The following is a 227,606-nucleotide window of genomic DNA, read 5'->3' on the forward strand; positions in this document are numbered from 1 at the left end:
GCTCGCTCAACGGACGACCTGTGGAAGAGTTGACCGCCCTGATCCACTCACGCCGAAGTGGCCGCATTCCGCGGTCGAGTGCAGTCACATCTCGACCTGATGTGGATCACGAGGCGGACGTCTCCGTTCCGAGGGGCCGCTTTCTGCGTACTCGCCTCGGGCGGCTCTACCCGCCACCCGCTCGCCGGTCACAAGCAGGGGCCGGGCGGCACGACGCCGACGACCAACTGATGTGGCTCGGCGAGGCGGGCCGGCTGGGCAAGCAGGTGCAGCGGCTGCGACGGCTGGACGCATCCCGCACGCCTTCACAGGACCGGGCTTCGCCAGCCTCACGAGACCCCGGCACCACCTACTCCACAGCCGCCGCCTGTCCACGCCCCTTTGGGTGCACCTGCCGTCGCCCCAGCAACAACAGCGGCACCCAGACCGCATCCCCGTCGTACCGACCGAAGACGGCCCGGCCCGCACCATTGACGGTGCGCGAAGTCGCCGGCGACGGCGCGCCGCCAGAAGTGGCGACTGCGGGTCCCGGCCCACCCGAAGGCTTCCGCCCCGACTCCCACTTCGTGCCTTCGCCACCTGGCCGACCCCGCGATCCGGCTCAGGCGGCGGCAGACGCTGCAGACACCCGTGTCGTTCCAGTCGTGCCCGATGGGGGCCACGGGTGGAACGTCAGGGGTGTGTCGAGGGTGCCGCAGACACCCATGTCGTTCCAGTCGGGTCGTGTCAGGCCACAGGTGGAACGCCGTGGGTGCCTTACTACTTGGGCGCGTCCGGCCCTGTCGAGCTGGAGTCGACGCGCAACGCGGTGGCGGTGCCGGTGCGACCGGACGCAACGCCGCGGCTCGACCGGGAGCGGCGAGACCCGGCGCGACGCGATCGACTCGGCTCGTAGGCGACTCAGCTCGACTTCGGGCTGGCTCGGCGCGAGACCGAACGGCGCGAGACCGAACGGCACGAGGCAGGGCGGCGCAAGGCGGGGCGGCGCAAGGCGGGGAGACCCGAGGCGGAACGAGCGCGAGGCCAGGAGGCAAGGCGGGCAGGCCCGAGGCAGGTGACGAAGGCGCGGGGCGCGCGAAGGCGCGGGGCGAACGAAGGCGCGGGGCGAACGAAGGCGCGGCGGTACCGGCCACGGATCGGGCGGCGATCGCCGATGAGCCGGATTCCTCGCGAGCTGCATCAGGAACGCCCGAGGCAGGAGAGGATGAACCTCACCAGCTCCGTTTCACGTGAAACGGCACTCGCTACGCCGGAGGGTGGTCGATCGGCCAACCCACAGCACCGGACCCGGAGGGCCGACTGCGGCCCGGAACGGCACCGGCCGCACCCCCTTGCGGGTGGTGCGGCCGGGACGGGCGGCGCGGGAAGTCAGCCCTCGGGCTGGTCCTCCTGGCCCACTCCGATGATGCCGACGATCCGCTCCAGGTCGTCGACGGTGGCGAACTCGATCGTGATCTTCCCCTTGCTGCGGCCGATGTCGACCTTCACCCGGGTGTCGAACCGGTCGGAGAGCCGGTCGGCGAGATCGGAGAGTGCCGGAGCGTGGGCCTTGGTCCGACGCTTGGCGGCGGGTGCCTTTGCGGGCCCCTCAGCGAGCGCCAGAGCCACCAATTCCTCGGTGCCGCGTACGGAGATGCCCTCGGCGACGATGCGCGTGGCGAGCTTCTCCTGCGACTCGGAGTCGTCGAGGCTGAGCAGGGCTCGGGCGTGACCGGCGGAGAGCACTCCGGCTGCCACCCGGCGCTGCACCGCCCCGGGGAGGTTCATCAGCCGGATCGTGTTGGAGATCTGCGGACGGCTGCGGCCGATCCGCCGCGCCAGCTCCTCGTGTGTGGCCCCGAACTCCTCCAGGAGTTGTTGGTAGGCCGCCGCCTCTTCGAGCGGGTTCAGGTTGGCGCGGTGGATGTTCTCCAGCAGCGCGTCCCGGAGCATCGCGTCGTCCTTGGTGTCCCGGACGATGGCGGGGATGTTCTCCCGGCCGACCGCCTGGGCGGCGCGCCACCGCCGCTCACCCATGACGAGTTCGTACTTCTCACCGTCGAGCTGCCGGACGACGATCGGTTGGAGGAAGCCGACCTCCTGGATCGAGGTCTTCAGCTCCTCCAGCGCCTCTTCGTCGAAGACGTGCCGGGGCTGCTTCGGGTTCGGCACGATGGCGTCGACCGGGATCTCGGCGAAGCGGGCGCCGGGCACCGGGCTCAGCTCGTACCCGGGCTCGGGCTCGGGCTCGGCGGCCGGCGCGGTCCCGCCGCCTCCGACCGCACCGGTCACGGCGGCGGTCGCGCCGGCGACCGCCGGAGGCGGGACGGCCGTACGGGTGGTCTCCGTCTCGCCGGCCGCCGGGTCGGTGCCCGGTGCCGGCCCGGTGGGAATGAGGGCGCCGAGCCCTCGGCCCAGACCGCCCCGGGGACGGTTCTTCATGCGACGCCTCCCAGCGACTTCTCCGCGCTACGCATTCCGGCTCACCGGCTCCTTGACCCCTCGCTCAGCGATCTCCTGGGCGGCCTCGAAGTAGCTCGTGGCACCCCGCGAACCGGGATCGTAGGTCATCACCGACTGGCCGTAGCTGGGCGCCTCGGAGACCCGCACGTTGCGGGGGATGACGGCCTGGAGCACCTTGTCACCGAAGTGGTTCCGGACGTCCTGCTCCACCGCGTCGGCCAGCCGGGTGCGCCTGTCGTACATGGTCAGCAGGATGGTGGACACCTCGAGCTTCGGGTTCAGGTGCTGGCGCACCAGGTTGATGTTGTTTATCAACTGGTTGAGGCCCTCAAGCGCGTAGTACTCGCACTGGATGGGGATCAGCACCTCCTGCGCGGCCACGAGCGCGTTGACGGTCAGCAGGCCGAGCGAGGGCGGGCAGTCGATGAAGACGTAGTCGAAGTGGCCCGGGTACGCCTCGATGGCGCGCGACAGGCGCGACTCCCGGGCGACCACCGAGACCAACTCGATCTCGGCGCCGGCCAGATCTATGGTCGCCGGCACACACCACAGGTTGGGGATGCCCTCGACCGTCTGGGCCACCTCTTCGAGTGGCACGCTGTCGATCAGGCAGTCGTAGACGTCCGGCACGCCGGTGTGGTGCGGCACGTTCAGACCCGTGGACGCGTTGCCCTGCGGGTCGAGGTCGACCACGAGCACGCGGTTGCCGTGCAGCGCGAGCGCCACCGCCAGGTTGACGGTGGTGGTGGTCTTGCCCACGCCACCCTTCTGGTTGGCGACGCACATCACCCGGGTCCGGTCGGGGCGGGGCATGGAAACCTCGCCACTGGGATTCAGGATCTGCACGGCGCGCATCGCCTCCATAGCCAACGGTGGGTCATCCTCTTCGCGCGTCGGGGTTTCACGTGAAACGTACGTGCTGGCCGGGTTCTCGTCGGCGTACCCGCCGGTCGGTGGCGTGTCGGACGGCGGCGCCGTCGTCTCGGCGGCGTCCGGGGCGGCCTGGTGCGGTACGGCGGAGATCGGCGGCTGCGGTTCGTAACGAGCGGGGACGGCGACGTTCGCGCGGACCGCCGCCGGCCGGGGAGTGGGGGCGTTCACCGGACCGTCGCTCGGGTCGTGCGGCTCGCGGGCCGGCGGCACGTTCGCCGGCACGGACGAGGTTGGCCGCACAGCGCCCGCCGGTAGGACCTCCGGCCGGCGGGCCGGCTCGGTGGGGCGGCGCGAGGACTCGTCACGGGGATGATTCACCGCCCACTCCTGGTAGCTGGTTTCACGTGAAACGGAATCGTCGGGTGAACGCCCGTCGGCTCCGGTCAGCCGTGGATCGTCGTACCTGCCGTCGTCATGCACCTGTCATCCCTACCCGCTCCGGATGGTCGGTCCGCACCCGTCAATCGGCCTCCGCGCGGTGCGCGGTGTCATCGGCCCGGCGGGAACGATCGGGTCGGGTGCCGCCCGGCACCGCCGCTCCACACTATCGACGCGCGGTCAGCCTACGGCCGACGGGCGCGGCGGGTCCATGTCGGGTTGTGATCGATCCGGTCACGTCCTACCGGTCCAACGACCGGACGGGCCTCCGGGCGGCGTGACCCGATCAGCGGTCCCGGTTGCGGCCACCACGGTTGCGACCGCCACGCGAACGCTTGGGCTTCTTCGGCTTGCGTGGGTTGACCACCCGCTCCCGCACCACCTCGATCACCGTCGCGGCGGGCTCGATCACCCCGACGCCGCAGCGGTGCAGCTCGGGCTCCCCACCGCCGAGCCGGAGCACCGCCTCGGCGTGCTCGGTCATCTCCTCGGCCGCGGAAGCGCCCTTGAGCGCCACCAACCGACCGCCGGGCACCGTCAGCGGCAGGCACCAGGCGGCGAGCCGGTCCAGCGCGGCCACGGCGCGCGCAGTGACGACGTCGGCGGACAGCGGCTCGCGGTCCCGCGAGCCGGCTGCGGCTTCATCCGCCCGCCCGCGGAACACCCGGACGGTGCGGGTCAGCCCGAGCTGTTGCACCGCTTCGACCAGGAAGGAGACCCGTCGGGCGAGCGGTTCGACGAGCGTCACGGTGAGATCGGGACGGGCGATCGCCAGCACCAGGCCGGGCAGCCCGGCCCCGGAGCCGACGTCGATCACGCTGGCCCCCTCCGGGATACGCTCCGCCATCACCGCGCAGTTGAGCAGGTGCCGGTCCCATAGCCGGGGCGTCTCGCGGGGCCCGATCAGGCCCCGGAGCACACCCTCCGTGGCCAGCAGTTCGGCGTACGCGGCGGCGAGGTCGATCCGGTCGCCGAACAGGGCGCGGGCGGCCTCCGCCAGCTCGGGCGGCAGGGACGCGGCAGCCGGGTCGACCGGACCGGAGGCGGTGGACACACCATCCATCGTGGACACCTCGGCGACCGCCTCCGGTCCGGCGAAGGACGGCTCGGTCACGGCGTCCGGCTCGGCGAAGAACGGGTCGACCGCACCCGCGGGTGTCTCCGGTCCGGCGGGTTCCGCCACCGCCGGTGGTTCGGCGGAGAACGCCGGTGCCACCACGGCGGCCCCGGTGGGCTCCGATCCGGGCACCTCCGCCGGTTCGCCGGAGAAGTCGGGGTCGGCCGGGGTCCCGGCCGGATACGGCGTACCGTCCGGGGAACCCTCGTCGGAGAAGATCGGTTCGGGGGTCGCGTCGGGCCGTACAGCCGACGGCCCGGGCGGCGTACCACCCGGGCCGGCCACGGCGTCCGCCGTCGTGTCGTCGGAGACCACTGACCTCAGTCCACCGGCCGGACGACGATGCGACGGTTCGGCTCCACGCCCTCGGACTCGCTCTCCACGCCGCTCATCGCGTTGACCACGTCGTGCACGCACTTGCGCTCGAACGCGGACATCGGCTCCAGGCGTACCGCCTCGCCGTGTTCCTTGACCTTCTCGACCGCGTTCTTGGCGACCGCGGCCAGCTCCTTGCGCCGGGCGGCCCGGTAACCGCCGACGTCGAGCAGCAGGCGGCTCGGCGTGCCGGTCTGCCGGAACACCGCGAGGCGGGTCAGCTCCTGGAGCGCCTCCAGGGTGGCGCCGCGCTGGCCGACCAGGCTCTGGAGGCGACCGCCGACCACTTCGACGACCGGCCGGCCGCCGGAGACCAGCTCGTCGATGTCGCCGTCGTAGTCGAGGATGTCCAGCAGACCCTCGACGTAGTCGGCGGCGATCTCGCTCTGCCGGAACAGGTCGCTGTCGGCGGGGGTCTTCTTCTGCCGGGTCTCGGCCGCGTCCTCCTCGGTCCCGGTGGAGGTCGCCTCGACGGTCTCCTCGTCCACGGGCTGGTCAGCGCTGGGGATGCTGGTGTCGGTCACGGTCTCATCTCCGTACTCGCTCGGCCGGACCGTCGAGGGTCCGCTGGTCTCCCGAGGGCCGGCGGGACGTTCGCCGGATGCCCCTCGGGCACGTCCTTCGGGCGGTTCCGCCCGTGACCGCGCGGTGCGCGGCGGTTCCGGCCCGGCGCCGACTCTGGGTCGCAGCTCGGGACCGGACGGGCCACCGCCGTTCGCGGCGGTGGCCCGGGAGGTGTTCAGCCCTGTCGCTTGGCGGGGCGCCCACCACTCTTCTTCGGGTTGACCGGCTTGGCGCCGGGCTTCGGACCGGCCACCTTCGGCGCGGCGGCCGGGGCCTTCGCCGCCGGCTGTGCGGTCTTGCGGCCGAGCAGGCCACCGGTCTTGGCGGGCTGCGCCGGGCTCTTGCCGCCGGTGGTGGTGTTCTTCTTCGGCGGCACCAGCGGCGGGAACTTCCGCAGCACCCACTGCTGCTGGCCGAGCGTGAAGAGGTTGTTGGTGACCCAGTAGATGATCACACCGATCGGGAAGATCGAACCCGAGACCAGCAGCGAGACCGGGATGCCGTAGAGCATCAGGCGCTGCACCATGCGCTGCTGCGGGTCCTCGGCCCAGCCGGTCTTGAGGATCATCTGACGGCTCGTCAGGTAGGTCGTGGCGATCATGATGAGCACCAGGACGCCGGCGATCAGCTTGACCGTGTTGGTGTTCGCGCCCAGCGGCGCCAGGTCGGCGGCGGTGGAGCCGAACCGGCCGGAGATCGGGGCGGTGAAGAGCTTCGCGCTGGAGGCGCTGTTGAACTGGTCGACGGTCCAGCCGTAGAGCGTCTTGCCCTGGTTTTCCGGGTTGAGCCGCTTGAGCGTGTGGAACAGGCCCAGGAAGACGGGGATCTGGAGGAACATCGGAAGGCAGCCCATCAGGGGGTTGGCCTTTTCCTTCCGGTAGAGCTCCATCATCTCCTTCTGGAGCGTCTCCCGGTCACCCTTGTGCTTCTCCTGGAGCTCCTTGACCTTCGGCTGGAGCGCCTGCATGGCACGCTGCGACTTGATCTGCTTGACGAAGACCGGGAACAGGATCACCCGGACCGTCACCACCAGGAAGATGATGGCGAGGATCCAGGCCCAGTTCGTGCCGATGACCGCGCCGACCGGCACCCCGATGGCGTCCCAGGCCGAGTGCCAGGTCAGCAGGATCCACGAGATCGCGTAGTAGATCCAGTCGAGACTCAATTCTCAGGCTCCAGTCACGTCGGCACGGCGGCGATCGCCCGGCTCCGGCACCGGGTCGTGACCACCTGGGTGAAAGGGGTGGCAGCGCGACAGCCGCCGGACCGTCAGCCAGGCTCCCCGCAACGCGCCGTGCCGGGACACCGCCTCCACGGCGTAGGCACTGCACGACGGGTAGAACCGGCAGCGGGCCGGCAACGCCGGACTTATCCACCGACGGTACGCGATGATGGGCGCCAGCAGCATGCGGGCACCGGTAGTCGGCGCCGGAGTCGAGGTCCCCCCGCTCATCGCGACCGACGTCCCCGGGGCGCCCGCGCGGCGGCGAGGGCGGCGTCCAGGTCGGCCCCGAGCCGCGCGTACGTCGCGTCGGCGGCCGGGGGCAGGGCGCGTACGACCAGGGTGGCGCCGGTGGGCAGGTCGGTCAGACGCTCCCGGACCAGGTGCCGGAGCCGGCGGCGGACCTTGTTGCGGACCACCGCGCCTCCGACGGCCTTGGAGACGACGAAGCCGGCGCGGCTCGGCGCGGGTGTTTCCGCGCCGCTGTTCCGCGCCGGCTCCGGCGAGGTCGTTCCGGCGGTGGCCGGCTCGGGGAGTGTCAGGTGGACCACGACGGCACCGCGGCCGACGCGCCGGCCACCGCGAACCGCTGCGGCGAAGTCGCTACTGCGCCGCAGTCGCTGTGCGGCGGCCAGCACGACAGCTCACGTCCCCGTACCGGACCGGACGGCCTCAGGCCGCCAGGCGGGTGCGGCCCTTGGCGCGACGGGTCGAAAGGATGGCGCGGCCGGCACGGGTGCGCATGCGCAGCCGGAAGCCGTGGGTCTTCGCGCGCCGGCGGTTGTTCGGCTGGTAGGTGCGCTTGCTCACGTCAGGCTCTCCGTTGTCGTACGCCCCGCGCGGCGGATCGCCCGGGGTCCTGTGCTGGTCCAGATCACCTCGATGGTGACCGCTGATCGACGCCGCCCGTGCGACCCGGCCCCCGGCGGTGCGGGGAGGTGGTCACGAGGCAGCGAGCATCCATCACCCTAGCAGAGGGCGAGAGAGCATCCGCTCCAGCCTACGCAGCGGCACAATGGCCGTCAAACCTCGCGTTCCCGCCCCCGACCTGCGCCGCAGCGGCTCCCGGAGGGGTGTTTCCGCTGATGTGGCGGACACCCGGAGGGTGTCGGCGGTTGATGGCGCGGGGTCCCCGCTGTTAGCGTGCGCGATTGCGGTCGGTGTCGGTGCTCCAGGTTTGTCGCCGACCGGCAAGACCGGACAAGCTGTTGAATCGTTCGGCACGGTGAACCCGCTTCAGCGCCTCCGCGAATCAGGGGGCAGGTCCGACCCACGTCCGGTGGGCGGCCACAATCGGTCCGTACACACAGGCTGTGGATAACTTGTGGATGACGACCGGTCAGCCGTCCGGGCGGGCGTGAGGATCAGGCGAGGGGGTGGCACGACGTGACCGGAGAGACAGACCTTGCCGCGGTGTGGGCGGCGGCCACCGAGGAACTCGCCGACGAGATCATCTCCGCGCAACAGCGGGCCTACCTCCGGCTCACCCGGTTGCGGGCGATCGTCGAGGACACCGCGCTGCTCTCCGTACCGGACGCCTTCACCCGGGACGTGATCGAGTCCCGGCTCCGCCCGGCCATCACCGAGGCGTTGAGCCGCCGGCTCGGCCGACCGATCCAGGTGGCCGTCACCGTGCGGGTCGCCGAGGATCCGGGCGGACGCCCGGCCGGCACGGTCTACCGCAGCAACCCGGATCCGCTCCCCGAGCCGGACGGCCCGGCGGATCCGCTCCCCGGGTTCGACCGGCTCGGCCCACCGCCGGCGCAGCCGACCTTCCCCGCGCCCCGCCCGAACCCCGGGTACGCCGAGCCGCGGCCGGACCCTCCGGCGGAGGAGCACCCGCCTCGGCAGCGGAACGCGGACGGCAGCCGGACGCAGTTGATCCCCGCCGGTCGGGATGCGCGGGACGGTCAGGACACGCTCTTCGGCGCCGCGTTCGCCGAGCCGATGCGCGCCCCCGAGCGCCGTTCCTTCGACGACCGTCCCGGGGCCGAGCCGTCCGCCGACCCGATCGGATACGAGCCGCGCTACCGGGAGGCCCCGGGTCCGGCCGACTCCACGCCGCTGCGCGGCCTGCCACGCGACGGCGCCACCGACAACGGGCCCGGCCGGGGTGGTCCCGACCTCCACCGCCCGGGTGGCCAGGCCGACCGCCGGCTGCCCGGCGGGGCGGAGACCGGCGGCAACCGCCTCAACCCGAAGTACATGTTCGAGACGTTCGTCATCGGCTCGTCCAACCGGTTCGCCCACGCGGCGAGCGTGGCGGTGGCGGAGTCGCCGGCCAAGGCGTACAACCCGCTGTTCATCTACGGTCACTCCGGGCTGGGCAAGACCCACCTGCTGCACGCCATCGGGCACTACGCCACCACCCTCGGTAACGCCCGCTCGGTCCGGTACGTCTCGACCGAGGAGTTCACCAACGACTTCATCAACTCGTTGCGGGACGACAAGACCAGCGCGTTCCAGCGCCGCTACCGGGACGTGGACATCCTCCTGATCGACGACATCCAGTTCCTGGAGAACCGGGAGCGGACCCAGGAGGAGTTCTTCCACACGTTCAACACGCTGCACAACGCCAACAAGCAGATCGTGATCACCTCCGACCGGTCGCCGCGGCAGCTCGCCACGCTCGAAGACCGGATGCGGACCCGGTTCGAGTGGGGGCTGCTGGCCGACATCCAGCCGCCGGACCTGGAGACCCGGATCGCGATCCTGCAGAAGAAGGCGGCGCAGGAGCGGATGTACGCGCCGCCGGACGTGCTGGAGTTCATCGCCTCCCGGGTGTCGAACTCGATCCGGGAGCTGGAGGGCGCGCTGATCCGGGTCACCGCGTTCGCCAGCCTCACCCGTTCCTCGGTCGAGTTGTCACTGGCCGAGGAGGTGCTGCGGGACTTCATGCCCGACGGCGCCGGGCCGGAGATCAACGCCGACCAGATCATGGCGTCCACCTCTGAATACTTCGGGGTGAGCCTGGAGGACCTGCGCGGCCACTCCCGGTCCCGGGTGCTTGTCAACGCCCGCCAGGTGGCGATGTACCTGTGCCGCGAGCTGACCGACCTGTCGCTGCCCCGGATCGGTCAGGCGTTCGGCGGGCGCGACCACACCACGGTGATGCACGCCGATCGCAAGATCCGTCAGCAGATGGCGGAGCGGCGCTCGCTCTACAACCAGATCGCCGAGCTGACGAACCGGATCAAGCAGAACACCTGAGACGCGCGTCTCGTACCCCGTCACGACAGCCCGGTCGGATTTCCGACCGGGCTTCTTCGTGGCCGGCGCCGGGTGCCCGGCCCGCGCCGATCGACCGCCGCGGACGTCGCCGGTTGACCCTCGACCCGGTCGAGGCTCCAGGATCGGTGTCATGCCCGTCCACAGGCCCTACCGGTTGTCCACACCCCCTGTGTCACAGGCGGTGGATAACGACCCTCTGCATATGGCCGGTTACCCACAGACTGTGGACAAGTCCTGGGGACGAGCCTGTGGACGCCTGGGGACAACCGCCGCGTTGTCCACCGATGGCGATCCTCCTGTGGACCACCTGTTGAAGGTTCTGGGGATGACGACGGCCGGCGTCGTCCGCGTCGTCCACAGAGCTGGGGAGAAAACCGGTGGATTACCGGTGGACAACCGGTGGACAACGGTGGATAACCCGGCGGCTGGCGACGGCTGTGGATCGGGACGCGAGTTGTACCCCGGGTTCTCCACAGCTAAGCCACCTGTAGATAACGTGTCTGAGCTGCGCAGACGCAAGTTCTCCACAGTTTGCACAGGTGCGATGAAGACGATGAGTTATCTCTTCTAAACAACAAAAACCAATCATCACCGTTGGGCTTTCTGTGGATCGGGCCGCAGCGCTGCCGTCGGCAGTCGCCCGGGCACCTGGATCCACGGGGTCGGGCGCACAGCCGATGCCCACGCGCCCTAAGGTGCGATGGGAACCCGCACGGTCGGGCGGGACGGGTGGCAGCGGTCGGCATGAGAGAGTTGTCGCTGACGTCGACGCGGAGGCATTGATGAAGTTCCGAGTGGAGCGCGACGCGCTCGCCGAGGCCGTGGCGTGGACCGCCAAGAGCCTGCCCAACCGACCCTCCGTGCCGGTGCTGGCCGGGGTGATGCTGCGGGTGACCGACGGCAACCTTCAGGTCTCCGGCTTCGACTACGAGGTCTCCAGCCAGGTGACCGTCGAGGTGCAGGGCGACGCGGACGGCGCCGCCCTGGTCTCCGGCCGCCTGCTCGCCGAGATCACCAAGGCGTTGCCGGCCAAGCCGGTGGACATCGCGGCCGTCGGCGCCCACCTGGAGCTGGTCTGCGGCAGCGCCCGGTTCACCCTGCCCACCATGCCGGTGGAGGACTACCCGACCCTGCCGGAGATGCCGGAGAGCGCCGGCACCGTCGACGCCGCGTCCTTCGCCGCCGCGGTGGCCCAGGTCGCCGTGGCCGCCGGCCGCGACGAGACGCTGCCGATGATGACCGGCGTCCGGCTCGAACTGTCCGGCGGCACCATGGCCATGCTCGCCACCGACCGCTACCGCCTCGCGCTGCGGGAGATGGAGTGGAACCCGGACGACCCGGAGATCAGCCTCAACGCGCTGGTGCCGGCCCGCACGCTCAACGACACCGCCAAGGCGCTCGGCCCGCTCGGCGGGCACGTCACCATGGCGCTCTCGGCCGGCGGCGCCGGCGAAGGCATGATCGGCTTCTCCGGCGGCACCCGCCGGACCACCAGCCGCCTGCTCGACGGCGCCAACTACCCGCCGGTGCGCTCGCTCTTCCCGGCCGACCACAACGCCGAGGCCCGCGTCGCGGTCGCCACCCTCATCGAGGTGGTCAAGCGGGTGGCCCTGGTCGCCGAGCGCACCACCCCGGTGCTGCTCAGCTTCAGCTCCGACGGCCTCGTGGTGGAGGCCGGCGGCACCGAGGAGGCCCGCGCCAGCGAAGCCATGGAGGCCACCTTCAGCGGCGACCCGCTCACCATCGGCTTCAACCCGCAATATCTGATCGACGGCCTGGCCAACCTGGGCTCCCAGCACGCCCTGCTGCGCTTCGTCGACGCCTTCAAGCCCGCGGTCCTTTCTCCGGCCGGCGAGGATGGCGAGGTCATTCCGGGGTACCGGTACCTCATCATGCCGATCCGCGTGTCGCGCTGATCGCGGGCGGCACCACCCTGACGTACGGAGGTAGGAGCAGATGCAGCTCGGCCTGGTAGGACTCGGCCGGATGGGCGGCAACATGCGCGAACGACTGCGCGCCGCCGGGCACGAGGTGGTCGGCTACGACCGCAACCCGGAGCTCAGCGACGCCGCAAGCCTCGCGGAACTGGCCGAGAAGCTCGACGCGCCCCGCGCGGTCTGGGTCATGGTCCCCGCCGGCGTCACCGACGCCACCATCGACGACCTCGCCGGCGTGCTCGGCTCCGGCGACATCATCATCGACGGCGGCAACTCCCGGTTCAGCGACGACGCCCCGCGCGCCGAGCGCCTCAACGAGCACGGGATCGGCTACGTCGACGTCGGTGTCTCCGGCGGCGTCTGGGGCCGGGAGAACGGGTACGCGCTGATGGTCGGCGGCGCCGAGCAGCACGTGGCACGGCTCATGCCGATCTTCGACGCGCTCCGGCCGGAGGGTGACTTCGGCTTCGTGCACGCCGGCCCGGTCGGCGCCGGCCACTACGCCAAGATGGTGCACAACGGCATCGAGTACGGCCTGATGCACGCCTACGCCGAGGGCTACGAGCTGCTCTCCGCGTCCGAGCTGGTGACGAACGTGCCGGGGGTGGTCAAGTCCTGGCGCAAGGGCACCGTCGTCCAGTCCTGGCTGCTCGACCTGCTCGACCGGGCGCTCGACGAGGACCCGGAGCTGGCCGACCTGAGCGACTACACCGAGGACACCGGCGAGGGCCGCTGGACGGTCGACGAGGCGATCCGGCTCGCCGTGCCGCTCAACGTCATCACCGCCGCGCTGTTCGCCCGGTTCTCGTCCCGGCAGGACGAGTCGCCCGCCCTGAAGGCCGTCGCCGCGCTGCGCCAGCAGTTCGGCGGTCACGCCGTCCACAAGCGCTGACCGGTATCCACAGACTGTGTACGTCCGCCGGCTCGAACTTGTCGACTTCCGCTCGTACGAGCGGGTCGGCGTCGACCTGGAGCCGGGCCCGAACGTGCTCGTCGGCGCGAACGGCGTCGGCAAGACCAACCTGGTCGAGGCGCTCGGCTACGTGGCGACCCTGGACTCGCACCGGGTCGCCACGGACGCCCCCCTGGTCCGGATGGGCGCCACCTCGGCGGTGATCCGCTGCGCCGTGGTGCACGAGGGCCGGGAACTGCTCGTCGAGCTGGAGATCGTCCCGGGCAAGGCGAACCGGGCCCGGCTCGGCCGCTCCCCGGCCCGCCGCGCCCGGGACGTCCTCGGCGCGCTGCGGCTGGTGCTGTTCGCGCCGGAGGACCTGGAACTCGTCCGCGGCGACCCGGCCGAACGCCGCCGCTACCTGGACGACCTGCTGGTCAACCGCCAGCCCCGCTACGCGGGCGTCCGCGCCGACTACGAGCGGGTGGTCAAGCAACGCAACGCGCTGCTGCGCACCGCGTACCTCGCCCGCAAGACCGGCGGCTCGCGCGGCGGCGACCTGTCCACGCTCGCCGTCTGGGACACCCACCTGGCGCAGCACGGGGCCGACCTGCTCGCCGGCCGGCTGGAGCTGGTCGCCGCGCTCACCCCGCACGTGGCGAAGGCGTACGACGCGGTGGCGGCCGGACGCGGCGCGGCCGGCATCACCTACCGGCCGTCGGTCGACCTGCCCGAGCCGACCGCCGACCGGGCGACGCTTGCCGAGGCGCTGAGCGCCGCGCTGGCCGCGAACCGCACCGCCGAGATCGAACGCGGGACCACGCTCGTCGGCCCGCACCGCGACGACCTGGCCCTCACCCTGGGCCCGCTACCCGCCAGGGGGTACGCCAGCCACGGCGAGTCCTGGTCGTACGCGCTGGCGCTGCGACTGGCCGGGTACGACCTGCTGCGCGCCGACGGGATCGAGCCGGTGCTGGTGCTCGACGACGTCTTCGCCGAGCTGGACGCCGGCCGGCGGGAACGGCTGGCCGACCTGGTCGGCGGCGCCAGCCAACTCCTGGTCACCTGCGCGGTGGACGAGGACGTGCCGGCGACCCTGCGCGGCACCCGCTACACGGTCGGTGAGGGGACGGTGCGACGTGCCGGATGACGAGGAGGTGCGGCTCCCGCCCGCACGGCTGGGGCCGGGACGCGACGCGCGTACCCCACCGAAGCCGGCGGACGGCGAGCCGGGAGCGGCGGACGGCCCGGCCGGGCCGGAGCTGGCCCGGGCGGTGCTGGACGCGGCGAAGGCCCGGCGCCAGGCCGCGGCCGGCCCGCGACGGCGCTCCGCGGTCCGCGGTGACGGCGAGAAGCGGCTGCGCGGCTACTCCGGGGCCGGCCCGGACCCCCGCGACCCGCAGCCGCTCGGCGCGGTGCTCGACAAGCTGGTCAAGGCGCGGGGCTGGCAGCAGCCGGCGGCCGAGGCGACAGTCTTCGGCGCCTGGGAGAAGGTGGTCGGGCCGGACGTCGCCCAGCACAGCCGCCCGGTGAAGCTGGAGAACGGCGAGCTGACCGTCGAGGCCCGCTCGACCGCCTGGGCCACCCAGTTGCGGCTGCTGGCCGGCTCGCTGCTCAAGCAGATCGCCAGCGAGGTCGGCCACAACGTGGTGCGCAAGCTGCACATCCACGGCCCGGCCGCGCCGTCGTGGTCGCGTGGCCCGCGCCGGGTACGCGGTCGTGGCCCGCGCGACACCTACGGGTGAGCGTGGCGGCTCAGACGTGGCGGGTCGGCTCCACGTCGGCGTAGACGGCGAAGCCGCGCTCGGCGCAACGCCGGTAGAACGCGGCGAGCACGCTCAGCTCGGCGCAGGTGAAGTTCCACTGCGGCGGGTCGCCGTTCTCGTCCCGCAGCTTGTCCAGCCGGCTGTCCAGCCAGCGGAGCTGCTGTTCGGCCAGCCGGCCGTCGCCGAGGAGCGCGCGCAGGACCTCGCTCACCGACTCGAACGTCACGGCTTCGCCGTGCGGCCGGTGCCGGGCGATGAACTTCTCCACCCCCTCGGCGATCCACGAGCAGCCGTCCGGGTCGATCACCGGATCCTCGTCCTCGGCCGCGTTCTCCGTGGCGTAGAGCACATTTTCCAGCCCGAGGATCAGGTCGACCAGTTCCGTGTACGCGGTGGCCCGCACCGTGCCGGTCTTCGCGATCAACTCGGCCAGCGCGGCGGTCGGGGCCGAGATGCGTGGTACGTCCACGATGTCGCCGAAGTCCACGAACTCGGCCGGTGCGACCGGATCGTAGAAGCGGCCGGTCCGCGGCCAGTGCACCGCGACGTTGTCCAGCCCCATCTGGTGTCACCTCTCACCAAGCGATTGTCGGACTTCTCCGGCGATGGTCCCCGTTGTGGGCACGAAAGATCAAGACCGCAACGGCGGCGCCGCCAAAAGGTACGGCACGTCGGGTTCCACCGCGACCCCCGGGCGGCCGGACGCGGGTCAGCGAGCCCGGAGCCGCCCACCGCTCACGCGGGCCGGTGGCGCGGCACGGCATCGTTGGCGTGTAGGGGGAGTCGCAGGCAGCGATATTCGTCCGGCTACGGCAACCTCAGCCGCCTTCAGGGGGTGCCGAGTGGCGGTTTGGTCGGCTGCGCACAGTAAGATTGGAGGCGAGACGAAAGACCCGGCACGGAGCGACGGACACGGGCCCGCAGGGCCCTTGATCATTGTCCCGCACCGGGTCCGAGCCGATCGCGATCCGCGGGCAACCGCGGCGCCCGACGTACACGATCCGTGACCTGGCGATCCCGGGGGCGGCCCGCGTGCGACGACGTCGTGTCCTGTCCGCCGAACCCGCGCCCCCGCGCCCACGCGCGGTCGGCGCGAGAAAGTGGCCGAGCGTGGCAGCGGAGGACAACAAGAAGTACGGTGCCGAGTCCATCACCGTGCTCGAAGGCCTGGAAGCGGTCCGGAAGCGGCCCGGTATGTACATCGGGTCCACCGGCGAGCGCGGCCTGCACCACCTGGTGTGGGAGGTCGTCGACAACGCGGTGGACGAGGCGATGGCCGGCTACTGTGACACCATCGACGTGGTGCTGCTCGCCGACGGGGGCGTCCGGGTCACCGACAACGGCCGTGGCTTCCCGGTCGACCTGCACCCCAAGCTGAAGAAGCCGGGTGTCGAGGTCGCGCTGACCGTGCTGCACGCGGGCGGCAAGTTCGACGGCAAGGCGTACGCGGTCTCCGGCGGCCTGCACGGCGTCGGCGTCTCCGTGGTCAACGCGCTCTCCACCCGGATGGCCGTGGAGATCCACAAGGACGGCTTCGTCTGGCGGCAGCGCTACGACCACTCCAAGCCGACCCCGCTGGAGAAGGGCGAGCCGACCGACCGGACCGGTTCCGCGGTGTCCTTCTGGCCCGACCCGGACGTCTTCGAGACCGTCGACTTCGACTTCCACACGATCTACCGGCGTCTCCAGGAGATGGCCTTCCTCACGCGCGGCCTCACCATCCACCTGCTGGACGAGCGGGTGGCGGAGGACGAGGACGGCAAGCTCCGCGAGGTCACGTTCCACTACGACGGCGGCATCGCCGACTTCGTCCGGCACCTCAACGCCTCGAAGAGCCCGATCCACAAGACCGTGGTCGAGTTCGGCGCCGAGGAGACCGGCATGTCGGCCGAGATCGCCATGCAGTGGAACGAGTCGTACGGCGAGTCGGTCTACACCTTCGCCAACAACATCAACACGCACGAGGGCGGCACCCACGAGGAAGGCTTCCGGGCCGCGTTGACGAGCGTGGTCAACCGCTACGGCACGGAGCGCAAGCTGCTCAAGGGCGACGAGCGGCTCTCCGGGGAGGACATCCGCGAGGGCCTGGCCGCGATCATCTCGGTCAAGCTGACCGACCCGCAGTTCGAGGGGCAGACCAAGACCAAGCTGGGCAACACCCCGGTGAAGGGCTTCGTCCAGCGGGTCTGCAACGAGTCGCTCGTCGACTGGTTCGACCGCAACCCGGCCGAGGCGAAGACCATCATCACCAAGGCGTCCCAGGCCGCCCGGGCCCGCATCGCCGCCCAGCAGGCGCGCAAGCTGGCCCGGCGCAAGTCGCTGCTGGAGTCCGGCTCGATGCCGGGCAAGCTGGCCGACTGCCAGTCCACCGACCCGCGCGAGTCCGAGGTCTTCATCGTCGAGGGCGACTCGGCCGGCGGCTCGGCCAAGCAGGGCCGCGACCCGCGCACCCAGGCGATCCTGCCGATCCGCGGCAAGATCCTCAACGTGGAGAAGGCCCGGATCGACCGGGTGCTGAAGAACAACGAGGTGCAGGCGCTGATCACCGCGCTCGGCACCGGCATCCACGACGACTTCGACATCGAGAAGCTGCGTTACCACAAGATCGTGCTGATGGCCGACGCCGACGTCGACGGCCAGCACATCCAGACGCTGCTGCTCACCCTGCTGTTCCGCTTCATGCGACCGCTCGTCGAGCTGGGTCACGTCTACCTGGCCGCCCCGCCGCTCTACAAGATCAAGTGGAACAAGAAGGGCGACGACGCCCAGTACGCCTACTCGGACCGGGAACGCGACGGGCTGATCCTGCTGCGCCAGCAGAAGAAGGCCAACGCCAAGCCGGACGACATCCAGCGGTTCAAGGGCCTCGGCGAGATGAACTACCCCGAGCTGTGGGAGACCACGATGAACCCGGCCACCCGCACCCTGCGTCAGGTCACGCTCGACGACGCCGCAACCGCGGACGAGTTGTTCAGCGTCCTGATGGGTGAGGACGTCGAGGCACGCCGGTCGTTCATCCAGCGCAACGCCAAGGACGTGCGGTTCCTGGACATCTGACGGACGCGCCCGGGTCGGCCGGAGATCCACCGGCCGACCCCGGCGGTCCACAGAGTTATCCACAGGCGGACCGCTTTCCACAGCCGTTATCCACAGCTAGATCACGACTCTGAGTCTGATAAGGGTTAACAGTGACCGATACTCCCGAGTCCACCCCGAACGAGCCGGAAACGCCGGAGACACTCGCCGCGGTCGTCCAGCACGACCGCATCGAGCCGGTCGGCCTCGAGGTCGAGATGCAGCGCTCGTACCTCGACTACGCGATGAGCGTCATCGTCGGGCGTGCCCTGCCGGACGTCCGGGACGGGCTCAAGCCGGTCCACCGCAAGATCCTCTACGCCATGTTCGACTCCGGCTACCGGCCGGACCGCGGCTACGTGAAGTGCTCCCGCGTCGTCGGCGACGTGATGGGCCAGTTCCACCCGCACGGCGACTCAGCCATCTACGACGCGCTGGTCCGGATGGCCCAGCCGTGGTCGCTGCGCTACCCGCTGGTCGACGGCAACGGCAACTTCGGTTCGCCCGGAAACGATCCGGCCGCGGCCATGAGATATACCGAGTGCAAGCTCGACCCGCTGGCGATGGAGATGCTGCGGGACATCGACGAGGACACCGTCGACCTTCAGGACAACTACGACGGCCGGGCCAAGGAGCCCACCATCCTGCCGTCGCGGATCCCGAACCTGCTGATCAACGGCTCCGAGGGCATCGCGGTCGGCATGGCCACCAAGATCCCGCCGCACAACCTGCGGGAGATCGGCGCGGCGGTGCAGTGGTGCCTGGAGAATCCGGAGGCCGACGAGGCGACCACGCTGGAAGCCCTGCTGGAGATCGTCAAGGGGCCGGACTTCCCGACCCATGGCCTGATCGTCGGCCAGCAGGCCATCCAGGACGCATACCGGACCGGGCGCGGCTCGATCCGGATGCGCGCGGTGGTCGAGGTGGAGGAGGACAAGCGCGGTCGGCCGGCGCTTGTGGTCAGCGAGCTGCCCTACCAGGTCAACCCGGACAATCTCGCCGAGCGGATCGCCGAGCTGATCAAGGAGGGCAAGCTCGGCGGCATCGCCGACATCCGGGACGAGTCCTCCGGGCGTACCGGCATGCGGATCGTGCTGGTGCTCAAGCGCGACGCGGTCGCCAAGGTGGTGCTGAACAACCTCTACAAGCACACCCAGCTCCAGGAGACGTTCGGCGCCAACATGCTGGCGCTCGTCGACGGCGTGCCGCGCACCCTCAACCTGGCGCAGTTCATCCGCTACTACGTGGAGCACCAGATCGAGGTGATCCGCCGGCGGACCGCGTTCCGGCTGCGTAAGGCGGAGGAGCGGGCGCACATCCTGCGCGGCCTGAGCAAGGCGCTCGACGCGCTGGACGAGGTGATCGCGCTGATCCGGCGCTCGCCGACGGTGGAGGACGCCCGGCAGGGTCTGATCCGGCTGCTGGAGATCGACGAGGTCCAGGCGACCGCGATCCTGGACATGCAGCTACGCCGCCTGGCCGCGCTGGAGCGGCAGCGGATCCTGGACGACCTGGCCAAACTCGAGGTGGAGATCGCCGACCTCAAGGACATCCTGGCCAAGCCGGAGCGGCAGCGGAAGATCGTCTCCGACGAGCTGGGTGAGATCGTCGCGAAGTGGGGCGACGAGCGCCGCACGAAGATCATCCCGTTCGACGGCGAGGTCTCGATGGAGGACCTCATCGCCCGCGAGGACGTGGTCGTCACGATCACCCGCACCGGGTACGCGAAGCGGACGAAGGTCGACCTCTACCGGTCGCAGCGCCGTGGCGGCAAGGGCGTGAGCGGGGCGACGCTCCGCCAGGACGACATCGTCAGCCACTTCTTCGTATGCTCTACCCACGACTGGATCCTGTTCTTCACGAACAAGGGTCGGGTCTACCGGGCGAAGGCGTACGAGCTTCCCGAGGCCAGTAGGGTGGCCAAGGGCCAGCACGTGGCCAACCTGCTCGCCTTCCAACCGGACGAGCAGATCGCGCAGATCATCGAAATCCCGGACTACCAGGTGGCGCCCTACCTGGTACTGGCCACGAAGAACGGCCTGGTGAAGAAGACGCGGCTCGAGGAGTTCGACTCCAACCGTTCCGGCGGCATCATCGCGGTGAACCTGCGCGATGAGGACGAGCTGGTCGGTGCGGTCCTGGTCGCGCCGGAGAACGACCTGTTGCTGGTGTCGAAGAACGCGCAGGCGATCCGCTTCAACGCCACGGACGAGGCACTGCGTCCGATGGGCCGGGCCACCTCGGGGGTGATCGGCATGCGCTTCAGCGGGGAGGACGAGCTGCTCGCCGTCGAGGTCGTCCGGGAGGGTCTGGACGTGCTGGTGGCGACGAACGGGGGTTACGCGAAACGTACCCCGATCGAGGAATACCCGGTGCAGGGCCGGGGAGGTAAGGGCGTGTTGACTGCGAAGATCACCGAGCGACGCGGTGGTCTGGTCGGCGCGGTCGTGATCGATCCGGAGGATGAGCTGTTCGCCATCACGAGCAACGGCGGCGTCATCCGGACTCCGGTGAAGCCTGTACGCCGTACGCGTGACCGGAACACAATGGGGGTCAAGCTGATGGACCTCCCGGACGGCGTGACTATCGTGGCGATTGCTCGCAATGCCGACGAGCCTGACGAACAGGACTAGTTGATGACGGAGACACAGGCGAAGTCGGGGAACAAGGGGACCTCGGCCACCCCGGTCGAGGAGGAGGCCGCGCAGGGCGGCACACCAGCGACCGGGCGCGCGGCCGTGGGTCGGGCCACGGTCCCCGCCGACGCGCCTGCCCCGAAGTTCACGCGGGCCCCCGGCATGGCCCCGCCTCCCGACAAGCCCGGCGACGACTCGGGGTCCCGGGAGTCGACCGAGACCAAGATCGACGCGCCGACCTCGGCCGACGGCTTCGCGGCACCGGCCACGGCGAAGCCTGCCACGAGCACACCGCCGACCAAGGTGACGGCCGCCGCCCGGCCGTCCACCGGCACGACCGGCACGCAGCCCCGCATCGGGGCCGGCCTGGGCACCGCCCCGAAGGCGACGCCCGAGACCGGCGCCACCCCGGGTCGCCCCGCGAACGGCGGGAGCCTGCCGCCGGGCATCAGCGGCGCGGCGGCGGTCGGCGCCGCGCGCGTGGGCGAGGCGGTACGCGCCGCGCGTACCTCGGTCGGCTCGGCCGCGTCGCGCGGACCGCGCCGGGCCCGGCTGAACCTGAAGCGCATCGACCCGTGGTCCGTGATGAAGTTCGCGTTCGCGGTCTCGGTGGTGCTCTTCATCGTGGTGGTCGTGGCCACGTCGGTGCTCTACCTCGCGCTCGACGCGATGGGCGTGTTCAAGAGCGTCAACGACAGCCTGACCGACCTGGTGAACGCCGGCGGCGGCTCGGGCGGCGGCGGCGGCGGCTTCCGCGTCACCGCCAAGGGCGTGATCATGACGTCCGCGCTTGTCGGTCTGGTCAACGTCGTCCTGTTCACCGCGCTTGCCACCTTGAGCGCGTTCGTCTACAACGTCTGCGCCGACCTGGTCGGCGGGATCGAGCTGACGCTCGCCGAGCGGGACTGATGCCGACGACGCCGGGGCACCGCGTAAAGCGGTCGCCCCGGCGTCGTGCGTCCGGGTACGTTCGTGGCAGCGCGGGTGGTTTCCGCCACGGGCCCCCCGATTTGGGGGCGCTGGCAGCGATGGGTTAACCTTGCTCGTCGCTACGCGGGGCTATAGCTCAGTCGGTTAGAGCGCAGAGCTGATAACTCTGAGGTCGCTGGTTCGATTCCAGCTAGCCCCACCGCACATCGTCCGACGACAGTCGAGCGCGAGGGGTCAAGCCCATGTTCAAGAAGCTCCTGATCCTGGCCGGCATCGTCGGCGTGGCCGCCGTGGTGGCCAAGAAGGTCAAGGCGTCGAACGACGAGCGCGCCCTGTGGCACGAGGCCACCACGGCGCCCGACCTGCGCTGACCGCCGTCTCGGGGCCCTAGCTCAACTGGCAGAGCACTGCCTTTGCAAGGCAGGGGTTAGGGGTTCGAGTCCCCTGGGCTCCACCAGCACTTCCTTGGTTGATCTCGATCCCGAGTACAGCCATCCGTACAGCCAAGCGGTCCATCCGACCGATGAGCTACGTCAGCGCGCTGTGCGCTTGTATCGCGAGTCGGACCCGAAGCCGGTGATTCGGCGCATGGCCGAGCAGCTAGGCGTTCACCATGAGGCGCTGCGGAACTGGATCCGCGGGCCGAGGCTGACGCCGACGAGCTTCACGACCGGCCGACCAGCGAGATGGCGGAGGAGAACCGCCGGCTGCGCAGGGAGGTCGCCGAGTTGCGGCGGGCGAACGAGATCTTGACGGCTGCGAGCGCGCATTTCGCGGCGGAGCTCGACCCGACCCAGCGAGGGTCATGAGGTTCGTCCATGAACACCGTGACCAGTTCGTGGTCGCACTCCTGCTACGGGTTCTCAACATCGGCGCCTCGACCTACTACGTGTGGGTCAAGCAGGCCGAGCGGGCACACCTCACGACGGGCGTGCCCGGCAGGCGTTCCGAGCGGCTCAGTCGTTCTTCTTCGACGAGCAGGCCGTCCATCCGGAGCCGTGCTCCCGGACACCTACGGGGAGCGGGCCCAATGGCATCCCATACCGACGTGTCACTTCACGGGTACTTTTATTTTGAACAGTTTCTCTGCGTTCCGGAACGCAATCTTCTCCTTGTCTTCGCGTGGCAGATCGACTCCGCGGAACCAGTCGGTCTGCTCCTTGATGTCCGCGAACGGATAGTCGGTTGCAAACATCACTCGATCCACGCTTATGTGCTTCAGTAGGAGAGTGAGAAGATGGGTCTGGGGGAATGCGCTGGTGGTGATCCAGAAGTTGTCCTGGAAGTATTGCGCGAAGGGCTTCTTGAGCGAGTTTTCGGTCGGCTCGCCCATGTCATTGACGATCCGTTCGTAGTAGAAGGGAAGACCTTCGCCCATGTGACCGATGATGATCTTCAGTTTGGGGAATCTGTCGAAGACCCCGTACGTGATCATCCGAATGCACTGGGTCAGCACCTCCTGGTGCCAGCCATATCCGGATCCACTGAAGATGTAGGGTTGGAACTCCTTCGTGTACTCGGACCGCGTGGTGTTATAAAGGATCTTGAAGATCTCGTCAGCCGGATAGCCGGGATGTAGGTAGATCGGCACATCGAGAGCAACGGCACGTGCCAGCACCGGCTCGAAATCGGGGTGATCGAGATACTTCTTCGTGATGTGTCCGTTGGTCAGTGCGCCCAAGAAGCCATCTTCCCTAACCGAGCGTTCCAGTTCGTCCGCCGCCGCCTCCGGGGTCTGCAAGGGCAGGGTGGAGAAAGCTCTGAAGCGGCCCGGATATTTGGCGATCGGTCCCTCTGCAAGTAGCCGGTTGAGGCGATAGGCGAAGTCGATTCCCTTCTTCCCCGGGACATTTTGTACGGACGGTGTATGGGCAGAGAGGATTTGAAGGTTGAGTCCCCCCGTGTTCATGTCGTCGATGCGGCGTTGTCCTAGATCCGCGAGACCGATCCCCGTAAGGAACGCGATATGATCCGAATTGATGGAGTTCAGCTTCAACAGTTCGGGAGTTGAAAATGTCTCCTCCACGCCGACGAAGGGTAGGTCCCGGTCTCGCTGGTAGATGTCCGCGGTAGTGTCCGCATTCTGGTTCGGAGCCCCTTTTGGGGTCTTGTCGTCGCTCATTGCCGAGGCGATGGCATGCGTGGACACGCCGGCGCCGATGCCGAGTGCCGTGGCTGCGGCCAGGAAACTGCGGCGTCCCATGGACTTCATGTCAGTCTCTCTTCCGGTGTCTGTGCGGCGTGGTATCCGTACGACGCCCCTGATCTGGGTAGACCGGGGCGGCGCTTTCCCTGACGGCGGTGAATCCACTGTCATCACCGGCCTCCGGCCGACGGATTACCTCGCCTGTCTGACGCCGAATTCGTACCTGGTGAATCTGAGACGAACGTTAGAAATGCCCCCGGGCCGGTCGTCCCGAGCGGGCCGTTGCGTTCTCGCTCCACGGCCGGTGAGCTGCCGCTACCGCGGCACGCGGGCGGCTCGTCCTGGCCGTGGACGTCAGTGCCCGGCCGCGCCCGGACGCCAACGACACAGTCGCGGCGTGCCTGATGTGGTCTGACCCGGACGTCGTGACTGCGGCTACCGACGGCTGTCTTCCCCAACACTCGCTCACCGAGAGCGAGCTCAGCGTTGCCGTGAAGGTGCTTGCGCCGGGATCCTGGCTCGGACAACCGGCCTGAGCATCACATTAATGATCGTCTCAGATTCGCTCGGTACGAACTCGACATCAGACAAGCGAGAGCCCGCATGTGGGGGTTAGTGATGTCAGTCGACGTAGCACCGACCAAGGAAACGCCGCCCGGCCGGTTGGCAAGCCGATGGGTCCCGTGGCTGGTGATCGGCTTGTGGGTGGCGCTGGCGGCGGTCATGGTGCCGCTGAGCGGAAAGCTGAGCTCGGTCACCAAAGACAGCGCCGTGGACTCCCTGCCCGCCAGTGCCGACTCCACCAAGGTGGCGGCGTTGGAGGACAAGCTTCCCGGTGGCGAGGACAACACGTTCGTCTTCGTGTACCACCGTGCCGGCGGTGTTACCGCCGACGACGGCGCGGCGGTCGAGCGCCATTACCACACCTTGGCCAGGCGGTATCCGCCGAAGGTGGCGCCGCCGGCCGGCGAGAACGACGGGGGCCTGCCGACGCAACTCTCCAACGACGGCCAGGCGATGGTGTTCACCCTCGACGTGAGCACGAGCTACGGCGAACCGGCGGTCCTCATCGGCCCGATGCGTGACATCGCGAAGGACCGCCCCGCCGGCCTGGACCTCGACGTGACCGGCCCGGCCGGGATTGACGCCGACATGGACGCCGTGTTCGACGGCATCGACCTGCAGGTCTTTCTTACGACCGTCATCGTCGTCACCATCCTGCTCATCCTCACCTACCGCAGCCCGGTGTTGTGGTTCATCCCGCTAATGGCGGTGGGTGTGGCCGCGCTGACCTCGATGGCGACCGTGTACCTCATGGTCAAGGGCTTCGGCCTCGTGATCAACAGCCAGAACTCGGCGCTGCTGACGATTCTGGTGTTCGGCGTCGGTACGGACTACGCGCTGTTGCTCATCGCCCGATATCGGGAGGCACTGCACCAGCACGAAAACGTCCGGGTCGCGATGCTCCACGCACTACGCGGCGCGGCGCCGGCCATCGTCGCATCTGCGGCCACCGTGATCGCCGGCCTGCTCTGCCTGCTCGCCGCGGACCTGAACGAAACCCGCGGTCTGGGCCCGATCGGTGCGGCCGGCATCCTGTGCGCCCTGCTTGCCATGCTGACCCTGTTCCCGGCGTTGCTGGTGGTGCTCGGCCGGCGGATCTTCTGGCCGGCCATCCCACGGTTCGGCACCGCCATGCAGCAGAAGCGGGGGCTGTGGGGACGCCTCGGTGCCGCCATCAGCCGCCGCCGGTGGATAGCGGCGCTCGCTTCGCTGGGAGTCCTCGGCGTGCTTGCTGTCGGGCTGACGGGCAACACCAGCATCCTGCGGGAACAGGACCAGTTCCTGTCCACGCCGGAGTCGGTCGCCGGCTTCACCGTTCTGCGCGAGCACTTCCCGGAGCTCGGGGGCCAGCCGATGACGGTCTTCACGCGGCCGGCGTACCAGAAGCAGATTCTCGACGTCGTCAAGCGCACTCCCGGCGTGGCACAGGTCGAACCGGGTGAGACCAAGGGAGGCTGGCTCGAAATCTCCGTGTTCCCGGAGGACGCGCCGGACACCGCCGCGGAGTACGACACGATCAAGCGGGTGCGCACCGCCGTGCACACAGTCAACGGGGCGGAAGCCGTCGTCGGCGGGCCGAGTGCGGAGCACCTCGACACCGACCTGACCACCGGGCGCGACCAGAAGGTGGTGATACCGCTGGTACTCGCCGTCGTCCTGATCATCCTCGGGCTGCTGCTGCGCGCCATCGTGGCCCCGCTGGTCCTGATGGCCACCGTGATCGTCTCCTTCGCCGCAGCCTTCGGCGGCAGCGTGTTCGTCTTCGACACCGTCCTCGGGTTCAAGGGCATCGACTATTCGGTGCCGCTGCTGGCCTTCATGTTCCTGGTGGCGCTCGGCGTCGACTACAACATCTTCCTGACCCACCGGGCCCGGGAAGAGACCGTGCGTCTTGGCACCAGAGACGGCATCCTCAGAGCCCTCTCCGCCACCGGCGGCGTGATCACCTCGGCCGGCCTGGTCCTGGCGGCCACGTTCGCGGTCCTCGTCTCACTTCCGCTGGTGATGCTGGTCGAACTCGGGTTCCTGGTCGCCTTCGGCGTGCTGCTCGACGCCCTGCTGGTGCGGTCGGTCCTGGTACCCGCTCTCACCCTGCTGATCGGCCGGCGAATCTGGTGGCCCAGCCGGCTGTCCCGGCCAGCGGCGCAGACGCCGCCGACAGGACGGCACTCGCTCGCCGACGACCAGGAGCCCGTACTGCAACGGTGAACGCACCGGCACGGACGAGAGCCGGGACGGGCAGCCAGCCTGGCCCGGCTCTCCTCCTGTGCCCGGCGCTCGGCGCTGCCGTGAGCACGGCAAAGCGGCGGCGTATTAATACTGACCTCAGGTTGACCGGGGAGGATGAACGTCGAAGGCATCGGTGGGAGGGGTGGGCCGGAGTGCGGATCATGATCGCGGATGACGAGGCGGCCATTCGTGAGTCGCTGGAGCGGGTGCTCCAGGTCGAGGGGTACAAGACCCGTACCGTTGCCAACGGCCTTGCTGTGCTCGACGGGGTCGAGGGCATGGGGGATGACACGTTGGATCTGTTGATCCTGGACGTGATGATGCCCCGGCTCGGCGGGTTGGAGACCTGTCGGCGGTTGCGGGCGGCGGGCCGGGATCTGCCAGTGCTGATGTTGACTGCCCGGGATCAGGTCTCCGACCGGGTTGCGGGGCTGGACGCGGGTGCCGACGACTATCTGCCCAAGCCGTTCGCCACGGAGGAGTTGCTGGCCCGGGTCCGGGCGCTGCTGCGTCGGCGCGCGCCGGCCGGCGAGGAGTCGCCGGTCCTGTCGTTCGCTGACGTCCGGCTGGATCCCGACCGGTTCGAGGCCTGGCGGGGCGGGCGGGCGCTGCACCTGACCCGGACCGAGTTCTCCCTCCTGCAGGTCCTCATGCGCAACGCGACCCGGGTGTTGACCCGCGAGGCGCTGTTCGAGGCGATCTGGGGCTTCGATATGAGCACCACCGCCAACAACCTGCAGGTGTACGTGAGCTATTTGCGCCGCAAGATGGAGGCCGAGGGTGAGCCCCGATTGATCTACACGCTGCGCGGACTGGGATACACGTTGCGGGAGACACCGCCGTGAGCAGAGCTGCCGGGCGGGGGCCGCGCCGGTTGACCCGGTGGTGGCGCGCACGCTCTCTGCGGACCCGGATGACGGTGATCGCGGCGACCGCCATCGCGGTCAGCGTGTTCGTGTCCTTCCAGGTGGCCAGCGAGCTGATGGACCACAAGCTGCTGGACACCGCCGAGGATCAACTGCACGCGGACTCCCGCGTCCTGGCGACGAACGCGGAGCGCGTCGGTCTGGCGCAGGTCCCGCTGCCGCCGTACCCGGGATCCGGCCGGCTGGTGCGGGTCATCCTGCCCGACGGCTCGACCCGGACACCGGCCGGCCAACCGGCTCTGCCCCCGGTCAGCGAGGACGCCGAGCGGGTGGCGCAGGGCTTGTCGACCGACCTGCTGGAGTCGACCGACTGGAACGACGGCTACCGCGTCTACACGCTACGGGTGGGCGACGGTGCGGTCCAGGTGGCTGACCTCGCCGACGACAGCCCGATCAACGAGTTCGGGTTCGGCATGCTGGTGATCGGGCTGCTCTGCGCGGCCGGCGGTGCCCTGGTCGGGCGCACCGTGGCGCGGGCCGCGCTGGCACCGATCGACCGGCTCACCGCCACCGCGGTGCGCGTCGCGGACACCCGGGATCTCGACGCCTCCATCCCGGCCGAAGGCGGCGGGGAGATCCGGCAGCTGATCCAGTCGATCAACGACATGCTCGCCGCGCTGCGGGACTCCCGGCAGGCTCAGCGGCTGCTCGCCGAGGACGCCTCCCACGAGCTCAAAACCCCGCTGACCAGCCTGCGCCTCAACGTCGAGCTGCTGATCCGCCTCGATCGCCGCGGCACCCTGGACAGCGCTCTGCCGGCGCAGAGCCGGACCCGGCTGCTCAACGATCTCGGCGCTCAGGTGGCCGAGTTGAGCACCCTTGCCGCCGAGTTGACCGAGGTGGCACGCGGTGACGTCAGCGACGAGAGCACCGAGTTGCTCGACTTCGCCGACGTAGTGGTGGCCGCGGTGGCCCGGGCGCGTTCGCGCACGCCCGACATCCAGGTCGCGCTGGACGTAGGCTCCGTGTGGGTGAGCGGGCGTCCGGCCGCGCTGCAGCGGGCGGTGCTCAACCTTGTCGACAACGCCGGCAAGTGGTCCCCCGCGGAGCAGCCGGTCCAGGTCCGGCTCCGTGCCGTCGATGAGTCGGCGGTGCTCGAGGTCGACGACGCCGGACCGGGCATCGACGGCCCCGACGTGCCTCGGGTGTTCGACCGGTTCTACCGGGCCGACAGCGCCAGGGCGTTGCCGGGATCCGGTCTGGGGCTGTCGATCGTGCGGCGGGTCGTCGAAGCCCACGGCGGCCGGGCCATCGTCGCCCGCTCCACCCGCGGGGGCGCGCTGCTCCGGGTCGACCTTCCGGCCGCGTCCCCGCCCACCGCGAGCGCGTTGTCCACCGCAGAGAAGGACACTCCGGTGCGCTCCGCACGGCCTGCCCAACCTGTGGCCGCAGGATCGGCGGCGCGTACAGCGGAAGTTGGATCTCATGCAGAAGCTGCGGATTTCTGCGGCAGCGACCGCGAACCGCCCGTCAACGGCGAGGACTGAGCCGCACTACGGTCAGCCTACGAAGGTTATGTGGCCCCGAACGCAGAACCCTATCGAGGCCGACAACCGCGACCCGAGCTCGCCCCAGTCCGGACCTACTCGGCAGCCCTGTGTCCGAAAGGCGTTCGTGGGCCCCACCTGCTGGTGTCCCCGTGCGACACTCGGGCCGGAGGTGTCCGCCATGTTCGGTCGCAGGCGCAAGCGTGAAACGCCGTCCGAGTCTCAGTTCTCCATCATGCCGTTGCCCTCCCAGACCGCCGCTCGGCAGGCGGCGTCGGGTGGCGACCCGGTCGAGATGAACCGGCTCGGCAACCGCCTCAAGCTCGACGGCAAGATCGACGAGGCGGCCGAGTGGTATCGCAGAGCCGCCGAGGCGGGCAACAGCGACGCCGCTGCCAACCTGGCGACCACCCTGATGTCCCAGGGCCGCAACAAGGAGGCCGCGCAGTGGTTCCGGCGTGCCGGTGGGCCGCTTGGTGAGGCGTTGGCCCACCGGTTGGAAAATGAGCCGGACGGCCCTCCGAGCCGTTGAGCGGCATCCCCGACCCCTGGGGGTCACCGCTGTATCAGGCGCTGGTCGTCACGTGCGTGGAGGCCGGGAGGCGCCACACCGCGTACGAGGAAACGGGCCGGCTTTCCGATCTGGAGTCGGCGGTCGCGCTCTTCGGCAGGGTGCTGGACCACGCGCACAACGTCGACGTGCGCAGCGCCGCGATGAACGGGCTCGGCACGGCGCTGTGGTCGCGGTACGAGCGGTTCGGCGGTCCTGGTGATCTCGACAGCGCGATCCGGCTGTTCCGGGAGGCGCTCGCGATGTACCCGGACGAGCGCACGCCGGCCATCCCGTCGATCCACGCCAACCTGGCCGGGGTGCTGCGGTTGCGGTGGCGGCGCACCGGCGACGAGGCCGACCTGGTCGAGTCGGTTGCGGAGGTACGTGCCGCCATCGCGGCCACCAGGGCCGGCGACCCGCAGCGGGCGTGGCGGCTGAGCAACCTGGCCGACGGGCTGCTCGCGCTGTCGCTGCGGCACGACGACTCGTCCGCGCTCGCGGAGGCCGTCGACTGCATCCGCGAGGCGGTACGGACTGCCCCGCCCGGCGATGGGCTGGCCGGCATGCGGTCCAACCTGTCCGAGATGTTGCGGCTGCGCTACCGGTCCACCGGTGGCCGGGACCGGGCCCTGCTGGACGAGGCGGTCGAGCAGGGCCGCGCCGCTCTCGCCGCGGCACCGCGGCACCCGTTGCGGCCACGGTTCGAGGCCAACCTCGCGCTGGTGCTGCTCGACCGGTACACCGCGCGGCGCCGGCCGGCCGATCTGTCCGAAGCCGCTGACCTGGCGCAGAAGTCGGTCGACGCCACGCCGGAGGGGCATCCCAATCGCACCGAACGGCTGCTCACCCTCAGCGGTATCCGGCGGATGGAAGCGATGCGCGGACGGCCGGGGGGTCGGATGGTCGAGCTGGCGCGGGAGGCGGCTGCCGCCACCCCGGACGGGCATCATCTGCGCTCCGACACGCTGCTCAACCTGGGTTGGGCGCTCGCGTTCCAGGCGGCGTCCGGCGACGACGCCGCCTGGGACCAGTCGCGGGAGGTGTTCCGGCGGCTGGCGACCGACCCCGCCGTCCAGGTGCGGGCCCGGGTGACCGCGGCCTGGCAGTGGGCGAACACGGCGTTGAACGGCGCCGGCCTGGCCGAGGCGCGGCGTGCGTTCGACCTGGCGGTGACGCTGCTCTCCCGCACGGTTCCGCGCCAGGTCACCCACGCCGACCGGGAGCGGCAGCTCGCCTCCTTGTCCGGCCTGGCCCGGGACGCCGCGGCGTGTGCCGTGCAGGCGGGTGATCCGGTGGACGCGCTGCGCCTGCTGGAACACGGCCGGGGGGTGTTGCTCAGCCAGGCGCTCGACACCCGTACGGAGCTGACCGGCTTGCGCCCGGAGCTGGCCGAGCGGTTCGTGGCGTTGCGCGCCGCGCTGGACCGGCCGGAGGGCGTGGGTTTCAGCGCGAGTGCCGACGCCGGCCCGGAACTGCCCGGCGAGGACCGGCACGCCCTTGCCGCCGACTGGGACACGCTGATCGAGGAGATCCGGGCGCAGCCGGGCTTCGCCGCGTTCCTGCGGCCACCGCCGGCGGACGACCTGATCGCGGCGACCGCCGGCCACGGCCCGGTTGTCGTGCTGAACATCAGCGGTCTGCGCTGTGACGCCCTGCTGATCGACGGCGGCATCCGGGTGCTGCCGCTGCGGCTGACCCTCGACGAGGTGACGCAGCGGGCTCTGCGGTTCCGGGGGGCGGTCGCCGAGCGGGTGGACGAGACCCTGGAATGGCTCCGGAGCGAGGTGGCCGGTCCGGTGCTGGACGCCCTGGCTCCGCCGCCGGGTAGCCGGCTGTGGTGGGTGCCGACCGGTCCGCTCACCACGCTGCCGCTGCACGCCGCCGTGGCCGACCGGGTCGTCTCCTCGTATGCGCCGACGGTCCGGAGCCTGGTCACGGCGTGGCGGGCGCCGCCGGTCGGCCCGGTGTCCGACCCCCTCGTCGTCAGCATGCCCACCACGCCCGGCCTGCCCCCGCTGCCGAACGTGCTGGCGGAGACCGCGACGCTGCCGCCAGGCCGGGTCCTGACCGGCGAGGACGCGGTTCGCCGGGCCGTGCTCGATGCGCTCCCGCACCACTCCTGGGCGCACTTCGCCTGCCACGCGGTCAGCGCCGCGGACGGCTCGGCCGACGGTCACCTCGTCCTCCAGGACCAGCTCACCGTGGCGGACATCGCCCGGTTGCGTCTGGACGACGCGGCCGTCGCCTACCTCTCGGCCTGCGACACCGGCGTTCCGCACGAGGACCTCAACGACGAGGCGCTGCACGTGGCCGGCGCGTTCCACATCGCCGGGTTCCGGCACGTGATCGGCACTCTCTGGTCGATCAAGGACAGTTTCGCGGCGGAGGTGGCAGCCGGGTTCTATGCCCGCCTGGGCGCGGCCGACGACGCGGCCACCGCCCTGCACGAGACCTTGCGTGAACTGCGGACCTCACATGGGGCGGGGTTGTGGGCGCCTTACATCCATGTCGGCCCATGACACCATGACCAGCGTGACCGATCGACGAGACGACGCCGACCGAGGCGCCACCGAACTCATACTCGGCGCGCTGGCCGGCTCCGCTCTGCTGCCCTTCCTGCAGGCCGTGGCGACGAAGGCGGGCGAGGACGCTTACCAGGCGATCAGCGACCGGCTGCCCTGGCGCAACCGCCGCAAGGCGCGAGCCGAGCTGCACGAGGCCGGCGTCGTGAGCCTCGCCGCCCGTGACGCGCGGGTGGTGCTCCAACTGCCGGAACGGGTCACCCCGGTGATGGCCGCCCGCCTGGAGAACGTACGCCTGCCGGTCGACCGCTCCGGCTGGGCGGTGGTGAGCTGGGACGGGGCGCAGTCCCGCTGGGTGGTGGAACACACGGCGGAGCCCCCGCCGTCGGCCACCTCGGTCGGACCGTGAACGGAGGGTCGTCGCCGCAGTGGGAACGACGCGCGGCGACGCGGTGACCACGCCTTGATAGGCAAGTAGAGACTTGCCTATAGTTGTCGCGTGGGCGACCTGTACCAGGCGCTGGCCGACCCGACCCGCCGCCTGATCCTCGACGAGTTGACCGAACGCGACGGTCAGACCCTGTTCGAGATCTGCGGCCGGCTGGCCACCCGGCACCAGGTGGGGTCGTCCCGGCAGGCGATCTCCCAGCATCTCGACGTGCTGGAGGCCGCTGGCCTGATCGTCACGCGGCGGCAGGGTCGCTACAAGTTCCACCACCTCGACACCCGGCCGCTGCGGTCCATCACCGAGCGATGGCTCAGGTCCGAACCCACACAGGAGACACCATGAGGATCAATCTGACGAGCGTGTACGTCGACGACCAGGACAAGGCGTTGCGCTTCTACACCGAGGTGCTGGGTTTCGTACCGAAGACGGACGTGCCCACCGGCGAGCACCGCTGGCTGACGGTCGCCTCGCCCGAGGCGCCGGACGGCGTCGAGTTGCTGCTGGAACCCGACGCCCATCCGGCCGCCAAGGCGTTCAAGGAGGCGCTGGCGGGTGACGGCATCCCGTTCACCCAGTTCGCGGTGGACGACGTCGCCGCCGAGCACGACCGGCTGCGGCAGCTCGGCGTGCTGTTCACGCAGGAGCCGGTCGACATGGGGCCGGTGGCGACCGCCGTGTTCGACGACACCTGCGGCAACCTGATCCAGATCGCGCAGTACAAGTAGCGGCGTCAGCCCAGGCGGCCGAGGAGGTCGCGGCTGCGGCTCACCACGAGCGTGGTCGCCTCCGCGTCGTACGACGGGAGCGAGCTGTCGGTGAACAGGTGCCGGTCGCCCGGGTAGACGAACAGCTCGCCCCGCTCGGGTCCGACGATCGAGACCAGTTCGCGGGCGGCGTCGACGTCGCCCTCCAGCCCGAAGAACGGGTCCCGTTCCATGCCGTGGACCTGCACGGCCACGCCGTCGGGCCAGGGGCCGATGGCCCACTCGCCGGTGACCGGCAGGCACGCCTCGTAGAGCAGGGCGGCCCGGGCGCCGGACCGGGTCTGGGCGAGCCGCTGGGCGATGGCGGCGCCCCACGAGACGCCCGCGTAGACGAGGTCGGGGCGCAGGTCGGCGGCGATCTGGTCGGCGCGCTGGTCGAGGACGTCACGGCCGATGTGCTTGGTGAGCGCCGAGCCCTCCTCGATGCTCGCCGGCCGCTCGCCGTCGAAGAGGTCCGGGGCGTGCACGGTGTGCCCCCCGGCGCGCAGGGCGTCACCGAGGGCGCGGACGCCCTCGGTGAGTCCCTGAAGGTGGTGGAAGAGGAGGATCTCGGCCATCTCTAGACTCCTGACTGTCGGACCAGAATCATCGAACGAACCAGAATATTAGAACGGTCGAGAAATGTCGGTCAATCAGCGGGTCCCCGATTACGACCTCGACGACCTGCTCGTGGTCACCGCCCCCGAGCAGTTGCGCGCGCTCGCCGACCCCCTGCGCGGCACGCTCCTGGAACTGCTCCTGGAGCGCGCCGCCACGGTCAACGAGCTGGCCCGCGCCGTGGACCGGCCGAAGAGCAGCGTGGCCTACCACGTGAACCAGCTCGTCGACGCCGGGCTGCTGCGCGTGGTCCGCACCCGCCGGGTCCGGGCCATCGAGGAACGCTTCTACGGCCGGGTGGCCCGCACCTTCTACGTCGGCGCGCTCAGCCGGCCGGAGGACAAACAGGTGGTCGCCCGGATCAACGGGCTCGCCGAGGCCGCGGCCGAGGCGGCTGCCGCCCACGCCGCCGACGAGCTGCGCTGCACGCTCGTGCACGCGCGGATCCCGATCGAGGACGTCCGCGAGTTCTGGGCCGAGGTACAGGCGCTGGCCCGGCGGTTCGCGCAGATCCCCCGCGCCGGTGACCAGGTGTACGGCTTCGCCGCCGGCCTCTACCCCACCGACGCGCCGAGCCTTCCCGACGCGGCCGACGAGCGGGACTGAACCCCGGCACGGGCACACCGACCGGGGTCGCGCCGGGGCCGGCGGGCGGCGCAGGCTAGCGTCGCAGCGTGAGCACCGGATCCCCGCGCGTCCTGCCGGCCGACCGCGGCATCGACGAGGCCGCCGCCGTCCTGCGCGCCGGCGGGCTGGTCGCCTTCCCCACCGAGACGGTCTACGGGCTGGGCGCGAACGCGCTCGACGCGAACGCCGCGGCGCGGATCTTCGAGGCGAAGGCCCGGCCCAGCTTCGATCCGCTGATCAGCCACCTGGCCGACGCCGCCGACCTGACCGCGCTCGTCGGCGCGGTGCCGCCGGCCGTGGCCGCGCTCGCGGAACGGTTCTGGCCCGGCCCGCTCACGCTGATCGTGGACCGGCCCGCGGCGATCCCGCCGATCGTCACGTCCGGCCTGGAGACCATGGCCGTCCGGGTGCCGGACGAACCATCCGCGCGGGCGCTGATCGCCGCCGCCGGCGTGCCGGTCGCCGCGCCCAGCGCCAACCGGTTCGGCCAGCTCAGCCCGACCCGGGCCGAGCACGTGGTGGCCGGGCTCGGCGGGGCGGTGGACGTGGTGCTCGACGGCGGGCCCACCCGCTGCGGGATCGAGTCGACGATCGTGGACGCCCGGGGCGATCGACCGGTGGTGCTGCGACTGGGCGCGCTGCCGGTCGAGGCGCTGGTCGAGGCGGTCGGCCCGGTCGAGGTACGCCAGGGCAGCTCCGGCCGGCCGGTCGCGCCCGGCACGCTCGCCGCGCACTACGCCCCGCGTACCCCGCTGCGGTTGGGTGCGGCGGGCGAGCACGACGGCGGCCGGCGGGGATTCCTGGCCTTCCGGGAGCCACCGGCGGACGGCGACTGGGCGGCGGTGGAGGTGCTCTCGCCCTCGGGGGACCTGACGGCGGCAGCCGCGCGCCTGTTCGACGCGCTGCACCGGCTCGACGCGGCCGGGGTGACCGAGATCGTCGCCGAGCCGGTGCCCGACGCGGGTGTCGGCCGGGCGGTCAACGACCGGCTGCGCCGGGCCGCCGCCACCTGGCACTGAGCGCCGGTCAGGACGAGCCCGGCTGCGGCAGGCGGTCCACCAGCTTCGTCAACGCGCCGTTGGCGAACGTCGCGCCGAGCGCCGAGCCGGTCGCGATGGTCCACCCCACCGGTCCGAGCGGGGTGCAGCCGAAGAACTGGCTGACCCCGGGCGTCTGCACCACCAGGACCAGCACGCCGACCGACGCGGCGGTGGCGGCCAGCACGGTGGGGCTGGTGCCGCCGGCCAGCACCGTCTGGCCGAGCTGGGTGCCGATCAGCGAGGCGAGCGCGACGGTGCCGGCCCGGCGTCGCGTGCCGGTCCACCGGGCCAGCGTCCAACCGGCGGTCGCGCCGAGCGTGGTCGCCGCGGCCCGCAGCCCGATCTCCCGGGTCATGGTGGCGCCGAGCGACGAGTCCGGCCCCTCCCGCAGCAGGTGGTCGGTGCGGTCGTCGGCCGGCGGGCGGACCGCGATGGCAAGCGCCGGCGCGAGGTCGGTGAGCAGGTTGACCAGCAGCAGTTGTCGCCCGGTCAGGGCGGACCGGCCGGTCGAGGCGGCGGAGAGCACGCTGAACGCGATCTCGCCGAGGTTGCCGCCGACCAGGATGCTCAGGGCGTGCCGCACCGAGGACCACATGGCCCGTCCCTCGACGAGCGTGGCGATGATCGTCTCCAGCCGGTCGTCGGTGACCACCAGGTCGGCGGCGACGCGGGCGGCCGGTGTGCCGCGCTGGCCGAGCGCGATGCCGACGTCGGCCAGGCGGATCGCCGGGGCGTCGTTGGCGCCGTCCCCGGTCATCGCCACGGTCCGGCCCCGGCGCTGCAACGCCTGGATGATCCGTACCTTGTGGGTGGGCGTGCAGCGGGCCACCACGTCGGTGGCCATCAGCCGTTCCGCGAGCGCGGCGTCGTCCAGCCGGTCCAGGTCGGCGGCGGTCACCACCCGCTGCTGCCCGTGGTCGGGGCTGATGGCGGCGGCGATCGCCTCGGCCGTGGCCGGATGATCCCCGGTGATCATGACGGTGTGCACGCCCGCCTTGCGGATCCGCTCCACCGCCGGCCGGGCGCTCTCCCGCACCCCGTCCGCGAGGGTCAGGAAACCCACGAAGACCAGCCCGTCGACCTGCTCGTCGGCGACCGCGTCGACGGACACCGAACACTCGGCCACGGCGAGGACGCGGTGCCCGGCGCCGGCCCGACCGGCAAGCATGGCCTGCACCTCGTCCCGGCCCGCCGCGTCCAACGGCCGGTCACCCCCGGCGGTACGCCGGGACGCGCACCGCGGCAGCACCGACTCGGGCGCGCCCTTCACGCTCAGCAGGAACCCGTCGCCGGTGCGGCCGACCGTGGCGCTGTAGCCCCGGGACGGCTCGAACGGCAGCCCGCTCGTCGCGGTCCAGCCCGCCGCCCCGGTGTGTTCGGCCACGCCGGCCGTGTTCGCGCCCCGGCGTACCGCCCGGTCGGTCTGCTGCGGCAGCTCCTCCGGGTCGGCCGCCGCCGGGGTGGCCCGCAGCGCCGCGGCAAGCGTCGACCGGAGCGGGCCGTCGAGGCGGTCCGCCGGGGCGTACCTGTCGTCGCCGGTGCCCACGCCGGCCAGCAGCAGCTTCCCCTCGGTGAGCGTGCCGGTCTTGTCGAAACAGAGCACGTCCACCCGGCCCAGCGCCTCGATGGTGCGCGGGTTGCGGACCAACGCGCCGTGCTCGGCCAGCCGCCGCGCCGCCGCCAGTTGCGCGGCGCTGACCAGGAACGGCAGCCCCTCCGGCACCGACGCGACGGCCAGGTTCGCGGCGGTCGCCGCCGTCTCGGCCAGGGGTACGCCCCGGAGCAGCCCCGCCCCGGCCACCGCGATCGCCGAGCCGGCCGCCAGCGGCACGGCGGCGTTCGTCAGCTTGCCGAGCCGCGCCTCCACCCCGCTGGCCGGTGGAGCCTGCCGGGCCAGCGCCAGGCTCCGCCCCGACTCGGTCTGCGCACCGGTCGCCACCACCACGGCGGTGCCGTGCCCGGCGGCCACGGTGGTGCCCTCGAAGAGCATCGAGTGCCGCTCCGCGATCGCCGCGGCGACCACCGGTTCGGGGTTCTTGGCCACCGGCAGCGACTCACCGGTGAGGGACGACTCGTCGGCCTCCAGCCCGTCACTGGTCAGTACCCGGCAGTCCGCCGGTACGGCGTCACCGGAGCTGACGCTGATCACGTCGCCGGGCACCAGGTCCTCGGCCGGCACCACCCGTTCCGTGCCGTCGCGCCGCACCCGGGCGGTGACGGCCGAGCGGGACAGCAACTCGGCCAGGGAGCGTTCGGTGTTGCGCTGGTGCACCGCGCCGACGAGGGCGGAGCCGCCGACCAGGCCGCCGACGAGCGCCGCGTCGACGAGCGAGCCGAACGCGGCGGAGAGCACCGCGCCGGCCGCCAGCACCGGGGTGAGCGGGTTGGACAACTCGTCGACGAACGCGCGGAGGAGCGCGACCGGCCCGTGCCCGTCGCCGGCCCCGGCACCCCGACGCCCGGCCGCTTCCTCGTCGGTCAACCCGGCGGGTCGGCTGTCGAGCTGGTTCAGGACGGTCTCCACCGGCATGAGGTGCCAGGCGGTGAGCGCCGGCGTCGGGGTGCCGGCGCGGTCCGGCAACCGGTGTGCCCGGACGACGCCGTGCCCGAAGGCGACCATCGCGGCACCGTTCACCGCCGCCGTGGTCCGGCCGGGAAGCAGCCGCCGGTCGGCGGTGAACGCGCCGAGCGCGCCGAGCCCGCTGCCGGCCATGGCGATCCTGATGTTCTGCCCGGTCATCCGGCGGGCCACCCCGGCCGCGTCGATGAGCAGGGCGGGGATCCGCAGGTCGTCGCCGACCAGCAGGTGCGCGCCCCACGGGGGCAGGTCGTCCGGCGCGGACACGCCGAGACCGCAGTCGGCGGCGGCGAGCGCGGACCGGCGCCCCGAGACCACGAGCACCACCGCGCCCTCACGTTGCAGGTCACGGACGGCGGTGGCGAGCCGGGACCCGCCCGGTACGTGCCGGTCGGCGAAGTCGTACCGGCCGTCCTCGCCGCCGCCGACCACGAGCCGGACGTCCGCCTGACGGGCTGCGGAGACAAGCGCCTCCACCCCCGGGGCGGGTTCCGGCTCGACCCGCAGCACCGCGGCGAGCCGCCCGCCCTCGGCCAGCCCGAGCAGCCGCCCACCGTGGGACCGCAGCCGCTCGCTGTCCGGGGTGTCCCCGGGATGCGAGGCGTCGAGCCGGTCCAGCGGCCCGAGCCGCCAACCGTCGTCGGTCCGTACCGCGTCCGGGTTGGCCGGGTCGAACAGGGCGAACGCCCGGGCGGCCACCTGCCGGGTGTCGACGCCGGGCAGCGGCGCCAGGTCGGACAGCACGCCCCGGTCGGAGCCGAGCACCGCGGCGTCCAGCACCACCGTGTCGATCCGGTCCAGCTCCCGCAGCACGCTACGGTCCATCGCGATCACACCGCGCCGGGCCAGCATCCGGCCGAGCTGCGCCGCGTACCCCTCGCGCCCGCTGCCCGGCGCCTTGGGCAGCGCGGACAGCGCCAGCGCGGCGGCGCGTTTGCCGCCGGCCACCGGGATCGCCGCCGCGCCCGCCGCCGCGCCGGCCGTGAGCGCGCGCTTGACGTAGCGTTCGACCTGGCCGTCCGGGACCGGGCAGGGCCGCTCGCCGTCCGGCACCCGCGCGACCGCCCGGTCCGGGTCACCTGTCAACCCCGGCTCGGCGCGACTCCACGCGGCGAGCTGGGCCCGCGCCTCACCCCACTGCACCACCCGCTGCGCGCCGTCGAGCACGATGCCGGCCCAGCCGCCGGTGAGGCCCTGCACCACCGCCTCGGCGAGCGGGAAGAGCACCTCGGCGCGGGGGTCGGCGCGCAGGCCACGGTCGGCCAGCGCGTGCAACCTCGGATGCAGGTCGATCGCGTTCAGCAGACCGGCCACCTCGCCGGGCACCGGGGTGAACGGCAGGATCCGGGTGGCCGCGGAGATGGTCAGGCCAAGTGCGTCGGAGGCAAGCGCGCCGAGCGTACGGGGGGTGCGCGGACCCTCCTCCGGCGGATGCGGCGGCGGGATCTCCGGGTCCGGCTCGAACGGGCAGGCCTGCTCGGCGCGCGCCACCGTGTCGATCAGGTCCCGCAGCCTCGGCGCCGGCTCCCCGGTCGCCACCACCACCCGGCCCGACGGCGCGTTCACCCGGGCCCAGGTCACCCCCGGCACCGCCTCCAGCGCCGCCTCGACCTGCCGGGCCAACCGGTCCCCGCCGTCCTGGCAGACGCCGTGCACCTCGATGTGGTGCCGGCCGTCCCGGGACCACACCCGGCGCCGGGCCAGGTTCGCCAGCCGGGCCAACCGGGTGGTCGCCGCGCCCACGTTCCCGGCCGCCCCGGTGACGGCGGGCGGGACGGCGGCCCCGGGCAGGGCCGACCCGACGGTACGCGCCACCCGCGCGACGGCGTCCGGCACGGCGGCCGGCGACAGCAGGAGACCGGCGAACCCGTACGCCATCTCGCCTCCCGGACTCGTCCCGGCGGCCCGACTTCCCGGCGCGGCGTCCGTTATGCCCCCGGAGTGGGGGAAGTTTCCCCGCTGCCCCGCGCATGGACGCCGGGGTCGGTGGAATGCCGGGCGGGTCGATGCCGTCGTCGTGACCGGGGGAGGCAGGGATGAGCACGCTGACGCGAGACCTGAGCGGAGCACGGGAGACGATCCGGGCGTACAGCCGCCGGGTGGACCTCCCGCTGCTGGGCGAGGTGGCGGTGCCCCCGCCGGACAAGCTGGCCTACTACGCCGGCATCGGGGTGCTCGCCGCGCTCCAGGTCATCGAATGGCCGCTGGCCCTGGTCATCACCGCCGGGCACGTCCTCGCCGACCAGCACGCCTCCGGCCTGGCGAAGGGCATCGGCGAGGCGCTGGAGACCGCCTGACGAGACCGGGCCCACAGTTGACCTCAACCACGGTTGAGGGCACAGGCTGGAGCCCATGACGACCGCCACCGCCCCGTCGGAGACCGCCGCCACCGGTTTGTGGTCGCCGGGCCTACGGGCGATGACGGTGGGCAGCGTCGCCCTGGTGTCGCTGCTCGCGTTCGAGGCCCTCGCCGTGGGCACCGCCATGCCGACGGTCGCGCGCAGCCTGGACGGGCTCGGCCTGTACGCGCTCGCCTTCGGCGGGTCGTTCGCCTCCGGCGTGGTCGCGATGGTCGCCTCCGGCATCTGGTGCGACGCGCGCGGACCACGGCCGGCGATGTGGCACGGGGTGGCCTGGTTCGTCGCCGGCCTGGCGCTGGCCGGCGCCGCCGACCGCATGGGTGTGCTGGTCGCCGGGCGGGTGGTGCAGGGCTTCGGCTCCGGCCTGCTCTCGGTGGCGCTCTACGTGATCGTCGGGCACGCGTACCCGGAGCGGTTGCGGCGGCGGATGTTCGCCGCCTTCGCCGCGGCCTGGGTGGTGCCGTCGCTCGTCGGGCCGGCGCTTGCCGGCCTGATCGTGGAGCACCTGGGCTGGCGCTGGGTGTTCCTGGCGGTGCCGGTGGTCGCGGTGCCGGCGGTGCTGCTGATCCAGCCGGGGCTGCGGACGCTCGCCGCCACCGTGCCGACCCGACCGCCGGCCGGCGCGCTCGCCCGGGTGGGCTGGGCCTGCGGGGCGGGGGCGAGCGCCGCGCTGCTGCACTACGGGGGGCAGCAGCGCGGCGCGCTCGCCGCCGGGCTGATCGGGGTGGCGCTGGCCGGGTTGCTCGCCTGCGTGCCGCGGCTGCTGCCGTCGGGCTTCCTGCGGGCGGCGCGCGGGCTGCCGACGGTGATCGGCCTGCGCGGGCTGGCCTCGGCGGCGTTCGTCGGCGCCGAGGTGGTGATCCCGCTGATGTTCTCCCGGGAACGTGGCTTCACGCCCACCGGTGCCGGGCTGGTGCTCACCGTCGGGGCGCTCTCCTGGTCGGTGGGCTCGTGGATCCAGGGCCGGATCCCCACGCCGCGCTCCGCCGCCAGCCTGCCCCGGGCCGGATCGGCCTGCATCGCCGCCGGCACGGCCGGTGTCGCGTCGGCGCTGCTGCCGGGCGTGCCGGTGGCGGCGGCGGTGCTCGCCTGGGCGGTCGCCGGCCTCGGCATGGGCCTGCTCTATCCCTCGCTGTCGGTGCTCACCCTGGAGTTGTCCGCCCCGGCCGAGCAGGGCCGGAACTCCTCGGCGCTGCAACTGGGCGACTCGCTGGCCGCCGCCGTCGTGCTGGCGTTGACCGGGGCGGTGCTGGCCACCGGGTCGTCGCCCGGTCCGGCCAGCTACGCGGCCACGCTCGCCGTCGCGGCCGGCTGCGGCCTGCTCGGCCTGCTGCTCGCCGGGCGCGTGGTGCCCCGGCCGCTCGTCTGAGCGGGTCGGTCTTCTGAGCGGGCCGCTTGTCTGGGTGGGGGCGCTCGTCTGGGTGGGGCGCTCGTCCGGGTGGGGCGCTCGTGTGGGTGGGCGGCTCGTCGGGCCGTCACGATCGGTGCCGGCGTTCCGTCCCTTGTCGGGAGCGGCTTTCGGTGCGGACCCGACGGCCGGCGACACGAGCGGGAGGATGTGACGATGCGGGTGCTGGTGACCGGGGCGACCGGACGGCTCGGACGGGTGGCGGTGCCGCGGCTGCGGGACGCGGGATTCACCGTCCGCGCGGTGAGTCGCCGACCCGCCACCGGCGGCCGTGCTGGTGGTGGTGGCGGCGTTGCTGGCGACGGCGCTGCTGGCGACGGCGCTGCTGGTGGGGGCGCTGCCGGTGGCGGCGTCGCTTACGGCGCCGGGGACGGCGTCGAGTGGCTGCCGGCCGATCTGGCCACCGGCGCCGGGCTGGCGGAGGCGGTCGCCGGGATGGAGGCGGTGCTGCACCTGGCCTCGTCGCCGAACCGGGACACCCACCGGATCGACGTGCTCGGCACCCGCCGGCTGACCGTCGCCGCCGGGCACGCCGGGGTGCGGCACCTGGCATACGTCTCGATCGTCGGCGTCGACCGGGTGCCGCTGTCCTACTACCGGCACAAGCTCGCGGCCGAGCAGGTGGTGGCCGCCGGAGAGGTGCCCTGGAGCGTGCTGCGGGCAACTCAGTTCCCCGAGTTCCTGGCCGGCCTGCTGGGCGGCGCGAGCCGGTTGGGCCCGGTGATCGGGGACCGGGCCGTGCTCGCCCAGCCGGTCGACCCGGGCGAGGTGGTGGACCGGCTGGTGGCCCTGCTCGCCGCCGGGCCGTCGCGCCGGGTCGAGGACTTCGGCGGGCCGGAGGTGCTCCGCTTCGACGAGGCGGCCCGGAGCTGGCTAGCGGCCCGCCGGTCGCGACGGCCGCTGCTGCCGGTCCGGATCCCCGGGCGGCTCGGCCGGGAACTGCGCGCCGGTGGGCTCACCACGACCGCCACGCCCACAGGTGCGCGTACCTGGGCCGATTACCTCGCGGACACGTACGGGGGAACCGGCCGAAGATGAGATCCGATCGGGTCCGGGGGCGGCCTACCGTGACCTCATGCTGGTCTTGGCGGTCACCGTGGTGCTGTACGTGTTCGGCTTCGTCTTCCTCTACGGGGTGATCCGGGTCGGTGTCCGACACGGGATCGCCGACGCCGAGGCGAACCGTCCCGAGCCGCTGCAACGGCGGCACCTCACCGAGGTGTAAGGAGGGGGCCCCTCTTAACGGATTCGGTATAGGCGGGGGCCCCTATTAACAGCGCGGCGAGCGGATTGCCGGCGCGGGTGCAAGGATCGCATCCGTGATGGGGACGCTGAAGACGGAGCCGGCCCGGGGCCGGCTGGACCTGTTGGCGCCGCCGGTCGCCGCAGCGGTGGAGCGGTGGCCGGACGAGGCGCCGGTCGACGTGGACGAGGTGCTTGTCGCGGCGATCGACGCCGACCTGGCCGACACCGCGGCCTTCTGCGCGGCGTACGAGGTGGGGCTGGAGGAGTCGGCCAACTGCGTGGTGGTCGCCGGCAAACGCGGTGGCGAAACCCGCTACGCCGCCTGCATCGTGCTGGCCACCACCCGGGCGGACGTGAACGGCGTGGTCCGCAAGCTGCTCGACGTGCGCAAGGCGAGCTTCGCGCCGATGGCCGAGGCGGTGGAGCTGACCGGAATGGAATACGGCGGGATCACGCCGATCGGGTTGCCCGAGGAGTGGCCGATCCTGGTCGACGCGCGGGTGATCGCCACTCCCCACGTGATCATCGGATCGGGCGTACGCCACAGCAAGATCGCCCTGCCCGGGCCGGCGCTCGGCGCGCTGCCCGGGGCCAGGGTGGTGGAGGAGTTGGCCCGGCCGGCCTGACCGCTCAGCCGCATCGATCTTGTTCCACGTGAAACATCACGCGGCGGCCTCGCGCTGCGCCACCTCACGCAGCGCCGCGAGCAGCGTAGCCGGCTCCTGGGCACCGGTCACCGCGTACTTCCCGGCAAGCACGAAGGTCGGGACGCTGGAGACGCCGAGCTGCTGCGCGGCGCTCAGGTCGGCGGCGACCTCGCGGCGGCCGAGGCCCGACTCCAGATACCGGCGGGCCTCGGTCTCGTTCAGCCCGATCTCGCCGGCGAGCGTGACCAGCGCGTCGATCGATCCGACGTCGACGCCGTCGAGGAAGTGCGCCCGGTAGAGCCGCTCCACCGTCTCCGCAGCTCGCCCCCGCTCGGTGGCGAACCGCACCAGCCGGTGCGCGTCGAACGTGTTCGCCGCCACCGCCCGGTCGAACCGCAGGTCGAGTCCGGCACCTGCGGCGACGCCGGAGACGTGGGCGGCCATGCCCTCGGCCTTGTCCCGGCCGCCGAACTTGTCGGCGAGCGCGTCGAGCAGCGGCCTCGGCTCGGTGACCGGCGTGGGGTCGAGCTGGAACGGCCGGTACCGGACGGTCACCTCGCCGTCGTACGACTCCAGGGCCTGCTCCAGCCGGCGCTTGCCGATCCAGCACCAGGGGCAGACGACGTCGGCGTAGATCTCGATCTCCATGACCAGCGACAACCCGCAGGTCAGGAGATCTGTTCCCGGACCTGGCGCTTCAGGCGGGCCAGGATGGCGGTGCCGCCGCGTACCCGCAGCGGGCTGATCGCCTGGGCCAACCCCATCCGCTGGTAGAGGTCGTCCGGCACGGCCAGCACCTCCTCGGCGCTCGCGCCCTTTAGCCCGTCGGCGAGGATGCCGGCGAACGCCCGGGTGGTCGGCGCCTCCGGCGGGCAGTCGAAGACCGTGCTCACGGTCTTGTCCGGGCGCACCTCGGCGCGCAGGAAGAACGCGGTCTGACACTCGGGGACCTGCTCCAGGTCGTCCCGGTCCACCCCCTCGGGCAGGGGTGGGATCACGTCGGCGAACTCCAGCAGCATTTCCAACACGACGTCGCGCGGGGCGGAGGCGAACTCATCGACGATCTCGGCCAGCTTGGTCGGCATCTCGGGCATGTGTCGAGGCTATCCGCCGCGTCCCGGGTGAGCGGGCGGGGTGTTAAGCGGGGGCCCCTCCTCTACCGCAGGCGTTAAGCGGGGGCCCCGCCTTTCACGCGGTGGGGGTGGGCTGTGAGGCCAGGTCGCCGAGGGAGATGATGCCGACCAGCTTGCGCTCGTTGTCGCAGACCAGCACGCGCCGGATGCTGCGCTCGCGCATCAACGCGGCGGCCTCGCCCGCGGTGCAGTGCTGCTCGATCATGACGACCTCACGGGTGATGATCGACCCGATCGTGGTGGTGCCCGGGTCGGCGCGTTCGGCCACCGCCCGCACCACGATGTCACGTTCGGTCAGCACACCGGCGAGCGTGGCGCCGTCGGTCACCACCACGTCGCCGATGTCCGACTCCTTCATCACCCGGGCCGCCTCGTCCAATGGCGTCTCCGCGGGAAGGTAGACCACCTGCTTGGTCATCACGTCACTGACGCGGTACATGGGAGCCTCCGAAACGCCTCGGTCGATCCTTAAGCGGTACCCGGTGGCACGTTCGTTACACCGCGTCGCGGCGTGTCGCGCCCACCTCGCCGAGCAGGCGCTCCACCACGCCCTCCACCGGCAGGTCGGTCCGTCCGCCGGTGGCCCGGTCGCGCAGTTCCACGTACCCGTCGGTCAGGCGGCGGCCGACCACGACGGCGCGCGGGATGCCGATCAGCTCGGCGTCGGTGAACTTCACCCCCGCGGACACGTGGGTGCGGTCGTCGACGAGCACCCGCAGGCCGGCGGCGGCGAGGCGTCCGCCGAGTTCAAGCGCCGCGTCGAGCTGCGCCCCCTTCCCGGCGGACACCAGGTGTACGTCGCACGGCGCGACCTCGGCCGGCCAGCGCAGCCCCCGGTCGTCGTGGTGCTGTTCGGCGACGGCGGCGACCGCCCGGGACACGCCGATGCCGTAGCAGCCCATGATCGGCCGGACCGGTTTGCCCTCGGGGCCGAGCACGTCGACCGCGAACGCGTCGGTGTAGCGGCGACCGAGCTGGAAGATGTGCCCCACCTCGATGCCCCGCCGCATGGTCAGCTCGCCGTCACCGCAGGCCGGGCAGGGATCCCCGGGCCGCACCTCGGCCGCCTCGATCGTGCCGTCGGGGACGAAGTCGCGCCCGCACACCACGTCGGTGGCGTGCCGGCCCGGCTCGTTCGCCCCGGTCAGCCACGTGGTGCCGGTGACCACGCGGGGGTCGACCAGGTAGCGGATGCCGTGCTTGGCCAGGATCTGCGGCCCGAGGTAGCCGCGGACCAGCTCCGGGTGCGCGGCCCAGTCGTCGAAGACGGCCACGGCGGCCGGGGCCAGCACCGCCTCGACCCGCTTCAGGTCCACCTCGCGGTCGCCCGGCAGGCCGATCACCAGCAGCTCGGCCTGCTCGACGCCGGGCCGGCGCACGGCAAGCACCACGTTCTTCAAGGTGTCGGCGGCGGTCCAGCCGGTGCGGCCGGCGAGCGCGCGGGCGTTCGCCACGTCGACGAGGGACGCGATGGTCGGTGTCTCCGGGGTGTCGTGCACCGCCGTGGCCGGGTGCGCCTCCGGGTCACCGGTGGCCGGCGCGCGGGTCACCACCGCCTCGGTGTTCGCGGCGTAGTCGCAGGCCGTGCAACCGACGTAGGTGTCCTCGCCGACCGGCGTGGCGGCCAGGAACTCCTCGGACGCGGAGCCGCCCATCGCCCCGGACGTCGCGTGCACCACCGTGAAGTCCAACCCGAGTTTCCGGAAGATGCGCTGGTAGGCCGCCCGGTGCCGGTCGTACGCCTGCTGGAGCCCGGCCGGGTCCAGGTCGAAGGAGTAGGCGTCCTTCATCAGGAACTCGCGCCCGCGCAGCAGGCCGGCCCGGGGCCGCGCCTCGTCGCGGAACTTCGTCTGGATCTGGAACAGCGTCACCGGAAAATCGCGGTACGACGTGAACAGGTCCTTCACCAGCAGCGCGGCCAGCTCCTCGTGGGTCGGCGCGAGCAGATGGTCGGCGCCCTTGCGGTCGACGAGTGTGAAGATGTCGTCCCCGTATTCGGTCCACCGCCCGCTGGTCCGGTAGGGCTCGGCCGGGAGCAACGCCGGGAAGTGCACCTCCTGGTCGCCGATCGCGGTCATCTCGTCCCGGACGATCGCGGTGATCCGGTCGAGCACCAGCTTGCCCAGCGGCAGCCAGGTGTAGCCGCCCGGCGCGGCCCGGCGGACGTAGCCGGCGCGCAGGAGCAGCCGGTGGCTCGGCACCTCCGCGTCGGCCGGGTCCTCGCGCAGGGTCCGGAGCAGCAGGGTCGACATGCGAAGCAGCATGGCCGCAGCGTACGGCGACGACCGGCGCGCGGGCGATCCGTTTCGGCTTCAGCGGGGTAGGACTGTCACATGATTCAGCGTCCCCGATTCTCGTTGACGTCCACCGTGCTCGACGCGCCGTCCGCCCAGGAACTGGCCGTCTTCTACGAGCGGCTGCTCGACTGGCCGCGACGTGAGGACGAGCACGACTGGGTGGTGCTGGCCCCGCCGGACGGTGGTGCCACGCTGGCGTTCCAGGACGAGCCGGCGTACGTGCGTCCGGTGTGGCCGGCCGGACCGGGCGACCCGCCGATGATGCTCCACCTCGACATCAAGGTGGACGACCTCGACGCGGCCTCGGCGTTCGCGGTGTCGCTCGGTGCCACCGTCGCCGACTACCAACCCCAGGACGACGTCCGGGTGCACCTCGACCCGGTAGGCCACCCGTTCTGCCTCTATCTCTGACCGATCATTCATCGAGCATGCACGTGCGGTGATTCGGGGCCCCGGCAGTAGTCTGCCGAGGTGACCGCCACACCGTCGGCTCGCGCGGTGAGCCAGTACGCGACCACTACCGGCAACCTCACCGCCCGCATGGCGTTGCACGCCTACGGCACCAGCGCGCAGGGTTGGTTCGCCTGGCTCGGCGAGCGACTGCCGCTGGTCGGGGACGTGCTCGAGGTGGGTGCCGGCACCGGTGAGCTGTGGCGTCAGGTGGGCAGCCCCGAGACCGGGCTCCGGCTCACCCTGACCGACTTCTCACCAGCCATGTGCGACCGGCTGCGCGATGTGCCCGACGCCCGGGTGCAGCGGTGCGACGCCGCCCACCTGCCGTACGCCGACGGGGCCTTCGACGCGCTGATCGCCAACCACATGCTCTACCACCTGGACGACCCCGACGCGGCGCTGGCCGAGTTCGCCCGGGTGCTGCGCCCCGGCGGGCGACTCGCCGTCGCCGTGAACGGCCGCGACCACCTCGTCGAGGTGGACGCGCTCGGCCCGGTCATCGGCCGACCCGAGCTGGCCGTCGGGTTCCACCAGAACGACGTCACCGCCGAGACGACGCCGGCCCGGGTCGCGGCCCACTTCACCGACGTGGCGGTCGAGCGTTACCCCGACGACCTGGCGGTGCCCACCGTCGAGCCGGTCCTCGCCTACGTCGCCAGCATGGTCGGGCCACTCACCGCCGCGCAGGAGTCGGCCGCCCGCGACGTGGTCCAGGCCCGCATCGAAGCGGAGGGCGCTTTCCGGGTACGCAAACACAGCGTGCTGATCACCGCAACGCGCGGTCCCCGCTGAGCCGCACGAAAGCGCGCCAGGCGTCCGGGGCGAAGGTGAGGACCGGCCCGGCCGGATCCTTACTGTCGCGCACCCCGACCACACCGACCACCCCGACCAGGTTGTCCGCCACCTCGACGCACTCACTCTGGCCGCTACGGGTGGACTTGTTCCAGACAGCGCCGGTCAGTTCCATGACCCGATCACTTCCTTCATCAGCTCGATCGACTGGCGGCGAGACAGTGCCTCACTCCGAACGCTCTCCCACCTGGACAGCAGGATAGCCACACTTTCATCATTGTCGATCACCGTTCCCCCGAGTTGGTTCTCCAGGTAGCCGATCCAGCCCCCGTCGCCACCACGAGCGAGTGTGAATGGTCCGGTCAGTCCGATGTGCAGGCTGACATCGGATGGAATCACATGGACGGCGACGTGGGGGAGTCCGCTCGTGTCGATGAGGTGTGCGACCTGTTGGCTCATCAATCCACGGAAGGATTCATCCGCCCGTCGCAGCACCGCTTCCTCGATCACCGCGATGAACTTGGGCGGATCGGGGCGAGTGAGCACTGACTGCCGGTCGAGCCGGACCGCCAAGCGTCGATCACCTTCTTCGGCGGCGAGCATGTCATCGGTGTGAATCATCGCCCGGGCGTAGTTCTCGGTCTGCAACAGCCCGGGAATGAGGCTCGGCTGGTAACAGCGCAACTGTTGGGCCTGGCGTTCGGCTTCCAGCCACGGGCGGAACCAGCTCGGCTGGCCGTCCCGCTCGGCGAGTTTGAGCAGCGACGTCAACAGCCCCCCGGTGCCCAGCACCTCGTCGGCCCGCTTCAGGAAGAACCGGTCCAGCGGTCGCTGGCCCAGCTCGACCGCCGACACCTGGGAGTTGGAGAAGTGCACAAGCTTCCCGAACTCCTCCTGGCTCAGCTCGGCCTTGAGCCGCAGCCGCCGCAGTTGGGCGCGGATCAGCTCGGCGGTCGGCTCGTTCTCCACTCGGCCTCCTCGGTCGCCCGGCGGTTTCCCGATCCGCTCCCGGGCCGGTCTCGACGACTTCCGAGCGTAGTGGCGTTCTCATCAGACTGTCACGCATGAGTCTCCCCGTACCCCGGCTCGGCCCGCACCCGGACCGGCCACGCGCCTACCCGCCGGACCATGCGGCGCACCTGCCGATCCGGCCACTGTGGCTCTGCCGTGCCTGCGGCTCGCCGTGGCCCTGCGCCCAGGCCCGGCTGCTGCTCACGGCCGAGTACGCCGACCACCCGGTCGACCTGGCCGTCTACCTCTCCGGGCTGTATCACGAGGCCACCCACGACTTGTTCCGCCTCAATCCGCACGAGGGGCCCACACCCCGCGACCTGTTCGACCGGTTCGTCGGCTGGGGCCCGTACCAACGCGGTGTGGGCGAGCGGAGCTGACCGCCGGGCACGAGGTTTCGCGGATACGATTCCTCGACGTGGCAGCGCGCAGACAACTCGTGTCCGGTGACTTCGACCTGACCATGGACGAGCTGCGCGAGGTGGCGCGTTACGTGGTCGCGCACGCCGAGGACGTCCTGCCGGTCTTCGAGCAGGCCGTACCCGCCGATCCGCGTCCCCGCGCGGCGGTCGACGCGGCGCGGGTGTTCGTCGACGGTGCCGATCGGACGAAGCTTCAGCGGGTCGCGGCGGTCGAGGCACACCGGGCGGCCCGGTCCGCGCCGTCCGAGGCCGCGTGCCTGGCCGCGCGATCCGCCGGTGACGCCGCCGCGGCGGCGTACCTGCATCCTCTCGCCCGGGCCAGCCAGGTCGGTCACATCCTCCGGGCCGCCGCGAGCGCGGCGCGGATCGGGGAGCTGGCGGCCGGCGGTGACCCGGCGGTCGGTGCCGCCCTGCTGGACCGCTCGCGACGGAGTGCCACCCCGGCGCTCGTCGACGTGCTCCGCCGCTACCCGCCGGTGACCGGTGGCAGCAGCCGGGTCGCCCGGCTGATGGGCGCCCTCGACGACGCCCTGCGGCGGATGCCGACCACTGCGGCGGAGGAGGACGACTCGTGATCCTGCCGAAGGTCAGGGATCCCCGCTTCATCACGATCCGTCGCGGCGGGACGCTCACCGACGACGACCACCGGCTGCTCGCGCTCTGGGCCGCCGACTGCGCGGAGCACGTCCTCGACCTGTTCGAGGCGGTCCGACCCGACGACAGGCGTCCGCGCGAGGCGATCGCGCACATCCGGGCCTGGGTGCGGGGCGAGGTCACGATGATGACGTCCCGCGCGGCGGGCGGTCATGCCATGGGCGCGGCCCGGGACCTGCGTGGGGCGGCGCGCCATGCCGCGTACGCCGCCGGCCAGGCGGGGGCCGTCGCCCACGTGGCCGCGCACGAACTGGGCGCGGCGGCGTACGCCATCAAGGCGGTACGGGCGGCGGCGCCGGACGGCCGGGGTGACACGGCGGGGCGTGCGGAGTGCCGGTGGCAGCGCGACCGGCTCCCGGCGGCGGTCCGCGACCTGGTCCTCGACGACCAGCGGTTGCGCAACGACATCTGCTGGTCGGTGTTCGACTGCTGAGCCGGGACCTGTTCGACTCGTTGGTGCGGCGTACCGGTCAGTTGACCGCGTCGCCGGTCGCGCCGGGCCGACCCGCCAGAGCGCTCAGCTCGGCGGCCCGCGTCACCTGGATGCGGCCGGCGAGCTCCTTGACCTGCGGGCTGCCCCCGGCGGTCCGCTCACCCCGACACAGCACGACGGTCTGCTCGAGGTGCGCCCGGAGCAGACCGACGGCCCGGGACGGCACCTCGGCGTCGGGGGCGGCGCGCAGGTCGGCGAGGCGCTCCTCCGTGACCATGCCGGGCATCTGATGCCCCTCGTGGATGTTCCGCTCCGGGACGTTGCCGGCGGCCAGCAACCCTCGCAACTCCACCACCTCGGCGCGGTGCGCCGTCCGGACGTCACCGAGGACGGTGCGCAGCGCGGGATCGGTGGTCGACTGACGGGTGTCGAGGTGGTCGATCAGCGCGAGAACTCCGTCGTCCATCGGCAGCAGCAGTTGGATGAAGGCGTCGTCGGTGCCGCTGAGCGTGACCGTCGCGGCGGGCGCGGCGGACTGGTCGACGCGGTCCGCATGCCGGGTCAGGGCGACGGCCAGCGTCGTCGCGGCCAGCGCCCCGACGACTCCGGCGATCCGCCAGGCGGGGGCCCTGAGGGCGGAACCGATCATCAGCGTGCGGCCTGGAACGCTCGGCCGATCGCCGTCGCGCTGGTGCCGTCGCTGAACAACCCGGACCTGTCCCTGTCGGTCGCGGGCAGGCCGAACCAGGCGTACCGCTGCACGTAGGGGAGTTGGCCGAGCATGGCGGTGGCCGCGCTGAGGAAGGCCGCCTGCTGCGCCTGACCGGGGAAGATCTGACGCCCGCCGTCGTAGCGGATCAGTGCGAACTCGGTCAGCCAGATCGGTTTCCGGTAGCGCTGGTGGACGGCTTGCAGGTACTGCCGCAGTTGGTTCACCGCCGCGGCCGTGGTGAAGTCGGCGCCATACCAGTGCAAAGCGATGAAGTCGACCCGGTGACCTCTGGCCTCGGCGCCGGCCATGAACCTGTCCAGCCAGCCCTGGGGCTCCGCGCCACCCCACGCGACCGCCGGGCTGCTCAGTTTGCTGCCCGTCGCCATCAATTGCGGCCACAGGTCAAGTGCCTGTTCGACGGTCATGTTCGCCTGCTCGGGCAGGTCCGGCTCGTTGAAGCCGAGCAGGTAGGGTCCGGCCGAGCGGGCCCGGGCCAGGTCCGCGGCGTTGACGTTTTCCGCGCTACGGATCATGGGCACGAACGTCGCGCCCCGTGGAGTGCTGATCCCCGGGTGCTGGGTGCCCCAGGTGTAGTACCAACCGGCCTTCGAGTTGGCCAACGCCTGGCTCACGCCGGCGAAGTTCCACACCCCGACGCCCTTGCGGGTGGAGCTCACCGCCGGCGCCACCGGTGCCTTCGAGGGCGACGGACGCACAGACGGCGACGGCGACGGCGACGTCGTCGGGGACGCGACGACGGTGGGCGCGGCGGGTGGCGCGGCGGCCCAGGACGGCACGGCCGGTGGCGCGGCGGCCGGATCGGCCGGCAGGAGCACCACCACCGCGCTGATCGCGACGACCGCCGCCGCCACCGTCGCGGCGAGGGACGGCATCAGGCCCCGGGGTACGCGCACCGCCGGGTGGACGACGGTCGGCGGCGGCCCGACGGTCTGCGGGGCAGCCGGAGGCGCGGTCGTGGGCGGGACGTGAGTGCCGAGGCCGGGCGGAAGGGGCAGCAGCGGCATCCCCGCGAGCAGCCGGTCGATCGGCAGGAACGCGCCGCCCAGGTGCCCGCAGAACGCGCAGTCACGGATGTGTCGAGCCAACCGCTTGCGCCACAGCGGGCTGGGACTGCCGTCCCACTGGACCGTCAGGATGTGCAGGTCGGGACACCCGGGCCGGGCGTGCAGCGCGCGGACGACCCCGCGTGCGCTCTGGATCTGCTCCTTCATCCGGTGGATGCGCACGGCGACGTGCCCCGGTGACAAAGCCGTCGCCTCGGCGATCTCGGCGCGCGTCAGCTCGCCGGTCTCCTCCAGCCACCACAGCGAGAGCAGTTCCTGGTCGTCCGGTTCGAGCCAGCGGGTCGCCTCGGCGACCTCACGCCGCTGGTCGGTCAGGCCGAGCCGGAGAATCGTCATTCCCGCGAAGTCGGCCGCGGGGTCGGGCACGTCGTGGATCACGTCCAGCCCGGCATCGCGGTGGAGGGCGGCCCGTCGGCGCTGCTCCCAGTCGCGCACCTGCCGGACGGTGATCGCCACCAGCCAGGACCGGTACGCCGTCGGGTCGTTGAGGGCGGGCAGGTGCCGGATCACCCGTACCAAAGTCTCCTGGACCACGTCGTCGACGTCGGCGTGGCCGCGGAGCGCACGCCCGACGATGTTGTAGACAAGCGGGAGCGACGCCGCCACGACGTCGTCGAGAGCGTGCCGGTCGCCCTGGCGGGCCGCGACGACCAATCCGGGATCAGGTCCCGCCCGACCGGCTGCCGACATGGTGCCACTCCCTGTGCGCTCGACCCGAACAGCGCCCGTGCGCGCTGCCCGTCTCCTATCGGAGACCGGCGTCGGCAGGTCAGATTACGGTTTTCCGCCGGGAGACGTCACCGCCCGCGGTGGTGGCATTAATGAGAAATTAAGGATGCGAGGGCAAAAAATTGTTATCCGGAGCGGGCGCGGCGGCCACCAGGGCACCTGTCCGCACCCTTCCTTAATTCCTTTTTCCGAACGTTGCCGCAGGTCACGGGCGTGCACATACTCCATTCGACAGGAGCGTCATCACCGAATCGAAGGAATCACTGGCAATGCGGACTCCCCCCGCGCATGTCGCACCGCCCAGCCGGGCGCACAAGCGCCGCCGCCTCACTCGAATCACGCTCGCCTCCGCGGTCGCCGTGGCCCTGGCCGGCAGCGGCATCTACGTCGCCGGCGCCCAGGCCGAGGAGGTCGTGGTGCCTGGCCGGGTCCAGGCGGAGGCTTTCGCGGCGCAGTCCGGCGCACAGACCGAGAACACCGGCGACGCCGACGGCGGCCGGAACGTGGGCTGGCTCGCCAACGGTGACTGGCTGCGGTACGACGGCATCTCGATCGTCGGCACCGACCTGACGGCCCGGGTCGCGGCGGACAACACCGACGGCGGCACCGTCGAGCTGCGCCTCGGCACGCAGACCGGCGCCCTGCTGGCCACCTTCCCGATCAGCCACACCGGCGGCTGGCAGAAGTGGACGACGGCGAGCGCCACGGCGGCCAGCGTGCCGGCGGGCCCGCAGACCGTCTTCGCCGTCATGAAGAGCGCCTCCCGGTCGGACTTCGTGAACCTGAACTGGTTCACGTTCGGCTCCGCGACCGGCGCGACGCCGAGCGCGTCGCCCACGGCGAGCGCGTCGCCCACGCCGAGCGCCAGCTCGGCGACGCCGCCGACCACCCCGGCTACCCCGACCGCGCCGACGGCCGGTTGGGTCCCGGTCGACCAGGCCAGGTGGAACCAGGAACTTGCCGCCTTCGACGCGATCAAGCCGAAGGCGGTGACGCCGGGAACCACTCGCGTCCCCGAGTTCCACACCGACTGCGAGCTGGCCAACTCGGCGCCGGACGACCCGATCGTCCTGCCCGGCCTGCCGGGTGCCTCGCACATGCACACCTTCTTCGGCCCGAAGGTCGACGCCTTCACCACCACCGACGAGCTGCTCTCCTCGAAGACCACCTGCAACGCCCCCGGTGACCTGAGCGCCTACTGGACGCCGGAGCTGCGCAAGGACGGCAAGCCCGTACCGATGAAGAGTTTCCGGGTCTACTACGGCTCGCGGGTGAAGGACCCGTCGGCCGTCAAGCCCTTCCCGCCCGGCCTGCGAATGGTCGAGGGTGACGCCAAGCGGCAGGTCGACACGCCGAAGAACGCCGGTAGCAACCAGTTCTGGTGTGCCGGCAGCGCCGAGACGGGCCGCAGTGCCGACGGCAACTGGCCGGTCTGCGCCTCCGGCGGCAACCTCATCTTCCAGCTCGTCTTCAAGGACTGCTGGGACGGCAGGAACATCGACTCACCCGACCACAAATCGCACATGGGCGACCCGGTCAACGGCGTCTGCACCGGCAAGTACCCGGTGGCGGTGCCGAACCTGTCCTTCATGGTCAACTACCAGTCGCTGGGTGGGAACGGTCTCAGCCTCTCCTCCGGCAAGCCGTCCTCCATGCACGGCGACTTCATGAACGCCTGGGACCCGGCCCGCATCGGACCGCTGGTCAAGTCCTGCCTGAACCAGAGCGCCAAGTGCGGCACCGAGGTGACCTTCGCCGGCGGCTGACCCCGCACGGACCCCACCCACGGACGGCCCCCACGCCCCGGCGAGGGGGCCGTCCGGCGCGTGGACCCGATCGGTGACGCCCAGTCGTGATGGGGCCGACGGCCGGGCCCATGGTCCGCTCGGGAGGTCGTCGGGAACCGGACGCCGAGACGTCCGCCACGTCCGGCCCCGGGGGGCGGCGGGAGCGGCCCGGGCGGTGACAGACTGAGCGACGCACTTCTGCCGGGACGTCGGAGGGGAGACGCCGTGCGTTGGCGCAGCTTCGTGGCGGTGGGCGACAGCTTCACCGAGGGGATGGACGACGCGTATCCGGACGGCAGCTACCGGGGCTGGGCCGATCTGGTCGCCACCCGGCTCGCCGCCGAGGCGGGCCCCGACTTCGGCTACGCCAACCTGGCCATCCGGGGTCGCCTGTTCCCGAACATCGTGGCCGAACAGGTGCCGGCCGCGCTGGCCATGCGGCCCGACCTGGTCACGTTCGCGGCCGGCGGCAACGACGTGCTGCGCCGCACCTTCGATCCGGATGTCTTCGTCCCGCGCTTCGACAAGGTGGTCGAACGGCTGCGGGGCGTGGGCAGCGACGTGGTGTTGTTCCGGTTCGCCGACGTGATGGCCCGGCTGCCCGGCCAGCGGCTGGTGGCCCCCCGGGTGACGCTGCTCAACCGGGCGGTCGGCGAGGTCGCCGAGCGGCACGGGGCGATCCTGGTCGACCTCTACTCCGACGAGACCTACCTCAACCCGATGCTCTGGAGCACCGACCGGTTGCACCTGTCGGCCGCCGGGCACCGGCGGGTGGCCGCGCAGGTCCTCACCGCCCTCGGCGTCGGCTGCGAGGAGGAGTGGCTGCTGGTGCCGCCGCATCCCGCGCCCACCCCGTGGCTGGCCGCCCGCGCCTCCGACCTGCGCTGGGCCGGCCAGCACCTGGCGCCGTGGATCAAACGCCGGCTGACCGGCCGTTCCTCCGGTGACTTCGTCACCGCCAAGCGGCCGGTGCTCGGCCCGGTAAGCGCCGACTGAGCGGGTGCGCACCCTCCACGTCGCGGACCTGCTGCGGCTCACCCCCGACGACGAGCCCCGCCCCGGGCTGGCGGTCCTGGTCGACGGCGACCGCATCGGGGCGGTCGCGCCGCTGGGTGAGCTGACCGGCGCGTACCCCGGGGTGCGGGTGCGGCGGTGGGCCGGCACGCTCGGGCCGGCGTCGGTGCACGGCGGTCCGCTGCCCCCGGCGCCCACGCCGCGCGAGCGGGTGCACGCGCTGTTCCGGCTCGGCGTCGCCGCGGTGCTCGACGCGCACGTCACCGACCCGACGTTGCGGGCCGCCGCCGTCCGCAGCGAGGTGGCGGTGCTGCCCGCCACCCGGCCGCCGGCGCTCGTGGTGGGCGGCCGGGCCGACCTCGCGGTGTTCGACCCGGACGGCTCCTGCCGGGCCACCGTGGTCGCCGGCCGGTTGGTGCATCGCCGCGCCTGACCCACCGCCGCGCCCCGGCGTTCCGGCGTACCTTGGGGATCATGCCTGTCCCGAGCGATCCGCATCCCCGCCTCCAGTCCTACGCCGACCCGCAGCGCCTGGTCACCACCGAGTGGCTGGCCGAGCACCTGGGCGACGAGGGCCTCGTGGTGGTCGAGTCCGACGAGGACGTGCTCCTCTACGACACCGGCCACATCCCCGGCGCCGTCAAGGTCGACTGGCACACCGAGCTGAACGACCAGGTCACCCGCGACTACCTGGACGCCGCGAGTTTCGCCGAGCTGTGCGCGGCCAAGGGCATCGGCCGTGGCGACACCGTCGTCTTCTACGGCGACAACTTCAACTGGTGGGCCGCGTACGCCCTCTGGGTCTTCTCCCTCTTCGGCCATGCCGACGTGCGGCTGCTCGACGGCGGCCGGCAGAAGTGGGTCGCCGAGGGGCGGGAGATGACCCGGGACCGGGTGAGCCGCCCGCGCGCCGACTACCCGGTGCCGGAGCGCAACGACGCGCCGATCCGGGCCTACCGGGAGCAGGTGATGGCGCACGTGGCTGCCGGCCGGCCGCTCGTCGACGTGCGTTCGCCCGGCGAGTACACCGGCGAGATGCTGCACATGCCGGACTATCCGCAGGAGGGTGCGCTGCGCGGCGGGCACATCCCGGGCGCGGTGAGCAAGCCCTGGAAGTCCGCCGCCAACGACGACGGCACGTTCAAGTCGGCCGACGAGTTGCGCGCCATCTACGCCGACCAGCTCGGATTGAGCCCGGCCGACGACGTGGTGGCCTACTGCCGGATCGGCGAGCGGTCCAGCCACACCTGGTTCGTGCTGCACCACCTGCTCGGCTACCCGCAGGTGCGCAACTACGACGGCTCGTGGACCGAGTGGGGCAACCTGGTCCGGGCGCCCGTCGTCAAGGGCGACCAGCCGGGCGGCCTGACCCGCTGAGCCCCCGGCCGGTCCCCGCGCGGCGGCGGGGACCGGCCGGTCAGCCGGCGGCGAGCGCCACCAGGCCGCGCACGTCGCGGGCCACCCAGGCGACCTCGCCGGTCTCCGGCCGCCAGCGGGCCAGCCCGCCGACGTCGTAGCGGAACAGCACCGCGCCGTCGGCCGACCAGCCGAGCACCTGGCAGCAGCCCTTCCCCAGGTCGTCGCGGCCCAGGTCGAGCAGGTGGGTCACCGCCGCGGTGCGGACGTCCACCACCGCCACCCCCTCACCGCCGCGCATGGTGCCGGTGGTGGTCCAGCCGGCCTGGGCGATCCGGTCGCCGCGCTGCCAGCCCCGCCCGTAGACCTCGTCCAGCCGGTATCCGGGGGGCAGGTCGCCGCTGGTCACCAGCCGCCGGTCCGGCGTGCCGCCGGCCGGAAATCGGCGTACGGCGAGGCTGTCCTCGATGCCGCCGAGGGTGAGCAGGTCACCGACGCGGACCGGCTCGGGCACGACCAGTTCCCACGGGTCGACCGGCAGCTTCCGCGTCGCCCCGGTGCGCCGATCCAGCTCGTACGTGGTGTCGTTGTCGCCGACCAGCAGCCGGTCGCCGGCCCAGACGACGTGTTCGAGATAGCCGGCGAGCGGATAGTGACGGACCGAGGCGTCGGTCAGGTCGACCACGACCACGTCGCCGGGCTGGGCGAACGCCGCGGTCCGGCCGTCCGGTGACAGACTGCCCGCCTTGAGTGGAGCCGCCTCGTTGCCGTCGGCGTCCCGGGTGGGCGCGAGCGGGACCACGTCGAGTTCCCGGACGACGCCGTCGTCACCGAGGACCCGGACCACGCCGGCCTCGCCGGTATCCGGGTCGATCGGCTGGAACAGCGCCAGCGCCCGGCCGATCGGGCGGGCGGAGAGCGGGTCGCCGGCCGGGTCGCCGATCCGGGCGAGCGGGTCGTCGAGGCGGTCCAGCGTGGCCGGGGGCCGCTGCACCGGCGACGCGCTCGTGGCCGGGCTCACGGTGGGGTGGGCCGGGGTGTCCGGGGGCGGGCCGGAGCGGTGCAGGAGCACCGCCGTACCGCCGGCGACCAGGGCGACGGCCAGGGCGGCGGCGCCGGCGGCCCGCCGGGCGCGGCGGACCCGGCGGGCCCGTTCCCAGCCGGCTCCGGCCGGACGGGTCGGCCGGACGTCCTCGGCCGCCCGGGTCAGCAGCCGGGTCAGCTCGGGTTCGTTCACGGGTTCGCCTCCATCCCGGTGACCAGGCCGTCGTCCGTGCCGCCGAGCTCGGGCGCCACCTCGCGGAGCCGGCGCAGCGCCGCGTGGCACTGGCTCTTGACGGTGCCCACGGTGACGCCGAGCGCCTCGGCGGTGGCCACCTCGGTCAGGTCCTCGAAGTAGCGCAGCACCAGGACCGCCCGCTGGCGCGGCGGCAGTCGGTCGAGCGCGGCGCGGACGGTGAGCCGCAGCGCGTCGTCGGCGTCCGTGCCCGCCCGGTCCGGCGGGTACGCGCTGAGCCGTTCCCGCCGCCGGCGTCGCCACCAGGAGACCGCGTCCCGGTAGAGGATGGCGCGCACGTACGCGGCCGGGTCGCCGTCACGCACGGCGGGCCAGCGCAGCGCCAGTTTCAGCAGCGCGTCCTGGAGCAGGTCCTCGGCCTGGTGCCGGTTGCCGCAGACCAGGTACGCGGCGCGCAGCAGCCGGTGCTGGTGCGCCTCGACGAAGGCGAGGTAGTCCGCTCGCCCGTGGTCCACGGCACGTCCCATCCGGCGTCTCCCTCCGTCACCCGGCAGACGCCCGGGACGGGGTGAAAGGTTGGGTCAGATAGCGCTGGATCGTCGGACCGACCCATTCGACGAGTTCCTCCGGGTCCAGGTCGATCACCGGTGGCAGCCGGATCACGTACCGGGTGAGGGCCAGGCCGAGGATCTGGCTGGCCACCAGACCGGCCCGGCGGGCGGCGGTCGCCGGATCGGCGCCGGAGCGGGTGACCGCCGCGACGAGCTGGCCGGCGAAGATGTCGCGCATCCGGTCCGCCGCGCCGGGGTTGGTGCTGGCGGCCCGGAGCAGGGCGACGAGCGTGCCGTCGGCCTCCCAGCGGCGCAGGAAGTGCCGGGCCAGCGTCTCGCCGAGCCGCTCCGGCGGCACCTCGGCCAGCTCGGGCAGGTGCAGGTCGAACTCGGCCGCCGCCGCGAACAGCCCCTCCTTGCTGCCGTAGTAGCGCATCACCATGGCCGGGTCGATCCGGGCGTCGGCGGCGATGGCCCGGATGGTGGCCCGTTCGTAGCCGTCGGCCGCGAAGCGTGCCCGGGCGGCGCGCAGGATGGCCGCCCGGGTGGCGTCCGAGCGGCGGGTACGGGAGCCCGTTCCAGTCATGTCCACGACTGTAGGCCAACAGGTGTTGACATCGGTTCTAGGGTTTAGTCAACAAGCGTTGGCAAACGGAGGTGGCGTGATGCTTCCCGAACACACGGACGTCCTCGTGGTGGGCGCCGGGCCGACCGGCCTCGCCGTGGCCGCGACCCTGGCCGGGCACGGCGTGGCCACCACAGTGGTCGACCGGCTCGTGGAGCCGCCGGTCACCTCGCGCGCCGCGGTCGTGCACGCCGGCACGCTCGAGGTGCTGGACCGGATCGGGGTCGCCGACACGCTTGCCGCCCGAGGGCTGCACTCGACCCGGTTCTGCGTCCGCGACCGGGACCGGCTGCTGGTCACCGTCCCGTTCGACAGGTTGCCGTCCCGCTACCCGTACGCGCTGCTCATCTCGCAGGCCGACACCGAGGCGGTGCTCACCGACCGCCTCACCGCGCTCGGCGGGCGGGTGCTGCGGCCGTACGAGCTGACCGGCCTCGACCTCGACGGCGGCGGCGCCACCGCCCGGTTCGCCGGCGGCGGCGAGGTCCGCGCCCGGTGGGTGGTCGGCGCGGACGGGATGCACAGCCGGGTCCGCGAGCTGGCCGGCATCGGTTTCGGCGGCCCGGCCGACCCGGGTGAGTCGTTCCTGCTCGCCGACGTCCGGGTGGACAGCGCGCTGCCCCGCGACCAGGTCAGCCTCTTCCTGTCCCGGAGCGGGCCGCTGATCTGGGCGCCGCTGCCCGACGGCACGGTCCGGCTGGTCGCGACCGTGGCCGACGCGCCGCGGGAGCCGCAGGCGCGACACTTCCAGGCGTTGCTCGACGAGCGCGGCCCGACCCGGCGGCCGGACCGGGTCACCGGGATGGCGTGGGGCTCGCGGTTCCGGATCCACCACCGGATCGCGAGCAGCTACCGCTCCGGCCCGGTGCTGCTCGCCGGCGACGCGGCGCACGTGCACAGCCCGGCCGGTGGGCAGGGGATGAACCTCGGGCTGCGGGACGCGGTCGCCCTCGGCGACGCGCTCGCCGCCGGCCCGCAGGCCCTCGACGGGTACGCGACCGACCGCCGCCCACGGGCCGAGGAGGTGCTCGGGTTCGCCGCCGGCCTGACCCGGCTCGCCGCCGCCCCGCCGGCCCTCCGCCCCGTGCGTGACCTGCTGCTCCGGACGGTCTCCCTGCTGCCCCCGGCCCGGCAGCGGCTGGCGGTCCGGCTGGCCGGCTTCGAGCCCGCACCCCCGGCCTGACGGGCGGACGTGACGCAACCGGCGGGTAACCATGGCTGCCTCGCCTGGATCGTGAGGTCTAGGCTGGCCCGGTGGCGGTGGAACAGCAGGCACGGGGTGCGACGGGCGCGGCCCGGCGCCGGTCCCGGCGGGACGAGATCCTGGAGATCGCGGTCGGCCTCTTCGCGGCGCGGGGCTATCACGGCGTGTCGATGGACGACATCGGCGCTGCCGCCGGCGTCACCGGGCCGGCGCTCTACCATCACTTCGCCGGGAAAGAGGCGATGCTCGCCGCCGCGCTGATCCCGGTCAGCGAGGGGCTGCTCGCCGGTGGCAAGGAACGCGCCGCCGGCCACCCGGACGACCCGCGCGGCGTGCTCGAGTCGCTCATCGACTTCCACGTCGAGTTCGCGCTCGCCAACCCGGCGGTGATCGCGCTGCACCTGCACGAGCTGGACCGCCTCCCGGACGAGCCGCGTCGCCGGATCCGCCGGCTCCAGCGGATGTACGTCGAGGAGTGGGTCACCGTGCTGACCGCGCTGCACCCGGGGCTGCCGGACGGCGCCGCCCGGGTGCTCGCCCACGCCGCGTTCGGCCTGATGAACTCCACCCCGTTCCTCGGCGGCGAGGTGGACCGACGGCGCCGGGCCGAGCTGCTGCGGGGGGCGGCCCTGGCGGCCCTCCTGGCACCCACCGACCCCACCTGACACGCCGCGTCCGCCTTAACGCATGTTAAGAAGGGGCCCCGGCTATACCTCAGGCGTTAAGAAGGGGCCCTTCCTTGCCGAACATGTTTGATGCGCTGCTGGTGGCGAACCGCGGGGAGATCGCGCGGCGGGTGATCCGCACCGCCCGGCGGTTGGGGGTGCGGGCGATCGCGGTGCACTCGGAGGCCGACGCCGACCTGCCGTTCGTGACCGAGGCCGACGAGGCGGTCTGCGTCGGCCCGGCCAATCCCGCCCAGAGTTACCGCAACGTCGAGGCGATCCTCGCCGCCGCCCGGAGCACCGGCGCGCAGGCGATCCACCCCGGCTACGGCTTCCTGTCGGAGAACGCCGACTTCGCCCGTACCGTCGAGGAGTCCGGCCTGATCTGGGTCGGACCCGGCGCGGACGCGATCACCGCGATGGGCGACAAGATCAACGCCCGGAACCTGATGGCGGCGGCCGGCGTCCCGGTCGCACCCGGCACCACCGAGCCGGCGGCCGACCTGGACGCGGCCGTCACCGCCGCCGCCGAGATCGGCTACCCGGTGATGGTCAAGGCCGCGGCGGGCGGCGGCGGCATGGGGATGGGCGTGGCCGCCGACGAGACCGCGTTGCGCACCGAGTACGACAAGGTCCGCGCGTTCGCGGAGCGGATGTTCGGCGACGGCTCGGTGCTGATCGAGCGTTACTTCCCCCGGGTACGCCACGTCGAGGTGCAGATCCTCGGCCTGGCCGACGGCCGGGTGGTGGCGCTCGGCGAGCGGGAGTGCTCGGTGCAGCGGCGCAACCAGAAGCTGGTCGAGGAGTCCCCGTCCCCGGCGGTCTCCCCGGAGCTGCGGTCGCGGTTCCTGGCCGCGGCGGTCCGCGCGGGCGAGGCGGTCGGCTACCGCAATGCGGGCACCGTCGAATGCCTACTCGACCCGGCGACGCAGGAGTTCTTCTTCCTGGAGATGAACACGCGGTTGCAGGTCGAGCACCCGGTCACCGAGTACGTCTACGGCGTCGACCTGGTCGAGGAGCAGTTGCGGGTGGCCGCCGGCCTGCCGCCCACCTTCGACCCGGACGCGCTCACCCCGCGCGGGCACGCCATCGAGCTGCGGATCAACGCCGAGGACCCGAAGCGGTTCCTGCCCGGCCCGGGCGCGATCCGGACCTGGGTGGAACCGGCCGGCGAGGGCGTCCGGGTGGATTCCGGCTACGTCGAGGGCAACACCGTCACGCCGTTCTACGACAGCCTGCTGGCCAAGCTGATCGTCAGCGGCGCGACCCGGGCGGAGGCGATCGATCGGGCGCGGGCGGCGGTCGCCCGGTTCGAGATCGCCGGGCCGAAGAACAACCTGCCGTTCTTCGCCGAGCTGCTGGAGAATGCCGAGTTCCGCTCCGGCGACTACGACACCGGCATCGTCGGCCGGATGCGCTGAGTCGGCCGGGTGCGTCGAGCCGGACCGGTGACGAGGTTGCCGCCGTTGGGCGGCAACCTCGTGTTCAGCTCGGCCGGTGGAGTGTTCGGTCGCCCGAGATGTCGCTGGTGGCCGGGTGTGCGATGCGTTCGCGGGATGGTTCGGGCGGGCGGTCTATGCCGCCTCCGCTCGGCCCTCGGTGGTGCGGATGGTGACGATGCGACGGAGAACGTCGAGGGCGTGTTCGGCTTCGTCCTGACTGATGGGTGCGGTGCGGGCGGTGATGTATCTGGTCAGGGCGTCGCGGATGATGTCGGAGCGGCGGGCTTCGGTCTGGTCGGCGAGGCGGTCGAGTTGGTCCACGAGCGGAACGGGTAGCCGGATGCTGACCAGCATCATGGGTGCTGACCCGGGTGCGGTTGGGGATGTCGGTGCTTCGGTCATCGACCTGATGATCGGTGCCAGGCTGTCGGTGGTCCGGAACCATGCGACGACCTCATCTTTGGTCATCCGGTCGAAGTCCGGCTCGGTCACAGGATTCGCCTGAGTAGCAGGTCCCCGAGGGCGCGCTCGTAGCGCAGGCCCTGAGGGGCGTACAACGCTTGGGTCGTCTCGTCCACGCCGACGCCATTGCTGCGGGCGTTGTCCAGGCCCTCGTCGGTCCACACGTACTCGCGCTCCGGCACCCCACGACCGTAACACGACGTAATACACGGACGTCGGGTGGTTCAGCGCAGGCACGGATGCGGGCCTGGGCCCTGTTCACGGCCTTCTGCCGGGGTGACAGGGGCCGGCGGTAGCGATCACGTGTGAACGGGGACTGGCCGGCCTGCCGCAGGCCCGACTCGCCCACCCCTGCGATACACGCCTTAGCGGAGGGCGCTGGCGCTTCGGCGCTCGGTTCTGATTCTCTTGGGATGAGTCGGCGGCGCGGTCTGCCCCGATCACGCGCAACGTCACAGTGAGGTGACCCCTTATGACGCAACTGCCGGACGCCGTCTCCATTCGGGAGGTCGGGCCGCGCGACGGGCTCCAGAACGAGGAGCCCATCCCGACCGACGCCAAGGTGCGGCTGCTCGACGCGCTGTCCCGGACCGGGGTACGGCGGATCGAGGCGGTCTCCTTCGTCCATCCGAAGGCGATCCCGCAGATGGCCGACGCGGACGAGGTGTGGCAGCGGGCCGAGCGGGTCGACGGGGTGCGCTACTCGGCGCTGGTGCCGAACACCAGGGGCGCGCGGCGGGCGCTCGACGCCGGCTTCACCGAGATCGAGGTGGTGGTGTCGGCGAGCGACACGCACAACCGGCGCAACGTCAACCGCTCGACCGAGGAGTCGCTCGACGACATCGCCGAGCTGATCGCCCTGCTGCACGGCGCGGGCGCGACCGCCGAGGTGATCGTGGCGACCAGCTTCGGCTGCCCGTACGAGGGGGACGTGGCCCCGGAGCGGGTGGCCGGCATCGTGGACCGGGTGGTCCGGGACGGCGCGGACCGGGTGGCCTTCGGCGACACCACGGGCATGGGTACGCCCCGCCGGGTCCGCGAGATGGTGACCGCGGTACGCGACCGCGACGCGCACGTCCCGGTGCTGCTGCACTTCCACAACACCCGGGGCACCGCCCTGGCCAACATGCTCACCGCGATGGAGCTGGGGATCACCGAGTTCGACGCCAGCGTCGGTGGCCTGGGCGGCTGCCCCTACGCGCCGGGGGCCAGCGGCAACCTGGCCACCGAGGAGGCGGTGCACATGCTGCACGACATGGGCGTGGACACCGGCATCGACCTGGACACCCTGATCGAGGCGGCGGAGTTGGCCGAGCGCCTGGTCGGCAAGAAGCTCCCGTCCGGCGTCCTCCGCGCCGGTCCCCGCACCCGCCTGACCCCCCGCCCCTGCTGACCTCCGGCCCCCGCTTCCGCCGGGCTCGCCGGAGGGGGCGGGGGTGAGGTAGCCTAACGATCGTTCAGGTCGGTGGGTGGTGAGGAGTCGGCGTGACGCTCGACGGTGAGGCTCTGGAGCAGCTGCGCAAGCGCGCCCGTGCCGGCGGTGCGGACAAATACCACGCGGCCAACGCCGCCAAGGGGAAGCTCTTCGCCCGCGAGCGCGTCGCCTACCTGGTCGACGAGGGCTCCTTCGTCGAGGACGGGCTCTACGCCAACGCGATGGCCGACGGGCTGCCCGCCGACGGCGTGGTGACCGGCACCGCGACCATCGACGGCCGGCCGGTCTGCCTGATGGCGAACGACTCCACGGTCAAGGCCGGCAGTTGGGGCGCGCGTACCGTCGAGAAGATCATCCGGATCATCGAGCGGGCGTACACGACCAAGGTGCCGATGGTCTACCTGGTCGACTCCGCCGGCGCCCGGATCACCGACCAGGTCGACCTGTTCCCGGGCCGGCGCGGCGCCGGAAAGATCTTCTGGAACCAGGTCCGGGCCTCCGGCGCGGTCCCGCAGGTCTGCGCGCTGTTCGGGCCGAGCGCGGCCGGCGGGGCGTACATCCCGGCGTTCTGCGACGTGGTGGCGATGGTGGACGGCAACGCCAGCATGTACCTCGGCTCCGACCGGATGGTCGAGATGGTCACCGGCGAGAAGACCACCCTGGAGGCGATGGGCGGGGCCCGGGTGCACTGCGCCGAGTCCGGCGTGGGTCACTTCCTCTGCAAGACCGAGGCCGACGCGCTCGACGTGGTGCGGACCTACCTGTCCTACCTGCCGGCCAACTGGACCCAGGCGCCGCCGGTCGCCGAGGCGAAGCCGGCACCGGAGAAGGCCGACCTGGCCGCGCTGGTCCCGGCCAGCGAGCGGCAGGCGTTCGACATGCGGCGATACGTCAAGGGCCTGCTCGACGAGGGCAGCTTCTTCGAGATCCAGGCGCTCTGGGCCAAGGAGCTGACCATCGGCTTCGGCCGGCTCAACGGCGAGGTCGTCGGCCTGGTCGGCAACAACTCGATGTTCAAGGGCGGGGTGCTCTTCGTCGACTCGGCCGACAAGGCGACCCGGTTCGTGCAGCTCTGCGACGCCTTCAACGTGCCGTTGCTGTTCCTGAGCGACGTGCCCGGCTTCATGGTGGGCAGCGCGGTGGAGAAGCAGGGCATCATCCGCCACGGCGCGAAGATGATCACGGCGATCTCCGAGGCGACCGTACCGAAGATCTGCGTGGTGGTCCGCAAGGCGTACGGTGCGGGTCTCTACGCGATGGCCGGTCCCGGCTTCGAGCCGGACGCGACCATCGCGCTGCCCACCGCGAAGATCGCGGTGATGGGCGCGGAGGCCGCGGTCAACGCGGTCTACGCCAACAAGATCGCCGCCATCTCCGACGAGGCCGAGCGGGCCGCGTTCGTCGCCGCGAAGCGCGCGGAGTACGAGCGCGACATCGACGTCGTCCGGCTCGCCAGCGAGCTGGTGGTGGACGCGATCGTCGAGCCGCACGAGTTGCGCGCCGAGCTGGTCCGCCGATTCGCCGCCGCCCGCACCAGGGAGCGGCACTTCTCGCACCGCCGCCACGGCGTCACCCCCGTTTGAGCCGTAAGCAGGGGCCCCCGCTTAACGCCTGGTGTATAGGAGGGGGCCCCTCCTAACGCTTCAGCCGCTCCCGGCGGCCCGCCCATTCCAGGAGGATCGACATGGACTACCGGCTCAGCGACGAGCAGGAGGCGCTGCGGGAGAGCGTCCGGGACTTCGCCCGCGAGATGGTCGCCCCGGTGATCGGCGAGCACTACGAGAAGCACACCTTCCCGTACGAGATCATCCGGCAGATGGGCAAGATGGGGCTGTTCGGGCTGCCGTTCGGCGAGGAGCACGGCGGCATGGGCGGCGACTACTTCGCGCTCTGTCTGGTGCTGGAGGAGCTGGCCCGGGTCGACTCCAGCGTCGCCATCACGCTGGAGGCGGCGGTGTCGCTCGGCGCGATGCCGATCTACCGCTTCGGCTCCGAGGAGCAGAAGGAACGGTGGTTGCCGAAGCTGCTCAGCGGCGAGGCGCTGGCCGGCTTCGGGCTGACCGAGCCGGGCACCGGCTCGGACGCGGGCGGCACCCGGACCCGGGCGGTGCTCGACGAGGCCACGAACGAGTGGGTGATCAACGGTTCGAAGGCGTTCATCACCAACTCCGGCACCGACATCACCACGCTTGTCACGGTCACCGCGGTCACCGGCACCAAGCCGGACGGCAGCAAGGAGCTGTCGACGATCATCGTGCCGTCCGGCACGCCCGGCTTCACTGTCGCGCCCGGCTACTCGAAGGTCGGCTGGACCGCCTCGGACACCCACGAGCTGACCTTCGACGACTGCCGGGTGCCGGCGGAGAACCTGCTCGGCGCGCGCGGTCGGGGCTTCGCCCAGTTCCTGCGGATCCTGGACGAGGGGCGGATCGCCATCGCCGCGCTCGCTGTCGGCCTGGCCCAGGGATGCGTCGACGAGTCGGTCAAATATGCCAAGGAGCGCCAGGCGTTCGGCCAGCCGATCGGCAACTACCAGGCGATCCAGTTCAAGATCGCCGACATGGAGCTGAAGGCGCACACCGCCCGGCTGGCCTACTACGACGCCGCCGCCCGGATGCTCGCCGGCGAGCCGTTCAAGCGGCAGGCCGCGATCGCCAAGCTGCACGCCAGCACGGTCGCGGTGGACAACGCCCGGGACGCGACGCAGATCCACGGCGGCTACGGCTTCATGAACGAATACCCGGTCGCCCGCTTCTGGCGCGACTCGAAGATCCTGGAGATCGGTGAGGGCACCAGCGAGGTGCAGCGCATGATCATCGCGCGGGATCTCGGCATGTGACCGACCCTCGACTCAGCCGTCTGTCGGATATCGGCGTCGGACGGTCGGGTGGTTGACGCTGGACTGTGGAGCGTCAGATCCCATCCGTACTCTTCGTGCCCATGACTCCGGACCATGATCGTTCACGGAGCCCGGGTGGTCGGACACCGCTGTCCGACCTGTTGCGCGGGCACCGGCTCGCCGCCGGCCTGACCCAGGCCGAGTTGGCGAGCCGGGCCGGCGTGGGCGTGCGGACCGTCCGCGATCTGGAGCGGGGCCGGGCGACCCGGCCCCAACGCACCACCGTCGGCCTGCTCGCCGACGCGCTCGGCCTGACCGGCGCGACCCGGCGGGAGTTCGTCAGCACCGCCCGGTCCGCGCCAACCACCGCGCCGGCCTCTGCGCCGCCCTCCCCGCCGGCCTCCGTGCCGGTCGGGGCCACCCCCGATCCGGGTACGCCGATCGCACTGCCCCAGCCCGTGCCGCTGCTCGGCCGGGAACACGACGTGACCGAGGTGTCCGCCCTGCTCGACGCCCATCCGGTGGTGAGCCTGGTCGGGCTGGCGGGGGTCGGGAAGAGCGCGCTCGCGCTCACCGTCGCCCACGCCGTCGCGGACCGGTATCCGGCCGGTGTGGCCGGGGTGCTGGCCGGCGAGGGCTCGGACGTCGCCGAGGTGCTCGCCGCCTCGACGGCGGTGTTCGGCGTGAGCCGCCTCGCCGACCTCCCCTGTCGGCTCGGCGGCCGACCGGCGCTGCTGCTCGTCGAGGCCGTCGAGCGGGCGCCCGGGCCGGTGGCGGAGGCGCTGGGGTCCCTCACCACCGCCGCGCCGACTCTGCGGGTGCTGGTGACCGGCCGGCGGCCGCTCGGGCTTGCCGGCGAGATGGTCCGGCCCGTCGCGCCGCTTGACGTGCCGCCGGCCGGGGCCGAGCCGGCGGACCGGTCCGAGCTGGCCCGCTGGCCCGCCGCGGCGCTCTTCGCCACCCGGTTCACCCAGGCCCGGCACGCGCCGCCGGCACCGGCGGAGCTGCCGGCTCTCGCCGCGCTCGTCCGCCGCCTCGGCGGCCTGCCCCTGGCCATCGAGCTGATGGCCGCGCGGGGTCGCATCCTCGACGTCCCCGAACTGCTGGATCGGTACGGCGACCGCGTCCTCGACCTGGCCGACGCGCGCCCCGGCCGGGAGCCCGCCGACCCGGCCGCCGGCACGGTGACGTTGCGCGAGGCGGTGGCGACCAGCTACCACCTGCTCGCCCCGGCCGAGCGCCGGGCGCTGCGTCGGCTCTCCGCGTTCCGGAACCGCTGGTCGGTCGAGCTGGCCGAGGAGTTGCTCGCCGACGGCGGCGAACGGTGGGACGCGGTCCCGCTGCTCGACCGACTGCGCGAGTTGGGGCTGCTCAGCGTCCGGGGCACCGGTCCGTTCCGGTTCCGGCTGCTTGATGCGGTCCGGGAATTCGCCGCCGAACAGGCCGAGGTGGAGGGCGAGACGGCGGGCATCCGGCTGCGCCACGCGTCGGTGACCGCCGGCCTGGTCCGGCGTACCGCGCCCGGCCTGGTCGGCGCGGAGATTCCCGGCACCGTGCACCTGCTCGACGAGGCGACCGGCGACATCGGCGCCGCGCTGGCGTACGCCGCGCAGGAGGCTCCGGGGACGGCGCTGCTGCTGGCCGCGGCGCTGCCCCGGTGGTGGCGGCTGCGCGGGCGGGACGTCTCCGGTCGCCGCTGGCTGCGGCGGCTGCTCGCCGATCCGCGTACCGCCGACGCGCGACCGGTGTTGCGGGCCTGGGCGTTGCTGGGCGCGGCCCGGCTGGCCGCCGAGCACGGGGAGGGGCCGGAGGAACTGCCGGCGGCCCGGGCGGCGCTTGCGACCTTCGCCGAGGTCGGCGATGTGACCGGGGAGTTGTCCGCCCGGTCGGTGCTCTGCGCGGTGCTGCGGGGGCTCGGCGCGCACGACGAGGCCCGGGAGCAGGCCGAGGCGGCGCTGGAGCTGGCCACCCGGCACCAGCGGGTACGCGAGGTGGCGGTCGCCCAGCACCACCTGACCTGGCACGACGTGCGGGTGGGGGAGCTGGCCGGTGCCAGGCGGCGGCTGGCCACCGTCGATCGGTTGGCAGCGCAGTCCGGTGACCAGCGACTCCGTCTACTGGCCCGGGCCGATCTGGCGGAACTGACCAGGCTGGAGGGCCGATACGCGGAGGCGGCCGAGCAGGGGCGGCGGGCGGCGTCCGCGCTCGTGGAGTTGGGCGATCCGGGGCGGCTGCGCCGGACGATCGGCTCGGTCGGGCTGGCGCTCGCGCTCGATGGGCACGACGACGAGGCGTTGGCGGTGGTGGCCGAGGTGTGGCCGTCCGGCCCGGTGCCGGGTCCGCGCCGGCCGCCCGCCGCGGAGCGGTGGGACTCGCCCGGGTGGGGTCGGAACGCGCACACGGAGGACGCGCTCCGCGCGTTGATCGAGGGCCAGGTGGCCCTGAACCGGGGAGACCGGGAGCTGGCGGCGGAGTGGTTCGCGGCGGCGTCCGAGGCCGGCGCCGACGGTGCGGACCGGCGGGACCTGGTTGAGGCGTTGGTGGGGTTGGCGGTCAGCACCGACGATCCGACGGTGCTGGACCGGTTGGACCGCGCGCGGCAGGTGACAGGCGTCAGCCTGCTGCCGCGGGAGGAGAAACTGCTCTCGCCGCTGCGGGAACGCACCCGGTGGGCGTGAGCGGTGCCGGTGCGGTGGAGAGGCGCGGGGGTGGCGCGAGCGAAGTAGCCCCCTGGTGCTGCCCCTCGCTCCACGCTCGCGCCAGCACCCCCCGGTGCCCCCCGCGACTGGAAGCCTATCCAGGCGGGTCAACCGGTTGATGCGTCTATATCGGCTTTTGCCCCGGGGCTCGGGTGGTTCTGCCGGTCATTCTGCCGGTGACCGGCGGGTAACTGCGGGGGTCAGCAGGGGTCGGCCCCGGCCGGTTCGGTGCTGCCGGCGGTGGCACCGGGATGGACCGCGTCGCGCACCTGGCGCAGCCCGTCCAACAGCCCGGCGAGCTGAGCCGGTTCGAGCTGGCCGGTGAACCACTGCTCGATGATCTTCAGATGGCCGGGGAGCGTCTCGTCCAGCCGCTCCAGGCCCGAGGCGGTCACCACCGCGAAGGAACTGCGCCGGTCGGAGGGGCAGGCCCGGCGGCAGATCAGCCCGTCCCGCTCCATCCGGTCGACGACGCGGGTGACCCCGCTCGTCGACAGCGAGGTCTGTGCCGCCAGATCGGTCATGCGTAGCTGGTTGTTGGGCGAGCGGGCGAGCCGGGTCAGCACCTCGAACTCGACCGGCGAGAGCCCGTGCTCCTCGAACTGGGCGGCGAACCGGGCGGACAGCCCGGCATGTGCCTCGTAGAGCAGGCCGACGGCGGTGATCCGGGGGTCGTCGAACACGTTCTGGTCCACGTCACCATCCTAGCAGCACTTGACACGGGGAATATTGCTGTAGCTATAGTTGCTTAGTCAGCCGTTGGGCTACTAAACAATCTTCTCCGGAGGAACGCATCATGACCAGCAGCACCGAGGCGACTACCCGCGACTGGGAAGGTCTCACCATCCCGGCCCCCGGCACGTACCTCCTGGACGCCGCGCACAAGCGCGTCGGCTTCGTCGCGCGGCACATGATGGTCAGCAAGGTACGCGGTGAGTTCGCCGACGCCACCGCCACCATCACCGTCACCGACGACCCGCTCCAGTCCTCGGTCACGGCCAGCATCCAGGCCGCCAGCATCAACACCGCGCAGGCGGACCGGGACGCGCACCTGCGCAGCCCGGAGTTCCTCGACGCCGAGCAGTTCCCGACGCTGGAGTTCCGCAGCACCGGTGTGAAGTCGCGTGAGGGCAACGAGTTCGTGCTCACCGGCGAGCTGACCGTGAAGGGCGTGACCCGTCCGGTGGACCTCGAGGTCGAGTTCGAGGGCGTCGGCCGCAGCCCGTTCGGGCAGGACATCTTCGGTTTCTCGGCGCACACCGAGATCGACCGGGAGGACTTCGGCCTGACCTGGAACGTCGCCCTGGAGACCGGCGGCGTCCTGGTCGGCCGCAAGGTCAAGATCGAGATCGAGGGCGAGGCCATCCGCCAGGGCTGAGCCCTCGCGTCAGCCCCACGGGCCCGCACCGTCACCCGACGGCGCGGGCCCGTCCCCGTCCTACCCGGGCGTGGATGTCGGGAGGTGCGGATTGTCACGTGGCTGTCGGGTGGCGGTGGGGTACGAGTGCTCCACCTGCGTCCGACCCGGCGTTCGCCGGGCCGGACGCACTTACGCACACCACGTGAATGGTTCACAATGCGTTGCGGAACGCCAACGGTTCCGTGGCACCGGCGCCGGGAGGACACATGGGCAAGGACGTCGAGCAGGGCGCCTTCACCCGCGAGGATCGGGTCCGCTACCGGCAGAAGGTCCGGCGCTGCCTGGACGTCTTCGCCCTGATGCTCGACGACTTCGGCTTCGACGCCGCCCGGCCGATGACCGGGCTGGAGATCGAGCTGAACCTGGTCGACGCCGCCGCCGAACCGGCCATGCGCAACGACCAGATCCTGGCCGACATCGCCGACCCGCTCTTCCAGACCGAGCTGGGCCAGTTCAACCTGGAGCTGAACGCCTCGCCCCGGCTGATCGAGGGCACCGGCTTCACCGACTACGAGCGTGACCTGCGCAGCAGCCTCAGCCGCGCCGACGAGCGGGCGGCCAAGTCCGACGCCACCATCGTCATGGTGGGCATCCTGCCCACGCTCACCGAGCGCCACCTGGTCGCCGACAACCTCTCCACCGACGCGCGCTACCGGGTGCTCAACGACCAGATCGTCGGCGCCCGGGGCGAGGACATCGAGCTGGACATCAACGGCGTCGAGCGGCTGCGTACGCACACCGACTCGATTGCGCCGGAGGCCGCCTGCACCAGCCTTCAGTTCCATCTCCAGGTCGCGCCGGACAGCTTCGCCGACCACTGGAACGCCGCCCAGGCCATCGCCGGTGTGCAGGTCGCCCTCGGCGCCAACTCGCCCTTCCTCTATGGCCGGCAGCTCTGGGCGGAGACCCGGATCGCCCTCTTCGAGCAGGCCACCGACACCCGGCCCGACGAGCTGAAGGCCCAGGGCGTACGCCCGCGGGTCTGGTTCGGCGAGCGCTGGATCACGTCGATCTTCGACCTGTTCGAGGAGAACGTCCGCTACTTCCCACCGCTGCTGCCGATCTGCGCGGAGGAGGACCCGGTCGAGGTGCTGCACGCCGGCGGCGTGCCTCAACTCGGCGAGCTCCGGCTGCACAACGGCACCGTCTACCGCTGGAACCGCCCCGTCTACGACATCATGAACGGCCTCCCTCACCTCCGGGTGGAGAACCGCGTCCTACCCGCCGGCCCGACCGTGGTGGACATGCTCGCCAACGCCGCGCTCTATTTCGGCCTCGCCCGCGGTCTCGCCGAGGCCGACCGTCCGATCTGGAGTCAGCTCACCTTCAGCTCCGCCGAGGAGAACTTCCACGCCGCCGCCCGCCGCGGCATCGACGCGGTGCTGCACTGGCCCGGCCTCGGTGACGTGCCGGTCACCACGCTCGTCCTGGACACGTTGCTGCCGGTGGCCGCGCAGGGGCTGGACCGGTTCGGCGTCGCGCCGGCCGAACGTGACCGTCTCCTCGGCGTGATCGAGGGGCGCTGCCGTACCGGCCGCAACGGCGCGGTGTGGCAGACCGAGACGGTGTGGGCCGCCGAGCGGCACCGTGGCATGGACCGGAAGGCCGCGCTGCACCACATGGTCCAGCGCTACGCCGAGCTCCAACGCGCCAACGACCCCGTCCACACCTGGCCGGTCGAGTAAGGAGGGGCCCCCGCTTAACGCTTTTGGTAGAGGCGGGGCCCCCGCTTAACCACTGGGCTGGGCACGTCGCCCAGTCCGTTTGAGTGGGGCCGGCTCTTGCGCGGGTCATGGGGCGGCAAGGCGCGGGTCATGGGGCGGTGAGACGCGCGTCGTGCGGCGGCGAGATCAGCGGGCGCGGCGGCGGGCCTTCGGCTCGACAGCCGGGGATGCCGGCCCGACCGGGCGATCCTCGGCGTCCGACTCGTCCCTGCCCGACACGTCCTCGTCCCTGCCCGACACGTCGGTGCGCGGCTTCTCGTCGCGGCCGGCGGCCGGATCGTCACCCGGCTCGCCCTCGGGCTGTCGCTGCCGTGGCACCGCCCGGCCACGACGATCGGCGCCGGACCGCGCGCCACCACCCGGCTCGTCGGCCACCCGGCCGGCGGTACCCACCGTTGTGTCCGGCTTCGCTGCGGCCGTCGACCGCGGCCGGGGGCCGGCCGTCGTCCCCGGATCGGGGACGTCATCAGCTCGCCGACCAGGGCTGACCGCCGTCTTCGACCCGGTGCCGGCCGTCGTCTCCGGCCCGGTGTCGGCCGCCTTGTCGGGCCGGCGGCCAACCGGCGTCGTGGTCGCGTCCGTCGCCCCGGTACGGTCGCCGACATCGGGCGAAGCGGTCGCGTGAGGCTCGCCCGTGGATCGGTCAGCGAGCGTCGCGCCGGCTGTGGCGCGGCGCCGGAAGAACCGCCCGGCAGGCTTCTTCCCACCGCCGGCCGGCTCCGCCGCTGCGCTGCCCGGCTCGGAAGCTGCGCTGCCCGGCTCGGAAGCTGCGCTGCCCGGCTCGGAAGCTGCGCTGCCCGGCTCGGAAGCTGCGCCGCCCGGCTCGGAGGCTGCGTGCGCCGTCGGCTCCGCCTCCCCGTGTCGGGCCGGCGCGGTGGCCGGCTCCCCGGCGAGTTCACCGGAGCCGGTCACCGGCGCGTCGTCGGCCGCCCGCCGGTCGGCCCGCTGGGCCAGCGCGGCCACCAGGACCGAGCCGCCCACCCCGGCCATCACCGCGTACGGGGCGATCAGGTGGGCCGACAACTGCTCGGCGGCGATGCCGGCCAGCCGTGGGACGGCCAGCAGGTATGCCAGTGCGACAAGCAGCGGGCCGGCCGCACCGGAGGCGGCAGCGCCGATCCGCACCCGCGGCGACCGAACCGCGCGCCGGGCGGCCAGCACCCCGATCACCAGGGCCGAGCCCAGCGAGAGCAGCGCACCCGGCCAGTAGAAGTAGTCGCGGATCCAGAACCGCGCGCTGTCCGCGCTGATCTGCCAGATGCCGAGCTGGGCGGTGGTCAGGCCACGGCCGGAGAGCACCCCGTCCACCACCGACACCACGGCGAGCAGCCAGAGCCAGCCGGTGGTGGCGATCAGGTTGGTGGCGGCGGCACGGGTGTGCAGCGCCCAGGTCGCCAGCAGCACGCCGAGCACCAGCCCCGCAGCCGCGTACGCGGCGGCGACGGTCTGCGGCGCCGAGGTGTCCGGGACCCGGGCGGCCCGGGCCGGCACCGCCACCAGCAGCACGGTGACCAGTGCGCCCACACCGGCGGCGAGCGCGAGACCCAGCCGGGGCAGCGTGCCCGAGGGCTCGTCACCGCCGCGCAGGCGCTGGGCGCAGACCGCGCCGGCGATGACCGAGGTAGCGGCGATCCAGGTGGCCCAGGCGAGGCTCGCCACCCAGGCCGACTCGATCCGTACCGCGCCGGTCGGCGCCCAGTTGATGATGCCGAGCCCGTAGCCGAAGCCGAGCTGCGCGGCGCCTGCGCCGGCAGCTACGCCGAGCGCGGCGGCGGTCGATCCTCCCCAGCCCCGTCTGGCCATGCCGGGCAGCGTAACGTCCCGAGGTCGGCCCGGCGAGTCGTGGGAGCGCCGACCGGCCGCGGGTGGCTTGGTGGCACCGGTTACGGTGCCGGTGACTGAGGCGGGAGACGCGATGACGGACGAGCGGCAGCCGGTGCGCGACGAGAACGGTCCGAACCGTACCCGGCTCTTCGTCGGCGGCGCCGTGGCGGTGGTCCTGCTGGCGGTCATCGGCGGAAGTGTCGGCTGGACCCTGGCCGGTGAGTCGGACCAGCCGTCCGCCTCGTCCGAGTCCACGCCGCCGACGGCGGTTTCGCCGCCCCGCCCGACCGAGAGCGTGCCCGCCGAGGACCGCCCCACCGCGGACGGCCCGACGGGCACCCGGTCGGCCACCCCGGCCGGTCTCACGGTGCCGGAGCTGGTGGGCGCGGACTTCGAACGCGCCCGACAGGAGTTGCGCGACCGGCGGCTCGGCTGGCGGCTGGTGTTCGGGAGCGGCTCGGGCCGCGCGGTGGAACGCACGTCACCGTCGCCCGGCGCCCCGGTGAAGCGCGGTGTCACCGTCACCGTCTGGGTCGCCGGTCCGGCGCCGGCGGTCACGGTGCCCGACCTGGACGGCCGGGCCTGTTCCGACGCCGCCGACGAGCTGGTGGAGGCAGGGCTCTATCCCCGCTACCGCACCGGTCGCCAGGGCTCGGTCTCCGCGCAGGATCCGGCCGCCGGGGGCACCGCCCGTTGGAACGACCAGGTCGCGCTGAGCTGCGGCGATGCGCCTTCGGGTACGCCGACGACCAGCCCGCAGCCGACGCCCTGAACGGATCGGTACGGCCGGCCGGCGCGCTGATCCCGGCAGGCGTGGTGGTGGAACGCTACGGTGGACGATCGAGGGCCGTGTGCCCCGTCCCGGTGGGGAGTGTGTGTCATGAGCGACGACCGTCAGCAGTCACCCGCCGGCGACATGGACGCGACCCGGGCGCTGCCCGCGGACCGGAGCGGCGACGCCACCCGCGCCACGCCCTCGGGCGGGGCCTCCGGCGACGACCCGGACGCCACCCGCGCCATGCCGTCGGACCGGCCCGCAACCGACGCCGACGCGACGCGGGCGATGCCGGGGAACGCGGCCGGTCAGGACGCCGACGCGACGCGCGCGATGCCGGGGAACGCGGCCGGTCAGGACGCCGACGCGACGCGGGCGATGCCACGGAACGGGGCGGGGGACGGGGAGAACGCCACGCGCCCCCTGGCCGGCGGCGCGCCCCGGCCCCTCGACGCCACCGGCCGCCAGGAGGTGGTCGGCGGTGGGGCCTGGTCCGGCCGGGCCGGGGTGCCGCCGCCGCGGCCGGCGGGTTACCCGGAGCCGGGCGCCGAGTGGTACGGCGACGAGCAGGCCGGGCGGCGCTGGTGGATGCCGATTTTGCTGGGCATCCTGGCGCTGATCCTGATCGGGCTGATCGCGGCCGGGGTCTGGCTGGCGTTGCGTGCCGCGGATCGCGACTCCGGTCCGGGTACGTCACCCTCGGCGGTGCCGAGCACGTCTGCGTCGCCGAGTGCCACGCCGACGAGCGCGTCGCCGAGCAGTTCTCCGTCGAGCACACCGCCGAGCACAGCGGCGGCGGAGGTGCCGATGCCGCCGTTGGTGGGGCTTCCGGAGGGTGCCGCGCGGTCGGCGCTGGAGCAGCTCGGGATCGACTACGGGGTGCAGCGCCGGCCGTCGGACCGGCCGGCCGGGACCGTGATCGCCACGGATCCGGAGGCTGGTTACTCCGTGGGCGAGGGTGAGCGGGTCACCATCGTGGTGGCCGCGCCGGCGGCGCCCACGACTGGCGCGCCGACGACCGGTGGGACCAGTCCGGGTTCCACGCCGGCCACCTCCGCCACGCCCTGACGGTCACCACTGTCGGCGTCGGGTGCCGACCAGGCCGAGTCCGGCCAGCGAGATGGCGAGACCGAGCAGCCCGGAGTAGAACAGCGACCGGCCGGGGTCGGTCGAGGTGAGGGGCCGGTCGGCAAGCGTGCCCTCCCCGGCGCCGGTGCCCGCCTGGTCGGAGCCGAGCGGCACGTCGGCTCCACCCGCCGCCGACAATTCGTCCTGGTCCGGCTCGTCCCGGTCCGGCCGGGCGTACGCGGGCTCGTCTGCCGCCGGATCGGTGGCCGTCCGGGCGCCCTCCCCGGCTACGGTGATCGCCGGGGCCGGTACGGGGTCGGCGGCGAGTGGACCGGTGGCGGAGAAGGCCGGTTGGCGGGCCGTGAGCGCGAGCGCGATCGCGCATCCGAGGAACGCGAACAGCCCGAGGGCGTAGCCGATGCGAAACCGGTGGTGCCGCCGCGCGGCGGGCAGTTTGACCATGACCATCCCTGGTTCAGGGTCCGTGGCGCGCGGGGTGGAACGTGCCGGGGTGGGCGTCCTGATTCTATGGCCCCGGCACGCCCACCCGGCGGGAAATCCTGAGGTCAGCCCACCCGGACCGCGGTCCGGGCCACCGGGCGCCGGGCGGTGCGGACGGTGTGCTGACGAGGGGTCGGGGCGGCGTGGATCCGCCGTAACCCCTCCTGCTGCACGAAGATCGACCGCCTGTTGACCGCGTCTCCCGCCGCGTTCAACTCGTAGCCGTCGAGCCAGATCCAACCGTCGTACGTCGGCCAGTCGAGCACCCGGATCATGCGGAACATGATCGGCCGGAAGAACTGGACACTCGCCGCGCGCGTCACGTGCAGTACGTCACCGGAGCGGGGAAGCACATGGGCTCCTGGGAGGGTTCGGCCGGCGACGGGGCCGGCGAGGTTGAACGGGGGTCGGTTGCGGTCCGGTGACGGGGTTCTGCCTGGTGGACCGGCGGTCGGTGGCTCGGTGCTGGTCGGGCCGTACCCGCGGTGGCGGACCGCCACCCGACCATCACCCGGCTGCTCCCGGTTGCCGCTCCCGCCGCCGCAGTCAAGCTGGCGTGCAGCGGCGGGGTCTCCATTCCGGTGCAGGTCGCGCACGGCGCGGTCGACTCCCCACCGGCCACGCCTCGAGATCAAGTGAAGACGGTGAGTAACCCGCGCCATACGGACAGAGTGCATCAGCGACGTGCGACATGCAAGTTGCACGTCGACTTTTGCTGATAGGTGAGCGGGACACGTGAACGGGACGCTTGATGCGTCTGGGATACGGGCGGCACACTGGACGCCGGTTTCGCCCGTCGCGGCCGGTCGAGGACCGGCATCCCCCTGCCGTGCACTAGGAGACTTCGTGAGCGAACGGCGCAGCCCGACCATCCGCCGGCGTCGACTCGGGGCCGAACTCCGTCGGCAGCGCGAGGCGGCCGGCATCACCATAGAGGCGGTCGCCGAGCAACTGGAGTGCTCGGCGTCCAAGGTCTCCCGGATCGAGACCGGGCACACCACCGCGACGCCCCGCGACGTGCGGGACATGCTCCGCATCTACGGGGTGGTCGGCGCGGAGAGCGACGAGTTGGTGCAGATCGCTCGCGAGGCCCGACAGAAGGGCTGGTGGCATCCCTACAGCACCGTGCTGGTCGGGGCGTACGTCGGCCTGGAGGCGGCGGCCAGCACGATCCGGGCGTACGAGCAGCAGGTCGTGCCCGGCCTGTTGGAGACCGAGGAGTACGCCGGGGCGATGATCCGCGCCGCCCGGCCGGACTTCACCGCCGATCAGGTCGACCAACGGGTGCGTGTCCGATTGGGTCGTCAGTCGTTGTTGACCCAGGACGATCCGGTCGATCTGTGGGTGGTGCTCGATGAAGCGGTGCTGAGCCGGCCGGTTGGTGGCGACGCGGTGATGCGTGGCCAACTCAAGCGGCTGGTGGAGGTGGCCGAACTGCCGAACGTGACGGTGCAGGTCCTGCCCTTCGAGGTGGGAGCGCACGCCGGCATGGACGGGACCTTCTCGATCCTCGGCTTCCCCGAACCCAGTGATCCCGATGTCGTGTACGCGGAGAACGCCACGGGTGGGCTCTTCCTGGAGAAGAGCGACGAACTGCAGAAGTACAGCTTCATCTTCGATCACATTCGAGCAGCGGCCATTCGACCGGAGGAGTCCGTCGCACACATCGCGAGACTGGCAGAGGAGCCGCTGTGGAAATGGCGACCAAGGAGTTCCCCGTGGACCTGACGCAGGCGACGTGGTTCAAAAGCTCGAAGAGCGGGCCGAACTGCGACAACTGCGTGGAGGTCGCTTACGTGACCGGGGCGGTCGGCGTCCGGGACTCGAAGGACAAGGCCGGTCCGGCCCTGGTCTTCGCCCCGGGTGACTGGCACGCCTTCGTCGCCCGCGCCAGGGGCGGGGCCTTCGGCCAAAGCTGATCCGTACCCCCGGAAGCATGGTCCCGCCCGGCAGCGTCGCCGGGCGGGACCGTTCTCGTCGGCGTGCCGGCGACGCCGGTCACCCGTCGCCAGTTCCGTTCCGCCTCGTTGAACCGCACGGATCGGCAACCGAACGAGGCAGGCGAGACGGATGACGACGATCGGTTCAGAGAATCTCACCACCGGCCCGGGCAAGCCCGAGCGGTTCGGTGGCAAATACCGCGGGGCCCGCCGGGACACCGTCCTCACCGAGGTGGTCTCCGGTGACGGCGACGAGCTGGCCGGTCGGGACACCGTTGCGCCGGAGCAGGCCGCCCCGGCGCTCTCCCTGCCGTCGCTCGACCCGAACCCGCTCACCGAGCCGTCCTTCCCGCCCAGCGGCTGGCCGGTGGAGCAGCCGGAGTCCCTGGTGGACCATCCGTTGCTGCGTGGCCTGCTGCTGGAGTTGCCGCCCAGGGGCAGCGTGCCCCCGCCCGGCTGGCTCGACCGCTGGTTCGAGGCGACCCGGGCGATCCTGGAACTGCTATACGTGCAGGGCGCCGGCCGGTCGCGCTGACACCGCCGGCTGCATGGCCCGCTCGGCGAGCCGGCTGTGCCGCAGCGCGTGGCGTACCCCGATCGTGGACACGCCGAGCACCGCGACGGTGATCGCCGGGCCGGCCACGCCCGGCGTGGCGAACAGGTCGACCCCGAGGGCCGGCAGCACGGCGACGAGCGCCGCGAGCGCGGTCGCCTGGAGCGGAAGCGCGATCAGCGGGTGCGCGGCGGCGGCTCGCAGCGCGTGCGGGGCCGGGGTTTCCGGCGCGGCGGCGAAGGCGCCCGCGCCGGCCCGCAGCCGCCGGACCCGGCGTGCCGTCCACATCCCGACGACCGCCGCCGGCACCGCCGCGACGGCGAGCCCGGAGGCGGCCCGGTCGATCGCGGTGTCACCGGCGCTCTGGAGGCCCGCGACGAGGACCGCCGCGGTGAGCGCGAGGCCGGTCACCACCAGGGCGGACAACCATCCGGTACGCCGCCGCAGCGACCGGGCGCGGTCCAGCCCGGGCAGGCCCTCCGCGACCAGGCCGGCGGCCAACCAGACGGCGGCGACGGGGAGCAACACGGCGAGACGGTCATCCATGGCCCCCAGCCTTGCCCACTTCGACGCGCACCGAATCCGGGGCGGCACCCCGCTTACCCCCGAACGTCCTCCCGTAGGGGTGTCGTCGGTCAGACGTCGAAGGTGGCGGGGCGTCCGGTGGCGGGCGCCGGCGGCGTGGCCTTCCACAGGCCGGTCTTCTGCGCGGCCAGCCGGGCCAGGTAGGCCGGGTTGAGGATGACGTAGCGGCGCCACAGGCGCTTCGGTTCCAGGCCGAGCCGCCAGAACCACTCCAGCCCGGCGCGCTGCATCCACGGCGGTGGGTTGCGCAGCAGCCCGGCGTGGTAGTCGAACGCCGCGCCGACCGCCATCAGCGGCATGTCCAGCAGCGGTCGCATGGCGTACGCGAAGACCTCCTGCCGGGGGCAGCCCAGCCCGACCAGGACGAGGCGGGCGCCGCTGTTCTTGATCCGGTCGGCGATCTCGGTGTCCTCGCCGGGGTTGGCCGCCCGGAACTTGGACGGCTCGACCCCGGCGATCTTCAGTGCCGGGAAGGTGCGCTCCAGCGCCGGGATCAGCCGGGCCAGGGTCTCCTCGGTGGAGCCGTAGAGATAGACCGGCAGCCCTTCGTCGGCGAACCGGGCGAGCACCCGGAGCGTCAGCTCCGGGCCGTAGACCCGGTCGGTGAGGCCGGCGCCGTGCAGCAGGTTGAGCGCCCAGCGCACCGGCTGCCCGTCCGGGGTGACCACGTCGAACGAGTTGAGCCGGGCGTTGTGGGCCGGGTCGAGCACCCCGGTCATCACGCCGTGCACGGCCAGCGCGGTCAGGGCCAGCGGGTGGCGCTCGCGGGCGGCCGAGACCACCGCCTCGGTGGCCCGGGTGTAGTCGGTGGCGTCGACGAGCACACCGAGCACGTTGCGCTTGGTGTCGCCGGTCATGCCTTCGGCACCCACTTGTCGACGTTCGCCTCGTAGATTTCGCGGAGGATCATCGGCACGTCGTAGGTGATCTTCCAGGCGGGGTAGTGCTCCTCGAACCGGGCCATGCTGCTGACGTACCACTGGTGGTCGCCGGTGCGGGCCTGCTCGACGTAGTTGATCCGCGCCTCGCGGCCGGTGATCTCCTGGGCGACCCGGAACGCCTCGATGTGCGAGGTGTTCGAGTGCCGGCCGCCGCCGAGGTTGTAGACCTGGGCCGAGCGGGGCTCGCGGAAGAACGCCTCGAACGCGGTGAGGACGTCCCGGGAGTGGATCGCGTCCCGGACCATTTTCCCCTTGTAGCCGAAGAGGTTGTACGTCCGGCCTTCCATCACGCAGCGCATCAGGTACGCCAGGAAGCCGTGCAGCTCCGCCGCGGAGTGCGCCGGGCCGGTCAGCGTGCCGCCCCGGAAGCAGGCGGTCTTCATGTCGAAGTACCGGCCGTACTCCTGGACCATCACGTCGGAGGCGACCTTCGAGGCGCCGAAGATCGAGTGCAGCGACTCGTCGATCGACATGTCCTCGGTGATGCCGTCGTACCAGCGGTGGTCCTCGGGCAGCTCGTAGCGGGTCTCCAGCTCGACCAAGGGGAGCGAGTTCGGCCGGTCGCCGTAGACCTTGTTCGTGGAACAGTGGATGAACGGCGCGTCGATCGCGTGCCGCCGGGTGTTCTCCAGCACGTTGAGCGTGCCGCCGGCGTTCACGTCGAAGTCGGTGTACGGCTCCTTAGCGGCCCAGTCGTGGCTGGGCTGTGCCGCGCTGTGGATCACCACGGCGATGTCCCGGCCGTACCGGGTGAAGACGCCTTCCAGGCCGTCCCGGTCGCGGATGTCCACCGCGTGGTGGGTGTACGCGGGTCCCAGGTCGGCGGCGAGACGGTCGAGGCTCCAAGCGGTCGAGCCGTCCTCGCCGAAGAAGTATCGCCGCATGTCGTTGTCGATGCCGACCACGTCGAGGCCGAGGCCGGCGAAGTGCCGGGCCGCCTCGGAGCCGATCAGACCGCCGGAACCGGTCACCAACGCGACACTCACACGCCACTCCTGGTCCATGGGAGGCAGGGAAACCACCGGAGCATAGCGTGACGTCCGGAACGCCCCGATATGGTGCGAGGGCCCCGCAGCCTGCGGAGCCCTCGTTCTGGTGGGGATGGGGGGAGTTGAACCCCCACGTCCTTTCGGACACACGGACCTGAACCGTGCGCGTCTGCCATTCCGCCACATCCCCGTGGCACGACCCGGAACACCATATCGCATCCCTCTGCCCGCCATCTGCGGCAGGTGTCGGGACATATTACGCTGTCCACTGGTCACGCCACGAGCGATCACCGCTCGCGGCGGGCGAAACTTTAGCACGCTCGCGGGCCTGGTCACGAACGGGCCGTCGGCAGCCGGCCGAGCGGCGTGTGAGCTGCGGAGGCGGTGTCCGGATACCATCATTGCCTCGGGACCCGAGGAGGAGCCGGTGAGCGTGCTGCAACGCTTCGAGAAGCGTCTGGAAGGCCTGGTCGAGGGGGCTTTCGCCAAGGTCTTCAAAGGGGTGGTCCACCCCGTGGAGATCCTCAACGCCATGCAGCGGGAGGCCGAGGCGCACAAGGCGATCCTGGCCGGTGGGCGCACGTTGGTGCCCAACCGCTACGTGATCGATCTCTCGCCGTACGACCACAGTCGGCTGGCGCCGTACGCCGCCGCGCTGGCCCAGGAGCTGGCCCAGTCGCAGGCGGAGTTCATCGGCGAGCAGGCGTGGACGGTCTACGGCGACGTGATCGTCGAGGTCGAACGTGGTGAGGGACTGGACACCGGCATGTTCCGGGTGACCGCCGAGGTCTACACCGGCGGCGACGTCGCCCCGGTCTCCGCGCCGGGCGGCTACGACCAGGGCGGCTACGACCAGGGTGGCTACGACGCCGGCCCGGCGTACCCGGCCTACGACCAGGGCGGCGGCTACGGCCCCCCGCCCGGCCAGGGCGGTGGCCGCAACGTCCGCCTGGTATCCGGCGACGGCCGCACCTACCCGCTCCAGATGGGCTCGACCGTGATCGGCCGTGGCGACCAGGCCAACCTGCGCCTGCCCGACGTCGGCATCTCCCGGCGGCACGCCCGGCTGGACTTCGACGGCGGCCAGGTCGTGCTGACCGACCTGGGCTCGACGAACGGCACGATGGTCAACGGCCAGCGGGTGTCGGCGGTCGCGCTCAACCCCGGCGACATGATCCAGCTCGGCACCACGACGCTGACCTTCCGCGTGGACGGCTGATCCCCGTTGCCGGAGCTCGTCATCACCGTTGCCCGGTTCGGATTCCTGATCCTGCTGTGGATCTTCGTCTTCACTGTGGTCGGCGTGATCCGTCGGGACCTCTTCGCGGGGGCCCGGTCGGGTCGGCTGGTGGCCGCGCCACGCGGGGTCGGCGCGTCGACCGGCCAGCCCGCCGGCAAGCCGGCGAAGGCGAAGCGGGGTCGCGCCGCCCACCAGATGGTGGTCACCGCGGGTCAGCTCGCCGGCACCCGGATCACCCTCGGGGAGGCCCAGATCACGATCGGACGGGCGGAGGACTCGACCCTGGTGATCACCGACGACTACGCGTCGGCGCGACACGCCCGGCTCGTACCCCGCGACGGGCAGTGGTACGTCGAGGACCTCGGATCGACTAACGGCACGTACCTCGATCGCGCTAAGGTCACCGGACCAACCCCCGTCCCCCTCGGCGTGCCGATCCGGATCGGCCGCACTTCCCTCGAATTACGGCCATGACTTTGACCCTGCGCTACGCGGCCCACAGCGACCGCGGTCTGATCCGAGACGGCAACCAGGATTCCGTCTACGCCGGACCGCGGCTGCTCGCCGTTGCCGACGGCATGGGCGGTATGGCCGCCGGTGACGTCGCCAGCAACATCGTCATCGGTGCCATGGCGCCGCTCGACGAGGACGTCCCGGGTGACGCCCTCGTCGACGCGCTCCGATCCGCCGTGGGCACCGCCAACCAGCAGCTCCGCGACACCGTGGACGCCAACCCGCAGTTGGAGGGGATGGGCACGACGCTCACCGCGACCCTCTTCTCCGGCAGCAAGCTCGGCATGGTCCACATCGGTGACTCGCGGGCCTATCTCCTGCGCAACGGCGAGTTCGCGCAGATCACCAAGGACGACACGTACGTCCAGATGCTCGTCGACGAGGGCCGGATCAGCGCCGAGGAGGCGAGCAGCCACCCCCAGCGCTCGTTGCTCACCCGCGCGCTCGACGGCCGCGACATCGACCCGGAATACAGCGTCCGCCAGGTGCTGCCCGGCGACCGCTACCTGATCTGCTCCGACGGCCTCTCCGGCGTGGTGAGCGCGGACACCATCGGCGACACCATGCGGGAATACCCCGACCCGCAGCAGTGCGTGGAACGTCTGGTGCAGCTCGCGCTCCGTGGCGGCGGCCCGGACAACATCACCGTGATCATCGCCGACGCGACCGACCAGGACATCGTCGAGGCGTCCCCGATCGTCGGCGGCGCCGCCGCCCGGGACCGGGGCATGGCGACGTCGGCCGACGACTCCACCCCGGCGGCCCGCGCCTCGGCGTTGTCCGCCCCACGCGCGCCCGCCCCCGAGGAGCCGGCCGACAACCGCGACGACGAGCCCGAGCAGCGTCGGCGCAAGCCGCTGCGGACGGTGGCGATGGCGCTCGCGCTGGCGGTGATCGTCGGGGGTGCCGTCTTCGGCGGCTGGACCTACACCCAGCGGCAGTACTACGTCGGCGCCACCGACGACGGCCAGCTCGCGGTCTTCCGCGGGGTGCCCGGCCAGGTCGCCGGGCTGGACCTGTCCGCCGTGCACTCGCGCAGCGCCGCCCGGCTCGACGATCTGACGCTTGCCGCCCAGGAGCGGGTGAAGCAGGGCATCCAGGCCAAGAGCGAGCCGGACGCGGAACGCCGGCTGGCGGAGCTGACGAGCGACGACCCGGCCAACCCCAACCTGAAGCCGCTCTGCCCGCCCGACCCGACGCCGGGGTCGACCCCGGTGACGACGCCGCCCCCGGTGTCCCCGGCGCTCAGCCCCAGCGCCGTTCCGTCGACGCCGCCACCCGGCGGGCTGACCCCGACACCCGGCTCGCCCACCCCGGTGGCGGGCGCGCCGACGCCGACGTTGACCACCACGCCCGACGCCGTAGCCTCCGACACCGTTCCGCCGGCCGATCCCGCCGGTTGCCGGTCGCCGGAGTGAGCGCCGGCTCGATCCCGAGGACTCATCCGTGACCGCAGCCGCCGCACCGGCCGCCTCGCCCGTCTCGACGGGCGAGCAGTCCGGCGTACGCCTGGCCCGGTCCCGGCGCAACGCCGAGTTGTCCCTGCTCCTGCTCGCCATGGTGCTGGTGGCGGCCTACGCGGCGATGGTCGAGGCGAAGGCGCTCGACACGGTCACCCCGGACTTCTGGATCCCGGCCGCCGCGCTGGGGCTGGTGTTCCTCGGCCTGCACCTGGTGATCCGCTGGTTGGCGCCGTTCGCCGATCCGGCGTTGCTGCCGGCGGTGGCCCTGCTCAACGGCATCGGGGTGGGCTTCCTGCGGCGTTACGACCTGGCCCAGGCCGCACCGGCGGAGCGGGAGGACCTGGCCATCTTCGCCGGCACCGGTGGCCGCCAGCTCGCCTGGACGCTCGCCGCGGTGGTGCTCGCCGCCGCGCTGCTGGCGATCCTGCGGGACCACCGCACGCTGTCGCGGTACGCGTACACCCTGGGGCTTGCCGGCATCGTGCTGGTGATGATCCCGGCGGTGCTGCCCGGGCGGTTCTCCGAGATCAACGGCGCCAAGCTGTGGATCAAGGTGGGCGGGTTCTCGATCCAGCCGGGTGAGTTCGCCAAGCTGGCCCTGCTCACGTTCTTCGCCTACTACCTGGTGCGCAAGCGCGAGGTGCTCTCGTTGGCGAGCCGGCGGGTGCTCGGCATCGACTTCCCGCGCGGGCGCGACCTCGGCCCGGTGCTGGTGGTCTGGATGGTCAGCCTCATGGTGCTGGTCTTCGAGAAGGACCTGGGCACCTCGCTGCTCTACTTCGGCATGTTCGTGGTGACGCTCTACATCGCCACCGAGCGGGTGAGCTGGCTGCTCATCGGTCTGATCCTGTTCTTCGGCGGCGCCTACCTGGCCTATGTGCTGGGCAGCACCGTGGGCGGCCCGTTCGCCAACTTCTACGACCGGGCGCAGATCTGGCTCGATCCGTTCGCCGAGCCGTACGACCGCGGTTACCAGTTGGTCCAGGGTCTGCTCACGCTCGGCACCGGCGGCCTGTTCGGGGCCGGGCCGGGCGGTGGCCAGCCGACGCTGCTGCCCGAGGTGCAGACCGACTTCATCTTCGCCGGCATCGGTGAGGAGATCGGCCTGTTCGGTCTCTCCGCGCTGCTCGTGGTCTATCTGCTGATCGTCGAGCGGGGCCTGCGCGCCGCGCTGGCGGTGCGGGACTCGTTCGGCAAGCTGCTCGCCGGCGGCCTGGCGTTCACGCTGGGCCTCCAGGTCTTCGTCATCGTCGGCGGGATCAGCAAGCTCATCCCGCTGACCGGGCAGACCACCCCGTTCCTCTCCGCCGGTGGCTCGTCGCTGATGGCGAACTGGCTGCTGATCGCGGTGCTGCTGCGGGTCTCCGACGGCGCCCGCCGACCGGTGACCGGGGCCGGTGGTCCGGCGGCCCGGCCCGCCGGTGGTCCGCCCGAGCAACTGCACGGTGCCCCGACGGAGGTGATCCGCCCGTGAACGCGCCCCTGCGCCGCGTCGGTGTGGTCGTGATGATCCTGTTCGGGTTGCTCTTCGCGAACCTCAACTGGATCCAGGCCTACAAGGCCGACGAATACCGCACCAGCGACTACAACGGCCGGGTCCAGGTCGCCGAGTACGACCGCAAGCGCGGCAACATCGAGGTCGGCGGCACCGCGTACGCGCTGAGCAAGGAGACCGGCGGGGAGCTGAAATACCTGCGCACCTATCCCAAGGGGGAGATGTACGCGCACGTGCTCGGCTGGAAGCCGGTCAACGGCAGCGCGACCGGCATCGAGAAGGTGGAGAACGACTTCCTCGCCGGCACCAGCGACGCGCTCATCGCCAACCGGATCAAGGACATGTTCACCGGGGACGAGACCGGTGGCGGCAACGTGCTGCTGACCCTCTCCAAGGGGGCCCAGGAGACGGCGTTCAAGCAGCTCAACAACAACGAGGTCGGGGCGAAGAAGGGCGCGGCGATCGCGATCGACCCGCGTACCGGCGCGGTGCAGGCGCTGGTGTCGATGCCGAGCTTCGACCCGAACCCGCTGGCGAGCCACTCCAGCACGGAGGCCGACCGGGCCTACAACGCGCTGGAGAAGGACAAGGACCGGCCGCTTGCCAACCGGGCGCTGTCCGAGGTGCTGCCGCCCGGCTCCACCTTCAAGATCGTCATGGCCGCGGCGGCGCTGGAGAACGGCATCGGCCAGCAGACCCAGATCCCGGCCGGGTCGAGCTACACCCCGCCGACCTCCGGCAAGCCGATCAAGAACGCGGCCCCGTCGATCTGCCCGGAGTCGCAGGTGACGCTCCGGGAGGCGGTGACCGAGTCCTGCAACACCGGTTTCGCCCAGCTCGGCGTGCGCCTCGGCGCGGACAAGGTCAAGGAGAAGGCGAGGCAGTTCGGCTTCGAGCAGGAGGACCTCACGGTCGGCCAGCTCGGCGAGGGCGGCCTGCCGGTGGCGGCCAGCCGCACCGGCGACATGCAGAACCCGGACGGCAGCACCGACCCGGCGGCGCTGGCGCAGTCGTCGATCGGCCAGAACAACGTGCGGATGACGCCGTTGCAGGGCGCGCTGATCGCCGCCACGGTCGCCAACGGCGGCAGCCAGATGCGTCCCTACCTGGTGAAGCAGTTGCTCGGGCCGGACCGCACCACGGTCTACGACGCCGCCAAGCCGCGCGAGCTGCGTCGCCCGGTCAGCGGCCAGGTCTCCGCCGACCTGCGCGACATGATGCAGAACGTGGTGAAGGAGGGCACCGGCCGCCGCGCCGCCATCGACGGCTTCGTGGTCGGCGGTAAGACCGGCACCGCCCAGTCCGGCCCGGACACGCCGGACCACGGTTGGTTCATCGGGTTCGCGCTGGACAAGGACGGCACGCCGCTCTCCGCGGTCTGCGTGGAGCTGGAGCAGGCCGGCAGCGGCGGCAGCTCCGAGGCGGCCCGGATCGCCGGCCGGATCATGGCGGCGGCCATCGCGGATTCCGGGAGGCGCTGACGTGCTCGGCCCGGGGGTGCAGCTCGGCAACCGCTACCGGCTCGACGAGCGGATCGCCAGCGGTGGCATGGGCGACGTCTGGCGCGGCACCGACCAGGTGCTGGGCCGGACGGTCGCGGTCAAGAGCCTGCTCCCGGCGCTGCTCGACGAGCCGGGCTTCGCCGAGCGGTTCCGCGGCGAGGCGCGGACCATGGCCACCATCAACCACCCCGGCGTGGTGGACGTCTACGACTTCGGCAGCGACCAGCAGATCGCGTTCCTGGTGATGGAATACGTGGAGGGCGACGCGCTCTCCGCCACGCTCGGCCGGGTCGGCCGGCTCACCCCGGCGCGCACCATGGCGTTGCTGGCCCAGGCCGCCGACGCGCTGCACGCGGCGCACGAGAAGGGCATCGTGCACCGCGATGTGAAACCGGGCAACCTGCTGGTCCGGCCGAACGGCACGCTCGTGCTCACCGACTTCGGCATCGCCCGCTCGGAGCTGGTCGGCCAGCTCACCGCCGCCGGCTCGGTGCTCGGCACCGCCTCCTACATCTCGCCCGAGCAGGCCACCGGCGCGGTCGCCACGCCCGCGTCCGACGTGTACGCGCTGGGCGTGGTCGCCTACCAGTGCCTGGCGGGCCGCCGTCCCTTCGAGGGGGACAATCCGCTCGAGATCGCGATGAAGCACGTGCGGGACACTCCCCGGCCGCTGCCCGCCGACATCCCGCCGCAGGTGCGGGCCATCGTCGAGCGGGCCATGGCGAAGGAGCCGGGGGCCCGCTGGCCCAGCGCCGCCGCGTTGGCAAGCGTCGCCCGGCAGGCCAAGCTCGCGCTCTCCCAGCAGGCACGCGGCGGGCGCCCGATCTCCGGCGTACCGGCCTCGCCGGCCGCGCCCCCCGCGCGGGCGCAGGTGCCGACCGCCGCGCCCCGCCCGCAGCCCCGGCCGCCGGTGTCGCCGGCCCGGCCGCCGGTGGCACCGCGCCCGACCATGGTCGCGCATCCGGTCCCGCAGCCCCGCCCGCCGGTGGGGCCGCGCGGCGCGGCGCCCGTTCCGCAGCCGCCCCGCCCCCCGCACAACCCTCTGGCGTACGCCCGCCCGCCCGCGCCGCCACCACCGGCGCCCCGCCGCTCCCGCTCCGGGCTGTGGACGACGGCGATACTGGTGGCGGTGCTGGTCATCCTCTGTTCGGGCGTGATTTCGTTCTGGTACCGGAAATACATGACCGATGCCGCCGGTGCTCCCGGTCCGGCGAGTGTGAGCGTGACCTCCGGCGCGGTGCGCGCGTACGGGGACGACTATCCGGTCCGCACGTCGTACCGTCGTGAGGTACGCCTCCAGCCGGCCGGCGGCGGTACGACGACGAGCGAAGGACGAGAGACGCGATGACAGCGCAGGCCCGCCTGCTCGGTGGCAGGTACCAGGTCGGCGAGCTGCTGGGCTACGGCGGCATGGCGGAGGTGCACCGCGGCCGTGACCTGCGGCTCGGGCGGGATGTCGCGATCAAGATGCTTCGTGCCGACCTGGCCCGCGACGCCACGTTCCAGATGCGGTTCCGCCGGGAGGCGCAGAACGCCGCCTCGCTCAACCACCCGGCCATCGTCGCCGTCTACGACACCGGCGAGGAGACCGCGCCGACCGGCGAGACGCTGCCGTTCATCGTGATGGAGTTCGTCAACGGGCGGACCCTCAAGGAGGTCCTCGGCGTCGAGGGGCGGCTCCAGCCGCGCCGGGCGCTGGAGATCTGCGCCGACATGTGCGCCGCGCTGGAGTTCAGCCACCGGCACGGGATCATCCACCGGGACATCAAGCCGGGCAACGTGATGCTCACCCAGACCGGCCAGGTCAAGGTGATGGACTTCGGCATCGCCCGGGCGCTGGCAAGCGGCGCCACCACCATGACGCAGACGAGCGCGGTCATCGGCACCGCGCAATATCTCTCCCCGGAGCAGGCGCGCGGCGAGTCGGTGGACGCCCGTTCCGACGTCTACGCGGCCGGGTGCGTGCTGTTCGAGCTGCTCTGCGGGCACCCGCCGTTCGTCGGCGACAGCCCGGTCAGCGTCGCTTACCAGCACGTGCGGGAGCAGCCGCCGACGCCGAGCACGATCAACCCGGACGTGAATCCGGCGGTCGACGCCATCGTGCTGAAGGCGCTCTCCAAGAACCCGCTCAACCGCTACCAGAGCGCCGGCGAGATGCGGGCGGACCTGCTCCGCGCCGCCGCCGGCCGCCCGGTGCTCGCCACTCCGGTGATGCCGGCCGAGGAGACCATGCCGATGGGGGCCGCCGCGGGCGGCTACCAGGCGGCGCAGCAGACCCAGATGATGGGCCCGCAGACCCGCCAGCAGGCGCCGGCCCGGGTGGGTGACCCGCGCAAGCGCAGGAGTTCCTCCTGGGTCATCGCCACGTTCGCCGCGCTCGGCGTGCTCGCGGTGATCGCGCTGGGCACCGCGCTCTGGCTCAACCAGGCCGGCGACGAGAAGGTTTCCGTGCCGCAGCTCGTGGACCGTACGCAGGCCGAGGCGCAGGCCGAGCTCACGAAGGCCGGGCTGCGGTTCGCCGCCGGCGCTCCGGTGCAGAACACCGAGTGCAAGGAGGGCACCGTGGTCGGGCAGAGCCCCGGTCCGGGCCTGCGGGTGGAGAAGAACAGCGCCGTCACGATCCAGATGTGCACCGGCCCGGGCGAGGTCACCATCCCGGAGGGGCTGAAGGGCGGCACCTTCACCAGCGTGGAGGCGCAGCTGAAAAGCCTCGGGCTCACGGTCGTTCGCAAGGACGTCACCGACGGCGCTCCCGAGGGGCAGGTCATCAATGTGTCGCCCAAGGAGGGCAGCACGGTGGCCCCGAAGAGCAAGGTGACCCTTGAGGTGTCCAAGGGCAACGTCAACGAGGTGCCGAACGTCCGCGGCTACACGGAGGACCAGGCGAAGCAGCGGCTGGAGGACGCCGGCTACGAGGTCAAGGTCCGGGAGGGCAACGAGGTCGAGCCGGCCCAGGCCGGCAAGGTGAGCCGTCAGTCGCCGTCCGCCGGGACCAAACTGGCCAAGGGTGAGACCGTCACGATCGAGGTCGACGTGCCGCTTGAGGAGGAGAGCGAGAGCCCGTCGCCGAGCGCGACCCCCAGCGCGTCGCCGAGCACGCCCGGCGCCGGTGGTGGCGGTGGTTTCCCGTTCCCGTCCGTCCCGCCCACCCGCGAGCGCTGATCCCAGCCGCCGCGTGGCGTGCCGGAGGGCCTCAGGCGGTGGCGAACGCGGCCCGACGTCGCGCGTCGACCTCGGCGGCCAGCTCCGGGGCCCGCTCCAGCGCGGCCGGGTGGCCGCAGGCGGCCAGCCAGTTCGCCAGCATCAGGTGACCGCCCTCGGTCAGCACCGACTCGGGGTGGAACTGGACGCCCTCGATCGGCAGCGTGCGGTGCCGCATCGCCATCACCACGCCGGACTCGGTCCAGCCGGTGACCTCCAGTTCGTCGGGGAGCGTCTCGGGCAGCACGGCGAGCGAGTGGTAGCGGGTGGCGGTGAACGGGTCGGGCAGGCCGGCGAGCACCCCCGCGCCGTGGTGGCGCACCTCGGAGGTCTTGCCGTGCAGCAGCTCCGGCGCCCGGGTCACGGTGCCGCCGAACGCCTCGCCGATGGCCTGGTGGCCGAGGCAGACGCCGAAGAGCGGGAGCTTGCCGGCGTACTCGCGGATCACGTCCAGGCAGATGCCGGCCCGGTTTGGGGTGCCCGGGCCGGGTGAGAGCAGCACGCCGGCCGCGCCGGCCCGGCCCACCTCGGCCACGTCGATCTCGTCGTTGCGGCGGACCTCGCAGTCCACCCCGAGCTGGCCGAGGTATTGCACGAGGTTGAAGACGAACGAGTCGTAGTTGTCGATCACCAGCACGCGCATCGGGGTCACCCGCCCGGAGTGGCGGGTGGGGCGTTGTTCGTCTCGATGTCGTAGGGGAGTTCCTCGTCCTCGTCCGGCTGCGCGGTCGGGTCGGTCAGCTCACCGCTGCCGCCGCCCGGGACGCCGGAATCCTGGGTGACCTGCACGTCGTCGAAGGGCAGCAGCGGCTCGGCCCACGGGAAGACCACGAGCCAGAGCAGGGCGACGGTGGCGACGGCGAGCAGCATCGACCCGATCAGCTTGCCGGGCAGCCCGAACGGCAGTTTCCGCCAGATCCACGAGTACACGGGTCAGCCCTCCAGCTCGGCCGGTCGGCCCGCCGACTTGGCCTGGGCGTGGTCGAAGCGGGCGTGGATGATCAGCCGCTGGTAGTTGTCGAACTTCGGGTTGCAGGTGGTGAGCGTGAGCAGCTTCTCGGTCGCCTTGCTGCCCGGTTTGCCCGGCACCGGGGCGACCACCTCCACCTGGGACGGCTTGACGATGCGCTGCTGGTAGACCCGGTAGACGAGCCACTCGGTCTTGGTCTCGACCACGATGGCGTCGTCCGGCTTCAGCTCGTCCAGCTCCCAGAACGTGGACCGGATGCGGTGGCCGGCGACGGAGAAGTTGCCCACCTCGCCGGGCATGGCGCTCTCCGGGTAGTGGCCGGGGGCGTAGCGGATGTCGTCCGGGCTGACCCCCTCGACCACCACCCAGTGCTTGTCGAGCTTCGGGATGTAGAGGCCGGCGACCGGCTTCCCCTCGGCCGGCGGCGTCGACTTCGTGCTCGGGCCGGTGGTCGGGCCGACCGTCGGGTCCGCCGCCCACGCCTCGGCGAGCTGACCGTTCAGGTCGTTCTGGTGGGCATCGACGATGACCGACTTGCCCCAGATCTCGTACCCGGCGAAGAGCAGCACCACCAGCCCGAACGTGATCAGCAGCTCGCCCGCGCCGCGGACGACCGTGCGCAGGCGGGAGGCGGCGGTGGGGCGGGTCAGCTCGGAGTGGACGCTGCGGTATCCCTCGCCGGTCTGCTCCGGCCGGAGCTGCACCACCCGCTCGCCGCGCCGTGGTCGCGGTGGCTCGGCCGGCGGCTCGCCGCCCTCGCCGCCGGGCTCGGGCGCCGGGGGCACCGCGCCCATCAGCCCGGTGGCGTCCAGCAGCGGATCGGCCGGCCGGCGGGGGACGGTGGGCAGCACCGCGGTCGCGCCGGGGTCGGCCGGCGCGGGCACGTCCGGGCCGCGTCCGACCGGGCCACCCGACCGGGGTACGCCGGAGCGCCGCTCGGGTCCGCCGGGCGTACCGGAGCGCCGCTCGGGTGTGCCGGGCGTACCGGAGCGCCGCTCGGATGCGGCGGAGTGCCGCCCGGGCCGCCCGGTCAGCGGCGGGATGAAGTCGGTGGGCCCGTCACCCGGCGCGGCCGGTCGCACGCCGGCACCGGGCATCGCACTGGTGCGCCCGTACGGCATGTCGGAACGGTCCGGGCCGGTGCGGCGGTCGTAGGGGCCGTCGCCGGTCGGGCGGGAGTGCGTTCCCCGACCCGGTGGCGCGAACCGCCGGTCGGGGGTGGGGGCCGTGGGACCGGCGTACCGCCGGGGGTCGACCTGTGGCGTCTCCGGCGGGCGGGACTGGTTGCCCGGCCAGGGGGGCGGCGGCGGTGCGGTCGGGCGGGCGGTGGCGCCGCGCCGCGCCGGGGCGGAGTGGGACGGGCCGGCGTCGGGCCAGGGCAGATCCAGCGGGGGCGGCGGTGCGAGCGCCGGGCGGTCGACCGTCGGGAGGAACGCGGTCGGATCCTCCTGCGCTCGGGGGCGACCGCGCGCCTCTCGCTCGTGGGGGTCGTCGCCGGTCACCGGGGCACCGTCGCCGACTGGAGTGCGGTGGAGTCCTCGAACGCGGGGACGGTGACGTCGGAGACGTGCTCGGTGTAGCCGAGCTGGTAGTGATCGGCCACTTCTTTGAACACCCGGACTCCTTCAGAGGCGGCGAGCGCCCGCTGGAACCCGGCGGGATCACCGATGGCCACGATCTTGAAAGGAGGGGAGTAAACCCGGCCGTGCAGCAGCAGGGTGTTACCGACGCAGCGTACCGCGCTGGTGCTCAGCACGCGGACGTTCATGATTGACATGGCCTCCGCGCCGCCGGCCCAGAGCGCGTTCACGACCGCCTGCACGTCGCCCTGGTGCACGACCAGGTCGTCGTTGCTGGCGCCCTTGGGCAGCGGCTGGCCGGGGCCCCAGTCGGCGTCGTCCAGTTCGATGGTGATCCCGGTGCCGGTGAGCGCGGTGAACCCGGCGGCCTGCCGGCTCGCGGCGGCCCGTTCGCGCTGGGTCTTCACCGGCCCGTCGGTGCCGGCGAGCGACTCGGTGCGTGCCTCGACCTCGTCGCGCAGCCGGGCGGCCTTGGCCTCGCTGGCCGCCACCTGCTCGCGCCGGTCCTCGATGAGTTGGGTGAGCTGGGGTCGCCGATCCTCCCGGAGCGGGGTGCCGCCGGCGGTGGTCGCGCTCGTGGTGAAGAGCAGTCCGGCCGCGGCGGCGATCAGGGGTACGCCGACCGACCATCCCGGGCGCCGCTGGCGCGCCCGGCGGGGCAGCAGGCCGGCTACCGCGCGGCGGAGGGCCTTCTGCCAGGAGGCTGCGCCGGACGTGTACTCCACCGGGCGTTCCCTTTCCCGTCGTCTCGTTCCGGCCCGCGTCGATGCGAACCGACCTGCTCGACCCGAAAAGTCCGCTCTTTTCGGTAACTCCCCGCACCGGCCCCGCCCCATTCGTGGCTTGGACGGCCCGTCCGGACTACGCTAGCTGTCGAACATTATTGGCCATGGACCGTCGCCCCCGCGCCCGGTTGTCAGGCCGGACGAGGTCGTACCCCCCTCTGGAGAGCGTCGTGCCCAAGTCTCAGGTCCGCAAGAAGAAGGTGTACACCCCGCCGACGGACGTGCGTCCGACGGCGACGGCGTCGACGCGCAAGCCTAGCCCGATCTGGCTGCCGGTCACCGCCGTCGCGCTGATCGTGGTCGGCATCGGCTGGCTGGTCGTCTACTACCTTTCCGAGCAGGCGTACCCGGTCGCCTCCTGGGGTTACTGGAACCTCGCGGTGGGCTTCGGCGCGATGGTCTCCTCGCTGATCCTGCTCTCCCGCTGGCGCTGAGCGGCGTTTCCGCCTCCCGGGGCACATCACGCCACGCCGCCCCTGCCCAGCACCCGGGCGTCGATCCGCCTAAGGTGTCCGCAGGGCGGCGTGGCCGATGCGAGAAGACTCACGTTACTGTCGAGTAACCTTCCGCGTAGGCTGCACTGACAAGCAGCAGACCGGGAGGCCAACTCGATGGGCAGCGTCCAGATCGTCACCACGATCCTCGCGGCAGCCATCACCGCCGTTGCGGTGTGGCTCGCGGTGCGCGCGGTCATGAAGATGACGGCTGTCATCCGGCTCGGGCAGCCCGCGCCCGAGCGGTTCGCCGACAAGGGCGCCCGCACGACCAAGATGCTCGTGGAGACCGCCGGCCACACCCGCATGCTGAAGTGGAGCGTGGTCGGGGCCGCCCACTGGTTCGTGATGGTCGGCTTCATCGTGCTGTCGCTGCTGGTGCTCGAGGCGTACTTCGAGGTGGTCTCGCCCGGTGGCGGGCTGCCGGTGATCGGGCACTGGACCGTGTTCGGCCTGGCCACCGAGTGGATCGGCATCCTCGGCCTGGTCGGCATCGTGGTGCTGATGGCCATCCGGCTGCGCAACCGGCCGACCCGCCCCGGCGGCCTGTCCCGGTTCACCGGGTCGACCATGTGGCAGGGCTACTTCGTCGAGTGGGTCGTGCTGCTGGTCCTGATCTTCGGGTTCGTCATCCGGGGCTTCAAGGTCGCCACCGACCACTTCGAGTACCCGCTCTGGGCCACCCCGCTGAGCCACGCGGTCGGCGCCGCGCTCCCGGACTGGTCGGCCGGCGTCAGCGTGGCCGCCCTCATCAAGATCGTCATCTCGATGACGTGGCTCATCGTGATCTCGCTGAACGTCACCATGGGTGTGGCCTGGCACCGCTTCCTGGCCTTCCCCAACATCTTCTTCAAGCGCGACCCGGCGAAGCCCGCCGGCTCCGGCCTGGGCCCGCTGCGCCCGATGACGAGCGAGGGCAAGCCGCTCGACTTCGAGGAGGCCGACCCGGAGTCCGACCAGTTCGGCGTCGCCCAGGTCGAGCAGTTCACCTGGAAGGGCCTGCTCGACTTCAGCACCTGCACCGAGTGCGGCAGGTGCCAGTCGCAGTGCCCGGCCTGGAACACCGGCAAGCCGCTGTCGCCGAAGCTGCTGGTGCTCAGCCTGCGCGACCACGCGTACGCCAAGGCGCCCTACCTGCTGGCCGGCGGCGGCAAGGACCTGGCCGGCGAGGAGAAGGGCACCGCGGAGCAACTGGCCGGCGTCGACGTGCTGGCCATGGCCGAGGCCGACCGGCCGTTGATCGGCACCGCCGAGGAAGGCGGCGTCATCGACCCGGACGTGCTCTGGTCCTGCACCACCTGCGGCGCCTGCGTCGAGCAGTGCCCGGTGGACATCGAGCACGTCGACCACATCGTCGACATGCGCCGCTACCAGGTGCTGATCGAGTCGAGCTTCCCGTCCGAGGCCGGCGTCATGCTGCGCAACCTGGAGAACAAGGGCAACCCCTGGGGCGCGCCGCAGAACACCCGCGAGGACTGGACCAAGGGGCTCGACTTCGAGGTGCCCCGGGTCGGCGAGGTCGACGACTTCGAGTACCTGTTCTGGGTCGGCTGCGCCGGCGCGTTCGAGGACCGGGCCAAGAAGACCACCCGGGCCGTCGCCACGCTGCTCAACGAGGCCGGCGTCAGCTTCGCCATCCTCGGCGAGGGCGAGACCTGCACCGGTGACCCGGCCCGCCGGATCGGCAACGAGTTCGTCTTCCAGATGCTCGCCCAGCAGAACGTCGAGACGCTGAACGAGGCGTTCGAGGGCCGGGAGAAGGCCACGCGCAAGATCGTGGCCACCTGCCCGCACTGCTTCAACACCCTGGGCAACGAGTACGGCCAGCTCGGCGGCGAGTTCGAGGTGGTGCACCACACCCAGTTGCTGGCCCACCTGGTCAGCGCCGGCAAGCTCACCCCGGTGCAGCCGGTCGACGGCGGCGTGACCTACCACGACCCCTGCTACCTGGGTCGGCACAACCGGATCTTCGCCGCCCCCCGTGAGGTGCTCGGCGACTCCATGCAGGGCGAGCTGACCGAGATGCCGCGCAACAGCGAGCGCTCCTTCTGCTGCGGCGCCGGCGGTGCCCGGATGTGGATGGAGGAGAAGATCGGCAAGCGGATCAACGTGGACCGGGTCGAGGAGGCCATGTCCACCGGGGCGAAGACCATCGCGGTCGGCTGCCCGTTCTGCTCGACGATGCTCAACGACGGAGTGAACGGCAAGGGCGCCGGCGAGGACGTCGAGGTGGTCGACGTGGCGAGCGTGCTGCTGCGCTCGGTCAAGCCCGAGGCACCGGCCGGCGAGAAGGAGACCGCGCCGGCGGCCGGCTGAGGCGTACCCCGGCGGGGTGACCCGCCACCGGCGCCCGCGTGCCACAATCACGCCCATCGACGGCCTGCTGGTTCTGACGCTGTTGCCCCTGGTCGGCTTCGTGCTGCTGACCGCCGGCAACGCCTTCTTCGTCGCGGCCGAGTTCGCCCTGGTCACCGTCGACCGCGCGGAGATCGACAGGCGGGCCGGCGAGGGCGACGCCCGGGCCGCCACGGTCCGCCGGGCGCTGCGGGACCTGTCCTTCCAGCTCTCCGGCGCCCAGCTCGGCATCACCATCACCGCGCTGCTCACCGGATATCTCGCCGAACCGGCCCTGGCCCGGCTCGTGACGCCGCTGTTGCACCCGTTCGGCGGGGCGGAACGCTTCGCCGGGTTGCTCGCCCTGGCCCTGGCCACGCTCATCTCGATGCTCTTCGGTGAGCTGGTGCCGAAGAATCTCGCGCTGGCCCGCCCGATGCCGGCCGCGCTTGTCACCGCCGCGCCGATGCGCGCCTTCTCCCGGGCCTGCGGGTGGCTGATCCGGCTGCTCAACGACTCGGCCAACCGGCTGGTCCGCCGGCTCGGCGTGGAGCCGCAGGAGGAACTGGCGAGCGCCCGCTCCCCGGAGGAGCTGGGGTTGCTGGCGGCCATCTCGGCGCGGGCCGGCGCGCTGCCGCCGGACACCGCGATGCTGCTGCGCCGCACCATCCGCTTCGGTGACAAGCGGGCCGCCGAGGCGATGACCCCGCGGGTGGACGTGGTCGCGCTGCGCGCCACCGCGTCGGTGGCCGAGCTGCTGGAGGAGTCCCGGCGCACCGGCCGGACCCGGTTCCCGGTGTACGAGGAGACACTCGACCTGGTCACCGGCGTCGCCGGGGTGCCCGACGCGCTCGGTGTGCCGCTGGCCCGCCGGGCCGTCACCACGGTCGCCGCGGTCGCCCGGGAACCGGTGTACGTGCCGGAGAGCCTGGACCTGGACGGGGTGCTCGCCGCCCTCAAGGACGCCGGGGCGGACCTGGCGATCGTGGTCGACGAGTACGGCGGCACCGACGGCGTGGTGACCGTGGAGGACCTGGTGGAGGAGCTGGTCGGGGAGATCGCCGACGAGTTCGACCCGGCCGCGGTGGACGACCTCGGGCCGGCGGAGCTGACCGTGCCCGGCGGGGAGCGGACGGTCCTGGTCGACGGCGTGCTGCGCGCCGACGAGTTGGTCGAGCAGACCGGGTTCCGGCTGCCCGAGGGGCCGTACGAGACGCTCGGCGGCTTCCTGATGGCACGGCTCGGGTGCATTCCGGTCCCCGGCGAGACGGTCGACGAGGCCGGTTACGAGTTCACCGTGGTGGAGGTCGACAGGCACCGGATCGAGCAGGTCCGGGTGCTGCGCCCGGAGGAGTTCGACGACGGTGCCTGAGTTGCTTGTCGCCCTGGCGTTGCTGCTCGGTAACGCCTTCTTCGTGGGCAGCGAGTTCGCGTTGATCGCCTCCCGCCGTACCGTGATCGAACCGCTCGCGGCGGCGTCGAAGCGGGCCCGGTGGGCGCTCGCCGCGATGAACCAGATCCCGCTGATGATCGCCGGCGCGCAGCTCGGCATCACGGTCTGCTCGCTCGGCCTGGGCGCGATCGCCGAACCGGCGCTTGCCCACCTGCTGGAGATGCCGTTCACCGCGCTCGGCCTGCCGGCCTCGGCGGTGCACCCGGTGGCCTTCGTGATCGCGTTGGCCGTGGTGGTGTTCCTGCACACGGTGGTCGGCGAGATGGTGCCGAAGAACATCACGCTCGCCGGTCCGGAGCCGTCGGCGCTCTGGCTCGGCCCGGCCATGCTCGCCTTCTGCCTCGCGACCAAGCCGCTGCTGGTGGCGATGAAGTGGTCGGCCCGGCAGGTGCTGCGCTGGTGGCGGGTGGAGGCGACGGACGCGGTGAAGACCGTGTTCACCGCCGAGGAGTTGGCCGGGCTGGTCTCCCAGGCGCGTACCGAGGGGCTGCTCGACGCCGAGGAACACGCCCGGATCACCGGCGCGCTGGCCCTGCACAGCCGCACCGCCGCCGACGCGCTGCAACCCTGGTCCACGGTGACCACCGTGGCCGAGGACGTCTCACCGGCCTCGCTGGAGGTGCTGGCGACCCGCACCGGCCGGTCCCGCTTCCCGGTGGTGCAGCGGACCACCCGTCGGGTGCTGGGTTTCGTGCACGTGAAGGACGTGCTCGGGTACGCCGGGGCGAGTCGCCGTGCTCCCGTGCCGGCCGAGGTCTACCGGCCGTTGGCCGTGGTGCCGCCGGACCGTACGCTTGCCGATCTGCTGCTGGCGATGCGCCGCGAGCGCCGGCACATGGTGCTGGTCAGCGACGGCCGGCTGCCCCTGGGTGTGGTCACGCTCGACGATGTATTGACCGCGATCGTCGGCAAGTGAGCGAATACCCTTGGTGCGCAACCGATTGCGGAAACATGATTGAACAACGGGCCGCCTTGATTCCACCCCCGTGCCTTCCCTAATGTGATGCACCGACCGCTGTGGGTCGTCCGCCTCGATCTTCCCTCTCGCGAGGCGCCCGCCGGTCGGTTGCAAAGGAGTCCGTGCCGGTGGCAACCATGCCCCCTCAACGTCACGTCCCGAGCGCTCCATCCGGCCCGCCGGCCGGGTCGCGCCGGGTGGTACGCCGTCTCCTCACCCTGGTCGCGGCCGTCGCGGTCGGCGCCGGGATGGTGGCGGCCCCGGCGCACGCGGCGCCCTCGGTGGACGAGATCGACGCGCAGATCGACAAGCAGTGGGAGAAGCTCGAACCCACCATCGAGGACTACAACAAGGTCCGCTCCCAGCTCAAGGTCAACAAGAAGAAGTCCGCGGACCTGCAGAAGAAGATGGTGCCGCTGGAGTTGGCCTCGACGCTGGCGATGAACAAGGTCGGCGACATCGCCGCCCGCTACTACATGCGCGGCCCCTCGCAGGAGATGGGCGCGCTGCTGGTGAGCACCAAGCCGGGCACCCTGGCCGAGCAGCTCGTCATGCTCGACCGGGTCGCCGACGACCAGCGGCGGCAGATCGCCAGCGTGCTCGCGGCCCGCGACAAGTACAACGCGCAGAAGCAGAAGCTCGACCGGCTGATCGCGACCGAGCAGCAGCAGGAGGCCAAGCTGGCCTCGCAGAAGAAGCAGATCGACGCCGAGATCAAGCGGCTCACCGGGATGCTGCCGGTGACCTCGATCCGCCCGGCCGGCTGCCCGAAGATCGACGGGGTGGTGAGCAGCGCCGCGCGTACCGCCATCAAGACGGCGTGCGCCCAGGTCGGCGACCCGTACGTGTGGGGCGCCACCGGCCCGAACTCGTTCGACTGCTCCGGCCTGACGCAGTACGCCTACAAGGCGGCGGGCATCTCGCTCACCCACTTCACCGGCGCCCAGTGGAACGAGGGCCGCAAGGTTTCCCGCTCCGAGGCGAGGCCGGGTGATCTGGTCTTCTTCGGTAGCGACCTGCACCACGTCGGGCTCTATCTCGGCAACGGGGTGATGGTGCACGCGCCCCGGACCGGCAAACCGGTGCAGGTGTCGAGCATCAGCACCCAGCCGCTCGCCGGCTTCGTCCGGGTCGGCTGAGCCGCACCCGAGGCATCGAGAAGGCCCCCGGTCCATCTGGACCGGGGGCCTTCCTCTCGTCGGGACCTTCCCGCGTCGGGGACCGCTACCGCGGCGCGCCGACCGGTGACGGCAGGATCAGCACGTCGTCGAGGTTCACGAACATGATCCGGTGACCGAACTGGACCTGCACGTACCGGTTCCTGCCCCGGACCACGGTGCGGTCGCCGGGGGCCGAGCCGTCGAACGAGACCGCCCGGTAGTACTCGCCCGGCACCACGCCGCCGACGGCGTACCGCTGGCCGGCCGCGAACGTGTACTGGAGCGGGGAGATGGCCTGGTACGGGATGGTGTCCGGGTAGGCGGCCTGCTCCGGGTAGGCGCGGCCGTACACCGGAACGGCGGCCCGGCCGGGCCGTGGCGTCACCACGAAGCCGGTGGACCACTTGGCCGTGGGCGCCTTGGTGGGGTTGTGGAACCACGCCTTCTGGCCGAGATACCAGATCGCCGTCCAGTCACCCTGCCGGCCGGCCACCGCGTATGTCTGTCCGGCCGAGGCGCGGGCGCCGTGGTCGGAGATGTACATCGTGTCCGGCGTGCCGTCCGGGCGCAGCCCGAGGTCGTTGACGAGCGGGGCGTCCGCGCTCGGCGCGGTCCGCAGGAGCACCGCCGAGGAGCCGCGCGACGGGCAGGGCTCGGCCGGCGGGGTGGGCGTCGGAACGCCCGGCGGTTGCTGGTTGCAACCGACGAACGCCGGCCGGTTGGTGGCGACGTCCGGGTCGATGGTGACCAGCCCGGTGCGCGCGGTGCCGAGGGTCCGGAACGGTGCCTTCATCAGGTCGAAGTAGTGCGACCAGTCCCAGTAGGGGCCCGGGTCCCAGTGCATGCCGCCGACCGCCGCGGCGGTGATGCCGGGCACGTTGTCGTGACCGATGATGTGCTGCCGGTCCAGCGGGATGCCGAACTTCTGCGCCAGGTAGCGGACCAGCTTGGCGGAGCTGCGGTACATCGCCTCGGTGTACCAGGCGCCGTTCGCGGCGAAGCCCTCGTGCTCCAGGCCGATGGACTTGGCGTTGACGTACCAGTTGCCGGCGTGCCAGCCGACGTCCTTGGCCTTGATGTGCTGGGCGACGAAGCCGTCCGCCGAGCGCAGCGTGTAGTGCCAGCCGAGGTAGTCGGCGCGCTTCACCAGGTCGACGCTGGGGTCGAAGTAGCCCTCGGTGTCGTGGATGACGATGTATTCGATCTTCTGCTGCTTCGGCCGGTTGCCCAGGTCGTGGTTGCCGTAGTCGCCCGGGTCCGCGCTGAGCTGCTCATACGGTGCGGGGATCCACTCGCAGGCCAGCCGCACCGGGCACTCCAGCCCGTCCGGCCGCTGCGCGTGGCGCAACCCGAGCCGGCTGAGCACCCCACGGTCCGGCCGGGCGGCGGTGGCGGCCATGGTGACCCGCTGCCCGTCGTCGGTGGTCCGGGTCGCGCCCTGGCCGAGCTGGTCGTAGACCTCGTCGGCGAAGGCCGCCGCCGCGTCTGTGGTGTCCGCGCCGGAGTAGCGGGCCACCGCGCCGTACCAGGCCGCCGCGTCGGTGCCGGCGCCGACCGGCCCACCCAGTGCCTTCTGGTACGAGGCGAGCAGCGCCGCGCCACCGCGGATGTTCGCGGCCGGATCGGTGCGCAGCTTCTGCGGGTCGAGCCCGGTGAGCGTCGCGGCGGCGTCGAGCGTCTGGAGCGAGGCCGTGGGCAGCGGTTTCTCCCGGGCCGGTGCTTCGGTCGTGGCCGGGTCGAGGGTGAGCGGGCGGGAGTCGTCGCCGCGTGGGTCCTCGTCTTCGTCGACGTGACCGTTGCGGGGTGAGGCGAGGACGTGCGCGGCGTCGGTGAGGTGCATCGGGCCGTAGCCGCCGCTGGTGCTGGGCTGCCCCGGGTGGGCGTCCCAGCGGGACTCCAGATAGGAGACGCCGAGCAGCACGTTCTGCGGCACGCCGTACTCGGCCGCCGCGGCGGCGTACTGCTGCTGCCTGTCGTCGTTGCCGGATAGGGTGTTCGGTGGCGCGGCGGCGACCGGGCCGGTGGTCGCCAGCGCGGTGGCTGTCGCCACGGCGGCGGCGAGCAGCATCCGTCCGGCCGACGGCGGGGGCGAGAGGTGCATCGAACCTCCTGGACAGGGATGGGGGTCACTGCGTCCCCACCCTCACTCCGCGCACCCGTGACGGTCAATACCTTTCCGCCGGATAATCTAGTGTGAAAAAAAGCTTCACTCATGTCCGGGCTGGCCCATTCCGTACGGAGTGTCACGGCCGTTCGGGTTGCGGATCGATAACGGGGATCCCTACTCTGGCCAATTGTCGGCCCGCACGTTCACCGTCCAACCCGGTCGGTGACGGTCCGACACCGCCGAATCGCCTCCGGGCGAATCGGGGACCCAGGTACCTGGGGTGAATCCGCAGCCACTGCGGTAGGGCGTCTCCCTTCCCGCCCGAACCCGTCAGCTAACCCGGTAGGCGGTCAGGAAGAAGGAGTACCGACGCCCGGTGGCACACCATGCCCCGCGGCCGTCGCCGAGCCGGTCGATCGACCGGCCCGCCGTCGCGCCGCGCTCCCGCTGGTCCCGCTTCACCACCACACTCGCCGCCCTGGTCGGCGCCGCGGTCGTCCTGACCGGAGGCGCGACGGCGGCCCACGCCGAACCCTCGGTCGCCGAGATCGAAGCCCGGATCGACCGCGACTGGAACAAGCTCGAACCCGTCATCGAGCAGGTCAACGCCGTACGCGAGCAGCTCGCGCTGCGGCGCAGGCAGGCCGACGCGCTCGGTAAGCAGATCGCCCCGCTCCAGGCCCGGGTGGACGCCGCGCTCGGCCAGGTCGGCGGTCTCGCCGCCGACGCCTACAAGGGCGACAACCTCTCGACCGTCAACGCCCTGCTGGGCAGCCGCTCGCCGGGCGAGCTGATGAGCGGCCTGGAACTGCTCGACCGCTTCGCGCACCACCAGCAGGAGCAGGTGCGCACCATCGCCGAGCTGCGCGACGAGCTGGCGGCGAAGAAGAAGCCGCTGGACGAGATGGTCACCGACCTGAGCCGCACCGAGGCCCAGCTCGCGGCGAAGAAGAAGCAGATCGACACGGAGATCGCCAAGCTCCAGAAGCTGCGGCTCAAGGTGTACGGCAACGGTGGCGGCGGTCCGCTGCGGCCGGCGCCCTGCCCGGCCGGATACCCGGGTGGCGCGGCCGGGGTGGCGGTCAAGTTCGCCTGCGCCCAGATCGGCAAGATCTACGTCTGGGGCGCCGCCGGCCCGGACCACTTCGACTGTTCGGGCCTGACCATGGCGGCCTGGGCCAAGGCCGGCATCTCGCTGCCGCACAACGCCCGCCAGCAGCACAACGTCACGAAGCGGGTCAGCCGCGCCGAGCTGCGCGCCGGTGACCTGGTCTTCTACTACGCCGACCTGCACCACGTGGGGATGTACGTCGGCGACGGCTGGGTGGTGCACGCCTCCCAGTCCGGCAAGCCCATCACCATGAAGCGCGTCGACGACGGCGACATCAACAGCTACGGCCGCCCCACCTGAGGTGTAAGGAGGGGGCCCCCGTTAACGCATTCGGTATAGGCGGGGGCCCCTCTTAACAACCACGGCCGGCGTCAGCGGGTGGGCCAGGTACGCCAGCTCTGCCACGACCGGCTCGGCGTCGGGCCGCGCTGACCCTGGTAACGCGACCCGTAGACGGCCGAGCCGTACGGGTGCTCGGCCGGCGAGGAGAGCCGGAAGATGCAGAGCTGACCGATCTTCATGCCCGGCCAGAGCGTGATCGGCAGGTTCGCCACGTTCGACAGCTCCAGCGTGACGTGACCGGAGAAGCCCGGGTCGATGAAGCCGGCGGTGGAGTGCGTCAGCAGCCCGAGCCGCCCCAGCGACGACTTGCCCTCCAGCCGGCCGGCGAGCTGATCGCCCAGCGAGATCACCTCGAGCGTGGAGGCGAGCACGAACTCGCCCGGGTGCAGCACGAACGGCTGACCCTCCGGCACCTCCACCATCGACGTCAGATCGTCCTGCTGCATCGACGGGTCGATGTGCGTGTAGAGGTGGTTGTTGAAGACCCGGAACAGCCGGTCGAGGCGTACGTCGATGCTGGACGGCTGCACAAGTGTGGGCTCGAAAGGCTCCAGCCCGAGCGTGCCTGTCTTGATCTCGGAGACCAGGTCGCGGTCGGAGAGCAGCATCGCAACACCATAGCGACCGGTACGAGTGACCTGCGTGTCGGACTACATCTTCGTACACGTGTTCGATAGAATGTCGGCATGGCTTCCTGGTCCGAATTCGCCGCCGACGAGCCCCGACTCGCCGCCGAGATCCGCCTTCTGATCCAGCAGTACGGGCCGGGCTTCGGCTATCTCGCCACGGTCCGCGCCGACGGTGGGCCCCGCGTGCACCCGGTCTCCCCGCTGATCACCGACGACGGGCTGTGGTGCTTCGTCATCGACTCGCCCAAGCGCCGCGACCTCGAACGCGACGGCCGCTACGCGCTGCACTCGTTCCCACCGGAGGAGAGCGACGACGAGGCGTACGTCGCGGGCCGCGCCCACCCGGTGACCGACCCGGGCACGGTGGCCCGGCTGGCCCGGGTCGGCCGGGCGGCGCCGCTCGGCGACTGGAAACTGTTCGAGTTCTCCGTCGACGTGGCGATGCTGACCCGGCGTGACCCGGCTGCCCGCCCCGGCGTCGGCCGGCCGGAGATGCGGCTCTGGCTCGACCCGCGCGGCTCGGCGCCGGCTCTCGGTCACGAACCGCTCGACCCGCGTCGGGCCGCGCCGGTTCTCCGTGAGGGGCCGCTCGCCCCGGAGGGCCGGCGCGGCCGGCACGGCTTCGACACCCGTCGCCCGGCCGCCTGATCAATCCGGCTGGCACCGGCCGGATCCGTGGGCCGAGGTGCCCGACCGGAGCCCGGAAACGACCGACGCCGGCCCTGTCCGAGGACGGGGCCGGCGCCGGTGCGTCGTGGGTGAGGTCAGGCCGCGCGGTACGCGTTCCACGCGGTGAGCATGCGGCTCGCCTGGCCGGCGGTGAACTGGTACATGCAGGAGTCGTAGGTGTAGTCCATGAAGTTGGTGATCGGGTCCTTGCCGGTCGAGGAGCAGGTGTCCCGGCCGGTCGGGCACTGGTAGGCCGGGGATGCCTCGGCCGGGGTGTCGGAGACGCCGTCACCCGAGCCGGAGCAGCCGCCCTGGAAGGTGTGGTAGAGGTTCAGCCAGTGGCCGATCTCGTGGGTGCCGGTGTCGCCCTGGTTGTAGTTGGTCGCGGTGCCGCCGGGCAGCGACTCGTTGAGCACGACGACGCCGTCCATCTTGTCGAGCGTCCGCTTCGGGAAGGTCGCCCAGCCGAGCAGGCTGTCGCTCAACTCGCCCAGGTAGATGTTGAGCGTGTTCTTGCCGCCCTGGCGCAGCGAGGTCTTCATCGAGCGCTCGGCCGAGGAGCCCTGCACGATCGGGTACCACGACGGGTTGGTCACCCGGTTGATCTTCGAGAGCTGGAAGGCGAACGCGGTGGGCGCGCCGCCGGTCGAGCCCGCGTACGCCTGGTTGAGCACGCTGATCTGCTGGTTGATCATCGAGTCGGTGATGTTGCCGCCGGCCCGGGTGCTGTTCTCCTGGATCACGTGCACGACGACCGGGATGGTCACGGTCGCCAGCGGGGCGACGGCGCCGGTGCGGAAGTTGGCCCGTGCGCGTTGCGCGGCGGCGAGGTCGGCCTCGCGCTCGCGTACCTGCTGCGCGGTCAGCTCGTTGGGGTCGAGCTTGGCGTTGCCGCCCTTGGCGACGCGGGCGTTGGCGTGGCTGTCGGCCGGCTCGGCGCAGACGCCGGCCGGGGCGGCCGAGAAGGCCGAAGCAGCGGGGACGACGCCGACGGCCGCGGTGCTGAGCAGCAGCGCGAGGGTCGACGTCGCGACACCGGCGGTACGCCGGGTCAGCAGGTTGGGACGAAGTCCCATGGGCCCACCTCTTTCTGACGACGTGACCGGGGGTGTGTCACGTCGGGTCGGAAACGTGGGGCAGACGTTACATCCCATCGACGCATTTGAGAATGACCATATGTTGCCGGCGTGCAACATCCCCGGCCGGTGTGCACCGGGCGTTCTTGATCCACTCCGGTTCGGTGAGGTGGTGGCGACGCGGGGGTACCTGGGTGCACGGGGATGGTGACCTCAGGTACAGTGGTGCCGCCTGCGGGTGTAGTTCAATGGCAGAACATCAGCTTCCCAAGCTGACAGTGCGGGTTCGATTCCCGTCACCCGCTCCAGCGCGAGGCCCCAGCTCAGGACAAGTTTCCTAGCTGGGGCCTCAGTCGTTGCTACTGCTTCTTGCGCTGGCCGTGCCCGCACGTGCCCGATCCTAGCTCTGCGTGATCTGGGAGCTGAGCGCGTCCGCGACGTGCGCGTCGCGCTCCTTTCTAGCCCTCCTGCTCTGACCGGGACGCTTCGATGAACTGCCGTGAGGTCACCCCTTCAACGAACCAATACATGTCACCTGCTGCACCATCCTCGGGTGCTCCTCCCATGATCCGGTTGGGATCTTCGCCGGGCTTCGGGAGCGGAAGCGCCAGTCCTTCCGGTGTCGGATGCGCGGTCTGGGAGCGCTGATAGGAGGTCGCAGTGAGCCACATGCCGGATTCGTTGCGCAACGGGCCGAGCCGCGCCTTGTCCCGCAGCGAGTTCCGCTCATCGGGCCAGTAGGGCTCATTGTAGGAAACAATAAGGTCAAGATCGGCGGCTCGGTTTGGCGCAAGAATCCTCGAGAGCCTCGCTGCCGATCGATTGCTTGAGACGTCCGGCAGGGGGCCGGGCAACCTGGCGGCTTGCCGGAAGCGGGGCCGCTGAAGATCCCACAACCAACGGATGCGGGCGATGCGAAAGACCCCAGGCGCAAGTTCCTCACCGTTTAAGGCACGACCTTTGCGGGGGATCTTGTGGCTGATGAAGTCCCCTTGCGCCTGAATGGCGGCGGCGGCTTTGCGGTCAACCCGCACGTGAAAGCGGTGCCCGTCGGGGTGATCGCCGTTGGGCCCGTGCGCGGAGAGATGGAATGCTTCCACGGTGGCATGTGGATCAAGGTAGAAGTCGCTCTTCTTGGCCGTGATCCGCCAGATGTTGCCGAGCGCTGGCGAGTCGCCGGCGGTGAAGGCGACCAAGATCTCCTTTATCGTCACGGCGGTTAGCCTAAGACCGTCAGGAGGCCCTCTCCACTTGATATTCCCTGACATGTGCGGCCAGCGGCAGGCGGGAAGCGGAGGCCCGGACTGCCTGACTGCCTGCGTGTGATTGACCCATGTGATTGACCCATGGCTGGTGAGAACTTTCTATACGTCTTCAAGGCGGCCCGCTTCGCAGGCCGCGCGCGCCGCCGAACCTGGGCCGGGCCTGTCGGCCCGCCGCCGCGCCTCTGGCCTTCGGCCGCCGGCACGCGGTGACAGCCCGCCGGCGGCACGACATACGAAGAAGCCCCGGGCCGCCATGATCGATGACAGTTCCGGGGCTTGAAGTTGATCGAGACACGGACAGTGCCTCCGGCGGGGCGCTCGGGCGCTCTGGGATGGTGGTGCCATCCCGACGACCTCCGTCCGGGCAGAGCCGAGCAGGTGGGGCCTGCCCGGTCAAGGTCGTTCAGACGGTGGGGTGCTCCACCTTGACCGGGCAGCCCCACCTGCTCCACCGTGGTGCGGACGAAGGCCGACGGGATGGCAAGGACTTGCATAACCTCATCTATGTTGTCTTGCGTGCTATCTTAGTAGAGGTTAGGACTACCAAGTTCAGACAAGGGAAGAGGGCCACGCGAAGTTCCACGCAGCCCCCGACCGTGATGTGTTGGTGTGACCTAGGTTCTCGTCGTTCAGTTTCGCAGACCGTTGACGAGCGCCACCACCAGGACCAGCAGGACGAGCCCGGTCAAACCGGGTTCGTCGCTGCTGGCCGCCGCCTCGTTAAAGCTGGCGACCAGATCGCAGACCAGGGCCAGCGCCACAAGGGCGCTCGACTCCTGGTCATTCTCTCCCGGCGCTTTCATACGCATCCTCTCTTCCGGGGGGTACCGGGCTAGACAGCATCTAGCCCGAGACCATCCGGAAGACTGGCCGTAGGTCGCACCGCCACTCAGTGTAGCTGACGGCACAAAGTGGACCTGCACCCCCGCACGCCGTGCCCGGCCCGTGCCCGATGAGCCGGTCAGCAGGGGTCAACAATGGTCTGTAGCCGTGGCGTCAACCGGCTCCATCCACGCTCGACCATCAGGCGGGACGGCCCTGGTCAGGACGCGAGTCTTGAGCAGGGCCTTTGCTTACGGAATGCGCTGCCCGCCTTCCTCGTACGGGTGTGAGCCCAGTTCGAGGACGTGCCGCCGGCCGGGCTGCCCGCCCAAGTCGACCTCGCCGGCCGGCACGAACCCGGTACGCCGGAGCACCGCCAACGACGCCGGGTTCGCCAGCGCCGCGTCGGCGACCAGCCGGCGCAGCCCGTACTCCTCGCGGGCCAGTTCACAGACGCGCCGTACGCCGTGTCGGGCCAGGCCGCGGCCGGCGGCGCGCTCGGCCACCCGGTAGCCCAGCTCGGCGCTGCCGTCGGCCACGTCGACCAGGTTGAACCGGCCGAGCACCGCGCCGTCGTCGTCGGTCAGCACGTGGAAGCGGCACGTGCCGCGGGCCTGCTCGACGAGCAGGCCCGCGTGCCGGGCCGCGAAGTCGGCGAAGTAGTCGTCGCCCCGGTCGGGTATCCATCGGGCGAAGTACTCCCGGTTCTCCCGCTCGAAGCGCAGCACGGCGGGCGCGTGGTGGGCGGCGAGGCGTTCGAGTTCCGGCACCGTGCCAGGCTAAGCGGGCGCGCCCGCCGGCGTCGTACCCCGCTGGCACTATCGGCGGCATGCGGGACGAGATCCGGGCCCTGGTCGAAGGGCTGACGCCGGGCGACGAGTGGGAGGCGCGGCACCGGGAGGCGACGCTGGCGTGGCTGGCCGGCACGGCGGACATCTTCCGCCGGGCCAAGCCGCGCACCCCGTCGCCGCACCTGGTCGCCTACTTCCTGCTCCGCGACCCGTCCGACGGCGCGGTGCTGCTTGTCGACCACCGCAACGCCGGCATGTGGCTGCCCAGCGGCGGTCACGTCGAGCCGGGCGAGCACCCGGTGCGCACGGTCCGCCGCGAGCTGCGGGAGGAGTTGGGTGTGCCGGCGGTCTTCGCGCCGCCGTTCGGGGAGCGACCGGCCTTCCTCACCGTCACGGAGACGGTCGGCCCGCCCGAGAGCCGGCACACCGACGTCAGTCTCTGGTATGTGCTGACCGCCGGTCGGGACCAGCGGCTCACCCCGGATCCGGTGGAGTTCCGGGGCGTCCGGTGGTGGACGCCGGCCGAGGTGGCCGACGCGCCGGCCGGCACGGTCGAGCCGCACCTCGGGCGGATGCTGGCGAAGCTGGCTTGACCCGGCCCCTGCGGCAGGGCCCAGCGTGGTCCGGGCCGGCCACCCGGGTCGGCGCGAGGAGGAGAGCGACGTGCGGCTGCTGACCATCGGGGCGTTCGCCCGCGCGGCCCGCCTGACCGCCAAGGCACTGCGGGTCTACGACGACTGCGGGCTGTTGCCGCCGGCCGCCGTGGACCCGCACTCCGGCTACCGCTACTACGCGCCGGAGCAGCTCGACCGGGCCCGGCTGATCGCCGCGCTGCGCCGGGCCGGGATGCCGCTGGCGGAGATCCGGACCGTCTGCGGCCTGCCGCCGGAGGCCGCCGTCGAGGCGCTGGACGCCTGGTGGCGGCGGGTCAGCGCGGACACCGCGGCCCGCGGCCGGGCCGTCGCGCTCCTCGTCGACCAGCTCAGCGAGAGGGGCACCACCATGTCCGAGCACACCTTCCGGTACGCGACGCGCTGCGAGACCGGCACCGTCCGTGACTCCAACGAGGACGTCGCGTACGCCAGCGGCACGCTGCTCGCGGTCGCCGACGGCGTACGCGGTCCCGGCGGGGCGGACGCCAGCGCCGACGCGGTGGACGCGCTGCGGTCGCTGGAGTCGGCCGACGTGCCGGCCGCCGACCTGCTGGCCGCGCTTGCCGACGCCGTGTCCCGGGCCGACCGGGCGGTCCGCGCGCGGGCCACCGACGTCGACCGGCCGGCCAGTACGCTCACCGCGATCGTGCGGCGCGGCACCCGGCTCGCCCTCGTGCACGTCGGGGACACCCGCGCGTACCTGCTGCGGGGCGGCGAGTTGTCCCGGCTCACCCAGGACCACACGTACGTGCAGACCCTGGTCGACCAGGGGCGGCTCACGCCGGCCGAGGCGGGGGCGCATCCGCAGCGGGCACTGCTGGCCCGGGCGCTCGGCGCGGGCGCCGAGGTGGAGGCGGATCTGGCACTGCGTACCGCCTTGTCCGGTGACCGTTACCTGCTCTGCTCGGACGGGCTCTCCGCGGTGGTCGACCCCGGCGCGTTGCACGCCGCGCTGGCCGGCGCGGACGACCCGGAGACCGCCGTCGGGCGGTTGGTCGATCTGGCGTACGCGGCGGGCGCGCCGGACAACGTCGCCTGCGTGGTGGCCGACGTGACGGCGTGACCCGCCGGCCCGGGCCGGCGGGTCCGGCCCGGGCCGTACCCTGGCGATCATGCGGATTGGCATCGTGATCCTGCCGGACCAGCGGTGGTCGGAGGCGCGGCGGCGGTGGGCGCAGGTGGACGAGTGGGGTTTCGACCACGCCTGGACCTACGACCACCTCGGCTGGCGTGACCTGGTCGACGGGCCCTGGTTCGACTCGTGGACGACGCTCACCGCGGCGGCGACGGTGACCGCCCGCGTCCGGCTGGGCACGCTCGTCGCCTCGCCGAACTTCCGCCATCCGGCGGCGTTCGCCCGGCAGGTGACCGCGCTCGACGACGTTTCCGGCGGGCGGGTGCTGCTCGGGTTGGGCGCGGGCGGCATCGGCTTCGACTCGGCGGTGCTCGGCGGGGAGACGCTGCCGCCGCGGCAGCGGGTCGACCGGTTCGCCGAGTTCACCGAGCTGCTCGACCTGATCCTGCGGGAGGACGGCACGACCTGGCGCGGGGAGTGGTTCGCCGCGGTGGACGCCCGCAACAACCCGGGCTGTGTCCAGCAGCCCCGGGTGCCGTTCGTGGTGGCCGCGAACGGGCCGCGCTCGATGCGGCTGGTGGCCCGGTTCGGGCAGGGTTGGGTGACCACCGGTCTCGGCGGCGACGACCTGGAGAGCTGGTGGGGCACGGTGGCGGACCTGTCCGACCGGATGACGCGGACGCTGGAGCAGGCGGGTCGGGACCCGGCCACGCTTGATCGCTACCTCTCGCTCGACTCGGCGCCGGTGTTCTCCCTGACCAGCGCCGACTTCTTCGCGGAGCAGGTGGAGCGCGCGGCCGGGTTGGGCTTCACCGACGTGATGACGCACTGGCCCCGGGCAAGCAGTTGGTACGCCGGTGACGAGGCGGTGCTGGCCGAGGCGGCGGCGCTGTTGCCCGAGCTGCGCTAGGTGTTAGGAGGGGGCCCCGCTTAACGCTTTCTGCATAAGCGGGGCCCCCTCCTAACACCTCAGGTGCCGACGCGGCCCTCGGCGGAGACCAGCCGGAAGCGGAGGCAGACGATCTCGCTGTCGTCCGTGACGGGGGTGCCCTGTCGGGCCCAGTAGGCCCCGTGACCGGCCCGCCACTCCTCGATCGACCGGTCTCCCTCGCCCTCGGAGCGGGCGAAGTCCCAGGGCACGTCGGCGAAGCGCACCACCTCGACGCCGGTGATCTCCACGATGCCGACCAGCGCGTCGTGGTCGTCGACCAGGGCCAGCCGTTCGCCGACGTGCTCCAGTTCCTCGTTCTCCTGCGCGTACTCGCCGGTCAGGCCGGCGGTCGCGGTCTTCTCGCCGGAGAGCGCGAGCGTGTTCAGGCGGGTGCGCAGCTCGCCGGGGGTGCCGAGGGCGAGCGCGCGCAGTCCGTCGATGCGGGGCCACATTCCGCCGAGGCTACGGCACGCCCGAGCCCGGGTCAGGGGCCCCGAGGTCACGCCTGGCCGGGGAGCTGGTCGCCGGTCAGCAGGGCGCGCAGCCGCAGGCGTTCGGCCACGGCGGGTGGACAGGTCGCCACCAACGCGGCGGCGCCGACCAGGTGGGCGCCGCTGTCCCGGACCACCCGGTGCAGCGCGTCGAGCTGTGCCCCGGTGTCGACCCAGTCGTCCACCAGCAGCACCCGGTCGTCCGGCCCGAGCCGCCGACGGTCCACGCCGATGCGGAGCCGCTGCCCGCGGTGGTCGGGCGGGGTCTCGGCCCACCGCATCGGTCCGACCCGGCGACGTTCACCGCCATCCTTGTACGCGGGCAGGAACCCGGCGTCGGCGGCGACCGCGACCAGCGGGCCGAGCAGCAGCCCGGTCACCTCCGGGGCGATCACCACGGTCGGGCGCGCGTCGGAGAAGAGACCGGCCAGCGCCGGCCCGACCTGGGCGAGCAGGCGGGCGTCGCGCCACCAGCCGGAGAGGTCGCTGACCAGGTGGCTGCTCTCCGGTCCGGGGTCGACCCACCGGAACGACTCGACCAGGCGACGGATCAGCACGTCTCTCATCCTGCACACCGTCCACCGTTCGGCCCAGCGGTGGTGGCTTGATCGGCTACACGTACCAGGGTAAATGCGGATATAGCATCATGATCACGTTGACTTCGGAAGTGCTTCTCTCGTTACGGTCCGGGCCGGTTTTTGTTCCACCGACGAAAGGACCGGGCCCGGTGGCTGCTAGGCACCTTCGTACCCGCAGATTGCTCTCCTCGCCCGCCGGCATCGCCGCCACCGCGGCCGTCGGCGTGGCGCTCGCGGTCGGCGGCACCGTCGGCGCGGTGCAGCTCACCGCCGCCGAGCCGCCCGCCCAGCCGGCCGTGGCGCAGGCCCCGCCCAGCACCCTCGCCCCCACCTCCGCCGCGCCGTCGCCGAGCGCGTCCGCCTCGGCGAGCCTCAGCGCGTCGCCGAAGGCCAGCCCGAGCCCGAAGCCGACCCGTACGCAGCCGGCGTCCCGCGGCAAGGTCCGGACCGTGGCGCCGAAGCCCACCGCGACGAAGAAGAAGACCGCCGCCCCGAAGGTCGTGGACAGCGGCTCCTGCGGCGCGTCCTTCTACGACGAGGGCCAGATGACCGCGAACGGCGAGACCTTCAACCCGGACGCGCTGACCGCCGCGCACAAGACGCTGCCGTTCAACACGAAGGTCCGGGTCACCAACCCGGCCAACGGCAAGTCCGTGGTGGTCCGGATCAACGACCGCGGTCCGTACATCGATGGTCGTTGTATCGATCTGTCCCGCGCCGCGTTCGCGGCCATCGCCTCGACAGGTCTCGGCGAGGTTGACGTCCGGTACGAGGTTCTCGGCTGATCGGCCTCTCCGGCAGAACTTCTGCGACGGACGGCCGAGGTTCATTCTCCGCTTCACGTCCATCAGGCATGCTGTCGGATGTACGTACGCGACCCTTTCAGCCGGGCCACGGCCCGCTGAGCCCCGGATCCCGCGCCGGCCTCGGCGCGGCTCTCGTGCTGCTCGCGATCGTCTCTGCCGCGGAGGCCGCCGACGGCCGGTCGGTGCACTATCTCGCGTTGATGGCCGCCGCGCCCGTGCTCGCCGGCGCGCTCGCGTCCTGGCGGGTGGTGCTCGCGGTGGGTGCGCTGGCCACGGTGGCCGCCGCCGCCTTCGCCGCGGCCGAGCCGAGATGCTCGCTGGCGACCGGGGTGAGCGTGGCGGCGATCGTGCTGGCCACCGCCATCGCCGCCGCCACGGCGGCGATCCGGCAACGCCAGGCGGAGCGGATCGGGGAGTTGTCCCGGCTCGCCGCGGTCGCCCAACAGGCGGTGCTGCGCCCGCTCGGTCCGCAGGTCGGCACGCTTGCGGTCGCCGCGCGCTACATCTCATCCACGGCCACCGCCGAGATCGGCGGCGACCTCTACGAGGTGATGGACACCCCGTACGGCGTCCGCATGATCATCGGCGACGTACGGGGAAAGGGGCTGGACGCGGTCCGGCTGGCCAGCATCGTGCTCGGCTCGTACCGGCACGTGGCGTACGAGCGGGCCGACCTGCGCGCGGTGGTGACCGACCTGGACCGGGCGGTGGCCCGCAACGTCGGCGACGAGGACTTCGTCACCGCCGCGCTGATCGAGGAGCGGGGCGGCACGCTCACCATCGTCAACTGTGGACATCCGGCGCCGCTGCTGCTGCGCCGGGGCGCGGTGATCCCGTTGGAGCCGCCGGCCCCCGCGCCACCGCTGGGCTTCATGCCCGTGGTCCGGCCCCGGGTGGAGCGGCTCGAGCCGGGCGACCGGCTGCTGCTGTTCACCGATGGGCTGGGCGAGGCCCGGCGGGACGGGGAGTTCTTCCCGACCGCCGACCGGGCGTGGCGTCTGCTCGGCCACGGCACGGTCGGTGACGGGCTCGCCTCGCTGGAAACCGCCCTGGTCGAATGGGTGCACGGTCGCCTCGACGACGACATCGCGCTGGTCCTGATGGAATACGCCGGGCCGCGCAGCGCGGCCGGCGCACCGGTGCCGAGCTGGGAGGTCGGCGCCGCCGACGGGTGAACGGGAGGTGTGTAATCGCTGTCACTTCCGTCATCGGCTTGTCGTTGCCTACCGGTGAGTAATACAGTCTGGAGTTACTGATCGGTAACACCTGTCCGGAAGCGGGGCCAGCGAGCATGACCCACTACAAGAGCAACCTTCGGGACCTCGAGTTCAACCTGTTCGAGGTGTTCGGGGCGGACCGGGCGTTCGGCCAGGAGCCGTACACGGACCTGGACGTCGACACCGCCCGCAGCTTCCTCTCCGAGGTCGACCGCCTGGCCCGCGAAGACCTGGCCGCCAGCTACTCGGACAGCGACCGCAACCCGCCGGTCTTCGACCCGGCGACGCACACCGCGCCGCTGCCGGAGTCGTTCAAGAAGTCGTACCAGGCGTTCATGGACTCGGAGTTCTGGCGGCTCGACCTGCCCGAGGCCCTCGGCGGCACGAACGCCCCGCGCGCCCTCTGGTGGTCCCTCGCCGAGCTGGTGCTCGGCGCCAACGCCCCGGTCTGGATGTACGCCTCCGGCCCGTCCTTCGCGCACGTGCTGCACGTCGAGGGCACCGAGGAGCAGAAGAAGTGGGCCCGCCTGTTCATCGACAAGCAGTGGGGCTCGACGATGGTGCTGACCGAGCCGGACGCCGGCTCGGACGTGGGCGCCGGCCGCACCCGGGCGGTCCCGCAGCCGGACGGCTCGTGGCACATCGAGGGCGTCAAGCGCTTCATCACCTCGGGTGAGCACGACCTGAGCGACAACATCGTCCACTACGTGCTGGCCCGCCCGGTCGGTGTGGAGGGTGTCGGCGGCCCCGGCACCAAGGGCCTGTCCCTCTTCGTGGTGCCGAAGTTCCACTTCGACGCCGAGACCGGCGAGCTGGGCGAGCGCAACGGCGTCTACGCCACGAACGTCGAGCACAAGATGGGCCTGAAGGTCTCCAACACCTGCGAGGTGACCTTCGGCGAGCACGGCGTACCGGCCAAGGGCTGGCTGCTCGGCGAGAAGCACGACGGCATCCGCCAGATGTTCATGATCATCGAGTACGCCCGGATGATGGTCGGCACGAAGGCCATCGCCACGCTCTCCACCGGCTACCTCAACGCGCTCGAGTACGCCAAGAACCGGGTGCAGGGCGCCGACCTGATCCAGCAGGCCGACAAGACCGCCCCGCGGGTGACCATCACCCACCACCCGGACGTGCGCCGCTCGCTGCTGATGCAGAAGTCGTACGCCGAGGGCCTGCGGGCGCTCGTCTGCTACACCGCCGGCTGGCAGGACAAGGTCGCGATCGCCGAGGCGGCCGGCGACGAGAAGGCCACCAAACTGGCCAAGCGGGTCAACGACCTGCTGCTTCCGCTGGTCAAGGGCGTCGGCTCGGAGCGGGCGTACGAGCTGCTCGGTCACGAGGCGCTCCAGACGTACGGCGGCTCCGGCTTCCTCCAGGACTACCCACTGGAGCAGTACGTCCGGGATGCCAAGATCGACACGCTCTACGAGGGCACCACCGCCATCCAGAGCCTCGACCTGATCTTCCGGAAGATCGTCCGGGACAACGGCAAGGCCCTCATGGCGGTCGCCGGCGAGATCCAGGAGCACATCACCTCCGAGGCCGGCAACGGCCAGCTCAAGGAGGAGCGGCTGGCGCTCGGCAAGGCGCTCGCCGAGATCCAGGCCATCGTCGGGGTGATGACCGGTTGGCTGGGCGAGGCACAGGCCGGCGACGCCCGCGCGCTCTACAAGGTCGGCCTGGGCAGCCGCCGGTTCCTGCTGGCGATCGGCGACCTGGTGGTCGGCTGGCTGCTCCAGAAGCAGGCGGACGTGGCGTTGAAGGCGCTCGCCGGTGAGGTTTCCGCCACCGACAAGGCGTTCTACACCGGTAAGGTGGCCGCCGCCCGGTTCTTCGCCCGTGAGGTGCTGCCCCGCATCGGCGCCGATCGGCGGATCATCGAGGGCGCCGACCTGGAGATCATGGACCTCCCGGAGGAGGCGTTCTAAGCCTCATCACCCTTTTCACCTCGACGGCCGGTGGGCGACAGCCCACCGGCCGTCGTCGTTGGTGCCACCCCGGGTGGTGAGTGCGGCCGGTGGGCGGGTAACCCGTCGCGGACCACGACCGGAGTACGCCCAAGGGCCACCGCACGGGGGAGTGCAGCGCACATGGGCATTGGCAGCGCCATCTTTCTCATCGCGCTCGGCGCGATCATGACCTTCGCCGTCCGGGCCAACGTCTGGTGGATCGACCTGCGCGCGGTCGGCTGGGTCTTCATCCTGGCCGGGCTGGGTGTCCTGCTGACCACGCTGTGGTTCTGGCAGGACCGCCGCAAGCGCGCCCGCACCCTCATCGTGGAGGAGAACCGGCTCTCGCACCCGACCGCGATGATGCCGCCGCCACCCGACCCGCCGCCGCCGACGGCCCCGCCGTCCTGACGCCGCGCGCGCCCACCCACCCGGCTGACGCCGCGCGCCCACCCGGGCTGGTGTTAATAGGGGGCCCCGCCTATACCGCAGGCGTTAAGAAGGGCCCCCGCCTTGCACCTCAACCGCGGGCGGTGTGGCGGGCGGTGAGGGGGGCGTGGGGGGAGAGGGTGGGCCACGGGGTGGTGGGGTGGTGCACCACGATGTCTGTGGTGCGCAGACCGTCGGGATCCGCCCGTGCGGGGTCGAGCAGGGCCGAGAGCAGCGAGATGCCCGGATTGTGGGCGATCAGCAGGACCGTGCCGGCTCCCGGGTCGACCGTCCGGACCAGCTCCAGCAGATCGTCCGGGCGCGCCTCGTACGCGGCCGGCTCGTACCGCACCACGGGTGTCGACCCCGCCGGACCGCCCTCGGGCGGGGCGCCCGTCATGCCCAGGGCCACGCCGTGCCAGGTCTGCCGGGTGCGTCGGGCCGGCGAGCAGAGCACCACGTCGGGCAGCAGCTCGTGCCGGGCCAGCCAGGCGCCCGCCGCGGCGGCGTCGGCGTGACCCCGGGCGGTGAGCGGCCGTTCCGCGTCCGGGCCCTGGCGGGACTGTTCGGCCTTGGCGTGCCGTAACAGCACAAGCGTCCGCCGTTCGTTCCTGCCGTCCGTCATCCGCCCAGCTTGCCTGATTGGCGATCGGAGCGCCTGGGTATGTCGATGTGTGCCGCTACCTCTATCCATGGCCGCGGCGGGCAGGAACGCCAGCAGGACGCCAAGGAGGCGACGTCATGGGCATCGGTGCCAGCATCTTCCTGATCGCGGTCGGCGCGATCTTCGCGTTCGCCGTCGACGCCAACCTGGGTTGGCTGAACCTCAACGTGGTGGGCTGGGTGCTCATGCTCGCCGGGCTCGTCGGGCTGATCACCACGCTCTTCTTCTGGAACAACCGTCGCCGGGTGGTCGCCGCGCCGGTGCGCGAGCAGGTCGTCGCGGAGCCGGTCGTGCCGGTGCAGGGCGACCGGGTCGTGCGCGAGGAATACCGCGAGGTGCGCCGCCCGGGCTCGGGCTACCCGGTCTGACCCGTCCCCCGGACCCGAAGGCCCCGCAACGACGCGGGGCCTTCGCGCACGTCCGGCCCGGCCGCGGCGGTCAGGCGAACAACGCGAAGTAGATCGCGATGTGGTGGCAGATCGCCGCGAGCAGGGTGCACGCGTGGAAGAACTCGTGGTGGCCGAAGACGGTGGGCCAGGGATTGGGCCGGCGCAGCGCGTAGAACACCGCGCCCACGCTGTAGATGGCGCCGCCCACGCTCAGCAGCACCAGCGCGGTGACGCCGCCGCCGTGCAGGATCTGCGGCAGCATGGTCACCGCCACCCAGCCGAGGGCCAGGTAGAGCGGGGCGGAGACCCAGCGCGGCGCGTGCGGCCAGATCATCTTGACCGCGACGCCGGCCAGCGCGCCGCCCCACACCAGGCTGAGCATGACCGTGGCGTGCCGGGGGGCGAGCAGCAGCACGCAGAACGGCGTGTAGGTGCCGGCGATGAACACGAAGATCATCGAATGGTCCATCCGGCGCATGATCTGGTAGCCGCGTTCGGACCAGACCCGTCTGTGGTAGAGCGCGCTGGTGCCGAAGAGCCCGCACACGGTGAGGCTGTAGATCAGGCAGCTCACCAGCGGCGCCCAGCCGGGGCGGGTGGCGGCGATGGAGCACAGCACGATGCCGCAGACGAGCGCGGCGAAGAACGCGTACGCGTGGAGCCAGCCGCGCATCCGCGGCTTTCCGATGTCGACCGGCCGGAGCCGGAGCGGTGCGGAGGTGGTCACCTCAACAGGTTACGACACCGTAGGTTACTTGCAAGTAGTGTGGACCGTCACGTCCGCTGACGCGAGGATGACCGGATGCGGATCCAGCCCGTCGGGGCACACGCCCTGCTGCTCGACTGCGACGACCCCGACCAGGTCGAAGCGTGGCGCGCCGAGCTGTGGCGACGCCGGGCGGCCGGCGACCTGACCGCCGACGACATCGTCCCGGCCGCGGTCACCGTGCTGCTCGACGGCGTGCCCGACGCCACCGCCACCGCCGCGCGGATCGCCGGTTGGCAACCCCGGAGCGCCGCGGCCGGCACCGAAACCGCCGAGGTCCGGGTGCCCACCGCGTACGACGGTGCGGACCTGCCCGCCGTCGCCGACCACTGGGGCGTCGACGTGCCGGCCGTGATCGACCGGCTGCGGCGCACCGAGTTCCGGGTCGCGTTCTGCGGCTTCGCGCCCGGCTTCGCGTACCTCACCGGGCTGCCGCCGGAGCTGGCCGTACCACGGCTCGCCACCCCGCGTACCCGGGTGCCGGCCGGCTCGGTCGCGCTCGCCGGCCCGTACGCGGGGATCTACCCCGCCGCGTCGCCCGGCGGCTGGCTGCTGGTCGGGCGCACCGACATGCCCCTCTTCGACGTGCACGCCGACCCGCCCGCCCGGCTCACCCCCGGCACCCGGGTCCGACTGGTGGAGCCGTCATGATCGAGGTGCTGCGGGCCGGCGCGCTCACCACCGTGCAGGACCAGGGCCGACCCGGCTGGGCCCACCTCGGCGTGCCCCGCTCCGGCGCGCTCGACCCGGCCGCCCTGCGCCTGGCCAACCGGCTCGTCGGCAACCCGGAGCACGCCGCCGGCCTGGAGATCACCCTGACCGGCTGCGCGCTGCGCCTCACCCGGGCGGTCACCGTCGCGCTCACCGGCGCCCCGGCCGACGTGCAGGTCGGGCGGCGGCCCGGGGACGTGGGGCGACCGCTGTCGCTGCCCGCCGGGGCGGTGCTGCGGGTCGGCCCGGCCCGCGCCGGGGTGCGTACCTGGCTGGCGGTCAGCGGCGGGATCGCGGTCGAACCGGTGCTCGGCAGCCGGTCCACCGACACGCTCTCCGGCCTCGGCCCGCCGCCGCTACGCGACGGGGACCGGCTGCCCCTGGCCGCCCCGGTCGGCCCGCCGGCGCCGGTGGACCTCACCGTCACCCGACCCGTGCCCACCGAGCTGTGGCTCGAGGTCGAACCCGGCCCCCGGCAGGACTGGTTCACCCCGGCCGCGCTCGACGTGCTGCGCCGCGCCGCGTACACCGTCGCCCCGGACAGCAACCGGGTCGGCGCGCGGCTGGCCGGCGTCGCCCTGCCCCGCGCGGTCGCCGGCGAACTCCCCAGCGAGGGCCTGGTGCTCGGCGCGGTGCAGGTCCCGCCGGACGGCCAACCACTTGTCTTCCTGGCCGACCACCCCACCACCGGCGGCTACCCGGTGATCGCGGTGGTGCGGGACGTGGCGCCGCTCGCCCAGGCCCGCCCAGGCACTACGGTGAGGTTCCATGGACCTCAACGCTGACCTCGGCGAAGGATTCGGGAGCTGGCGGCTCGGTGACGACGAGGCGCTGCTCGGGCTGATCAGCTCCGCCAACGTGGCCTGCGGTTTCCACGCCGGTGACGCGCCCACCATGCACCGGGTCTGCGCCGCCGCCGCCGAACGCGGCGTCGCGATCGGCGCGCAGGTCGGCTACCGGGACCTCGCCGGGTTCGGCCGGCGGCACATCGCGTACGACTTCGCCGAGCTGCGCGACGAGACGCTCTACCAGCTCGGGGCGCTCGACGCCTTCTGCCGGCTCTATCGCACCCGGGTGCGCTACCTGAAACCGCACGGGGCGCTCTACCACGCCGCCGCGTGCGATGAGGCGCAGGCCGCCGCGCTGGTCGCGGCGATCAGTGGGTACGACCACGAGCTGCCGGTGCTCTGCCAGCCCGGCACCGTGCTGGCCCAACTCGCCACCGGCGCCGGTCTGCGGGTGGTGGCCGAGGGTTTCGCCGACCGCAACTACCTGCCCAACGGCGCGTTGGTGCCACGTAGCGCCGCGAACGCGCTGGTGACCGACCCGGAGCAGGTCGCCGTGCGGGCGGTCCGGATGGCCGTCGAGCGGACCGTGGTCGCCGTCGACGGCACCGTGGTCCCCTGCCCGGTGGAGTCGATCTGCCTGCACGGGGACACGCCTGGTGCGGTGCGGTGCGCGGAGCTGGTGCGCGCGGCGTTGGTCGACGCTGGGGTCACGCTCACTCCGTTCGCGTGAAAGGAGGGGGCCCCTTTTAACGCATTCTGCATAGGCGGGGGCCCCTATTAACACCCGTCGGCTCACGCCTCGTCGAGGCCGCGCAGCACCAGGGGGAGACGGGTGGCACCACCGGCGACCACCCGGACGGGCACGCCCCAGTCCTGCCGGGTCAGGTGGCACGCGGCGTGCTCGACGTCGGCGTCGCAGGTCGCCGCCTGGGCGGTCACCTGCAACACCCCCTGCGCCACGTCGCCGTCGATCACCAGCCGGCGGGATAGGTCGGTGGTCGTGCCGGCGCCCTCGACCAGCAGCTCCGCCGGGGACGCCGAGACCACCAGCCGGGTCGACGGCCCGTACGTCTCGTCGAGCTTCTGCCCCGGCGCCGGCGTGAAGATCACATCGAGCGTCAGCTCACCGGCCGCCACGTCGGTGGGCCTGCGCTCCAGCCGCAGCCGCGGACCCGCCACCGTGCTCGCGCCGGCCGCGGTCAGCGCGCCCGGCGCCAGCCGGGTCAACCGGTGCGCGGCCGACTCGACCACAAGCACCTCGCCCTCGGTGGTCACCACCAGGTCGCTCGGCTCGGCCAACCCGTCGGCCACGGTGCCGACCTGACCGGTAGCCGGGTCGAAGCGGCGCACCGCGCCGTTGTACGTGTCCGCGATCAGCACCGAGCCGTCCGGCAGCGCGCACACGCCCAGCGGGTGCTGGAGCAACGCCTGGTCGGCCGGACCGTCCACGTGCCCGAAGTCGAACAGGCCCTGACCGACGGCGGTGTGCATCACGCCGTCGGCCACCCAGCGGATCGCGCTCGTCTCGCTGTCGGCGACCCAGAGCCGGGAACCGTCGGCCGAGACCGACAGCCCCGAGGGCTGCGCCATCCAGACGTCCGGCAGTGGGCCGTCGCGCAGCGCCTCGACCGTGGTGCCGGCGTACATGCCGGCGGTCCGCCGGATCGGGTCGAACCACCAGAGCTGGTGGATGCCGGCCATCGCCACGATCACCCGGTCGTCGTACCAGGCCACGTCCCACGGGGAGGAGAGGTCGACCGCACGCGCGTCGTGCGCGTGGTCGTCGACGGTCGAGCGCCACTGCCGCCCCGTGCCGGCCACCGTGACCACCTCACCGGAGGACAGCCGTACGCCGCGCAGCAGGTGGTTGACCGTGTCCGCGACGACCAGGTCGTAACCGGCGACCTCGGCCACGTGTGGGGGCAGCAGGCAGAGCCCCTGCGGCTCGGCGAAGGTGGCGCCGGTGGCCGGGCCGTCCGTCCGGCCCCGGCCGCCCGCACCGATCCGGCGGACCACCGTCTCCCCGTCCGGGGCCAGCTCGACCAGGGAGTGCCGGGCCGAGTCGGAGACCAGCAGGTTGCCGCCGTCGAGCGGGACGGCCTTGCCGGGAAAGCGCAGCGCCGTCTCCGGCAGGGGCGGCGGGACGTACGGGCCGTCGCCCCGGTGCAGCGTGCCCTTCGCGTCGTGCGTGGCGATCAGGTCGTCGATGAGCCGGGCCAGCCCCTCGGCGTGCCCCTCGCCGGCCATGGTGGCGACCACGTACCCCTCGGGGTCGATCACCGAGAGGGTCGGCCAGGCCTTCGCGGCGTACTGCTGCCACATGTCCATCTCGGGGTCGTCGAGCACCGGGTGGTGCACGCCGTACCGCTCGACGGCGGCGGCCAGCGCGTCCGGGTCCTTCTCGTGCTCGAACTTCGGCGAGTGCACGCCGATCACGACAAGCACGTCGCCGTACTTCTCCTCAAGCGGACGCAGCTCGTCGAGCACGTGCAGGCAGTTGATGCAGCAGAAGGTCCAGAAATCCAATAAGACGATCTTGCCGCGCAGGTCGGCCAGCGTGACGGCCGCGCCGCCGGTGTTCAGCCAGCCGCGACCGCGCAGCTCGGGTGCCCGTACTCGTGCGCTCATCCCCCCATCGTGCCGCACGAGCGGAGCACCGCCAGCGCGACGGGCGACGGGAGAGGTGTGCGTGACACTGATTTGCCGAGGCTCAGGACGGCCGAGGTGCGGTGTGGTCCGCGGCGAACGGGCTGTCAGCCGGCGAGGTCAGCCGCGTGGTTCGACCCACGCGGTGAAGCGGTCTTCGAGGCCCGCCGGGCGTCTGCCGCCGTCCAGCTCGGCCAGGTCGTCGGCAGCGGTCTCCTGCTGGGCCAGGAGGTCCGCCTTCAGCTCGGCCTTCCGCTGGCGGTACTTCGCGAGGAGGTTCAGCTTCGCCGTGGAGCACGGCCAGGCCACCCCACACGCGCGGCAGCGCCAGGTGGGTCGCGACGGGACGTGGTCGGCGGGGCCAGGGCGGCGGGCCATCAGACAAGAGCGCCGGTACGCGGCCGGCGCTGCGACACAGGCGGCGGGGCCACCATGCGAACCCCGGCCCGGCGCATGAACAGGGACCGGCGGGCGGTCGCATTGCCGTCCGGACCGAGCTGGTAGACATCAACCCAGAGCCACCCGTCGTACGTCGTCCAGTCCAGCATGCGGATCAGCCGAACCCTGATCGGCCGGGCGAACTGCGGCGACGCCACCCGGGTCAGGTGCAGGACGTCGCCAGCACGCAGCGCCAGCCCCTCCGGCCGGCGGCGACCCGGCGCGGTCACCGGCCGTCGCCGGGTCGCGTCGTGTCCAGCGACGAGAGCCAGCGTGACGACGGAACGGTTCGGCCGGACCGACGGCGGGGCCGGCGGCGGATCGAGGTTCGGCTTTTTCTCGGGCATGGGCAGTTCTCCTCCCATCGGTGGGACCTGGAAGAGGGACCGCCCCGCGCTGGTGCCTGCCCGACGAGGCGGTCCCCTGACTGACACGGCCGCCGGGTTTCGGGTGGTCCCTGCCGGCCGCGCCGTCTACAAGGCACCATCGCGCGTTGAAGTTAGACGGCTACACCCCGTAGATATATGTTCTTGAGACGTCATAGACGTCCAATCAGGAGGTGACCGTGAACCAAGCGCTACGTGCGGCACTTGCTGACGCGGGCCAGACCGTCGAAGGCCTCGCCGAGCAGGTCGGGGTAGATCCGAAGACGGTCGCACGGTGGGTCACGCCCGGCCGCGTCCCGCACCCGCGGCACCGTTCCGCCGCAGCGACCGCGCTCGGGCGTGAGGTGGGGGACATTTGGCCGGACGTTTTGAAGCGACGCGAGCCGGCGTGGCTGCGGCCTTGGGTGGAGACGGAACTCCAAGCGACCGCGCTCCGCTCCTTTCAGGTCGCCGTGATCCCCGGCCTACTCCAGACGCCGGAGTATGCGGCGGTCGTGCTGGCTAGCGGCCTCCTCGGGCCGGAAGAGGTCGCCGGCTACGTCGAGACACGGATGAAGCGGCAGGCGGCCGTCCTCGACCGGCGGAAGCCTCCGCTTTTCGTCGCGGTGATCGATGAATTTGCGCTGCGTCGCGGTGATCCCGACGTCATGCACCCGCAGCTTGACCACCTGGCGGCGATGGCGCGACGGTCTAACGTCTTGGTGCACGTGCTGCCCTTGGACGCCGGTATTCACGCCGGCCAGGCCGGGCCGTTCGTCATTGCCACAACCGACGACGGCGACGTCGCCTACCTAGACGACCAGGCCGCGGGACGGCTCACGAACGACGTCGCCCCTCTCTGGACCATCTGGGATACGCTGCGGTCGGTGGCACTTCCGCGCCGCCAGACCATCGACTTTCTAGAGGCAAGATCATGGCTGACCTGACCGGCGCACAGTGGCGCAAGAGCACCCGTAGCAGCTCCAACGGCGGCGACTGCGTCGAGGTCGCGGACAACCTTTCCGGCGTCGTCGGCGTGCGGGACTCGAAGGACCCGACCGGGCCGGCGCTGGTCTTCGCGCCGCAGGCCTGGCGGGCGTTCGTCGCCCAGGTTGCCGAGCGCGACTGACCACAGATATGCGAAAGCGCCCGTCCCCGAGCTGGGCGGGCGCTTCGCGTTGGGTGTTCAGTCTTCGCAACCTGCCATGTCAAGGGGTCGGCGCGTACGCTGGCCTCGACGGGCCGTTTGTCGTCGCGACCCGGGCGGACTTGGTTGACGTGGGCTACCTCGACAACCGACTACGGGGTCAGGTGGTCGAGCGGGCCGACGAGGTAGCGGCCCTGCGCGAGCAATGGGAAGCCATCCTCGCCGAGGCGCTGACCCTGCAACAGTCCACCGAGCTGATAACGGAAGTGGCAAAGTCATGGACCTGACTGGCGCGCACTGGCGTAAGAGCACCCGTAGCGGCAGCAACCAAGGGGCCTGCGTGGAGGTGGCCGACAACCTCCCCGGTGTCGTCGGCGTGCGGGACAGCAAGGACCCGTCCGGCCCGGCACTTGCCTTCGAGCCGGCGTCCTGGCGGGCGTTCGTCGCCCAGGTCGCCGGGCGCGTCTGACCAACCGCACACCGCAGCGCGAAGCGCCCGCCCCGGACGGGACGGGCGCTTCGCGTCAGGCGTTACTGGCCGGACGGCTTCAGGCAGAGCACCCGGTTGGTGCCGTCGCCTTGAAGGACGACCGTGGGCTGGGACAGGTCGGCGCACTTGTCCTTGTTGTCCACCTTCGACACGACGGTGAACGCGCCCGGCTGCCCGCAGTCCGTGGCGACGGCGCTCTCGCCGGACTGCTTGATGCAGGTGCCGACCGCCGGGTCGAAGCCCGCCGGCTTGTCGCCGCCGTCGATCTTGCCGAGCAGCGTGAGCAGGCCGAGCGGCACGGCGAGGATGAGCACGGCCGCGACAAGCACGGCGGCCAGCACCCGGCCGTTGCGTACCTTCGGCGCCGGCGCCTCGGTCTGCGGCTCGGCGTCCGGCTTGAATGCGTCGAACCGGCCCTGCGCCGGGTCACCGGCCGGGTCGTCGTCGGACGACCACGCCGGTGGGGCCTGCCGAGGCGGCGGGAAGCCACCCGGCTCACCCTGACCCGGCACGGCGACCGAGGCGCGTCCACCGGCGGCCGGCGCACCGAACGGGTCCGGCGGGCCGCCGAACGGCTCGGGACGACCGCCGGGCCCGGGGAACGCGTCCGGGTGGCCCGCCGGGCTGCCGTAGGTGCCCGGTTGACCGCCGGGCCCGCCGAACGCGCTCGGCTGGCCGCCGGGACCGCCGAACGGGTCGCGCGGCCCGCCGGTCTGCTCGCCGTCGTGCGGGTGTACGCCGTTGGCGGGACGGTTGTTGCCGGGCGGGTCCACGAACGACGGCACGCCGACCGGGAACGGTGACGGGCCGGCCGGTGACGACGGCGCGTCGCCGTACCCGCGCGGGTCGTCCTCGCCGGACCGCGACTGCGGTCCGGGGTAGCCGGCCGCGTCGCCCGATCCCGCCTGCGGCCCCGCGAAGGCGGACGGACCGTCCTGGCCGGGATAGCCGTGCGGACCGTCCTGGCCGGGATAGCCCGGCGGGCCGTCGGGCCGCGACTGCGGTCCGGGATAGCCGTGCGGGCTGTCCGGCCGGGAGTAGCCGGGTACGTCGTCCGGGCGGGACGGCGAGCCGGGGTAGCCGGGTGCGTCGTCGGGCCCGGACCGGGCTCCGGTGAAGGCCGACGGGCCGTCCTGGCCGGGGTAGCCCGGTGCCTCGTCCGGGCCGGCTGCCTCCTCGGGCTCCGGGCGGGCCGGCCGGCCGTAGACCCGGGGCTGGGGCGTCGGGGTGCCGGTGGGACGCACCGGCTGGTCGGAGGGCGGGCTGACCCGGCTGGCCACCGGCACCGACGCGCTCGCCGAGACCGCGCCGGGCGCGCTCGCCTCGGGCGACGTACGCGGGCCGGGAATGACCGGGGCGTCCGGCGACTGCGGGTCGTCGGGCTCGGGTCGGGCGGCGCCCCAACCGGCGTCACCGCGCTCCGGCTCGTGCTCTGCCGGCGCGAACTGCGCGGCGGCCGGATGGTCGGCGGGCGGCGAGGCGGCCAGGGCGGCGCCCGGCACCCGCTGGCCCTGCGCGGGCAGCGGCACCACGTTGCCGGGGGAGATACCGGGCGCGGGCGCGGGCTGGTAGGCCGGGCCGTCCTCGGCGGGCTGCCAGCCGCGCGACGGGGCCGGACCGGCGCCGTCGGCGTGACCCCACGCCTCCGCGGGGGACCAGGGCTCGGCGTCCGGCAGGACCGGACGCTCGGGGGCCCGCTCGGGGTTGACGGCCCAGCCGGAGGGCGCGTCCGGCGTCGACACCGAGGCGCTGGCCCGGGCCGGTGCCTCGGGCGCGGCGGCGGAGCCCCAGCCGGCCGGCGCCGGATCGTCCGTCGGCCGCTCGGGCTCCCGCTGCGGCGGCACGTCCGCGCCGCCGCTCCAACCGCCGGCCTGCTCGCCGGCCCCACGCTGCGGCAGGGCCGGGGCGTCGTTCCAGCCGCCCGACGGCGGCTGCTCCGACTGGGCCCAGCCGCCCGACGGTGGCTGCTCCGACTGCGCCCAGCCGCCCGGCTGCGGGGTCTCCGCCAGGGCGGGCGCGCGTCCGCCCGCCGGCCAGCCGCCGGAACGGTCCGGGTCGTCGTCCCGGGTGGACTCGTCCCAGCCGCCGGCCCGGTTGTCGGCCGACGGAGCGGGCCAGTCGGCGGAGCGGGGCGGGTCGTCGTGCGGCGGTCCGCCGGCCCGGCTCCAGCCGCCGGAGCGGTGCGGGTCGTCCTCGGACCCGGCGGAGCGGCTGTCCTGTTCGGACTGCTCCGGAGTGGACCACGTCTGGTCCGGCCGGACGGCGCCGGGCACGGAGACCTTGGCGGCGGCCCGGGCGGGTGGCTCGGCCGGCGGCCATGTGGCGCCGGTCTGCTGGCCGGGCGGAGCCCAGGCCGGCTGGGTGTCGCGCGGGGTCCAACTGCCGGAGCGGTTGGCGTCGTCCGGCTGCGCGCCGGGCTGCTCGTCGCGCGGGGGCCAGCCGCCGGAGCGGCTCGGGTCGTCCGGCTGTGCCCCGACGGCCCAGCCGCCGGAGTGGCCGGCGTCGTCGCTCTGCTGCGCGGCGGGAGCGTAACCCCCGGAGCGGTGCGGGTCGTCCGGGCCGGTGGGGGTGACCCAGGATTCGTTCGGCACGGTGGCCGGCGCCGGGACGTAGCCGGTGTCGCGCGCGTCGCCGGGCTGCGCCCAGGCCGGCTGCTCGCCGGGCGGGCCGCCCGCGCCCCAGGCGGGGCGGTTCGGCTCGGCTGCCCAGGCGGGGGGCGTGGGTTCGGCGGGGCTGTTCGGGGGCGTGGCGGCCCAGGCCGGCGGTGCCGGTTCGGCGGCCCGGTCCGGGCTGGTCTGCTCGCCCGCGGGCCACGCGGGCCCGCCCTGTCCGGGGGCGGCCCAGGCCGGTGCGCCCGGCTCGGATGCGCCCCAGGCGGGCTGCTGGGCATGACCGCCCTGGTCGGCGCTCGGCGGGACCTGGGCGGTCGCTCGACCGGTGACCTGCTGGCCGGCGGGCGGTGCCCAGGCGGGTGGCTGGTCGTCGGCCCAGGCCGGTGCCGACGGGGCGGGTCGACCGGGTGGCGGGGGCGGTGCCCAGCCGAGGTCGGGTGTGCCGTTGTACCCGTTGTCCTGCTGCGCCGGCTGATCGCCGTACGGCACCGGTCCGCCGGTGCCCGGCGACACCTCGCCCGGCTCCTGGCCGGGGCGGTGCGGAGCCTCGGACGTCATGGGTGCGCCTCCTCCATCACAGGTCGGCCGCCGATGCCGGTCGGGGACCGTCGGCATGGCTGCCGCGTCGCCGGCGGGTACCGGCCGTGCGGGCTCCCCGCACCGTATCGGGTGGTCGCCCGGGGGCGCTCGGGGAACCTCTGTCGTCACCGACGGTCACCGGGCGACGTCGATGAGTTTCACTTTCCGCATCGGTCCGGAGACAGTCGATTGGCGACCGTGCCAACCGTACCGGGCGCTGCGGCGAGGTGGAATCCCGGTGCCGGGCGACGCGGAACGCCGAAGGCCCGCCCGGCGTGCCGGGCGGGCCTTCGAACTGGAGGAGGTGAGGAAGGTCGGTGGCGTCAGCTGAGGTGACGCTGGGCGATGGCGAGAAGCTCTTCCCGGACCGCGGGCGAGTTGGCGGAACGCAGCGCGTGCTCGATGGCGCGGGCCCGGCGGTTGGCGTCGCGGCGGGTGCGGATTCGCTCGATCATGCTCATCTTGGGTCTCTCCTCCTGGCTATTCGGTTGTCAGCCCCTTGATGTCTCCATTGAAGCGCAGATCGTGGTCGAATGCCATCGATTATAAGGTGAGCTGAACCACGTACCTAAGGATCGTAGGTCCAAACTCGTTCGAGCCGACGATCTAACGGCAACGGCCGGTGTGCCGGGCGTTCACCCATGGCACACCGGCCGTTGCCGGAGCGGTGGTACGTCAGGTCCAGGCGAGCAGCGCCGCCTCCGGGTCGGCCAGGAAGTCCCCCACGTCGCGCAGGAACTTCGAGCCCAGCTCACCGTCGACGATCCGGTGGTCGAAGGAGAGGCCGAGCGTGGTGACCAGGCGCGGCTTCACCTTGCCCTTGTGCACCCACGGCTGCTGGCGTACCGCGCCGAAGGCGAGGATCGCCGACTCGCCCGGAGGCAGGATCGGCGTACCGGTGTCGACGCCGAAGACGCCGACGTTGGTGATGGTGAGCGTGCCGCCGGACATGTCCGCCGGGGACGTCTTCCCCGACTTCGCGGTCTGCACCAGGCCGGTCATCGCGTCCGCCAGCTCGCGCAACGTGAGCCGGCCGGCGTCCTTGATGTTCGGCACGATCAGGCCGCGCTCGGTGGCCGCCGCGATGCCGAGATTGACGTACTCCTTCACCACGATCTCGTCGCCGGCCCAGGTCGAGTTGACCATCGGGTGCCGCTTGACCGCCAGCAGCACCGCCTTGGCGACCAGCAGCAACGGCGAGACCCGGACGTCGCGCCACTCGCGACGGTCCCGGAGCCGGTCCAACGCCTTCATCGCCCGGGTCACGTCGACGGTCAGGAACTCCGTCACGTGCGGCGCGGTGAACGCCGAGCGGGCCATGTTCTCCGCGGTGAGCTTGCGTACCCCCTTCACCGGGATGCGCTGCTCGCGGTCCGCGCCGAAGCTCGCCGCCGACGCGGCCGGGGCCGCGACCGTCAGCGGCTCGGCCGCCGCCGGGGTCCCGCTCGCCGCCCGCTGTACGTCCTCGCGGGTGATCGAGCCCAGCGGACCGGAACCGGTGAGCGTGGCCAGGTCGACCCCGAGGTCCTTGGCGAGCTTGCGGACCGGCGGCTTGGCCAGCACCGGCCCGCCGGCCCGGCCGTTGCCGTTCACCGCCGGTGCGGGTGTCGACGTGGGTGTCGGCGCGGCCGGCGCCGGAACGGCCGGGGCCGGTGTCGCGGCCTCGGCCGCCGGTACGCCGCCCTTGCGCGGCCGGCGCTTGGCCGGCGCGTTGCGCGGGCCGTAGCCGACGAGCACAGCGGTACGCCCGCCCGGGGCGGCACCGCCGATCAGGCCCGGCTCCACCATGCCCTCGGCGGGCGCGACCTCCACCGCGGCCAGCGACGCGGCCGACGGGGTCGGCAGCTCCTGCGTCGGCGCACCTGTCGTCGACTGCTCCAACGGCCCGGCGCCCGGGTCGGTGTCGATCGCGATGATCGGCACGCCGACCTCGACCGTGGCGCCCTCCGGGTGGAAGATCTCCTGCACCCGGCCGGCCCACTTCGCCGGGATCTCGACCGCCGCCTTGGCGGTCTCCACCTCGACGATCGGCTGGTTCAGCTCGATGTCGTCGCCCACCTTGACCAGCCAGGCGAGGATCTCGCCCTCGGTCAGGCCCTCGCCCAGGTCGGGCAGGTTGAACTCCTTGACCCGTGACATGCCGCTCACCAGCCGAAGGTGCGGTCGACGGCGTCGAGCACCCGGTCGAGGTCGGGCAGGTACTCCTCCTCCACCCGGGCGGCCGGGTAGGGGATGTCGAAGCCGGTCACCCGCAGCACCGGGGACTCCAGGGAGTAGAAGCACTCCTCGGTGACCCGGGCCGCGATCTCCGAGCCGAGGCCCAGGTTGCCCGGGGCCTCGTGCACGACCACGCAGCGGCCGGTGCGCCGCACCGACTCGTAGGCGGCGGACAGGTCCAGCGGCGAGAGCGTACGCAGGTCGATGACCTCCAACTCCCGGCCGTCCTCGGCCGCGGCGGTGGCCGCGTCGAGCGCGGTGCGCACCATCGGACCGTACGCGAGCACGGTGGCGTCCGTGCCCGGCCGCGCGACCCGCGAGCTGTGCAGCGGGTACGCCTCGGCGAGCGGGGCGTCCAGCTCGACCGGACCCTTCTCCCAGTAGCGCCGCTTCGGCTCCATGAAGACGATCGGGTCGTCCGAGGCGATGGCCTGCTGGATCATCACGTATGCGTCCTGCGGGTTCGCGCAGGTGACCACCTTGAGGCCGGCGGTGTGCGCGAAGTATGCCTCGGGCGACTCCGAGTGGTGCTCGACCGCGCCGATGCCGCCGCCGTACGGGATCCGGATGACCATCGGGATCCGCACCTTGCCCTGCGAGCGGTAGTGCATCTTCGCCACCTGCGACACGATCTGGTCGTACGCCGGGTAGACGAAGCCGTCGAACTGGATCTCGCAGACCGGCCGGAAGCCGCGGATGGCCAGGCCGACCGCGGTGCCGATGATGCCGGACTCGGCCAGCGGGGTGTCGATCACCCGCTGGTCGCCGAAGTCCTTCTGCAGGCCGTCGGTGATGCGGAACACGCCGCCGAGCTTGCCGACGTCCTCGCCCATGATGACGACCTTCGGGTCGTTCTCCAGGGCCCGCCGCAGGCCGGTGTTGAGCGCCTTGCCGAGGGTGAGCGTCTCCGTGGCCATCAGTGCGCGCTCCCCTCGAACGACTCCATGTAGCTGGTGAACCGGGCCCGCTGCTCGTCCACCTCGGGGGAACCGTGCGGGTAGGCGTGGTCGAACATGCTGACCGGCTGCGGGTCGGGCATGTCGAGCACCCGCTCGCGCAGGTGCACCGACTCGGCGCGGGCCTGCTCGTCGACCTCGGTGAAGAACGACTCGTCGGCGATCTTCTGCCGGGTCAGGAACGCCTTCATCCGGGCGATCGGGTCCTTGGCCTGCCAGGCCTCGACCTCGCTGGCGATCCGGTAGCGCGTCGGGTCGTCGGAGGTGGTGTGCGCGCCCATCCGGTAGGTGTACGCCTCGATCAGGGACGGGCCCTGGCCGTTGCGCGCGATGTCGAGCGCGTGCCGGGTCACCGCGTACGAGGCGAGCACGTCGTTGCCGTCCACCCGGACGCCGGGGAAGCCGAAGCCGCCGGCCCGCCGGTAGATCGGGACCCGGGTCTGCCGCTCCAGCGGCTCAGAGATGGCGTACTGGTTGTTCTGGCAGAAGAACACGAGCGGCGCGTTGAAGACGCCGGCCCAGACGAACGACTCGTTGACGTCGCCCTGGCTGGTGGCGCCGTCACCGAAGTAGGCGATCACCGCCTCGCCGTCCTCGCCGCCGGTCTTGCCGTCCATGGCGACGCCCATGGCGTACCCGGTCGCGTGCAGGGCCTGCGCCCCGATCACGATCGTGTACATGTTGAACTTGAATTCGTTCGGGTCCCATCCGCCTTGGTCGACGCCGCGGAACAGGCCGAGCGGCATGATCGGGTCGATGCCGCGGCAGTAGAGGACGCCGTGCTCCCGGTAGGTCGGGAAGGCCATGTCCTGGCTGCGCAGCGCCCGGCCGGAGCCCACCTGCGCGGCCTCCTGGCCCAGCAGGCTGGCCCACAGGCCCAGCTCGCCCTGGCGTTGCAGGGCGGTCGCCTCGGCGTCGAGCTTGCGGACCAGGACGAGGTCGCGGTAGAGCCCGCGGTATTCCTCGTCGGTGAAGTCGACGCGGTACTCGGTCCCGTCCGGACCGAGCGCGGTCTCGATCCGCTCCCCCTCCGGGGTGAGCAACTGTACGAGTTCCGGTTCGCCGGTCGCGGCGGCGCGCCTGGTACGGGGTGCGGCCCGCTTGCTGCGGGTGGCGGCCCCGGGGTCGCCCTTTGCCATCCGTCTCTCCCTGTCTGTCTGCGCCGCGCCGGGGGTGACCCGAGCCGCGCACCTCGTGCGCCCGCCCGGCTGCTGCCGGGTCGGTCCCTGGCGACCGCGCCTAGCCCCGGTGAGGGTTGCCGCGCGGCGTGAGCCGGGGTCCGCCCGTCGGGGGACCCTGGCCCGGGAGCGCCGGCGCCGTACCGCACCAGCCGCGGGGTGCGCGGAGGTGGCGGCTGCGTTGCCGTCGTGCCTGAATGATTGCAGAGGAGGTGAGCGGGCCCACAGTATGGCCTCCCCTCCCAGTGAGGTTCCATCGCGTTCGTGACGCATCGATGCTTTTGTCGGATAGATCGCACCCGGGTGGACGGACAAATTGTGTGCCGACACGCGGTGGCGGCTGGTGAACTGACCGTCACTACGTCAAGCTGACAGCGAGCCGTTTCGGGTCATTTGTCCTAATATCCGTGCGCGCTCTTCCGTCCCGTCGACACTACGAGGAGCGTGCCAGGTGTCCGAGCCAGAGGGTCCTCCCGGTACTCCCTTCCTCGGCCGGCACCGGGCCCTGCCCGCCGCCCACTACCGCCGGCTGGTCGGCGCGCACCGCGCCCCCGGCGCCGGCGCCCCCAGCCGGGGCTACCTGCTGACCGTGGCGCTGCTCGCCGGCACCGCGTCGATGCCGATCCTCGCCGCGATCAGCACCGGCTCGGCGACCGTGGGAAACAGCGCGCTCCCCGACCTCGGCACCCCGTTCATCCCGACCCCCTCGGTCGGGCCGGTGGTCATTCCGCTGCCACGGACGACCCGGCCCCCGGCGATCCCCGCGCCGACGCCGGCGGTCGGCCCCACCGCCACCGAACCCCCGCGCCCGGTGCTCCCCGCCGCGCCGGACCGGCCCGACGACAGCGACCTCGGCTCGATCCGCCGGTCCCGGCCGGCCACCGCGCCGCCGCCCCCGCCCGTGCCGACCCGGCCCATGCCGGTCCGGCCACCGCGACCGTCCCCGGTGCCCTCGCCCTCGCCGTCACCTTCCGGCCCGGCCACCCCCGAACCGAGTCCGGTCCCCGAGCCGACCAGAAGCTCGTCCGAGCCGGTCCCCGAGCCGTCCGGCACGTCCGCCGAACCCGGGCCCGAGCCGCCCGGCACGTCCGCCGAGCCCGAACCTGAGCCTGAGCCGTCCGGCAGCTCGTCCGAGCCGGCGCCCGCGCCGTCCGGCGCGTCCGCCGAGCCCACACCGGAGCCGTCCGGCACGCCGTAGCGGGTCAGGCCGAGTCGTCGGTGAGGCGGTGCCGGTTCGCCTCGATCCAGGCGTGCAGCGCCTCCGGGTCGTCCGGGTCCACCCCGTCCGCCATGAGCTGCGCCACCGCCGCCGTGGCCGGACTGCGTCGTTCACCCGTGCTGTAGAGCCGGGCGAACTCGGGGACCATCTCGGTGATCGCCTCGTCCGTCCGGGCCGCGGCGGACTGCGACAGCCCACGTTGCCGGGCCGCGTAGGCCGCCCACGCGCGCAGCACCCGGGGCAGCATCGCGGCGTCGTCCATGTCGAGCACGGCACGGCGGTGCACCCAGTCGAGCAGGAACAACTCGACGACCATCGGGCTCCACCGCATCGGGTCGGCGTCCGGGAAGCTCGCCGCGTGGTCCAGCAGCAGGCCCAGGCAGAAGTGCAGCGAGGCCAACTCGCCGTCGGCCACCGCGGGCAGGCCGAACCGGGCGGACTCGGGCGCGTCGAGGAACGCGCGTACCAGCCGGGTCCGTTCCTCGTCGGTGATCGGTGGCACGAGCGTCGGGCCGGCCGGCGGGGTCAGCCCGGGCAGGGCGGCCAGCCGGGCGCCCACCAGGGCGCGGTCGGTGGCGAGCGAGCCCTGGGCGGGCAGCTCGCCGAGGTCGTCGGTGACCGCCAGGTGGCGGGTCACCTCGGCGTGCATCCGGGTCGGGTCCTCGGTGCGGAACCAGGTCAGCTCATCCTCGGTGCAGATCTCCCGCGCCTGTTCGACGATCCGGGTCGCCGGACCGCCGACGAACACGTCCTTGGTGATGCCGATGTTGTGGTCGACGAGGGCCACCAGGGCGTGCTCCGGCCCGCCCTGCTCCTCGTCGTCGTAGGCGAACGTGGCGAGGTAGGAGGTCTGGTCGCCGTACACGTCGCCGTACGCCCAGGTGCCGGTGAGGCGCACCCGGCCGAGCTGGGCCGCCCACGCCGGGGCGTGCGCGCCGGGCCGGACCCGGGCGGCGCCCTCGGCGTCCGGCACCAGGCTGGCGAAGACGGCGCGGATGGTGGTCGCGGCGGCGCTGCGCCGGCGGGACGTGGCGGCGAGGAAGCCGGCCACGAAATCGCGGACGGCCTGCTCGCGGTCGTGCTCCGCGACGGCGTAGACGCTGCCCAGCAACGCGGCGCCGAGCATCTCCGCGTCCAGGGCGGAGTCGAGCCTCGTCACGTCGCGCGCGGCGTGCAACACCGCGTCGTAGGGGGTCTGTGGCGTGGCCATGCATCGACCCTACGCCGCACCGCCGGCCACCACATCGGCCAGCGCGCCGGGTTCAGCGCCGCGCGGCGTCCCGCAGCGCGTCCCGCGCCGCGCCGTAGCGCGCCAGCACCGCCCAGACCGGATCCAACACATACTTCTCGCCGACACTGCCGACGGAGGTGAGCAGGCGTTGCTCGGCCTGGTGGCGGGCCCGTCCGGCCGCCCACCCGACCACCGGCCGGGTCAGCGCCGCCACCAGGAGCCCGGCCAGCAGACCGCCGAGCAGCAACACCGTGGGCCAGGGCACCTCGCCGAGCTTCGGGTATTCCAGCGCCGGCAGGCCGAGGAAGCGCAGCGCGTACCCCAGGACCAGCCAGAGCAGCCCGGCCAGCGCGGCCAGGGTGACCAGCCACTGGATCCCGCCGACCATCCGCCACCAGGCCGGACGACCGTCCATGCCGAGGTCGGTGGCGGCGACCGCGTGGTCGAGCGCGCCCGGCAGCTCGGTCAGCCGGGACCGGGCCGCCGCGGTCACCGCGGTCGGCCAGGGCTCCGGCAGATCGGTGCTGGAACGATCGGCCACCGCGCGGATGGCCAGGTTGAGCGACGAGCGCTGCGCGGCGGTCGGATCGGGTACGGAGGTGGCCGCGACCAGACTCTCGGCCGGCGCCTGCGGATCCCGCCCGGGCAGGTGCAGCCGGCGCAGCGGGTCGGGGCGCAGCTTCCGCCAGCTCCGCACCAGCGGCCAGCCGGTGCTGCTCGCCGCCCGGTGCCGGTAGGCGGCCTGGACCGCGTTGGCCACGGTCGGCACGCCGGCCGCCCCGGCCAGCGCCCGGGTGAGTTCCTGGGCCGAGGCGTCACCCGGCCGGGTGCCCGGCGGCTCCGGCCCGACAAGCGGTTCGAGGTCGGCCACCACGGCGTCCACGTCGCCGGAGAGCCGGCGCAGGGCGGCCTGCCGTTCGGCGACCGTCTTCTCCAACTCGGCCCGCAGCCCCGACAACCCGGCCGGGTCCACCGCGACGGTGGGCAGCAGCGGCACCCCGCCCAGCCCGTCGTCGTCGAGCAGCCGGCGCAGGTCGTCCAGGACCGTGGGCAGCTCGGTCGTGGGCAGCCGGTCGGCCTGGTTGAGCACCACCACGGTCACGTCCTTGTGCCGGTGGAACTCGCGCAGGTAGCTGGTGTGGATCACCCGGTCGGCGTACTTCTGCGGGTCGACCACCCAGACCACGAGATCGACCAGGCCGAGCAGCCGGTCGACCTCGAGCCGGTGGTTGTGCTGCACCGAGTCGAAGTCGGGCAGGTCCAGCAGGACCAGGCCGTGCAGGGTGGACTCGTCGTCGCCGTCCAGCGGGCTCTCCCGGACGAACCGGTGCCGGGGCAACACCCCGACCCAGTCGAGCAGCCGGACCGCGCCGTCGAGCGGCCCCCACACGCAGGCGTGGGCCATGCCGGTGGTGGGCCGGCGGACACCGACCGGGGAGAGGTCCATCCGGGCCAGGGCGTTGAACAGGCTCGACTTGCCGCTGCCGGTCGCTCCGGCGAGGGCGACCACGGTGTGCCGGCCGGAGAGGGCGAGCCGGTCACCGGCCCGCTCGACCACCGTGTGCCCGGCCACCAGTTGCGCGTCCGGCACCTCGCCGTCGACCGCGGCGAGGAACCGCTGGACCGCCTGTAGACGCGCGATCAGGACGTCCGGGTCGACCCGCTGGTCGGCCCGGAACGCCTCACGCATCCGTCCCACGATGTTGCTGGCGCTCATGGGCGACCGTCCTGCTCGGTGGTGGGCAGCGCGCCGGCGGCGGAGGCGAGGCCGCTGCGGTGCCGGGCGCGCTCGACCGCCACGGCGGCCAGGCGCAGTGTCCCACCGGCGTCGGCGGTCGGGCGCGCCGCCTCGGTGCGGGCCAGGAAGCGGTCCGCCTCCTCGGCCAGCAGCGCGCCGACCCGGTCGAGCAGGTCCGCCCGCGCCTTGCGGGACAGGTCGCGCACCGCCTGGTCGCCGAAGATGGCCTGGAGCACGGTCTGTCCGGCGACCGCGGTGCCGGTGCCCGCGGCGACCTCCAGCCCGGTCGGGATGAACGCGGTGGAGGCGAAGACGCCGATCATCACGATCAGGCCGGTGGCGTTGACCGCGTAGGCGGCGGTGCGGGCCACGAACCGCCGGTCGCCGCCCTCGACGCGGACCAGCTCCAACACCCCACGCTGCCAGTCGCGGACCAGTTGCTCGCCGCGCGCGGGCAGGTCCGCCGAGGCGTGCGCCAACTCCGGTTCGAGCAGCGCCGCGCCCGCCGGATGGGCCTTCCACCCGGTGTACGCGTTCTCCGCCGCCTCGGCGGCCACCCCGCGCAGCAACGTGACCAGTTGGGACTCGATCGCCGTACGCAGCTCCGCGGCCGGGGCGGGTCGTCCGGTGACCACCGCCACCACGCGGTCGCGCAGCCGGCCGATGCGTGCCTCCAGGCCACGGAAGAACTCACCGGTGCCGACGAACTCCTGCCAGCGGGCCAGCACCTCGCCGCGGAGCAGCCGGCCGTCCTTGAGCCCCTGGTCGACGGTCCGCTCCGCGCCCCGGTAGGCGGCCCGGACCCGTTCGTCAAGCGCCTCGGCGGCGGCCACCTGCTCGTCGGCGGCGTCGGCCATCGCCTCCACCGCCGGGTGCAGGGCGGCCAGCGCGCCGTCCAGCGTCTGCCGGACCACCGCCGAGCGGGCCTCCGCGTCACCGGCGAGCCGGGCGAACCACCCGCTCAACGGCGCGGTCATCCGGTCGGGCAGCAGCCCCTGCCCGTCCACCCAGGTTTCCGGCAGCACGAACAGCGGCGCGGCGCCCAGCTCCTGGGCGGCCAGCATCTCCGACAGGTGGGCGGCGACCTCGTCGACGGCCTCGGGCGGGACCCGGTCGAGCACCATGGCGACGGCGGTGCCCCGGGCGCGCGCGCCGCGCAGCAGCTCCCAGGGGACGGCGTCGGCGTAGCGCGCCGCGGTGGTGACGAACAGCCACAGGTCGGCGGCGGCGAGCAGTTGCCCGGCGAGCGCCCGGTTGGCGTCGACCACCGAGTCGATGTCCGGTGCGTCGAGGAAGGCCAGGCCGGGCGGCAGCGCCGGGGCGGTGACCAGTTGCAGGGTGCCGGGATGCTCGCTCGGGCCGGTGGTCCGGGTCAGGCCGGGCAGCAGATCGCCCTGGCGGAACCAGGCCGCGTCGGCCGGGTTGCAGACCAGCACCGGGGACCGGGTGGTGGGGCGGAGCACACCCGCCGCGCTGACCCGCGCCTGGACGAGGCTGTTGACGAGCGTCGACTTGCCGGCGCCGGTGGAGCCGCCGACCACCACGAGCAGCGGGGCGTCGAGCCGGGCCAGCCGCGGCAGCAGGTAGTCGTCGAGCTGGTCGGTGAGGCTCCGGGCCGCCTGCCGGGCCGGCTCGGCCGACGGGAGGGCGAGCGGAAAGCGAGCCGCGTCGATCGCGGCCCGCAGCCCGGTGAGCGCGGCGGGCAGGCCGGCGGTCTGGTCGTCGCCGGTGGTGGATCCGGTGCGGGCTGCGACGGCGGGCGCGCCGGCACGGGTGGCGGAATCGCCATGCGTCGTCACCGCTAAAGCGTGCCCGACCGACGCAAGGTAAGACAACCGGACGGTAATAACGGTCAGGTTGCGTCGAGTCGACTCAACCCCGACTTGCGGTTTGCCGGAGGCGTGGCACTATTGAGTCAAGTTCACTCAACTTATGGCGCGGCCGCCTCCGGGCGACCCTGCCGGGCAGGCCATCCGACCTGCTCACCCGTTACGAAGCGAGGAAGCGAACATGGCACGTGCGGTCGGCATCGACCTCGGCACGACGAACTCCTGCGTCAGCGTTCTCGAGGGCGGTGAGCCCACCGTCATCGCCAACGCCGAGGGCTCGCGTACGACTCCCTCGATCGTCGCGTTCGCCCGCAACGGCGAGGTGCTCGTCGGTGAGGTCGCCAAGCGCCAGGCGGTGACCAACCCCGACCGGACCATCCGCTCGGTCAAGCGGGAGATCGGCACCAACTGGACCGTCGACATCGACGGCAAGAAATACACCCCGCAGGAGATCTCCGCCCGGACGCTGATGAAGCTCAAGCGGGACGCCGAGGCGTACCTGGGCGAGCAGATCGCCGACGCGGTGATCACCGTCCCGGCGTACTTCAACGACGGGCAGCGCCAGGCCACCAAGGAGGCCGGTGAGATCGCCGGCTTCAACGTGCTGCGGATCGTGAACGAGCCGACCGCCGCCGCCCTGGCGTACGGCCTGGACAAGGGTTCCAAGGAGCAGACCGTCCTGGTCTTCGACCTCGGTGGCGGCACCTTCGACGTGTCGCTGCTGGAGCTGGCCGAGGGCGTCGTCGAGGTCAAGTCGACCAGCGGCGACAACCAGCTCGGCGGCGACGACTGGGACCAGCGGATCATCGACCACCTGGTGAAGACGTTCCGCGGCGAGCACGGCATCGACCTCTCGCAGGACAAGATGGCCATGCAGCGGCTCAAGGAGGCGGCCGAGAAGGCCAAGATCGAGCTGTCCGCGGCCACCACCAGCAACATCAACCTGCCGTACATCACCGCCGGCTCGGCCGGCCCGCTGCACCTCGACGTGACGCTGAGCCGCGCCGAGTTCCAGCGGATGACGCAGGACCTGCTGGACCGCTGCAAGGGCCCGTTCGAGCAGGCCGTCAAGGACGCCGGGATCAAGGTCTCCGACGTCGATCACGTCATCCTGGTCGGTGGCTCGACCCGGATGCCGGCCGTCACCGACCTGGTCAAGCAGCTCACCGGCCGCGACCCGAACAAGGGCGTCAACCCGGACGAGGTCGTCGCCGTCGGCGCCGCCCTCCAGGCCGGCGTGCTCAAGGGCGAGGTCAAGGACGTCCTGCTGCTCGACGTGACCCCGCTGAGCCTGGGCATCGAGACCAAGGGCGGCATCTTCACCAAGCTGATCGAGCGCAACACCACCATCCCGACCAAGCGCTCCGAGGTCTTCACCACGGCTGACGACAACCAGCCGTCGGTGCTGATCCAGGTGTTCCAGGGTGAGCGGGAGATCGCGGCCTACAACAAGAAGCTCGGCACCTTCGAGCTGACCGGCCTCCCGCCGGCGCCGCGCGGCGTGCCGCAGATCGAGGTCACGTTCGACATCGACGCCAACGGCATCGTCAACGTGCACGCCAAGGACCTGGGCACCGGCAAGGAGCAGAAGATGACGATCACCGGCGGCTCCTCGCTGCCGAAGGACGACATCGAGCGGATGCGCCGGGACGCCGAGGAGCACGCCGACGAGGACAAGCGTCGCCGTGAGGAGGCGGAGACCCGCAACGTCGCCGAGGCGCTCCAGTGGCAGACCGAGAAGTTCCTCGCCGAGAGCGGCGACAAGCTGCCGGGTGAGAACCGCGACCAGCTCAACGAGGCGCTCGGCGAGCTGCGCAGCGCCCTCGGCGGCCAGGACATCGACAAGATCAAGGCCGCGCACGAGAAGCTGGCGCAGGTGTCCCAGCAGGCCGGCTCGCTGCTCTACGCCCAGCAGCAGGAGGGTGAGCCGGGTGCTCCCGGCGCGGCCGGACCGGGTGCCGGCGCGGGTGCGGGCGCGACCGGCGGCCCCCAGGCCGGCGGCGCCGACGACGTGGTCGACGCGGAGATCGTGGACGAGGACAAGAAGTGACATCGGTCCCCCGACACGACTCGCACCGCACAGGGATGAGGTAACCGCATGACGGACAAGCCACGAGCGGCCGACCCGGGTTCCACCGGGTCGGCGCCGGGTGGCTCCGCGGGCGCCGGCAAGCATGCCAGCGACGAGCCGCGGGTCGTCATCCGCGACAAGCGCAAGCTCGGCAAGGTGACCGAGGAGCCGGCGGACGCCGCCTCGGCGGCCGACGCCGCCGCCGATGCGCCCGCCGAGGGCCTGGTCGAAGAGGCCGAGGTCGTGGTCGACGAGATCGGCGGCGAGGACGAGGTTCCCGGGCCGCCCGTGGTCGACTCGCCGGCCGAGCCGAACGAGGAGACCGGCGGCGGAAAGGCGGAGCCGCTCGGCGCCGAACTGGAGTCGCTCCGCTCCGACCTGGAGGAACGCACCCGCGACCTCCAGCGGGTCTCGGCGGAGTACGCCAACTACCGCAAGCGGGTCGACCGGGACCGCAACCTGGTCCAGGAGCAGGCGACCGGCGGGGTGCTCACCGCGCTGCTGCCGATCCTCGACGACCTGGACCGGGCCCGCGAGCACGGCGACCTGGTGGGTCCGTTCGGCAGCGTGGCCGAGCAGCTCACCGCCGCGCTGGGCAAGTTCGGCCTGACCGCGTTCGGCGAGCAGGGCGACCCGTTCGACCCGACCCGGCACGAGGCGGTGGCGCACCAGACGTCCACCGACGTGACCGAGCCGACCTGCGTGCAGGTCATGCGCCGGGGCTACCAGCTCGGCGAGCGGCTGCTGCGGCCGGCCATGGTCGCGGTCGCGGAACCGGAGTAGTGCCGACCCGTGACGTCCCGCCCGCCCCCACCGGGTGGGCGGGACGACCGGGATTCGACCCGTGGAAGGGGGTGGACCGGTGAGTTCCAAGGACTGGATCGAGAAGGACTACTACGCCGCGTTGGGCGTGGACAAGTCCGCCTCCTCGGACGACATCAAGAAGTCGTACCGAAAATTGGCCCGGGAGTCGCACCCGGACCACAACCCCGGTGATGTCAAGGCCGAGGAGCGGTTCAAGACCGTCTCCGAGGCGTACGCGGTGCTCGGCGACGAGAAGAAGCGACGCGAGTACGACGAGATGCGGTCGCTGTTCGGCTCGGGCGCATTCCGGCGCGGCGCCCGGGGCGCCGGCCAACCGGGTGGCGCGCCGTTCGACGTCTCCGACCTGTTCGGCGGTGGCGGCCCCGGCGCCGGCGACACCCGGTTCGGCGGAGGCGGCTTCACCGACCTGTTCAGCACGATCTTCTCTGGCGGCGGCGCCGGCGGCGGGACCCGGGCCCGTGGCCCGTCCCGGGGCCGGGACGTCGAGACCGAGGTGGCGCTCGGCTTCGGGGACGCGGTCCGTGGCGTCACGCTGCCGCTGACGCTGCGGGCCCCCGGCATCTGCGACACCTGCCACGGCAACGGCGCGAAGCCGGGCACCCAGCCGGTGGCCTGCCCGGTCTGCCACGGCGCCGGGGTGACCACCCGCAACCAGGGGTCGTTCAGCTTCTCCGAGCCGTGCCGCAACTGTCAGGGCGTCGGCACGGTCGTCGAGGAGAAGTGCCCGGAGTGCCAGGGCACCGGCGGCGTCACCAAGACCCGCACGCTGAACGTCCGCTTCCCGGCCGGGGTGGCCGACGGGCAGCGGATCCGGCTGGCCGGCCGGGGCGAGCCCGGCGAGCGGGGTGGCCCGGCGGGCGACCTGTTCGTGCAGGTGAAGGTTCGTCCGGACGAGCTGTTCGGGCGCACCGGGGACGATCTCACCCTGAGCGTCCCGATCACGTACGCCGAGGCCGTGCTCGGCACCGACCTGCGGGTCCCGACGCTTGACGGCGCGGTGACCCTGCGGGTGCCGCCGGGTACTCCGGCCGGGCGGGTGCTGCGCGCCCGCGGCAAGGGCGTCGTACGCAAGGACGGCCGCGCCGGTGACCTGCTGGTCACGCTCGACGTGGTGGTCCCGGCGACGGTCTCGGACGAGGCGCGGGCGGCGCTGGAGACCTTCGCGGAGCAGACCCCGCCCGCCGCGCGGGAACATCTCGAAGCGCGGGTACGTCGATTCAGTTGACGGCGGCAGCGGAGGTGAGCGGGCATGTCGGAGGAGTACGTCGGTTCGGGTGACCCGGCCTATGAGGCCAAGATCTTGATGATCTCGGTGGCCGCGCGGATGGCGGGCATGCACCCTCAGACACTGCGTCAGTACGACCGGCTGGGCCTGGTGCAGGCCGGCCGGGCCACCGGTGGCGGTCGCCGGTACAGCGTCCGGGACGTGGTGCTGCTCCGCGAGGTGCAGCGGCTCAGTCAGGACGACGGCATCAACCTGGCCGGCGTCAAGCGGATCATCGGGCTGGAGCGGCTGCTGGAGGAGGCACACCAGCGGGTGGCCCGGCTGGAGGCCGAGCTGGACGCCGCGTACCGGCGGATCGCCGAGCTGGAGTCGCTCGGTGGCTTCGCCCGCGGTGACCTGGTGCCCACCAACCGCACCTCCACCGCGCTGGTCGTGTGGCGCCCCCGCCGCACCCCCGACCGCTGACGTTCGCCGTTCGCTGCTCGCGCTCGTTGTTCGCGGCCCGCGTTCGTTGCTCGTGCTCGGCAGAAGGAGGCCGGCACGCCCCGGTGTTCCCGGGGCGGTGCCGGCCTTCCGCCGCTTCCGCCCCTGCCACTCTCCACCCGTCCCGGCCGGGGCGGAGGTTGCGGAAAGTGGGGGTGAAGGCGGACGGATTCCCTTACGCTTCTCCTCAGCGACAAAAGCCATGAAACGGAATCCCGGCTGGCGGGGGGAGCCATGACGGAACCGGCGAAGAAGGTGGCCGAGCGCGCGGAAGAACGCCTGGAGAAGGTGGCCGAGAACGTTCGGGAGCGGTTCGACCGGGTCACCGAGGGCCGCTTCAGCGACAAGGTCAAGGAAGGGCGTTTCGCCGACCAGACCGACCACGGCGTGGACCGGGCGAGGGACGACGAACGGCGCAGGAAGCAGGGCGGACCGACCTGACGGTCCGCCGACGTGCGGGCCGGGACCCACGGGGGGCCCCGGCCCGCTACCCGCGCCGATCTTGGGGTTGTGGCACCTCGCCTATCCGCATGAAGCGGACATACACTGGCACCACAAGTCCAAGATCGGCGAGACGGGTGGTCGGCCGTGATCATGAGGTTGGCGGCGGTGGGTCAGAGGCGGCGGTTCTCGCGGACCAGGCCGCCCTCGCACCAGTCCCGATAGACGAAGAGATCCGGGCGGGCGAGCAGCACCCGGCTGTTGTGCGCCCAGTTGCGCATCAGGTCGTCGCCGGACCGCTCGGACTGCTCGACAAGCTTCCGGAAGCGGCGCTTCGGGTGGGCGCGAAAGTTCGTCCGGATGCCGTCGGCGGCATAGATGTAGAGGCAGTGGAGCGCGAACCGGCGGGCCGGACAGTTCTGATCCATGGCCAGCTCGAACAGCGTCTGCACCAGGTGGTCACCGGCGACCAGCAGGTCCCAGTCCGGCGGCATCGAGGTCAGCGGCACCGAGTCCGGCTGGTAGGCCCAGGCCCGCAACTCGGCGGGCGAGGGATCGACGGGGTTGGCGAAGCCGTGAAACGTCTCTTCCCGCACGCTCACCGGCCGACCTTCCGCATTCCCCGGCGGGTGCGCCGCTCGCCACCCGCAAATCCTGGCTGCTGGGGCGACACGTTAACGCGGTTCGGTGGAGCAGTGGTAGACCTTCCCGGGATCAATTTGACAACCTTCGGCCCGACCTTCGGGCCGGACCGGCTGAGTCGCCGATCCGGCCCGGCCGGGGTCAGTCGCTCGCCCGTACGGCGGTGGCGGCCCGGGTGGCGGCGGCGCGCTGGCGCAGCCACTGCTTGAACCACGGCGTGTCCGGCAACCGGGCGAGCAGCGGACCCGTCACCACCGTGATCAGCACGTACGCGGTGGCGAGCGCGGCCAGCTTCGGCTCCACCGGGTAGACGGCGGAGACGGCCAGCCCGGCGATGACGATGGAGAACTCGCCGCGCGGGGTGAGCGCCAGGCCGGCCCGCCAGCGACCCGGCTCGGCGATCCCGGCCCGGCGGGCGGCCAGGTAGCCGGTGGCCACCTTCGTCGCCATGGTCACCACGGCCAGCAGCAGCGCGGGCAGCAGCACCGGCGGCATGTCCAGCGGGTTGGTGACCAGCCCGAAGAACACGAAGAAGACCGCGGCGAAGAGGTCCCGCAGGGGCGAGAGCAGTTCGGTGGCGTGGTGCGCGACCGGCCCGGACAGCGCGATGCCGACCAGGAACGCGCCGACCGCGGCGGAGACCTGGAGTTTCGCCGCGAGGCCGGCGACCAGCAGGGTCAGGCCGAGCACCCCGAGCAGGAGCGCCTCCGGGTCCTTCGCGGAGAGCGCGGTGGAGATCAGGTGCCCGTACCGGATCGCCACGGCCAGCACGACGACCACGGTGAGCACCGCGACGGCGAGCGCGACGCCGCCCTTGACCAGGCCGACCCCGGCGAGCAGCGCGGTGACGAGCGGCAGGTAGAGGGCCATCGCCAGGTCCTCGATCACCAGGACGGAGAGGATCACCGGGGTCTCCCGGTTACCGACCCGGCCCAGGTCGCCGAGCACCTTGGCGATCACCCCGGAGGACGACACCCAGGTGACGCCGGCGAGCACCACGCCGGCCACCCAGCCCCAGCCGAGCAGCAGCGCGAAGGCGAAACCGGGCAGCGCGTTGAACACCGCGTCGATCACACCGGCGGGCGCCGCCGAGCGGAGGTTGCCCACCAACTCGTTGGCGCTGTATTCCAGGCCGAGCATGACCAGCAGCAGGATCACGCCGATCTCCGCGCCGACGGCGAAGAACTCCTCGCTGGCGTTGAGCGGCAGCAGGCCACCGTGCCCGAAGGCGAGGCCGGCGAGCAGATAGAGCGGGATGGGCGAGACACCGACGCGGCGGCTCAGCCGGCCGAGCAGGCCGAGCAGGAGCAGCAGGGCCCCGACCTCGATGAGCAGGACGGTGGTTTCGTGCATACGGGTCAGCCGTCCGGATCGGTCTCGGCGAGGATCGCGGTGACGCCGTCGAGACCCTGACGGGTGCCGACCACGACGACCACATCGCCGGATTCGAACCGGAAGGTGGGGTCGGGCGAGACGTTCACCTCGCCCTGACGCAGCACGGCCACGATGGACGCGCTGGTCCGGGTGCGGGCCTTGGTGTCGCCGAGCCGCCGGCCGACGTACTTCGAGCCGGCCGGGATCACGATCTGCTCGGTCAGCAGCCCGGCGGCCTGCTCGCGCAGCCCGGAGAGCTGACCCAGCATCAGCGACGCGCCGAGGATGTCGGCGAGCGCCTCCGCCTCGTCGTCGGTGAGCGGTATGTCGTGCTGGCAGGAGTCGGGATCGTCCGGGTCGTAGAGGACCAGGTCGCGGCGGCCACTGCGGTGGGAGACCACGCCGAGCCGGCGGCCGGACTCCGTCATGAGGTCATGACGTACGCCGATTCCCGGTAAGGCGGTCTGTTCGACACGTACTCGCACCCCAGTGAGGCTACCCGGGGCCGGTCCCCGGGCCGGCGGCCCGCGTGGGCGCCCGCCCTACGTGAGCTCGGTGAGGCGGTGGGTGAGCGTCGGCCCGCCGTGCCGATCCACGGTCACGGTGAGCAGGCAGCCCCGCTCGACGTCGAGGACCACCCGCAGCGAGCGCCCGTCGGGGAGGGCGAAGCCGTTGTACGGCGAGGGCTCGTTGCCCATCGGCGTGGCCGTGATCCGGATCAGCCCCGCGTCGTCCGGCCCGGCCACCGCCGACACCACTGTCCGGGCGAGGAGGTCCACCGGGCGCAGCATCTCCACGAACCAGGCGTCCGCGACCCCCGGCCAGGAGTAGAAGTACCAGGGATCGTCACCGATCTGCTCGGTCGGCACCTGGGATCGCACCGGTTTCCCGTCGGCTGTCGGCTGCACCAACTCCCGCCCGTCGCAGGAGCGCCGCACCTCGTCGTCGCCCTGCCGGACGGTGTACGACCAGTGCAGCAGGTCGTCAGCGTGTAAGCGGTGTTCGGACAGCACGGTCAGGTCGACCGTCTCGACCCTGGCCACCGCCGATCCCACCGAGTCACGGGTCACCAGCGACAGCCATCTGCCCAGATCCACCTGCACGTCGTCCCCTCACCTGTCGACTCTGATCACCCATGATGCCGACACCACCGGCACATCCGGGCCAGGACCGCGACTCCCGAGCACCGGCCAGGCGGCGTGGACGACCCAGTAGGGGCCGGCTCCGGCGTCGGCTGCCACGTCCACCCGGGCCGGTTGAGCCCCGCCACCGGTTCGCGAACACGTGGCGTCCGGCTCGGCAAGGCCGCAGATCGTCTCGGTGCCGTCGGCTTCATCAGGAATCCCGTTCGCGCCGACCTCGGGATAGCGGTAGAGAACGGCCCGGGACGGCAACTGCGCCGTGTCGAATTCGACGACGACCCGACGGGTCGACTCGGCCAGCCGCACCGCGGGCCAGTCGACGTGCCGCGGTGGACTCGCTTTCGGCCCGCCGCGGGCCGCCCAGTCCACGGCGATCCTCCGCATCACCGTGCGATTCCCGCTGACGACCAAGGCCGACTGTGGCGGCTTGCGGGGTGCGGTGAGCAGCGTGTCGGGAAGGTAGGGCGCCGGACTCTGCGGAATGGCGTCGCCCGACGGTTGATCGGCAATTTCCGGCGCCGATCCGCACGCAGCGGTGACAATAGCCGCCGTGACGGCGGCCGTCACCGCGCTGGTTCTTGCGATGACGGCCGTACGCCACTGGCGTGTGCCCGAACGCATGTCAGTTGTTGGCACCGCACTGAATTTCGTCGTCGTTCTCCTCGTAGGCGGCGGCGCTCACCGGTTGCCCGTCGAGAATGCCGCTGCCGTATCCTTCGGTGCGCCAGCGGTGCAGGGTGCCGTAGTCGCAGTTGACGTCCACGGTCACCCGGACGCGCCAGGCCGTCTTCGGGCCGGACGACTTGGTCTTCATGTGCTCCCACCCGTACCAGCGGGAGCGGTAGCTCTTGCCGGTGATGGTGTTGTTGACGATCGTGCTGCCCTGGCAGAAGGATTCGACCCGGGTGTGAATCTGATTTGCCGTCGTGTAGGAGGGGTGCGGCAGGTCGACGCGGACTCCGCAATCACCCGCGGCGAGCGTGTGTCCCGATTGATAGGAGGACGTGCCTGCCGGTTGGTAGGAGGAATAGCCCCGCGCGCCGAGCGGAGCCGATTCGTCCTTGTCGGCAGCCTGGGCCGCACTGGACGTTCCGGCGACCAACAACGCCGTCGTCGCGACGACGCACGCCGCTCTGGTCGGTGTACGCATTCGTCAGTCCTTTCAGGATTGCGTGCAGGTCTCTCCGACCATTCAACAGCCGCCGCCGCCGTGTGAACCCGTCACCGCTATGGCGAAAGTCACATACAAATACGTGTATTTATTTGATCTTCGGGACTGTGTGCCCGGATGATTCCGTGCGCGCCGGCCCGACCGACGGAATTTGATTACCGATTGGCGCGGGGGGTGGAGGCCCGCGCTCGGACCACCGTTTCGCCAGCGCTGGACGTCTCCGGCCGGAGATGGTGGACGCCGCAATCGGTGGGTGATCGTTCGGTGGCTGCCCGGAAGCTGTCCGTGAGTGACGGGCCCGGCGCGGGCGGGATCGATCGCCGCTGGTCCGGGCGGGTGGCCGATAGCGGGCGGAGTGTGACTCGGGTCACGTCGGTAGAGTTGAGCGGAATAGACTCAACTCTGGTTGTGTCGTTTCCAGTGGACACGCCGATCCCGGGGGAGCCCATGAACACGGAACGCCTCACCACCAAGAGCCGCGAGACCATCACCGGTGCCGTCGCGCAGGCGAACCAGCGCGGCCACGCCACCGTGGAGCCCTGGCACCTGCTGCTGGCGCTGCTGGACACCGACGGCTCGACCGCCGCCGGGCTGCTGCGCGCCGTCGGGGCCGACCCCGCCGAGTTGCGCCGGGTCGCGCTGCGCGCGGTCGACGCGCTGCCCGCCGCGCGCGGGTCCAGCCTCGCCGAGCCCACGCTGGCCCGCGAGTTCGTCAACGCCATCGGCGCCGCCGAGCAGATCGCCCGGCCGCTGGGCGACGAATACACCTCCACCGAGCACCTGCTGGCCGGGCTGGCCCGGGTCGGCGGCGCGGTCTCGGTCGCGCTGAAGAACGCCGGTGCCACCGAGGAGAACCTGGTCGCCGCGTTCCCGACCGTCCGGGGCGGAGACCGGCGGGTCACCACGGCCGACCCGGAACAGACCTACCAGGCGTTGGCCAAGTACGGGGTCGACCTGACCGCCAGCGCCCGCGACGGCAAGATCGACCCGGTGATCGGCCGGGACTCGGAGATCCGTCGGGTGATCCAGGTGCTGTCCCGGCGCACCAAGAACAACCCGGTGCTGATCGGTGAGCCGGGCGTCGGCAAGACCGCCATCGTCGAGGGCCTGGCCCAGCGGATCGTGGCCGGTGACGTGCCCGAGTCGCTGCGGGACAAGAAACTGGTCTCGCTCGACCTCGGCGCGATGGTGGCCGGCGCGCAGTACCGGGGCCAGTTCGAGGAGCGGCTCAAGTCCGTGCTGGAGGAGATCAAGAACTCCGACGGGCAGGTCATCACGTTCCTGGACGAGCTGCACACGGTGGTCGGCGCCGGCAAGGGCGAAGGCTCGATGGACGCCGGCAACATGCTCAAGCCGATGCTGGCCCGCGGCGAGCTGCGGATGGTCGGCGCGACCACGCTCGACGAATACCGCGAGCACATCGAGAAGGACCCGGCGCTGGAGCGCCGCTTCCAGCCGGTCCTCGTCGGCGAGCCGACCACCGAGGACACCATCGGCATCCTGCGCGGGCTCAAGGAGCGCTACGAGGTGCACCACGGCGTGCGGATCACCGACGCCGCGCTGGTGGCCGCCGCGACGCTCTCCGACCGCTACATCACCGACCGGTTCCTGCCGGACAAGGCGATCGACCTGGTCGACGAGTCCGCGTCCCGGCTGCGCATGGAGATCGACTCCCGCCCGGTCGAGGTGGACGAGATCGAGCGGGCGGTGCGCCGGCTGGAGATCGAGGAGATGGCGTTGGCGAAGGAGCCCGATGCCGCCTCCGCCGAGCGCCTGGAGCGGCTGCGCAAGGAGCTGGCCGACAAGCGCGAGCAGCTCACCGCGCTCTCCGAGCGCTGGCAGACCGAGAAGAGTCACATCACCAAGCTCTCCACCGCCAAGGAGGAGCTGGAACGGCTCAGCGGCGAGGCCGAGCGGGCCGAGCGGGACGGCGAGCTGGAACGCGCCGCCGAGTTGCGGTACGGCCGGATCCCCGCGCTCAAGGGCGAGCTGAAGCAGGCCGAGGAGGAGCTGGCCCGGCTCCAGGCCGACGGCGCGATGCTCAAGGAGGAGGTCGGCGCGGACGACATCGCCGCCGTGGTCGCCTCCTGGACCGGCATCCCGGCCGGGCGGCTGCTGGAGGGTGAGACCGCGAAGCTGCTCCGGATGGAGGAGTCGCTCGGCTCCCGGGTGGTCGGCCAGGCCGAGGCGGTCGGCGCGGTCTCCGACGCGGTCCGCCGCGCCCGGGCCGGCGTCGCCGACCCGGACCGCCCCACCGGCAGCTTCCTCTTCCTGGGTCCGACCGGCGTCGGCAAGACCGAACTGGCCAAGGCGCTGGCCGAGTTCCTCTTCGACGACGAACGGGCCATGGTCCGCATCGACATGAGCGAGTACGGCGAGAAGCACTCGGTGGCCCGCCTGGTCGGTGCCCCGCCCGGTTACGTCGGCTACTCCGAGGGCGGCCAGCTCACCGAGGCGGTGCGCCGCCGGCCGTACTCGGTGGTCCTGCTGGACGAGGTCGAGAAGGCCCACCCGGACGTCTTCGACGTGTTGCTCCAGGTGCTCGACGACGGCCGCCTCACCGACGGCCAGGGCCGCACGGTGGACTTCCGCAACGCCATCCTGATCCTCACGTCGAACCTGGGCTCGTCGGTGATCAGCGACCTGACGCTCACCGAGGACGAGCGCCGGGAGGGTGTGCTCGCCACGGTCCGGACGCACTTCAAGCCGGAGTTCCTCAACCGCCTCGACGACATCGTGGTGTTCGCCGCGCTCCAGGGCACAGATCTGCGGGCGATCGTCGACATCCAGCTCGACCGGCTGCGGCGCCGGCTGGCCGACCGCCGGCTGGGCCTGGACACCACCGAGGCCGCCCGGACCTGGCTGGCCGAGCACGGGTACGACCCGATCTACGGCGCCCGACCGCTGCGCCGCCTGGTGCAGTCGGCCATCGGCGACCGCCTGGCCAAGGCGCTCCTGGCCGGCGAGATCCGCGACGGCGACACAGTCCAGGTAGACCTGTCAACCACCAAGGACACCCTGACGGTCACCCCCGCCTGACCCGCACCACCCCGACGAAGGCCCGGCCCTCCGGCCGGGCCTTCGCGCTGCCCCCGTCCCGCCCTCGGCCCCGGTGATCAAGGAGTTCGCGTCAGCGAGGACGCGGCAGGCGACACAAACTCCTTGATCACCGGGGTGGGGGTGGGTGAGAGACGGTGGGGGTGGGCACATAGTGGGGCATGAGCGGGAGGCGGGAACTAGACCAGGCCGTGCGGGAGCTTGACGACGCCGACACCCTGGCCTTCGGTGGGGTCGGGTTCGCGGGGCAGATCCTGCCCGCCACCGAGGCGTACCGGCGGTTGGAGCAGGAGCTGCGCGAGCACCCGGAGACGACCCGGAAGCGGGTGGAGCGGTTGCTCAGCGACGGCACGCCAGCCGGCAAGGCGTACGCGGCGAGCCTGCTCGAATCGGTCGATCCGGCCGCCGGGCGGGACGCCTGGGAGCGGCTGCGCGGCGACGACGGCGAGTTCACCACGTTCTCCGGCTGCGTGATGGGTCGCACGACACTGCGTGAGTACGCCGCCGCACGCCTGTCCGATGCTGACCGTAGCTGATCCCACACTCAGCGAACGGCAGTTCAGGTGAGGTGCGCGGGGTTGTTACCGTCTCCGCCGATGCACGTTGGGGGAGGCGCTCATGAACGGTTCGGTGGCGTACGTGGTGGCCACGCTGGGGTGCCTGCTCGGGGTGGCCGGTGTGGTGATCGCCGTGGTCGCGCTGCGCAGGTCCCGCTCGACGCCGCGTCCGAAGGCGGCACCCGGTGACCCGTTCCGGGACCGGGACACGGACGTGCTGCGCGGCGACCCCCGCGCGCTCAAGCCCGGCGACATCGTCGAGATCCGCCAGGTGCCGTACACCGTGCGTGGCTCGGTGCACCTGGTCGAGGGCGGCTGGAGCTGGGCGGAGCATCTGCTCGACGACGCCGGTGGGGTGAAGCGCTGGCTCTCCGTCGAGGCCGAGCCGGACCTGGAGCTGGTGCTCTGGGCCAGCGAGCCGGGCGCCACCGTCACGCCCGGCGCCCCGACGCTGGAGATCGCCGGTCGCCGCTACAACTGGGACGAGTCCGGCCAGGCCCGCTACACCGCGACCGAGGGCACGGGGCTCGACCCGCACGGCACCATGCGTTACCACGACTACCAGGCGCCCGGCGGGGCCCGACTGTCGTTCGAGGCGTACGGCGAGGCCGGGTGGGAGGTCAACCTCGGCGAGGAACTGCGCCGCGCCGAGGTGATGATCTACCCCCAGGGCGGCGCGGACCAGGTGAACTGAGCGTGCTCATCGCCCTCGCGGCCCCGTACGTCGACAGCCGAGCCGCCGACCTCAGCCTGTCCCTCGGCGGCCCGGAACTGCCGGCGCTCGCCGTCCGCGACCTCGACCTGCCCGGCGGTCGACCACTGCGGTTGCGCCTGCTCGGCGCCTCCCACCAGGTCGTCGCCGGCGCGCTCACCGAGACGGTCGCCTGCCTGCCCGGCCGCCGGCCGCACCTGCCGGACGCGCTGCACGACGCGACCACCGGCTACCGGTTCACCGCCACGGTGCTCCGACCGGCCGGCGACGGACTGCGCACCCGGGTCGCGGCGCTCCGCGCCGAACTGGCCGACGACCCGCACGCGCTCGTCGGCGTGTTCCCCGGCGACGAGGACGCGGTCACCGCGCTCGCCGTCCGGCTCGACCCGCCCGACGGCGCGGTCGCCTGGCGTACCTGGCACGCCTATCCGCAGACAAACGAGCTGGTCCTGACCGAGACGGTGGTGGAAGAGCTGTGACGTACCGACGGTGGTTCGTGGTGGGCGTGGCGGTCGCCGTCGTCGGGGTGCTCGTCGCCGCCTTCGCGATCTTCTACGGCAACTTCTCGCCCCGCGGCTACGTACAGGACCACTTCTCCCGGGCGTCCGGGCGGGACATCGGCTCGCAGGCGGTCGCCTACACCTCGAACAAGTCGCCCAGCCAGGTGTCGAAGCAGATCACCGACGCCTGGCAGCCGGCCGACCAGTACGTCGACGGAAGCGGCGTCTACCTGCGCTACGACGACGACTCGGTGGTGATCCTCCCGCTCGCCGTCGGCTCGGTGATCCTGCTGGAGCGGATGAGCACGGCATACCCCCGCTATCACGGCATCGTCGGCAACAGCTGGGGCTGGGGCCGAGGCAGCACCGTCCGGGGCGGCGGCCCCGGCGCCGGCAAGTAGCCCGTCCGACCCCCTCACCCTGGAGTCCCCTGTGCAGCATCTCGTCACCGATCTGCTGGTCACCCTCGCCTACGGCGTGGTCGGCGTGGTCCTGATGGCCGTCGGCTACCTGCTTGTCGACATGGCCACCCCCGGCAAGCTCCACGAGCTGATCTGGGCCGAGCGCAACCGCAACGCGACGCTGCTGCTCGCCTCCAACCTGATCGGCGTCGGCACCGTCGTGGTCGCTGCGATCGTGTCCAGCGCCGACGACTTCGTGCTCGGCCTGGTCGGCTCCGCCGCGTACGGATTCCTCGGCCTGGTGATCATGGCGGCGGCCTTCGTACTGCTCGACGTGGCCACCCCCGGCAAGCTCGGTGAACTGCTGGTCGACCCGGAACCGCACCCGGCGGTCTGGATCTCCGCCACCATGCACGTCGCCACCGGCGCGATCATCGCCGCCGCGATCAGCTGATGACCGCCAAGGGCGCCGCCGCGAAGGCGAAGAGCAAGCGGGGCACGACGGTGCTGGTCTGGGTCGTCGTCTCGCTGGCCATCGGCGTGCCCTGCGTCATCGGGATCATCAACGGCGGCGAGAGCACCGACGTTCCCACGCCGACGACCGAGCAGCGGAACGCCACCGTGCCGCTCCTGGCGGCGGCCACCGCCGGCCAGGGCATCTGCTACGGCTGGGTGCTGCATGACTACAGCACCGAGATCAGTGTCGGCTCCAACCTGGGTGACCAGGTGCCGGTGCGGGACGACCCCCGGTGCCCCCGCTGGATCGAGGTCTCCGCCGTCGTGCGTTACACCTCCGCCAGCAGCGAGTCGCGGGACTCGGCGAGCATCGGCGTCGACGGCTCGGACGACATCGACCGCGCCGACCTCTATCCGATCGCGTCCGGGCTGGGCCGGTTCGGGCTGGACGAGGACGCCTTCGTCGACGAGCCCGGCTGGGCGATCACCCGGGCGACGACCGTGCTGCCGCTGCTCGCCGCCGAGGTCGGGCTCGCCGAACCGGCCCCCACCGCCGCCACCCCGGCGGCCGGCACGCCGGCCCCGCTGCCGAGCGCCGGCAACGACCTGCTGCGGGACCGCAAGGGCTGGCTGTTCACCGCCGCCGGTCTGCTGCTGGTCGCCGCGCTGTTCATCGCCGTGGGCGTGCGACAGAGAAACCGGCAGCTCCGGGGCGGCGGACCCGCGAAGCGCGCCGGGGCGGGCGCCGCCGGGCGTACCCGGGAGAAAGCGTGACCACCGACGCGCCCGCGCGGCCACGGTGGCGCGCGGCCCGCGCGGCGGTCCTGCTCGCGGTCTTCGTCTGCGCGGCCTGCGGCCTGGTGTACGAGCTGGCGCTCGTCGCGCTCGGCAGCTACCTGATCGGCGACGCGGTCGGCCAGGCGTCGATCGTGCTCGGCGTGATGGTCTTCGCGATGGGCGTCGGCGCGCTCGTGGCGAAGCCGTTGCAGTCCCGCGCGGCGCCCGCGTTCGCCGCGATCGAGCTGACCCTGGCGCTGCTCGGCGGCCTCTCCGTGCTCGGCCTCTACGCCGCGTTCGCCTGGCTCGACCTCTACGGCCCGGCGCTCGTCGGCACCGCGTTCGTGCTCGGCCTGCTGATCGGCGCGGAGATCCCGCTGCTCATGGTGATGCTGCAACGCATCCGGGAGCAGTCCGCGGGCAGCGCGGTGGCCGACCTGTTCGCCGCCGACTACGTCGGCGCGCTGCTCGGCGGACTGGCCTTCCCGTTCCTGCTGATGCCGGTCTTCGGCCAGCTCAAGGGCGCGCTCGTGGTCGGTGCGGTGAACGCGGTCGCCGGCGTGGCGCTTGTCCTCACGGTGTTCCGCGACGACCTCGGCCGCCGGGCGCGGGTGGGCCTGGGCGCCGGCTCCGTCGTGGTCGGCCTCCTGCTCGGGTACGCGTGGGTCACCGCCCACGACTTCGAGGTGACCGCCCGCCAGCAGCTCTACCGGGACCCGGTGGTGCACGCCGAACGCAGCCGCTACCAGGAGATCGTGCTGACCCGGTCGGTGCGGGAGGTCGGCCACACCGACACCGATCTGCGGCTGTTCCTCAACGGTGACCTCCAGTTCAGCTCCGTCGACGAGTACCGCTACCACGAGGCGCTCGTACACCCGGCCATGCGTGGGCCGCACGGCGACGTGCTGGTGCTCGGCGCCGGGGACGGGCTGGCCGCGCGGGAGATCCTCAAATATCCGGACGTGCGCTCGGTGACGCTCGTCGACCTCGACCCGGCCGTGGTGGCGCTGGCCCGCAGCGAGCCACAACTGCGCGACCTCAACCACGCCTCGCTCGCCGACCCCCGGCTGCGGGTGCTCAACCTGGACGCGTTCGGCTGGCTGCGGACCGCCACGCAACGCTTCGACGTGGTGATCGCCGACCTGCCCGACCCGGACGAGACGGCCACCGCGAAGCTCTACACGGTCGAGTTCTACACGCTGATCCGTCCGGTGCTCTCCCCCGGCGGTCGGCTGGTGGTACAGTCCGGCTCGCCCTACTTCGCGCCTCGGTCGTACTGGTCCATCGAACGGTCGGTGCGGGAGGCGGGCTTCGCCACCGTGCCCTACCACGTCGACGTGCCGAGCTTCGGCGACTGGGGATTCGTGCTCGCCGCACCGGGCGGCACCGCCCCCGAACTGGGGCTGCCGGCCGACGTGCCGCCGCTGCGCTTCCTCACCCCGGAGGTGCTCGCCGCCGCCGCCACGTTCCCCGCCGACCGCGGCCGGATCGACGTGCCCGCCTCCACGCTGCTGCGACCCAGGGTGCTGGAGTACGCCCGCGAGGAGTGGCGGGGCTACTAGGTTTCGGACCATGCGCCGAGCGCCGGCGGCTGCGCCGCGCCGCCGACCGCTGAGCCCTCCTACCGTGCCCACCTGGCCAAAGATCGCTACGGTGGTCATCTCATCCAGGGAGGGAGAATCATGGTCGATGCTCCGGGCACCCCGCCCCGCGCGCGTCCCGGTGTGGTGACGCTTTCCAGTTGGCTGCTCATTCTCGTCGCCGTCATCCAGGTGCTGAACCTGATCGTGACGCTTGCCGTCATCGGCAAGATCCGTGACGTGATGACGGACGCCTACGCCGGCACCTCGGCCGAGTCGGCGGGCGACATCGCGTACGCCTTCACCATCGGCTCGTCCGTGCTGACGCTGCTGCTCGCGATCGGGCTGGTCGTCCTCGCCATGCTCAACAACCGGGGGAAGAACGCCTCCCGGATCACCACCTGGGTGGTGGGCGGCATCCTGCTCTGCTGCACCGGCGGCGGCCTGCTCAGCGGCGTCTCCGGCGGCATGATGGGCAGCGGCGGCAACACCAGCGGCGACCTGCCGAGCACCCAGGAGGTCCAGCGCCGGGTGGAGGACGCGCTGCCGTCCTGGCACACGCCGGTCAGCACGCTGCTCGGTCTGATCGCGCTGCTTGCCCTGCTGGGCGCGCTGATCCTGCTGGCGCTGCCGAAGGCGAACGAGTTCTTCCGCAAGCCGAAGGCCGGCTGGGAGCCGCCCGTCCCGGGTGGCGCGTACCCGGCGTACCCGCCCGCCCCGGGCCAGTCGGTCGACCCGGGGTACCCGCCGGTCCCGGGCCAGTCGGCCGGTGGTCCGCCGGCCGCCACGCCGCCCCCCGCGTCGGGGGAGCAGCCGCCGGCCGGGCCGACCGGCCAGCCGGGCGAGCGCCGCGACCCGGAGCCGCCCGCCGGAAGTTGACGACCGGATAAGAGCGACGCCGACGGTCCCTCCGAGTAGGTTGCAAGCCGACGCCTACCGGAGGGACCTGTCGTGTCGTACCCCGATCGGGCCGCGCCCCGCCGGCCGGCCACGGTCGTCGCGGCGGTGGCGGTGCTGCTGCTGATGGCGGTCGGCGCCGTGGCGTACGCGGTGACGAACCTGGTGGTCGCCGGCGGCACCGTGGACCGGTTCCGGGCCGCCGCGCAGGGCACCGGCGCGGGCGGCGACGACATCGACCGGGTGGCCGGTCTGCTGCGCGGCTCGACCGTGCTTGCCGCCGTACTCGGCGTGCTGGCCGCGTTGCTGCTGGTCGGGCTCGCCCTCGGCCTGCGCGCCGGTCGCCCGGGCGCGCGGATGGCCACCTGGGTGGTCGCCGGGCTGGGGTTGCTCTGCGGCTGCTGCGGGCTCGCGGCCCTCGTGGGGCAGCGGGCCGCACCGCTCCGGCTCGGTGCCGACGACCGGGCCACCGCCGACCTGCTGGGCCTGGTCGGTGACGCCTACCCGGCCTGGTGGATCCCGGTGAACGCGGCGCTGTCGGTGGCGCAGGTCCTCGGCTACCTGGTGGTCGCCGCGCTGCTCACGCTGCCGTCCGCCGGCGCCTTCCTGCACCGACGTACGACCCCGCCGGGTCCGCCGACCGGTCCGGTGACCGGCTTCGGCGGGTCGGTGTCCGGCGCTCCCGTCTCCGGGCCGACGCCGTGGGGACCGCCGTCGGGCCTGGCCCCGCCGCCGGTGCCGTTCGTGCCGCCGCCCTCTGCCCCGCCTGGGGCCGCCCCGCCTGGGGCCGCGATGCCGCCGGCCGGGTCTCCGCCTGCTGCGTCCGCCCCGCCGGGGCCCGCGACGCCGCTGCCCGGGTCTCCGCCCCGGCCCGAGTCCTCGCCACGGCCCGAGGACCGCCCATGACCGGTGCGGCTCACCCCACCCGGCGCCGTGCCCTGGTGACCGGCGCCAGCCTGGGTATCGGTGCGGCGTTCGCCCGCCGGCTCGCCGCCGACGGCTGGGATGTGGTCCTGGTGGCCCGGGACGCCGCCCGGCTCGGCGCGTTGGCGGCCGAGCTGACCGGCCGGCACGGCGTCGAGGTGGAGTCGGTTCCGGCCGATCTGTCCACCGACGACGGTTGCGCGACGGTGGAACGCCGGCTGACCGCCGATACGCCGATGGACCTGCTGGTGAACAACGCCGGGCTCAGCCTGAACACCCCGTTCGTCCGGTCGGCGGCCCCGGACGAGGCCCGATTGATCCGGCTCAACGTGCTGGCGGTGCTCCGGTTGACGCACGCGGCCCTCGGCCCGATGATCGAACGGGGCGAAGGGGCAGTGATAAATGTCTCTTCGGTTGCGGGTTTTGGCGTCCCCATGCCGGGTTCCACCTATTCGGCCAGCAAGGCGTGGGTGACGAATTTCAGTGAGTCGATCGGCCAGTCGGTGGCTCCGCTCGGCGTGCGCGTGATGGCGTTGTGCCCCGGCTACACGCGCACCGGCAACCACGAGCGCGCCGGCATCGACATGTCGCGACTGCCCGGTTGGGCCTGGCTGCGGGCCGACCAGGTGGTCGACGAAGGGCTGCGTGACCTGCGAAAAGGCAAACTCGTGAGTGTTCCGGACTGGAAATACAAGCTGGCCGTGGCCGGGCTGAGGCATGCGCCGAAACGGCTGCTGCGCGGCTTCACCCGGGACACCCGGGGCAAGGTCGACCGGGCCCGCGGTTGACCCGGCGGCCGTCTCGTCGTCCGGCCCCGACTCGCCGGCAGACCGGGATGGACGGTCGCGCAGCGTAGCCGAGCATTGCCACACATCGGTCGCCCCGAGGGCTGATCCGGGTGGACCCCACAGACGGCGCACAGACTTGCGAAGTACGCTCATCGCCATGGGGGACCACGACGACCTGCGTAAATTCATCACTGACCTGGCTGTGGTCCACGGTCGGGTGGTGCTCTCGTCCGGCCGTGAGGCGGACTGGTACGTCGATTTGCGTCGCGTCACGCTCCATCACCGGGCCGCCCCCCTGATCGGCCGGGTGATGCGCGACCTCACCGCGGATTGGGCGTACGACGCGGTCGGCGGACTGACCCTGGGCGCCGATCCGGTGGCCGTCGCGATGCTGCACGCCTCAAGCGGCAGCGACCGACCGCTGGATGCGTTCGTGGTCCGGAAGGCAGGCAAGGCGCACGGCCTGCAACGGCGGATCGAAGGTCCGGACGTGGCCGGACGGCGGGTCCTGGCGGTGGAGGACACCTCGACGACGGGCGGAAGTGTGTTGACCGCCATCGAGGCGTTGCGTGAGGCCGGAGCCGACGTGGTGGGTGTGGCGGTTATTGTTGATCGAGGCGCCGGCGACGCGGTGCGAGCCGCCGGATTGCCCTATCGGGCGGCCTATACGTTGGCTGACCTCGGCCTTGTGGCGTAAAAGTTTGTCGATTCGGACCTGCTGATATGCAGGCGGATCGATGCTGCTGGTGGAAGGATGGAATACGTGGGAACTGCGTTGGCTGAAATGACCATGCCTCAGATCTCGCCGCTTGCCGGCGAGCCGATCGAACGCGCCGATGCCGAGCGGCTTGCGGGGGTCCTCAAGGCCCTCGCCGACCCCGCCCGGCTGCGGCTGCTCAGCCTGATCCAGTCGGCTCCCGAGGGGGAGGCGTGCGTGTGTGACCTCACCGCGCCGCTCGGCCTCTCGCAGCCGACGGTCAGCCACCACCTGCGAATCCTCACCGAGGCCGGCTTGCTGGAGCGGGAGAAGCGCGGGGTCTGGGCGTACTACCGGCTGGTGCCGACCGCGATCGCCACGATCGCGGATCTGCTCACCCCGCCGCGTAAGCGGGCCACCAAGAAGGCTCGCTGAATTCGGCCCGTCCTCCGGGAACGGGCCGGCCGGCCGAGGCCCGGCGCGCTGAGACGCGCGCCGCGACCGGCGGGTCGTGTCGACCGGGTGCGGGTGACCGGTGGCGTGTCAGGGGTGGCGCCACCACCGCGCGATGACGGCTGCCGTCGTCCGTGTCACCCGCGGTCCGACAGGTCGTGAGCGAAGGCCGGCCCCCACCCGGGGGCCGGCCTTCGACGTCTGCGGGCTGTCGGCGTCGACCGGCCTTCGGCGTCTGCGGGCTGTCGGCGCCGGTCAGCGGCGGGGCTGACCGCCGTGCCCGTGCGGGTGGTCGTCGCCGTCGATGGCGTCCCGGGCGGCCTCCACCGCACCGGCGGCGGTCGCCGCGGCGATCACCGCGACCGCCTCGCCGCGCTTGCGTGCCTTCCGGTCGCGGAGGAACTCGAAGAAGATCGGCAGCACCGAGATCAGGATGATCACCGCGACCACCGGCAGGATGTAGCGGTCGATCTTGTCACCGATGGCGTCGTAGATCTGGCGGGCCAGCAGGTAGCCGATCAGCAGGATGCCGTCCACCCAGAGCACCGCGCCGACCACGTTCCACACGAAGAACTGCCGGGCCGGCATGCCGAGCACCCCGGCCACCGGGTTGAGGAAGGTCCGCACGATCGGGATGAACCGGGCCAGCACCACGGCCTTCGCCGGACCGAACTTCTGGAAGTAGTATTCCGCCTTCTCCACGTACTCCCGCTTGAACAACCGGGAGTTGGGCTTGTCGAACATGCGCCGGCCGTAACGCGCGCCGAGCCAGTGCCCGAGCTGGGCACCGGCGATCGCGCAGATCGGACCGCCGATCATCAGCCCGGCCAGCGAGAGCCGGGTGCCGTCGCCGAAGATGGCGTCCGCCACCGGGGAAGCGGCCACCCCGGCCAGGAAGAGCAGCGAGTCACCCGGGAAGAAGAAGCCGATCAGCAGGCCAGTCTCGGCGAACAGGATGGCCCAGACGCCGATCATCCCGAAGGTGTGGATGAGGTCCTTCGGGTCGAGCGGATTCAACGCCACGTTCTCGGAGATCATCCGGGTCTTCTCAGCTGTGTCCACGGCCACAAAGGGTACCCGCCCGCCCTGCACCCCCAGTCCACCCCCGCAGTTTCACGGAAAGCGGCGCCGTCCGAGCGCGGACAGCCACTCTGTCCGTGAAACGGCGCGCGGGGGAGGCGTGCTCGGAATACGCAGGTGCCCCGCCGACCGGGAGGTCGACGGGGCACCTGTGGTGGGGCGAGGTCAGGCGACGAAGCGGGTCTTGCGGCGGCGGGACACCACGTAGCCGCCGAAGCCGGCGGCGAGCAGCAGCACGCCGACGCCGGCGATCAGGGCGGTGTTGGAACCGGTGATCGGCAGGGAGCCGCCGTCACCCTCCTGACCACCGCCGGCGTGGCCGCCCTCGCCACCCGGCGCGGCGTTCACGACGACCTCGGCGGTGTCATTGGCCGGCTTCAGGTCACGGGTGAAGCCGCCGTCGCACTGGCACGTGACGTTGATCTTCACGGGCCCGGTCGCGTTGGCGATCACCTTGTCGATCCGGAGCGAGAAGTCCAGCATCGCCGAGTCGCCGGCCTTCAGCACGCTGTCGAAGTAGCAGAAGTAGTGGCGCTGGCCCGGCTCACCCGGCTCGCCCCACTGGTCGCCGTTCCTGGTGATGCAGTTCTCCGGCACGGCGACCGCCGTCGTGCCCTGCGGCACGTCGAAGCTCAGGTAGGTGACCGAGCTGCCCGCCCGGTTGTAGTCGAGCGTCGCCGGGCCGTTGTTACGCAGCCCGAAGGGCGCCTTGACCGTGGCACCGGCCGTGCCGGTCACCGAGGTGCCGAGCGCCTCGAGATCGGTGCCGTTCTTGCCGGTCGCCGTCACCGTGAAGATCGTTCCATTGTTCTCCGGCCGTCGGTCGGCCTGGAAGCCCTGGGCGGTCGCCTTGCCGGGGACCGGGGTGAGGACCAGCTCGCCGTCGGTGCCCGGCTGGCCGATGGTTGCCTGATTGAAGCCCACGTCCTGCTGGAAGTCCTCGAACTCGGCCGGGGTCATCCAGATGATCTCGCCGTACTTGGAACTCGGGGCGTAGGTGTCGACACCGAGCACGTACGGCAGCGACGCGGTGAAGCTGCTGCCCGCCGGCAGTTCCTCGTCGAACGTGCAGGTGCGCAGTTCGTCGCCCACGTACGTGCAGTTGCTGAAGTGCTTGGCCGCGTTCAGGCCGTAGTCGTTGTAGAAGACGGCCACGGCGCCCTTGGCGGTGGTCTCGCCCGCGTTGCTGACGGTCGCCGCAGTGGTGAAGGCGCTGCCCGGCGCGGCCGAGGTCTTGGTCTCGGGACCGGCGGCCAGGTCGACACCCTCGCCGACCCGGATCTTCGCGCTGTGCGAGACCGGCTCGTATCCGGCCGCGGTCATGGTGACCTTCAGCGTGCCGGCGTCGCCGTCCTTCGCCTTGCTGGTGGTCTTGAGCTGCACGTCGAAGAATCCGGTCGAGCCCCACTCGTAGACCTCGACGTCGAAGAAGCTGGTGCAGAGCAGCACGTACTTCGACGGCGTGGTGCAGTCGCTGCCGGACTCCTCGCCGACGGTCACCTTGTCGGCCAGGTCGGAGAAGTCGTAGCGAACGGCGACGTCGTGCAGCACGGTCGGGGCGGTGCTGAAGATCCGGCTGTCCCCGATCTTGCCGTCGGAGTTCGTCGCGATCGTGGTGTCGCTGAAGTAGAGGCCCAACTCTACCTGGGGGGCCGCGGCGAAGGCGGGGGTGGCGGAGGCGGCGACGAACGCGCCTGCGACGCCCAACCCGGCGAGCCAACGCCGGGTGGAGTTGCTGAGCATGATGGAGGGTCCTCCCGTGGGGGTGATCAGGTGGAGCCCGTGGAGCTTAAAGATTCCTTAAGCCGTCCCGCTGTCCCGTCCAGCGAACATTGACCGAACGGATGATCATCGCCGCCGCAACACCTGTCCCCCGGTCCCGATCAGCGGTAGTCGTCCTCGTCGGCGGTGACCACCCGGGCCTGCTCCATGGCGTCCCAGTCGTCGACCTCCAGGCCCCGGTGCGGCTCGCCGTCGGCGTCGTCCGGAGCGACCGCGGCGGCCTGCTCGACCGCGTCGGCCGGCTCCGCCTCGGGGTCCCGCTCCTCCGGAGCGAGGTGGTCGCTCGGGGCGAAGTCCTCGTCGGGCTGTCCCATCGTCCCTCCCTGCGTCTGGGGTGCGGATCGTGTCACCACCACCGTACGGGCTGGTCCGGGCCAACGCTCGGCACCGGGCGGAACGAGCCGAGTCGGCGTTTGCCCCTCCCGGGGGCACGGCCGTGCCAGGATGGTGCCGTGGGCTTCCTCATCCGGTTGGCGATCACCGCGGTGGCGTTGTGGATCGCGACGCTGATCGTGCCCGGGGTGGAGGTGACCGGCCGCAACGGCGCCAACACCGTCTTCACCCTGATCGTGGTGGCGCTGGTCTTCGGCGTGGTCAACGCCGTGCTGAAGCCGCTCATCAAGGTGTTCGGCTGCGTGTTCTACCTGCTCACGCTCGGTCTGTTCGCGCTCGTGGTGAACGCCCTGCTGTTCCTGTTGACCGACTGGATCGCCCGCCAACTGCGCCTGCCGTTCCACGTCGACGGCTTCTGGGCCGCCTTCTGGGGCGCCATCGTGGTGTCGGTGGTGAGCTGGCTGATCAGCGTCGCCGTGCCGGACCGGCTGGAGAAGCGGTGAGCGGTGCCCGGGTCGGTTGTGCCCCGCGTTCGCTCCTACGGGATACTTCCCGCGGTGGACAGCGCGGTCCGGCGCACCCGAGGAAAGACAGCGGCCTGTACGGCCGAGAGCGGTAAGTAAGGAGCGTTCGACATGCCCATCGCTTCCCCCGAGGCTTACGCGGAGATGCTGGACCGGGCCAAGGCCGGCCGGTACGCGTACCCCGCGATCAACGTGACCTCGTCCCAGACGCTGAACGCGGCGCTCAAGGGCTTCGCCGACGCGGAGAGCGACGGCATCATCCAGGTCTCCACCGGTGGCGCGGAATACCTGTCCGGCCCGTCGATCAAGGACATGGTGACCGGTGCGACCGCGTTCGCCGCGTACGCGCACGAGGTGGCCAAGAAATACCCGGTGACCGTCGCCCTGCACACGGACCACTGCCCGAAGGACAAGCTGGACAAGTTCGTCCGGCCGCTGATGGCCATCTCCCAGGAGCGCGTCAAGAACGGCCAGGAGCCGCTGTTCCAGTCGCACATGTGGGACGGTTCGGCCGTGCCGGTGGCGGAGAACCTGGAGATCGCCGAGCAGCTCCTCGCCGAGGCCGCCAAGGGCAAGATCGTCCTGGAGATCGAGGTCGGCGTCGTCGGCGGCGAGGAAGACGGCGTGGAGAACGCCATCAACGACAAGCTCTACACCACCGTCGACGACGGCCTGGCCATGGTCGAGGCGCTCGGCCTGGGCGAGAAGGGCCGCTACATGGCGGCGCTGACCTTCGGCAACGTGCACGGCGTCTACAAGCCGGGCAACGTCAAGCTCCGCCCCGAGGTGCTCAAGCAGATCCAGGACGCGGTGGGCGCCAAGTACGGCAAGGAGAAGCCGCTCAGCCTGGTCTTCCACGGCGGTTCCGGCTCCCTGCTGGAGGAGATCCGGGAGGCGCTCGACTACGGCGTGGTGAAGATGAACATCGACACCGACACGCAGTACACGTTCTCCCGCCCGGTCGCGGACCACATGTTCCGCAACTACGACGGGGTGCTGAAGGTCGACGGCGAGGTCGGCAACAAGAAGCAGTACGACCCGCGCGTGTGGGGCAAGGCCGCCGAGGCCGGCATGGCCGCCCGCGTGGCGGAGGCGTGCGAGCACCTGCGTTCCACCGGCACCCGCATGAAGTGACACCCCCGGGATGTAAGGAAGGGGCCCTTTTTAACACCTCGTTGTTAAGAAGGGCCCCTTCCTATACCGCAGGCGTTAATAAGGGCCCCCTCCTTTCACCGCACCAGGAGGGCGACGGCCTCGTGGACGTCGTCGGTGAGGTGGATCGTGCGGGACAGGTCGCCGAACGGGGACCCGGCGAAGAGTGGCCGCAGCAACGACTCCACCGGCAGCTCGGTGGTCCAGAACGCACGGTCCAGGAAGACGTACGCGCCGCTGGCCCCGTCGGTGCCGTAGAACGTCTTCGTCGCCGCCTGGAATACCTCCTGCACGGTGCCGGCCCGGCCGGGCGCGAACACGATCCCGCCCCGGGCCAGCCGCAGGATCGTGTCCTCCCGGATGGCGTTGGAGAAATACTTCGCGATCCGGCCGGCGAAGAGGTTCGCCGGCTCGTGGCCGTACAACCAGGTGGGGATGGCCAGCCCGCCGGACCGGGCCCACAGGGTGCCGGGGGCCGCCGGCCGGGGCGTGGGCAGCGACGGCCCGTCCGCGTACCGCTTGCGCACCGCCAGGGCCGCCGCCGTGTAGCGGTCGTGGTCGGTGAAGTCCGGCGCGGCGGCCAGCACGTCGATCGCCGCCGACAGCTCGTCGGCCGGCCAGGCCGCGAGGAACGCGCCCAGGTTCGTCGCCTCCATCACGCCCGGACCGCCGCCGGTCACCACCAGGCGGTCGGCCCGCGCCAGCTCCCAGCCCAGCACCGCCGCCATCCGGTACGCGGAGCTGCCGCGCGGCACCGCGTGCCCGCCCATCACACCGACCACGGACTGCGGCCCGTGCACGGCCAGCCACGCCCGGGTGGCGTCGGCGAGCGCGTTGTCCACGCCGTGGTCGTGCAGCCGCTGGCCGAGCGCCTCGCGTACGTCGGGCAGCGCGCCGCCGTGCGCCCGGAAGTGCGCGTACACCCGGGTGTCGTACATCCCGGCGAACCCGCCCTCGTCGAAGCCGGCGGCCAGGTCGTCGGCGGTGTAGAGGTGGGACGGTTGGGTCGGGTAGGGCAGCCCGGAGAACGGCGGGACGACGTCGGCGCCCCGGCGTACCAGATCCGCGCCCACCTCGCGGTCGGCGAACCGGCAGCCCACGAAGAGGGCGCCGGCGACGTCGACGTCGCGCAGGTCGGGGACCGGGTCCAGGTCGAGGCGCAGCCCCTGCACGGTCAGGCCGGTGAGTGTCCCCCCGGCCAGCCGCCGGTCGAACTCGACCCGGGTCTGCACTTCGTTGAGGTGGGGGGCGTGCGGCTCGATGACGTCCGCGGGCGGTGGGGTCGGCACCAGGCCATCCTGCCCCGGCCCGGCAACCCCGCAAACCCGGCGGTACGGGCAGGAGCCCGGCGGGCACGCCGCCGGGCTCCTGCGTAACCGGTTCCTGGGGAGGCTCCGGATATGTAGTTGTAGTGCAATATGCACGCGGGCGGCATGGGCCGCGGGTACGTGTGGTCCCGCCGCAGGCGTGACGAAACCCTCAGCCGTTCAGCCGACCGACCGGCCAGCCCCCCTCGCGCACCCGGGGGCGAAGCGGGTTGAATGGGGCGATGCAGAACCTGTTGCCTGAGCCACCGGCCACCCTGCTCCCCGTCTCCGAAGAGGCCGACGCCGCGCTCGCCGCCGCGGTCGAGCAGGGCACCGACGAGGCGTACGCCGAGGTCGCGGCCCGCTTCCCGACCTACAGCGCGGCCTGGGCGGCGCTGGCCGGCCGCGCGCTCTCCGCGGGCCAGGTCGTTCCGGCGTACGCCTACGCCCGCACCGGTTACCACCGGGGTCTGGACCAGTTGCGCCGCAGCGGCTGGAAGGGACACGGCCCGGTGCCTTGGGCGCACACGCCCAACCAGGGCTTCCTCCGCTGCCTCTACGTGCTCTCCCGAGCCGCGGGCGAGATCGGCGAGGCCGACGAGGCGGCCCGCTGCGCCCAGTTCCTCCGCGACTGTGACCCGGCCGCCGGGGACGCGCTGGCCAGCGACTGACCCGTTCCGCGACGGCCGGTCCCACCACCACGGGGCCGGCCGTCGCGCCGTCCTACAACCCTTCCGCCACCGACGCGGCGATCTTCAGCCAGGCGTCCCGGGTGGCGGCGGAGAGCTGTCCGTACCGCAGCGGCTCGCCGGTGTCGATGAGCCGCTCGTACGGCGCCAGCAGCACCGCCCGGGTGCGGGCGGCGAAGTGCGCCTGGATGGCCGGCAGGTCGATCTCCTTGCGGGAGGGCGGCATCGAGACCACCGTGACCGCCTGCCGGACCAACCGCTGCCGGCCGCTCTGCTCCAGATGGTCGAGCATCCGCGCGGCGGTCTCGGCCGAGTCGTTCCGCGCCGACATGGTCACCACCAACTGGTCGGTGGCGTCCATGGCGGCCTGCCAGTTCTGCGCCCGGACGTTGTTCCCGGTGTCCACGAAGATCAGCTTGTAGAAGCGGCTGACCACCTCGCGGATCTCGGCGAACGCGGCGGCGGTGAGCATCTCGCCGCCGGTCGCCGACTCGTCCGAGGCGAGCACGTCGAACATCCCCTCGCCCTGCGAGCGGACATACTGCGACAGGTCGCCGACCCGGCCGTGCGGACCCTGGAACTGGGCCAGGTCGCGCAGCATGTCCCGCACCGTGCGGGCGTGGAAGTCCTGCTGCGCCCGCATCCCGAGGGTGCCCTGGGTCTCGTTGTTGTCCCAGGCCAGGACGTACCCGCCGCGCTTCTGGCCGAACGTCATGGCGAGCAGCAGGATGGCCACCGTCTTGCCGGCGCCGCCCTTGGGATTGACCACCGTCACCTGGCGCAGCCCGCCGAAGTTGCGGCGGACCATCTCGATGTCGCGCTTCATCTCCTGCTCGTGCCGGCCGGGCGCGAGCCGGACCAGCCCCATCCGGTTGACCACCGCGCGGACGCCCATGGTGGCCACCGGGTCGACCGGCCGGACCTGACGTCGCCGGGCGAAGTCCTCAGCCGTCGGGGGCACCACCTGCTGGGGAGTCCAACCCGGCTCCGGGTACACCCCGGGTGGCAGGGCGGGCTGCTGCGCCGGTCCGGCCGGTGGCGGCATTCCGGCTTGGGGCGCCGGTCCGGCCGGTGGCGGCATTCCGGCCTGCGGCGCTGGTCCAGCCGGTGGCGCGATCCCGGCCTGTGGCCCGGTCCGGGCCTGTGGCGTCCCGGCTTGCGGGGGCACGCCGGGCTGTGGTGGCGTTCCCGGCTGTGGCGGCATGCCGGTCTGTGGCACCCCGGGCTGCGGTGGCCAGCCGGGCGGGTACCAGCCCGGCTGGCCGGGCTGCGGCGGGTAGGCGGACGGCGGGTAGGCGGGCGAGGGGTAGGCCGCGTCACTGCCGTAGGGCGGCTGTTGCATCGGCACGCCCGGCGACGGCGGGAACGGGCCGAGTCGGTGCGGGGTCTCCTCGGACGGCGCGCCCGGCCCCATCGTCGGGGTCGGCCCGTCCAACGGCACGGCCGTGACCGACGCGGAGCCGACGACCGGCCCTGGGCTCGTCGGTCCCGCGCTCGTCGGACCAACTGTGGATGGGCCGTTCGCGGCCGGGCCGCCGGCGGAGCCGGTGTCCGTCCTTGCGAGCGCGGCCGGTCCGTGGCCGGTGGAGCCGCCGGGCGCGGTCAGCCCGACCTGGGAGACATCGTGGGGCGGCGGGTACGCGGCCGAGCCGGCACCGTCGGTCCCGGTCCCGGTCCCGGTGCCGGTCGGCTGGCTCGGGACGGTGGGACGGGCCGGTGCCTCGACGCGCTCGGCCGGCTCCGCCGCGCCCGTGCCCGCGCCCGTGCCCTCGGCCGTGGGCCGCTGCGGCGGCTGTGCCCAGGGCGACGCGGCCCGCCCGTTCGCCGGGACGTCGTCACCGACGCCAACCGCCCGAGCCGCGGTTCCGTCGGGGTTGGCCGCCGGGCCGCCCGAACGGCCCGCGGTCGGCGCGGCCTGCGGGAGGCGGCCGGGTGCCGTTCCGGCCGGGAGGTGGTCGACGCTCGGCGCGGCCTGCGGGAGGCGGCCCGGTGCCGTGGCGGCCGGGAGGCCGCCGGAGGCTGCCGCCGGCGGGGCGGGAGCCGGCGGGGCGGGAGCCGGCGGGGCGGGAGCCGGCTGGCCGGGAGTCGGCTGGTCGGGGGTCGGCTGGTCGAGCATGAACGGCAGGTTGACGTCGACCGCCTGGGGCGGCGACCCACCGTTGCTCGTGCGGCCCACCTCGGACGCGGAAGCGACCTGCGTCGACGACGTGGACGTGACCTGCGGCGACGACGTGGACGTGACCTGCGTTGACGGCGCGGGGGCGTCGGCCGGCGGGAGGGGCCACGGTGGCACGGCCGGCTGGGCCGGTGCCGCCCACGGCGGGGCGGTGACCACCCCGTCGATCTCCTCGGGCGGCCAGAGCGGCTCGACGTCCCGCTCCGGCACCTGCGGTCCGCCCGGCACGTGGGCCCGGTCGTCGTTCTCGTGCGCCACGATCCCTCCCCATCCCTCCCGCCGAGAATAGGCGGTCCGGCCAGCCGGGCGATCCGGGTGCGGATCGACAGCGGTCAGCCCGTCCAGACCGCCCAGGCCCCCGGCTCGGTCCACCAGGACCGCTTCCGGCTCAACTCGCCCTCGACGCCGTCGTCGAGGAAGGGCACCTTCCCGTCGCGGGGCACGACCGCCACCGCCCGGCCTCGGGCCCGGCGTACCTCGAGCCGGACCTTCTTCCGGCCCAACGCGGATCGGGTCACCACGGGCACGGCCACGCCCACCGCCAACCGGCCGTCCGCCGGGTCCGGGTCGGCGAGCAGGGCCACCTCACCGAGACGCGCGTACCCACCGGCGTTGCCGATCGCGCAGGCCGAGATCGGCTCGGTGCCGTCGCTCAGCACCGCGCCGTCCACCTCGACACGGGCCCGCCAGTGCAGCGGGCGGCCCGCGTCGTCGGCCGCGCCGAGCAGCGCGCCGTCGAGCGTCACCGAGCCGCCGTCGTTGCGCAGCAGGTCCAGCCGGCGCGGCGTACCGTCAAGCACCGCCGCGGCCACCGCCGCCGGCTCGCGCGGCAGCCCGAGCTGCGCGGCGAGGTCCCGCGCCGACCCGGTCCGGGCCGGATCCAACGGGAGTACGCCGACCGGCGGCAGGTCGGGCAGCGTCCGGTTCTCCGGCAGGTCGGCCGGTCGGCGGCTGGGCGGCGGAGCGTACCGGCGCACCAGCCGGCGCAGCACGGCGCGCAACTGACCGTCACTGGCCGTGGCGACGATCAGCCGGGTCTTGCCGTCGGAGTCCGGCCAGGCGAGGCCGTCGGCGCGGGGCGGACCGTCGAGGCGGGCCAGCACCTCGTCGATCTCCGCGTCGGACCGGGCGGTCACCGTGGTCACCCGGGCGCCGCGCGTGGTCAGCGCGTCCGCGCAGGCCAGCACCGGTACGCGCGGTGTCTCGCAGCGTTCGGCGTCGGGCGTGGCGGCGGTGTCGTCCGCGCCTCCGCAGCAGGCTCCGCCGCTGCCGCAGCCCCCACCGGGAGCGTCCCGCTCCGAGCCGAGCGTGAGCAGCACCACGTCGTACACGAAGGAGCCTCCTGCTTCTCGACGAACCCCTGCCGGTCCGGTCGTCACTACTTGTTAGCCTGACACCCCGGGCTCGCCGACCGGTCGCCACCTGGCACCCGAGCCTTCTGGAGGCGGAAAAGATGCCAGCGATCGTGCTCCTCGGCGCCCAGTGGGGCGACGAGGGCAAGGGCAAGGTTACCGACCTGCTGGGTGAGCGGGTCGACTACGTCGTGCGCTACTCCGGCGGCAACAACGCCGGCCACACGGTGATCACCCCGGACGGGCAGAAGTACGCGCTGCACCTGATGCCGTCCGGCGCGCTCTCCCCGAACGCGATGATCGTCATCGGCAACGGCGTGGTGGTCGACCCGAAGGTGCTGTTGCAGGAGATCGACGGGCTCGCCGAGCGGGGCGTGGACGTCTCCCGGCTGCGCATCTCCGGCGACGCGCATCTGATCATGCCGCACCACCGGGGGATCGACCGGGTGGTCGAGCGCTACCTGGGCAGCTCCCGCATCGGCACCACCGGACGGGGCATCGGCCCGGCGTACGGCGACAAGGTCGCCCGGATGGGCATTCGGCTCCAGGACCTGCTCGACCCGGGCATCCTGCGGAAGAAGCTGGAACTGGCGCTCCGGGAGAAGAACCAGCTCCTGTTCAAGATCTACAACCGCAAGGCGATCGACGTCGACGAGACCGTCGAGGAATACCTCCAGTACGCCGAGCGGCTGCGTCCGTACATCGCCGAGACCCGGGTGATGCTCTGGGACGCCCTGGACCGCGGTGAGACCGTGCTGCTGGAGGGCGCCCAGGCCACCATGCTCGACATGGACCACGGCACGTATCCGTTCGTCACCTCGTCGAACCCCACCGCCGGCGGGGCGTGCGTGGGGGCGGGCATCCCGCCGACCGCCATCACCAAGGTGATCGCGGTGAGCAAGGCGTACACCACCCGGGTGGGCGCGGGCCCGTTCCCCACCGAGCTGTTCGACGACAACGGCCGCCACCTGGTCAAGATCGGCCACGAGTACGGCACCACCACCGGCCGGGAACGCCGGGCCGGCTGGTTCGACGCGGTGGTGGCCCGGTACGCGTGTCGCCTGAACGGCGTCACCGATCTGGTGGTGACGAAGCTGGACGTGCTGACCGGCCTGCCCAAGGTGCCGATCTGCGTCGGCTACGAGATCAACGGCGAGCGTTTCGACGACATGCCGATGACGCAGACCGACTTCCACCACGCCACGCCGATCTACGAAGAGCTGGACGGCTGGTGGGAGGACATCACCAAGGCGAGGACCGAGCAGGAGCTCCCGGAAAACGCGAGGCGCTACATAGCCAGAATCGAGGAGCTAACCGGAACCCGCGTAAGCGTCGTAGGAGTAGGCCCAGGCCGAGAGGAAAACGTCCACCGCCACCCCCTCCTCCCCTAACCCCCCACCCCCACCCTCCCCCGGGTGATCATGAAGTTATTGCCACTCGGATCGGCGTGTCGGGACAATAACTTCATGATCAACGGGAGCGGCGGTGGGGCCTGTCCACAGGGTTGTCCACAGGGGTGGTTCTGGTGGGGTGGGCGGGCGATGGTGGGGGCGTGGATGCGTTGGAGAGAGCGCGTCGGGTGGCGGCCCGGCAGGACGGAATGGTCACGCTGGCTCAGGCGCGGGCCGCTGGCCTCACTGTGCACGAGGTGCATCGGCTGTGTCGGGCGGGGCGGTGGCGGGCCCTCGCGCGCGGCGGCTATCTGATTGACGCGGACGTTTGCCAGTTCGTGCCACGTCGGGCCCGCGTCAGGGCCGCGGTGGAGTCCTTCGGGCCGGCTGCGGTGGCGGTGCTCGGTACCGCTGCGGAACTGCATCTGATCGGCGGGCTGCCCCGAAATGGGCCGATCCACGTGAGCGTGCCCGGCTCCAGGGCCCGGCCGGCCCGAGCTTCCCATCCGGACGTCCTGGTGCACCAGTTGAAGATCGCGCCTACGGATCTTCGCCGGGTGGCGGGGGTCATGACGACCACACCGCTACGCACGGTGGCGGACATGGTGCTGCGCGAGGATCGCTACGCCTCGGTCTCGCTCCTGGATTCGGCACTGAACCGGCAACTGCTTTCGCCGTCCGACCTGGAACGTCTGCGGTCCCTGGTCAAGGGGCGTCGAGGGGCCGTGGCCGCGCGCCGGTTCCTGGCCGAGGCCAACGGGCTCGCCCAGTCACCGTTGGAGACACGCACTCGCCTGCGCTGCGTCGACGGCGGCGTACCCCCGGACGCCCTTCAGGTCGAAGTGCGGGACGCCGACGGTTACCTGCTGGGGATCGGAGATCTCGGCTGGCGCGCGGCCCGGGTCATCGCCGAGGCGGACGGGCGGCAGGCGCACAGCGGTCCAGCCGCGCTCCTGGCCGACCGGCGGCGGCAGAACCGCCTGGTGAACGCCGGTTGGAAGGTGTTGCGCTTCACCTGGGCCGACACCCTTCGTCCCGACTACATCCCCTGGGTCGTGCGGCAGGCCATCTCCGACGGGAGACCATCATCCGGGCGCCCATCACCTTGATCAACGAAGTTGGCAGCGGGGGTCAGTAGGATGCCGGGCGTGCGGGTTCTTCTTGTGGGTGGTGGTGGGCGGGAGCACGCTCTCGCGCTCGGGTTGGTGGCTGATCCGGCCGTTGAGTCGCTGATTGCGGCTCCGGGGAATCCGGGGATCGCCGACGTCGCGTCGCTGCGGGGGGACGTGAACCCCGCCGATCCGGCGGCGGTGGCGGCGCTCGCGGTGGAAACGTCGGCGGATCTGGTGATCATCGGTCCCGAGGCGCCACTGGTGGCCGGCGTCGCCGACGCCGTACGCGCCAAGGGCATCGCCGTGTTCGGCCCCGGCGCGGAAGCGGCCCGGCTGGAGGGCTCGAAGACGTTCGCCAAGGACGTGATGACGGCGGCCGGTGTGCCGACCGCGCGCGCGTACACCTGCACCGACGCGGCGGCCGTGGCGCGGGCGCTCGACGAGTTCGGCGTGCCGTACGTGGTCAAGGACGACGGGCTCGCCGCCGGCAAGGGCGTGGTCGTCACCGACGACCGGGCGACCGCCGAGCGGCACGCGGCCGAGTGCGGCCGGGTGGTGATCGAGGAATACCTGTCCGGCCCCGAGGTGTCGCTCTTCGTGGTGACCGACGGCGAGGCGGCGCTGCCGCTGCTGCCGGCGCAGGACTTCAAGCGGGTCGGCGACGGCGACGCCGGGCCCAACACCGGTGGCATGGGCGCGTACACGCCGCTGCCCTGGGCCCCGCCGGGCCTGGTCGACGACGTGATGCGGGACGTGGTGCACCCGACGCTTGCCGAGCTGCGCCGCCGGGGCACGCCGTTCGTCGGCCTGCTCTACGTGGGCCTGGCGATCACCCCGTCCGGCCCGCGTGTGATCGAGTTCAACGCCCGCTTCGGCGACCCGGAGACGCAGGTCGTGCTGGCCCTGCTGGAGACGCCGCTGGCCGGGCTGCTGCACGCCGCCGCCACCGGCACGCTCGGCGCGCACCCGCCGCTGCGCTGGCGCGACGGCGCGGCGGTCACCGTCGTGGTCGCGGCCGAGGGCTATCCGGAGCGCCCGCGTACCGGTGATGTGATCACCGGCGCGGACCGCGCCGGGATCATCCACGCCGGCACCCGCCGGGACGCCGACGGCACGTTGCGCTCCGCGGGCGGCCGGGTCCTCTGCGCTACGGCGACCGGCCCGGACCTGGCCGCCGCGCGCGACGCCGCCTACGAGGTGGTACGCGGCGTCGAGCTGGACGGCGCCCACCACCGCACCGACATCGCGGCGGCGGCGGTGGACGGCCGGATCACGATCCCCGGCTGACCCGGACGGCGGGCGGCCGGCAGCGGCCCGGGCTACGCCGGGGCGGCCCGGTCCCCGCCGATCATCCGGTCGAGCACGTTCGCGGTGGCCCGCTCGATCCGCGGGTCGCGGTGCCCGCGCCGGTCCAGCGCCATGGTCCAGCCGAGCGTGCCGGTCGCGAAGACGACCGCGCCGCCGGGCGTCTCGTACAGGTGGGTGCCCTGGACCCGCCGGCCGCTCTGCCGTACCGGGTACGGCGAGGCGCTGAGCAGGACGTCCTCCACGTGGGCCGGGGGGTCGAGCCGCCGGTTGAGGCCGTCCGCCTCGCCGGCCACCACGTGGGGGATCCGGTCGCCGTCGGCCACACCGGTGCCGGCCCACACCCAGTGGTTGGCCGAGCGCACCACGAGCGGCTGCGGGGTCAGCACGATGCCGTTGAACTGCACGCCGATCAGCGCCTGTTCGGGCCGGTCGAGATCACGCCACCGCACCGTCGGGCCGGTGGTGACCTCGGCCGGATCGGACCAGTCCTTGGCGCAGGCGACGAGGCGTTCGGGTCGGCCGTCCGGGGTGTGCGGCATGCGGGCGTGCCAGTAGACGCTGTTGGCGCCGAGGAACGCGAGGCTGGTGCCGTCGGCCCGGGCGGCCTCCGTCGCCCGGCGCATCTCCGTCGACCAGTACTCGTCGTGCCCGCAGAACACCAGGCCGCGGTGCCGGGCCGGGTCGAGCCGGCCGGAGTGCAGGTCGAAGCTGGTGGCGTAGCTGACGTCGTAGTGGTTGCGCTCCAGCCACCGGATCGCATCCTGGTCGCGGTCGAAGTGGATGGGCAGGCCGGCGTCGGCGTACGGGCGGTCGAAGGAGACCGCGCGTGCCCGCAGCGCCGGGTCGCGCCGCCCGTCGGGGGCGTAGCCGTTGTAGAGGCTCGTGCCCGAGCGTCGGTCGCGGGGCCACTGGTTGTAGGCCTGCCAGGTGGTCACCGGCAGCACCACGCAGAGCGCGGCGGCCCGCCGGTCGTCCCGCACCACGAAGGGGGTGCACGCCCGCCAGCCGGCGGCCGAGGTGAAGACCGCCACGTAGAGGCCGGTGACCCAGCTCTCGGGCACGCGCAGGTGCCAGGACACCGGCCACCGGCAGTCGAGCGCGCCGTTGGCCGGGTCGGCGGGCGGCACCGGCTGCGGCACGCCGTCCAGCTCGGGGCTGGAGAGCAGGGTGCGGGCGCCCGCGCCGGCGTACCAGCCGATGCGGTGCACGCTGACGCGGAACCGTCCGGCCGGGTTGACCGCCACGTGGAAGTCGATCGACTCGCCGGGGGCGACGCTCGTCGTCGAGGCGTACCCCTGGATCTGACGCCGCCTGTCGTCGGCCGCCCGGCCGCCCTGAGAGGGCCACCAGGGCTGGCCGGCCGCGCGGTTCTCCACCTCGACGGGCGGGACGTGCCGTCGGGTCGGCCGGACCTCCCGGTGCTCGCCGAGCACCGGTTCGATCGGGCTGACCGCGGCGACGGACGCGCCGCCGAGGAGGAGGCCGAGCGCGGTGCGTCGGCGGAGTCGGATCACTGTGTCGTTCCCTCGTTTCCCCAGAAACCAGGGGGAAAGTAACAGCGACGTCTGTCCTCTGTGGTCCGCCGATCAGCCGAAGTATCGGCGCAATTCACGACTCAGCACCTTGCCGGTGGCGTTGCGCGGCAGGTACTTGACGAAGATCACATCGCGCGGCACCGAGAACCGGGCCAGATAGCGCCGGACGTACTCGCGGACCGCCTCCGGGTCGAGCGTCTCGTCCGGGCGCAGCGCCAGGAACGCGGCGAGCCGCTGCCCGTACTCCGGGTCGGGCACACCGATCACGGCCACCTCGCGGACCTGCGGCAGCCGGGCGATCAGATCCTCCACCTCGGACGGGAAGACGTTCTCCCCGCCGGAGACGATCATGTCGTCCGCCCGCCCGTCGACGAAGAGCAGGCCGTCGGAGTTCAACCGGCCGAGGTCACCGGTGTCCAGCAGGCCGTCCCGGCTCTCCCGGCCGGCACCGGACGTGTAGCCCTCGAAGAGCATCTCGTTGCCCACGAAGATCCGCCCCACCCGGCCGTCCCGGACCGGCCGGCCCGTCTCGTCCACGATCGCCAGCCGGGTGCCGTGCGGTGGCCGGCCGGCCGTGGTGGGCGCGGCGCGCAACTCGACCGGCCCGGCGATGGACGCCCAGGAGACCTCGGTCGAACCGTAGAGGTTGTAGAGCACGTCGCCGTACCGGTCCATGAACGCCGTCGCCAGGTTGCCCGGCAGGGCCGAGCCGCTGACCGCGACCACCTTGAGCGGCGGCCGGGACTGCGGCGGCGCGACCTCCATCAGCCGTTGCAGCATCACCGGTACGGCGAAGAGCGCGTCGCAGGGCTGCCCGGCCAGCGCGGCGAGCGTGGCGGCCGGGTCGAAGCGGCGGTGCAGGACGACTGTGGCGCGCAAGGCGAACGAGACCTGGAGGGCGGCGTACCCCCAGGTGTGGAAGATGGGCGCGGCGATCATCACGACGTCGCGCGCGTGCAGCGGGATCCGGTCGATGATGGACACCAGCGGACCGAAGCCGTGCGGGGTCGGGCGGCGGGCGCCCTTGGGCGTGCCGGTGGTGCCGGAGGTCAGCACGATGGTCCGGCCGTCCCGCTCCGGCGGCTGGAGCCGCTCGCCGGGCACCGCGCCGGCGATCAGCTCCTCCTGTCGCCGTTCGTCGACCCGGGGCAGCCCGGCCGGCAGGCCGAGGACGCGGTCGGCGAATTCGGCGTCGTGCACCAGCGCCCGCAGGTCCTGTTCCTGCGCGACGGTGACCAACTGCGCCGCGGAGAGGCCGGTGTTGACCAGGACGGCGTCCGCGCCGAGCAGCATCGTCGCGACGATCGCTTCGACCAGCCCGTGGTGGTTGCGGCAGAGCAGGCCCACCCGGTCCCCGGCCTGGACGCCGAGGGCGGCCCGCAGGGAACGGGCCAGTCGCTCCGACCGGTCGAGAAGTTCCTGGTACGTCAGCGCGGCGCCGTGCTCGTCCACCACGGCGACACGGCCGGGGTCACGGGCCGCGGCCTGGCGCAGCTCCCCGGCGAGGCTCCAGCCCCACCGGCGCAGCGCGTTCAGTTGCGAGGCCACCCGGATCGGGCGGCCCGGGGTGAGCAGTCCGCGTCGGGTCAGCGTGGTGACGATGAACGGCAGGTCCACGGCGCAGCCTCCTTCGCGTACGTGGCTCCCGGTGGTGAAGCGGCCGGCCCGGCCCGCGACGGTGCCCGGCACGGCGTGCCGTCGCGGGTCGGGGTTCGACGGCGATCAGCGGATCTGCATCCCGGAGATGGCCCGGGAGATGACCAGCCGCTGGATTTCGGACGTGCCCTCGAAGATGGTGTAGATCTTGGCGTCCCGGTACCACCGCTCGACCGGGTGGTCGCGCAGGAAGCCCGCGCCGCCGAGGAGCTGGACCGCCCGGTCGGTCACCGACACGGCCACCTCGCCCGCCTTCAGCTTGGACATCGAGCCCTCGCCGGCGGTGAACGGCCGGTTGTTGCGCCCCATCCAGGAGGCCCGCCAGACCAGCAGCCGGGCGGCGTCGATCTCCATCTTCATGTCCGCCAGCGCGAACGCGACCGCCTGGTTCTCGATGATCGGCCGCCCGAACTGCACCCGCTCCTTGGCGTAGTCGAGCGCGTACTCGTAGGCGGCGCGGGCCACCCCGAGCGCCTGCGCGCCGACCGTCGGGCGGGACAGCTCGAACGTGCGCATGGCCGCCTGCCCGGAGGCGCGCCTGCCGGTGCGGGCCCGGGCCAACCGCTCGTCGAGGGCGTCCTTGCCGCCGAGCAGGCAGCGGCCCGGCACCCGGACGTCGTCGAGGAAGACGTCCGCGGTGTGCGAGGCGCGCAGCCCGAGCTTGCGCAGCTTGCGGGTGGCGGAGAGGCCGGGGGTGCCCGGCGGTACGACGAACGCGGCCTGCCCGCGCGAACCCAGCTCCGGCTCGATCGAGGCGGTGACCACGTGCACCCCGGCGATGCCGCCGTTGGTGGCGTACGCCTTCTGCCCGTTGAGCACCCACTCGTCGGCGGCCTGGTCGTAGACGGCGCGGGTCCGCATCGACCCGACGTCGGAGCCGGCCTCCGGCTCGGTGGTGCAGAACGCGGCGACGGCCGGGGAGTCGGCGTCGCCGAAGCACTGCGGCACCCACTCGACGAGCTGGTCCGGGGTGCCGGCGCCGTAGATCCCGGCCACCGCGAGGGCGGTGCCGAAGATGCTCAGGCCGATGCCGGCGTCACCCCAGAAGAGTTCCTCGCTGGCGATCGGCAGGGAGAGGCCGGTGGGGTCGGCCCAGCAGGTGGCGAGGAACTCGAACCCGTACAGGCCGACCTTCGCCGCCTCCTGGATGATCGGCCAGGGAGTCTCCTCCCGGGCGTCCCACTCGGCGGCGGCCGGGCGCACGACCTCGGCGGCGAAGCCGTGCACCCAGTCGCGAAGGTCCCGCTGTTCCTCGTTCAGGTCAAGCGAGAACTCGGCCACGGTCAGGCCTTGGGCATGTCGAACAGGTTGGCGATGTTGGCGGCCAGGCCCAGGTCGCCCTTGGCCTTCAGCTTGCCGGTCATGAACATCATCACCGGGTTGGCGCCGCCGGTGACGATCTTCAGGAACTCGACCGGACCCATGGTGAGGCTGAGCTTCGGGTCGCGGGTCGGGGTCTCCAGAACGGTGCAGGTGCCGTTCTCGATGATGATCTCGTAGGTGTCGGTGCCGCCGTCCGGCCGGCCGGTGATGTTCCAGTGGATGACCGCGTTCGTGGCGCCGGCGCGGTCGGCGCGGAACAGCGTGGGCATCCGGCTGAAGACCTCGCTGAGGATCTTGCCGCGCATCTCACCGGACATGATCTCGGCGATCTTGTCGTCCGGGGTGGACTTCACCAACTGCGCGAACTCCTTCGGGCCGACGTTCGCGAAGGTGGCCGGGTCGAAGTCAGTCATGGGGAATGCACCTCTCGACATTGGTTACTCAAGCGTAACCCTACGCACGAGTAGGTATGCTTGCAAGGGTGTCCAGCACACCGGCGTTCAAGCGCCTCCCCCGCGCGGTACGCGAGCAACAGATGCTCGACGCGGCGGTCAAGGTCTTCTCCCGCCGGGGCTTCCACGCCGCCAGCATGGACGAGATCGCCGACGACGCCGGCATCTCCAAGCCGATGGTCTACGCCTACCTCGGCACCAAGGAAGAACTCTTCATCGCCTGCCTGCACCGCGAGGGCACCCGGATGATGGAGGCCATCGCCGGGGCCGCCGCCCCCGACCTGCCCGCCGACGAACGGCTCTGGCGCGGGCTGCGCGCGTTCTTCGGCTTCGTCGGCGAGCACCGGGACGGCTGGGCGGTGCTCTACCGGCAGGCCCGCGGCTCCCAGCCGTTCGCCGGCGAACTCGCCACCATGCGCGGCCGGCTGGTCGAGGTGGTCGCCGGGATGCTCGACCACGCGCTGCGGGCCTCCGGACGCGAGGTCGGCGCGACCGACCTGGAAGTGGTCGCGTACGCGCTCGTCGGCGCCAGCGAGTCGCTCGCCGACTGGCTGGCCGACCACCCGGAGGCCGACGCGGAGAAGACCGCCACCCGGATGATGAACGTCGCGTGGCTCGGCGCCGACCAGCTCCTGCGCGGCGTCACCTATCACCCCGCTGGGGGGTAAGGCGGGGCCCCTTCTTAACGCCTGCGGTATAGGCGGGGGCCCCTTTTAACACCCGCGCCGGGCGGCGGCTCCGTGCCCAGCGCGCCACCTCCACCTCCAGGGTCACGGCGAGGGCCAGCCTCAGCCGGACAGCAGGCCACGGTGCGGATGGGGCCACCGCGTACCGCGATGTCCCGCCGGGCCCGGTCCGCCGTGACCCACCGCCGGCTGTCCCGGGGCAGACGATCCAGCAGCCGCGCGCCGACGGTCACCCGGCGGTTGATCAGCTCCTTCGCCGAGCGGGGTCCGGCTCGGCGGGAGGACGCCCGGCAGCGGCTGGCCCAGCTCACCGAGCGGGAGGCGGTGATCGTCCGGCAGGTGACAGGTACGCCGAGGCGACCGTGAAGACGCACGTGAGCCGCGCGCTGGCCAAGCTCGGCGTGGCCATCCGGGTGCAGCTCGCCACCCTGGTTCACGACGCCGACCTGTTGGAGGGCCCGGTCAGCGGTGGGTCGCGGCCCGGCAGCGGATCCGGCGGCGGACCCAGCGGGCGGCCTCGAACAAGCCGGTGACCGCCAGCGAGATGCCGACGCCGGCGAGCAGCCCGGTGACCGGGTTGTGCTCGAAGGCCAGGCCGCCGAAGTAGCCGAGCAGCCCGCAGTAGATTCCCCAGGTGCCGCAGGCCAGCGCGTCGTAGGCCAGGAACGAGCGCGGCGGGTAGCGCACCGCGCCCATGGTGAGCGTGACCGCGGTCCGGCCACCGGGCACGTACCGGGCGGTGGTCAGGATCATCCCGCCGCGCCGGTCGACCGCCCGGCGGGCCCAGTCGGAACTCGCCCGCCGCCGGCTGTCCGCCGGCAGGCGGGCCAGCCGGTGCGCACCGCCGCCGCGCCCGATGGCGTACGAGACGTGGTCGCCGATCAGCGCGCCGAGCGCGGCGGTCACGATCACCGCCACCAGGTTCGGCTCGCCGCCGGCCGCGAAGACGCCTGCGGTGATCACCACGGTCTCACCCGGCACCGCCGGGAAGAACGCGTCGACCGCGGTGACCGCGACGATCACCAGGTACACCCACGGTGAGGTCACCGTGTGGTGCAGCAGGTCGAGCACGTCCCCCATGTCTCCCATGCTCGACGCTGAGGTGTTAAGCGGGGGCCCTTCCTATACAAAAGGCGTTAACAAGGGCCCCCGCCTTCTCCTCGGCCGTGGGGCCGTGCGACGTGAGCAGCACGGGGACGCCGAGCGCCTCCTCGACCGTCGTCGGCCAGTCGCGCGGCGCCTCGTCCAGCACCGGGTGCGCCCGCATCAGCCGGTCGGTGAGCGCCGCCTGCCGTTCCAGGTCACCGGGGCTGCCGGGGCCGAGCCGGTCGGTGCCGTCGGCGTAGCGGCGGCAGATCCGCAGGGCCGGGCCGGCCAGGTCGAGGTGGGTCAGGGCCAGCCCGTCCACGCCGCCGGCTACCGCAAGCGCGTACCTGTGGGCGACGGCGTCGAAGTGCCCGAACCGGAACGGGCCCTGCCAGGCGTTCGTCGGGTTGCGCGGGTCGGTGAACGGCAGCGCCGGGTCCTCGGTGACGAGCGGCCCGGGGCCGTGCCGGGTGGTGGTCACCCGCAGCACCCCGAGCCGCTGGGCGGTCCCGGCCATCCCGGCCTCGGCGAGCAGCGTCTCCGCGTTGGCGAACGTCGTGGTGCTCCACGTCGTGTACGGGTGGAAGCCGTGCCACTCGTCGAGCAGCACCCCCTGCGCCCCCTCGAAGACGCAGGTGCCGGCACGCAGCGCCCCGGCCAGCCAGGTCCGGTCGACGATCGCCACCCGGTCGGCGAAGGCGGCGTACGCGGGCAGGCAGTCGGCGACCGGCGGCGCGTCGAGCGGCCCGAGTTCGGCGGTGAGCCGGTCGCGCAGCGCGGCCAGCCGGCGGCGCAGCACCGCCGGCCGGCGGCAGTCCGCCACCCGGGGCGCCTCGTCGGGGTGGGCGAGGCCGTACGCGACGGCCTCGCCCACCCCCAGCCCGCAGGAGCCGTGCCGGTCGGCTCCCCGGGCGATCTCCCGGGCCCGGTTGGCGGCCCGGTGGTACGGGGTGGCCAGCAGCGCCTCCCCGTCCACGGTCATCCGGTCGAGCGCGTCGGGCACCCCGACCGCCGCGAGGTGGTCGGCCTCGGCGGCCAGCGCCAGCGGGTCCACCACCACGTGCCGGGCCAGGTGCGTCCGTACGCCGGGGCGGAACGTCCCGGCCCCGAACTGGGCGAACGTGTGCGCCCGCCCGTCGCGCAGCACGACGTTGTGCGCCGCCTGCGCGCCCCCGTTGAACCGGACGACGGTGTGCACCGGCCGGGTGGCGCAGAGCAGGTCGACGACCGTGCCCTTGCCGGCGTCGCCGTAGCCGAGGTCGACCACCATCACGTGGTTCACAGCCGGGTGACCCCGCCTTCGCCGTCGGTCGGGGTGAACGGCAGCGCCGCCACCGCGCGCCGGTCGCCGCCGAGCCGGGCGAGCGCCCGGGAGACGGTACGGGTGGCGGTCGAGCCGGTCCGGTCCAGGTCGTCCAGGCCGGTGTCCAGGTCGATGGCCTGTTCGCCGAGGCCGACGATGAGCGCGATGGTCTCGCAGACCGCGTTCAGGTCGTCCAACTCGACCGCGTTCTGCCCGAGCAGGCCGCGCCAGAAGTCGAGCACCTTGCGGTTGCCGGCGTGGGCGGCGCCGGCGGGGAGCAGGTGGTAGGTGTCCCAGCGGGCGGTCACCTCGTCGACGACCTGCCGGATCGGCAGGTCCTCGACCTGGCGGTCGCCGATCAGCCTGGCCACCTCCCGCCCCTTCACCCGGGGGTAGGCCAGCTCGTCGCCGATGACGAACAGGTAGCCGCGCCGGCCCCGCTTCGCCCAACTGTCGGTGACCGTGTGCCGGGCCATGAAGTACAGCGCCAGCTCGTACGACTCCATCATCTGGCCGCCCCCGCCGCCTTCCAGCACGATCCGGCCGAGGTCGTCGTCCATCCGGTTGTCGGACTCGAACTGCCCGATCTGCAACGGCACCCGGTCGCAGGTGGCGTCGCCGATCGCACCGAACATGACCTGCGGGTCGCGGGCGTACCCCTGGCGGAGCAGCAGGCCGAGCAGTTGCGGCAGCTTGCCCTGGAGGACCCGGGGCACGTGGCCCATCGAGCCGGTGACGTCGAAGAGCACCGCGATCGGCGTCGACTGCGGGTGTTCGGCGGAGTCGCGGCTTTCCCGCGTCGCGCCGCGCGGGTCGAGCGCGGGGTGCACCGTCCGCGCCCCGCTGTCGCTGTAGGAGAAGGCGCTCCGGCCGGTCTTTCGCCGGTAGCTGTCGGCGGCGTCGTACACGTCGGTGGACCAGATCCCGCTGCCCATGGCAGCCTCCCTAGGGGTTGAGGGTGAAGGGTCGGAAGGTGCGCGGCCCGTAGAGCCGGTGCAGCACCTCGTCGAGTTCGCGGAGCAGCCGCCAGGCGTCGTCGGGCCGGGCGGGCAGCGCCGGCTGCCGGCAGCCGGCGGCGAAGGCGCGCAGCTCGCGCGGCGCGCGGTCGGCCATCAGCCAGGTCAGGCAGCGGGCGGCGAGCGCGATGTCGGTGCCCGGGCCGCATGGCCGCTTTCCGGTGACCTCGGGCGGATACCAGTCGGCCATGCCGGTCACGAGCGCCGGCACCAGCCCGCCCGGCTCGGTGGCGAAGCACCAGTCGACGAGCACCAGGCCGTGCGCGTCCGGCTCGATCAGCACGTTCCGGGGGAGCACCGCGCCGTGCACCACGCCGGCCCGGTGGGCGAGGCCGAGCGCGACAAGCAGCCGCCGCCACATCCAGGCCGCGTCACGCGGGTCGACCCCATCGGGGTACGCCCGGCGCACGTCCTCCAGGCTGCGCAGCCCCGGCACCGTCTCCAGCACGTTGACCAGCAGTTGTGCGCCGGTGGCCGGGTCGCGCACCGGATAGGAGTCGACGAGCCGGGGCACGTACGCGAGGTGCCGTGGGTCCCCGCGCTCGGCGACCCGTCGCAGGGCACGCGCCTCGCGGGCCATCAGATCGTTGTCGCTCGGGTGCCGCGGTGCCTTGAGCTGCCGGTGATAAGCGGGGCCCCCGCCTATACCGGAGGCGTTAAGCGGGGCCCCCTCCTTGCACCTCATCGGAGGAGGGCGGGGTGGAGGAGGCGGGCGGTGCCGGGGCGGTAGAGCTTGGCGCGGGGGCCGCCCCGTGCGCCGCCGCGCTCGGTGCTGGCGCCGGTGGCCTCCACGAAGCCCGGCACGGAGAGCACCTTGCGGTGGAAGTTGCCGGCGTGCAGCGGCTGACCCCAGACCGTCTCGTAGACCGCCCGCAGCTCGGTGATGGTGAACTCGGGCGCGAGGAAGCGGGTGGCGAGCGGGGTGTATTCCAGCTTGGACCGGGCCCGCTCCAACCCGTCGTCGATGATCCGGCCGTGGTCGAAGGCGAGCTGCCGGCCGGCCAGTGCGGTCACCGGCAGCCAGGCCGCGTCGGCGGCGTCGGTGTCGGCGACCGGGTCGGGCAGGTCGGGGGCGAACGCCAGGTGGGCGATCGAGACCACCCGCATGCGCGGGTCGCGGTCGGGCGTGCCGTAGCTGCCGAGCTGTTCCAGGTGCACCCGGCGCAGTCGCTCGCCGCCGAGCCCGGTCTCCTCGGCCAGCTCGCGCCGCGCGCCGGTGGCGAGGTCCTCGTCCGGGCGGACGAAGCCGCCGGGCAGGGCCCAGTGCCCCGCGTAGGGCGGCGCGCCCCGGCGGATCAGCAGCAGGTGCAGCGCGCCGTCGCGGATGGTCAGGGCGACCACGTCGACGGTGACCGCGACCGCCGGGTAGTCCCGGGGGTCGTATCCGGCGAGGAAGTCCTGCTCGTTCACGGCGATTACCTTCTCATCTTGAGAACAACTCAATCTGAGAACAACCTAACGCACGAGAGAGGGGACCGCAAGGTCCCCTCTCGTCAGCGGACGGTGCCGACCAGATGTGGCCGCCCGTCCCGGGCGCCGTGCAGCCCGAAGTCCCAGCCCTCGCCGGTGCGCGACGCGCTGAAGGCCACCGTGGACGGCAGCGGCACCGGCAGCTTGAACGCCACGTCCACGGTGTAGACGTCGGGCAGCCGGGCATCCAGCGCGGCCAGGCAGCGGGCCTTGCTCCACATGCCGTGCGCGATCGGGCGCGGGAAGCCGAACAGCCGCGCGCCGAGCTTCGAGGTGTGGATCGGGTTGTGGTCGCCGGAGACCCGGGCGTAGTCCGTACCCACCCGTGGCGGCACCCGCCACCGCGCGGAGGGGGCCGGCGGCGCGGGGCGGTCACCCCGGTCGCGCCGCGGGCCGCCGCCCGCCGCACGCTCCTTCCCGAGGTACGTCGACACGCCCCGCCACACCTCCTCGCCGCCGACCGAGCCGACGAGCACCACGTCGAGCTGCCGGCCCCGTTCGTGCGGGCGCAGGTTCTCCGCGTACGTCCGGAAGTCGACGACCTCGTCGGCCCGCACCGGCCGGCGCACGGTGATCCGGTTGGCCACGTGCACCACGCCGGTGAGCGGGATCGGGAAGTCGGCGGCGGTCATCAGCCGCAGCGACAGTGGGAACCCGAGCACGTGCAGGTAGGTCGCCGGCAGCCGGTCGGCCAGCCGGAACCCGCACACCCGGTCGTAGTCGGCCAGATGCCCCGGATCCACCCGAACCCCGGCCACCCCCAGCTCGACGGCCGGCAACTCCCGCCCCCGCCGCCGTCCCGTCCCGGGCAGCACCCCCAGCATGGCCCGCCGGTAGAGCGCCCCCGCCGCTGGCAACCGCTCCAGCTCCACCCGCTCCCGCACACCCGGTTCCCGATCGACAGGGTGGGGCGGGGTCAGTGCGGCGGCTCGGGCGGTCGACAGGTCCTGGGTGCGGCCCTCGATCAGGTCGTGCAACGACAGTTCCTCGGCCGGCTCCTCCGGCCGCTGCTCGCGCCGCGCCATCACGCCCCCAGCAGGCTCTGGCCGCAGACGCGGACCACGTTGCCGCTCACCGCGCCGGTCGCCGGCCAGGACAGCCAACCGATCGTCTCGGCCACGTCCACCGGCAGGCCGCCCTGGGCCATGCTGTTCATCCGCCGGCCCGCCTCGCGGATGGTCAACGGGATACGCGCGGTCAGCCGGGTCTCGATGAACCCGGGCGCGACCGCGTTCAGGCTGATCCCGCGCTCGCGCAGCACCGGGCTGAGCGAGTCGACCAGACCGATCACACCGGCCTTGCTCGTCGCGTAGTTGGTCTGCCCCCGGTTGCCGGCGATCCCGGCGATCGAGGAGACCGAGACGATCCGGCCGCCGGCCGGGACCAGGTCGCGCGCCAGCAGCACGTCGTTGATCCGTTCCTGGCTGGACAGGTTCACGTCGATCACCGAGTCCCACCGGTCGGCGTCCATCCGGCCCAACGTCTTGTCCCGGGTGATGCCGGCGTTGTGCACCACCGCGTCCACCCGGCCGTGCCGGGACGCCAGGTGCTCGGCCAGCCGGGTCGGCGCGTCCGGCGCGGTCAGGTCGAGCTGCACCGCGCTGCCGCCGACCGCGTTCGCGACCGTGGCCAGCTCGTCCCCGGCCGCCGGGACGTCAAGCGCCACCACCTGCGCGCCGTCGCGGGCGAGCACCGTGGCCAGCGCCGCGCCGATCCCCCGGGCCGCGCCGGTGACAAGCACCACCTGGCCGTCGAGCGGCCGGTCCCAGTCGGCCGGCGCGACGGCGGTGCCGGCGCCGACCCGGACGACCTGGCCCGAGACGTACGCGGAGCGGCCGGAGAGCAGGAACCGCAGGGTGGACTCCAGGCTCACCGGCGTGCCGGCGTCCCCGTCGCGGGTGACGTACACCAGTTGGGCGGTGACGCCGCGGCCGAACTCCTTGCCGATGCTGCGGGTCAGCCCTTCCAGGGCGCGCTGAGCGGTGGCCTCCCGGGGCGAGCCGCACTCGGCCGGTGGCGTGCCCAGCACGATCACCCGACCGCTGGGCAGCAACGACCGGGCGTGCGGGTGGAAGAAGTCGTACACCTGGCGCAGTTCGGTGGAGTCGGTGACGCCGCTGGCGTCGTACACCAGGGCGGCGAACCGGCTGTCGGCGGTGGCGGCGGCCGGGTCGACCAGCTCGACCCCGGCGGCGGTCAGGACCGTGCCGACCGGCTCGGCGAGCCGGCCGCCGGTGGCGGCGCCGAGCAGGACCGGCCCGGGGACGAGCGGGTCACCAGGCGTGTGCCGGCGCAGTCGGGGCGGGTCGGGCAGCCCGAGGCGCTTGACCAGCGCACGACCGGCCCCCGTCTGGACGAAGCTCGCGTACCTGTCGGTCATGGGCGTAGCCTACTGGTGAGTAGGGTTGGGCAACAGCTTCGAGGAGGCCGATCGTGCAGAGTGTCCGGCGGGTCGCGGTGATCGGCGGCAACCGCATCCCCTTTGCCCGATCCAACTCGCGTTATGCGCACGCGTCGAACGCCGACATGCTCGGCGCGGCGCTCGACGGGCTGGTCGCCCGGTTCGGGCTCGCCGGCGAGCGACTCGGCGAGGTGGTGGCCGGCGCGGTGCTCAAGCACTCCCGGGACTTCAACCTCACCCGCGAGGTGGTGCTCGGCTCCCGGCTCGACCCGCACACCCCGGCGTACGACGTCCAGCAGGCGTGCGGCACCGGGCTGGAAGCCGCCATCCTGGTCGCCAACAAGATCGCCCTCGGGCAGATCGACGCCGGCGTCGCCGGTGGCGTCGACACCACCTCCGACGCGCCGCTGGCCGTCAACGAGGACATGCGCCGCACGTTGATCCAGCTCAACTCCGCCCGGACCCTCGGCGAGCGGCTGAGGCTGGCCGCGAAGCTGCGCCCGCACCAGCCGTTCAAGCCGGAGATCCCGCGCAACGCCGAGCCGCGTACCGGGCTGTCGATGGGTGACCACGCCGCGGTGACGGCGCTGCGCTGGAACGTCGACCGGGCCGCCCAGGACGAGCTGGCGCTCCGCTCGCACCAGCGGCTCGCCGCCGCGTACGAGCAGGGGTTCTTCGACGACCTGATGACCCCCTACCTGGGGCTGACCCGCGACCAGAACCTCCGGCCGGACACCACGCTGGAGAAGCTCGGCTCGCTCAGGCCGGTCTTCGGCACCACGGGTCCGGACGCCGAGCGGGCCACCATGACCGCCGGCAACTCCTCGCCGCTCACCGACGGCGCGTCCACGGTGCTGCTCGCCTCGGAGGAGTGGGCGCGGGCGCACAACCTGCCGGTGCTCGCCTGGTTCTCCTGGTCCGAGACGGCCGCCGTCGACTTCGTGCACGGCGACGAGGGGCTGCTGATGGCCCCCGCGTACGCGGTGCCCCGGATGCTGGCCCGGGCCGGGCTCAAGCTTGAGGACTTCGACTACTACGAGATCCACGAGGCGTTCGCGTCGCAGGTGCTGGCCACCCTCGCCGCCTGGGAGTCGCCGGAGTTCTGCACGGAGCGCCTCGGCCTGGACGCGCCGCTCGGGTCGATCGACCGGGACAAGCTCAACGTCAACGGCTCGTCGCTGGCCGCCGGGCACCCGTTCGCCGCCACCGGCGGCCGGATCGTCGCCACGCTGGCCAAGCTGCTCGACCGCAGGGGCAGCGGGCGCGGGCTGATCTCCATCTGCGCGGCCGGCGGGCAGGGCGTGACCGCGATCCTGGAACGCTGAGAAGGGCGACGCCCGCCCGACGTTCTGCCGGGCGGGCGTCATTCGGCTCATCCGCCGAGGGTGAACTTCTCCCAGGCGCCGATCGTGGTGCGGTTGGCGATCAGCGGCTTGTTGCCGCCGCTGTCGGCCGAGACGAAGCGGCTGTTGACCGTCGCCTTGAGGCTGGTGGTGCCGTCCGCGTTGCGGGTGAGGGTGAAGCCCTCCCAGGCGCCGGCGCTGGTGCGGTTGGCGATCAGCGGCTTGTCGCCGGCGCTGTCCGCGGTGACGATCAGCCGATTCGCCCAGGCCAGCAGCGCCACCTTGCCGCCGCCGAGGTCGAGCACGTCGAACCGCTGCGCGGCGCCCACGCTGGTGGCGCTGGCGATCAGCGGCTTGACGGTGGCGCTGTCGGCGGTGACGAAGCGGCTGTTGGCGCCCGCCTTCAGGGTCCGTCCCGCGTTGGCGACGTCCACACGGTAGAACTTCTGGTCGGCGCCGATGCTCTTGGCGTCGGCGACGAGCAGGACGGTCGGGTTGGCGGTCGCCGTCACGTACCGGCCGCTGGCCACCGACCGCAGGCTGACGCTGCCGTCCGCGTTGCGGACCAGCGTGAACCGCTCGGTATTGCCGACGAGCACCGTCTGGTAGGTCAGCGCGGCCACACCCGCGGTGTCGGCGGTCAGGTAGCGGCCGGCCGCGCGGACGAACAGGGCGACCGTGCCGTTGCCCGCGTCGGCGAGGTCGAACTGGGCGGTCGGGCCGAGGTCGGGTCGGTTCGCGGCGAGCGTCGGCCACGACGGCGGGCTGTTGCCCGGGGAGACGTAACTCAACGAGGAGAGCGCGAGCAGGCCGACGGTGCCGGTCCGAGGCAGCACGCTCACCTGCTGCGTCCGTACGTCCGTCCGGCCGTCGGTCCCGGTCACGCGCACCGAGACGGCGTACGTGTTCCGGCTGGCGTACCGGTGCGTGGCAGCCGGTGTGTCCTGGGTGACGACCGTGCCGTCGCCGAAGTCGAACCGGTAGGTGGCGACCGGTACGACGCCCGGCACCGTGGTCGAGGCGTCGACGGTGACCGAGCCGGTGTCGAGATCCGGCGTCAGGGTGAACCGGGCGTCCGGGGCACGTACCGTCTCGATCGGGCCCCGGTCGGCCCAGGGCGTCGGACCGGCACCGGTGTTCGGCACCGCCGGGTCATCCACCCGCGCGGTGCCGTTCCGGTCGGTCGCCGGGTAGCCCGGCGCGGCCGAGTTGGCCGAGTCGTGACCACCCGACGGACCGGGGGTGTCCAGGTCGTGTGCGCCCTGCCCGGAGGCGGCGCGGAACGCGGCCAGACCCGTCCGGGTGCCGTTCCAGTCGTAGATCGTCGGGAAACCCGGGGTGTAGAGGTCGACGAGGTTGTAGTCGACGACGGTGTCGGCGGTGGCGTCGGCCGCGACCGCGATCTGCGCCGCGTTCAACGACATCTGCGAGCAGCCGCCGCCGGACCGGGACTTGCCGAGCACGTTGTTCTGCACCGAGACGCCGGTGGAGCCGCCGTCGACGCGGATGCCGTCGAGGCAGCGGTCCTCGATCGCGTTGTTCGTGATCGCGGTGCCGGTGGCGCCGGCGTTGTGGATGCCGTAGCCGGTGCCCTCGCCGATCTGGTTGTTCGCCACGGTCGTTCCCCGTGCGCCGGCGGCGATGCTGACGGCGGCGCCGGTGAAGCGACCGACGGAACTGTTGACGATCACGTTGTCGGCACCCTCGACCCGGATACCCACGCTCTGTTCGAGGGTGTCGTTCGCGGTTCCGGAGACGTTCACCGCCGACAGGCGTACGCCGGACGTGGTGCCGTCGAGCAGGACGCCGACGGACGGCAGGCCGCCGGAGACGAAGGAACGGCTGATGGTCGAGTCGGTGACGCCGGAGAAGCGGACGGTCGGGCCGGCCGGGCTGCCGGTCACGGTGAAACCGCCGTCCTCGACCGCGATCCGGCTGGCGTCGCGAACGTCGAGGGCGGGGTTCTCGGCCGCGCCGGGGACCTGGATCCGCTGGATTGTGACGTCGTGCTGGCCGTCGATGGTGATCCCGGCCGCTGGACCGATGAGCTGGGCGCTCGTGGAGGTGCGGAAGACGATGGGCGCGTCGGGCGTGCCGGATCGGGTGATGGTGACGTGCTCCCGGTAGACGCCGCCGCTGATCTCGACCGTCTGGCCCGGTGACACCACCGACGCGGCGGCGTTGATCGAGCAGAACGGTTGGTCGTAGCTGCCGGGGCCGGTGTCCGAGCAGGTCGGCGCCGAGGGCCGAACATAGAGGGCGTCGCCGGCGGCCAGCGCGGCACCGCCGAGTGTGAGCAGGGAACCGCTGGTCAGCGCGGTCGCGGTGAGCCCGGCGAGGAGGGTTCTGCGCATGTGGGTCCTCATGGAGGAAGTGGACGGCCCGGATCGGGACCGCCACGAATCATCGCTGCCGCCCACCCGTTCCGCGGCCCCGATCGGCGCAACGGACAAAGGTGGTCACGCACCGGGTGATAGCCCAATCATGGAGCTAAGCGGACAAAACCCGCCCGCCCCGCGCGGTCTCACGCCTCGGGCGGCGGCACCGCCGATGGGACGAGTCGGACGGTGGCCCCTTCGGGCAGGCCGACCGAAGGCTCTATGTGCCACTCGTCGGAGCCCTGGAAGCCCAACTCCACGAGTCGTCGTGACACCCGCGTCGGGCTGAGGCCGGTGACGTCGGCACCGATCACGAGGCGCGCGAGGGTGAGGTCCTCCGCCGGATCCATCCAAGGGTGCTGGCCGTCGAGGGACTGGCTGACGAGCACGGTGTCTTCGGCCGAGATGTAATCCGGCAGCATGTGCGCGGGTGCCGCGTGGCCGAACTCGCGGAGACGTTCCGCTACCCGGGCCGGAGTGAGGCCGGTGCGGTGCGCGGCACCGACGAGGTGCCCGACCTCCACCTGCCGCTCCACGTCGAGCCAGGGGTGCACACCGTCGAGCTGCCGGCTGAGAATGATCAGATCCGCCGGGGTGACGCCGTCGGGCGGCAGGTCCGGCCGGGTGGTGAAGCCGAAGCGCCGGAGCCGTTCATGCACCTGGGCGTGGGTGAGTCCGGTCCGTCTCGCGCCGAGCAGGACGTGGCCCGGTGGGACGACGCTGGTCCCGTCCAACCAGGGCGGGTCTCCGTCCAGGTCGCGGCTGAGCAGACCGACGTCGGTAAAGGTGACAGCGTCCGGGAGCGACACCGCCGGGATGAGGTAGCCGTACTCCGCGAGCCGCGCCGCCACCTGGGCGGGAGCCAGCTCGAGCCGCATGGCCGCAGCGGTGAGATGGGAGGGCAGGACGGTGGAGGCCGGGTCCAGCCACGGATGCCGCCCGTCGAGATCTCGACTGAGGAGCACGAGGTCGTGCTCGCCCATCGTGTCGGGAAAGGTCTCTCCGACGAGCCGGTAACCGAGTTGCTTCAGCCGTTCGGCGGTCTTGCCGGGGCTCAGCCCGCTGCGTTCGGCCACCTCGATCAGCGTGTGGGGCGGCAGCGGCCCCGACGCGTCCAGCACCGGGCCGGGAGCCGAAGAGCCGAAGCGGCGGGCGCGGGCGGCGGCCCTTCCGAAGGGGCGCGTCATCGCCTGGCCCGAGCCGGCCGCCAGATCGTCGGAACCGCACAGCAGCTTGATCTCCGCCTCGACCGCCAGGTCGGCCCGAGGCGGGACCGTCGCGGCGTACCCGAGCCGGCGCAGCCGGTCCACGACGTCCTCGACCGGGATGCCGGCCACGAACGCGGCGACGACGACGTGCCCACCGGAAACGGTCGCGCCGGGCCGGAGCCACGGGCTCAGGCCGTCCAGATGAAAGCTCGCGACGAGGAAATCGACCGGGTCCAGACCGCCGGCCGGCGCGTCCCGCACGGTGAAGCCGAGCCGGCGGAGCCGGTCGGCTGCCAGGTCGGCGTCCACGCCCGCCTTCGCCGCCGCTGTCACCAGGTGCGGGACCGCCACCTCGTCGGCCTGGTTCAACCAGGGCCCCTTCCCATCGATGTCTCGGCTCAGCAGCAGTCGATCGACCAGGCTCGTCGGGTCGGGCAGTTCGTGCCGGGGGGCCGGATAGCCGAGTGCCACGAGTCGCTCGACGACCGCCGGAAGGAACGGGCCGAGGGTGGTGGCCGCTGCGAGGAGGTGGCCGATCGGGACCGGCTGGGTCGGATCCAGCCAGGAGCGACTGCCCTCGCCGTTCTGGGTGAGGATCGAGTCGCTCGGTTTCGCCCGGATGATGCTTCCGTGCGACACCGTCAGCTCGGAGCCGTGGAGGCCGGCGGCGATCCAGGCGACCAGGCGCCAGATCCCGACCGGCTGGCTCAGGTCGGCGACTTCTCCGGCCATCCGATCCGTGGCGAGGCGCCTGGTCGGCGCGATCGGGAGGACCGACATCGCCGCGTCTGGTGGGTAGCAGCCGACGGTGAGTAGCTCGTCCGTCAGGGCGCTCCCGGGCCAGGACGTGCGGCCCGCCCGGAGCGCCAGCTCGAACACCTCATCCGCCACCATCGGTTCGCGCTTGGTGAGTTCCGCGAGCCAGTGGTGGCTGAACAGCGGACTGTCGGCGGCGCCCGCGGCTCCGGCGGCCTCCCGCAGGAGATCGGTAATCTCCTGCGACTGGTCGTCAAGCATCTGCGTCCGGTTGACCGACAGCCGCGGCGCGCGCCTGCCGTAGAGGTTGACCACGGCGGTGAAGGCCGCTTCCTGAAGCCAGATGCCGTCCCCGAGGACCGCGCCGGGACGATTGCACCACCACACCGGATGTGGCTCCGACCCGACCACGATCGGCTCCGGGCGTGGTGCCCGGTCGGTATCCTCTTCCGCCTCCAGCAGGTTGCGGTCGCCCAACGGGGCGATCGTCGACAGCCGTCGCGGCTCCCACACCGCGACCTTGTCGTCGTGTGTCACCGTGGTGCGAAACTCGGCCACCCAGAGAAACCGTCGCAGGAAGTCCGCGCTGGAGAGCTTTTCGGTGTCCTTCCTGAGATAGAGCCGGACCCTCGTGCCGGCCTCCGGCCCCGGGCCGGTGTCGCGAATCCGGAAGAGGTTGCCCGGTCCGGCGATGGACACCCGGAGGCGGCTACCGGGACGACCCTCCTGACCGAACCGGCAGGTCTCCACGGTGATCTCGTCGGCGAGCATGAAGTAGCTCAGCACGCCGACGCCGAACCGGCTGTTGGGGAAGAAGACGATCGGCGGGTCCAGGCGCGCCCACCGGGACTGCTCCTCCACGAACTCGGATGTCTCGACGAAGCGCGTTCCGGCCTGGGAGAAGACATCGGTCAGCTCGCGGACACCCATCCCCACGCCGTTGTCGGTGCACTCCAGGTAGGGGCGTCCCTGGCCGTCCCTACCCTGGACGAAGTCGATCCGGCCCTCCCACGCGGGAGTCGGCCGGCCGGTCCGGTTCACGTACCCGTTGCGGGCGGCGCGGTACCGGCAGGCGTCCAGCGCGTTCTGATAGAGCTCCCGGATGGCCAGGAGCGGATCGCCGTAGAGCTGCTCGCCCATGAGCAGCTCCTGGATCCTGTCCTCGGCGAGATGGAACCGCACGCCGGCGGACTGGTAGGCCCGACCGTCCGGCCCTTCGCTCGGGCGGATCTGGTCCGCCGAGGCGTGCGCCGGCAGGGCGGAGAGCGGATGGAGGTGCGCGTCCTCGGCGGCGGCGTCCTGGATTTCGACCAGGAGCGTGTCGAAGAACTCGACGTGGGCCCGCAACGCGATCTCGATGGCGGGGTGGGCGCAGGTGGTGCGCAGGACGCGGACCGGCCCACGGGACTCCCATTCCACCGAGTCGATGGAGGCGTGCAGATCCTCGGGTGTCACCGGATCACTGATCCCCATGTGCTCGACCACCACCTCCGGCAGGGCGGCGGCCTCGACGGCCATGGCGCGGCCCGCGGCGAGCAGGTAGGCGACCAGTCGTTCCCGCACCGGTTGCTCCTCGGCGGTCCCCGCGCCGACCGTGCAGCGGCTCTGTAGCCGCCCCGGTCGGTCGGTGCGGGTCAGGAAGCCGGAGCCACCACGCAGGCTCCGGAGCAGTTCGATCACCCGAGGCTGCTCGAAGACCCGCCCGGACAGGTGCGACGAGGCGACCCCGAGCGGGATCAACTCCGAGACGTCGGCGTCCGGGCGGGTCAGGGACTGCCGGGCGATCCATCGGTGAAGCAGCCACCACCCGACCTGACCGGCGACGTCGGAGTCCCGTGCCCGCCCGTGCAACCGGCGCCACAGCCGGGGGAAGCTCTGCGCGAAACGGCGGTAGGAGTCGCTGTCGGCGTCCCGGCGTTCCGGCGCGGGCCAGTTGGTCGGATCGACGTGCGCGGCCCGGGCGGCGCGCAGCGCCCAGAAGGTGTCGTACAGGTATGGGCCGGCGACCAGCAGCGCGGCCTCGGCCGCGGACAGGTGCAGCTCGCCGCCCGGGGCCGTGGCGGGAAATGCCGGGAGGCTCGTCAGGAACTCGACCCGCCGGCCGATGCGCGTGGCGAGGTCCGGCTCGTGCCACGGATCCCGGGCGAGATCCCGCGCGGCCTCCCGGCGCAGTCGCACCAGGTGTTCGACGAGGCTGACGGTGGAGTTACGGAGTTCCTCGCTGTTCAGCGCCGGCGCGACCAGGTCCCAGGCCCGGTGGGACTGCGCCTGGGTGACCCAGTCGAACGAGCGCTGCGTCGACCGGCGCGACGAGAGCGGGAACGGCGTGATCGTCGTGCGGTCCGGATGGGCGTGGGCGGTCTGGACCCGGCGGTCGTGCGCCGCCGCCAGTTCCCGCATCTGCTCGTTGACCGCGCCGACGAGATCCTCCAGGGTGCGGCCGGTCTGACCGTTGACCAGAACCTGCTGCAACGCGCGGGAGAAGACGCTGAAGGAGTCACCGGCGCCGGGCACGAACTGCGCCTTCTCGCCGGGGCCGCAGGCGAACAGGAAGGCGATCCGCTGATGCGCCACGTGGCTGATCCGACCTGTGCTCCACCGCCGTAGCTCCAGCGCCATGGACTCCTGGTCGAACCCCTCACGGCAGGCGTCCACGACGAAGACCACCTGCCCGGCCCGGCTCCGCTCGACGGCGCCCGCCCAGTAGTTCAGGGGAACCATCGACTCGGTGAGCGGAATCCGCAGATCGGCCTCGGACGGCACCAGAAAGTCGACTCCGCCCGTGTGGGCGCCGTGCCCGCTCAGGTAGATGAGCAGGTTGTCGCCCAGACGGGCGTTGTCCAGGAACTGCGTGACCTCGGCGCAGATCTTCGGCCGGCTGATCCGGCCACCGTCGAGGGTGCGGACGCGGTACCCGTTCTCCTCGAGAGCCACGCTCAGGGCGCCGATGTCGTTGGTGACGAAGGGCAGCGGCAGGATCTGCGGGTCGTCGTACTCCGCGACGCCGAGAAGGAGGGCACGGAAGGCGGCCACGGTGGCTACTCCCGGAACGTCAGCGTGACCGTGCCCTTGGAGCCGATCTCGGTCGTACCGACCAGGTTCAGGCCACCCTTGGCCGACACCTCGAAACTGAACTGCGCCTCGGCGAGCCGGAGCCGCCCGGTCTCCTCGGCCACCTCGTCGAAGACCGTGCGGAGCGCGGCCACCGTGTGCCGGACGCTCTCCCGGAGAACGGCGATCGGAATGTGCCGGACCGCCACCTCGCGTTCGCCCTTCCGGAACAGCCCCATGGTGTCCGGGTCGTCCGACACCTCCACGGACACCAGAAAGGGCAGTGTGTCGACATCGATTGCGGGGTGCGACATCGGCGACGCCTTCCCGATCGGGGATCATTGACGGAGGGCGGACAGCATATCCGTGGAATTCGCGCTCCAGCGCCACTGTCGCATCGTCGACATCGGGCCGGCGCGGTCGCCGGAGCCGGCCTGATGCCTCCCGGCCGGAGGCGTACGAAAGAATGTGGGCCGTGACGACGATCCCGAACGTGCTCGCCAACCGCTACGCCTCACCGGAGCTGGTCGCCCTGTGGTCGCCGGAGGAGAAGGTCCGGATGGAGCGCCGGCTCTGGCTGGCGGTGCTCCGGGCCCAGCGGGACCTCGGCGTGCCGGTGCCGGACGGGGTGGTCGAGGCGTACGAGCGGGTGGTCGACGACGTCGACCTGGCCTCGATCGCGGCGCGCGAGCGGGTCACCCGGCACGACGTGAAGGCCCGGATCGAGGAGTTCAGCGCGCTCGCCGGGTACGAGCACGTGCACAAGGGGATGACCTCCCGCGACCTCACCGAGAACGTCGAGCAGCTCCAGATCCGGGCGTCGCTGGAGCTGATCCGGGACCGGGTGGTCGCCACCCTGGCCCGGCTCGCCTGGCACGCGGGGGAATACTCCCCGCTGGTGCTGACCGGCCGGTCGCACAACGTCGCCGCGCAGGCCACCACGCTGGGCAAGCGCTTCGCGTCGGCCGCCGAGGAGCTGCTGATCGCGTACGAGCGGTTGGCGGACCTGATCGGCCGCTACCCGCTGCGTGGGATCAAGGGTCCGGTGGGCACCGCCGCCGACCAGCTCGACCTCTTCGACGGTGACGCCGGCAAGGTGGCCGAGCTGGAGCGTCGGGTGGCCGGGCATCTCGGGTTCGGCCGGGTGCTGGACAGCGTCGGCCAGGTCTATCCGCGCTCGCTCGACTTCGACGTGCTCGCCGCGCTGGCGCAGGTGGCCGCCGCGCCGTCGTCGCTCGCGACCACGATCCGGCTGATGGTGGGTCAGGAACTGGTCACCGAGGGCTTCAAGCCGGGGCAGGTCGGCTCCAGCGCGATGCCGCACAAGATGAACACCCGTTCCTCGGAGCGGGTGAACGGCTTTGCGGTGATCATCCGGGGTTACCTGTCGATGGTCGGCGAGCTGGCCGGGGACCAGTGGAACGAGGGCGACGTGTCGTGCTCGGTGGTGCGGCGGGTGGCGTTGCCGGATGCGTTCTTCGCCGCCGACGGCCTGTTCCAGACGTTCCTCACCGTGCTCGACGAGTTCGGCCCGTACCCGGCGGTGATCAACCGGGAACTGGAGCGCTTCCTACCGTTCCTGGCCACCACGAAGATCCTGGTCGCCGCCGTACGCCGGGGCGTCGGCCGCGAGGTCGCGCACGAGGTGATCAAGGAGCACGCGGTGGCCGTGGCGCTGGCCATGCGGGAGCAGGGTGCGACCGAGAACGACCTGTTCGACCGCCTGGCCGCCGACGGCCGCCTGAACCTGACCCGCTCCGCGATCGACGCGCTGGTCGCCGACCGCAGCACCTTCACCGGCGCCGCCGACGATCAGGTGACCCGGGTCAACGTGAGAGTCACCGAGATCGTCCGTTCCCACCCCGAGGCCGCCACCTACTCCCCACCCCCCATCCTCTGACCCCACCCCCGCGCGCCTCCCGCACTGATTCACGGAAAGAGTGGTCTTCCGCGCTCGATAGCCACTCTTTCCGTGAATCAGCGGGCAGGAAGGGCAGGGGAGGGGGTCTAGGGGCCGGTGGGGGTTTCGGCCGCCGAACTCAGGTTGGGGGCGCTCGCCGGCTCGGCGATGCCGCCGGGGGCGGTGGCGATCTCCGGCTCGTGGGCGGTCTCGGCGGCGATCATCGGCTGGTCCGGCGGCATGATGTCGGGCGTCCTCGGCACCACGATCACCGCCGTGCCGTACGCGCAGATCTCCATCCACATCTCGCCGCAGTCGCGGCTGTCGAAGCGCATGCCGATGACCGCGTTCGCGCCGAGACGCTGCGCCTCCTCGCCGAGCCGGGCCACCGAGTCGGTGCGCCAGCGGGTGAGGTTGTCCGGGGCCATCGGGTCGTAGGCGCCACCACGCAGATTCTTGACCCCCTCGCGGTACGGGTTGCGCGTCCTCGCCATCGAGGAGACCACCTCGCCGAGGATCTGGCGGATCTCGTAGCCGGGCAGTTGATCCGTCGTCACGACCAGCACGGTTCCGATGCTGTCAGTCGTCGGCGGGGGTGGTTCGCGTGCCGTGTGCACCTGATCGGATGCTGCGAAACGGGGCGGCGCGGACGGCCGGGTGGCTCCCGGCCCATCCGCGCCGCGACGGTGGAAACCGTCAGACACCGGCCACCGAGGTGATCCAGGCCCTGTTGTACGCGACACTGCCGTAGTTCTGGATGCTGGAGCCGTCGGCGGTGGACGCCACTCCGACCTGCCGGCCGTTGTAGAACTCCGGGCCGCCCGAGTCGCCGCGCCAGGCGTTGCCGTTGACCCGGGTGCTCCGGATCGCCTGGCCGCCGTACGCGTCGCTGACGCTCGTGCTCGTCACCCGGACGTTCGCGGTCTTGAGCTGGGGCGACGCGCCGCACCCGCTGTAGCAGGTCATGCCCCAGCCGTAGATCGAGTTGGTGGAGCCGACCGGCGGGTTGCTGCTGGCGAGCGAGACGGTGGAGGTGCTGACCGTGCTGGAGAGCCGGAGCAGGGCCAGGTCGTAGCGGGTGTAGGAGGCGCTCACGGTGCGGGTGACGCCGCCCGAGGCGTAGTAGACGCTGCCGACCCGGACGGACATGCTGCCGCTGACGCAGTGCCGGGCGGTGAGCACCCACTGGGAGGCGATCACGCTGCCGGAGCAGGTGAACGAGCCGTTGCTGAAGACGGCCGCGGCCCATGGCGCGGACGAGACGGTGCCACCGCCGATGATCGGCTGCGGTCCGGCCGGGGCGGCGCCGGCGCCGGACGCCGTGGCCAGTACGCCGGCGAGGGCGGTGGTCAGCACGGCGAGCAGGGAACGGAGGCGCATTCGGGCTCCTTCTGCCTGGACACCCGGGGTCGCCGGGTGCGGATCGGGCCCGCCGGGCGGGGTGGACCGACGGGAACGTCGATAAGTGGCATCGACATCTGGCGATGCATGCTAAGGGAGCGCCGGGCCGTGTCGCCACATAGCAATTGGTAGATATCGATGATGTGAGGTGCGCCGCGGGGCGGGACGGGGCTCTGTCGGAAACTGGTTCCGTCGCGTGGTGAAGCAGAGCAAAATGCCTGGTGGGAGGCGTTGTGTGCGAGCGGGGAGCGGCTCGCCGGGCAACGAATACGTATCGACGCCGCAACGAACGCGCAACGGTCTCCGGTCCGCGCCGGGAGTCCCACCCGCCACCGCCCGAACTGGCGACGGCCGGTGCGGGCCGGACCGCATCTGCCAGGTAGGCTGGCTGCGCTCGGCCGTTTGTGGGCCGGCACCCAACTGCGTACACAGTCAGGAGTGCCCCGTGCCTCGCGTCGTAGTCGACGTCATGCTCAAGCCCGAGATCCTCGATCCGCAGGGCCAGGCCGTCGCGAACGCGCTGCCCCGGCTCGGCGTCAGCGACGTCGCCTCGGTTCGGATCGGCAGGCGGATCGAGATCGAGTTCGCCGGCGAACCGGACCTCGACCGGGCCCGTGAGATCGCCGACAAGTTGCTCGCCAACCCGGTCATCGAGGACTTCGCCGTCCGCGTGGACACCTCCGACGAGACCGCGGGCGCCCACTCGTGACCGCCCGGGTCGGTGTGGTGACCTTTCCCGGCTCGCTCGACGACGGGGACGCGGCCCGGGCCGTCCGGCTCGCCGGCGCCGAGTCGGTCCGGCTCTGGCACGGCGACCCGGACCTGCACGGGGTGGACGCCGTCGTCCTGCCCGGCGGCTTCTCCTACGGCGACTACCTGCGCTGCGGGGCCATCGCCCGGTTCGCGCCGGTGATGGAGACGATCGTCGAGGCCGCCCGCGGTGGCCTGCCGGTGCTCGGCATCTGCAACGGCTTCCAGATCCTCTGCGAGGCGCACCTGTTGCCCGGGGCGCTCACCCGCAACCAGCACCTGCACTTCCGCAACCGGGACCAGGTCCTCCGGATCGAGGCCACCGGCACCGCGTGGACCAACGCGTTCCAGCCGGGCCAGGAGGTGCTGATCCCGGTCAAGAACGGCGAGGGCTGCTACGTCGCCGACGCCGCGACGCTGGACCGGCTGGAGGCCGAGGGTCGCGTCGTCGCCCGATACCTCGGCGGCAACCCGAACGGATCGCAGCGTGACATCGCCGCGATCACCAACGAGGCCGGCAACGTCGTCGGCATCATGCCGCACCCCGAGCACGCGGTGGAGGCGCTCACCGGCCCCTCCCTGGACGGCCTCGGCTTCTTCACCTCGGTGCTCAAGCACCTGGTGGGAGCCCCCGCGTGATGATGGCCGGCACCATCGGTCGGCTCACCCGCCGTCGCGGCGGCGAGCGCAGCAAGGAGACGTCATGACCACCCATCCGGATCCGACCCTGCCCCAGGCGCAGGGCGTGGCGCCGCAGGCCGGCCCGACCGACGACTGGGCGCCGGGCGTGGACACCGTGCAGCGCGCCGGCGGCACGCCGGAAGAGCTTCAGCCGTACGCCGAGCTGGGCCTCCGCGACGACGAGTACGACCGGATCCGGCACATCCTCGGCCGCCGGCCCACCCAGGCCGAGCTGGCCATGTATTCGATCATGTGGAGCGAGCACTGCTCCTACAAGTCGAGCAAGGTGCACCTGCGCCAGTTCGGCGAGAAGGCGCCGCCGAGCGACCGGCTGCTCGCCGGCATCGGGGAGAACGCCGGCGTGGTCCGGGTCTCCGACGAGCTGGCGGTCACCTTCAAGGTCGAGTCGCACAACCACCCGAGCTTCGTCGAGCCCTACCAGGGCGCGGCGACCGGCGTCGGCGGCATCGTCCGCGACATCCTCGCCATGGGCGCCCGCCCGGTGGCCGTGATGGACCCGCTGCGCTTCGGCGCGGCCGACCACCCGGACACCGCCCGCGTGCTGCCCGGCGTGGTGGCCGGCGTCGGCGGCTACGGCAACTGCCTCGGCCTGCCCAACATCGGCGGCGAGGTGGTCTTCGACCCCTGCTACCAGGGCAACCCGCTGGTCAACGCCCTCTGCCTGGGCGTGCTGCCGGTCGACCGGCTGCAGAAGAAGGACGCCACCGGCCCCGGCAACGTCGTGGTGCTGATGGGCGCCAAGACCGGCCGGGACGGCATCGGCGGCGTCTCGGTGCTGGCCAGCGCCACCTTCGACGAGGGCAGCGAGCAGCGCCGCCCGTCCGTGCAGGTGGGCGACCCGTTCATGGAGAAGCTGCTCATCGAGGCGTGCCTGGAGCTGTACGACGCCGAGCTGGTGGTCGGCATCCAGGACCTCGGCGGCGCCGGCCTGACCTGCGCCCTCACCGAGACCGCCGCCTCCGCCGGCACCGGCATGCGGGTCTGGTTGGAGCGGGTGCCGCTGCGCGAGCCGTCGATGGAGCCGCACGAGATCCTGGCCAGCGAGTCCCAGGAGCGGATGCTGCTGGTGGTCACGCCGGAGAAGCTGGAGGCGGTGCTCAAGACCGCCGAGAAGTGGGGCGTCTGGGCCACCGCCATCGGCGAGGTCACCGCGCCGTCGCCGGACGGCCGGCCGGGCCGGCTGGTCATCACCTGGCGCGACCAGCTCGTGGTCGACGTGCCGCCGGGCTCGCTCGTCGACGACGGTCCGGTCTACGCCCGCCCGATGCGTGAGCCGGCCGACCTGATCCTGCTCCAGGCCGACCGGGCCGAGACGCTGCCCCGGCCGGGCACCCCGGACGCGCTCCGGGAGACCGTGCTGCGCATGATCGCCTCGCCGAACCTGGCCGACAAGACGTGGGTCACCGAGCAGTACGACCGCTACGTGCTCGGTAACACCGTGCTCGCCCAGCCGGAGGACTCGGGCGTGATCCGGATCGACGAGCGGACCGGCCTGGGTGTCGCCCTCTCCGTCGACGGCAACGGCAGGTACGCCCGCCTCGACCCGTACCACGGGACGAAGCTGGCGCTGGCCGAGGCGTACCGGAACGTGGCGGTGACCGGCGCGAAGCCGATCGCGGTGACCAACTGCCTCAACTTCGGCTCGCCGGAGGACCCGGGCGTGATGTGGCAGTTCGCCGAGGCCGTGCGCGGCCTGGCGGACGGCTGCCTGGAGCTGGGCATCCCGGTCACCGGCGGCAACGTCAGCTTCTACAACCAGACCGGCGCGGCGGCCATCCACCCGACCCCGGTGGTCGGCGTGCTGGGCGTGCTCGACGACGTCGCCGAGCGGGTGCCGATGGGCTTCGTGCCCCGCCCGGCCGGCGACCACGACCAGCTCTTCCTGCTGGGCGAGACGCACGTCGAGCTTTCCGGCTCCGAATGGGCCTGGGTGACCCACGAGCACTTGGGCGGCATCCCGCCGCAGGTGGACCTGGCCCGGGAGCGGCAGCTCGCCGAGCTGCTGGCCGAGGCCGCCCGGGTCGGGCACCTCAGCTCGGCGCACGACCTCTCCGACGGTGGGCTGGCCCAGAGCCTGGTCGAGTCCACCCTGCGCCGTGGCGTCGGCGCGCAGATCGCGCTGCCGGAGCAGTTCGCCGAGGGCTCGATGCCGTTCGTCTTCCTGTTCAGCGAGTCCGCCGGCCGGGTGCTGGTGTCGGTGCCGCGTGGGCACGAGAAGGCGTTCACCGCCCTCTGCGCCGAGCGGGGGGTGCCGTGGGAGGTCATCGGCGTCACCGACCCGACCGGCGGGGCACTTGAGGTGCGCGGCCAGTTCCGGATCGACCTGAACGAGCTGCGCGAGGTGCACGGCGCGACGCTGCCGCGTCTCTTCGGCGACGCCGAGGTGGCGCGGGTGGAGGTGGCGTCGACCCGTACCGGCACCGCCACCGTGCTGCCGGCGACCGCCGAGCGGCCGGTCGGGGTGGACCCGGCCCGGGTCGACGCGGAGCCGATCGCCAAGGCCGGTTCGGAGGCCGAAGCGCCTGGTGGACCGGCCCCGGCTCAGGCCGCGGACGGGTCGGCTCAGGCCCGGGCCGAGGCGGCGACCGGTGGATCCGTTCCGGCGGCGACCGAGGCGGCGTCGGCCGGCTCCGCTCCGGCCGGGGACGCGGGTACGTCCGAGGCGGAGTCCGCCCCGGACGCCGACCGCCCCGCTTCCGGTGAGCCGGACCAGCGCTGAGGCCCTGGCCTTGGCCGTCTTCGCCCAACCCGGGGCCGGCGCCCGGTTCGACTGGGGGTTGACCGGGGCGGCGGAACTCGGCCGGGTCTGCGCCGCCCTGGTGGTGGTGGACGTGCTCTCGTTCACCACCGCCGTGGAGGTGGCGGTGAGCCGTGGCTCGCGGGTGCACCCGTTCCCCTGGGGCGATCAGGCCGCGGAATACGCCCGCCGGGTCGGTGCCGTCGCCGCCGTGGGGCGTCGGAAGACAACACCGGAGCATCCGTGGTCGCTCTCCCCGGCGGCACTGCGAGCCGCGCCGGTGGCCGCCGACCTGGTGCTGCCGTCGCCGAACGGTTCGGCGATCAGCGCCGCGGCGAGCGCCACCGGCACGCCCGTGGTCGCGGCGTGCCTGCGCAACGCACGCGCCGTCGGGCGATGGCTGCGCAATCAGGGGTATGGCACGAACGACGCCCCGGTGGGCGTGGTGGCCGCCGGGGAGCGCTGGCCCGACGGGTCGTTGCGTCCCTGCGTGGAGGATCAACTCGGGGCGGCCCTCGTGCTGGACGCGCTGGCCGGGGTGCCCGGTGGACTCTCGGTGGAGGCGGCCATGGCGCTTGCCGCGCTGGCCAGCACGCCCGACGTCCCGGCGGCGGTCCGGGGTTGCGTCTCCGGCCGGGAACTCGCCGAGGGCGGTTTCGCCTCCGACGTCGAGATCGCCACCGAGGTAGGTGTCTCCGACGTGGTGCCGGTGCTCCGCCGGGGCTACTTCACCGCCGCCTGAGCGCCGCCCCCGCCCCGGTTTCGTCCGGTCTGCGGGTGACGGCGTCGATCTTGGACTTGTGGTGCCAGGAAATATCCGGCTCGTGCCGATATCGGAGGTGCCACAACTCCAAGATCGGCGAGGACTGGCGACAGCGGAAATGCGGGTATGCGCGGAACGCATACCGCAACGCCGCTGAGCGGCTTGAATGGTTAGGCTCGATTTCTGACCCAGCCACTCGCGCGGAGCGAGGTCGCCGGTGACACACGCCAACTGCCCCCGCTGCGGCGGACGCCTGGCTCGCGACAACGACAGTGGACGCTGCGCGCCCTGTCAGGCCGCCGAGCGGGACCGGTTGAGCGCCCCGCCGGTGGTGCCGGCGTTGTTCTGGGAGCACGAGCCGGTACGCGCGGCGCTGGCCGGACGGCATCTCGGTCGGGCGATTCGCGCGTATCGGAATCACCCCTACCAGGGGAGGAACCCACTGCCGCAGAGCGTGGTGGCGGGGTGGCTGGGGATCACGCAGGCACAGTTGAGCCGGGTGGAGAACGGACCGCCGATCGTTCACCTGGATCGCCTCATCCACTGGGCGCGGCTGCTCCGGATTCCGTCGCCGTACCTGTGGTTCAGCCTGCCCGACCAGCCGCCCGCCAGGCCGAGCACGGATGCCGAGCGACCGGACCACGAGTCGGTCGCGACACTGGAGACAGCCGGGGCGGCGAACCCGCCGATCCTGGCGGATGCCGCGACACCGGCATCGGAGCGAGGAGGTGGCACCACGGACCGCCGACAGTTTCACGCCCTGGCCGCACTTGCCGGCATAGCCGCGACGGGCTTCCCTGACCTGCTTTCCGGCCCGGTCGACGCACCTCGGAGCGTCGGCATGGAACAGGTACGCTACGCCGGCTCGTTGGTGGGGCAACTCCGCCAGGCCGACGCGGTCGCGGGCGCCGACCAGCTCTACGACATCGCCGTTCGGGTCCATTCACACCTGTCGTCGTGGGCCACGAAGGCCACCTACAGCCGGGAGGTCGGCGACGCACTGCAGACCGCGTTGGCCGACCTGGCGATAGAGACCGCCTGGCTGGCCATCGACTCCGACCGTCGGCCGCTGGCGCGGCCGTACCTCAACGAGGCGATCACCCGGGCCCGCATCGCCGACGATCCGCGCATGGAGGTCCGCGCCTTCGCTCAGCTCGCGCTGCTCGTTCGGGACGACCGTCCCGGCGAGTCGTTGCACAGCGCGGAAGCGGCGGTACGTGCCTCGGCCGGGTGGGGCACGCCGAGGCTGGCGACCCTGCTCCACCTGCGCACCGCGCGCGCGAACGCGGCACTGGGGGATGCGGGCGGCTTCAGCCGGGCGATGACCAAGGCCCGCCGCGAGTTCGAGCGCGGCACCAGCGAGGACGACATGCCATTCCTTCACTTCGTCACCGCGCAGGAGGTCCAGGGCATCGAAGGGCTGTCGTATCTCGCGATGGGCCGGGCTGATCGTGCCGCGGACACGTTCCGCGCGATCACCGAGAACATCCCCCCGGCGCTGCGCCGGAACCGGATCTACTACACGGTCCAACTCGCCGACGCGCAGTGCCGGCTCGGCGACGTCAACGGGGCCGCACAAACGGCGATGGATGTCCTGCCCGAACTGGGCCAGGTGAGTTCCGGGCGGGTGTGGCGCCACCTCGCCCAGGTCAGGTCGAGCCTGGGGCAGGCCCAGCGACCGACCGCCACGAGCCGCACGTTCCTCGACGCCTACGACCAGGTGGTGAGCCGGTAGTGGGGGGACTGGACCTGCGTCACCACACCGCGGCCGAGGCGGCTCCGCTCGTCGACGACCTCGTCGCCCTCTACCTCCAGGTGTACGTGGGCGGCGGCGAGTTCCACAGCGAGGACCGCTACCGACGCCAGCTCGCCGCCCACATGTCACGCGACGGGTGGAGCCTGGTCACCGCCACGGCCGGCGCGGAACTGGCCGGATACATCTACGGCTTTCCCCTGCCCGCCGAGACCGGGTGGTGGGCGGGAATCGAGCAACCCGTACCGTCCGGGTTCGTCGCGGAGACGGGACGACGTACCTTCGCCGTCAGCGAACTGCTCGTGCAACCGCGGTGGCGGCGTCAAGGCGTGGCGCGAGCGCTGCACGACCAACTTCTCAGCCGCCGTGCGGAGGATCGCGCCACCCTTCTCGTGGATCCGGAGAACAGCGTCGCTCGACGCGCCTACGACTCCTGGGGGTGGCGGCACGTCACTTATCTGACGCCGTCCTGGGATGACGCGCCAAGGTTCATGGTCCTGGTCCGGCAGCCCGTTCACGCCGAACCGCGAGCCTGACGACGATGGCCGCCCCGTGATTGCGGGGCGGCCATCGTCGTGAAGGTGCGGGGTCAGTCGTCCAGCCAGTCGAGACGCCGTCCGCCCCGGTCGGACTGGCCGTCCGGGCGGGCGCGACCGGCCTGGGCCGGGTCGTGGGGATAGCCGGCCTGGTTGTCGTAGCCACCACCGCGCTGCTGCGGCGGCTCCTGGCCGTATCCGCCCTGCGGCGACTGACCGTAGGCGTCGCCGTAGCCGCCGCGCTGGTCGTAGCCGCCGGACTGCTGACCGGCGTCGTAACCGCCGTAGCCGCCGGCCTGACCGCTGTCGTAACCGCCCTGCTGGCGACCGTCGTAGCCGCCCGCCGGATTGGCGTCGTAGCCGCCGGCCGGCGCGTCGCCGTAACCGCCCTGCTGCCGGCCGCCGTCGTAGCCGCCGCCGGCGTTGTCGTAGCCACCCGCCGGCGCGTTGTCGTAGCCGCCGCCCGCTCGACTGTCGCCGTAGCGGGGGCCGTCGCCGTATCCACCCGCCGCCGGGGAGCCGCCGTAGCCGCCGCTCGGGTTGGCGTCGTAGCCGCCGGTGGGGCTGGCGTCGTAGCCGCCGGTCGGGGAGCCGCCGTAACCGCCGGTCCGGTTGGCGTCGTAGCCGCCGGTGGGGCTGGCGTCGTAACCGCCCGTCGGGGGGGTGCCGTAGCCGCCGGTCGGGTTGGCGTCGTAACCGCCCGTCGGCGCGTCGCCGTAACCCGCCTGCTGCCGGCCGCCGTCGTAGCCGCCACCGGAATTGTCGTCGTAACCGCCCGACGCGGCGCCGTAGCCGCCGGCCGCGCCGTAGCCGTCGCCCTGCTCCGGGCCACGACCGTACTGACCCGGGCCGGCCTGGCCGTAACCCCGGTCCTGCTCCGGCTGGTAGGTGCTGGTCGGATAGGGGTCGGCGGCCGGCGCGTACTGCGTGCTGTCACCGGTGTAGCGGCCGGTCGGCTCGTCGAAGCGCTCGTGGCCGTACCCGCCGCCCTGGGCCGGTGCGTAGCCGCCCGCTCCGGCCGCCCCGGCCGCGTAGTCGGTGCTGCCGTAGCCGGCACCGGAGGACGGGCCGGTGCCGTAACCGCTGCCGGAGGAGGGTGCGTTGCCGTAGCCGCCGCCCGAGGCGGGCGCGTCGCCGTAGCCGTAACCGGCCTGCCCCGCGCCGACGCCGTAGGTGGGGCCGGGCGGCGCGCCGTACGGGTCCGGCGGGACGTCGTCCACGACCGGCCGCTGGAGCATGGTCGGCGCCTCGCTCATCGCGGCACCGCCGACCATGGTCGGGGTCGGGCCGCCGCCCATCCCGTTGACCACCCGGGTCTGGTCGTCCGCACCCCGGTATGCGCCACGGGCCGCGGGGATCGCGCCCGCCGCGGCGGGCCCGCCCGGGCCATCCGGACCGATCGGCGCGCCCGGCCCGTCGCCGTCGCCGTCCTCGTTCTTGCGGCGCATGTAGAGCAGCACGATGGTGCCCACGCCGACGGCGACGAAGAGGCCGCCGAGCAGGATCAGCAGCCAGGAGCCGAAACCGCCGGAGTCCTCGTTCGAGGTCGGCTCCTGGGCGGCGGCCGTGTCGGAGGCGGGGGCGTCGGTCGCCGCGTCCTCCTCGGTGACCTCCTCGGACGGCACGGCCGACTCGCTCGCCGACGGGGTCGCGCTCGGGCTCGCCGACGCCTTGACCGCCACACTGATGCGCAGGCCGGTGACGGACTGGCCGGCAGCGGCGTTGATCGACTTGGTGCCGGGCTCGGCCTGCCCCTTGGAGGCGCCGAGGTCGATCCGCCCCGGCGCGATCGGCTGGGACGCGGAGCCGCTGAAGCTGAAGTTGCCGCTGCCGTTCGTCTCCGTCGAGCGCTGCTTGTTGGCGCTGTCGCGCAGCATGACGAGCGCGCCGGAGATCGGCTCACCCTCGGAGGTGACCACCTTGCCGGAGATCGTCTTGACGGTCTCCGGCTGCTGCGGGGACGGCGGAGCGGGCTTACCCTTGACGGTCAAGTTGAAGTTGGCGGTGGCCGGCCGGCCAACTCCTTGAATCCGGACCGTGACGGAGGAATTGGCGTCACCGGCGTTGTCGTTCGCGCGCAGGGTGAGGATCTGAACCTTGGGAGCGCCCGGCGGATTGAACTCGATACCGCCGCAACCGCTGGTGCAACTTACTCCGGCTGGCAGACCGCTCAGGCTAATGTCGCCGTTAGTGTCGCCGCCCTCGGGGTTGACCGTGACGGTGACCGTGGCATCACTGCCGGCGTTGACTGTGACGGACCCGGGCGAGACGCTGACGCTTGCCGCGAGGGCGGGTGTGGCGGGGACGGTGAGCAGGGCGCCGAAGACCAACGCTACGACCACACCGGCCCGATGCTGCCAGGCACGTCGGTGTGTGGACACGTCCACCGCCTTCCGGGTCTGATCTCCCCGCTGGCCGGTCCGGCCGAGGTTGATCACTCACGGTACGAATTACGCCGTCGGCAACTATGCCTTGTCTGACCGGATCATCTCTACCCAGGGCCGGCGTCGGGCGGCCTTCTGCCGGGTCGTATCGTCCCGTCGTGTCCTCTCCGCACGCTTATTCCGAGTCGGTGCTCGCCGCAGTGACGGCGCTTGATGAGGGGCGTACGCCCGAACGGCCGGTGCTCCGGGCGGCGGTCCGGACGCTCTTGGCCGCCCTCACGGAGCGCGCTCCCGGCCGATCGGTGGAGGTGCGCGTTCCACCTTACGGCGCGGTGCAGTGCGTGCCCGGCCCGCGACACACCCGTGGCACCCCACCGAACGTGGTGGAGATGGATTCGGCGACGTGGCTGGCGCTCGCCACCGGACGTCTCGGCTGGGCGGAGGCGGTCACCGAGGGTCGCGTACGGGTCTCCGGGATCCGGGCCGACCTTTCCGCGTACCTCCCGATTTAGCCGGGCCGACCCGGTCGGACCTGGTGACGTTCGGCGGATGTTTCGTGACTGTCGGTGTCGACATCTGTTCGCGTACACTGGTGCCCGATGACGGTCCCGGCCCACGGTGCGGAGCTGCCCCCCGACTCCGCCAGGCCAGTCCAGACCCCCACCATGAGGGAGCGGCAGGTGCCCCGAGGCGATGGCCGGCTGAGCCACGACCTTGACCCCCAGCGACCCGGCCCCCAGGACGCGTGCGGCGTCTTCGGTGTCTGGGCGCCGGGGGAGGAAGTCGCCAATCTGACCTACTTCGGGCTCTACGCCCTTCAGCACCGTGGCCAGGAGGCCGCCGGCATCGCGGTGAGCGACGGCTCCGGCGTCGTGGTCTACAAGGACCTCGGCCTGGTCGCCCAGGTGTTCGACGAGCCGACTCTGGCCAGCCTGCGCGGGCACGTCGCGATCGGGCACGCGCGCTACTCGACCACCGGCGGTTCGACCTGGGAGAACGCCCAGCCGACGATCCGCGCCACGAGCGCCGGCACCACGATCGCGCTGGCCCACAACGGCAACCTGGTCAACACGTCCGACCTGCAACGCGAGGTGTCCGTCCGTGGGCTTGACTCCGACGGGTCGAGCAACGACACCTCGCTCGTCACCATGCTGCTGGCCAGCCGCCCCGACCTGTCGGTCGAGGCGGCGGCGCTTGAGGTGCTGCCGCAGTTGCGCGGCGCGTTCAGCTTCGTCTTCATGGACGAGTCGACGCTCTACGCGGCGCGCGACCCGCACGGCGTACGCCCGCTCGTGCTCGGCCGGCTGGAGCGGGGCTGGGTGGTGGCGAGCGAGACCGCGGCGCTCGACATCGTCGGCGCGAGCGTGGTCCGCGAGGTCGAGCCGGGCGAGCTGATCGCCGTCGACGAGGACGGGCTGCGTTCCAGCCGGTTCGCCGCCCCGGAGCCCAAGGGCTGCCTCTTCGAATACGTCTACATCGCCCGGCCGGACGCCACCATCGCCGGCCGGAACGTGCACGCCGCGCGGGTGCAGATCGGCCGCCAGCTCGCCAAGGAGCACCCGGTCGAGGCCGACCTGGTGATCCCGGTGCCGGAGTCCGGCACCCCGGCGGCGATCGGCTACGCCGAGGAGTCCGGCATCACCTACGGCCAGGGCCTGATGAAGAACCCGTACGTCGGGCGCACCTTCATCCAGCCCTCGCAGACGCTGCGCGCGCTCGGCGTCCGGCTCAAGCTGAACCCGCTGCGCCAGAACGTCCGCGGCAAGCGTCTGGTGGTGGTGGACGACTCGATCGTGCGGGGCACCACCCAGCGGGCCATCGTCCGGCTGCTGCGCGAGGCGGGGGCGTTGGAGGTCCACGTCCGGATCTCGTCGCCGCCGGTGAGCTGGCCCTGTTTCTACGGCATCGACTTCGCCACCCGGGCGGAGCTGCTGGCCAACGGGCTGGACAACGAGGGCATCCGGCGGTCGATCGGCGCCGACACGCTGGGTTACGTTTCGCTGCCCGGTCTGATCGCGGCGACCGAGCAGCCGAAGACCCGGCTGTGCCGGGCGTGCTTCGATGGGGAATACCCGATCGAGCTGCCGGCCGGGAACCTGATCGGCAAGCACGTGCTGGAGGGCGTGAGCCGCCGGATCGTCGCCGAGGCGGCCGAGTCCACGAACCCTCTCGTCGCCACACCCACCCATCACCCGTAGCACCACCGACGCGGGTCCGGCGCCTCGGCCCCGCGGAACCACAAAGGGGAGAACCGTGACGCACGTGTCCGAGCGCAGCGGCGCAGGATCCAGCCCGTCGGGTGCCGGCGGCGACCGCCAGCCCTGGTCGGCGGGCTCCAGCCGGACGCAGCGCAAACGCTCGGTCTCGTACGCCGACGCCGGGGTGTCGATCGAGGCGGGCGACCGCGCGGTCGAGCTGCTCAAGTCCAAGGTCAAGGAGACCCGTCGCCCGGAGGTCCTGGGTGACCTGGGTGGCTTCGCCGGCCTGTTCCGGCTGGACACCAAGAAATACAAGAACCCGATCCTGGCGTCCTCCACCGACGGTGTGGGCACCAAGCTGGTGATCGCCCAGCAGCTCGACATCCACGACACGGTCGGCATCGACCTGGTCGCGATGGTGGTCGACGATCTGGTCGCCTGCGGGGCCGAGCCGCTGTTCCTGCTCGACTACATCGCCACCGGCGAGGTCGTGCCGGACAAGGTCGCCGAGATCGGCGCCGGCATCGCCGACGGCTGCCGGTACGCCGGCTGCGCGCTGCTGGGCGGTGAGACCGCCGAGCACCCCGGCGTGCTGCGCCCGGACGAGTACGACATCTCCGCCACCGGCGTCGGCGTGGTGGAGGAGAGCGAGATCCTCCGTCCGGAGCGGGTCGAGGTGGGCGACGTGGTGATCGCCATGCGTTCCTCGGGTCTGCACTCCAACGGCTACTCCCTGGTGCGGCACGTCCTGCTGGGCGCCGGCCGGATGCGGCTGGACGTGGTGATCGAGGACTTCGGCCGCCAGCGCACGCTGGGCGAGGAGCTGCTCACCCCGACCAAGATCTACGCGAAGGACTGCCTCAAGCTGATCGCCGAGGCCGAGGTGCGGGCGCTGGCCCACGTGACCGGCGGTGGCATCCCGGGCAACCTGGTCCGGATCCTGCCCGAGCACGTCGACGCGGTGGTCAACCGTTCCACCTGGAAGCCGCAGCCGATCTTCGACCTGATCCAGACGAAGGGCCGGATCGAGGACCCGGAGATGGAGGCGACCTTCAACATGGGCGTGGGCATGTTCGCCATCGTCTCCGCCGAGGACGCCGACCGCGCGCTCGCCACCCTGACCGGCCGCGGCGTCGACGCCTGGCAGGCGGGGGAGGTCATCGAGGGCTCCGGCAACGTCCAGATGGTCGGCCAGCACACCCGCGGGTGATCACCTTCTGTTGATCATCCGCGCACCTGGTCGGGGGTTCACCCGGACGGCCGCCGCGGCCTAGCCTGAAGGTTCGGGTTTTCACAGGTACGCGGGGGAGGGGTCGATGGCTGCGCTCACCTCGGACGGGATGCGGGGCATCGCCGCCGTCCCCTCGTACGTGGTGATGCAGCCGACCACGCTGTGCAACCTCGACTGCGCCTACTGCTATCTGCCGTTGCGCGCGGCGGACCGGCGGATGCCGGTGGCGGTCGCCGAGGCGGTGGCGGCGTCGGTGAACCCCTGGGCGGCCGAGGGTCGATGCTCGGTGGTCTGGCACGGCGGTGAGCCGCTCGCGGCGGGCCGGGAGCACCTGGCCGCCCTGCTGGCCCCGTTCGGGCCGGAGGTGGAGCACCACGTGCAGACCAACGCCACGCTCATCGACGACGCCTGGTGCGCGTTCTTCGCCGAGCACCGGGTGCGGGTCAGCGTGAGCGTGGACGGCCCGCGGGCGCGCAACGCCGAGCGGGCCACCCGGGGCGGCCGGCCGGCGTACGACCGGATCGTGGCCGGGGTGGCGGCGCTGCGCCGGCACGGGTTGCCGTTCTCGGCGCTGGCGGTGGTCTCCCGGCCGGAGCCGGGGGTGGCGACGGAGCTGTACGACTACTTCCTCGACCTGGGCTGCGAGGTGCTCGGCGTCAACATCGAGGAGACCGAGGGGGTGAACACCCGGTCGAACGCCCGGGACGCGGGCGCGGTGACCGGGTTCTGGGCCGAGCTGGTGACCGCGTGGCGTCGGGCTCCCCGGATCCACCTGCGGGAGGTGGAGTGGTCGCTGCGGTACGCCGGGGCGGTGCTGACCGGCGCCGCGGACGACCTCCTGCCCCGCCGGCTCGACCCGATCCCGACGGTCGCGTACGACGGTTCGGTGGTGGTGCTCTCGCCCGAGCTGGCCGGCTTCACCGACGCCCGCTACGGCGACTTCGGCAGCGGGAACGTGCTTGCCACGCCGCTGGGCGAGATCCTCGCCGACGCCGGCCGGACGCCGTGGGTGGACGAGTTCCTCACCGGAGTGGAGGCGTGCCGGGCGACCTGCGCATATTTCGGCTTCTGCGGTGGCGGCCACGCCGCCAACCGCTACTTCGAGCAGGGGCGGTTCGACGGTACGGAGACCGAGCACTGCCGGAACAGCAAGATCCGCCTATTGGAGGGAGTGTTGGAGCATGCCCGAGATCACCAGTGACACCGACCGGGACGCGGTCGCCGACCGGGTGCGGGATGCCGCCGCGGGGTTGACCGCGCTGCTCCACGAGGCCGAGGCGGCACGCCTGCTGCGGGCGGAGGTGTCGGGCGGAGACGGCGCCAACGCGGTCTGCGCGTGGAACCACTTCGAGAACATCCCGACGTTCTACAACTGGAACAATCGCCCGCGCTGAGCATCGGTTGTGCCGCGATCAGGGACCTGTCGGCGCGGGGAGGCATCCCGGTGCGGCAGGCCCCTGATCGTCGGTCGTACGCCGGCGCCGGCTGAGCACATGCGTGAGCACGCGGGGGCTGCCGCGTGCTCAGTGTGACCGGAGGTCAGCGGGTCGGACGGGCCCAGGGGTCCGGGTCGTCGTCCGCGTGGTCCTCGTCATCGTCGTCGACATACTCTTTGTAGTCGTCGTCGAAGTTGTGCTCAGACTTACCACTACCCGCCAGTTCGCGCTGCAAGGCGGTTAGGTCGGTGTTCGGGGAGTGGTACTTCAACTCCCGGGCCACCTTTGTCTGCTTGGCCTTAGCACGGCCGCGCCCCATGGCTCGACCCCCTCGCACAGAATGCGGGGCAGCCCGAAGGCGGGCCCCGATGACGTCAGGCATCTCTCGTGGCTCTTACGGTACATGGGGATGCCACCGTTCGGCACCTCGGGTCACCGTCGACCGGCCCTGCGCGTCGCAGTGTTCCGACCGTCACACAGTGTACCCGGTAAGGAGTGCTTACTGAGGTCGGCCATGACAGCGGGCAAATCGGCACGAAGTCACCTACGCCCAGCCTAACGCCCCGGTCGGCCGCGGGCGGCCCGGGGGCGGAGCCGGTGGAACCGCCCCCGGCAGCCGCTCACCGCAGGTGGATGCTGCGCAGCCGGCCGACCTCGGCCATCCGCCGCTCGGCGAGCCGGTCCGCGGCGACCGCCGGTGGGACACCCTCGTCGTCGGCGAGTCGCAGGATCTCGCGGGTGGTGTCGAAGATCCGGGTGGCGCGCAGCTTGGCCCGTTCGAAGTTGAAGCCCTCGATCTCGTCGGCGACCTGGATCACGCCACCGGCGTTCACCACGTAGTCCGGCGTGTAGAGGATGCCCCGGTCGGCGAGGACCTTCTCGATGCCGGCGTGGGCGAGCTGGTTGTTCGCCGCGCCGGCGACCACCCTGGCCCGCAGCGCCGGCACGGTCTCGTCGTCGAGCGCGCCGCCGAGCGCGCACGGGGCGTACACGTCGATGTCGGACGCGACGAGCGCCGCGGTGTCGTCGACCAGGGTGACCTGCGGGTGGGTGGTGCGGGCCCACTCCTGGGCGCGGCTGCTGACGTCGGTCGCGACCACCTCGGCGCCGTCGTCCAGCAGGTGCCCGGTCAGATATTTGCCGACCTTGCCCAGGCCCGCCACGCCGACCCGGCGGCCGGCGAGCGTCGGGCTGCCCCAGACGTGCTCGGCGGCGGCCCGCATGCCCTGGTAGACGCCCCAGGCGGTGAGGATCGACGAGTCGCCGGCGCCGCCGTGCTCCACGCTGCGGCCGGTCACGAAGCGCGTCTCGCGGGCGATCACGTCCATGTCCGGGACGTAGGTGCCGACGTCGCAGGCGGTGTAGTAGCGGCCGTTGAGCGACTCCACGAAGCGGCCGTACGCCCGCAGCAGGGCCTCGCTCTTGAGCTGCTCCGGATCACCCCAGATGACCGCCTTGCCGCCGCCGAGGTCGAGGTTGGCCAGGGCGTTCTTGTACGCCATGCCGCGCGAGAGGTCGAGCACGTCGGCGAGGGCGTCGGCCTCGCTGGCGTACGGGTAGAACCGGGTGCCACCGAGCGCGGGGCCCAGCGCGGTGGAGTAGATCCCGATGATCGCCTTCAGGCCGGACTGCTTGTCCTGGCAGAACACGACCTGTTCGTGACCTGTGGATGCGGGGTCGTCGGTGCTGGCAAATACGCCCATGGCTGACTCCTGTGTCGGTGTGCGCCCTCGTGGGGCGCGGACCTGGGTGGCGCGGCCGGCGGGATGCTGCCGGTGTCGTTGAGCCTAATATCGGCCGGAACCGTACTGTCGCCCACGTCACGGTGCCGGTGTGACGGTGGCGACGGGCGGTCCCGTCTCGTGGGAGGATCGCGCCGTGCCGTCGCTCTTCGCTTCATACCTGCGCGTGTACGAGCCGCTGACCGCCTTCGACCGGGACCGGCAGTCCTACTGGCGCCGGTACGTCACCGAAGGTCGGGCGATCGCGCCGCTGGAGGGGCCGGGCCGGCAGCGGACCTCGGTGATCGAGGCGCTCGGCGCGGGCTGGACCCGGCTGCCCGAGCTGCCGGAGGAGGCGTACGTCCTGGAGGCCGACGACACGCTGCTGGTCTGCCCGTGGAACCTGCGGATCCGGGTCGCCGAGGCGGCGCTGAGCGCCCGCGACGGCGTGCCCCCGGTGCTCGCCGACGCATTCGTGCCGCCGGTGCTCGCCGGGCAGGCCAAGGCCGTGGTGGAAGACTGGCGCAGCGGGGCGCGGGTGCTTGAGCACGGCGTGCCACGGGTGCACGAGCAGGTCGCCACCTGGGGAGTGCCGCTGCGCTGGTTCGTGCTCTTCGAGGCCGGGGAACGGCACCTGGTCACCGACGCCGGGCGGCGGGCGCTGCGCTACCGCACGGAGATCTCCAAGGCCCGCCGCCGTTCCTCCCGGGCGCTGTCCGTGCTGCGCAAGTCGGTCGGGGAGGCACCGATCACCGAGGCGGTCGAGGAGGCCGCCCGCTGGCTGGAGGAGTTCCATCCGAGGTCGGTGGTGGAGCTGGACTACGGCGGTCTGGTGCAGTTGCTGCCGGACGAGACGCTGGCGGCCGACGACTCGACCGAGCTGGTCGCGGAGGGCCTGGCCGGGCTGTCCCGGGGCGAGGCCGAGGAGGCTTCGGCGGCGTACGACAAGCTGGTCGCCCGCTGGCGGGCGGTGCAACTTCTGGAACGCTGCAACTGACGCCCGGTTCGTCCATCTTTGCAGCGCCGGATCCGAAACTGTCTCGTAGTTGACGCATCACGAACCGTGATCATGAGTCCGAATAAGGTGGGTTCTGCAACATAAAAGTCGTAAAAATCGGGCATGCTTCATCCGTCCGTCTAGGGACCTTCAGCCGTTCGGCCCATGTCGGACATCGGGGACTAGCCGGACCATGGGAGACGCGTCGGCCGGCGGGACCCCGGCCGATGTCTATACATGTGGAGGAGTGACCCCGATGGCATCGCGAACGCACGAACCAGAGCCGCTACTCACACCGGCCGAGGTGGCGTCGATGTTCCGTGTCGACCCTAAGACGGTGACCCGGTGGGCCAAGGCTGGCAAGCTCAGCGCCATCCGGACCCTGGGCGGCCACCGCCGATACCGCGAGTCGGAGGTTCGAGCCCTGCTTCAGGGGCAGATCCCCCAGCAGCGGCAGGGGGACTGACGACCCGGACATTTTCTCAGCTTTGCGATCGAGGGCGGTCGGCCGACGGGCCACCGCCCTCAGTCATGTCCGGAGGTCGCACCGTCGAGCACGATCCGCAGCCCCACCGTGCCGCCCTCGCCCCGGCGCAGCCGGCTACCGAGCAACGTCATCCGCCCGATCAGCCGGTACTTGTGCTTGAGCAGCCCCCGAACCCGGCGGGTGTGCTCCGGGTCGTCGATCGTCGCGTGCCCCGGCACCGCCTCCCCGCGCGGGTTGCCGCGTACGTCGCACGGGGCCACCGTGACCCGGCCGTCGCGCCGGATCCGTTTCACCTTGCCGGAGTCGGACACCGTCCACACCGCGAGCGCGTCGCCGTCGCGCACCGCCCACACCGGCGTCGACACCGCCCGCCCGTCCTTGCGGAACGTGGTGAGCAGCACGTACTTCTCCGCAGCCAGGCGGTCCAGGTCGGTCACGACGCCCAGGATACGGTCGCGCCGGTGCCGTCGAGCCCGGATAGCGTGCTCGCATGACCCCCGAACCCACGATCGGCGACGTGTTCGGCGAGATGATCCGCGACGTGTACGCCGTGGCCACCGGGGTCGGCCCCCGGCCGATGGCCGGCGGACGCCTGCCCCGCCCGGTCATCGAGATCATCGAGCGGGACGACGGGCTGGTCAACGGCGCGCCCGCCGGGCACTACCTGGACCCGCCGCCGCAATGGCAGCCGCACGACCACCGGGCGGTGGACCGGGTCCACGGGCACGTGCTCGACGTCGGCGTGGGCGGCGGTCGGATCGCGCTGCACCTCCAGGAGCGCGGGGTGCCGGTCACCGGGCTGGACACCTCGCTCGGCGCGCTGCGGGTCAGCCGCCACCGGGGCGTACGCGAACTGGTGCACGCCACCGTCGACGAGCACGCCGCGGGCGACCGGCGCTACGACACGTTCCTGCTGCTCGGCAACAACCTGGGCCTGTTCGAGAGTCGCGAGCGGGCCCCGGTGCTGCTGGCCGCGCTCGCCGCGCTGGCCCGACCCGGGGCGCGGGTGATCGCGCAGGGCACCGACCCGTACGGCACCACCGACCCGGTGCACACCGCCTACCACGAGGCGAACCGGCGGCGGGGTCGGCTGGGCGGGCAGCTACGGCTGCGGTTGCGGTACCGGTTGCTCGGCACCGACTGGTTCGACTACCTGGTCTGCTCGCCCGCGGAGTTCGCCGAGCTGGTCCAGGACAGCCCGTGGCGACTGACCGACGTGGACGACACCGATCACCCCTACTATCTCGCCACGCTCGCGCTGAGGCGTTAGGAAGGGGCCCTTCTTATCGCCTAGGCGATAAGAAGGGCCCCCGCCTTACCTCTCACACCTGGACGGTGGGCGTGGTCTGCTCGGGCGGGAGGCCGCCGTCGCCGTCGACCACCTCGTCCGGGGTGCCGTCCTCGTCGATGTCGACCATGGTGATGTCCACCTTGCCGTCGCCGTCGGTGTCGAACTGGAACAGGTCGGCCTTGCCGTCGCCGTCGGTGTCCACCACCCAGACGTCGGTCTTGCCGTCGTTGTTGGTGTCCGCGCGAAGCAGGTCCACCCGCTCGTCACCGCGCGTCTCGACCGTCTCGGTGCCCTCCGCGCTCTCCGGTGCCTGGCTCATCTCGATCCTTCCTTCGGCGTTGACGGCGGTCTTTACCCCGTCCGCCCGCCCCCCACGCATGCCCGGCGGTCCCGCCGACGCATAGGGTCGCATCCAGGATCGAGCGAGCGGCCGGCCGGGCGGCGGAGACCCCGCGCGCCACCGCCGCGACGAGGGGACACGATGAGTGGTCGTTTTGTGGTCGTCGGAGCCGGCACCATGGGCCTCGGCATCGCCTACGTGGCCGCCGGCGCCGGCTACGCGGTCGAGCTGGTCGAGGTCGACCCGCAGCGGGGGGCGGACGCCGTCCGACGGCTCGGCGAGCTGTGGGACCGCGCCGTCGCGCGCGGAAGGCTGACCGCCGAGGCGGCCACCGCCAACCGGGTGCGGGTGACGCCGCGTACCGGCCTGGCCGAGGTGGCCGACGGGCCGGACGTGATCGTCGAGGCGGTGCCCGAGCGGCTCGACCTCAAGCGGGTGGTGCTCCGGGAGGCCGAGGGCCGTCGGCCGGCGCTGCTGGGCAGCAACACGTCGAGCATCCCGATCGCCGAGCTGGCCGCCGGGCTGGACCGTCCGGCGGACTTCCTCGGGCTGCACTTCTTCAACCCGGTCTGGGCGATGGCGCTGCTCGAGGTCGTGGTCGGCCCGGCCACCGCGCCGGAGACCATCGGGGCGGCCGTCGCGCTCGCGGCCCGGCTGGGCAAGGACCCCGTCGTGGTACGCGACATGCCCGGCTTCGCCACCTCCAGACTCGGTGTCACGCTCGGCCTGGAGGCGATCCGGATGGTGGCCGACGGGGTCGCCGACGCGGCCGACATCGACAAGGCGATGGTGCTCGGCTACCGGCACCCGGTCGGCCCGCTGGAGCTGACCGACCTGGTCGGGCTGGACGTCCGGCTCGACATCGCCCGCACCCTCCAGGCCGCGTACGGTGACCGCTTCGCGCCGCCGCCGCTGCTGGCCGAGATGGTCGCCGCCGGCAAGCTGGGCAAGAAGTCCGGGCAGGGCTTCTACACCTGGGAAGGCGGCGTCAAACAGTGAGCGCGAGGAGTGAGCTTGCGAGCCCCGCAGTCGCGAACGAAAGGCAGGCACGGTGAGCGCGAGGAGTGAGCTTGCGAGCCCCGCAGTCGCGAACGAAAGGCAGGCACAGTGAGCGGGCTGCGGATCGAGGAACTGCCGGACCGGCTCGTGGTCACGCTCGACCGGCCGGAGAAGCGCAACGCGATCGACGCCGACCTGGTGGGTGAACTGCACGACGTCTGCGCCGAACTGGAGGCCCGCCCCCGGCTGATGCTGCTCACCGGCGGGACGGACGGCATCTTCGCCGGCGGCGCCGACATCGCGCAGCTCCGCGAACGTGGCCGGCTGGACGCGCTCGCCGCCATCAACCAGGGCGTGTTCGCCCGGATCCGGGCGCTGCCGCTGCCCACCGTGGCGGCGGTCGACGGTCCGGCGCTCGGCGGTGGCGCCGAGCTGGCGTACGCCTGCGATCTTCGGGTGTGCACGGAGCGTGCGGTCTTCGGTCAGCCCGAGGTGCGGTTGGGCATCCTGGCCGGTGCCGGTGCGACCTACCGGCTGCCGGCGCTGGTCGGCGAGGCCCGGGCCAAGGAACTGCTCTTCACCGGCAGGCGGGTGGAGGCGGACGAGGCGCTGCGGATCGGCCTGGTGAACCGGGTGGTGCCGGCGCCGGCGGAGCTGCTGCCCACCGCACACGGCCTGCTCGACGAGATGGCCAAGGGCTCCGCGCTGGCCCTGCGGCTGACCAAGCTGGCGGTGGACGCGCCGCCGGCTGCGCACCCCCAGCTCGACCTGCTGAGTCAGGCGGTGCTCTTCGAGGACGAGGAGAAGCACCGGCGGATGACGGACTTCCTGGAGCGGCGCCGGGCACGCTGAGCCGTTGCCGGACGGCGCGGGCCGCACCGGGGTCGTCCCCGGTGCGGCCCGCCCTGTTTCGACCGCTCAGTCCCGGATCTGGACCCCGGCGTCGGCCAGCGCGGTGATCGCCCGCGCCGACTCGCCGAACCCGATCACCAGCACCGCCTCCGGCCCGAAGCTCTTGATCTCCTGGGCGATGCCGGTGAAGTCGACGGGCGTGTTCGGGTCCTCCGGCGGCACGTAGGTCAGCAGCTTGAGCCGGTCCGCACCCACCCCGGCCTTCTCCAGCTCGGACCGGACGTTCTCCTGGAGGCCCTCGCCGTAGGAGTCCTTCCGGGCCAGGAGCACGATCTTGCGGGGCCCGTCCCGCAGCATCACGTCGGCGAGCGCCCGGCCCTGGAGGCTGTCCGGCGGCGCGGTGCGGAAGTAGAGGCCCTTGTCGTCGATGGCGCTCAACCCGGCGTCGGTGTTCGACGGGGAGAAGAGGATCCGTCCGGCGGCCACCACGTCCGGCAGCACCGCCCGGGAGATGCCGGACGCGCCGGCCCCGATGATCACGGAGACGTCCTGGCTGACGTGGGAGGCCACCGTCGCCTTCGCCACCGTCGGGTTGGTGCCGTCGTCGCCCACGATGAACTTCACCGGCTCGCCGAGCACCCCGCCGCCGGCGTTGATCTCGTTGATCGCGAGCGTGACCCCGGCAGCCATCGGCGGGTACGCCAGGGCCAGGTCACCGGTCTTCGGCAGCAGGCCGCCGATGATCAGCGGCGCGTCCTTCGCCTTTCCGCCGCGGGGCTTGCGACCGCGCGGTGGGGTCTTGGTGCTCACCCCGGACTCGTCCCCGGCGCCGACGAACTCGGTCTTCGCGTCGTCGAGCTGCTGGTTGTCGAAGTGCAGGGTGCCGTAGCTCGCGGTGGCCGGCTCGCCGGCGTCGGTGAACCCGGCCCGGTTCAGCGACACGCCCCGGTACTGCAGGTCCTGGCCGGCGCGGGCCAGTTGGAGGCAGGACTTCACGGTGTCGCAGATCTGGCCGCCGGTGGTCACCCCGACGATCTGCTCGGCGATCTCGGCCGGCGCGGTGGTCCCGGCGACCTGGGCGGCCAGCGCGCTGATCACCACGGCGTCGTAGGACTCGGCGGAGTAGAGGTAGTCGGTCAACTTCGGATCGACGTTGCGTAGCCGTTCCTTGAAGCTCTCCGGCAACGGTGTCAGGGGGGTGGTGCCCTTCATCCCGTTGAGAAGATTCGCCCGGTCCTTGAGTTCCGCGGCGAAGGAGTTCTGCATATTGCCGTCGGTGCCGTAGAGGCGGACCTGGGTGGTGGCCGCGTCCTTCGGCTCGTCACTCCCGCAGGCGCTCGTAGCGAGCAGGAGCGCCGCGCAGGCCGTGGACAGGGCCGCGCGCGACGTGCGATTTCCAAGCATGGTCGTCCTTCCTCCGGCGAAGGTCCGCTGCGCACATTAGCGTGCCCGCGCAGCACGCGGGACCGTGGACCTGGCTCCGTCGGCACCTCGACTGCGGGAATGACTCTGGGTGATCGTCTCCCTGGTTCCGGGTCACCGGTTTGACCCTCGGCGTTACTGTTCCGCAGGTGACCGACGACGCACAGCAGACGCTCGACGACGCGACCGCCGTGCTCCGTTCGGCGCTGGCCGGCGACGGCGCCGGTGTGGTCGGCGCGTTCGACGCGGTCGTGGACCGCTCCGGGCTGGCCGGGGCGTACGGGGTGGCCTGGTGCCTGGCCGCCACCATGCTCGGCGACGACGCGCCCGGTGGCGCCGCCGCGCTCGACTTCCCCGGCATCGACCAGGCCGGCTACGACACCCGCTGGGTGGCCCGCTTCGTCAGCGCGTACGCCAACGACGACGCCGACACCGGCGAGGCGCTGTTCGGCGCGGCGGCGGCCGACGGGCTGCTGCCCGACTGCCTGCTCACGCTCGCCGGCTCGACCATCGCCACGCTGCGCAGCCGGGAGGGCTGACACCGCGCCCCCTCGTTGTGATACCTCTGACTGATGTCCCAGGCGATGCTCGGCAAGGTGCGCAAGCTGCTCGCCCAGGCCGAGGACCCGGCCTGCACGCCCGCCGAGTCGGCCACCTTCATGGCCAAGGCCACCGAGCTGATCGCCCGGTACGGCGTCGACCGCGCGCTGCTCGCCGCCCGCGAGCCGGCCGCCGATCCGATCGGGGACCGCACGGTCGAGGTGGTCGCCCCGTACGCGCGGGACAAGGCCGGTCTGCTCGCCGCCGTCGCGGACCCGCTGCGGTGCCGCTGCGTACGCCGACGGCAGGGCGACGGCTACGCGATGCACCTGTTCGGCTTCGCCAGCGACCTGGAACGGGTCGAGCTGCTCTTCACCTCGCTGCTGGTGCAGGCGGCGCACGGGTTGGCCGGGGCGGCGGTGCCGGTCGGGGAGCATCCGGCCGCGTTCCGGCGCAGTTGGCTCGCCGGCTTTGCCCAGGTCGTCGCCGAGCGGCTGCGCGCGGCCGAGGCCGGTGCGGTCGCCGAGGCCGGCGTGCCGTCGGTGGCGCTGGTGCTGGCCGACCGCTCCGACCGCGTGCAGCGCCGGCTCGCCGAGGTGTACCCGCGCCTGCGTACCGCCCCGCGCCGCCGCCTCGCCGGGGGTGGCTTCGCCCCCGGCGCCGCCGCCGGTCGTCGCGCCGACCTGGGCGGCACCGGGCTGACCGGTGCCGGCGCGAGCCCCGGAATAGCCGGCTGACCGATCCGGCCGCGTCCGCGCCGCGCTTCAGGGTCAGACGGTGGTGCGGGCGACCGTCGCCAGGTAGCGGCAGAGCAACTCGTGCCAGCCGGCGGTCAGCACCTCCCGATAGTCCTCGGCGGCCGTGCCGTGCCGGTCGAAGTAGCGGTGCTCGACGTCCACCCGGGTCGAGCCGGGGCCCTCGGGGTGGAAGAGCACCTCCACCTCACTGGCCCGGGCCGGATCCGGCAGCGGCACCCGGTCCGGCCCGAGCTGCCAGGTGAACACCAGCCGCCGGGGCGGGTCCCAGGTCAGCACGCGACCCCAGTCGTTGCGGAAGCCGTACGGGCCGATCTCGTAGAGCATCCCGCCGGCCCGTGGCTCCATGCCGAGCGCGGCCAGGGCCTCCGGCCCGGACCAGGTGTATTCGCGTACCCACCAGTCGGCAAGCGAGCCGGTGAAGACGGCGTACGCCTGCTCGGCGGGTGCCGGGACGAGGAGGCTGCTGCGGAGGGAGAAGCGGTCGGATTCCTGCCGGACCTCATCCGGATCGGCCATCTCCTGTCCCATAAGCCCGGACCATACCGGCTGATGTCTCGCTGTGCAGCTTCGGTTTCGCACGCTTTCGGACAGCGGAGACCCGCCTTCCCGACAGCGGGAGCGGCAGCACCGGCGGTCACCAGGGGACGCATGACTCATGGATGCCGTGGACCCAGGCGGCGCAGGTGCCGGCCTAGAGAACGTCGAACTCGTTGCCCTCGGGGTCGGCCATCGTCACGTGGTCAGGCGTCCCGTCCGGTCCGTCGACCCGGAGCACGGTCCCGCCCGCCGCCACCAGCTTGTCGACCGCCGCCCGGACCCGCGGCCAGCGGACCTCGAACGGTTCCTGCCGGCCGCCGCCGACGTGGACGTCGACGTGCATGCGGTTCTTGACCACCTTCGGCTCCGGCACCCGCAGGAACGACACCCCGGGCCGGGCGCCGTCCGGGTCCTCGATGAAGGCGCCGTCGTCCCACTCGTCCTCGGGGATCTCGAAGTGTGCCTGCCACGCCTCCCAGGAGGCGAACCCGGCCGGTGGGGCGGCCGGGACGTATCCCAGCGCGAGGCACCAGAACGCCGCCAGCTCGCGCGGGCTCGCGCAGTCGACGGTCAACGACCACTGCTCGGACACCGCCACACCGTAGACCCTCCGAGGTCCCGCCGCCGGCCGAGCCGGAAAAGCAGAACGCCGACCGGCGTTTCCGCTGGTCGGCGTTCCTGTAGCCCGGCGAAAGGCTATGTGGCCAGGGGCGGGGTCGAACCGCCGACCTTCCGATTTTCAGTCGGACGCTCGTACCAACTGAGCTACCTGGCCGTGGTGCTCGGCACATGCTACCGCACGGCCGATACGCAGAACGCCGCGCAATGATGTGCGCGGCGTCAGCGCTTGCGGTCCTGACGGGACTTGAACCCGCGACCTCCGCCTTGACAGGGCGGCGAGCACTCCAACTGCTCCACAGGACCTGGCTGGTGTTGCCTCCGGCGTGAGCCGGATCGTGCCCCCAACGGGATTCGAACCCGTGCTACCGCCTTGAAAGGGCGGCGTCCTGGGCCGCTAGACGATGAGGGCGGCCCCGCCATCATTGCACACTCGCAACTTCAAGCGGACTTGCTCCCATCCGGCCCCGCCGGAGGCATGACGAGCATATGTCATGCCTCCTCCGACGGCCAAACCGGTATGGCCGCGTGCACATCACCGGGCAGAGTCGCAGCTCAGCGGCGGTGTCACCGCAGCCGGGCGATCCCGTACCGCCGCTTGAGACCCGGGATCAGGTGCCGGCAGGCGGCCATCGTCTGAGCCCGGTCACCGCCCGCGTCGTGCATCAACACGACCGAACCACGGTGGGTGGAGGACTCCACCCGCTTGATGATCTTCTGTGCCGGTGGGTGGTCCCAGTCCTGCGGGTCGACGCTCCAGTGCAACGGGCGCAGACCGAGCTGCCCGGCGACGGCGAGTTCCTCGGCGGTCCACCGTCCGCCGGGCTGGCGGAACCAGGTGATCGGCGCCTTCGGGGCCGCCTCGCGGATGACCCGGTTCGTCCGCTCCAGGTCGGCGCGGATCTCCGCGACCGGTCGCCGGCCGAGGTCGAGGTCGTGGCGCCAGCTGTGGTTGCAGAGCTGGTGGCCCTCCCGGACGATCTGGGCCACCAGCTCGGGGTAACGCTTGGCCTGCCTGCCGACCAGGCAGAACGTCGCGGTGACGTGGGCCGCCCGGAGCTGGGCCAGGATCTGGGGGGTGTAGCGGGGGTCCGGCCCGTCGTCGAAGGTGAGCGCCACCCCCGTGCTGCCGCTGCGCCGGTGCAGACCGGCCGGGAGC

General features: G+C 72.3%; 217 protein-coding genes, 7 tRNA genes, 1 pseudogene and 1 riboswitch (1 of these 226 cut by a window edge). Of the genes and pseudogenes, 126 read left to right on the forward strand and 99 right to left on the reverse strand.

Annotation, left to right across the window (positions count from 1 at the left end):
• Positions 1–1,368 precede the first annotated feature (1,368 nt).
• The 8 genes from O7619_RS03745 to rpmH form a co-directional block, all read right to left on the reverse strand.
• Positions 1,369–2,421, reverse strand: a complete 1,053-nt coding sequence (locus O7619_RS03745) for a ParB/RepB/Spo0J family partition protein (protein WP_282285690.1) — start codon at positions 2,419–2,421, stop codon at positions 1,369–1,371.
• Positions 2,422–2,448: 27 nt separating this feature from the next.
• Positions 2,449–3,795, reverse strand: coding sequence for an AAA family ATPase (locus tag O7619_RS03750; RefSeq protein WP_282285692.1), 1,347 nt, complete (start codon positions 3,793–3,795; stop codon positions 2,449–2,451).
• 244 nt (positions 3,796–4,039) lie between these two features.
• A complete protein-coding gene (gene rsmG / locus O7619_RS03755; protein WP_282288658.1) occupies positions 4,040–4,816 on the reverse strand; it encodes a 16S rRNA (guanine(527)-N(7))-methyltransferase RsmG in 777 nt (258 codons plus the stop codon).
• 374 nt (positions 4,817–5,190) lie between these two features.
• The gene (locus O7619_RS03760; protein ID WP_282285694.1) at positions 5,191–5,769 is read right to left on the reverse strand and encodes a R3H domain-containing nucleic acid-binding protein; all 579 of its coding nucleotides are present in this window, start codon (positions 5,767–5,769) and stop codon (positions 5,191–5,193) included.
• A gap of 215 nt (positions 5,770–5,984) precedes the next feature.
• Positions 5,985–6,974 (reverse strand): membrane protein insertase YidC, encoded by a 990-nt coding sequence (gene yidC / locus O7619_RS03765; protein ID WP_282285696.1) that lies wholly within the window; start codon positions 6,972–6,974, stop codon positions 5,985–5,987.
• A gap of 3 nt (positions 6,975–6,977) precedes the next feature.
• Entirely contained in the window at positions 6,978–7,217 is a 240-nt protein-coding gene (gene yidD / locus O7619_RS03770) for a membrane protein insertion efficiency factor YidD (RefSeq protein ID WP_091567651.1), read from the reverse strand.
• A 41-nt stretch (positions 7,218–7,258) separates the two neighbouring features.
• On the reverse strand, positions 7,259–7,669 hold the full coding sequence (gene rnpA, locus O7619_RS03775; RefSeq protein WP_282285698.1) for a ribonuclease P protein component: 411 nt from the start codon (positions 7,667–7,669) through the stop codon (positions 7,259–7,261).
• A 34-nt stretch (positions 7,670–7,703) separates the two neighbouring features.
• Positions 7,704–7,841, reverse strand: a complete 138-nt coding sequence (gene rpmH, locus O7619_RS03780) for a 50S ribosomal protein L34 (RefSeq protein WP_091061882.1) — start codon at positions 7,839–7,841, stop codon at positions 7,704–7,706.
• Between the two features lie 576 nt (positions 7,842–8,417).
• Here rpmH and dnaA point away from each other — a divergent pair.
• The 5 genes from dnaA (at position 8,418) to O7619_RS03805 (ending at position 14,836) form a co-directional block, all read left to right on the forward strand.
• Complete coding sequence (dnaA, locus tag O7619_RS03785; protein ID WP_282285699.1) at positions 8,418–10,241, forward strand: chromosomal replication initiator protein DnaA; 1,824 nt, start codon at positions 8,418–8,420, stop codon at positions 10,239–10,241.
• A gap of 803 nt (positions 10,242–11,044) precedes the next feature.
• Entirely contained in the window at positions 11,045–12,178 is a 1,134-nt protein-coding gene (dnaN, locus tag O7619_RS03790; RefSeq protein ID WP_282285701.1) for a DNA polymerase III subunit beta, read from the forward strand.
• 40 nt (positions 12,179–12,218) lie between these two features.
• Positions 12,219–13,091 carry a phosphogluconate dehydrogenase (NAD(+)-dependent, decarboxylating) gene (gnd, locus tag O7619_RS03795; RefSeq protein WP_282285703.1) on the forward strand — a complete coding sequence of 291 codons (873 nt, stop codon included), beginning with the start codon at positions 12,219–12,221 and terminating at the stop codon, positions 13,089–13,091.
• 16 nt (positions 13,092–13,107) lie between these two features.
• Positions 13,108–14,241 carry a DNA replication/repair protein RecF gene (gene recF / locus O7619_RS03800; protein WP_282285705.1) on the forward strand — a complete coding sequence of 378 codons (1,134 nt, stop codon included), beginning with the start codon at positions 13,108–13,110 and terminating at the stop codon, positions 14,239–14,241.
• The gene (locus O7619_RS03805; protein WP_282285707.1) at positions 14,231–14,836 is read left to right on the forward strand and encodes a DciA family protein; all 606 of its coding nucleotides are present in this window, start codon (positions 14,231–14,233) and stop codon (positions 14,834–14,836) included. The genes recF and O7619_RS03805 overlap by 11 nt, the downstream gene beginning before the upstream one ends.
• A gap of 10 nt (positions 14,837–14,846) precedes the next feature.
• Here O7619_RS03805 and O7619_RS03810 read toward each other — a convergent pair whose 3' ends face one another.
• On the reverse strand, positions 14,847–15,419 hold the full coding sequence (locus O7619_RS03810) for a hypothetical protein (RefSeq protein WP_281585794.1): 573 nt from the start codon (positions 15,417–15,419) through the stop codon (positions 14,847–14,849).
• A 548-nt stretch (positions 15,420–15,967) separates the two neighbouring features.
• Between O7619_RS03810 and gyrB the strand changes: the two genes are divergently transcribed.
• From gyrB to O7619_RS03840, 6 genes are all read left to right on the forward strand, one after another.
• Complete coding sequence (gene gyrB / locus O7619_RS03815; RefSeq protein ID WP_282285708.1) at positions 15,968–17,914, forward strand: DNA topoisomerase (ATP-hydrolyzing) subunit B; 1,947 nt, start codon at positions 15,968–15,970, stop codon at positions 17,912–17,914.
• Between the two features lie 131 nt (positions 17,915–18,045).
• On the forward strand, positions 18,046–20,565 hold the full coding sequence (gyrA, locus tag O7619_RS03820) for a DNA gyrase subunit A (protein ID WP_282285710.1): 2,520 nt from the start codon (positions 18,046–18,048) through the stop codon (positions 20,563–20,565).
• A gap of 3 nt (positions 20,566–20,568) precedes the next feature.
• Positions 20,569–21,477 carry a DUF3566 domain-containing protein gene (locus O7619_RS03825; RefSeq protein WP_282285711.1) on the forward strand — a complete coding sequence of 303 codons (909 nt, stop codon included), beginning with the start codon at positions 20,569–20,571 and terminating at the stop codon, positions 21,475–21,477.
• A 146-nt stretch (positions 21,478–21,623) separates the two neighbouring features.
• Positions 21,624–21,697, forward strand: a tRNA-Ile gene (locus tag O7619_RS03830).
• Positions 21,698–21,740: 43 nt separating this feature from the next.
• Entirely contained in the window at positions 21,741–21,869 is a 129-nt protein-coding gene (locus O7619_RS03835) for a DLW-39 family protein (RefSeq protein WP_013283222.1), read from the forward strand.
• A 10-nt stretch (positions 21,870–21,879) separates the two neighbouring features.
• Positions 21,880–21,955 (forward strand) — tRNA-Ala (locus O7619_RS03840).
• Between the two features lie 207 nt (positions 21,956–22,162).
• Here the strand turns inward: O7619_RS03840 and O7619_RS03845 are convergent.
• Both O7619_RS03845 and O7619_RS03850 read right to left on the reverse strand, forming a co-directional pair.
• The gene (locus O7619_RS03845; protein WP_282285712.1) at positions 22,163–22,318 is read right to left on the reverse strand and encodes a hypothetical protein; all 156 of its coding nucleotides are present in this window, start codon (positions 22,316–22,318) and stop codon (positions 22,163–22,165) included.
• Between the two features lie 231 nt (positions 22,319–22,549).
• Positions 22,550–23,710 (reverse strand): amidohydrolase family protein, encoded by a 1,161-nt coding sequence (locus tag O7619_RS03850; RefSeq protein WP_282285714.1) that lies wholly within the window; start codon positions 23,708–23,710, stop codon positions 22,550–22,552.
• Between the two features lie 552 nt (positions 23,711–24,262).
• On the opposite strand from O7619_RS03850, the gene O7619_RS03855 reads away from it, so the two are divergent.
• The 8 genes from O7619_RS03855 to O7619_RS03890 all read left to right on the forward strand — a co-directional run bounded on the left by O7619_RS03855 (position 24,263) and on the right by O7619_RS03890 (position 33,098).
• Positions 24,263–26,416, forward strand: a complete 2,154-nt coding sequence (locus O7619_RS03855) for an MMPL family transporter (RefSeq protein WP_282285716.1) — start codon at positions 24,263–24,265, stop codon at positions 26,414–26,416.
• A 182-nt stretch (positions 26,417–26,598) separates the two neighbouring features.
• The gene (locus tag O7619_RS03860) at positions 26,599–27,282 is read left to right on the forward strand and encodes a response regulator transcription factor (protein WP_282285718.1); all 684 of its coding nucleotides are present in this window, start codon (positions 26,599–26,601) and stop codon (positions 27,280–27,282) included.
• Positions 27,283–27,350: 68 nt separating this feature from the next.
• Positions 27,351–28,850 carry a HAMP domain-containing sensor histidine kinase gene (locus O7619_RS03865; protein ID WP_282285719.1) on the forward strand — a complete coding sequence of 500 codons (1,500 nt, stop codon included), beginning with the start codon at positions 27,351–27,353 and terminating at the stop codon, positions 28,848–28,850.
• A gap of 181 nt (positions 28,851–29,031) precedes the next feature.
• Positions 29,032–29,382: a tetratricopeptide repeat protein gene (locus O7619_RS03870; RefSeq protein WP_282285720.1), complete on the forward strand. Its 351-nt coding sequence runs from the start codon at positions 29,032–29,034 to the stop codon at positions 29,380–29,382.
• 56 nt (positions 29,383–29,438) lie between these two features.
• Positions 29,439–31,922 (forward strand): CHAT domain-containing protein, encoded by a 2,484-nt coding sequence (locus O7619_RS03875; protein ID WP_282285721.1) that lies wholly within the window; start codon positions 29,439–29,441, stop codon positions 31,920–31,922.
• A 13-nt stretch (positions 31,923–31,935) separates the two neighbouring features.
• Positions 31,936–32,334, forward strand: a complete 399-nt coding sequence (locus O7619_RS03880) for a hypothetical protein (protein WP_282285722.1) — start codon at positions 31,936–31,938, stop codon at positions 32,332–32,334.
• Positions 32,335–32,424: 90 nt separating this feature from the next.
• Complete coding sequence (locus O7619_RS03885) at positions 32,425–32,715, forward strand: metalloregulator ArsR/SmtB family transcription factor (RefSeq protein ID WP_282285723.1); 291 nt, start codon at positions 32,425–32,427, stop codon at positions 32,713–32,715.
• Positions 32,712–33,098, forward strand: a complete 387-nt coding sequence (locus O7619_RS03890) for a VOC family protein (RefSeq protein WP_281585782.1) — start codon at positions 32,712–32,714, stop codon at positions 33,096–33,098. Before O7619_RS03885 ends, O7619_RS03890 begins: the two co-directional genes overlap by 4 nt.
• Before the next feature lie 5 nt (positions 33,099–33,103).
• On the opposite strand, the gene O7619_RS03895 is transcribed toward O7619_RS03890, so the two are convergent.
• Positions 33,104–33,694 (reverse strand): dienelactone hydrolase family protein, encoded by a 591-nt coding sequence (locus O7619_RS03895; protein ID WP_282285724.1) that lies wholly within the window; start codon positions 33,692–33,694, stop codon positions 33,104–33,106.
• Between the two features lie 64 nt (positions 33,695–33,758).
• On the opposite strand from O7619_RS03895, the gene O7619_RS03900 reads away from it, so the two are divergent.
• Positions 33,759–34,340: a helix-turn-helix domain-containing protein gene (locus tag O7619_RS03900; protein ID WP_281585780.1), complete on the forward strand. Its 582-nt coding sequence runs from the start codon at positions 33,759–33,761 to the stop codon at positions 34,338–34,340.
• Between the two features lie 92 nt (positions 34,341–34,432).
• Positions 34,433–35,380: an L-threonylcarbamoyladenylate synthase gene (locus O7619_RS03905; protein WP_282288659.1), complete on the forward strand. Its 948-nt coding sequence runs from the start codon at positions 34,433–34,435 to the stop codon at positions 35,378–35,380.
• A gap of 7 nt (positions 35,381–35,387) precedes the next feature.
• Here the strand turns inward: O7619_RS03905 and O7619_RS03910 are convergent, their stop codons facing one another.
• On the reverse strand, positions 35,388–39,857 hold the full coding sequence (locus tag O7619_RS03910; RefSeq protein WP_282285725.1) for an HAD-IC family P-type ATPase: 4,470 nt from the start codon (positions 39,855–39,857) through the stop codon (positions 35,388–35,390).
• Positions 39,858–40,015: 158 nt separating this feature from the next.
• Here O7619_RS03910 and O7619_RS03915 point away from each other — a divergent pair, with 158 nt between their 5' ends.
• The 5 genes from O7619_RS03915 to O7619_RS03935 all read left to right on the forward strand — a co-directional run bounded on the left by O7619_RS03915 (position 40,016) and on the right by O7619_RS03935 (position 43,618).
• Complete coding sequence (locus O7619_RS03915) at positions 40,016–40,276, forward strand: hypothetical protein (protein ID WP_282285726.1); 261 nt, start codon at positions 40,016–40,018, stop codon at positions 40,274–40,276.
• A 55-nt stretch (positions 40,277–40,331) separates the two neighbouring features.
• On the forward strand, positions 40,332–41,708 hold the full coding sequence (locus O7619_RS03920) for an MFS transporter (protein WP_282285727.1): 1,377 nt from the start codon (positions 40,332–40,334) through the stop codon (positions 41,706–41,708).
• Positions 41,709–41,903: 195 nt separating this feature from the next.
• A complete protein-coding gene (locus O7619_RS03925; protein ID WP_282285728.1) occupies positions 41,904–42,785 on the forward strand; it encodes an NAD(P)H-binding protein in 882 nt (293 codons plus the stop codon).
• A gap of 37 nt (positions 42,786–42,822) precedes the next feature.
• Positions 42,823–42,972 carry a hypothetical protein gene (locus tag O7619_RS03930; protein WP_282289006.1) on the forward strand — a complete coding sequence of 50 codons (150 nt, stop codon included), beginning with the start codon at positions 42,823–42,825 and terminating at the stop codon, positions 42,970–42,972.
• Positions 42,973–43,069: 97 nt separating this feature from the next.
• Entirely contained in the window at positions 43,070–43,618 is a 549-nt protein-coding gene (locus O7619_RS03935) for a YbaK/EbsC family protein (protein ID WP_282285729.1), read from the forward strand.
• Positions 43,619–43,654: 36 nt separating this feature from the next.
• On the opposite strand, the gene O7619_RS03940 is transcribed toward O7619_RS03935, so the two are convergent.
• The 4 genes from O7619_RS03940 to O7619_RS03955 form a co-directional block, all read right to left on the reverse strand.
• Positions 43,655–44,287 carry a DsbA family oxidoreductase gene (locus O7619_RS03940; RefSeq protein WP_282285730.1) on the reverse strand — a complete coding sequence of 211 codons (633 nt, stop codon included), beginning with the start codon at positions 44,285–44,287 and terminating at the stop codon, positions 43,655–43,657.
• 20 nt (positions 44,288–44,307) lie between these two features.
• Positions 44,308–44,733, reverse strand: coding sequence for a SufE family protein (locus O7619_RS03945; protein ID WP_282285731.1), 426 nt, complete (start codon positions 44,731–44,733; stop codon positions 44,308–44,310).
• A gap of 94 nt (positions 44,734–44,827) precedes the next feature.
• Positions 44,828–45,211, reverse strand: coding sequence for a CBS domain-containing protein (locus O7619_RS03950; protein WP_282285732.1), 384 nt, complete (start codon positions 45,209–45,211; stop codon positions 44,828–44,830).
• 55 nt (positions 45,212–45,266) lie between these two features.
• A complete protein-coding gene (locus O7619_RS03955; protein WP_282285734.1) occupies positions 45,267–47,036 on the reverse strand; it encodes a proline--tRNA ligase in 1,770 nt (589 codons plus the stop codon).
• A 69-nt stretch (positions 47,037–47,105) separates the two neighbouring features.
• On the opposite strand from O7619_RS03955, the gene O7619_RS03960 reads away from it, so the two are divergent.
• Complete coding sequence (locus O7619_RS03960) at positions 47,106–47,480, forward strand: VOC family protein (RefSeq protein ID WP_282285736.1); 375 nt, start codon at positions 47,106–47,108, stop codon at positions 47,478–47,480.
• Positions 47,481–47,540: 60 nt separating this feature from the next.
• The gene (locus O7619_RS03965) at positions 47,541–48,314 is read left to right on the forward strand and encodes a class I SAM-dependent methyltransferase (RefSeq protein ID WP_282285738.1); all 774 of its coding nucleotides are present in this window, start codon (positions 47,541–47,543) and stop codon (positions 48,312–48,314) included.
• Here O7619_RS03965 and O7619_RS03970 read toward each other — a convergent pair.
• Both O7619_RS03970 and O7619_RS03975 read right to left on the reverse strand, forming a co-directional pair.
• Positions 48,289–48,489 (reverse strand): DUF397 domain-containing protein, encoded by a 201-nt coding sequence (locus tag O7619_RS03970; protein ID WP_282285740.1) that lies wholly within the window; start codon positions 48,487–48,489, stop codon positions 48,289–48,291. The genes O7619_RS03965 and O7619_RS03970 overlap by 26 nt on opposite strands.
• The gene (locus O7619_RS03975; RefSeq protein WP_282285741.1) at positions 48,480–49,283 is read right to left on the reverse strand and encodes a helix-turn-helix transcriptional regulator; all 804 of its coding nucleotides are present in this window, start codon (positions 49,281–49,283) and stop codon (positions 48,480–48,482) included. The genes O7619_RS03970 and O7619_RS03975 overlap by 10 nt, the downstream gene beginning before the upstream one ends.
• A 95-nt stretch (positions 49,284–49,378) precedes the next feature.
• On the opposite strand from O7619_RS03975, the gene O7619_RS03980 reads away from it, so the two are divergent.
• The 3 genes from O7619_RS03980 to O7619_RS03990 are packed head-to-tail and all read left to right on the forward strand — an operon-like array spanning position 49,379 to position 50,834.
• On the forward strand, positions 49,379–49,705 hold the full coding sequence (locus O7619_RS03980; RefSeq protein WP_282285743.1) for a hypothetical protein: 327 nt from the start codon (positions 49,379–49,381) through the stop codon (positions 49,703–49,705).
• 38 nt (positions 49,706–49,743) lie between these two features.
• Positions 49,744–50,322 carry a putative immunity protein gene (locus tag O7619_RS03985; protein WP_282285745.1) on the forward strand — a complete coding sequence of 193 codons (579 nt, stop codon included), beginning with the start codon at positions 49,744–49,746 and terminating at the stop codon, positions 50,320–50,322.
• On the forward strand, positions 50,319–50,834 hold the full coding sequence (locus O7619_RS03990) for a putative immunity protein (protein WP_282285746.1): 516 nt from the start codon (positions 50,319–50,321) through the stop codon (positions 50,832–50,834). Before O7619_RS03985 ends, O7619_RS03990 begins: the two co-directional genes overlap by 4 nt.
• 37 nt (positions 50,835–50,871) lie before the next feature.
• Here the strand turns inward: O7619_RS03990 and O7619_RS03995 are convergent, their stop codons facing one another.
• Together O7619_RS03995 and O7619_RS04000 are read right to left on the reverse strand one after the other, a co-directional pair.
• Positions 50,872–51,483, reverse strand: coding sequence for a DUF305 domain-containing protein (locus O7619_RS03995; RefSeq protein ID WP_282285747.1), 612 nt, complete (start codon positions 51,481–51,483; stop codon positions 50,872–50,874).
• On the reverse strand, positions 51,483–53,321 hold the full coding sequence (locus tag O7619_RS04000) for a sigma-70 family RNA polymerase sigma factor (RefSeq protein ID WP_282285749.1): 1,839 nt from the start codon (positions 53,319–53,321) through the stop codon (positions 51,483–51,485). Before O7619_RS04000 ends, O7619_RS03995 begins: the two co-directional genes overlap by 1 nt.
• A 308-nt stretch (positions 53,322–53,629) precedes the next feature.
• Between O7619_RS04000 and O7619_RS04005 the strand changes: the two genes are divergently transcribed.
• The 4 genes from O7619_RS04005 (at position 53,630) to O7619_RS04020 (ending at position 57,538) form a co-directional block, all read left to right on the forward strand.
• Positions 53,630–55,126, forward strand: coding sequence for a DUF1996 domain-containing protein (locus O7619_RS04005; RefSeq protein ID WP_282285750.1), 1,497 nt, complete (start codon positions 53,630–53,632; stop codon positions 55,124–55,126).
• A 246-nt stretch (positions 55,127–55,372) separates the two neighbouring features.
• Entirely contained in the window at positions 55,373–56,143 is a 771-nt protein-coding gene (locus O7619_RS04010) for an SGNH/GDSL hydrolase family protein (protein WP_282285751.1), read from the forward strand.
• Between the two features lie 4 nt (positions 56,144–56,147).
• Complete coding sequence (locus O7619_RS04015; RefSeq protein ID WP_282285753.1) at positions 56,148–56,594, forward strand: hypothetical protein; 447 nt, start codon at positions 56,148–56,150, stop codon at positions 56,592–56,594.
• Between the two features lie 41 nt (positions 56,595–56,635).
• Positions 56,636–57,538: a sulfurtransferase gene (locus O7619_RS04020; RefSeq protein WP_282285754.1), complete on the forward strand. Its 903-nt coding sequence runs from the start codon at positions 56,636–56,638 to the stop codon at positions 57,536–57,538.
• Positions 57,539–57,578: 40 nt separating this feature from the next.
• Here O7619_RS04020 and O7619_RS04025 read toward each other — a convergent pair whose 3' ends face one another.
• Genes O7619_RS04025 through O7619_RS04035 form a run of 3 tightly spaced genes read right to left on the reverse strand, consistent with a single transcriptional unit; the run spans position 57,579 to position 59,891 of the window.
• On the reverse strand, positions 57,579–58,754 hold the full coding sequence (locus tag O7619_RS04025) for a hypothetical protein (RefSeq protein WP_282285757.1): 1,176 nt from the start codon (positions 58,752–58,754) through the stop codon (positions 57,579–57,581).
• On the reverse strand, positions 58,751–59,281 hold the full coding sequence (locus tag O7619_RS04030; protein WP_282285758.1) for a SigE family RNA polymerase sigma factor: 531 nt from the start codon (positions 59,279–59,281) through the stop codon (positions 58,751–58,753). The genes O7619_RS04025 and O7619_RS04030 overlap by 4 nt, the downstream gene beginning before the upstream one ends.
• Before the next feature lie 16 nt (positions 59,282–59,297).
• Complete coding sequence (locus tag O7619_RS04035) at positions 59,298–59,891, reverse strand: TetR family transcriptional regulator (RefSeq protein WP_282285760.1); 594 nt, start codon at positions 59,889–59,891, stop codon at positions 59,298–59,300.
• Positions 59,892–59,970: 79 nt separating this feature from the next.
• Here O7619_RS04035 and O7619_RS04040 point away from each other — a divergent pair, with 79 nt between their 5' ends.
• The 3 genes from O7619_RS04040 (at position 59,971) to O7619_RS04050 (ending at position 63,220) form a co-directional block, all read left to right on the forward strand.
• Complete coding sequence (locus O7619_RS04040) at positions 59,971–61,113, forward strand: FAD-dependent monooxygenase (RefSeq protein WP_282285761.1); 1,143 nt, start codon at positions 59,971–59,973, stop codon at positions 61,111–61,113.
• Positions 61,114–61,184: 71 nt separating this feature from the next.
• Positions 61,185–61,799 (forward strand): TetR/AcrR family transcriptional regulator, encoded by a 615-nt coding sequence (locus tag O7619_RS04045; protein WP_282285762.1) that lies wholly within the window; start codon positions 61,185–61,187, stop codon positions 61,797–61,799.
• Between the two features lie 83 nt (positions 61,800–61,882).
• Entirely contained in the window at positions 61,883–63,220 is a 1,338-nt protein-coding gene (locus tag O7619_RS04050) for a biotin carboxylase N-terminal domain-containing protein (RefSeq protein ID WP_282285764.1), read from the forward strand.
• 153 nt (positions 63,221–63,373) lie between these two features.
• Here the strand turns inward: O7619_RS04050 and O7619_RS04055 are convergent, their stop codons facing one another.
• Both O7619_RS04055 and O7619_RS04060 read right to left on the reverse strand, forming a co-directional pair.
• Positions 63,374–63,733 (reverse strand): ribbon-helix-helix domain-containing protein, encoded by a 360-nt coding sequence (locus tag O7619_RS04055; RefSeq protein WP_282285766.1) that lies wholly within the window; start codon positions 63,731–63,733, stop codon positions 63,374–63,376.
• Complete coding sequence (locus O7619_RS04060) at positions 63,730–63,885, reverse strand: hypothetical protein (protein ID WP_282285768.1); 156 nt, start codon at positions 63,883–63,885, stop codon at positions 63,730–63,732. The genes O7619_RS04055 and O7619_RS04060 overlap by 4 nt, the downstream gene beginning before the upstream one ends.
• Positions 63,886–64,175: 290 nt before the next feature.
• Here O7619_RS04060 and O7619_RS04065 point away from each other — a divergent pair, with 290 nt between their 5' ends.
• The 4 genes from O7619_RS04065 to O7619_RS04080 all read left to right on the forward strand — a co-directional run bounded on the left by O7619_RS04065 (position 64,176) and on the right by O7619_RS04080 (position 70,655).
• Positions 64,176–65,096, forward strand: a complete 921-nt coding sequence (locus O7619_RS04065) for a hydroxymethylglutaryl-CoA lyase (RefSeq protein ID WP_282285769.1) — start codon at positions 64,176–64,178, stop codon at positions 65,094–65,096.
• A 92-nt stretch (positions 65,097–65,188) separates the two neighbouring features.
• The gene (locus tag O7619_RS04070; RefSeq protein WP_282285771.1) at positions 65,189–66,721 is read left to right on the forward strand and encodes an acyl-CoA carboxylase subunit beta; all 1,533 of its coding nucleotides are present in this window, start codon (positions 65,189–65,191) and stop codon (positions 66,719–66,721) included.
• Positions 66,722–66,822: 101 nt separating this feature from the next.
• Positions 66,823–67,977 (forward strand): acyl-CoA dehydrogenase family protein, encoded by a 1,155-nt coding sequence (locus O7619_RS04075; RefSeq protein ID WP_282285774.1) that lies wholly within the window; start codon positions 66,823–66,825, stop codon positions 67,975–67,977.
• A 101-nt stretch (positions 67,978–68,078) separates the two neighbouring features.
• Positions 68,079–70,655 (forward strand): helix-turn-helix domain-containing protein, encoded by a 2,577-nt coding sequence (locus O7619_RS04080; RefSeq protein WP_282285775.1) that lies wholly within the window; start codon positions 68,079–68,081, stop codon positions 70,653–70,655.
• Positions 70,656–70,876: 221 nt separating this feature from the next.
• Here the strand turns inward: O7619_RS04080 and O7619_RS04085 are convergent, their stop codons facing one another.
• Positions 70,877–71,371, reverse strand: a complete 495-nt coding sequence (locus O7619_RS04085; protein ID WP_282285777.1) for a MarR family transcriptional regulator — start codon at positions 71,369–71,371, stop codon at positions 70,877–70,879.
• 101 nt (positions 71,372–71,472) lie between these two features.
• On the opposite strand from O7619_RS04085, the gene O7619_RS04090 reads away from it, so the two are divergent.
• Together O7619_RS04090 and O7619_RS04095 are read left to right on the forward strand one after the other, a co-directional pair.
• A complete protein-coding gene (locus O7619_RS04090; RefSeq protein ID WP_282285778.1) occupies positions 71,473–72,054 on the forward strand; it encodes a YceI family protein in 582 nt (193 codons plus the stop codon).
• A 248-nt stretch (positions 72,055–72,302) separates the two neighbouring features.
• The gene (locus O7619_RS04095; protein ID WP_282285779.1) at positions 72,303–73,781 is read left to right on the forward strand and encodes a glutamate--cysteine ligase; all 1,479 of its coding nucleotides are present in this window, start codon (positions 72,303–72,305) and stop codon (positions 73,779–73,781) included.
• 969 nt (positions 73,782–74,750) lie between these two features.
• On the opposite strand, the pseudogene O7619_RS30125 reads toward O7619_RS04095, so the two are convergent.
• Positions 74,751–75,623: pseudogene (locus O7619_RS30125) on the reverse strand (hypothetical protein); the annotation flags it as partial.
• A gap of 91 nt (positions 75,624–75,714) precedes the next feature.
• Here O7619_RS30125 and O7619_RS04105 point away from each other — a divergent pair.
• Both O7619_RS04105 and O7619_RS04110 read left to right on the forward strand, forming a co-directional pair.
• Complete coding sequence (locus tag O7619_RS04105; RefSeq protein WP_282285781.1) at positions 75,715–76,416, forward strand: PASTA domain-containing protein; 702 nt, start codon at positions 75,715–75,717, stop codon at positions 76,414–76,416.
• A gap of 108 nt (positions 76,417–76,524) precedes the next feature.
• The gene (locus O7619_RS04110; protein WP_282285782.1) at positions 76,525–77,487 is read left to right on the forward strand and encodes a PASTA domain-containing protein; all 963 of its coding nucleotides are present in this window, start codon (positions 76,525–76,527) and stop codon (positions 77,485–77,487) included.
• 3 nt (positions 77,488–77,490) lie between these two features.
• On the opposite strand, the gene O7619_RS04115 is transcribed toward O7619_RS04110, so the two are convergent.
• A complete protein-coding gene (locus O7619_RS04115; RefSeq protein ID WP_282285783.1) occupies positions 77,491–77,949 on the reverse strand; it encodes a hypothetical protein in 459 nt (152 codons plus the stop codon).
• Between the two features lie 104 nt (positions 77,950–78,053).
• Entirely contained in the window at positions 78,054–78,341 is a 288-nt protein-coding gene (locus O7619_RS04120) for a hypothetical protein (protein ID WP_282285784.1), read from the reverse strand.
• Positions 78,342–78,834: 493 nt separating this feature from the next.
• Here O7619_RS04120 and O7619_RS04125 point away from each other — a divergent pair, with 493 nt between their 5' ends.
• From O7619_RS04125 to O7619_RS04135, 3 genes are all read left to right on the forward strand, one after another.
• Positions 78,835–79,716: a helix-turn-helix transcriptional regulator gene (locus O7619_RS04125; protein WP_282285785.1), complete on the forward strand. Its 882-nt coding sequence runs from the start codon at positions 78,835–78,837 to the stop codon at positions 79,714–79,716.
• Positions 79,686–79,907, forward strand: coding sequence for a DUF397 domain-containing protein (locus O7619_RS04130; protein ID WP_107158178.1), 222 nt, complete (start codon positions 79,686–79,688; stop codon positions 79,905–79,907). Before O7619_RS04125 ends, O7619_RS04130 begins: the two co-directional genes overlap by 31 nt.
• Before the next feature lie 151 nt (positions 79,908–80,058).
• On the forward strand, positions 80,059–80,463 hold the full coding sequence (locus tag O7619_RS04135; RefSeq protein WP_282285786.1) for a hypothetical protein: 405 nt from the start codon (positions 80,059–80,061) through the stop codon (positions 80,461–80,463).
• On the opposite strand, the gene O7619_RS04140 is transcribed toward O7619_RS04135, so the two are convergent.
• The 4 genes from O7619_RS04140 to O7619_RS04155 all read right to left on the reverse strand — a co-directional run bounded on the left by O7619_RS04140 (position 80,431) and on the right by O7619_RS04155 (position 83,186).
• Entirely contained in the window at positions 80,431–81,027 is a 597-nt protein-coding gene (locus tag O7619_RS04140; protein WP_282285787.1) for a hypothetical protein, read from the reverse strand. The genes O7619_RS04135 and O7619_RS04140 overlap by 33 nt on opposite strands.
• A gap of 89 nt (positions 81,028–81,116) precedes the next feature.
• Positions 81,117–81,923 (reverse strand): WecB/TagA/CpsF family glycosyltransferase, encoded by an 807-nt coding sequence (locus O7619_RS04145; RefSeq protein WP_282285788.1) that lies wholly within the window; start codon positions 81,921–81,923, stop codon positions 81,117–81,119.
• The gene (locus O7619_RS04150; RefSeq protein WP_282285790.1) at positions 81,920–83,011 is read right to left on the reverse strand and encodes an NAD-dependent epimerase/dehydratase family protein; all 1,092 of its coding nucleotides are present in this window, start codon (positions 83,009–83,011) and stop codon (positions 81,920–81,922) included. The genes O7619_RS04145 and O7619_RS04150 overlap by 4 nt, the downstream gene beginning before the upstream one ends.
• An 89-nt stretch (positions 83,012–83,100) precedes the next feature.
• Positions 83,101–83,186 (reverse strand) — tRNA-Leu (locus tag O7619_RS04155).
• A 210-nt stretch (positions 83,187–83,396) separates the two neighbouring features.
• Here O7619_RS04155 and O7619_RS04160 point away from each other — a divergent pair.
• The 7 genes from O7619_RS04160 to pknB all read left to right on the forward strand — a co-directional run bounded on the left by O7619_RS04160 (position 83,397) and on the right by pknB (position 92,371).
• A complete protein-coding gene (locus tag O7619_RS04160; protein ID WP_282288660.1) occupies positions 83,397–84,215 on the forward strand; it encodes a DUF3662 and FHA domain-containing protein in 819 nt (272 codons plus the stop codon).
• Between the two features lie 6 nt (positions 84,216–84,221).
• Positions 84,222–84,710 carry an FHA domain-containing protein gene (locus tag O7619_RS04165; protein ID WP_281585732.1) on the forward strand — a complete coding sequence of 163 codons (489 nt, stop codon included), beginning with the start codon at positions 84,222–84,224 and terminating at the stop codon, positions 84,708–84,710.
• The gene (locus O7619_RS04170) at positions 84,707–86,167 is read left to right on the forward strand and encodes a PP2C family serine/threonine-protein phosphatase (RefSeq protein ID WP_282285792.1); all 1,461 of its coding nucleotides are present in this window, start codon (positions 84,707–84,709) and stop codon (positions 86,165–86,167) included. The genes O7619_RS04165 and O7619_RS04170 overlap by 4 nt, the downstream gene beginning before the upstream one ends.
• A 139-nt stretch (positions 86,168–86,306) precedes the next feature.
• Positions 86,307–87,686 (forward strand): FtsW/RodA/SpoVE family cell cycle protein, encoded by a 1,380-nt coding sequence (locus tag O7619_RS04175; RefSeq protein WP_282288661.1) that lies wholly within the window; start codon positions 86,307–86,309, stop codon positions 87,684–87,686.
• Positions 87,683–89,188, forward strand: a complete 1,506-nt coding sequence (locus tag O7619_RS04180; protein WP_282285793.1) for a penicillin-binding transpeptidase domain-containing protein — start codon at positions 87,683–87,685, stop codon at positions 89,186–89,188. Before O7619_RS04175 ends, O7619_RS04180 begins: the two co-directional genes overlap by 4 nt.
• A 1-nt stretch (position 89,189) precedes the next feature.
• Positions 89,190–90,557, forward strand: coding sequence for a serine/threonine-protein kinase (locus O7619_RS04185; protein ID WP_282285794.1), 1,368 nt, complete (start codon positions 89,190–89,192; stop codon positions 90,555–90,557).
• Positions 90,554–92,371 (forward strand): Stk1 family PASTA domain-containing Ser/Thr kinase, encoded by a 1,818-nt coding sequence (pknB, locus tag O7619_RS04190; RefSeq protein ID WP_282285796.1) that lies wholly within the window; start codon positions 90,554–90,556, stop codon positions 92,369–92,371. Before O7619_RS04185 ends, pknB begins: the two co-directional genes overlap by 4 nt.
• A gap of 31 nt (positions 92,372–92,402) precedes the next feature.
• Here pknB and O7619_RS04195 read toward each other — a convergent pair whose 3' ends face one another.
• Genes O7619_RS04195 through O7619_RS04210 form a run of 4 tightly spaced genes read right to left on the reverse strand, consistent with a single transcriptional unit; the run spans position 92,403 to position 95,685 of the window.
• On the reverse strand, positions 92,403–93,053 hold the full coding sequence (locus O7619_RS04195) for an aminodeoxychorismate/anthranilate synthase component II (protein ID WP_282285798.1): 651 nt from the start codon (positions 93,051–93,053) through the stop codon (positions 92,403–92,405).
• Positions 93,054–93,058: 5 nt separating this feature from the next.
• Entirely contained in the window at positions 93,059–93,340 is a 282-nt protein-coding gene (locus O7619_RS04200; protein ID WP_282285799.1) for a hypothetical protein, read from the reverse strand.
• A gap of 3 nt (positions 93,341–93,343) precedes the next feature.
• On the reverse strand, positions 93,344–94,882 hold the full coding sequence (locus tag O7619_RS04205) for a class E sortase (protein ID WP_282285801.1): 1,539 nt from the start codon (positions 94,880–94,882) through the stop codon (positions 93,344–93,346).
• The gene (locus tag O7619_RS04210) at positions 94,879–95,685 is read right to left on the reverse strand and encodes a DUF881 domain-containing protein (RefSeq protein ID WP_282285803.1); all 807 of its coding nucleotides are present in this window, start codon (positions 95,683–95,685) and stop codon (positions 94,879–94,881) included. The genes O7619_RS04205 and O7619_RS04210 overlap by 4 nt, the downstream gene beginning before the upstream one ends.
• Before the next feature lie 230 nt (positions 95,686–95,915).
• On the opposite strand from O7619_RS04210, the gene O7619_RS04215 reads away from it, so the two are divergent.
• The 5 genes from O7619_RS04215 (at position 95,916) to O7619_RS04235 (ending at position 102,123) form a co-directional block, all read left to right on the forward strand.
• Positions 95,916–96,179, forward strand: coding sequence for a cell division protein CrgA (locus tag O7619_RS04215; RefSeq protein ID WP_281585724.1), 264 nt, complete (start codon positions 95,916–95,918; stop codon positions 96,177–96,179).
• Between the two features lie 177 nt (positions 96,180–96,356).
• A complete protein-coding gene (locus O7619_RS04220; protein ID WP_282285804.1) occupies positions 96,357–98,555 on the forward strand; it encodes a (Fe-S)-binding protein in 2,199 nt (732 codons plus the stop codon).
• An 82-nt stretch (positions 98,556–98,637) separates the two neighbouring features.
• Positions 98,638–99,945 carry a hemolysin family protein gene (locus O7619_RS04225; protein WP_282288662.1) on the forward strand — a complete coding sequence of 436 codons (1,308 nt, stop codon included), beginning with the start codon at positions 98,638–98,640 and terminating at the stop codon, positions 99,943–99,945.
• On the forward strand, positions 99,938–100,942 hold the full coding sequence (locus tag O7619_RS04230; protein WP_282285805.1) for a hemolysin family protein: 1,005 nt from the start codon (positions 99,938–99,940) through the stop codon (positions 100,940–100,942). The genes O7619_RS04225 and O7619_RS04230 overlap by 8 nt, the downstream gene beginning before the upstream one ends.
• A 179-nt stretch (positions 100,943–101,121) precedes the next feature.
• Positions 101,122–102,123: a C40 family peptidase gene (locus O7619_RS04235; RefSeq protein WP_282285806.1), complete on the forward strand. Its 1,002-nt coding sequence runs from the start codon at positions 101,122–101,124 to the stop codon at positions 102,121–102,123.
• 85 nt (positions 102,124–102,208) lie between these two features.
• Here O7619_RS04235 and O7619_RS04240 read toward each other — a convergent pair whose 3' ends face one another.
• Positions 102,209–104,245 carry a peptidoglycan recognition family protein gene (locus tag O7619_RS04240; RefSeq protein ID WP_282285807.1) on the reverse strand — a complete coding sequence of 679 codons (2,037 nt, stop codon included), beginning with the start codon at positions 104,243–104,245 and terminating at the stop codon, positions 102,209–102,211.
• A gap of 233 nt (positions 104,246–104,478) precedes the next feature.
• Positions 104,479–104,614, forward strand: a riboswitch (cyclic di-AMP (ydaO/yuaA leader).
• Positions 104,615–104,627: 13 nt separating this feature from the next.
• Here O7619_RS04240 and O7619_RS04245 point away from each other — a divergent pair.
• Positions 104,628–105,662 (forward strand): C40 family peptidase, encoded by a 1,035-nt coding sequence (locus O7619_RS04245; RefSeq protein ID WP_282285809.1) that lies wholly within the window; start codon positions 104,628–104,630, stop codon positions 105,660–105,662.
• Between the two features lie 71 nt (positions 105,663–105,733).
• On the opposite strand, the gene dcd is transcribed toward O7619_RS04245, so the two are convergent.
• Complete coding sequence (gene dcd / locus O7619_RS04250) at positions 105,734–106,312, reverse strand: dCTP deaminase (RefSeq protein WP_282285811.1); 579 nt, start codon at positions 106,310–106,312, stop codon at positions 105,734–105,736.
• Between the two features lie 78 nt (positions 106,313–106,390).
• On the opposite strand from dcd, the gene O7619_RS04255 reads away from it, so the two are divergent.
• Entirely contained in the window at positions 106,391–106,981 is a 591-nt protein-coding gene (locus O7619_RS04255; RefSeq protein ID WP_282285813.1) for a pyridoxamine 5'-phosphate oxidase family protein, read from the forward strand.
• 116 nt (positions 106,982–107,097) lie between these two features.
• On the opposite strand, the gene O7619_RS04260 is transcribed toward O7619_RS04255, so the two are convergent.
• The gene (locus tag O7619_RS04260) at positions 107,098–108,078 is read right to left on the reverse strand and encodes a zinc metalloprotease (protein ID WP_282285814.1); all 981 of its coding nucleotides are present in this window, start codon (positions 108,076–108,078) and stop codon (positions 107,098–107,100) included.
• A 234-nt stretch (positions 108,079–108,312) separates the two neighbouring features.
• Between O7619_RS04260 and O7619_RS04265 the strand changes: the two genes are divergently transcribed.
• Positions 108,313–108,386, forward strand: a tRNA-Gly gene (locus O7619_RS04265).
• A 150-nt stretch (positions 108,387–108,536) separates the two neighbouring features.
• Here the strand turns inward: O7619_RS04265 and O7619_RS04270 are convergent.
• The 3 genes from O7619_RS04270 to O7619_RS04280 form a co-directional block, all read right to left on the reverse strand.
• Positions 108,537–109,292, reverse strand: coding sequence for a hypothetical protein (locus O7619_RS04270; protein ID WP_282285815.1), 756 nt, complete (start codon positions 109,290–109,292; stop codon positions 108,537–108,539).
• A 680-nt stretch (positions 109,293–109,972) separates the two neighbouring features.
• A complete protein-coding gene (locus tag O7619_RS04275; protein ID WP_282285816.1) occupies positions 109,973–110,152 on the reverse strand; it encodes a hypothetical protein in 180 nt (59 codons plus the stop codon).
• A 264-nt stretch (positions 110,153–110,416) separates the two neighbouring features.
• Positions 110,417–110,935: a GNAT family N-acetyltransferase gene (locus tag O7619_RS04280; RefSeq protein WP_282285817.1), complete on the reverse strand. Its 519-nt coding sequence runs from the start codon at positions 110,933–110,935 to the stop codon at positions 110,417–110,419.
• Between the two features lie 59 nt (positions 110,936–110,994).
• On the opposite strand from O7619_RS04280, the gene O7619_RS04285 reads away from it, so the two are divergent.
• The 3 genes from O7619_RS04285 to O7619_RS04295 all read left to right on the forward strand — a co-directional run bounded on the left by O7619_RS04285 (position 110,995) and on the right by O7619_RS04295 (position 113,594).
• Complete coding sequence (locus O7619_RS04285) at positions 110,995–111,549, forward strand: NUDIX domain-containing protein (protein ID WP_282285818.1); 555 nt, start codon at positions 110,995–110,997, stop codon at positions 111,547–111,549.
• 70 nt (positions 111,550–111,619) lie between these two features.
• Positions 111,620–112,672 carry a MerR family transcriptional regulator gene (locus O7619_RS04290; protein WP_282285820.1) on the forward strand — a complete coding sequence of 351 codons (1,053 nt, stop codon included), beginning with the start codon at positions 111,620–111,622 and terminating at the stop codon, positions 112,670–112,672.
• 49 nt (positions 112,673–112,721) lie between these two features.
• Positions 112,722–113,594, forward strand: coding sequence for an LLM class flavin-dependent oxidoreductase (locus O7619_RS04295; RefSeq protein ID WP_282285822.1), 873 nt, complete (start codon positions 112,722–112,724; stop codon positions 113,592–113,594).
• 59 nt (positions 113,595–113,653) lie between these two features.
• Here O7619_RS04295 and O7619_RS04300 read toward each other — a convergent pair whose 3' ends face one another.
• Positions 113,654–114,067 carry an ASCH domain-containing protein gene (locus tag O7619_RS04300; RefSeq protein WP_282285824.1) on the reverse strand — a complete coding sequence of 138 codons (414 nt, stop codon included), beginning with the start codon at positions 114,065–114,067 and terminating at the stop codon, positions 113,654–113,656.
• Between the two features lie 47 nt (positions 114,068–114,114).
• Complete coding sequence (locus O7619_RS04305) at positions 114,115–114,672, reverse strand: phosphoribosyltransferase (protein WP_282285826.1); 558 nt, start codon at positions 114,670–114,672, stop codon at positions 114,115–114,117.
• Positions 114,673–114,833: 161 nt separating this feature from the next.
• Here O7619_RS04305 and O7619_RS04310 point away from each other — a divergent pair, with 161 nt between their 5' ends.
• The 4 genes from O7619_RS04310 (at position 114,834) to O7619_RS04325 (ending at position 119,070) form a co-directional block, all read left to right on the forward strand.
• Entirely contained in the window at positions 114,834–115,469 is a 636-nt protein-coding gene (locus O7619_RS04310) for a septal ring lytic transglycosylase RlpA family protein (protein ID WP_282285827.1), read from the forward strand.
• Between the two features lie 68 nt (positions 115,470–115,537).
• A complete protein-coding gene (locus O7619_RS04315; protein ID WP_282285828.1) occupies positions 115,538–116,665 on the forward strand; it encodes a PP2C family protein-serine/threonine phosphatase in 1,128 nt (375 codons plus the stop codon).
• 116 nt (positions 116,666–116,781) lie between these two features.
• On the forward strand, positions 116,782–118,638 hold the full coding sequence (locus O7619_RS04320; RefSeq protein ID WP_282285830.1) for an acyl-CoA dehydrogenase: 1,857 nt from the start codon (positions 116,782–116,784) through the stop codon (positions 118,636–118,638).
• Positions 118,639–118,800: 162 nt separating this feature from the next.
• Complete coding sequence (locus tag O7619_RS04325) at positions 118,801–119,070, forward strand: DUF6458 family protein (RefSeq protein ID WP_281585703.1); 270 nt, start codon at positions 118,801–118,803, stop codon at positions 119,068–119,070.
• 109 nt (positions 119,071–119,179) lie between these two features.
• On the opposite strand, the gene O7619_RS04330 is transcribed toward O7619_RS04325, so the two are convergent.
• Positions 119,180–119,713 carry a histidine phosphatase family protein gene (locus O7619_RS04330; protein ID WP_282285833.1) on the reverse strand — a complete coding sequence of 178 codons (534 nt, stop codon included), beginning with the start codon at positions 119,711–119,713 and terminating at the stop codon, positions 119,180–119,182.
• A 116-nt stretch (positions 119,714–119,829) separates the two neighbouring features.
• On the opposite strand from O7619_RS04330, the gene O7619_RS04335 reads away from it, so the two are divergent.
• Positions 119,830–120,120: a DUF6458 family protein gene (locus tag O7619_RS04335; protein ID WP_282285835.1), complete on the forward strand. Its 291-nt coding sequence runs from the start codon at positions 119,830–119,832 to the stop codon at positions 120,118–120,120.
• A 70-nt stretch (positions 120,121–120,190) separates the two neighbouring features.
• On the opposite strand, the gene O7619_RS04340 is transcribed toward O7619_RS04335, so the two are convergent.
• Positions 120,191–120,868, reverse strand: a complete 678-nt coding sequence (locus tag O7619_RS04340; protein WP_282285838.1) for a hemolysin III family protein — start codon at positions 120,866–120,868, stop codon at positions 120,191–120,193.
• Positions 120,869–120,943: 75 nt separating this feature from the next.
• Between O7619_RS04340 and O7619_RS04345 the strand changes: the two genes are divergently transcribed.
• Genes O7619_RS04345 through O7619_RS04355 form a run of 3 tightly spaced genes read left to right on the forward strand, consistent with a single transcriptional unit; the run spans position 120,944 to position 123,136 of the window.
• Positions 120,944–121,558, forward strand: a complete 615-nt coding sequence (locus O7619_RS04345) for an allophanate hydrolase subunit 1 (protein WP_282285840.1) — start codon at positions 120,944–120,946, stop codon at positions 121,556–121,558.
• A complete protein-coding gene (locus O7619_RS04350) occupies positions 121,555–122,403 on the forward strand; it encodes a biotin-dependent carboxyltransferase family protein (protein WP_282285841.1) in 849 nt (282 codons plus the stop codon). The genes O7619_RS04345 and O7619_RS04350 overlap by 4 nt, the downstream gene beginning before the upstream one ends.
• Positions 122,387–123,136, forward strand: coding sequence for a 5-oxoprolinase subunit PxpA (locus O7619_RS04355; RefSeq protein WP_282285842.1), 750 nt, complete (start codon positions 122,387–122,389; stop codon positions 123,134–123,136). The genes O7619_RS04350 and O7619_RS04355 overlap by 17 nt, the downstream gene beginning before the upstream one ends.
• A 62-nt stretch (positions 123,137–123,198) precedes the next feature.
• On the opposite strand, the gene O7619_RS04360 is transcribed toward O7619_RS04355, so the two are convergent.
• From O7619_RS04360 to O7619_RS04370, 3 genes are all read right to left on the reverse strand, one after another.
• Positions 123,199–125,034 (reverse strand): NHL domain-containing thioredoxin family protein, encoded by a 1,836-nt coding sequence (locus O7619_RS04360; RefSeq protein WP_282285843.1) that lies wholly within the window; start codon positions 125,032–125,034, stop codon positions 123,199–123,201.
• A gap of 138 nt (positions 125,035–125,172) precedes the next feature.
• Positions 125,173–125,430, reverse strand: a complete 258-nt coding sequence (locus O7619_RS04365; protein ID WP_282285844.1) for a flavin reductase — start codon at positions 125,428–125,430, stop codon at positions 125,173–125,175.
• Positions 125,430–125,837, reverse strand: a complete 408-nt coding sequence (locus tag O7619_RS04370) for a hypothetical protein (protein WP_282285845.1) — start codon at positions 125,835–125,837, stop codon at positions 125,430–125,432. The genes O7619_RS04365 and O7619_RS04370 overlap by 1 nt, the downstream gene beginning before the upstream one ends.
• A gap of 218 nt (positions 125,838–126,055) precedes the next feature.
• Between O7619_RS04370 and O7619_RS04375 the strand changes: the two genes are divergently transcribed.
• Genes O7619_RS04375 through O7619_RS04390 form a run of 4 tightly spaced genes read left to right on the forward strand, consistent with a single transcriptional unit; the run spans position 126,056 to position 127,471 of the window.
• Complete coding sequence (locus tag O7619_RS04375; protein ID WP_282288663.1) at positions 126,056–126,802, forward strand: helix-turn-helix transcriptional regulator; 747 nt, start codon at positions 126,056–126,058, stop codon at positions 126,800–126,802.
• Positions 126,790–126,984 (forward strand): DUF397 domain-containing protein, encoded by a 195-nt coding sequence (locus tag O7619_RS04380; protein WP_282285846.1) that lies wholly within the window; start codon positions 126,790–126,792, stop codon positions 126,982–126,984. The genes O7619_RS04375 and O7619_RS04380 overlap by 13 nt, the downstream gene beginning before the upstream one ends.
• 8 nt (positions 126,985–126,992) lie before the next feature.
• Positions 126,993–127,289 carry a Scr1 family TA system antitoxin-like transcriptional regulator gene (locus tag O7619_RS04385; RefSeq protein WP_282285847.1) on the forward strand — a complete coding sequence of 99 codons (297 nt, stop codon included), beginning with the start codon at positions 126,993–126,995 and terminating at the stop codon, positions 127,287–127,289.
• A complete protein-coding gene (locus tag O7619_RS04390; protein WP_282285848.1) occupies positions 127,280–127,471 on the forward strand; it encodes a DUF397 domain-containing protein in 192 nt (63 codons plus the stop codon). The genes O7619_RS04385 and O7619_RS04390 overlap by 10 nt, the downstream gene beginning before the upstream one ends.
• Before the next feature lie 62 nt (positions 127,472–127,533).
• Here the strand turns inward: O7619_RS04390 and O7619_RS04395 are convergent, their stop codons facing one another.
• From O7619_RS04395 to pdhA, 5 genes are all read right to left on the reverse strand, one after another.
• On the reverse strand, positions 127,534–130,662 hold the full coding sequence (locus O7619_RS04395) for a hypothetical protein (RefSeq protein WP_282285849.1): 3,129 nt from the start codon (positions 130,660–130,662) through the stop codon (positions 127,534–127,536).
• A gap of 344 nt (positions 130,663–131,006) precedes the next feature.
• On the reverse strand, positions 131,007–131,144 hold the full coding sequence (locus O7619_RS04400) for a hypothetical protein (protein ID WP_176730560.1): 138 nt from the start codon (positions 131,142–131,144) through the stop codon (positions 131,007–131,009).
• Between the two features lie 214 nt (positions 131,145–131,358).
• Complete coding sequence (locus O7619_RS04405; protein ID WP_282288664.1) at positions 131,359–132,822, reverse strand: dihydrolipoamide acetyltransferase family protein; 1,464 nt, start codon at positions 132,820–132,822, stop codon at positions 131,359–131,361.
• Between the two features lie 5 nt (positions 132,823–132,827).
• On the reverse strand, positions 132,828–133,817 hold the full coding sequence (locus tag O7619_RS04410; RefSeq protein ID WP_282285852.1) for an alpha-ketoacid dehydrogenase subunit beta: 990 nt from the start codon (positions 133,815–133,817) through the stop codon (positions 132,828–132,830).
• Positions 133,817–134,995 carry a pyruvate dehydrogenase (acetyl-transferring) E1 component subunit alpha gene (gene pdhA, locus O7619_RS04415; protein ID WP_282285854.1) on the reverse strand — a complete coding sequence of 393 codons (1,179 nt, stop codon included), beginning with the start codon at positions 134,993–134,995 and terminating at the stop codon, positions 133,817–133,819. Before pdhA ends, O7619_RS04410 begins: the two co-directional genes overlap by 1 nt.
• A gap of 490 nt (positions 134,996–135,485) precedes the next feature.
• Between pdhA and O7619_RS04420 the strand changes: the two genes are divergently transcribed.
• On the forward strand, positions 135,486–136,232 hold the full coding sequence (locus tag O7619_RS04420) for a hypothetical protein (protein ID WP_282285856.1): 747 nt from the start codon (positions 135,486–135,488) through the stop codon (positions 136,230–136,232).
• A 4-nt stretch (positions 136,233–136,236) separates the two neighbouring features.
• Here the strand turns inward: O7619_RS04420 and O7619_RS04425 are convergent, their stop codons facing one another.
• From O7619_RS04425 to O7619_RS04435, 3 genes are read right to left on the reverse strand one after another with little or no spacing between them, the layout of a single operon-like run.
• The gene (locus O7619_RS04425) at positions 136,237–137,463 is read right to left on the reverse strand and encodes a hypothetical protein (RefSeq protein ID WP_282285858.1); all 1,227 of its coding nucleotides are present in this window, start codon (positions 137,461–137,463) and stop codon (positions 136,237–136,239) included.
• A 52-nt stretch (positions 137,464–137,515) separates the two neighbouring features.
• Positions 137,516–139,201: a GTPase gene (locus O7619_RS04430; protein ID WP_282285860.1), complete on the reverse strand. Its 1,686-nt coding sequence runs from the start codon at positions 139,199–139,201 to the stop codon at positions 137,516–137,518.
• Positions 139,198–141,021: a GTPase domain-containing protein gene (locus O7619_RS04435; protein WP_282285862.1), complete on the reverse strand. Its 1,824-nt coding sequence runs from the start codon at positions 141,019–141,021 to the stop codon at positions 139,198–139,200. The genes O7619_RS04430 and O7619_RS04435 overlap by 4 nt, the downstream gene beginning before the upstream one ends.
• A 211-nt stretch (positions 141,022–141,232) precedes the next feature.
• Between O7619_RS04435 and dnaK the strand changes: the two genes are divergently transcribed.
• From dnaK to O7619_RS04460, 5 genes are all read left to right on the forward strand, one after another.
• Positions 141,233–143,101, forward strand: coding sequence for a molecular chaperone DnaK (gene dnaK, locus O7619_RS04440; protein ID WP_282285863.1), 1,869 nt, complete (start codon positions 141,233–141,235; stop codon positions 143,099–143,101).
• Between the two features lie 48 nt (positions 143,102–143,149).
• Entirely contained in the window at positions 143,150–143,905 is a 756-nt protein-coding gene (gene grpE / locus O7619_RS04445) for a nucleotide exchange factor GrpE (protein ID WP_282285864.1), read from the forward strand.
• Positions 143,906–143,984: 79 nt separating this feature from the next.
• The gene (gene dnaJ, locus O7619_RS04450) at positions 143,985–145,172 is read left to right on the forward strand and encodes a molecular chaperone DnaJ (protein ID WP_282285866.1); all 1,188 of its coding nucleotides are present in this window, start codon (positions 143,985–143,987) and stop codon (positions 145,170–145,172) included.
• Positions 145,173–145,196: 24 nt separating this feature from the next.
• Positions 145,197–145,637 carry a MerR family transcriptional regulator gene (locus tag O7619_RS04455; protein WP_281585683.1) on the forward strand — a complete coding sequence of 147 codons (441 nt, stop codon included), beginning with the start codon at positions 145,197–145,199 and terminating at the stop codon, positions 145,635–145,637.
• 252 nt (positions 145,638–145,889) lie between these two features.
• Positions 145,890–146,096 carry a hypothetical protein gene (locus O7619_RS04460; RefSeq protein WP_282285867.1) on the forward strand — a complete coding sequence of 69 codons (207 nt, stop codon included), beginning with the start codon at positions 145,890–145,892 and terminating at the stop codon, positions 146,094–146,096.
• A gap of 173 nt (positions 146,097–146,269) precedes the next feature.
• On the opposite strand, the gene O7619_RS04465 is transcribed toward O7619_RS04460, so the two are convergent.
• From O7619_RS04465 to O7619_RS04490, 6 genes are all read right to left on the reverse strand, one after another.
• Entirely contained in the window at positions 146,270–146,698 is a 429-nt protein-coding gene (locus tag O7619_RS04465; protein ID WP_282285868.1) for a hypothetical protein, read from the reverse strand.
• Positions 146,699–146,879: 181 nt separating this feature from the next.
• A complete protein-coding gene (locus O7619_RS04470) occupies positions 146,880–148,091 on the reverse strand; it encodes a cation:proton antiporter (RefSeq protein WP_282285869.1) in 1,212 nt (403 codons plus the stop codon).
• A gap of 5 nt (positions 148,092–148,096) precedes the next feature.
• Positions 148,097–148,597: a cation:proton antiporter regulatory subunit gene (locus O7619_RS04475; RefSeq protein WP_282285870.1), complete on the reverse strand. Its 501-nt coding sequence runs from the start codon at positions 148,595–148,597 to the stop codon at positions 148,097–148,099.
• A 57-nt stretch (positions 148,598–148,654) separates the two neighbouring features.
• Positions 148,655–149,215 (reverse strand): hypothetical protein, encoded by a 561-nt coding sequence (locus tag O7619_RS04480; RefSeq protein WP_282285871.1) that lies wholly within the window; start codon positions 149,213–149,215, stop codon positions 148,655–148,657.
• A gap of 9 nt (positions 149,216–149,224) precedes the next feature.
• Entirely contained in the window at positions 149,225–149,821 is a 597-nt protein-coding gene (locus tag O7619_RS04485) for a hypothetical protein (RefSeq protein WP_282285872.1), read from the reverse strand.
• Positions 149,822–149,876: 55 nt separating this feature from the next.
• A complete protein-coding gene (locus O7619_RS04490) occupies positions 149,877–150,404 on the reverse strand; it encodes a hypothetical protein (RefSeq protein WP_282285874.1) in 528 nt (175 codons plus the stop codon).
• Between the two features lie 468 nt (positions 150,405–150,872).
• Here O7619_RS04490 and clpB point away from each other — a divergent pair, with 468 nt between their 5' ends.
• The 13 genes from clpB (at position 150,873) to O7619_RS04555 (ending at position 162,206) form a co-directional block, all read left to right on the forward strand.
• The gene (gene clpB / locus O7619_RS04495) at positions 150,873–153,464 is read left to right on the forward strand and encodes an ATP-dependent chaperone ClpB (RefSeq protein ID WP_282285875.1); all 2,592 of its coding nucleotides are present in this window, start codon (positions 150,873–150,875) and stop codon (positions 153,462–153,464) included.
• Between the two features lie 209 nt (positions 153,465–153,673).
• On the forward strand, positions 153,674–154,018 hold the full coding sequence (locus O7619_RS04500; RefSeq protein WP_282285877.1) for a hypothetical protein: 345 nt from the start codon (positions 153,674–153,676) through the stop codon (positions 154,016–154,018).
• Positions 154,019–154,100: 82 nt separating this feature from the next.
• Positions 154,101–154,733, forward strand: a complete 633-nt coding sequence (locus O7619_RS04505; protein ID WP_282285878.1) for a DUF4178 domain-containing protein — start codon at positions 154,101–154,103, stop codon at positions 154,731–154,733.
• A gap of 2 nt (positions 154,734–154,735) precedes the next feature.
• On the forward strand, positions 154,736–155,230 hold the full coding sequence (locus tag O7619_RS04510) for a DUF2617 family protein (RefSeq protein WP_282285880.1): 495 nt from the start codon (positions 154,736–154,738) through the stop codon (positions 155,228–155,230).
• Positions 155,227–155,652, forward strand: coding sequence for a DUF4247 domain-containing protein (locus tag O7619_RS04515; protein WP_282285881.1), 426 nt, complete (start codon positions 155,227–155,229; stop codon positions 155,650–155,652). The genes O7619_RS04510 and O7619_RS04515 overlap by 4 nt, the downstream gene beginning before the upstream one ends.
• A gap of 31 nt (positions 155,653–155,683) precedes the next feature.
• Positions 155,684–156,106, forward strand: a complete 423-nt coding sequence (locus tag O7619_RS04520) for a DUF350 domain-containing protein (protein WP_282285883.1) — start codon at positions 155,684–155,686, stop codon at positions 156,104–156,106.
• Complete coding sequence (locus tag O7619_RS04525; protein WP_282285885.1) at positions 156,106–156,882, forward strand: hypothetical protein; 777 nt, start codon at positions 156,106–156,108, stop codon at positions 156,880–156,882. Before O7619_RS04520 ends, O7619_RS04525 begins: the two co-directional genes overlap by 1 nt.
• A complete protein-coding gene (locus O7619_RS04530; protein WP_282285886.1) occupies positions 156,879–158,447 on the forward strand; it encodes a polyamine aminopropyltransferase in 1,569 nt (522 codons plus the stop codon). Before O7619_RS04525 ends, O7619_RS04530 begins: the two co-directional genes overlap by 4 nt.
• Before the next feature lie 120 nt (positions 158,448–158,567).
• On the forward strand, positions 158,568–159,344 hold the full coding sequence (locus tag O7619_RS04535) for a hypothetical protein (protein ID WP_282285887.1): 777 nt from the start codon (positions 158,568–158,570) through the stop codon (positions 159,342–159,344).
• Positions 159,345–159,416: 72 nt separating this feature from the next.
• Positions 159,417–160,268: a hypothetical protein gene (locus O7619_RS04540; protein WP_282285888.1), complete on the forward strand. Its 852-nt coding sequence runs from the start codon at positions 159,417–159,419 to the stop codon at positions 160,266–160,268.
• Positions 160,265–161,074, forward strand: coding sequence for an SDR family oxidoreductase (locus O7619_RS04545; RefSeq protein WP_282285889.1), 810 nt, complete (start codon positions 160,265–160,267; stop codon positions 161,072–161,074). Before O7619_RS04540 ends, O7619_RS04545 begins: the two co-directional genes overlap by 4 nt.
• A 157-nt stretch (positions 161,075–161,231) precedes the next feature.
• Complete coding sequence (gene pyrE, locus O7619_RS04550) at positions 161,232–161,771, forward strand: orotate phosphoribosyltransferase (RefSeq protein ID WP_282285890.1); 540 nt, start codon at positions 161,232–161,234, stop codon at positions 161,769–161,771.
• A gap of 57 nt (positions 161,772–161,828) precedes the next feature.
• Positions 161,829–162,206, forward strand: a complete 378-nt coding sequence (locus O7619_RS04555; protein WP_007073957.1) for a metalloregulator ArsR/SmtB family transcription factor — start codon at positions 161,829–161,831, stop codon at positions 162,204–162,206.
• A 273-nt stretch (positions 162,207–162,479) separates the two neighbouring features.
• Here the strand turns inward: O7619_RS04555 and O7619_RS04560 are convergent, their stop codons facing one another.
• The 3 genes from O7619_RS04560 to O7619_RS04570 form a co-directional block, all read right to left on the reverse strand.
• Positions 162,480–163,262 (reverse strand): DedA family protein, encoded by a 783-nt coding sequence (locus O7619_RS04560; RefSeq protein ID WP_282288665.1) that lies wholly within the window; start codon positions 163,260–163,262, stop codon positions 162,480–162,482.
• A 207-nt stretch (positions 163,263–163,469) separates the two neighbouring features.
• Positions 163,470–165,047 carry an LPXTG cell wall anchor domain-containing protein gene (locus tag O7619_RS04565; RefSeq protein ID WP_282285891.1) on the reverse strand — a complete coding sequence of 526 codons (1,578 nt, stop codon included), beginning with the start codon at positions 165,045–165,047 and terminating at the stop codon, positions 163,470–163,472.
• A 140-nt stretch (positions 165,048–165,187) separates the two neighbouring features.
• Complete coding sequence (locus O7619_RS04570) at positions 165,188–165,400, reverse strand: hypothetical protein (RefSeq protein ID WP_282285892.1); 213 nt, start codon at positions 165,398–165,400, stop codon at positions 165,188–165,190.
• 138 nt (positions 165,401–165,538) lie between these two features.
• Here O7619_RS04570 and O7619_RS04575 point away from each other — a divergent pair, with 138 nt between their 5' ends.
• The gene (locus tag O7619_RS04575; RefSeq protein WP_282285894.1) at positions 165,539–165,922 is read left to right on the forward strand and encodes a phage holin family protein; all 384 of its coding nucleotides are present in this window, start codon (positions 165,539–165,541) and stop codon (positions 165,920–165,922) included.
• Between the two features lie 132 nt (positions 165,923–166,054).
• Positions 166,055–167,077 (forward strand): class II fructose-bisphosphate aldolase, encoded by a 1,023-nt coding sequence (fbaA, locus tag O7619_RS04580; protein ID WP_282285895.1) that lies wholly within the window; start codon positions 166,055–166,057, stop codon positions 167,075–167,077.
• A gap of 95 nt (positions 167,078–167,172) precedes the next feature.
• Here fbaA and O7619_RS04585 read toward each other — a convergent pair whose 3' ends face one another.
• Complete coding sequence (locus O7619_RS04585) at positions 167,173–168,384, reverse strand: hypothetical protein (RefSeq protein ID WP_282285896.1); 1,212 nt, start codon at positions 168,382–168,384, stop codon at positions 167,173–167,175.
• Between the two features lie 260 nt (positions 168,385–168,644).
• On the opposite strand from O7619_RS04585, the gene O7619_RS04590 reads away from it, so the two are divergent.
• Positions 168,645–169,073, forward strand: coding sequence for a DUF3151 domain-containing protein (locus O7619_RS04590; RefSeq protein WP_282285897.1), 429 nt, complete (start codon positions 168,645–168,647; stop codon positions 169,071–169,073).
• A gap of 52 nt (positions 169,074–169,125) precedes the next feature.
• Here the strand turns inward: O7619_RS04590 and O7619_RS04595 are convergent, their stop codons facing one another.
• On the reverse strand, positions 169,126–171,525 hold the full coding sequence (locus O7619_RS04595; RefSeq protein ID WP_282285899.1) for a chromosome partitioning protein: 2,400 nt from the start codon (positions 171,523–171,525) through the stop codon (positions 169,126–169,128).
• Between the two features lie 74 nt (positions 171,526–171,599).
• Entirely contained in the window at positions 171,600–172,598 is a 999-nt protein-coding gene (locus O7619_RS04600) for a diacylglycerol kinase family protein (RefSeq protein ID WP_282285900.1), read from the reverse strand.
• 122 nt (positions 172,599–172,720) lie between these two features.
• On the opposite strand from O7619_RS04600, the gene O7619_RS04605 reads away from it, so the two are divergent.
• The 3 genes from O7619_RS04605 (at position 172,721) to purD (ending at position 176,409) form a co-directional block, all read left to right on the forward strand.
• Entirely contained in the window at positions 172,721–174,010 is a 1,290-nt protein-coding gene (locus tag O7619_RS04605; RefSeq protein WP_282285901.1) for an adenylosuccinate synthase, read from the forward strand.
• A gap of 161 nt (positions 174,011–174,171) precedes the next feature.
• A complete protein-coding gene (locus O7619_RS04610) occupies positions 174,172–175,119 on the forward strand; it encodes a type IV toxin-antitoxin system AbiEi family antitoxin domain-containing protein (RefSeq protein WP_282285902.1) in 948 nt (315 codons plus the stop codon).
• Positions 175,120–175,158: 39 nt separating this feature from the next.
• Positions 175,159–176,409, forward strand: a complete 1,251-nt coding sequence (gene purD, locus O7619_RS04615; protein WP_282285904.1) for a phosphoribosylamine--glycine ligase — start codon at positions 175,159–175,161, stop codon at positions 176,407–176,409.
• Between the two features lie 32 nt (positions 176,410–176,441).
• Here purD and O7619_RS04620 read toward each other — a convergent pair whose 3' ends face one another.
• The 4 genes from O7619_RS04620 to O7619_RS04635 form a co-directional block, all read right to left on the reverse strand.
• The gene (locus tag O7619_RS04620) at positions 176,442–177,944 is read right to left on the reverse strand and encodes a N,N-dimethylformamidase beta subunit family domain-containing protein (protein WP_282285905.1); all 1,503 of its coding nucleotides are present in this window, start codon (positions 177,942–177,944) and stop codon (positions 176,442–176,444) included.
• A 72-nt stretch (positions 177,945–178,016) separates the two neighbouring features.
• Complete coding sequence (locus tag O7619_RS04625; protein WP_282285906.1) at positions 178,017–179,582, reverse strand: AMP-binding protein; 1,566 nt, start codon at positions 179,580–179,582, stop codon at positions 178,017–178,019.
• 105 nt (positions 179,583–179,687) lie between these two features.
• Complete coding sequence (locus O7619_RS04630; RefSeq protein WP_282285907.1) at positions 179,688–180,902, reverse strand: acyl-CoA dehydrogenase family protein; 1,215 nt, start codon at positions 180,900–180,902, stop codon at positions 179,688–179,690.
• 2 nt (positions 180,903–180,904) lie between these two features.
• Positions 180,905–181,357 carry an SCP2 sterol-binding domain-containing protein gene (locus O7619_RS04635; protein WP_281585653.1) on the reverse strand — a complete coding sequence of 151 codons (453 nt, stop codon included), beginning with the start codon at positions 181,355–181,357 and terminating at the stop codon, positions 180,905–180,907.
• A 68-nt stretch (positions 181,358–181,425) separates the two neighbouring features.
• On the opposite strand from O7619_RS04635, the gene O7619_RS04640 reads away from it, so the two are divergent.
• Positions 181,426–182,064, forward strand: coding sequence for a TetR/AcrR family transcriptional regulator (locus O7619_RS04640; RefSeq protein ID WP_282285909.1), 639 nt, complete (start codon positions 181,426–181,428; stop codon positions 182,062–182,064).
• Positions 182,065–182,205: 141 nt separating this feature from the next.
• Positions 182,206–182,448 carry a hypothetical protein gene (locus O7619_RS04645; protein ID WP_282285910.1) on the forward strand — a complete coding sequence of 81 codons (243 nt, stop codon included), beginning with the start codon at positions 182,206–182,208 and terminating at the stop codon, positions 182,446–182,448.
• Between the two features lie 96 nt (positions 182,449–182,544).
• Here O7619_RS04645 and O7619_RS04650 read toward each other — a convergent pair whose 3' ends face one another.
• The 7 genes from O7619_RS04650 to O7619_RS04680 form a co-directional block, all read right to left on the reverse strand.
• The gene (locus O7619_RS04650; RefSeq protein ID WP_282285911.1) at positions 182,545–183,162 is read right to left on the reverse strand and encodes a DedA family protein; all 618 of its coding nucleotides are present in this window, start codon (positions 183,160–183,162) and stop codon (positions 182,545–182,547) included.
• Between the two features lie 25 nt (positions 183,163–183,187).
• Positions 183,188–184,450: an adenylosuccinate synthetase gene (locus O7619_RS04655; protein ID WP_282285912.1), complete on the reverse strand. Its 1,263-nt coding sequence runs from the start codon at positions 184,448–184,450 to the stop codon at positions 183,188–183,190.
• Positions 184,447–185,406, reverse strand: a complete 960-nt coding sequence (locus O7619_RS04660; protein WP_282285913.1) for a hypothetical protein — start codon at positions 185,404–185,406, stop codon at positions 184,447–184,449. Before O7619_RS04660 ends, O7619_RS04655 begins: the two co-directional genes overlap by 4 nt.
• Before the next feature lie 10 nt (positions 185,407–185,416).
• On the reverse strand, positions 185,417–186,067 hold the full coding sequence (locus O7619_RS04665) for a serine/threonine protein kinase (protein ID WP_282285915.1): 651 nt from the start codon (positions 186,065–186,067) through the stop codon (positions 185,417–185,419).
• A 101-nt stretch (positions 186,068–186,168) separates the two neighbouring features.
• Entirely contained in the window at positions 186,169–186,903 is a 735-nt protein-coding gene (locus tag O7619_RS04670) for an NUDIX domain-containing protein (RefSeq protein WP_282288666.1), read from the reverse strand.
• A 77-nt stretch (positions 186,904–186,980) separates the two neighbouring features.
• On the reverse strand, positions 186,981–187,982 hold the full coding sequence (locus O7619_RS04675) for a MaoC/PaaZ C-terminal domain-containing protein (protein WP_282288667.1): 1,002 nt from the start codon (positions 187,980–187,982) through the stop codon (positions 186,981–186,983).
• Positions 187,982–189,337 carry a 3-oxoacyl-ACP reductase gene (locus O7619_RS04680; RefSeq protein ID WP_282285916.1) on the reverse strand — a complete coding sequence of 452 codons (1,356 nt, stop codon included), beginning with the start codon at positions 189,335–189,337 and terminating at the stop codon, positions 187,982–187,984. The genes O7619_RS04675 and O7619_RS04680 overlap by 1 nt, the downstream gene beginning before the upstream one ends.
• Positions 189,338–189,390: 53 nt before the next feature.
• On the opposite strand from O7619_RS04680, the gene O7619_RS04685 reads away from it, so the two are divergent.
• A complete protein-coding gene (locus tag O7619_RS04685) occupies positions 189,391–190,683 on the forward strand; it encodes an acetyl-CoA C-acetyltransferase (RefSeq protein WP_282285918.1) in 1,293 nt (430 codons plus the stop codon).
• Positions 190,684–190,730: 47 nt separating this feature from the next.
• Here the strand turns inward: O7619_RS04685 and O7619_RS04690 are convergent, their stop codons facing one another.
• From O7619_RS04690 to O7619_RS04700, 3 genes are all read right to left on the reverse strand, one after another.
• Positions 190,731–193,055 carry a right-handed parallel beta-helix repeat-containing protein gene (locus tag O7619_RS04690; RefSeq protein WP_282285920.1) on the reverse strand — a complete coding sequence of 775 codons (2,325 nt, stop codon included), beginning with the start codon at positions 193,053–193,055 and terminating at the stop codon, positions 190,731–190,733.
• Positions 193,056–193,225: 170 nt separating this feature from the next.
• Complete coding sequence (locus O7619_RS04695) at positions 193,226–198,076, reverse strand: caspase family protein (RefSeq protein WP_282285922.1); 4,851 nt, start codon at positions 198,074–198,076, stop codon at positions 193,226–193,228.
• A gap of 5 nt (positions 198,077–198,081) precedes the next feature.
• The gene (locus O7619_RS04700; RefSeq protein ID WP_282285924.1) at positions 198,082–198,408 is read right to left on the reverse strand and encodes a hypothetical protein; all 327 of its coding nucleotides are present in this window, start codon (positions 198,406–198,408) and stop codon (positions 198,082–198,084) included.
• A gap of 161 nt (positions 198,409–198,569) precedes the next feature.
• Between O7619_RS04700 and purB the strand changes: the two genes are divergently transcribed.
• Positions 198,570–199,994 carry an adenylosuccinate lyase gene (gene purB, locus O7619_RS04705; protein ID WP_282285925.1) on the forward strand — a complete coding sequence of 475 codons (1,425 nt, stop codon included), beginning with the start codon at positions 198,570–198,572 and terminating at the stop codon, positions 199,992–199,994.
• A 107-nt stretch (positions 199,995–200,101) separates the two neighbouring features.
• Here purB and O7619_RS04710 read toward each other — a convergent pair whose 3' ends face one another.
• Positions 200,102–200,560 (reverse strand): YbjQ family protein, encoded by a 459-nt coding sequence (locus O7619_RS04710; protein WP_282285927.1) that lies wholly within the window; start codon positions 200,558–200,560, stop codon positions 200,102–200,104.
• Positions 200,561–200,690: 130 nt separating this feature from the next.
• Complete coding sequence (locus O7619_RS04715) at positions 200,691–201,374, reverse strand: DUF1986 domain-containing protein (RefSeq protein ID WP_282285929.1); 684 nt, start codon at positions 201,372–201,374, stop codon at positions 200,691–200,693.
• 466 nt (positions 201,375–201,840) lie between these two features.
• On the opposite strand from O7619_RS04715, the gene purS reads away from it, so the two are divergent.
• From purS to O7619_RS04745, 6 genes are all read left to right on the forward strand, one after another.
• Positions 201,841–202,104 (forward strand): phosphoribosylformylglycinamidine synthase subunit PurS, encoded by a 264-nt coding sequence (gene purS / locus O7619_RS04720; RefSeq protein WP_282285930.1) that lies wholly within the window; start codon positions 201,841–201,843, stop codon positions 202,102–202,104.
• Complete coding sequence (gene purQ / locus O7619_RS04725; RefSeq protein WP_282285931.1) at positions 202,101–202,784, forward strand: phosphoribosylformylglycinamidine synthase subunit PurQ; 684 nt, start codon at positions 202,101–202,103, stop codon at positions 202,782–202,784. Before purS ends, purQ begins: the two co-directional genes overlap by 4 nt.
• A gap of 64 nt (positions 202,785–202,848) precedes the next feature.
• The gene (gene purL / locus O7619_RS04730) at positions 202,849–205,566 is read left to right on the forward strand and encodes a phosphoribosylformylglycinamidine synthase subunit PurL (protein WP_282285932.1); all 2,718 of its coding nucleotides are present in this window, start codon (positions 202,849–202,851) and stop codon (positions 205,564–205,566) included.
• A 10-nt stretch (positions 205,567–205,576) separates the two neighbouring features.
• Positions 205,577–206,326, forward strand: a complete 750-nt coding sequence (locus O7619_RS04735) for a 2-phosphosulfolactate phosphatase (RefSeq protein ID WP_282285934.1) — start codon at positions 205,577–205,579, stop codon at positions 206,324–206,326.
• A 352-nt stretch (positions 206,327–206,678) separates the two neighbouring features.
• Positions 206,679–208,082, forward strand: a complete 1,404-nt coding sequence (locus O7619_RS04740) for a helix-turn-helix transcriptional regulator (protein ID WP_282288669.1) — start codon at positions 206,679–206,681, stop codon at positions 208,080–208,082.
• The gene (locus O7619_RS04745) at positions 208,082–208,636 is read left to right on the forward strand and encodes a GNAT family N-acetyltransferase (RefSeq protein WP_282285935.1); all 555 of its coding nucleotides are present in this window, start codon (positions 208,082–208,084) and stop codon (positions 208,634–208,636) included. The genes O7619_RS04740 and O7619_RS04745 overlap by 1 nt, the downstream gene beginning before the upstream one ends.
• A gap of 53 nt (positions 208,637–208,689) precedes the next feature.
• Here the strand turns inward: O7619_RS04745 and O7619_RS04750 are convergent, their stop codons facing one another.
• Positions 208,690–210,627: a carboxypeptidase regulatory-like domain-containing protein gene (locus O7619_RS04750; RefSeq protein ID WP_348774350.1), complete on the reverse strand. Its 1,938-nt coding sequence runs from the start codon at positions 210,625–210,627 to the stop codon at positions 208,690–208,692.
• A gap of 581 nt (positions 210,628–211,208) precedes the next feature.
• Between O7619_RS04750 and O7619_RS04755 the strand changes: the two genes are divergently transcribed.
• The 5 genes from O7619_RS04755 (at position 211,209) to amcA (ending at position 215,843) form a co-directional block, all read left to right on the forward strand.
• A complete protein-coding gene (locus O7619_RS04755; RefSeq protein ID WP_282285936.1) occupies positions 211,209–211,532 on the forward strand; it encodes a sterol carrier family protein in 324 nt (107 codons plus the stop codon).
• A gap of 168 nt (positions 211,533–211,700) precedes the next feature.
• Complete coding sequence (purF, locus tag O7619_RS04760) at positions 211,701–213,218, forward strand: amidophosphoribosyltransferase (RefSeq protein WP_282285937.1); 1,518 nt, start codon at positions 211,701–211,703, stop codon at positions 213,216–213,218.
• A 55-nt stretch (positions 213,219–213,273) separates the two neighbouring features.
• Entirely contained in the window at positions 213,274–214,428 is a 1,155-nt protein-coding gene (gene purM, locus O7619_RS04765) for a phosphoribosylformylglycinamidine cyclo-ligase (protein ID WP_282285938.1), read from the forward strand.
• 130 nt (positions 214,429–214,558) lie between these two features.
• Complete coding sequence (gene amcB, locus O7619_RS04770) at positions 214,559–215,650, forward strand: cyclophane-forming radical SAM peptide maturase AmcB (RefSeq protein ID WP_282288671.1); 1,092 nt, start codon at positions 214,559–214,561, stop codon at positions 215,648–215,650.
• A complete protein-coding gene (amcA, locus tag O7619_RS04775) occupies positions 215,631–215,843 on the forward strand; it encodes a multiple cyclophane-containing RiPP AmcA (RefSeq protein WP_281585627.1) in 213 nt (70 codons plus the stop codon). The genes amcB and amcA overlap by 20 nt, the downstream gene beginning before the upstream one ends.
• A gap of 145 nt (positions 215,844–215,988) precedes the next feature.
• On the opposite strand, the gene O7619_RS04780 is transcribed toward amcA, so the two are convergent.
• Entirely contained in the window at positions 215,989–216,204 is a 216-nt protein-coding gene (locus tag O7619_RS04780; protein ID WP_107157984.1) for a DUF3073 domain-containing protein, read from the reverse strand.
• Positions 216,205–216,505: 301 nt separating this feature from the next.
• Complete coding sequence (locus O7619_RS04785; RefSeq protein WP_282285942.1) at positions 216,506–217,588, reverse strand: Glu/Leu/Phe/Val dehydrogenase dimerization domain-containing protein; 1,083 nt, start codon at positions 217,586–217,588, stop codon at positions 216,506–216,508.
• A 175-nt stretch (positions 217,589–217,763) separates the two neighbouring features.
• On the opposite strand from O7619_RS04785, the gene O7619_RS04790 reads away from it, so the two are divergent.
• Positions 217,764–218,603, forward strand: a complete 840-nt coding sequence (locus tag O7619_RS04790) for a hypothetical protein (protein WP_282285943.1) — start codon at positions 217,764–217,766, stop codon at positions 218,601–218,603.
• A 256-nt stretch (positions 218,604–218,859) separates the two neighbouring features.
• A complete protein-coding gene (locus O7619_RS04795; RefSeq protein ID WP_007073996.1) occupies positions 218,860–219,069 on the forward strand; it encodes a BldC family transcriptional regulator in 210 nt (69 codons plus the stop codon).
• Positions 219,070–219,128: 59 nt separating this feature from the next.
• Here the strand turns inward: O7619_RS04795 and O7619_RS04800 are convergent, their stop codons facing one another.
• Positions 219,129–219,527 (reverse strand): PPOX class F420-dependent oxidoreductase, encoded by a 399-nt coding sequence (locus tag O7619_RS04800; protein ID WP_282285945.1) that lies wholly within the window; start codon positions 219,525–219,527, stop codon positions 219,129–219,131.
• A 53-nt stretch (positions 219,528–219,580) separates the two neighbouring features.
• On the opposite strand from O7619_RS04800, the gene O7619_RS04805 reads away from it, so the two are divergent.
• Positions 219,581–220,360 carry a class I SAM-dependent methyltransferase gene (locus O7619_RS04805; protein ID WP_282285947.1) on the forward strand — a complete coding sequence of 260 codons (780 nt, stop codon included), beginning with the start codon at positions 219,581–219,583 and terminating at the stop codon, positions 220,358–220,360.
• 52 nt (positions 220,361–220,412) lie between these two features.
• Here O7619_RS04805 and O7619_RS04810 read toward each other — a convergent pair whose 3' ends face one another.
• A complete protein-coding gene (locus tag O7619_RS04810) occupies positions 220,413–220,700 on the reverse strand; it encodes a hypothetical protein (RefSeq protein ID WP_282285948.1) in 288 nt (95 codons plus the stop codon).
• Between the two features lie 162 nt (positions 220,701–220,862).
• On the opposite strand from O7619_RS04810, the gene O7619_RS04815 reads away from it, so the two are divergent.
• Both O7619_RS04815 and O7619_RS04820 read left to right on the forward strand, forming a co-directional pair.
• Positions 220,863–221,720 carry a 3-hydroxyacyl-CoA dehydrogenase family protein gene (locus O7619_RS04815; RefSeq protein ID WP_282285949.1) on the forward strand — a complete coding sequence of 286 codons (858 nt, stop codon included), beginning with the start codon at positions 220,863–220,865 and terminating at the stop codon, positions 221,718–221,720.
• Positions 221,721–221,828: 108 nt separating this feature from the next.
• Positions 221,829–222,572 (forward strand): enoyl-CoA hydratase/isomerase family protein, encoded by a 744-nt coding sequence (locus tag O7619_RS04820; RefSeq protein ID WP_282285951.1) that lies wholly within the window; start codon positions 221,829–221,831, stop codon positions 222,570–222,572.
• 66 nt (positions 222,573–222,638) lie between these two features.
• On the opposite strand, the gene O7619_RS04825 is transcribed toward O7619_RS04820, so the two are convergent.
• A complete protein-coding gene (locus O7619_RS04825) occupies positions 222,639–223,976 on the reverse strand; it encodes an ABC transporter substrate-binding protein (RefSeq protein WP_282285953.1) in 1,338 nt (445 codons plus the stop codon).
• Between the two features lie 167 nt (positions 223,977–224,143).
• Here O7619_RS04825 and O7619_RS04830 point away from each other — a divergent pair, with 167 nt between their 5' ends.
• Both O7619_RS04830 and O7619_RS04835 read left to right on the forward strand, forming a co-directional pair.
• On the forward strand, positions 224,144–224,533 hold the full coding sequence (locus O7619_RS04830) for a hypothetical protein (protein ID WP_282285955.1): 390 nt from the start codon (positions 224,144–224,146) through the stop codon (positions 224,531–224,533).
• Between the two features lie 33 nt (positions 224,534–224,566).
• A complete protein-coding gene (locus O7619_RS04835) occupies positions 224,567–225,271 on the forward strand; it encodes a DUF2786 domain-containing protein (RefSeq protein ID WP_282285956.1) in 705 nt (234 codons plus the stop codon).
• Between the two features lie 33 nt (positions 225,272–225,304).
• On the opposite strand, the gene O7619_RS04840 is transcribed toward O7619_RS04835, so the two are convergent.
• From O7619_RS04840 to O7619_RS04865, 6 genes are all read right to left on the reverse strand, one after another.
• On the reverse strand, positions 225,305–225,820 hold the full coding sequence (locus O7619_RS04840; protein ID WP_282285957.1) for an SRPBCC family protein: 516 nt from the start codon (positions 225,818–225,820) through the stop codon (positions 225,305–225,307).
• Between the two features lie 163 nt (positions 225,821–225,983).
• The gene (locus tag O7619_RS04845; protein ID WP_282285958.1) at positions 225,984–226,421 is read right to left on the reverse strand and encodes a VOC family protein; all 438 of its coding nucleotides are present in this window, start codon (positions 226,419–226,421) and stop codon (positions 225,984–225,986) included.
• Positions 226,422–226,530: 109 nt separating this feature from the next.
• Positions 226,531–226,604, reverse strand: a tRNA-Phe gene (locus O7619_RS04850).
• A gap of 75 nt (positions 226,605–226,679) precedes the next feature.
• Positions 226,680–226,753 (reverse strand) — tRNA-Asp (locus O7619_RS04855).
• 33 nt (positions 226,754–226,786) lie between these two features.
• A tRNA-Glu gene (locus O7619_RS04860) sits at positions 226,787–226,859 on the reverse strand.
• Between the two features lie 155 nt (positions 226,860–227,014).
• On the reverse strand, positions 227,015–227,606 hold the 3' portion of the coding sequence (locus O7619_RS04865) for a polysaccharide deacetylase family protein (protein ID WP_282285961.1). The gene runs 200 nt beyond the window's last position; 592 of the gene's 792 nt are visible here — the last part of the coding sequence; the start codon falls outside the window, past its right edge; its stop codon occupies positions 227,015–227,017.

Origin of the sequence: Micromonospora sp. WMMD998, from assembly GCF_029581235.1 — a bacterium.
GTDB lineage: Bacteria > Actinomycetota > Actinomycetes > Mycobacteriales > Micromonosporaceae > Micromonospora.

Coding starts and splice junctions, on each gene's coding strand:
- O7619_RS03945 (WP_282285731.1), bottom strand. CDS start 44,733: ATGCCCGAGATGCCGACCAAGCTGGCCGAGATCGTCGATGAGTTCGCC.
- O7619_RS04590 (WP_282285897.1), top strand. CDS start 168,645: ATGCAGAACCTGTTGCCTGAGCCACCGGCCACCCTGCTCCCCGTCTCC.
- O7619_RS03895 (WP_282285724.1), bottom strand. CDS start 33,694: ATGGCCGAGATCCTCCTCTTCCACCACCTTCAGGGACTCACCGAGGGC.
- O7619_RS04145 (WP_282285788.1), bottom strand. CDS start 81,923: ATGACCGGCGACACCAAGCGCAACGTGCTCGGTGTGCTCGTCGACGCC.
- O7619_RS04350 (WP_282285841.1), top strand. CDS start 121,555: ATGATCGAGGTGCTGCGGGCCGGCGCGCTCACCACCGTGCAGGACCAG.
- O7619_RS03915 (WP_282285726.1), top strand. CDS start 40,016: ATGAGCACGCTGACGCGAGACCTGAGCGGAGCACGGGAGACGATCCGG.
- O7619_RS04470 (WP_282285869.1), bottom strand. CDS start 148,091: ATGCACGAAACCACCGTCCTGCTCATCGAGGTCGGGGCCCTGCTGCTC.
- O7619_RS03935 (WP_282285729.1), top strand. CDS start 43,070: ATGGGGACGCTGAAGACGGAGCCGGCCCGGGGCCGGCTGGACCTGTTG.
- O7619_RS04365 (WP_282285844.1), bottom strand. CDS start 125,430: ATGGCCCGCCGCCCTGGCCCCGCCGACCACGTCCCGTCGCGACCCACC.
- O7619_RS04130 (WP_107158178.1), top strand. CDS start 79,686: ATGGCGACCAAGGAGTTCCCCGTGGACCTGACGCAGGCGACGTGGTTC.
- O7619_RS04780 (WP_107157984.1), bottom strand. CDS start 216,204: ATGGGGCGCGGCCGTGCTAAGGCCAAGCAGACAAAGGTGGCCCGGGAG.
- O7619_RS04220 (WP_282285804.1), top strand. CDS start 96,357: ATGGGCAGCGTCCAGATCGTCACCACGATCCTCGCGGCAGCCATCACC.
- O7619_RS03860 (WP_282285718.1), top strand. CDS start 26,599: ATGATCGCGGATGACGAGGCGGCCATTCGTGAGTCGCTGGAGCGGGTG.
- O7619_RS03925 (WP_282285728.1), top strand. CDS start 41,904: ATGCGGGTGCTGGTGACCGGGGCGACCGGACGGCTCGGACGGGTGGCG.
- O7619_RS04195 (WP_282285798.1), bottom strand. CDS start 93,053: ATGCGCGTGCTGGTGATCGACAACTACGACTCGTTCGTCTTCAACCTC.
- O7619_RS03995 (WP_282285747.1), bottom strand. CDS start 51,483: ATGATCGGTTCCGCCCTCAGGGCCCCCGCCTGGCGGATCGCCGGAGTC.
- O7619_RS04460 (WP_282285867.1), top strand. CDS start 145,890: ATGACGGAACCGGCGAAGAAGGTGGCCGAGCGCGCGGAAGAACGCCTG.
- O7619_RS04275 (WP_282285816.1), bottom strand. CDS start 110,152: ATGCGTATGAAAGCGCCGGGAGAGAATGACCAGGAGTCGAGCGCCCTT.
- O7619_RS04815 (WP_282285949.1), top strand. CDS start 220,863: ATGAGTGGTCGTTTTGTGGTCGTCGGAGCCGGCACCATGGGCCTCGGC.
- O7619_RS04665 (WP_282285915.1), bottom strand. CDS start 186,067: ATGGCCCGCGAGGCGCGTGCCCTGCGACGGGTCGCCGAGCGCGGGGAC.
- O7619_RS04285 (WP_282285818.1), top strand. CDS start 110,995: ATGCGGGACGAGATCCGGGCCCTGGTCGAAGGGCTGACGCCGGGCGAC.
- O7619_RS04700 (WP_282285924.1), bottom strand. CDS start 198,408: ATGTCGCACCCCGCAATCGATGTCGACACACTGCCCTTTCTGGTGTCC.
- dnaK (WP_282285863.1), top strand. CDS start 141,233: ATGGCACGTGCGGTCGGCATCGACCTCGGCACGACGAACTCCTGCGTC.
- O7619_RS03810 (WP_281585794.1), bottom strand. CDS start 15,419: ATGGGGCTGGACAACGTCGCGGTGCACTGGCCGCGGACCGGCCGCTTC.
- O7619_RS04680 (WP_282285916.1), bottom strand. CDS start 189,337: ATGACCGACAGGTACGCGAGCTTCGTCCAGACGGGGGCCGGTCGTGCG.
- O7619_RS04690 (WP_282285920.1), bottom strand. CDS start 193,055: ATGCGCAGAACCCTCCTCGCCGGGCTCACCGCGACCGCGCTGACCAGC.
- O7619_RS04260 (WP_282285814.1), bottom strand. CDS start 108,078: ATGGGACTTCGTCCCAACCTGCTGACCCGGCGTACCGCCGGTGTCGCG.
- O7619_RS04840 (WP_282285957.1), bottom strand. CDS start 225,820: ATGGGACAGGAGATGGCCGATCCGGATGAGGTCCGGCAGGAATCCGAC.
- O7619_RS04005 (WP_282285750.1), top strand. CDS start 53,630: ATGCGGACTCCCCCCGCGCATGTCGCACCGCCCAGCCGGGCGCACAAG.
- O7619_RS04835 (WP_282285956.1), top strand. CDS start 224,567: ATGTCCCAGGCGATGCTCGGCAAGGTGCGCAAGCTGCTCGCCCAGGCC.
- O7619_RS03845 (WP_282285712.1), bottom strand. CDS start 22,318: ATGGACGAACCTCATGACCCTCGCTGGGTCGGGTCGAGCTCCGCCGCG.
- O7619_RS04555 (WP_007073957.1), top strand. CDS start 161,829: ATGGAATACGTGGGAACTGCGTTGGCTGAAATGACCATGCCTCAGATC.
- O7619_RS04150 (WP_282285790.1), bottom strand. CDS start 83,011: ATGGACCAGGAGTGGCGTGTGAGTGTCGCGTTGGTGACCGGTTCCGGC.
- O7619_RS04240 (WP_282285807.1), bottom strand. CDS start 104,245: ATGCACCTCTCGCCCCCGCCGTCGGCCGGACGGATGCTGCTCGCCGCC.
- O7619_RS03865 (WP_282285719.1), top strand. CDS start 27,351: ATGACGGTGATCGCGGCGACCGCCATCGCGGTCAGCGTGTTCGTGTCC.
- O7619_RS04560 (WP_282288665.1), bottom strand. CDS start 163,262: ATGATCTCCGAGAACGTGGCGTTGAATCCGCTCGACCCGAAGGACCTC.
- O7619_RS03850 (WP_282285714.1), bottom strand. CDS start 23,710: ATGAAGTCCATGGGACGCCGCAGTTTCCTGGCCGCAGCCACGGCACTC.
- O7619_RS03940 (WP_282285730.1), bottom strand. CDS start 44,287: ATGGAGATCGAGATCTACGCCGACGTCGTCTGCCCCTGGTGCTGGATC.
- O7619_RS04080 (WP_282285775.1), top strand. CDS start 68,079: ATGACTCCGGACCATGATCGTTCACGGAGCCCGGGTGGTCGGACACCG.
- O7619_RS04650 (WP_282285911.1), bottom strand. CDS start 183,162: ATGGGGGACGTGCTCGACCTGCTGCACCACACGGTGACCTCACCGTGG.
- dcd (WP_282285811.1), bottom strand. CDS start 106,312: ATGCTGCTCTCCGACCGCGACCTGGTCTCCGAGATCAAGACAGGCACG.
- O7619_RS04090 (WP_282285778.1), top strand. CDS start 71,473: ATGACCAGCAGCACCGAGGCGACTACCCGCGACTGGGAAGGTCTCACC.
- O7619_RS04295 (WP_282285822.1), top strand. CDS start 112,722: ATGCGGATTGGCATCGTGATCCTGCCGGACCAGCGGTGGTCGGAGGCG.
- O7619_RS04545 (WP_282285889.1), top strand. CDS start 160,265: ATGACCGGTGCGGCTCACCCCACCCGGCGCCGTGCCCTGGTGACCGGC.
- O7619_RS04390 (WP_282285848.1), top strand. CDS start 127,280: ATGGACCTGACTGGCGCGCACTGGCGTAAGAGCACCCGTAGCGGCAGC.
- yidD (WP_091567651.1), bottom strand. CDS start 7,217: ATGCTGCTGGCGCCCATCATCGCGTACCGTCGGTGGATAAGTCCGGCG.
- O7619_RS04050 (WP_282285764.1), top strand. CDS start 61,883: ATGTTTGATGCGCTGCTGGTGGCGAACCGCGGGGAGATCGCGCGGCGG.
- pyrE (WP_282285890.1), top strand. CDS start 161,232: ATGGGGGACCACGACGACCTGCGTAAATTCATCACTGACCTGGCTGTG.
- O7619_RS04320 (WP_282285830.1), top strand. CDS start 116,782: ATGACCCACTACAAGAGCAACCTTCGGGACCTCGAGTTCAACCTGTTC.
- O7619_RS04715 (WP_282285929.1), bottom strand. CDS start 201,374: ATGCGCCTCCGTTCCCTGCTCGCCGTGCTGACCACCGCCCTCGCCGGC.
- O7619_RS04345 (WP_282285840.1), top strand. CDS start 120,944: ATGCGGATCCAGCCCGTCGGGGCACACGCCCTGCTGCTCGACTGCGAC.
- amcA (WP_281585627.1), top strand. CDS start 215,631: ATGCCCGAGATCACCAGTGACACCGACCGGGACGCGGTCGCCGACCGG.
- O7619_RS04570 (WP_282285892.1), bottom strand. CDS start 165,400: ATGGGACAGCCCGACGAGGACTTCGCCCCGAGCGACCACCTCGCTCCG.
- O7619_RS04035 (WP_282285760.1), bottom strand. CDS start 59,891: ATGACTGGAACGGGCTCCCGTACCCGCCGCTCGGACGCCACCCGGGCG.
- O7619_RS04385 (WP_282285847.1), top strand. CDS start 126,993: ATGCGAAAGCGCCCGTCCCCGAGCTGGGCGGGCGCTTCGCGTTGGGTG.
- O7619_RS03950 (WP_282285732.1), bottom strand. CDS start 45,211: ATGTACCGCGTCAGTGACGTGATGACCAAGCAGGTGGTCTACCTTCCC.
- O7619_RS04395 (WP_282285849.1), bottom strand. CDS start 130,662: ATGACGTCCGAGGCTCCGCACCGCCCCGGCCAGGAGCCGGGCGAGGTG.
- O7619_RS04810 (WP_282285948.1), bottom strand. CDS start 220,700: ATGAGCCAGGCACCGGAGAGCGCGGAGGGCACCGAGACGGTCGAGACG.
- O7619_RS03825 (WP_282285711.1), top strand. CDS start 20,569: ATGACGGAGACACAGGCGAAGTCGGGGAACAAGGGGACCTCGGCCACC.
- O7619_RS04635 (WP_281585653.1), bottom strand. CDS start 181,357: ATGACTGACTTCGACCCGGCCACCTTCGCGAACGTCGGCCCGAAGGAG.
- amcB (WP_282288671.1), top strand. CDS start 214,559: ATGCGGGGCATCGCCGCCGTCCCCTCGTACGTGGTGATGCAGCCGACC.
- O7619_RS04135 (WP_282285786.1), top strand. CDS start 80,059: ATGACGACGATCGGTTCAGAGAATCTCACCACCGGCCCGGGCAAGCCC.
- O7619_RS04405 (WP_282288664.1), bottom strand. CDS start 132,822: ATGTCACGGGTCAAGGAGTTCAACCTGCCCGACCTGGGCGAGGGCCTG.
- O7619_RS03835 (WP_013283222.1), top strand. CDS start 21,741: ATGTTCAAGAAGCTCCTGATCCTGGCCGGCATCGTCGGCGTGGCCGCC.
- grpE (WP_282285864.1), top strand. CDS start 143,150: ATGACGGACAAGCCACGAGCGGCCGACCCGGGTTCCACCGGGTCGGCG.
- O7619_RS04825 (WP_282285953.1), bottom strand. CDS start 223,976: ATGCTTGGAAATCGCACGTCGCGCGCGGCCCTGTCCACGGCCTGCGCG.
- O7619_RS03890 (WP_281585782.1), top strand. CDS start 32,712: ATGAGGATCAATCTGACGAGCGTGTACGTCGACGACCAGGACAAGGCG.
- O7619_RS04110 (WP_282285782.1), top strand. CDS start 76,525: ATGAGCGACGACCGTCAGCAGTCACCCGCCGGCGACATGGACGCGACC.
- O7619_RS04490 (WP_282285874.1), bottom strand. CDS start 150,404: ATGCGTACACCGACCAGAGCGGCGTGCGTCGTCGCGACGACGGCGTTG.
- O7619_RS04305 (WP_282285826.1), bottom strand. CDS start 114,672: ATGAGAGACGTGCTGATCCGTCGCCTGGTCGAGTCGTTCCGGTGGGTC.
- O7619_RS04795 (WP_007073996.1), top strand. CDS start 218,860: ATGGCATCGCGAACGCACGAACCAGAGCCGCTACTCACACCGGCCGAG.
- O7619_RS04170 (WP_282285792.1), top strand. CDS start 84,707: ATGACTTTGACCCTGCGCTACGCGGCCCACAGCGACCGCGGTCTGATC.
- O7619_RS04020 (WP_282285754.1), top strand. CDS start 56,636: ATGCCTGTCCCGAGCGATCCGCATCCCCGCCTCCAGTCCTACGCCGAC.
- O7619_RS04805 (WP_282285947.1), top strand. CDS start 219,581: ATGACCCCCGAACCCACGATCGGCGACGTGTTCGGCGAGATGATCCGC.
- O7619_RS03930 (WP_282289006.1), top strand. CDS start 42,823: ATGCTGGTCTTGGCGGTCACCGTGGTGCTGTACGTGTTCGGCTTCGTC.
- O7619_RS04430 (WP_282285860.1), bottom strand. CDS start 139,201: ATGAGCGCCAGCAACATCGTGGGACGGATGCGTGAGGCGTTCCGGGCC.
- O7619_RS04660 (WP_282285913.1), bottom strand. CDS start 185,406: ATGGGCAGCGGGATCTGGTCCACCGACGTGTACGACGCCGCCGACAGC.
- O7619_RS03745 (WP_282285690.1), bottom strand. CDS start 2,421: ATGAAGAACCGTCCCCGGGGCGGTCTGGGCCGAGGGCTCGGCGCCCTC.
- O7619_RS03855 (WP_282285716.1), top strand. CDS start 24,263: ATGTCAGTCGACGTAGCACCGACCAAGGAAACGCCGCCCGGCCGGTTG.
- O7619_RS03970 (WP_282285740.1), bottom strand. CDS start 48,489: ATGGAACTGACCGGCGCTGTCTGGAACAAGTCCACCCGTAGCGGCCAG.
- O7619_RS04065 (WP_282285769.1), top strand. CDS start 64,176: ATGACGCAACTGCCGGACGCCGTCTCCATTCGGGAGGTCGGGCCGCGC.
- O7619_RS04400 (WP_176730560.1), bottom strand. CDS start 131,144: ATGAGCATGATCGAGCGAATCCGCACCCGCCGCGACGCCAACCGCCGG.
- O7619_RS04355 (WP_282285842.1), top strand. CDS start 122,387: ATGGACCTCAACGCTGACCTCGGCGAAGGATTCGGGAGCTGGCGGCTC.
- O7619_RS04370 (WP_282285845.1), bottom strand. CDS start 125,837: ATGCCCGAGAAAAAGCCGAACCTCGATCCGCCGCCGGCCCCGCCGTCG.
- O7619_RS04075 (WP_282285774.1), top strand. CDS start 66,823: ATGGACTACCGGCTCAGCGACGAGCAGGAGGCGCTGCGGGAGAGCGTC.
- pdhA (WP_282285854.1), bottom strand. CDS start 134,995: ATGGCAAAGGGCGACCCCGGGGCCGCCACCCGCAGCAAGCGGGCCGCA.
- O7619_RS04000 (WP_282285749.1), bottom strand. CDS start 53,321: ATGTCGGCAGCCGGTCGGGCGGGACCTGATCCCGGATTGGTCGTCGCG.
- O7619_RS04255 (WP_282285813.1), top strand. CDS start 106,391: ATGGCTTCCTGGTCCGAATTCGCCGCCGACGAGCCCCGACTCGCCGCC.
- O7619_RS03980 (WP_282285743.1), top strand. CDS start 49,379: ATGAGTCTCCCCGTACCCCGGCTCGGCCCGCACCCGGACCGGCCACGC.
- O7619_RS04095 (WP_282285779.1), top strand. CDS start 72,303: ATGGGCAAGGACGTCGAGCAGGGCGCCTTCACCCGCGAGGATCGGGTC.
- O7619_RS04675 (WP_282288667.1), bottom strand. CDS start 187,982: ATGGCGCGGCGCGAGCAGCGGCCGGAGGAGCCGGCCGAGGAACTGTCG.
- O7619_RS04380 (WP_282285846.1), top strand. CDS start 126,790: ATGGCTGACCTGACCGGCGCACAGTGGCGCAAGAGCACCCGTAGCAGC.
- O7619_RS04425 (WP_282285858.1), bottom strand. CDS start 137,463: ATGGCCACGCCACAGACCCCCTACGACGCGGTGTTGCACGCCGCGCGC.
- O7619_RS04785 (WP_282285942.1), bottom strand. CDS start 217,588: ATGGGCGTATTTGCCAGCACCGACGACCCCGCATCCACAGGTCACGAA.
- O7619_RS04030 (WP_282285758.1), bottom strand. CDS start 59,281: ATGGGACGTGCCGTGGACCACGGGCGAGCGGACTACCTCGCCTTCGTC.
- O7619_RS03920 (WP_282285727.1), top strand. CDS start 40,332: ATGACGACCGCCACCGCCCCGTCGGAGACCGCCGCCACCGGTTTGTGG.
- O7619_RS04315 (WP_282285828.1), top strand. CDS start 115,538: ATGCTGTCGGATGTACGTACGCGACCCTTTCAGCCGGGCCACGGCCCG.
- O7619_RS04535 (WP_282285887.1), top strand. CDS start 158,568: ATGGTCGATGCTCCGGGCACCCCGCCCCGCGCGCGTCCCGGTGTGGTG.
- O7619_RS04175 (WP_282288661.1), top strand. CDS start 86,307: ATGGTGCTGGTGGCGGCCTACGCGGCGATGGTCGAGGCGAAGGCGCTC.
- dnaN (WP_282285701.1), top strand. CDS start 11,045: ATGAAGTTCCGAGTGGAGCGCGACGCGCTCGCCGAGGCCGTGGCGTGG.
- O7619_RS03960 (WP_282285736.1), top strand. CDS start 47,106: ATGATTCAGCGTCCCCGATTCTCGTTGACGTCCACCGTGCTCGACGCG.
- O7619_RS04605 (WP_282285901.1), top strand. CDS start 172,721: ATGCCAGCGATCGTGCTCCTCGGCGCCCAGTGGGGCGACGAGGGCAAG.
- O7619_RS03900 (WP_281585780.1), top strand. CDS start 33,759: ATGTCGGTCAATCAGCGGGTCCCCGATTACGACCTCGACGACCTGCTC.
- O7619_RS04140 (WP_282285787.1), bottom strand. CDS start 81,027: ATGGATGACCGTCTCGCCGTGTTGCTCCCCGTCGCCGCCGTCTGGTTG.
- O7619_RS03870 (WP_282285720.1), top strand. CDS start 29,032: ATGTTCGGTCGCAGGCGCAAGCGTGAAACGCCGTCCGAGTCTCAGTTC.
- O7619_RS04335 (WP_282285835.1), top strand. CDS start 119,830: ATGGGCATCGGTGCCAGCATCTTCCTGATCGCGGTCGGCGCGATCTTC.
- O7619_RS04505 (WP_282285878.1), top strand. CDS start 154,101: ATGAACGGTTCGGTGGCGTACGTGGTGGCCACGCTGGGGTGCCTGCTC.
- O7619_RS04565 (WP_282285891.1), bottom strand. CDS start 165,047: ATGCTCAGCAACTCCACCCGGCGTTGGCTCGCCGGGTTGGGCGTCGCA.
- purL (WP_282285932.1), top strand. CDS start 202,849: ATGACCACCCATCCGGATCCGACCCTGCCCCAGGCGCAGGGCGTGGCG.
- O7619_RS04525 (WP_282285885.1), top strand. CDS start 156,106: ATGACCGCCAAGGGCGCCGCCGCGAAGGCGAAGAGCAAGCGGGGCACG.
- fbaA (WP_282285895.1), top strand. CDS start 166,055: ATGCCCATCGCTTCCCCCGAGGCTTACGCGGAGATGCTGGACCGGGCC.
- O7619_RS04040 (WP_282285761.1), top strand. CDS start 59,971: ATGCTTCCCGAACACACGGACGTCCTCGTGGTGGGCGCCGGGCCGACC.
- O7619_RS04360 (WP_282285843.1), bottom strand. CDS start 125,034: ATGAGCGCACGAGTACGGGCACCCGAGCTGCGCGGTCGCGGCTGGCTG.
- O7619_RS03955 (WP_282285734.1), bottom strand. CDS start 47,036: ATGCTGCTTCGCATGTCGACCCTGCTGCTCCGGACCCTGCGCGAGGAC.
- clpB (WP_282285875.1), top strand. CDS start 150,873: ATGAACACGGAACGCCTCACCACCAAGAGCCGCGAGACCATCACCGGT.
- O7619_RS04115 (WP_282285783.1), bottom strand. CDS start 77,949: ATGGTCAAACTGCCCGCCGCGCGGCGGCACCACCGGTTTCGCATCGGC.
- O7619_RS04330 (WP_282285833.1), bottom strand. CDS start 119,713: ATGACGGACGGCAGGAACGAACGGCGGACGCTTGTGCTGTTACGGCAC.
- O7619_RS04325 (WP_281585703.1), top strand. CDS start 118,801: ATGGGCATTGGCAGCGCCATCTTTCTCATCGCGCTCGGCGCGATCATG.
- rsmG (WP_282288658.1), bottom strand. CDS start 4,816: ATGGATGGTGTGTCCACCGCCTCCGGTCCGGTCGACCCGGCTGCCGCG.
- O7619_RS04300 (WP_282285824.1), bottom strand. CDS start 114,067: ATGTGGCCCCGCATCGACGGACTGCGCGCGCTCGCCCTCGGCACCCCC.
- pknB (WP_282285796.1), top strand. CDS start 90,554: ATGACAGCGCAGGCCCGCCTGCTCGGTGGCAGGTACCAGGTCGGCGAG.
- O7619_RS04410 (WP_282285852.1), bottom strand. CDS start 133,817: ATGGCCACGGAGACGCTCACCCTCGGCAAGGCGCTCAACACCGGCCTG.
- gnd (WP_282285703.1), top strand. CDS start 12,219: ATGCAGCTCGGCCTGGTAGGACTCGGCCGGATGGGCGGCAACATGCGC.
- O7619_RS03910 (WP_282285725.1), bottom strand. CDS start 39,857: ATGGCGTACGGGTTCGCCGGTCTCCTGCTGTCGCCGGCCGCCGTGCCG.
- O7619_RS04455 (WP_281585683.1), top strand. CDS start 145,197: ATGTCGGAGGAGTACGTCGGTTCGGGTGACCCGGCCTATGAGGCCAAG.
- O7619_RS04235 (WP_282285806.1), top strand. CDS start 101,122: ATGCCCCCTCAACGTCACGTCCCGAGCGCTCCATCCGGCCCGCCGGCC.